General features: G+C 73.6%; 129 protein-coding genes and 1 other RNA gene (1 of these 130 running past the window's edge). 79 read left to right on the top strand and 51 right to left on the bottom strand.

Annotation, left to right across the window (positions count from 1 at the left end):
* From ACFO4E_RS09125 to cofD, 4 genes are all read right to left on the bottom strand, one after another.
* Positions 1–722 carry the 5' portion of a DUF1266 domain-containing protein gene (locus tag ACFO4E_RS09125; protein ID WP_378572831.1) on the bottom strand. The gene continues 43 nt to the left of window position 1, outside the view, so only the first 722 of its 765 coding nucleotides appear in the window; it begins with the start codon at positions 720–722; the stop codon falls past the left edge of the window.
* 512 nt (positions 723–1,234) lie between these two features.
* Positions 1,235–2,824 carry a Na+/H+ antiporter gene (locus ACFO4E_RS09130; RefSeq protein WP_378572832.1) on the bottom strand — a complete coding sequence of 530 codons (1,590 nt, stop codon included), beginning with the start codon at positions 2,822–2,824 and terminating at the stop codon, positions 1,235–1,237.
* A 62-nt stretch (positions 2,825–2,886) separates the two neighbouring features.
* Positions 2,887–4,167 carry a coenzyme F420-0:L-glutamate ligase gene (locus ACFO4E_RS09135; RefSeq protein WP_378572834.1) on the bottom strand — a complete coding sequence of 427 codons (1,281 nt, stop codon included), beginning with the start codon at positions 4,165–4,167 and terminating at the stop codon, positions 2,887–2,889.
* A complete protein-coding gene (cofD, locus tag ACFO4E_RS09140) occupies positions 4,164–5,135 on the bottom strand; it encodes a 2-phospho-L-lactate transferase (protein WP_378572836.1) in 972 nt (323 codons plus the stop codon). Before cofD ends, ACFO4E_RS09135 begins: the two co-directional genes overlap by 4 nt.
* Positions 5,136–5,351: 216 nt before the next feature.
* On the opposite strand from cofD, the gene ACFO4E_RS09145 reads away from it, so the two are divergent.
* The 4 genes from ACFO4E_RS09145 to ACFO4E_RS09160 all read left to right on the top strand — a co-directional run bounded on the left by ACFO4E_RS09145 (position 5,352) and on the right by ACFO4E_RS09160 (position 12,011).
* Complete coding sequence (locus ACFO4E_RS09145) at positions 5,352–6,614, top strand: hypothetical protein (RefSeq protein ID WP_378572838.1); 1,263 nt, start codon at positions 5,352–5,354, stop codon at positions 6,612–6,614.
* A 224-nt stretch (positions 6,615–6,838) separates the two neighbouring features.
* Entirely contained in the window at positions 6,839–7,126 is a 288-nt protein-coding gene (locus tag ACFO4E_RS09150) for a WhiB family transcriptional regulator (RefSeq protein WP_311544036.1), read from the top strand.
* Positions 7,127–7,383: 257 nt separating this feature from the next.
* Complete coding sequence (locus tag ACFO4E_RS09155; RefSeq protein ID WP_378572841.1) at positions 7,384–10,581, top strand: glycosyltransferase; 3,198 nt, start codon at positions 7,384–7,386, stop codon at positions 10,579–10,581.
* A complete protein-coding gene (locus ACFO4E_RS09160) occupies positions 10,578–12,011 on the top strand; it encodes a DUF5719 family protein (protein WP_378572844.1) in 1,434 nt (477 codons plus the stop codon). The genes ACFO4E_RS09155 and ACFO4E_RS09160 overlap by 4 nt, the downstream gene beginning before the upstream one ends.
* Before the next feature lie 13 nt (positions 12,012–12,024).
* Here ACFO4E_RS09160 and ACFO4E_RS09165 read toward each other — a convergent pair whose 3' ends face one another.
* Positions 12,025–12,450, bottom strand: coding sequence for a metallopeptidase family protein (locus tag ACFO4E_RS09165; RefSeq protein WP_378572846.1), 426 nt, complete (start codon positions 12,448–12,450; stop codon positions 12,025–12,027).
* Positions 12,451–12,594: 144 nt separating this feature from the next.
* Between ACFO4E_RS09165 and ACFO4E_RS09170 the strand changes: the two genes are divergently transcribed.
* The 5 genes from ACFO4E_RS09170 to ACFO4E_RS09190 all read left to right on the top strand — a co-directional run bounded on the left by ACFO4E_RS09170 (position 12,595) and on the right by ACFO4E_RS09190 (position 17,149).
* Positions 12,595–12,993, top strand: coding sequence for a DUF3499 domain-containing protein (locus tag ACFO4E_RS09170; protein ID WP_378572848.1), 399 nt, complete (start codon positions 12,595–12,597; stop codon positions 12,991–12,993).
* A 99-nt stretch (positions 12,994–13,092) separates the two neighbouring features.
* Positions 13,093–14,472, top strand: a complete 1,380-nt coding sequence (locus tag ACFO4E_RS09175) for a phosphomannomutase/phosphoglucomutase (protein WP_378572850.1) — start codon at positions 13,093–13,095, stop codon at positions 14,470–14,472.
* 55 nt (positions 14,473–14,527) lie between these two features.
* A complete protein-coding gene (locus ACFO4E_RS09180) occupies positions 14,528–14,704 on the top strand; it encodes a Trm112 family protein (RefSeq protein WP_378529737.1) in 177 nt (58 codons plus the stop codon).
* Between the two features lie 13 nt (positions 14,705–14,717).
* Positions 14,718–15,827 (top strand): SIS domain-containing protein, encoded by a 1,110-nt coding sequence (locus ACFO4E_RS09185; protein ID WP_378572852.1) that lies wholly within the window; start codon positions 14,718–14,720, stop codon positions 15,825–15,827.
* A 32-nt stretch (positions 15,828–15,859) separates the two neighbouring features.
* The gene (locus ACFO4E_RS09190; protein ID WP_378572854.1) at positions 15,860–17,149 is read left to right on the top strand and encodes a serine/threonine-protein kinase; all 1,290 of its coding nucleotides are present in this window, start codon (positions 15,860–15,862) and stop codon (positions 17,147–17,149) included.
* Positions 17,150–17,160: 11 nt separating this feature from the next.
* On the opposite strand, the gene ACFO4E_RS09195 is transcribed toward ACFO4E_RS09190, so the two are convergent.
* Positions 17,161–18,360: a hypothetical protein gene (locus tag ACFO4E_RS09195; protein ID WP_378572856.1), complete on the bottom strand. Its 1,200-nt coding sequence runs from the start codon at positions 18,358–18,360 to the stop codon at positions 17,161–17,163.
* Positions 18,361–18,568: 208 nt separating this feature from the next.
* Here ACFO4E_RS09195 and ACFO4E_RS09200 point away from each other — a divergent pair, with 208 nt between their 5' ends.
* The 3 genes from ACFO4E_RS09200 to ACFO4E_RS09210 all read left to right on the top strand — a co-directional run bounded on the left by ACFO4E_RS09200 (position 18,569) and on the right by ACFO4E_RS09210 (position 21,288).
* Positions 18,569–18,793 (top strand): type II toxin-antitoxin system HicB family antitoxin, encoded by a 225-nt coding sequence (locus ACFO4E_RS09200; RefSeq protein WP_378572858.1) that lies wholly within the window; start codon positions 18,569–18,571, stop codon positions 18,791–18,793.
* On the top strand, positions 18,790–19,011 hold the full coding sequence (locus ACFO4E_RS09205; protein WP_378572860.1) for a type II toxin-antitoxin system HicA family toxin: 222 nt from the start codon (positions 18,790–18,792) through the stop codon (positions 19,009–19,011). Before ACFO4E_RS09200 ends, ACFO4E_RS09205 begins: the two co-directional genes overlap by 4 nt.
* Before the next feature lie 195 nt (positions 19,012–19,206).
* Positions 19,207–21,288 (top strand): acyltransferase family protein, encoded by a 2,082-nt coding sequence (locus ACFO4E_RS09210; RefSeq protein ID WP_378572863.1) that lies wholly within the window; start codon positions 19,207–19,209, stop codon positions 21,286–21,288.
* Positions 21,289–21,310: 22 nt separating this feature from the next.
* On the opposite strand, the gene ACFO4E_RS09215 is transcribed toward ACFO4E_RS09210, so the two are convergent.
* Positions 21,311–21,712, bottom strand: coding sequence for a MerR family DNA-binding transcriptional regulator (locus ACFO4E_RS09215; protein WP_378572866.1), 402 nt, complete (start codon positions 21,710–21,712; stop codon positions 21,311–21,313).
* A 136-nt stretch (positions 21,713–21,848) separates the two neighbouring features.
* Here ACFO4E_RS09215 and ahcY (ACFO4E_RS09220) point away from each other — a divergent pair, with 136 nt between their 5' ends.
* Both ahcY (ACFO4E_RS09220) and ahcY (ACFO4E_RS09225) read left to right on the top strand, forming a co-directional pair.
* The gene (gene ahcY / locus ACFO4E_RS09220) at positions 21,849–23,285 is read left to right on the top strand and encodes an adenosylhomocysteinase (protein ID WP_378572868.1); all 1,437 of its coding nucleotides are present in this window, start codon (positions 21,849–21,851) and stop codon (positions 23,283–23,285) included.
* 20 nt (positions 23,286–23,305) lie between these two features.
* Positions 23,306–24,568 (top strand): adenosylhomocysteinase, encoded by a 1,263-nt coding sequence (ahcY, locus tag ACFO4E_RS09225; protein WP_378572870.1) that lies wholly within the window; start codon positions 23,306–23,308, stop codon positions 24,566–24,568.
* 82 nt (positions 24,569–24,650) lie between these two features.
* Here the strand turns inward: ahcY (ACFO4E_RS09225) and ACFO4E_RS09230 are convergent, their stop codons facing one another.
* Both ACFO4E_RS09230 and ACFO4E_RS09235 read right to left on the bottom strand, forming a co-directional pair.
* Positions 24,651–25,466: an RDD family protein gene (locus ACFO4E_RS09230; protein ID WP_378572872.1), complete on the bottom strand. Its 816-nt coding sequence runs from the start codon at positions 25,464–25,466 to the stop codon at positions 24,651–24,653.
* Complete coding sequence (locus tag ACFO4E_RS09235; protein WP_378572874.1) at positions 25,463–26,497, bottom strand: GlxA family transcriptional regulator; 1,035 nt, start codon at positions 26,495–26,497, stop codon at positions 25,463–25,465. Before ACFO4E_RS09235 ends, ACFO4E_RS09230 begins: the two co-directional genes overlap by 4 nt.
* Positions 26,498–26,630: 133 nt before the next feature.
* Here ACFO4E_RS09235 and ACFO4E_RS09240 point away from each other — a divergent pair, with 133 nt between their 5' ends.
* The 5 genes from ACFO4E_RS09240 to ACFO4E_RS09260 all read left to right on the top strand — a co-directional run bounded on the left by ACFO4E_RS09240 (position 26,631) and on the right by ACFO4E_RS09260 (position 30,356).
* Entirely contained in the window at positions 26,631–27,512 is an 882-nt protein-coding gene (locus tag ACFO4E_RS09240) for an NAD(P)-dependent oxidoreductase (protein WP_378572876.1), read from the top strand.
* Positions 27,513–27,517: 5 nt separating this feature from the next.
* Positions 27,518–28,132, top strand: coding sequence for a maleylpyruvate isomerase N-terminal domain-containing protein (locus tag ACFO4E_RS09245; RefSeq protein ID WP_378572878.1), 615 nt, complete (start codon positions 27,518–27,520; stop codon positions 28,130–28,132).
* Positions 28,133–28,168: 36 nt separating this feature from the next.
* Positions 28,169–29,164 carry a stage II sporulation protein M gene (locus ACFO4E_RS09250; protein ID WP_378572880.1) on the top strand — a complete coding sequence of 332 codons (996 nt, stop codon included), beginning with the start codon at positions 28,169–28,171 and terminating at the stop codon, positions 29,162–29,164.
* Positions 29,165–29,373: 209 nt separating this feature from the next.
* Positions 29,374–29,649 carry a hypothetical protein gene (locus ACFO4E_RS09255; RefSeq protein ID WP_378572882.1) on the top strand — a complete coding sequence of 92 codons (276 nt, stop codon included), beginning with the start codon at positions 29,374–29,376 and terminating at the stop codon, positions 29,647–29,649.
* A gap of 23 nt (positions 29,650–29,672) precedes the next feature.
* A complete protein-coding gene (locus tag ACFO4E_RS09260) occupies positions 29,673–30,356 on the top strand; it encodes a class I SAM-dependent methyltransferase (RefSeq protein ID WP_378572884.1) in 684 nt (227 codons plus the stop codon).
* Between the two features lie 69 nt (positions 30,357–30,425).
* Here ACFO4E_RS09260 and ACFO4E_RS09265 read toward each other — a convergent pair whose 3' ends face one another.
* The 4 genes from ACFO4E_RS09265 to ACFO4E_RS09280 all read right to left on the bottom strand — a co-directional run bounded on the left by ACFO4E_RS09265 (position 30,426) and on the right by ACFO4E_RS09280 (position 34,690).
* Positions 30,426–31,475: a methyltransferase gene (locus ACFO4E_RS09265; RefSeq protein WP_378572886.1), complete on the bottom strand. Its 1,050-nt coding sequence runs from the start codon at positions 31,473–31,475 to the stop codon at positions 30,426–30,428.
* A gap of 449 nt (positions 31,476–31,924) precedes the next feature.
* Positions 31,925–32,335 (bottom strand): hypothetical protein, encoded by a 411-nt coding sequence (locus ACFO4E_RS09270; protein WP_378572888.1) that lies wholly within the window; start codon positions 32,333–32,335, stop codon positions 31,925–31,927.
* Between the two features lie 57 nt (positions 32,336–32,392).
* Complete coding sequence (locus tag ACFO4E_RS09275) at positions 32,393–33,772, bottom strand: hypothetical protein (protein ID WP_378572890.1); 1,380 nt, start codon at positions 33,770–33,772, stop codon at positions 32,393–32,395.
* A 489-nt stretch (positions 33,773–34,261) separates the two neighbouring features.
* Complete coding sequence (locus ACFO4E_RS09280) at positions 34,262–34,690, bottom strand: ATP-binding protein (RefSeq protein WP_378572892.1); 429 nt, start codon at positions 34,688–34,690, stop codon at positions 34,262–34,264.
* 414 nt (positions 34,691–35,104) lie between these two features.
* Here ACFO4E_RS09280 and ACFO4E_RS09285 point away from each other — a divergent pair, with 414 nt between their 5' ends.
* Positions 35,105–35,920, top strand: coding sequence for a helix-turn-helix domain-containing protein (locus ACFO4E_RS09285; RefSeq protein ID WP_378572894.1), 816 nt, complete (start codon positions 35,105–35,107; stop codon positions 35,918–35,920).
* Complete coding sequence (locus ACFO4E_RS09290; protein ID WP_378572896.1) at positions 35,917–36,096, top strand: DUF397 domain-containing protein; 180 nt, start codon at positions 35,917–35,919, stop codon at positions 36,094–36,096. Before ACFO4E_RS09285 ends, ACFO4E_RS09290 begins: the two co-directional genes overlap by 4 nt.
* 46 nt (positions 36,097–36,142) lie before the next feature.
* Here ACFO4E_RS09290 and ACFO4E_RS09295 read toward each other — a convergent pair whose 3' ends face one another.
* The 7 genes from ACFO4E_RS09295 to ACFO4E_RS09325 form a co-directional block, all read right to left on the bottom strand.
* Positions 36,143–37,255, bottom strand: a complete 1,113-nt coding sequence (locus ACFO4E_RS09295; RefSeq protein ID WP_378572898.1) for a TFIIB-type zinc ribbon-containing protein — start codon at positions 37,253–37,255, stop codon at positions 36,143–36,145.
* A gap of 142 nt (positions 37,256–37,397) precedes the next feature.
* Positions 37,398–38,555 carry an SPFH domain-containing protein gene (locus ACFO4E_RS09300; protein WP_378572900.1) on the bottom strand — a complete coding sequence of 386 codons (1,158 nt, stop codon included), beginning with the start codon at positions 38,553–38,555 and terminating at the stop codon, positions 37,398–37,400.
* A 319-nt stretch (positions 38,556–38,874) separates the two neighbouring features.
* Entirely contained in the window at positions 38,875–40,176 is a 1,302-nt protein-coding gene (locus tag ACFO4E_RS09305) for a DUF58 domain-containing protein (RefSeq protein ID WP_378572902.1), read from the bottom strand.
* 103 nt (positions 40,177–40,279) lie between these two features.
* The gene (locus ACFO4E_RS09310) at positions 40,280–41,260 is read right to left on the bottom strand and encodes an AAA family ATPase (RefSeq protein WP_378572904.1); all 981 of its coding nucleotides are present in this window, start codon (positions 41,258–41,260) and stop codon (positions 40,280–40,282) included.
* Positions 41,261–41,378: 118 nt separating this feature from the next.
* Positions 41,379–42,629: a DUF4350 domain-containing protein gene (locus ACFO4E_RS09315; protein WP_378572906.1), complete on the bottom strand. Its 1,251-nt coding sequence runs from the start codon at positions 42,627–42,629 to the stop codon at positions 41,379–41,381.
* Entirely contained in the window at positions 42,629–43,237 is a 609-nt protein-coding gene (locus ACFO4E_RS09320; RefSeq protein WP_378572908.1) for a DUF4129 domain-containing protein, read from the bottom strand. The genes ACFO4E_RS09315 and ACFO4E_RS09320 overlap by 1 nt, the downstream gene beginning before the upstream one ends.
* On the bottom strand, positions 43,234–44,748 hold the full coding sequence (locus ACFO4E_RS09325) for a glycerophosphoryl diester phosphodiesterase membrane domain-containing protein (RefSeq protein WP_378572910.1): 1,515 nt from the start codon (positions 44,746–44,748) through the stop codon (positions 43,234–43,236). Before ACFO4E_RS09325 ends, ACFO4E_RS09320 begins: the two co-directional genes overlap by 4 nt.
* A gap of 459 nt (positions 44,749–45,207) precedes the next feature.
* Between ACFO4E_RS09325 and mtrA the strand changes: the two genes are divergently transcribed.
* From mtrA to hpf, 5 genes are all read left to right on the top strand, one after another.
* Positions 45,208–45,885 (top strand): MtrAB system response regulator MtrA, encoded by a 678-nt coding sequence (gene mtrA, locus ACFO4E_RS09330; protein WP_378529765.1) that lies wholly within the window; start codon positions 45,208–45,210, stop codon positions 45,883–45,885.
* Positions 45,882–47,630 carry an MtrAB system histidine kinase MtrB gene (gene mtrB, locus ACFO4E_RS09335; protein ID WP_378573077.1) on the top strand — a complete coding sequence of 583 codons (1,749 nt, stop codon included), beginning with the start codon at positions 45,882–45,884 and terminating at the stop codon, positions 47,628–47,630. The genes mtrA and mtrB overlap by 4 nt, the downstream gene beginning before the upstream one ends.
* Entirely contained in the window at positions 47,627–49,519 is a 1,893-nt protein-coding gene (locus ACFO4E_RS09340; RefSeq protein WP_378572912.1) for an LpqB family beta-propeller domain-containing protein, read from the top strand. Before mtrB ends, ACFO4E_RS09340 begins: the two co-directional genes overlap by 4 nt.
* Positions 49,520–49,592: 73 nt before the next feature.
* On the top strand, positions 49,593–50,360 hold the full coding sequence (locus ACFO4E_RS09345; RefSeq protein ID WP_378572914.1) for a ComF family protein: 768 nt from the start codon (positions 49,593–49,595) through the stop codon (positions 50,358–50,360).
* Positions 50,361–51,418: 1,058 nt separating this feature from the next.
* On the top strand, positions 51,419–52,087 hold the full coding sequence (hpf, locus tag ACFO4E_RS09350; RefSeq protein ID WP_378572916.1) for a ribosome hibernation-promoting factor, HPF/YfiA family: 669 nt from the start codon (positions 51,419–51,421) through the stop codon (positions 52,085–52,087).
* A gap of 33 nt (positions 52,088–52,120) precedes the next feature.
* Here hpf and ACFO4E_RS09355 read toward each other — a convergent pair whose 3' ends face one another.
* Positions 52,121–52,582 (bottom strand): hypothetical protein, encoded by a 462-nt coding sequence (locus ACFO4E_RS09355; protein WP_378572917.1) that lies wholly within the window; start codon positions 52,580–52,582, stop codon positions 52,121–52,123.
* Positions 52,583–52,809: 227 nt separating this feature from the next.
* Here ACFO4E_RS09355 and secA point away from each other — a divergent pair, with 227 nt between their 5' ends.
* A complete protein-coding gene (gene secA / locus ACFO4E_RS09360; protein WP_378572919.1) occupies positions 52,810–55,749 on the top strand; it encodes a preprotein translocase subunit SecA in 2,940 nt (979 codons plus the stop codon).
* Positions 55,750–56,053: 304 nt separating this feature from the next.
* Here secA and ACFO4E_RS09365 read toward each other — a convergent pair whose 3' ends face one another.
* The 3 genes from ACFO4E_RS09365 to ACFO4E_RS09375 all read right to left on the bottom strand — a co-directional run bounded on the left by ACFO4E_RS09365 (position 56,054) and on the right by ACFO4E_RS09375 (position 58,750).
* A complete protein-coding gene (locus ACFO4E_RS09365; protein ID WP_378572921.1) occupies positions 56,054–56,419 on the bottom strand; it encodes a VOC family protein in 366 nt (121 codons plus the stop codon).
* 90 nt (positions 56,420–56,509) lie between these two features.
* A complete protein-coding gene (locus ACFO4E_RS09370; protein ID WP_378572923.1) occupies positions 56,510–57,934 on the bottom strand; it encodes a PTS transporter subunit EIIC in 1,425 nt (474 codons plus the stop codon).
* 75 nt (positions 57,935–58,009) lie between these two features.
* Positions 58,010–58,750, bottom strand: coding sequence for a GntR family transcriptional regulator (locus tag ACFO4E_RS09375; RefSeq protein WP_378573080.1), 741 nt, complete (start codon positions 58,748–58,750; stop codon positions 58,010–58,012).
* 182 nt (positions 58,751–58,932) lie between these two features.
* Between ACFO4E_RS09375 and ACFO4E_RS09380 the strand changes: the two genes are divergently transcribed.
* The 7 genes from ACFO4E_RS09380 to ACFO4E_RS09410 all read left to right on the top strand — a co-directional run bounded on the left by ACFO4E_RS09380 (position 58,933) and on the right by ACFO4E_RS09410 (position 65,226).
* Complete coding sequence (locus ACFO4E_RS09380) at positions 58,933–59,976, top strand: SIS domain-containing protein (RefSeq protein WP_378572925.1); 1,044 nt, start codon at positions 58,933–58,935, stop codon at positions 59,974–59,976.
* Positions 59,977–60,034: 58 nt separating this feature from the next.
* A complete protein-coding gene (locus ACFO4E_RS09385) occupies positions 60,035–60,271 on the top strand; it encodes a PTS sugar transporter subunit IIB (protein ID WP_378572927.1) in 237 nt (78 codons plus the stop codon).
* Positions 60,272–60,300: 29 nt separating this feature from the next.
* Positions 60,301–60,756: a PTS sugar transporter subunit IIA gene (locus ACFO4E_RS09390; protein ID WP_378572929.1), complete on the top strand. Its 456-nt coding sequence runs from the start codon at positions 60,301–60,303 to the stop codon at positions 60,754–60,756.
* Positions 60,753–61,415 carry an HAD family hydrolase gene (locus ACFO4E_RS09395; RefSeq protein WP_378572931.1) on the top strand — a complete coding sequence of 221 codons (663 nt, stop codon included), beginning with the start codon at positions 60,753–60,755 and terminating at the stop codon, positions 61,413–61,415. Before ACFO4E_RS09390 ends, ACFO4E_RS09395 begins: the two co-directional genes overlap by 4 nt.
* Before the next feature lie 51 nt (positions 61,416–61,466).
* A complete protein-coding gene (locus tag ACFO4E_RS09400; RefSeq protein ID WP_378572932.1) occupies positions 61,467–61,724 on the top strand; it encodes an HPr family phosphocarrier protein in 258 nt (85 codons plus the stop codon).
* A 38-nt stretch (positions 61,725–61,762) separates the two neighbouring features.
* Positions 61,763–63,445: a phosphoenolpyruvate--protein phosphotransferase gene (gene ptsP, locus ACFO4E_RS09405; protein WP_378572934.1), complete on the top strand. Its 1,683-nt coding sequence runs from the start codon at positions 61,763–61,765 to the stop codon at positions 63,443–63,445.
* Between the two features lie 125 nt (positions 63,446–63,570).
* The gene (locus tag ACFO4E_RS09410) at positions 63,571–65,226 is read left to right on the top strand and encodes a glycoside hydrolase family 3 protein (protein WP_378572936.1); all 1,656 of its coding nucleotides are present in this window, start codon (positions 63,571–63,573) and stop codon (positions 65,224–65,226) included.
* Positions 65,227–65,324: 98 nt separating this feature from the next.
* Here the strand turns inward: ACFO4E_RS09410 and ACFO4E_RS09415 are convergent, their stop codons facing one another.
* Complete coding sequence (locus ACFO4E_RS09415) at positions 65,325–66,524, bottom strand: acyl-CoA dehydrogenase family protein (protein WP_378572938.1); 1,200 nt, start codon at positions 66,522–66,524, stop codon at positions 65,325–65,327.
* Positions 66,525–66,708: 184 nt separating this feature from the next.
* Here ACFO4E_RS09415 and ACFO4E_RS09420 point away from each other — a divergent pair, with 184 nt between their 5' ends.
* The 11 genes from ACFO4E_RS09420 to ssrA all read left to right on the top strand — a co-directional run bounded on the left by ACFO4E_RS09420 (position 66,709) and on the right by ssrA (position 82,805).
* Positions 66,709–67,377, top strand: coding sequence for an HAD family hydrolase (locus ACFO4E_RS09420; protein WP_378572940.1), 669 nt, complete (start codon positions 66,709–66,711; stop codon positions 67,375–67,377).
* An 85-nt stretch (positions 67,378–67,462) separates the two neighbouring features.
* The gene (locus ACFO4E_RS09425) at positions 67,463–67,930 is read left to right on the top strand and encodes a DUF6912 family protein (RefSeq protein ID WP_378572942.1); all 468 of its coding nucleotides are present in this window, start codon (positions 67,463–67,465) and stop codon (positions 67,928–67,930) included.
* A gap of 510 nt (positions 67,931–68,440) precedes the next feature.
* The gene (gene pruA, locus ACFO4E_RS09430; protein WP_378572944.1) at positions 68,441–70,069 is read left to right on the top strand and encodes an L-glutamate gamma-semialdehyde dehydrogenase; all 1,629 of its coding nucleotides are present in this window, start codon (positions 68,441–68,443) and stop codon (positions 70,067–70,069) included.
* 185 nt (positions 70,070–70,254) lie between these two features.
* On the top strand, positions 70,255–70,965 hold the full coding sequence (locus ACFO4E_RS09435) for an HAD family hydrolase (RefSeq protein WP_378573082.1): 711 nt from the start codon (positions 70,255–70,257) through the stop codon (positions 70,963–70,965).
* Between the two features lie 423 nt (positions 70,966–71,388).
* Entirely contained in the window at positions 71,389–76,299 is a 4,911-nt protein-coding gene (locus ACFO4E_RS09440) for an NAD-glutamate dehydrogenase (protein WP_378572946.1), read from the top strand.
* 150 nt (positions 76,300–76,449) lie between these two features.
* Entirely contained in the window at positions 76,450–77,565 is a 1,116-nt protein-coding gene (gene prfB, locus ACFO4E_RS09445) for a peptide chain release factor 2 (protein ID WP_378572948.1), read from the top strand.
* A 295-nt stretch (positions 77,566–77,860) separates the two neighbouring features.
* Positions 77,861–78,550: a cell division ATP-binding protein FtsE gene (gene ftsE / locus ACFO4E_RS09450; protein ID WP_378529785.1), complete on the top strand. Its 690-nt coding sequence runs from the start codon at positions 77,861–77,863 to the stop codon at positions 78,548–78,550.
* Positions 78,551–78,625: 75 nt separating this feature from the next.
* Positions 78,626–79,534 carry a permease-like cell division protein FtsX gene (gene ftsX, locus ACFO4E_RS09455; RefSeq protein WP_378572950.1) on the top strand — a complete coding sequence of 303 codons (909 nt, stop codon included), beginning with the start codon at positions 78,626–78,628 and terminating at the stop codon, positions 79,532–79,534.
* 49 nt (positions 79,535–79,583) lie between these two features.
* Entirely contained in the window at positions 79,584–80,048 is a 465-nt protein-coding gene (gene smpB / locus ACFO4E_RS09460; RefSeq protein WP_378572952.1) for an SsrA-binding protein SmpB, read from the top strand.
* Positions 80,049–80,087: 39 nt separating this feature from the next.
* Positions 80,088–82,055: a penicillin-binding transpeptidase domain-containing protein gene (locus ACFO4E_RS09465; protein WP_378572954.1), complete on the top strand. Its 1,968-nt coding sequence runs from the start codon at positions 80,088–80,090 to the stop codon at positions 82,053–82,055.
* A 378-nt stretch (positions 82,056–82,433) separates the two neighbouring features.
* Positions 82,434–82,805: a transfer-messenger RNA gene (gene ssrA, locus ACFO4E_RS09470) on the top strand.
* Between the two features lie 228 nt (positions 82,806–83,033).
* Here ssrA and ACFO4E_RS09475 read toward each other — a convergent pair.
* The 5 genes from ACFO4E_RS09475 to nagA form a co-directional block, all read right to left on the bottom strand.
* Complete coding sequence (locus ACFO4E_RS09475) at positions 83,034–83,348, bottom strand: hypothetical protein (protein ID WP_378572956.1); 315 nt, start codon at positions 83,346–83,348, stop codon at positions 83,034–83,036.
* Between the two features lie 99 nt (positions 83,349–83,447).
* Positions 83,448–84,482, bottom strand: a complete 1,035-nt coding sequence (locus ACFO4E_RS09480; RefSeq protein ID WP_378572958.1) for an aminotransferase class V-fold PLP-dependent enzyme — start codon at positions 84,480–84,482, stop codon at positions 83,448–83,450.
* A gap of 139 nt (positions 84,483–84,621) precedes the next feature.
* Entirely contained in the window at positions 84,622–84,912 is a 291-nt protein-coding gene (locus tag ACFO4E_RS09485) for a hypothetical protein (RefSeq protein WP_378572960.1), read from the bottom strand.
* A 213-nt stretch (positions 84,913–85,125) separates the two neighbouring features.
* The gene (locus ACFO4E_RS09490) at positions 85,126–87,141 is read right to left on the bottom strand and encodes a glycosyltransferase family 2 protein (RefSeq protein WP_378572962.1); all 2,016 of its coding nucleotides are present in this window, start codon (positions 87,139–87,141) and stop codon (positions 85,126–85,128) included.
* Between the two features lie 433 nt (positions 87,142–87,574).
* A complete protein-coding gene (gene nagA, locus ACFO4E_RS09495; RefSeq protein WP_378572964.1) occupies positions 87,575–88,741 on the bottom strand; it encodes an N-acetylglucosamine-6-phosphate deacetylase in 1,167 nt (388 codons plus the stop codon).
* A 498-nt stretch (positions 88,742–89,239) separates the two neighbouring features.
* On the opposite strand from nagA, the gene ACFO4E_RS09500 reads away from it, so the two are divergent.
* Positions 89,240–89,758 carry an NADPH-dependent FMN reductase gene (locus ACFO4E_RS09500; protein ID WP_378572966.1) on the top strand — a complete coding sequence of 173 codons (519 nt, stop codon included), beginning with the start codon at positions 89,240–89,242 and terminating at the stop codon, positions 89,756–89,758.
* Between the two features lie 41 nt (positions 89,759–89,799).
* On the opposite strand, the gene ACFO4E_RS09505 is transcribed toward ACFO4E_RS09500, so the two are convergent.
* Positions 89,800–90,705 carry a DMT family transporter gene (locus ACFO4E_RS09505; RefSeq protein WP_378572968.1) on the bottom strand — a complete coding sequence of 302 codons (906 nt, stop codon included), beginning with the start codon at positions 90,703–90,705 and terminating at the stop codon, positions 89,800–89,802.
* A gap of 331 nt (positions 90,706–91,036) precedes the next feature.
* On the opposite strand from ACFO4E_RS09505, the gene ACFO4E_RS09510 reads away from it, so the two are divergent.
* The 8 genes from ACFO4E_RS09510 (at position 91,037) to ACFO4E_RS09545 (ending at position 106,358) form a co-directional block, all read left to right on the top strand.
* Entirely contained in the window at positions 91,037–93,337 is a 2,301-nt protein-coding gene (locus tag ACFO4E_RS09510; protein WP_378572969.1) for an acyl-CoA dehydrogenase, read from the top strand.
* Positions 93,338–93,344: 7 nt separating this feature from the next.
* Positions 93,345–95,129, top strand: a complete 1,785-nt coding sequence (locus tag ACFO4E_RS09515; protein ID WP_378572971.1) for a GDSL-type esterase/lipase family protein — start codon at positions 93,345–93,347, stop codon at positions 95,127–95,129.
* A 64-nt stretch (positions 95,130–95,193) separates the two neighbouring features.
* Entirely contained in the window at positions 95,194–97,716 is a 2,523-nt protein-coding gene (locus ACFO4E_RS09520) for a hypothetical protein (RefSeq protein ID WP_417617519.1), read from the top strand.
* Positions 97,713–97,853 (top strand): hypothetical protein, encoded by a 141-nt coding sequence (locus ACFO4E_RS09525; RefSeq protein ID WP_378572972.1) that lies wholly within the window; start codon positions 97,713–97,715, stop codon positions 97,851–97,853. The genes ACFO4E_RS09520 and ACFO4E_RS09525 overlap by 4 nt, the downstream gene beginning before the upstream one ends.
* A 315-nt stretch (positions 97,854–98,168) precedes the next feature.
* A complete protein-coding gene (locus ACFO4E_RS09530; RefSeq protein ID WP_378573086.1) occupies positions 98,169–99,698 on the top strand; it encodes a glycosyltransferase family 4 protein in 1,530 nt (509 codons plus the stop codon).
* Positions 99,699–99,892: 194 nt separating this feature from the next.
* Positions 99,893–104,548, top strand: coding sequence for an alpha-(1->3)-arabinofuranosyltransferase domain-containing protein (locus ACFO4E_RS09535; protein ID WP_378573088.1), 4,656 nt, complete (start codon positions 99,893–99,895; stop codon positions 104,546–104,548).
* Between the two features lie 302 nt (positions 104,549–104,850).
* Positions 104,851–106,020 (top strand): cell envelope lipid trafficking protein PgfA, encoded by a 1,170-nt coding sequence (pgfA, locus tag ACFO4E_RS09540; protein ID WP_378572974.1) that lies wholly within the window; start codon positions 104,851–104,853, stop codon positions 106,018–106,020.
* 38 nt (positions 106,021–106,058) lie between these two features.
* Positions 106,059–106,358, top strand: a complete 300-nt coding sequence (locus ACFO4E_RS09545) for a DUF7660 family protein (RefSeq protein ID WP_378572976.1) — start codon at positions 106,059–106,061, stop codon at positions 106,356–106,358.
* A gap of 123 nt (positions 106,359–106,481) precedes the next feature.
* On the opposite strand, the gene ACFO4E_RS09550 is transcribed toward ACFO4E_RS09545, so the two are convergent.
* Positions 106,482–107,237, bottom strand: a complete 756-nt coding sequence (locus ACFO4E_RS09550) for a class I SAM-dependent methyltransferase (RefSeq protein WP_378572978.1) — start codon at positions 107,235–107,237, stop codon at positions 106,482–106,484.
* A complete protein-coding gene (locus ACFO4E_RS09555; RefSeq protein ID WP_378572979.1) occupies positions 107,234–107,980 on the bottom strand; it encodes a class I SAM-dependent methyltransferase in 747 nt (248 codons plus the stop codon). The genes ACFO4E_RS09550 and ACFO4E_RS09555 overlap by 4 nt, the downstream gene beginning before the upstream one ends.
* A 174-nt stretch (positions 107,981–108,154) precedes the next feature.
* Here ACFO4E_RS09555 and ACFO4E_RS09560 point away from each other — a divergent pair, with 174 nt between their 5' ends.
* A complete protein-coding gene (locus tag ACFO4E_RS09560; protein ID WP_378572981.1) occupies positions 108,155–110,221 on the top strand; it encodes a hypothetical protein in 2,067 nt (688 codons plus the stop codon).
* A 37-nt stretch (positions 110,222–110,258) separates the two neighbouring features.
* On the opposite strand, the gene ACFO4E_RS09565 is transcribed toward ACFO4E_RS09560, so the two are convergent.
* Positions 110,259–111,533 (bottom strand): acyltransferase family protein, encoded by a 1,275-nt coding sequence (locus ACFO4E_RS09565; RefSeq protein ID WP_378572983.1) that lies wholly within the window; start codon positions 111,531–111,533, stop codon positions 110,259–110,261.
* A gap of 190 nt (positions 111,534–111,723) precedes the next feature.
* Between ACFO4E_RS09565 and pgfA (ACFO4E_RS09570) the strand changes: the two genes are divergently transcribed.
* The 3 genes from pgfA (ACFO4E_RS09570) to ACFO4E_RS09580 all read left to right on the top strand — a co-directional run bounded on the left by pgfA (ACFO4E_RS09570) (position 111,724) and on the right by ACFO4E_RS09580 (position 115,078).
* Entirely contained in the window at positions 111,724–112,650 is a 927-nt protein-coding gene (gene pgfA, locus ACFO4E_RS09570) for a cell envelope lipid trafficking protein PgfA (protein WP_378572985.1), read from the top strand.
* Positions 112,651–112,763: 113 nt separating this feature from the next.
* On the top strand, positions 112,764–113,633 hold the full coding sequence (locus ACFO4E_RS09575) for a decaprenyl-phosphate phosphoribosyltransferase (RefSeq protein WP_378572987.1): 870 nt from the start codon (positions 112,764–112,766) through the stop codon (positions 113,631–113,633).
* Between the two features lie 38 nt (positions 113,634–113,671).
* A complete protein-coding gene (locus ACFO4E_RS09580) occupies positions 113,672–115,078 on the top strand; it encodes an FAD-binding protein (protein WP_378572989.1) in 1,407 nt (468 codons plus the stop codon).
* An 86-nt stretch (positions 115,079–115,164) separates the two neighbouring features.
* Here ACFO4E_RS09580 and ACFO4E_RS09585 read toward each other — a convergent pair whose 3' ends face one another.
* The 4 genes from ACFO4E_RS09585 to ACFO4E_RS09600 all read right to left on the bottom strand — a co-directional run bounded on the left by ACFO4E_RS09585 (position 115,165) and on the right by ACFO4E_RS09600 (position 119,809).
* Positions 115,165–115,608 carry a hypothetical protein gene (locus ACFO4E_RS09585; protein WP_378572991.1) on the bottom strand — a complete coding sequence of 148 codons (444 nt, stop codon included), beginning with the start codon at positions 115,606–115,608 and terminating at the stop codon, positions 115,165–115,167.
* 67 nt (positions 115,609–115,675) lie between these two features.
* Complete coding sequence (locus ACFO4E_RS09590; RefSeq protein WP_378572993.1) at positions 115,676–118,093, bottom strand: glycoside hydrolase family 65 protein; 2,418 nt, start codon at positions 118,091–118,093, stop codon at positions 115,676–115,678.
* The gene (locus ACFO4E_RS09595) at positions 118,090–118,878 is read right to left on the bottom strand and encodes an HAD family hydrolase (protein WP_378573090.1); all 789 of its coding nucleotides are present in this window, start codon (positions 118,876–118,878) and stop codon (positions 118,090–118,092) included. Before ACFO4E_RS09595 ends, ACFO4E_RS09590 begins: the two co-directional genes overlap by 4 nt.
* Before the next feature lie 328 nt (positions 118,879–119,206).
* The gene (locus ACFO4E_RS09600; RefSeq protein WP_378572995.1) at positions 119,207–119,809 is read right to left on the bottom strand and encodes a CBS domain-containing protein; all 603 of its coding nucleotides are present in this window, start codon (positions 119,807–119,809) and stop codon (positions 119,207–119,209) included.
* 381 nt (positions 119,810–120,190) lie between these two features.
* Between ACFO4E_RS09600 and ACFO4E_RS09605 the strand changes: the two genes are divergently transcribed.
* The gene (locus ACFO4E_RS09605; protein WP_378572997.1) at positions 120,191–120,766 is read left to right on the top strand and encodes an Rv1733c family protein; all 576 of its coding nucleotides are present in this window, start codon (positions 120,191–120,193) and stop codon (positions 120,764–120,766) included.
* Positions 120,767–120,824: 58 nt separating this feature from the next.
* Here the strand turns inward: ACFO4E_RS09605 and ACFO4E_RS09610 are convergent, their stop codons facing one another.
* Entirely contained in the window at positions 120,825–121,496 is a 672-nt protein-coding gene (locus ACFO4E_RS09610) for a LuxR C-terminal-related transcriptional regulator (protein ID WP_378572999.1), read from the bottom strand.
* A gap of 134 nt (positions 121,497–121,630) precedes the next feature.
* Positions 121,631–122,605 (bottom strand): Bug family tripartite tricarboxylate transporter substrate binding protein, encoded by a 975-nt coding sequence (locus ACFO4E_RS09615; protein WP_378573001.1) that lies wholly within the window; start codon positions 122,603–122,605, stop codon positions 121,631–121,633.
* Between the two features lie 143 nt (positions 122,606–122,748).
* Here ACFO4E_RS09615 and ACFO4E_RS09620 point away from each other — a divergent pair, with 143 nt between their 5' ends.
* The 4 genes from ACFO4E_RS09620 to ACFO4E_RS09635 all read left to right on the top strand — a co-directional run bounded on the left by ACFO4E_RS09620 (position 122,749) and on the right by ACFO4E_RS09635 (position 127,530).
* Positions 122,749–124,326 carry an ATP-binding protein gene (locus tag ACFO4E_RS09620; RefSeq protein ID WP_378573003.1) on the top strand — a complete coding sequence of 526 codons (1,578 nt, stop codon included), beginning with the start codon at positions 122,749–122,751 and terminating at the stop codon, positions 124,324–124,326.
* Complete coding sequence (locus ACFO4E_RS09625; RefSeq protein WP_378573005.1) at positions 124,323–125,054, top strand: response regulator; 732 nt, start codon at positions 124,323–124,325, stop codon at positions 125,052–125,054. Before ACFO4E_RS09620 ends, ACFO4E_RS09625 begins: the two co-directional genes overlap by 4 nt.
* Before the next feature lie 417 nt (positions 125,055–125,471).
* Positions 125,472–126,242 (top strand): decaprenylphospho-beta-D-erythro-pentofuranosid-2-ulose 2-reductase, encoded by a 771-nt coding sequence (locus ACFO4E_RS09630; RefSeq protein WP_378573007.1) that lies wholly within the window; start codon positions 125,472–125,474, stop codon positions 126,240–126,242.
* A 172-nt stretch (positions 126,243–126,414) separates the two neighbouring features.
* On the top strand, positions 126,415–127,530 hold the full coding sequence (locus ACFO4E_RS09635; protein WP_378573009.1) for a nitronate monooxygenase: 1,116 nt from the start codon (positions 126,415–126,417) through the stop codon (positions 127,528–127,530).
* Between the two features lie 51 nt (positions 127,531–127,581).
* Here the strand turns inward: ACFO4E_RS09635 and ACFO4E_RS09640 are convergent, their stop codons facing one another.
* Genes ACFO4E_RS09640 through ACFO4E_RS09655 form a run of 4 tightly spaced genes read right to left on the bottom strand, consistent with a single transcriptional unit; the run spans position 127,582 to position 131,603 of the window.
* The gene (locus ACFO4E_RS09640; RefSeq protein ID WP_378573011.1) at positions 127,582–128,169 is read right to left on the bottom strand and encodes a GTP-binding protein; all 588 of its coding nucleotides are present in this window, start codon (positions 128,167–128,169) and stop codon (positions 127,582–127,584) included.
* Positions 128,150–128,527, bottom strand: coding sequence for a DUF742 domain-containing protein (locus ACFO4E_RS09645; protein ID WP_378573013.1), 378 nt, complete (start codon positions 128,525–128,527; stop codon positions 128,150–128,152). The genes ACFO4E_RS09640 and ACFO4E_RS09645 overlap by 20 nt, the downstream gene beginning before the upstream one ends.
* A gap of 8 nt (positions 128,528–128,535) precedes the next feature.
* Positions 128,536–129,006 (bottom strand): roadblock/LC7 domain-containing protein, encoded by a 471-nt coding sequence (locus ACFO4E_RS09650; RefSeq protein ID WP_378573015.1) that lies wholly within the window; start codon positions 129,004–129,006, stop codon positions 128,536–128,538.
* Positions 129,003–131,603 carry a sensor histidine kinase gene (locus tag ACFO4E_RS09655; RefSeq protein ID WP_378573017.1) on the bottom strand — a complete coding sequence of 867 codons (2,601 nt, stop codon included), beginning with the start codon at positions 131,601–131,603 and terminating at the stop codon, positions 129,003–129,005. Before ACFO4E_RS09655 ends, ACFO4E_RS09650 begins: the two co-directional genes overlap by 4 nt.
* A gap of 491 nt (positions 131,604–132,094) precedes the next feature.
* Between ACFO4E_RS09655 and ACFO4E_RS09660 the strand changes: the two genes are divergently transcribed.
* Together ACFO4E_RS09660 and ACFO4E_RS09665 are read left to right on the top strand one after the other, a co-directional pair.
* Positions 132,095–133,648: a GMC family oxidoreductase gene (locus tag ACFO4E_RS09660; RefSeq protein ID WP_378573019.1), complete on the top strand. Its 1,554-nt coding sequence runs from the start codon at positions 132,095–132,097 to the stop codon at positions 133,646–133,648.
* Between the two features lie 234 nt (positions 133,649–133,882).
* Positions 133,883–134,956, top strand: coding sequence for a VanZ family protein (locus ACFO4E_RS09665; protein ID WP_378573021.1), 1,074 nt, complete (start codon positions 133,883–133,885; stop codon positions 134,954–134,956).
* A 76-nt stretch (positions 134,957–135,032) separates the two neighbouring features.
* On the opposite strand, the gene ACFO4E_RS09670 is transcribed toward ACFO4E_RS09665, so the two are convergent.
* A complete protein-coding gene (locus tag ACFO4E_RS09670; protein WP_378573023.1) occupies positions 135,033–135,845 on the bottom strand; it encodes a crotonase/enoyl-CoA hydratase family protein in 813 nt (270 codons plus the stop codon).
* Positions 135,846–135,993: 148 nt separating this feature from the next.
* Between ACFO4E_RS09670 and ACFO4E_RS09675 the strand changes: the two genes are divergently transcribed.
* The 6 genes from ACFO4E_RS09675 to ACFO4E_RS09700 all read left to right on the top strand — a co-directional run bounded on the left by ACFO4E_RS09675 (position 135,994) and on the right by ACFO4E_RS09700 (position 144,638).
* Positions 135,994–137,553 carry an acyl-CoA synthetase gene (locus ACFO4E_RS09675; RefSeq protein ID WP_378573024.1) on the top strand — a complete coding sequence of 520 codons (1,560 nt, stop codon included), beginning with the start codon at positions 135,994–135,996 and terminating at the stop codon, positions 137,551–137,553.
* A 305-nt stretch (positions 137,554–137,858) separates the two neighbouring features.
* Entirely contained in the window at positions 137,859–138,797 is a 939-nt protein-coding gene (locus ACFO4E_RS09680) for a Zn-ribbon domain-containing OB-fold protein (protein WP_378573026.1), read from the top strand.
* The gene (locus ACFO4E_RS09685) at positions 138,794–139,978 is read left to right on the top strand and encodes a lipid-transfer protein (RefSeq protein ID WP_378573028.1); all 1,185 of its coding nucleotides are present in this window, start codon (positions 138,794–138,796) and stop codon (positions 139,976–139,978) included. The genes ACFO4E_RS09680 and ACFO4E_RS09685 overlap by 4 nt, the downstream gene beginning before the upstream one ends.
* 546 nt (positions 139,979–140,524) lie before the next feature.
* The gene (locus ACFO4E_RS09690) at positions 140,525–141,682 is read left to right on the top strand and encodes a thiolase domain-containing protein (RefSeq protein WP_378573029.1); all 1,158 of its coding nucleotides are present in this window, start codon (positions 140,525–140,527) and stop codon (positions 141,680–141,682) included.
* A 61-nt stretch (positions 141,683–141,743) separates the two neighbouring features.
* Positions 141,744–143,342 carry an acyl-CoA synthetase gene (locus ACFO4E_RS09695; RefSeq protein ID WP_378573031.1) on the top strand — a complete coding sequence of 533 codons (1,599 nt, stop codon included), beginning with the start codon at positions 141,744–141,746 and terminating at the stop codon, positions 143,340–143,342.
* Positions 143,343–143,408: 66 nt separating this feature from the next.
* Positions 143,409–144,638, top strand: a complete 1,230-nt coding sequence (locus ACFO4E_RS09700; RefSeq protein WP_378573033.1) for a cytochrome P450 — start codon at positions 143,409–143,411, stop codon at positions 144,636–144,638.
* 26 nt (positions 144,639–144,664) lie between these two features.
* Here ACFO4E_RS09700 and ACFO4E_RS09705 read toward each other — a convergent pair whose 3' ends face one another.
* The 3 genes from ACFO4E_RS09705 to ACFO4E_RS09715 form a co-directional block, all read right to left on the bottom strand.
* Positions 144,665–145,090 carry a DUF3592 domain-containing protein gene (locus tag ACFO4E_RS09705; protein WP_378573035.1) on the bottom strand — a complete coding sequence of 142 codons (426 nt, stop codon included), beginning with the start codon at positions 145,088–145,090 and terminating at the stop codon, positions 144,665–144,667.
* Positions 145,091–145,124: 34 nt separating this feature from the next.
* Positions 145,125–145,883 (bottom strand): hypothetical protein, encoded by a 759-nt coding sequence (locus tag ACFO4E_RS09710; protein ID WP_378573037.1) that lies wholly within the window; start codon positions 145,881–145,883, stop codon positions 145,125–145,127.
* 170 nt (positions 145,884–146,053) lie between these two features.
* The gene (locus ACFO4E_RS09715) at positions 146,054–147,874 is read right to left on the bottom strand and encodes a substrate-binding and VWA domain-containing protein (protein WP_378573039.1); all 1,821 of its coding nucleotides are present in this window, start codon (positions 147,872–147,874) and stop codon (positions 146,054–146,056) included.
* 590 nt (positions 147,875–148,464) lie between these two features.
* Between ACFO4E_RS09715 and ACFO4E_RS09720 the strand changes: the two genes are divergently transcribed.
* The gene (locus ACFO4E_RS09720; protein ID WP_378573041.1) at positions 148,465–148,941 is read left to right on the top strand and encodes a nitroreductase family deazaflavin-dependent oxidoreductase; all 477 of its coding nucleotides are present in this window, start codon (positions 148,465–148,467) and stop codon (positions 148,939–148,941) included.
* Between the two features lie 66 nt (positions 148,942–149,007).
* On the opposite strand, the gene ACFO4E_RS09725 is transcribed toward ACFO4E_RS09720, so the two are convergent.
* A complete protein-coding gene (locus ACFO4E_RS09725) occupies positions 149,008–150,447 on the bottom strand; it encodes a GuaB1 family IMP dehydrogenase-related protein (RefSeq protein WP_378573043.1) in 1,440 nt (479 codons plus the stop codon).
* 229 nt (positions 150,448–150,676) lie between these two features.
* On the opposite strand from ACFO4E_RS09725, the gene ACFO4E_RS09730 reads away from it, so the two are divergent.
* Entirely contained in the window at positions 150,677–151,678 is a 1,002-nt protein-coding gene (locus ACFO4E_RS09730; RefSeq protein WP_378573045.1) for a CDP-alcohol phosphatidyltransferase family protein, read from the top strand.
* A 151-nt stretch (positions 151,679–151,829) separates the two neighbouring features.
* Here ACFO4E_RS09730 and ACFO4E_RS09735 read toward each other — a convergent pair whose 3' ends face one another.
* Positions 151,830–152,948, bottom strand: a complete 1,119-nt coding sequence (locus ACFO4E_RS09735; RefSeq protein WP_378573047.1) for an acyltransferase family protein — start codon at positions 152,946–152,948, stop codon at positions 151,830–151,832.
* A 604-nt stretch (positions 152,949–153,552) separates the two neighbouring features.
* Here ACFO4E_RS09735 and ACFO4E_RS09740 point away from each other — a divergent pair.
* The gene (locus ACFO4E_RS09740) at positions 153,553–155,694 is read left to right on the top strand and encodes an amidohydrolase (RefSeq protein ID WP_378573048.1); all 2,142 of its coding nucleotides are present in this window, start codon (positions 153,553–153,555) and stop codon (positions 155,692–155,694) included.
* A 233-nt stretch (positions 155,695–155,927) separates the two neighbouring features.
* Positions 155,928–156,725, top strand: coding sequence for a M48 family metallopeptidase (locus tag ACFO4E_RS09745; protein ID WP_378573050.1), 798 nt, complete (start codon positions 155,928–155,930; stop codon positions 156,723–156,725).
* Positions 156,726–156,788: 63 nt separating this feature from the next.
* Here ACFO4E_RS09745 and ACFO4E_RS09750 read toward each other — a convergent pair whose 3' ends face one another.
* Positions 156,789–158,945, bottom strand: a complete 2,157-nt coding sequence (locus tag ACFO4E_RS09750) for an elongation factor G-like protein EF-G2 (RefSeq protein ID WP_378573052.1) — start codon at positions 158,943–158,945, stop codon at positions 156,789–156,791.
* A 299-nt stretch (positions 158,946–159,244) separates the two neighbouring features.
* Between ACFO4E_RS09750 and ACFO4E_RS09755 the strand changes: the two genes are divergently transcribed.
* The 4 genes from ACFO4E_RS09755 to ACFO4E_RS09770 form a co-directional block, all read left to right on the top strand.
* Entirely contained in the window at positions 159,245–160,018 is a 774-nt protein-coding gene (locus tag ACFO4E_RS09755; protein WP_378573054.1) for a CPBP family intramembrane glutamic endopeptidase, read from the top strand.
* Between the two features lie 172 nt (positions 160,019–160,190).
* The gene (locus tag ACFO4E_RS09760; RefSeq protein WP_378573056.1) at positions 160,191–160,982 is read left to right on the top strand and encodes an alpha/beta hydrolase; all 792 of its coding nucleotides are present in this window, start codon (positions 160,191–160,193) and stop codon (positions 160,980–160,982) included.
* Between the two features lie 86 nt (positions 160,983–161,068).
* On the top strand, positions 161,069–162,328 hold the full coding sequence (locus ACFO4E_RS09765; protein WP_378573058.1) for an MFS transporter: 1,260 nt from the start codon (positions 161,069–161,071) through the stop codon (positions 162,326–162,328).
* Between the two features lie 46 nt (positions 162,329–162,374).
* Positions 162,375–162,583, top strand: a 209-nt coding sequence (locus ACFO4E_RS09770) for a hypothetical protein (RefSeq protein ID WP_378573060.1), incomplete at its 3' end; no start/stop codon positions are given.

Here is a 162,583-nt window from a genome sequence, read left to right on the forward strand (position 1 = left end):
GACATCATCGTGTGGTGCACCGCCAGCGGGGTGGTGTACCACGAGCCGAACTCGCCTTCGTCGAAGTGCAGGCAGCGCCCCAGGATGTAGCCGGCCGAGAAGTCGGCCCATGAGCCGTGGTGCCGCCGCGCCTGCTCACTCGCGCGGACCGCGACCCACTCCATGGTCGGGGGGTCGGCGTATTCGCACTGCACGCCCCACCGGGCCATGTTCGCGGCGCGCCCGTAGTCCCACGCGCCGATCCCGCTGACGAACCCCCCGTGCGGCAGCAGGCCGTCGGCGGCGAACCGCTTCTCGTAGTCGAGGATCATCCCCATGAGCCCCACGAGCATCTGGTAGCTCTCGTCGGTGACCTGCTCCTGGCGGCACCAGGCGGAGAGCGCGTCGCGCCAGGTGCGGGCGTCGACGGCGTGGCCGTACTGCCGCACCAGCTGCATGCGCATATCGAGCAGCAGGGCGCCGGTCCCGTTGCTGCTCCGGTCGCTGAGCAGGGTCTCGGCGGTGGAGCGCCAGTCCTCGGCGGATTCGATCCCCCAGTCCCGCTGGAGGACCTTGCGCTTCTGCTTGGGCTTGGAGCAGCACGTGCAGCCCTTGTTGGGCGAGTTCCACGCCACGCCGCTGTTGACGGCGATGTGCACCGCGCAGGCCAGTGCGTGGGCGAGCGGCCCGTGGAAGGGCCCCTGCGGATCGGCGATCAGGTCCGGCTGTCGGTTGCCACGCACGCGGTCTCCCCCGAAGTGCCGCACCCCAGGGCGGACCGGGCGTCCGGGGGCGGAATGGTCAGATGCGCTGGAGGCTACCCGAACCGTATGGCCCTCTCTGCTTTCCGGTCACGCTCGCCTTCTCGCTCGGCTTCGGCGGCCCCGCGTGGGGGCCTGCGGCCAGAGGCGGCGCCGCCTGCGCTCGCTCGTCGGCTCGCCGTTTGGTGCTTTCCGGTCACGCTCGCCTTCTCGCTCGGCTTCGGCGGTCCCGTGTGGGGGCCTTCGGCCGGGGGCGGCGCCTCCTGCGCTCGCTCGTCGGCTCGCCGTTTGGTGCTTTCCGGTCACGCTCGCCTTCTCGCTCGGCTCCGGCGGCCCCGCGTGGGGGCCTGCGGCCGGGGGCGGCGCCTCCTGCGCTCGCTCGTCGGCTCGCCGTTTGGTGCTTTCCGGTCACGCTCGCCTTCGGCGGCCCCGCGTGGGGGCCTTCGGCCAGAGGCGGCGCCGCCTGCGCTCGCTCGTCGGCTCGCCGTTCCGATTCACCCCGGGTGCGGCCGGTGCGGCTCACGCACGTCGAGTTCCCGCTGGAGGGTCTGGAACGCCTCGTGGCCGATGTCGCCGCCGCGGTACAGCCGGTTCAGCGCCTGGCGCTCCGCCCGGGTGATCTCGTGGCGGAGGAACGCCGCTCCGCGGACCCGCTGCTTGGCCTCGGGCCGCTGCTCAGGGCCGGCCTCCAGGAGTGCCCGCGACTGCTTCACCCGCAGCTTGTGCATCTGCCGGTAGGTCTCGGCGGCCTGCTCGTCGACCAGCGCGTCCGACAGCAGTTCGTCGATCCGGGTGAGCGCGGCCCGGCCCATGGCGACCTCCGCCGCCGCGATCTCCGAGCGCAGCCCGTGCTCCTGGGGCACGCCCAAGCGGCGCAGCAGCAGGGGCAGCGTGGTCCCCTGCCCGACCAGGGTGGCCAGCACCACCGCCGCGGCCAGGAAGATCAGCACGTTGCGGTCGGTGAACTCGCCCCGGCCGACGGTCAGCGGCAGTGACAGCGCGATGGCCAGCGAGATCGCCCCGCGCATCCCGCTCCACCCGATGATGATCCGCTCCCGCACCGGCCCCGGGTCCATCCGCAGCTTCCCCGGCAGGTACCGCGTCACCGGCGCCACCCACACCTGCCAGACCAGCCGGACCAGCACCGAGACCGCGATCACCGCGACGGCGCTCAGCACCAGCTGGGCCGGCGCCAGCCCGGAGACACCGCTGAGCACCTCGTGCAGTTGCAGGCCCAGCAGCACGAACAGCACCGACTCCAGGAGCATCACCAGGCCCTGCCACACGATGGTCCCCGTGACCCGGACCCGCGGCGGCAGGATGCCATCGCCCCGGGTCCCCAGGTAGAAGCCGGCCACCACCGCGGCCAGCACCCCGGAGAAGCCCATCATCTCCGCCGGGATGTAGGCGATGAAGGGGGTCACCAGGCTCACCACGAGCTGGGTGTTGCCGTCGCGCAGCCGCCTGCGCGACCAGGTGACCAGCAGCGCGATCACGGTCCCGTAGGCGATCCCGCCCGCGACCACCTTGACCAGCTCCAGCAGGCCCGCCGCCGGGGTCAGCGGGGTGACCATCGCGGTGACCGCCAGGCTGAACAGCGTCAGCGCCACGCCGTCGTTGATCAGGCTCTCGCCTTCGAGCACCGTGAGCACACGGCGCGGCGCGCCCACCCGCTTGAGCACCGCCGAGGACGCGACGGCGTCGGTGGGCGCGACAGCGGCGCCCAGCGCGATCGCCGCCGGCCACGCGGTGTCGGGCAGCAGCAGCCAGGTGACCCCCGCGATCGCGAACGCGCTGACGAGCGTCATGCCCACCGCCAGGGCGATGATCGGGCGGGCCTCCGCGCGCATCTCCCGAGGTGCCGAGAAGAACGCCGCGTTGTAGATCAGCGGCGGCAGGAACACCAGGAGCACGATCTCCGGGGAGACGTGGATCTGCCGCATCCCCGGCAGGAAGCTGATGGCGAACCCCAGCCCGACCAGCATGACGGCGTCGGGAACGCGCAGCCGCCCGGCCAGCATGCGTCCGGCCAGCACCGTCAGCACGACCAGCAGCCCGGCAAGGATGTAGGCATCGTCGTGCATCGCGTTCCCCCCGTCGCAGAGGCGCTACCCCCGCGTCGTCACTTAAGCGCCCCCGCCGGGCTTCAGCGCACCTCGATGAACTCCTCGGGCTTGCGCGGCGGGCGTTCCCGCGGGGCCGTCGCCGCGTGCCCGACCGCGACCGACCCCATGGGCTGCCACTCGTCCGGCAGCCGCAGGACGCGGCGGACGACATCGGGGCAGAACATCGTGGACGACACCCAGGCCGACCCCAGACCCTCCATGGCCAGTCCGACCAGCAGGTTCTGTACCCCGGCGCCCATGGCGACCAGGAACATGGAGCGCTCGGCGCCGGCCCGGCGCTCGTCGGGGTAGGGGTGGTGGCCGTCGGCGACCAGGCACGGCACGACGAGGTACGGGGCGGCGCGCAGTACGTCGCCGCGTCGCGTGCGCTTGGCGATGGACTCCTCGGAGAAGCCGTCCCGGCGCAGGTCGGCCACCCATGCGGCGAGCATGTCGTCGAGCAGCCGGGTGCGGATGTCGGCGGACTCCACCAGTACGAACCGCCACGGCGTCGTGTGGTGGGGCGCGGGCGCGGTGATCGCGGCGGCCACGGCGCGGCGCACCGCCTCGGGGTCGACGGGCTCGTCGGTGAACTCGCGGACCGTGCGCCGCGCCGTGACGACGTCGCGGGATCCGTAGCGGAACAGGTCGTCGTCGGCGGAGCGGATCAGCGCCGCCGCGCCCGCGCCGTCCTCCTCGGTCACCAGGTGGCCCAGCCCGCGCACGACCGCCACCGGGGTGCCGGTGGCCTTGCCCTTGACGAGCTCGCCGGCCGAGGCGATCTCGTCGGCGACGGCGTTCAGGCTCACGTTCAGCACGTTGCCGTGGGAGTCGGTGGTGCCGCGCAGGTCCTGGAGCGCGTCGAGCCCGGCGGCGCCGATCGCGATGTCGGTCTGGCCGACCCGCCAGGGGCGGCCGAACGTGTCGCTGATCACGATCGCGACGCGCACGCCCAGCCGCTCCCGCAGCCCCGCGCGCAGGGCGCGCGCAGAAGCGTCGGGGTCGGCGGGCAGGAGGAGGACGCGGCCGGGCTCGACGTTGGAGGAGTCCACCCCGGCGGCGGCCATGACCAGGCCGGTGCGGGTCTGCACGATGCGGGTGCCCTCCCTGCGGGCGACCACGCGCTCGGTCTCGGCGTCGATGGCGGCCTCGCGGTCCATCTCCCGGACGCGCCCCTCGGCCTTGCTGATGATCTTGGAGGTCACGACGAGGATGTCGCCGTCGCGCACCTCGGCGGCGCCGGCGATGAGCCCCGCCAGGTCGTCCCCCGACCGGATCTCCGGCAGCCCGTCGACCCCGTGCACGCTCAGGTGGGCGGTCATCGGGTCCGTCCCTTCAGCTCGGTGGCGAGGTCCAGCGCGGCGCGCGCGATGTCCGCGGTCGCGCCGATGTCGCTCATGTACAGAGGGCGGGAGCGCACCTCGATGCCCTCGGCCCGCACGCCGTCGTCGGCCTCGTCGACCAGCCAGCCGTCGAGCAGGTCGGCGCCGTAGTGCTCGGCGACCGCCCGGGCGGTGGTCTCCACGCCGATCGCGGCCAGGCAGGCGTCGGCCATGCCGCGGACCGGGGCCCCGCCGATGATGGGGGAGACGCCCACGACCGTGGCGGCGCCCATGGCCGCGCGGATACCGGGGACGCCGAGGATCGACCCGATGCTGACCACCGGGTTGGACGGCGGGAGCAGCACGACATCGGCGCTCTCGATCGCCTCCAGCACCCCGGGGGCGGGCTCGGCGTCCTCCGCGCCCACACCGACGATCCGCTGCGCGGGCAGCGCGGCGCGGTGGCGCACCCACCACTCCTGGAAGTGGATGGCGCGGGGGCCGTCGCCCTCGTCGACCACCACGTGGGTCTCGACCCGGTCGTCGGTCATCGGCAGCAGGCGCACGCCCGGCCGCCACCGGTCGCACAGCGCCTGTGTGATGGCCGACAACGGGTATCCGGCCGCCATCATCTGGGCGCGCACGATGTGCGTGGCGACGTCGCGGTCGCCCAGCCCGAACCAGGTGGGCTGCATGCCGTAGGCGGCCAGCTCCTCCTTGACGGTGAAGGTCTCGTCCGCCCGGCCCCACCCCTGCGACTCGTTGACGCCGCCGCCGAGGGTGTACATGACCGTGTCCAGGTCGGGACAGACACGCAGGCCGAAGAGGGTGATGTCGTCACCGGTGTTGCCGATGACGGTGATGGTCGATTCGTCCCCGTCGGAGCCCGCCCGTATCCCGAGCGCCTCCTTCAGGCCGCGCAGGAACCGCGCGCCTCCGATGCCGCCAGCCGGCACGACTATCCGCATGGGCTCAAGTCTGGCAGGCTGTCCTGCTATACGTGCCGTGTGCCCGCGATCCGCGGAGCGGCGTCCCTGCGCTCCGGCGTCCCCCGCGTCGATCGAGCCCCGCCGTGCAGCCGATCCTCGGCAGTCTCGACCCGTTTTCCACCCGATTCCACGACCGACCGACGATATGCCAAGCTTCCACCGACGCGACGGCGAAGCAGCGGAGGGGAACCTCTCTTGAACATCGAACCACTCAACCGGCTGCGGCTGCCCGCGGCCTGGATCCTGCTCGGCGCCGTGGGCGCGCAGATCCTCGGCGGGCTGATCGACGTATTCGGCACCACGGGCGTCGGCGGCTCCATCGCCGGCAGCTTCGCGGCCGATGGTTCGGCCTACTTCTTCAGCCCGGTGCTCACCGCGCTGGTCCTCGCCGCGGTCGCCCTGGTCATCACGGCCCCCCAGCGCTCGTCCGTCAACTTTCCGGTCGTGCTGATCGGGCTGATCCTGACCGGCCTCAGCGCGCTGCTGGCCGTGGTCACCCTGATCATGGGGTTCGTCTACGCCGGTGAGATCAACGAGATCGCCGGCGGGTTCGGCGGGATGTTCGCCGTCGGCGGCCAGCTCGCCATTGTGATCTTCGCCGGGCTGTTCCAGCTCCGGGTCCTGAACGACCAGACCCTGGTGCCGCGGTCGGCGCCGGTGCCCGTGGGGCAGCAGCCGTTCGCCCCCCATACCGGCGCCCAGCAGTCGTTCGCCCCCCAGCAGCCGGTCCAGGGCTACGCCCCCACGGGCGGGCAGGCCGCCTACCAGCCGGAGTGGGGCGCCCAGCAGGCCCAGCAGCCCTACGCGGACCCCGCGCAGACGCAGCAGCCCTACGCCGACCCGGCCCAGGCGCAGCAGGCGTACGCCGACCCCGCGCACACGCAGCAGCCCCAGCAGCAGGTCTACGCCGATCCCGCACAGCCGCAGCAGCCCTATGCCGACCCCGCCCAGCAGGGTCAGGCGTACGCGCAGGGCTGGCCCCAGGAGGCGTACCGGCAGCCCACCGGCGCCCAGGAGCCCTACCAGCAGCAGCACGACGCCTACCAGCAGGGCTACCACCCCACCGGCGGCCAGCAGGCGTACGGCGCCACGGGCGGCCAGCAGGCGGCCGCCTACGGCCAGGAGTGGCAGCAGGGGCAGCAGCAGGCCCAGGCCGGCTACGACCCCTATGGCGCGGCCCAGCAGGCACACCAGCAGCAGGCCCAGCAGCCCTACGGGTCCGCCTACGAGCCCGCGCAGCAGCCGGCGCCGGCGGAGCAGCGCCCCGACACGCCCACCGAGCAGTTCTACGCCCCCGAAACGCAGCAGGCGGCCGACACGCCCGGCCAGGCCGGCGGCCAGTACGGCGCCGGCGCCGGCTACGGCGGCGAGTCCTACGGCTCTGACCAGCACGGACAGGCGGGTTCGACCCCGTCGGGGGGCCAGCAGGGCTGGTACCGCGACGACGACCGCCGCTGACCGCACGTCCCGCGGAGGCCCTTTGCACGCCGGGGATAAATGCGTGGTAATCCGCTGAACCGGAGCAGGCCGACGACCGTTGGCCGTTTGTTACGTGATATTCAGGGGATTACCACGCAACGCGCTTGACGAATCGTGAGTCGCGCGCGTGTAATTTCAAGGTGTGATTCACCCTCCCGGGGGTCGAATGGGAGGGTCATCTAGGGGGGCAATAGGAGGTGCGCATGAGCGAGGTCATCCCGCTGGCGCACGGCTCGGACGAAGATCTGGGCTGGCAGGAACGCGCCTTGTGTGCGCAGACCGATCCCGAGGCGTTCTTCCCCGAGAAGGGCGGCTCCACACGGGAGGCGAAGAAGGTCTGCCTGTCATGCGAGGTACGAGCGGAGTGCCTGGAATACGCGCTGGAGCACGATGAGCGCTTCGGCATCTGGGGGGGACTCTCCGAGCGCGAGCGGCGACGGCTGAAGAAAGCCGCCGGTCAGGATTTCGATTTCCTGGCCGACATGCTGTAACCGCGCGCGATGCAGCGTCGCGTCCCGGGGGCCCGGCCCCCGGGACGCGCTTTTTTATCCGGTCTTTACCACCCGACCGATATACGCCTTCCGGGCGGGGATGCCCCTCTTCTCCCCCAGGCCCGCCGCCGGGTGGCGTAAGGTGATCTGCCGACGGCGTGCGGCCCCCGGCCGACGTCCGACCCCACTCAACGAATCTTCGAGAGCGAACCCCAGCCGTGCTACCCCTGGACAACGCTCGCCACATCGTCACGGCCGTGGTCGTCACCCATGACGGCGCCCGATGGCTGCCGGAGACGCTGGAGGCGGTCCGCGAGCAATCGCGCCCGGTGCAGCGCGTCATCGGAGTCGACACCGGAAGCCGCGACCGAAGCGGCGAGATCCTCGCCGAGTTCATCGCGCCCGACGCGGTCACCACCCTGCCCCGCGCCACCGGCTTCGGCGACGCCGTGCGCGCAGGGCTCGACCTCCCGCGCGCCCGCGCGGCCTTCCCCGGCGCCGCGCCCGGCGCCACCGAGTGGATCTGGCTGATCCACGACGACTGCACCCCCGACCGCGACGCCCTCCAGCACCTCCTGCTCGCCGCCGACGACGACTCCCGCGCCGTCGTCCTCGGCCCCAAGCTGCGCGACTGGTTCGACCGGCGGCTGCTCATCGAGGTCGGCGTGACCATCGACGGCGCCGGCCGACGCGAGACCGGGCTGGAACCGCGTGAGTTCGACCACGGCCAGCACGACGGCGACCGCCAGGTCCTCGCCGTCTCCAGCGCCGGGATGCTCGTGCGCCGCGACATCTGGGACGAGCTCGACGGCTTCGACCGCGGCCTGCCGATCTTCCGCGACGACATCGACTTCTGCTGGCGCGTCGGCGGCGCGGGGCACCGCGTGCGCATCGTCACCGACGCCGTCGCCTACCACGCCGAGGCCGCCGCCCGCCGGCGCCGGCGCATCAGCGCCGCCTCCGACCACCCGCGCCGGCTCGACCGGCGCAACGCCATGTTCGTGCTGCTGGCCAACCTCCCCTTCGGCGGGATGGTCGCCTCCTACGCGCGCAACTCGGTCGCCTCGTTCCTGCGCGTGCTGATGTACATCGTGGCCAAGCAGCCGGCCAACGCGTTCGACGAGGCCGTCGCCATCACCTCGGTCTACGTGATGCCCGTGCGGCTGATGCGCGCCAGGTTCCGGCGCCGCCGCAACCGGCGGCGCACCTACAGCGCCATCCGCCCCTTCCTGGCGCACGGCGTCGCCATGCGCCAGTTCACCGACATGGCCGCCAACGTGCTCTCCGGGTCGTCGCGGGCGCTGGACACCCCGGGCCGCCACCAGGCGGTCCTGGTCGCGCCGCGGACCGACGAGGACGACCCCCTGCGCGACGACCAGACGCTCCTGCGGCGGGCCCTCAACCGGCCCGGGGTGCTGCTGGTGGTCGCCCTGACCGTCATCACCCTCATCGCCGAGCGGTCGCTGCTGGTCGGCGGCGGCCTCGCCGGCGGCGCGCTGCCCCCGGTCCTGGGCGACGCCGGCGATCTGTGGGACCTCTACCTGGCCGGCCGCCCCGACACCGGGGCCGGCGCCGGCGGTCCGGCGCCACCGTACGTGGGGCTGCTCGCCCTGCTGTCGACCCTCACCTTCGGCGAGCCGTGGCTGGCGGTCACGATCATCCTGCTGGGCTGCGTGCCGCTCGCCGGGTTCACCGCCTACCTGCTGGCCCGCCGCGTCCTGCACTTCCGCCCCGCCCAGCTGTGGATGGCCGGCTCCTACGCGCTGCTGCCCATGGCCACCGGCGCCGTCGCGCAGGGCCGGCTGGGCACCGCGCTCGTCCACGCGCTCCTGCCGGTCCTGGGCATCCTGCTCACCCGGCTGCTCATCCTGCCCCCGCGCCAGTCCCGGCGCACCGCGTGGGCGCTGGCGCTGTTCCTCGCGATCGGCACCGCGTTCGTCCCGCTGCTGTGGCTGCTGGCCCTGGTGACCGGCGCGCTGGTGGTCGTGGCGTTCGGGCACGTCGGCCGCCGCCTCTACACCAGCGTCGGCATCGCCCTGGGGGTGCCGCTGCTCCTGCTGCTGCCGTGGTCGGCGCAGCTGTTCCTGCACCCGTCCATGTGGCTGCTGGAGGCCGGGCTGCACCGGCCCGAGCTGTCGGCGCCCGGCCCCAGCGCGGAGCAGCTGCTGATGCTCGCCCCGGGCGGCCCCGGCGGGCCCCCGCTCTGGGTCACCGGCGGGTTCATCGCCGCCGCGCTGTGCGCCCTGCTGCTCCTGCGCCGGCGGATGCTCGTGGCCGTGGGCTGGAGCATCGCCCTGTTCGGCATCCTCGTCGCCATCCTCATGAGCCGCATCGTGGTCGAGCCCTACTACGGGGGCCCGGCCGCACCCGCGTGGCCCGGGGTGGCGCTGGCGTTCGCCGCCACCGCCATGCTGCTGTCGGCCGCCACCACGGCCCAGTCCTTCGGGCTGATGTGGAGCCTGGGCGGCGCGCGCCGCGCCTTCGCCGCCGGGGCCGCGGCACTCGCCCTGACCACGCCCCTCGCGGCGGCCGGCGTGTGGATGTGGGAGGGGGTCGACGGCCCCCTGTCGGGCGACGCCCCGCCCAGCGTCCCCGCGTTCCTCACGGCCGTGAGCGACGACGGCACCGGGGCGCGGGCGCTCGTGGTGTCGCCCGCCGGCGACGGAACCGTCCGCTACAGCGTCGTGCGCGGCGCCGGGCCGCGGATCGGCGAGGAGCAGGTGCCCGTCGACCCCGTGGTGGGCGCCGGGCTCGACGCGACCGTGGCCGGGCTCGTGGGCGGGCGCGGCGGCGACGAGGCCGACACGCTCACGGGTTACGGGATCGGCTACGTGCTGGTCCCGCGCCCGGAGGTCGGGACCGAGGCCGACGTCACCATCGTCGACACCTTCGACGGCATCCCGGGGCTGTCGCGCACGCTGCTCACCTCGGAGTTCGCGCTGTGGCGGCTCGACGAGCCCACGGGGCGGCTGCGCATCACCGGCGGCGACGGCCCCGAGATCCTGGCGGCGCCGGCCGGCGAGGGCGCCGCCGAGATCCCCGCCGGCGGCGGCGGGCGCACGCTCGTGCTCGCCGAGCCCGCCGGATCGGGGTGGACCGCCACCCTCGACGGCGCCGAGCTCACCGCGGAGCCCACCCGCTCGGGGCTGACGGCCTTCGACCTGCCCGCCTCCGGCGGCCGCCTGGAGCTGTCGCGCGGCGACACCGCGCGCGGCATATGGCTGGCCGCCCAGGGCGTGCTGCTGGCCGTGACCGTCGTCATGGCGCTGCCCGGTGTCCGCACGGAGGAGGACATCAGGGAGCAGGAGGCGCAGCCGGTGCCCCGGCCGCGGGGACCGCGCGGGATCGCCGCGCGCCTGCGCTCCACCGGCGAGCGCTCGATCCGCAACGGACCCACCCGGCACGGCCGCCGCACCCGCGGCTCCCGGCGCAAGAGGATCTGGAAGAAGCCGTGAAGCTCATCGTCGAAAGCCGATTCGCCCTGCTGGGGCTGGTCATGGTCGCGCTCACCGCCCTGTTCGGGGTCGCCTTCGTGACCAGCTCGGCCGGGGCCGAGCCCGGCGCCGCCGCGCGCGAGCCCGTCGTGGCGGAGGTGGAGTCCGCCCTGCGCGTGTGCCCGCCGCCCCAGGGCGGCGACCGCGAGAGCGAGCTGGCCGCGTTCGCCCCCGCCGGCGAGGGCGAGGGCACGCTGACCGCCGCGGAGAACAGTGAGGGCGCGTCCGACCTGGGCGGGTCCGACACACCGGGCCGGCCGTGGACCCTCGACACCGGCGACGCCGACCGCCACACCGTGGTGCGCGCCCAGGGGGCCTTCGCCGCCGGGCTGGACGTCACCCAGACCACGATCGGCGCCGACGACGACTACGCCACCGCCGTGCGCTGCGCGGAACCGGGCATCAGTACCTGGTACACGGCACCCGGCGGGGACGACCTCAGCGGGCTGCGGCTGCTGCTGGCCAACGTCGACGACCACGCGGCCACCGTCAACGTCGACCTCTACGCCACCGACGGCCCCACGTCCTCCGCCGACACCCGCGGGATCCCCGTCCCCGCCCACGACGAGGCCGAGGTCGACCTCGCCGAGCTGATCGCGTCCACCGGCGCCGTGGCCGTGCACGTGCGCACCAGCTCCGGGCGGGTGGCGTCGTCGCTGTTCGCCGAGCGGACCGACGACGGCGCCGACTGGGTGCCCCCCACGGCCGCCCCCGCGCAGCGCCACGTCATCTCCGGCGTCCCGGCGGGGGGCGGCGAGCGCCGCCTCATCGTCGCGGCCCCGGGCGACGACCCCGCGACCGCGACCCTGCGGGTCCTGACCCCCGACGGCGAGGCCGAGGGCGAATCAGTGGCCGAGCTGGGCGTGCCGCCCGCGGCGTCGGCGGTCCGCGCCGTGCAGGACGCCTTGGGCGAAGAGGCCGGCACGGTCGTCGTGGAGGCCGACCGGCCGGTGGTGGCGGGCGTGGCGATGGACCGCTCCCGCGGCTCCGACACCGCCTACGCCGCGGCGGTCGACCCGCTCACCGGGCCGCTGGACCGTACCGCGGTCCTCCCGGGCCTGCCCCGGGGGACCGGCGGCGAACTGGTGCTGGGCGCCGCTGAGGACGCGGTGGCGGTGGTCGTGACCCCCTACGCGGCCGACGGCGGCGCGGGGGAGCCGGTGGCGGTCTCGGTGGAGGCCGGGCACACCGTGGTGCCGGACCTGGAGGCCGGTGACGCCGCCGCCCTGGTGATCGAGGCCCGCGAGGGGTCGGGGCCGGTCCACGCCGGGTACGTGCTGACCCAGGGTTCGGGCGGGGGGCAGGCCACGGCCGCCCTGCCGGCGCCGCCGGCCCCCGCGGAGGTCCTGCTCCCGCACGTGGACGACAGCCTCACGAGCGTGGTGCGGTGAGCCGGCCCGGGGGTCAGGTCTCGGGGTCGACGGTCTCGGGCTCCAGGCCCAGCAGGTTGGCGACCTCTTCGACCACGGTGTCGTAGACCAGGAGGGCCATCTCCTCGGGATCCTTGGTGCGGATCTCCACGGGTCTGCGGTAGACGATGATCCGCGCCTGCCCGGCGCCCGCGGATTCCAGGCGCGAGAACGGGATGCCGTCGTCGGCGGTCACCCCGGAGGGGACCCGCGGAACGTCCTCGACGAGGAACTCGACGTTGGCGAGCTCGCGCGCCCAGACGCGCTCCAGGCGCTCGACGGCGTCGAGCACGAGGTCGTCGAAGATCTGGGCCCGGGTTCGGGCAATGGGGACCTCAGGCGGCGCAAGGGGACCGCGGAGGCCGCGGCCCCGGCGGTCTCGGCGTCGAACCCGATCGGCTTGAGCCCTGTTAAGGTGCACTCGTCGCACCCTTCGAGACTATGCCATCCGAGGGTTTCGCGCAGCCCCGGCACGAGGAACGGCCGAGCCGCCGCGACCGGGCGGGAGCGGACACAACGGGTCGATGCTGGCGCCCGGCCGGTGAAGGGCATAAAGTCAGTGCCCGTGAGCGTTGTCCGACGCTGCTCGCGTACCGCGTGCAGACAGCCAGCAGTCTTCACGCTCACCTATGTCTACGCCGATTCCACGGCGGTCCTGGGTCCCCTGGCGGCCTACGTCGAACCCCACTGCTACGACCTCTGCGCCATGCACGCCGAGCGCCTCACCGCCCCGCGCGGCTGGGAGGTCGTGCGGCTGCCCGCCGACAACACCGGCGGCGGCCCCGGCAGCGACGACCTCGAAGCGCTCGCCAACGCCGTGCGCGAGGCCGCCCGGCCACCCGCCGTCGACCGGCCCGTGGGCCAAGGGGTCGAGACCCACCGGCGGGGCCATCTGCGGGTCGTCAAGTCCGAGCCGCCGCAGCGCACCGACCGGCCGTCGGCCCGGCCGTCGCGCGACGCCTGAAGCCCCGTCTTGTAGTTTGGTCCTGCGTGAGCGGCGCCCCGCCGTGCCCTCATCCAGCCGGCCCGCCGGCCCCGACCCCGACCCGATCCGGAGCAGCTTGTGGGTGACCTCGGTCAGATCTTCAAGGCGTACGACATCCGGGGGGTGGTGCCGGACACGCTCGACCCCGGCATCGCCCGCGCCATCGGCGCCGCCTTCGCCCGGGTCGCGGGCGCGGCGCCCGACGGCCCCGGCCGGATCGTGGTCGCCCACGACATGCGCCCCTCGTCGCCGGAGCTGTCCGCCGCGTTCGCCGACGGAGCCGCCGCCCAGGGCGTCGACGTCGTCCTGGCCGGGCTCGGCTCCACCGACCTGCTCTACTTCGCCTCCGGCACCCTCGGCCTGCCCGGGGCGATGTTCACCGCCAGCCACAACCCCGCCCAGTACAACGGCATCAAGATGTGCCGCGCCGGCGCCGCGCCCGTCAGCGCCGACAGCGGGCTCGACGACATCCGCCGCCTCGCCGAGGAGGGCGTGCCCGATCACGACGGCCCCCGCGGCACCATCACCGAGCAGGACCTGCTCGCCGCCTACGCCGCGCACCTGCGGTCCCTGGTCGACCTCTCCGGCATCCGCCCGCTGACCGCGGTGGTCGACGCCGGCAACGGCATGGGCGGCTACACCGTGCCCGCGGTCCTGGGCGACACCCTGCTCGACGCGCTCCCGCTCGACATCGTGCCGCTCTACTTCGAGCTCGACGGCACCTTCCCCAACCACCCGGCCAACCCGCTCGACCCCGCCAACGTGGTCGACCTCCAGGCCAAGGTGCGCGAGACCGGCGCCGACATCGGGCTGGCCTTCGACGGCGACGCCGACCGCTGCTTCGTCGTCGACGAGCGGGGCGAGCCCGTTCCGCCCTCGGCCATCACCGCCCTGGTCGCGGTGCAGGAACTGGCCAAGGAGCCCGGCGCCGCCATCATCCACAACCTCATCACCTCCACCGCGGTCCCCGAGATCGTCCGCGAGCACGGGGGCCGCCCGCTGCGCACGCGGGTGGGCCACTCCTTCATCAAGGCGTCCATGGCCGAGACCGGGGCGATCTTCGGCGGCGAGCACTCCGCCCACTACTACTTCCGCGACTTCTGGCGGGCCGACACCGGGATGCTCGCGGCGATGCACGTCCTGGCGGTCCTGGGCCGGGACGGCCGCCCCCTGTCGGAGATCACCCGCGAGTACACGCGCTACTCCGCCTCCGGCGAGATCAACTCCGAGGTCGCCGACCAGGCGGGCCGCGCGGCGGCCGTCGAGACCGCCTACGCGGCGCTCGAGGGCGTCACCGTCGACCACCTCGACGGCCTGACCGTGACCTTCGCCGACGGCGGATGGTTCAATCTGAGGGCGTCCAACACCGAGCCCCTGCTCCGGCTCAACGTCGAGGCCCCCGACCCCGACACCATGGCCAGGCTCCGCGACGACGTCCTCGCCATCGTGCGGGCCTGACCGCGCCGGCCCCCCACCGCAGCACACCGCACCACCGAGACGTGAAGAGACGAACATGAGCGCGAAGATCGACGACTGGCTGCTGGAGATCCTGGCCTGCCCCAAGAGCAAGGCCCCGCTGCGGCTCGACGAAGAGGCCGGGGAGCTGGTCTGCGACGAGAGCGGCCTGGCCTACCCCATCCGCGACGGCATCCCCGTGCTGCTCGTCGACGAGGCCCGGTCCATCGCCTGATCTGAGGACCGCCATGGCCCTGCCGTTCGATGAGAGCCGGCTCGACACCCCGGGTGCGGGGGCCGGCCTGCTGCGCGCCGCCGCGTCGGCGGCCGCGCGCGTGCGGTCGGCGCATTCGGCCGCGCGCGAGGCCGACCTGCGCACCCTGGCCGACGACGGCCGGCCCCGCTCCATCGTCGTCGTGGGGTCGGGCGCCGCGGCGTTCGCGGGCGACGTCCTCGACGCCGTCCTGGGCGCCGGCTGCCCCGTCCCCATCACGACCGTGCGCGAGGACCGGCTGCCCGGGTGGGTGGCGGGCCACGACCTCGTGGTGGCGGTCGCGTCCACATCCGGCCACGCCGCCGGGAGCACCGGGCGCACCGCGCGGGTGGCCGCCGATGCGGTGCGCCGCGGCTGCCGGTTCCTGGCCGTCGGCCCCGCGGGCGGGCCGCTGGAATCCCTGGCCGACCAGGCGCGTGCCCCGCGTATCGCGCTCCCGGTCGCCGACGATCCGCTGGACCTGCCGTGGGCGCCGGCCGCGGCCGTGCTCGCGGCGGCCGGCGCCGCCGGGCTGGCCGGGCCGTCCGACCAGGTGGCCGAGGCCGCAGCGGCGCGGCTGGAGGCGGTGGCCGAGCGCTGCCGGCCCGATGCCCTGGTGGGGGACAACCCCGCCAAGGACCTCGCCGCGGACATCGCGGGGACGCTGCCGCTGGTGTGGGGGTCGACCCCCGTCGCCGCGGCGGCCGCGCGCCACTTCGCCTCCCGTTGCGCCGCGATCGCCGGATATCCTGCCCTGTACGGTCGGCTGCCTGATGTGCTGCACGGCCCGATCGCGGTCGTCGGCGGACCCTTCGGCGGCAGCGAGCCCCGCTCGATCTTCGACGACCCGGTCGAGGACGGCGGGACCCCACTCCGGCTGGTCCTCCTGCGCGACCCCGAAGAGCACCCGGAGGCGGCCGCCGAGACCGCGGCCGCCGCCGACACCGCACGCGCGCACGGCGTCGCCGTGAGCGAGGTCGCGGCCGAACCGGGACACGCTTGGGAACGATCGGCCGGTTTGATCGCTCTAACGGATTACGTCACTGTGTACTTAGCCGTCGCTTATGGCGTGGACCCGCTTACCCATACCCTGGTCGTGCGCTAGCCCCGCCGACGACCCCGTTCTGGAGGAGATCGATGCCACCCGGTCCCGAGTCGCTGTCGCCGAGCGATCCCACCGCTTTCGGCCGCTACAGCGTGGTCGGACGCCTGGGAAAGGGCGGTCAGGGCATCGTCTACCTCGGCCGTGACGGCGACGGCGAGGAATACGCGATCAAGGTCCTCAACGACCAGTGGTCGCAGGACGACGACCTGCGCAAGCGCTTCGAGAAAGAGGTCCGGGCGGCGCAGAAGGTCGCGTCGTTCTGCACGTCGGCGATCCACGAGGCCAACCTCGACCAGGACCCGCCCTACGTCGTCAGCGAGTACGTGCCCGGCCCCTCGCTACAGGAGGCCGTCGCCACCAACGGCCCGCACAAGGGCGCCGCGCTCCAGCGGCTGGCGGTCTCCACCGCGACCGCGCTGGTGGCGATCCACCAGGCGGGCATCGTCCACCGCGACTTCAAGCCCGGCAACGTGCTGCTGGGGCCCGACGGCCCCCGCGTGATCGACTTCGGCATCGCCCGCGTGGTCGACGGCACGGCCACCATGACCAACTCGATCGTCGGCACCCCCTCGTACATGGCCCCCGAGCAGATCGAGGGCCAGGGGATCACCGACAAGGTCGACATCTTCGCGTGGGGCTGCGTCATGGCCTTCGCGTCCACCGGCAACACGCCCTTCGGCGCCGACAGCGTGCCCGCGGTGGTCCACCGCGTCGTGAGCGCGCCGCCCAACCTCGAAGGCATGTCGGGGCCGCTGCTGGCGATCGTCCAGGCGTGCCTGGACAAGGACCCCGCGCGGCGCCCCACGGCGCAGTCGCTGCTGCTGCGGCTCCTCGGCCACGACGACACCGCCTCCGGCCCCTCCACGGCCGAGGCCGTGCGCGAGGGCGAGCGGATCGCCGAGGCGGGCGCCCCGAGCGGCCCGCAGCTTCCGCCCTACGGCCACCCGGCCCCGAGCGGCCCCCAGGCCCCGTTCCCCTACGGCCAGGGCGGGATGAACCGCCCGCCGACGGGCCCGCAGCAGGGGGCCTTCCCGCCGCCGCCACCGATGGCCCCGCAACGGCCGGGCCCGGCCCCCACAGGGGGGCACCCCGGGATGGGGCCGCGCCCGCCCGTGGCGGGCCCCAACACCATGGGTCCGGCGACCATGGGGCCCGGATCGATGTACGGCGGTCCCGGCGTGCCGCCCCGGCCCCAGCAGATGCAGCCCAAGCCGCCCGCTCAGGAGGACCCGCTGCTCGCGCAGGGCTGGCTGGTCCCGGCGGTGCTGATCGCCATCATCATCCTGCTGCTCCTGCTCGTCCTGGTCTCCCTCAGCGCCTGACCGGGCCCGCCTCAGGCCAGCGCGCTGGTCAGGTGGCCGATGGTGCGCGACACCGCCTCGTCGACGAACGCCTCCACCTGCGGCCAGCGCTCGTCGGCGCAGTCGGTGGGGATGAGCGTGACGCAGTCCGTGCACGCCGGGTCGAGCACGTCGACCGCGCCGGTGCCGGTGGTCAGCCACGCGTCGGCGGTCACCGCCAGCACGCCGGTGGGCGGCGTGCCGACGTCGTGCACGCTGACCAGCAGCCGCAGCACCCCGCCGGTCAGGTTCAGGTGCGCCGAGGTCCACCAGCAGCCCGGCCCGGGGAGGAACAGCGCGCGGGCGGCGGCGGAGTCGCAGTGCTCGCGCGCGGAGCCGCCGCCGGCCGTGCCCGCGGTGACATCGGCGCGCGCCCCGGGCTCCAGCTCGCGCAGCACCATGCGCAGGGAGTCGCACCGGTTGCGCACGTGGTCGAGGATCCGCCGGTGCAGGGCGGTGGCCAGCGACAGGGGGCCGGGCCGCACGTCCGTGGGGCGCGCGGGGCGGCTCAGTTCGCAGCGCAGCGCCGCGGACTCCAGTTCGGCGAACATGTGCACCGCCTGGGTCAGCGGGTCCGCGTCGGAGCCGAAGGACTCCGCCGCGCGCTGCGGCTCGGCCAGCCGGTGGTCGAGCGCCGGCGGCGGATACCCGGAGCGCATGAGCGACAGCGACGCCAGGGCCCAAGGCAGCGGGCGCAGGCGGGGGTCGGGGCCGGCGGGCGGCGCGTGCGGGGGCGCGGCGTGCTCAGCGTGCCGCAGGCCCTCGACACAGGTGGTGAACGCGTGCGCGGCGCGGACGACGGGGTGGGTCTCCACGGCCGCCGCTTCGGCGAGGACCTCGCCGAAGCCCTCGGGCCGCGGGATCGGCGGGTCGCGGTCGGGCAGCCGGTCGGCCAGCTCGTCCAGGTATTCGGGCGAGAGTCGCTGGCCGTCGCGCACCTCGGCGGCGACGGCGGCGAGCGTGGCGGCGTCGTCCCACCCGCCCGACGGCTCGGGGCCGTGCCCGGCGGCCGTGTGCAGTTCCCGGACATGGCGCCGCAGCAGTTCCTCGCGTGCCTCGTCCAGCCGCTCCGCCGACTGGTGCCGGCGCCGGGCCACCGCCACCTCGCGTAACCGGCCGAGGTCGGCGAGCCGCCTCAGCACGGAGTCGGGAAAGCGGTCCAGAGCGATATCACCACCGTGTCGGAAGTCCACGGTCATCACCGTTGCCACCAGGAGAGCGGATAAAACCCTGCTCGGCCCGCTCCATTGCGGATTGCCGGAAATGATCGGGACGAAGGGCCGGTACACGAACGGAGACGGAGGGCCGACCTGCTCCCTGCATCGGCCGTATACTGAGAACCACTGGGTCTTCACCCTCCATGGGTCAGACCATGCGGGTGGTGCTGGGAGGAGTAGGCTGATGGAGCGCACGCTGCGCATGACGGCGACCATCATCCCCGACACCGAACTGGGCGGCTACGTCGCGCGTGCCATCGAGGTCGAGGTCGCCTCTCAAGGCGAGTCCATCGAGGAAGCCCTGGCCAACCTGCGCGAGGCGTTGGAGCTCTACTTCGAAGATGAAGCCCCGCCGGTCGAGGAACTGCCCGCTCTGGTGGCCTCGGTGGATGTGCGGTTGTCCGCGTGAGTCCGTCCCATCTGCCGATCGTCTCCGGGCGCAAGGTCGTACGGGCGCTGGAGAAAGCCGGTTTTGAACAGCTCTCAACGCGTGGTGACCATGTGAAGCTCCGCCGCGACAAGCTTCGGGTGATCGTGCCGCTGCACAAGGAGATCAAGCGCGGCACGATGGCATCGATCCTGGCTCAGGCGCACATGACCGCTGAGGAGCTGCGCGCCCTTTTGTGACCCGGCGCGGTCTGGTGTTCAACCCCGGTACCCCTCCCCGTAACGCTGGTGGGGAAGTATGGGCCGGCGGTGGCCGCGGTGCCGTTCCCTGCGCCCGCATGTGCCCCTGCGACGGATCACCGTCGCTGCTCCGCGGCCCGCACCGCCCGCGCCGCGCCCCGTTCGAGAGCCCCCGGAAGTGAGGTGGCCGCCTCCGTGGAGTCCGCCACGACCGCAGCGCCCGCCGCTACGGCGACGCCCCCCGGCCCGTCCCCGGCGCCGCCGGGCGCCGCCGCGCCGGGCCACCGCCCCGAGATCCAGGGGCTGCGCGCGGTCGCCGTACTGCTCGTGGCCGTCTACCACATCTGGCTCGGGCGGGTCTCGGGCGGCGTCGACGTCTTCCTGATGCTGACCGGCTTCCTCATCACCGGCTCCCTGGTGCGCATGGTGGAGCGGCGCGGCCGGGTCGACGCGGTCGCGTTCCTGACCCGGCTGGCCAAGCGGCTCTTCCCCGCGGCGGCCGTAGTGCTGGGTGCCGTTCTCGTCGCCGCCTCCCTGTTCCTGCCGGCCGACCGCTGGCGGGACACCATCGCCGAGGTCGTCGCCTCCGCCCTGTACTTCGAGAACTGGCGGCTGGCGCTCGACGCGGTCGACTACCTGGCGCAGGACACCCAGGCCAGCCCGGTGCAGCACTTCTGGTCGCTGTCCATCCAGGGCCAGTTCTACCTGGTGTGGGTGGTGCTCATGGCCGCGGTCGCGTGGGCGGCGGCCCGCCGGGGGTGGCCGGTGCGCCGGGTCGCGCTGGGCGGGCTGGCGGCGGTGTTCACCGTGTCGCTGGGCTACTCGGTGGCCACCACGGCGACCCAGCAGCAGTGGGCGTACTTCGACACCGGTGCCCGGCTGTGGGAACTGGCCCTCGGCGGGATCCTGGCGCTGGTCCTGCCGTACCTGAACCTGCCGCGGGGGCTGCGCACCGTCCTGGGCTGGACGGGGCTGGCCGCGCTGGTCTCGTGCGGCCTCCTGCTCCAGGTGTCCACGATGTTCCCCGGCTACATCGCGCTGTGGCCGACGCTCGCCGCCGCCCTGGTGATCGTCGCGGGCACCACCGGGTCGCCCATCGGCGCCGACCGGCTGCTGTCGTGGAAGCCGCTGCACTACATCGGCGACATCTCCTACGCGCTGTACCTGTGGCACTGGCCGGTGCTCGTCTGCTACCTGACGGTCACCGACCGCACGTCGCCCAGCCTCGCCGGCGGCTGCTACATCCTCGCCCTCTCCCTGGTGCTGGCCGCCGCCACGACCCGGCTCACCGATGGAGGCGTCGACCGCCTCACCCGGGGCCGCGGCACCCCCGTTCGGTCGCTCGCCGTGGGGCTGGCGTTCCTGCTCCCGGTGCTCACGGCGGCCGGGGCGTGGACGGCGAAGCTGGACGCCGACCAGCGGGAGCGCGAGGCGTTCGTCTCCGACCCCGCCAACTACCCCGGGGCCGCCGCCCTCGATGCGGGGGGCACCGGCACCGCTGCCCCCGAGCTGCCCGTCTACCCGCCGCCCGCGGAGGCGGCCGACGACGTCCCCTCCACCTACGCCGACGGCTGCAACCAGGGCATCGACTCCTCCGAGGTGCTCACCTGCTCCTTCGGTTCCGACACCCCGGAGCGCACGATCGCGCTGGTGGGCGGGTCGCACTCGGCGCACTGGTTCCCGGCGCTGGAGCGGATCGCGGAGTCCGCGGACTGGCGGATCGTCAACATCGTCAAGGGCGCTTGCCTGTTCACCGACCTGGAGCAGACCTACAAGGGCGCGCCCTACACCGCGTGCGCCGACTGGAACGACGGCGTCGTCGCGGAGCTGGCCGAACTGCGGCCCGACGCGGTGTTCACCACCGCCACCAGCAGCAGCATCGACACCGAGGCCGGATTCGGCGGCGAGGTCGTGGTCGACGGCTACCTGGACCGCTGGGCGGAACTGGGCGAGATGGGGATCGAGGTGATCGCGGTCCGCGACACCCCGCGGCTCGGCTTCGACACCGCCGAATGCGTGGCCACCCGGGGCGCCGCGGCGTGCTCGGGGGCGCGCGCGGAGTCGATGGCCGAGACCTCGCCGCTGGAGGGGCTGGAGGGCGTCCCCGCCAACGTCTCCCTGATCGATCTCAACGACCTGGTCTGCCCGGAGGAGCAGTGCCCGGCGGTCGTCGGCAACGTCCTCGTCTACTGGGACGGCAGTCACTTCACCGGCACCTACATGCGCACCCTCGCCCCGGCCCTGGAAGAACGCATCCGCACATCGACCGGCTGGTGACCGGGGCGGCCCGGGCGGGCGCCTAGCGGCGTCCGCGCTGCTGGAGCAGGCGCAGGGCCTTCTGCTTCTCGAAGTCCATCGCGCGGACCGGGGGCGGGGCCAGGCGGCCCAGGCGCTCGCCGTAGGCGCGGACGCGGTTGAGCGTGTCGGGTTCGGCCAGCATGCGTAGGGCGAACGCCAGCGCCGCCGGGGTGATGTCGTAGGCGCGCTCCAGCTCCAGCCCGGCCGCCACCGTGCGCAGGTCGGCCTCTGAGAACCGCCGGTGGCGGTGGCCGCGGCCCGTAGGCTGCTCCTTTGTCGGCGGCAGCAGCCCCAGCGCCTCGCGGTAGCGGAGCATCCGCGGGCTGGTCCCCAGCCGCTCGGCGGCGGCGGAGATCGGGCTCCGCGGGGGAGTGGAGGACGGGGAGAGCACGCCATCGGCCATGCCCGGACCCTACCGGAGAAAACCGCCGCGGCGACCGAATCTGACAAAGCACCGTCAATTTCGACCGCCGGGCGGTGCCCGGGCCGATACCCCGCCCGTAGACTCGGGGCGCATCCACCAGGAGGAGAACAGACGCATGTCCTTCGACTTCAAAGTCGCCGACCTGTCACTGGCCGAGTTCGGACGCAACGAGATCCGGCTCGCCGAGCACGAGATGCCGGGGCTCATGGCGACCCGCCGCGAGTTCGGGGCCACGCAGCCGCTCAAGGGCGCCAAGATCATGGGCTCGCTGCACATGACCGTGCAGACGGCCGTCCTCATCGAGACCCTGGTCGCCCTCGGCGCCGAGGTCCGCTGGGTCAGCTGCAACATCTTCTCCACCCAGGACCACGCCGCCGCGGCGGCCGTCGTCGGCCCCAACGGCACCGTCGACGACCCCCAGGGCGTCCCGGTCTTCGCCTGGAAGGGCGAGACCCTGGAGGAGTACTGGTGGTGCACCGAGCAGGCGCTCACCTGGCCGGGCGGCGAGGGCCCCAACATGATCCTCGACGACGGCGGCGACGCCACCCTGCTCGTGCACAAGGGCGCCGAGTACGAGAAGGCGGGGGCGGTCCCCGACCCCTCCACCGCCGACAGCGAGGAGTTCGAGGTCGTCCTCAAGCTCCTGGGCGCGAGCTTCGCCGCCGACGCCGGCAAGTGGACCGCGATCGCGGACCGGGTCAAGGGCGTGACCGAGGAGACCACCACCGGCGTGCACCGCCTCTACGAGATGCACCGCGACGGCAAGCTGGCCTTCCCCGCCATCAACGTCAACGACTCCGTCACCAAGAGCAAGTTCGACAACAAGTACGGCATCCGCCACTCGCTGCCCGACGGCATCATGCGCGCCACCGACGTCCTCATCGGCGGCAAGGTCGCGGTCGTCTGCGGCTACGGCGACGTCGGCAAGGGCTCGGCCGAGGCCCTGCGCGGCCAGGGCGCGCGGGTCATCGTCACCGAGATCGACCCGATCAACGCCCTCCAGGCCGCCATGGACGGCTTCCAGGTGGCGGTGCTCGACGACGTCATCGACACCGGCGACATCTTCATCACCACCACCGGCAACTTCAACATCATCACCGCCGACCACATGTCGCGGATGAAGCACCAGGCGATCGTCGGCAACGTCGGCCACTTCGACAACGAGATCGACATGGCCGGCCTCGCCAAGCTCCCCGGCATCGTCAAGACCGAGATCAAGCCGCAGGTGCACGAGTGGCGCTTCGCCGACGGCCACACCATCCTGGTGCTGTCCGAGGGCCGCCTGCTGAACCTGGGCAACGCCACCGGCCACCCCAGCTTCGTGATGTCCAACAGCTTCACCAACCAGGTCATCGCGCAGATCGAGCTGTTCACCAAGACCGGCGAGTACCCCACCGGCGTGTACGTCCTGCCCAAGATCCTCGACGAGAAGGTCGCCCGGCTGCACCTCGACGCGCTCGGGGTCAGGCTCACCGAGCTGACCAAGGAGCAGGCCGCCTACATCGGCGTCGACGTGGCCGGCCCCTACAAGCCCGACCACTACCGCTACTAGGACCGGCGGGACCCCACCCGATGGCACCGCCGCCGTACGACGTCGCGGACCTCGGCCTCGCGCAGGCCGGGGTCCGCCGCGTGGAGTGGGCGGAGCGCGCCATGCCCGCCCTGCGCCGCGTCCACGACCGCTTCGCCGCCGAGCGCCCCCTCACGGGGCTGCGCATCGCCGCGTGCATGCACGTCACCGCCGAGACCGCGAACATCCTGCGCGCCCTGCGCGCGGGCGGCGCCGAGATCGCGCTCGCCGCCTCCAACCCGGTCTCGACCCAGGACGACACCGCCGCGGCCCTCGTCGCCGAGTACGGGATCGCGGTCTTCGCCCGCGCCGGCATGGACCCCGCCACCTACGACCGCAACCTCGCCGCCGTCCTGGAGCAGCGCCCGCACATCCTGCTGGACGACGGCTGCGACCTCGTCAACCTCGCCCACCTGGATCGGCCCGACCTGCTCGCCGACACGATCGGCGGCTGCGAGCAGACCACCACCGGGGTGATCCGGCTGCGCCGCATGAGCGCCGACGGCGCGCTGAAGGTGCCCATGGTCGCCGTCAACGACACCGCCACCAAGCGGATGTTCGACAACCGCTACGGCACCGGGCAGTCCACCATCGACGGCATCATGCGGGCGACCAACACCATGCTCGCCGGGCGGACCATGGTCGTGGCCGGGTTCGGCTACTGCGGCCGGGGCCTGGCCGAGCGCGCCCGGGGCATGGGCGCCCGCGTGATCGTCACCGAGGTCGACCCGGTCAAGGCGCTCGACGCCGTCATGCAGGGCTACACGGTGCTGCCCATGGACGAGGCCGCGCCCATCGGCGACATCCTCGTCACGGTCACCGGCAACCGCGACGTCGTGCGCGCCGAGCACCTGGCGTCGCTCAAGGACGGCGCGGTGCTCGCCAACTCCGGGCACTTCGACGTCGAGATCGACCTGCCCGCGCTGGACGGGCTCGCGGTCGAGGTCCGCCGCGAGGTCCGGCCGCAGGCCGACGAGTACGTCCTGGCCGACGGCCGGCGCATCGTGCTGCTGGCGGAAGGCCGCCTGGTCAACCTCGGCGCGGCGGAGGGGCACCCCGCCGCCGTCATGGACATGTCCTTCTCCGTCCAGGCGCTCACGGTCGCCTGGATCGCCGAGCACCACGCGGACCTGCACCCCGGCGTGCACGACGTCCCCCGGGAGATCGACACCGAGGTCGCCCGCCTCGAACTGGAGGCGCTGGGCGTGGGGATCGACCGCCTCACCGTGGACCAGGAGGACTACCTGAACTCCTGGCGGGCGTGAGACGCGGCCGCGGGGCCGTCGGTGGTCGCGGCCGCGGACCCGGCGGGAGGTGCCCACAGGGCCGGCCGGACCGCCGGTGTGGCTAGCCGAACGGCCGGTCGTCCTGAGCGCCCGGAACGGGTGCGCGGCGGGCCATCTTGGCCTCCTCGCGGCGCCGGCGCTCGGCCAGGACGGCCGACAGGTACTCGGGCGGCGACACCCCGGGCGGCGGAGGCGGGCTCACCGACCGCGCCACCAGGTCGGCGATGCGCATCCCCATGTCGTGGCGGGCGTCGTCGGCCAGTTCCTCGAAGCGCAGCAGGTACTGGCGGGCCGTCGCCGCGGTCTCGGGGCTCAGCCGGGACAGCTCGGCGCTCTGCGCCCACCCGGCCAGCCGGGGCGGCATGGTGATGGCCTCGTCGCGCCGCGTTCCGGCGCGCTCCTGCACCACCATGGTGGCGGCCAGGAAGTCGCCGATCCGCCGGCCGTCGCGGTTGAGCAGCGAGGTCACGAGGGCGACGATGGTGAACCCCCAGATCTCGATCACCGACGCCAGGGCCCGCGCCAGCGCTTGGCGGAACCGGACGGCGGAGCCGTCGACGCCCACCACCCGCAGGCCCAGCGCCATCTTGCCCAGCGAGCGGCCGCGCGACAGTGTCTCGAAGGCGGTCGGGTAGCCGACGACGGTCAGCACCGTGAGCGTGAGCGAGATCGCCGCGGTGGCCGCGGCGTCCACGCCCGCGCCGACGCGCGCGACGAGGACGAACGCCAGGATCATGGCGGACACCTGCACCACGGCGTCGATGAGGAAGGCCGTCATCCGCGTGGCGAAGCCCGCCGGGCGCAGGTCGAGCACCACGGCGTCCCCCGTCACCAGGGACGACTGCCCGAACCCCTCCGTACTGCCGGGAACCGTCACCGTTCTCCCCGCCTCCCGATCAACGTCGCATCCGATTCCAAGTCTGTCACCCGTTGGGGGAACGCGCGCCGGTAGTCCCGCGGGGTCACGCCGACGTGCTTGAGGAAGTGGTGGCGGAGGTTGCCGGCCGTGCCCAGACCGGTCAGCTCGCCGATCCGGTCGACCGGCAGGTCCGTCGTTTCGAGCAGTCCCTGCGCACGCCCCAGCCGCTGGTTGAGCAGCCACTGCAAGGGGGTGGTCCCCGTGGCGGCGTGGAGCCGCCGGTAGAACGTCCGCGGGCTCATCGCCGCCCGGCGGGCGAGGTCGTCGACCGTGAGCGGCCGGTCGAGGTGCGTGCGGGCCCATTCCAGCACCGGGGCCAGGCCGTCGTCGTCGGCGGCCGGCACCGACAGGTCGACGAACTGTGCCTGGCCGCCCGGCCGGTGGGCCGGGACCACCATCCGCCGGGCCAGCTGGTTGGCGATGTGGGCGCCGAGGTCGCGGCGTACGAGGTGGAGGCAGAGGTCGAGCCCCGCGGTCAGGCCGGCACTGGTCAGCACGTCACCGTCGTCGACGTACAGCACGGAGTCGTCGACGCGCACCTTCGGGTGGCGCTCGGCCAGCTGTGCGGCGTGCAGCCAGTGCGCGGTGGCCCGGCGGCCGTCGAGCAGCCCGGCCTCGGCGAGCGCGAACGCGCCGGTGCACAGCGAGACCATGCGGGCGCCCGCGTCATGGGCGCGGCGGAGGGCGGAGACCAGCCCTCGGGGCAGGGGAGCGCCGTCGTCGACACAGGCATCGGGCACCGAGGGGACGATGACCGTGTCGGCCCCGGCGAGGTCGTCGAGCCCGTAGCGGGTCCGCAGCGCGAGCCCGGTGTCGGCCAGGGGGCCCGAGGGGCGCCCCGTCCCGCACAGCCGCAGCTCGTACCACGGGTCGGCCAGATCCGGCTGGGGGGTGCCGAAGACCGTGCACGGGATGCTCAGCTCATAGAGCTCCCAGGAAGAGACCCCGATGTCCTCGGTGACCACCACCGCGACCGACCCGACACTCATCCGCCCAGCCTATGGCAGGAATTTGCGCAATGGCGACATTCCTGTCACTTCCACCGGCCGCCGGGCACTGCGAACGTGGTCCGCACCGAGGAACCGCCACCCGCGGATTCCCCCACCGGACGAGGACACCGATATGAACATGGGCACCGGACCCGAGGCCGTGAGCGTCATCGGGCTGGGCGCGATGGGCTCGGCCCTGGCCGCGGCGCTGCTGGACCGCGGCCACCCCACCACCGTGTGGAACCGAACGGCCCACAAGGCACGGCCGCTGGTCGAACGCGGCGCACGCGCGGCCGCGACCCCGGGGGACGCGATCGCCGCGAGCCCGCTCGTCATCGCCTGCGTCTTGGACCACGCGGCGCTGCACGCCGCCGTGGACCCCTACGCGGGGACCATGGCGGGCACGGCCCTGGTCGACCTCACGTCCGGGTCTCCCGGCCAGGCCCGGGAGACCGCCGCATGGGCCGCCGGGCACGGGATCGACCACCTCGACGGCGCGATCATGACGACCCCGCCCGGCGTCGGCCGCCCGGACATGATGTTCCTGTACAGCGGGCCGCGGGCCGTCTTCGACGCCCACCGCCCCGCCCTCGCGGCCCTGGGCGACCCGCGCTACCTCAGCGCCGACCCCGCAACGGCGTCGCTCTACGATTCCGCCCTGCTCGGCCTCATGTGGTCGGCCCTGACCGGATGGCTGCACGGAACCGCCCTCGTGGGCGCGGACGCGGTCGCCGCCACGGAGTTCACCCCCGTCGCGGTCGACTGGCTGACCGCCGTCGCCGGGTTCATGACCACCTACGCGCCCCAGATCGACGCCGGCCGCTACCCCGGCGACGACGCGACGGTCGACGTGCAGATCGCCGCCATCGGCCACCTCATCCACGCGGCGGAGGAGCGCGGCATCGACAACGCCCTGCCCGGGGTGCTGAAGTCCGCCATGGAACGGGCCCGCGACGCCGGGCACGGCGGCGACAGCCACGCCAGCGTGATCGAGGTACTGAAGGGCGCGAAGTGACCCCGATGGCCCACGATCGCGCGACCGCCGATTCCATGACCGCCGCCCCGTGGGCGGAGCAGGTGGCGAGCGCCGCCGACACCTGCCTGGCGGCCCTCCTGCCGGCGGCCGGCCGCGACTGGTCGCGGCCCGCCGGCGGCCTCGACTGGACCTGCCGCCACACCCTCGACCACCTCGCGCTGGGCCTGGTCGGCTATGCGGGCCTGCTCATCGCCCGCCCCACCGACCGCTACATCACCCTGTTCGCCTCCCTCGACCCCGAGGCGCCCGTCGCGACCTGCCTGGAGGGCGTCCGCATCGCGGCCTCCCTCCTGGCCGCCACGGTCCGCGGCACCGGCGCCGACGCCCGGGCCTGGCACCCCTGGGGCCGTTCCGACGCCTCCGGGTTCGCCGCCATGGGCGTCACCGAGCTGGTCGTGCACACCTACGACATCACCCGCGCCTTCGGCGGCGCCTGGGCCCCGCCCGACGACCTCGCCGCCGCGGCCCTGGAGCGCCTCTTCCGGGACGCCCCGGCCGGCCACCGGCCCGGCGACGCCCTGCTGTGGTGCACCGGCCGCACCGACCTGCCCGGGCTGCCCCGGCGTACGCGGTGGCGCTGGGACGGCACGGTGCGCTGAGCCCGGCACCCGGCGCGTGTGGGTAGAGTCCGTGGCGTGGAACTCGACGTCTTCGCCGCCGCGCACAAGCCCGACTGGGACCGCCTGGAGCGGCTGGTGCGCCGGCGCCGCAGGCTCACCGGGGCCGAGACCGACGAACTCGTCGAGCTCTACCAGCGGGTGTCCACCCACCTCTCCGTGGTCCGCTCCTCCGGGCAGGACCCCATCCTCACCGGGTGGCTGTCGGGCCTCGTGGCGCGGGCCCGCTCGGCGGTCACGGGGGCCCACGCGCCCGCCTGGCGCGACATCCTGAACTTCTTCACCCGCTCGTTCCCCGCTGTGCTGTACAGGACGCGGTGGTGGTGGATCGCCGCGTCGCTGGGCACGGTGGCGTTCTCGACCGCGATCGGCGTGTGGATCGCCACCGACCCGGCGGTGCAGAGTGCCATGGGGACCCCGGAGTCGATCCGCGCCTATGTCGAGAACGACTTCGCCAACTACTACGTGGAGCACCCGGGGGCGTCGTTCGCCGCGCAGGTGTGGACCAACAACGCCTGGGCCGCCGCCCAGGCGCTGGTGCTGGGGGTGTTCCTCTGCCTGCCGACCGTCTACGTCCTGGCGCTCAACGGCGCCAACCTGGGCGCGGCGGGCGGCCTGATGTTCGCCCACGGCAAGGGCGACGTCTTCTTCGGGCTGATCCTGCCGCACGGCCTGCTGGAGCTGACCGCGGTGTTCGTGGCGGCCGGGGTGGGCCTCAAACTCGGCTGGACCCTCATCGCACCCGGCCCGCGCCCCCGCCTCCAGGCCCTCGGCGAGGAGGCGCGCCCCGCAATCGGGGTGGCGCTCGGCCTGGTGCTGGTCCTGTTCATCTCGGGGCTGATCGAGGGCTTCGTCACCGGCTGGGTCCACACCACCTGGCTGCGCATCGGCATCGGCGTCGTGGCGGAGGTCCTGTTCCTCGCCTACGTCTACACCCTCGGCCGCCGCGCCCACCGGGAGGGAGAGACCGGCGACATCGAAGGCCGCCCCCAGACGGCCCCCGTGGCGGGCTGACGGCCCTCCACCGCCGGCCGGCCGGCCCGGCGGATGCGGGCGGGAACCGATCGTGGGTGACGCGGGAGCCGGTGCCGTACTAGCCTGCGGCCGTGTGCCGTTACGCGATCCCCCACAAGTGCCACTTCGTGTGCCTCCCGTGCCGCGCGGCGTTCAAGCAGGAGGCGCGCGGGGAGTCCGCGCACCCGTGTCCCCGGTGCCGCGGGCCGATGACCGACGCCGGCCCCGATCTGGCGGTGCCGCCGCGGCGCGACACGAGGGCGTGGCGGGCCCTTGAGGCCACGCTCCGCGCCGGGATCACCTTCCACTCCTGCGGCTGCGGCGGACCCGGATACCGGCCCCGAACGTGGCCGCAGGTCCGGGAGCGCCGGGAGGCCGCACGGCGGCTGGGCGTTGCCGAGTACGCCGTCCTCCAACGCTGGGACCCGTGGGAGGCGGACTCCGCCGAGCGCTCCGACCGGCCACGGCCGCCGGCCGGCGGATAGGGGGCACTGTGTACGGTCGGGGCATGGGCGGCGATGACGACGGCCTCCTCGCCGAACAGGCCGCCTACTACCGGGCCGGGGCGGCGCAGTACGACCGGCCCTATGCCGAGCGTGCGGATCTGCGGAGGCTGTTGGCCGTGGCCGACGACCTCCCGATCGCCGGGGACGTGCTGGAGCTCGCCTGCGGAACGGGCCAGTGGACCCCGCTGCTCGCCGCGCGGGCGCGATCGGTGACCGCGCTCGATACGGCGGCCGAGGCGCTCGGCCTCGCCCGTGCCCGCACCGCGTCCCCGCGGGTCCGGTTCGTCCAGGCCGACGTGTTCGAGTGGGAGCCGCCGCGGCGCTACGACACGGTGTTCTTCGCGTTCTGGCTCTCTCATGTCCCGCCGGCGCGGCTGCCCGGCTTCTGGAACACCGTCGCCGGGATGCTCGCCCCGGGCGGCAGAGCGGTCTTCGTCGACGACGGCCCCGCCGGCGCCGCGGAGGAGGAGGTCCTCGCGGACCAGCCCGTCCCGGCGGTGGTGCGCCGACTCGACGACGGCAGCCGGTACCGCATCGTGAAGGTGTTCCACGATGCCCGGGCGCTCGCGGACGACCTCCGGGCGTTGGGGTGGACGGCCGACGTCCGCACGGTGGAGGGCGGCTTCATCGTCGGCACCGCGGAGCCGCCCGCCGGGGACGGCGGCGCATCGGGCGGCGGCGCGTAGGCGTCCGCCGCCGGCCCGCCGGGTCGCCTCTCGTGGCGGTGGACGACACCGGCGGGCCCTGCGGGGGTGCTAGGCGGGCACGGCCTCCAGCACGGAGACGACGGACGCGGAAGGCGACACGTCGACGAGCTTCAGGCCCGCCTGCTCGAACAGGGCGCGGAACTCGTCGGCGCTGCGCTCGCGCCCGGTCGCCAGCGCCATCATGTTCAGGTCCATCATCGGCGCCAGCCCCGGCGTGCCCACCTCTTCGACGAGGAGTTCCATCACCAGCACACGGCCACCGGGTTCGAGCGCCTCCCGGCAGTTGCGCAGGATGCGTACGCACGCGTCGTCGTCCCAGTCGTGCAGGACGAACTTCAACAGGTGCACATCCCCGGCCGGCACCTTCTCGAAGAAGTCGCCGCCGATGAAGGCGAACTGGTCCGAGACACCCAGGCGCGCCGCGGAGGCGTCGGCCTCGACGCCGACGTGCGGGAGGTCGAGCACGATCCCGGTCAGCCCGGGATGCCTCTGCAGGAGGGTCTGGACGAGGTTGCCGCCGGAGCCGCCGACATCCACGGCGGTCTCGGTGCCCTTGAGGCGGATCACGTCGGCCAGTTGGTGGGCGAGGTTGTGCGTCATCGCGGACATGGCGTTGGTGAACACCCCGGCCTCGCCGGGATTGGCGGATAGCCAGTCGAAGAACGGAGCGTCGAGAGCGGCCTCCGCCTGGGTGGTGCCGGCCCGTACCGCATCGGCCAGCCGCCCCCATGGCAGCCAGTGCGATTCGGCCCCGCCCCATAGCGCCAGGTCGCGCAGTGAACCGGGGGCGTCGGAGCGCAAGGTGTCGAGGAGGGGCGTACCGGCGAAGCGGCTCCCGTCCGTCGATGTGGCCAGGCCGAGGGAAGCGCACGCCCGCAGGAAGCGGAACGTCGTATCGGGGTCCAGCGACTCCGCCTCGGCGACCTGGGCGGCGGTCGCCCCGTCCGGATGCAGATGGTCGGCGATGCGCAATTCGGCCGCTGTCCGCACGACCTGGGTGACCCAGTACCCGGTCATCATCTGGATCATCCGCCCTGTGTCGTCCGCCGGCGCTTCGGCTGAACCGGCCGCGACGAACTGGCGTTCGAACAGTGTCATCTGATGCCCTTTTCGAATGGGGAGCTCCGACGGGTCACCCCTGCTCGCCCTGGACGGTGTCACATGCGGGAGCGGCGGGGGCACGCGTCGGCGAACAGGCGCCGCCCCGCCCCGGCAGGCTCCCTTCGGTGTCCGGTGAGTGCGGTCACTGCCGTGCGGACGCGTCGGTAGGGGATCAGTCGACACTATGCCGTAACGGCACAGACAACCCGAAACGGCGCGTGTTGCCATTTGTGATCCAGTCGTCACCGCCGCCGCCCGGTCCGGCCACGCGGGGAGAGGCCGCGGCCGGGCCGCAGTGGTCTGGCCCGCTGCGCGCGCCGGTGGCGGGCCGAGGGCCCGGGCCGGCCGCCTCCGGTGGCGATGGCCGTGGGGCCGCCGGTGCGGGGGCGGAAGAGGACGGCGGTGCCGACCGTGCGGTGGCCCGCAGACCTTTCGGGAAGAAGGACCTAGCGCCTTCGGCGCAGCACCGCCCAGAGGACCGCGCCGCTCGTGGCGACGGCGGCCGCGGAATGGGCGGCCGCGGTTCCCGGCCCTGAGCCGTCCAGGGCAATGGACAGGAGCAGGGCCGTCGCGACCGCGGCCAACGGCCCCGCCGCGGCCGTCGCGGCGGCCCCCGGGCGGCCCATGCGCGCGGAGTTGCGCGCGAGCGCCGCGCCGAGACCGACCGCCGCGGCGACGACCGCGGCCATGCCCAGCAGGGCGACCACCTCTACGGTGCCGACCTCGGGCCGCTGCACGGCAGGGGAGGGTGGGGCCAGCGTCGCGGCGACCATACCCGTCGCCAGGTATCCCACGAGGGTCACCACCCAGCCGCCGACGACGATGGCGGCGGCCCATCCGGCGTGTTTCACGGTCATCCTCGTGTACTCCGTCCTCGGTCCCTCGCCGGTCGCGACCCGTCCCCGTCGCCCGCGTCACTCGCGCTGGGACACGCACGCCGGGAACTCCACGAACCCACGGGTGCCGCCGGGGCGCGGGGCGCCGAGGAACTCCGCCTCCACCGTGTCCGCCTCGGACGACTCGACGGTGACCTTGGCCCCCAGGCCCAGGCCGAGGGCCACCCGCCCGCCGAAGGTGTCGGAGTCCATCGTCCGCACCTGGGTGGTGTTGGCGACCGTCGCCTGCTCGTACATCAGCCGCTCGAAGTCGCCCGCGCCCGGCGGCGGCTCGGTGAGCAGGGAGTCGCCGTCGTCGAAGAGCTGGCTGAACGCGAGGGACGGCATCCCCGTCGTCCCCTCCTCGCGCAGGTACTCCTCGGCGATCGCCTGTTCCTCGGGGGTGTCCAGGGTGATGGTGGTGCGGGTCTCCTGGAGGGTGCTGTCGCCGTCGCGGCCCTTCAGCCCGCCCTTGCCGTTGTTCCCGCGCCCGCCGAGGCGGTCCTTGCTGATCAGCGTGTCCTCGACCGTGGTGGTGTACACGATCTCGACCGGACGCCCATCGGCGTCGCGCATGACCCGCACCCCCCCTGTCCAGTTCGTCAGGTCCTCGGACCCGGCCCCGGCGATCTCGGTGCCGACCCCGAGCTGACCGTCGAACTGGTAGGTGGTCCCGGTGAGCACGTTGTCGGGGTCGCGGCGGTCGGTGCGGTGAGCGACCTGCGCTCCTACCCGGAACTTGCCGTTGAGCCCGGTGCCGATGTCGAAGTACTGCTCGCCCTCGGAGGTCTTCACCCCCGCGCCCGTCTCGGCGTTCGCGCCCGCCTCCAGGCGGAGGGTCGCGGTGGTGATGCCGGGGTCGGGGATCTCCGGGGGCGGGTTGAGCCAGTAGTAGAGGCCCATCCCCGGGTTGCGGGACATCTGCTCCATGGCGGTCTGGTTCTCGATGATGTCGTCCTTGAAGGTCATCGCCTGCTCGCGGTCGTCGAAGACCCAGGTGTCGCCGACCCCCGCCCGGAGGTAGGCGCCGATCTTGGCCTCGGCGCCGAGCTGGAGGTGGTCGCCGCCCTCACCCTTGACCTGGAACGCCTTGCCCTCGACACCCAGTTCGAAGTTGTGCGGCAGCAGGGTGAGCCGGTAGGTGCCGTCCGCCATCTGCTGTTCCATGAACGAGTACTCGTCGCCGAATTTGAAGATGCCGACGTACATGGAGTACCCGGCGCGCTCCTGGAGCTGGTAGACCTCGCAGCGGGGCGGGATGAAGTCCTCATCGCGCGGTGCGTCGGCCTGCTCGTCACCCGGGCGCGGGCAGTCGCCCTGGGTGACCACGCAGAGCGCGTATTCGATGAAGTCGGATATCCGCTGCGGAATGGACGTGAGGAGAAGCGCGCCGATGATGGCGGCGATGAGCAGGATCACCGCCGCGAATTCCGTGGCCGAGGATCCGCGCTCGCCACGCGGAATCCGGTCGCCGAGGCCCACCGCTTCCCCCTGATCCCCCGAACCCGCGGGTTCCCTCGCCCGTGCAAACGGTTCGACAGTACGTGCAGGTCAGAACGTCGAGTAGGCCCACGGGTAGCGGCGGATCTGGGCCCGGAGTGGGCCCGCGCGGCGGTGTCTACGAGGCTTTCAGCAATCGCTTTCCGACGATCTCCCCAGCTCACATGTGGTGAATGGCGGAATGGGCGGCAGGGGGAGGGCCCAAGCGAATTGGGCCCTCGTCACCTTCCGTTCGCTTTGGGGAGTATGTCCCGTCGGATCCCATTGCTCAAGACCTCACCGCCTGTTCGCATGGTGCCGGACCGTCCACGGCGGGGTCGGGGCCGAGGACGGTCCGGCGGGGAGGCGCGGCTCCTGCTTCCCCCTCCGAAGGCAGGTGCGCGCGTGGTCGGTGTGCCGGGGTGCCGGTCAGGCCACGGAGCTCCCGACGGGGCGGCAGGTGAGCGTGAAGGTGACGCCGGTCCGGGGGTGGGGGAGCGGACCCCAGGTGTCGGCTATGTAGTCGATGAGAGTGATGCCGCGTCCGTGCTGCGCCATGGGGGTGAGGGGGCGAATGAAGGGCAGTGTCCCGCCGGCGGGACATCCTTCGTCGTCGACCTCGATGGTGATGCGGTGGGCGTCGATCTTCAACGTGACCTTGAAGACGCCCCCGTGGCCGCTCGCCGTGTAGCGGACGGCGTTGGTCGTCGCCTCTGAGACGAGGAGGACGGCCGAGGCGATCGTGTCGTCGGGGATCTCGAAGCCCTCGTGCGCGGAGAGGACGTCATCCGTCCATTCCCGCACCTTCCGAATCTGGTCGGACCACCCGGGGAACCGGCGCTCGTATTCCACTGCCATCACCGCCCCTCGAATCGGAACAGATAAGGACGAATTCGACGCGACCGGGGTCGCTGGAAAACGCCCGAAGGGGATTTCATGCCGTTAGTCTTCATGGATGTGGTCCTCCCTGGTCTCGACAGGTTGAGGGCTGCAGTCCTGGTCGGCGCCCTACGCCGACCAGGACCACGTGCGTAGTTCGCGGGTGTGGTCGCCCTGGTCACATGTTCGTGCGCCGTCAAGTAGTTGAGGGCGCCACAGGGCCCACGAGATCGTTCCTCGTTTCGCTGCTGAGCAGCTTGGGACAACCATGATCCGCCAATAGGACTCCGTGCCAGTGGATCCACAGAAGAGTTAGGAATATTCAGTTTCGGTGGCGGGGGGTCATCATCATGTGGTGTGCTTTGAGGGACGGTCAGAATTTGTGGAGGAACCATGGCTCGTCAAGTCAACCCTCTATGGCAGAAGATCGGATCTGAGCTGCGGAAACGTCGTCGTGCGGCGAGCCTGTCCCAAGACCGCGTCGCTGCCGAGGTCAGAGTGTCGTCGTCCCTCGTCTCCTATTGGGAGAAGGGGACGCGGACGCCGCAGCTTGACCACTGCAAGGAATTGGATGTCCTCTTCAAGACGTCGGGCGTCTTCCAGAGGCTGTGGACGCGGGACAACAACAGCCACGGAATGTACCCCGAGGGCATCCAGGGCGGCATCGACCTTGAACGCACGGCGCGTGAGTTACGGGAGTTCCACGGAACGCTCGTTCCGGGACTGGCGCAGACCCCTCGCTACGCTCGGGCGATCTTCCAGGCCATGCGTCCGTGGGTGGATTCGACCACGCTTGATGGCATGGTCGAATTGAGGATGAAGAGGCAGGAGATCCTCAAATCTCCGGATCGGCCGCTGCTGTCGATCGTGTTGGACGAGACCGTGATCCGCCGTGTTCTTGGGGATGCATCGATTGCAAAAGAACAGCTCGAACATCTGCTTCGACTGGCTGACGATGGCATAATCCGGCTTCAGGTGATGCCCCAGGATTTGCTGTTACCGCCTGGTCTTTCAGGACCATTCCGGGTGTTCGTCTTCTCGGATCGACCGGTCGCCGTGTCCGTAGAGCACATGCTGGATGATCTGATCCTGGACGATGCCGACCAGATTCGCGAATGTGTCATGATGTTCGGAGTGATCCAGGCGGAGGCTCTTTCGACTAAGGCAAGCTATGACCTGGTCCGGAAAGTTCAGGGAGAGTTGGGATGACGACGAGCTGCGGGTGGCACAAGTCAAGCTACAGCGGTGGCAACAACAACAACTGTGTCGAGGTCGCGGAAGGTACCGCCACGCTAATGCGTGACAGTCGGCATCGGGACCTCGCGGCTCTCGCATTCCCTGTCACGGAGTGGCGGGCCTTCCTCGCCGACATCGATTCCCTCTGAAAGCCTCCCCTCGTCACGCTTTCGGTCCGGCCTCCCGGGAGGCCGGTCACCCATAGGTGATGAACAGCCACGCGACGAGCGCGACCAGGATGAGTGCCGCCAGCGAGGCCGCCACGATCTTGGTGACGCTGTACGGGCGCTCGCCGTGGACCTCTCCCGTGCAGCCGTTCACCATGATCTGCCAGGACTTCCCCTGGTAGACGTAGCTGCCCGTCCAGACCGGCAGGAGCATCAGCTTGCACGTCACGGCGTCGTAGCGGGTGTCGACGTGTGACACCCGCTGTACATCCCCGCCGATGTCGTGTCGGCAGTCCTGCTCGATCACCGGGGCCATCTCGGCCTTCGCCTTCGCGAAGCCGGACTCGGGCTCGACGTCGTAGCGCAGGGTCTCGTGGCCCGTGAGGTAGTCCGGCTGAAAGGCGACCGCCGACGTCAGCGGCCACGGTTCGAGGGCCTTCAGCCGCTCCGCGTCCACCGGTCCCCGGTCGATCCCGGTGACCAGCACGTCGTCGAACCGCCGTGACACCCGCCCCCGCGCGGGGTACCAGCGGGTCTTGCGCACCTGGCGGGTCCGGGTCTCCTGCTTGCCGTTGACCGTCGCCGTGTAGGTCTCGGTCACGTAGTAGTACTGCCCCCGCTGCCCCTTGTAGTCCGACGTGGTCGCGGAGTCGAAGGTCCAGTGCGGCAGGAACGTGCTCTTCATGGACTCCGCGTCGGCCACCTTCTTGAGGCCGTTGGGCGCGAACCAGCGGGACCTCGTCCACGTCCGCAGCGCCTCTCGGGCCGCGTTGCGGTCGAGGCCGAAGGCGAGGATCGCCTCCGGCACGATCTGCGGGTCGTCGGTGGTGTCGGCGACCAGCGGGGCGGAGCAGAACTGGCACACCCGCGAGAGCGCCCCGCCCTGCACGTGCGCCCCGCAGTTCCGGCAGTCGTAGTGGTGGGCGGCCAGCTCGTGGGCGGGACGGCGCGGCTTGGCGACGATCGTGGCGAAGGCGTGCTCGCGGACTTCGCGGGTGGGCGCGCCCACTTCCTGGCGGTGCCCGCAGTAGGGGCAGCTCAGGCCGGCCGTGCCGGGCTCGTACTGGAGGTGCGCCCCGCACCCGGAGCAGGGGAGCGACGGGCGCGACGCCGCAGGGGGACTCGACGGGGGTTGGGACATGGTGGCCTCACGGAGGAGAGATGGCTGACGACACGGGCGGGGAGGGACCTGGGCGCGGCCGCGAGGGCGATCGGCGGTTCAGGCCCCCGGACGCGGCTGCGAGGGCGGCGGCCCTCCACCGGCGGGGCAGGCCCGGACGCGGTTACGCGGGCGGCAGCGGCGGGGGGACCGCGCCGAAGAGGCGGGCGGTCTCCGGTACCTCGCGGGCGGCGGTCCACTGCTCCATGCCGGTCCGCCAGACCAGGGTCTCGGGGGTCAGCGTCCCCTCGCCGACGCGGTCGGCCAGCGACGCCTCGTCGAGCGGGCCGACGCGCTGCCCGTCCACCCCGAGGTACCACTGCGCCTGCTGCGGCAGCGGGGGAGGGCCCGCCTGGCCCTGAGGCGCCTGCGGCGCCTGGGGCGGCTGTGCGTGCCGTCCCTGCGGCGGCTGCGCGGCCTGCGCGCCGAGGTTGGCGGCCATCTGCTGGCCGGCGGCGAACCCCATACCCAGGCCCAGCCCCTCGCCGGCGCCGCCGCCCGGGTTCCGGGCGGCGTCCTCGATGGCGTTGGCGGTCTGGAACCGGCCGTACTGGTCGAGGTCGCCGACGATCGCCATCTGCGAGCGCTTGTCGACGGCCTCCTCCACCTCCGGCGGGAGGGAGACGTTCTCGATGATGAAGCGGGGGATCTGGATGCCGACGTCGGCGAGGTCGTTGCTCAGCACGTTGGCCAGGCGCTCGCCGATGACATGCTGGTTGGCGGCGAGGTCGAGGATGGGCGTGGAGCCGGCCGCGGTCCCCAGGGCGCTGCCGAGCCGGCCCACGATCTGCTGCCGCAGGTACTCCTCGACCTCTTCGGTGCGGAATTGCGGGTCGGTCCCCGCCAGTTCGCGGATCAGGCTCGCCGCGTCGACCACCCGGGCCGCGTAGCCGCCGAAGGCGCGCAGCCGCACCATCCCGAACTCGGGGTCGCGCACGAGGACGGGGTTGCGCGTGCCCCACTTCATGTCGGTGAACTGGCGGGTGGCGACGAAGTACACCTCGGCCTTGAACGGCGAGTCGAAGCCGTACTTCCACCCCTTCAGAGTGGACAGGACCGGCATGTTCCGGGTGACCAGGGTGTGGGTGCCGGGCGGGAAGACGTCGGCGATGTTGCCCTCGTTGACGAAGACCGCGACCTGCGACTCGCGCACGACGAGCTTGGCGCCCATCTTGATCTCGTTGTCGTGGCGGGGGAACCGCCAGACGATGGTGTCGCGGCTGTCGTCCAGCCATTCGACGATGTCGATGAATTCGCCGCGGATCGAATCGAACAGTCCCACGCGTGCTCCCTACGCTCGCCCCTCCGGCCCCGGCGCCCGCCCTCCGCGGGCGCCCGTGCGGTCGTCGTCCGCACCGGCCACCTGGCTTGGACCCGGGCGCCGCCGACGCGGTTCCGGTTTCGGCGGGGTGTATGCCGAACCGAAACCGGTCAATGCTCGCGTAAGGCGCGATCCTCGCGCAGCGGACACGCCGGGAGTGCCGCGCCGTGCCGGTGTCCTGATCCGGCCGCCGGCCCGTTCTGAGACGCGCGCCGCGCCCGGTTCCCCTGGCTTACGGCCCCCGCCCCGGTTCCCGCGGCCTACGGCCCCGCCCCCGGGCCTACAGCCGCCCCTGCGCCTTCAGCGCGATGTAGGCGTCGGCCAGGGCCGGGGCGATGTGCTCGGGGTCGGCGTCGAGGACCTCCACCCCGAGGCGCCGCAGCTCCGCCGTTATCCGGCGGCGCTCGCCCAGGGTGCGTTCGGCGGCGGCGGCGGAGTACACGGCGCGGGCGCTGCCCCGCTCGGCGGCCATCTCGGTGACGCGGGGGTCGCCCACCGCCGCCACCATCAGCAGGTGCCGGGACGTCAGTGCCGGCAGCACCGGGAGCAGGCCCTCCTCCATCGCCGCGGCGTTGAGGTCGGTGAACAGCACGACCAGTTGCCGGCTGCGGCTGTGCCCGCCCAGGATGGTCGACACCAGCCCCGCCGGGTCGGACTCCACCAGTTCCGCCTCCAGCGGCGCCATCGCCTGCACCAGCGCGGGGATGCGGCTGCCCCGGCCGTGCGTGCGCACCTGGGCGCGGACGCGGCGGTCATAGGCCAGCAGGTCCACCCGGTCCCCGGCCTTGGCGGCCAGCGCCGCCAGCAGCAGCGCGGCGTCCATGGCGTGGTCCAGCCTCGGGGTGTCGCCGACGCGCCCCGCGGAGGTGCGGCCGGTGTCGAGCACCAGCAGGATGCGGCGGTCGCGCTCGGGCCGCCAGGTGCGCACCACCACGCCCTCGCGGCGCGCGGTGGCCCGCCAGTCGATCGAGCGGACGTCGTCGCCCGGCACGTACTCGCGCAGCGAGTCGAACTCGCTGCCCTGGCCGCGCACCAGCGCGACCTGCTGGCCGTCGAGCTCGCGCAGCCGGGAGATCTTGCCGGGCAGGTGGCGGCGGCTGTGGAAGGGCGGCAGCGCCCGGATGCTCCACGGCACCGTGTGCGTGCACTGGCGCGCGGCCAGCCCCAGCGGGCCGAGGCTGCGCACGGTGACCCCCGCGGCGTGCTGGTCGCCCCGCCGCTGCGGGGTCAGCTCGGTCTCCAGGCGGCGGCGTTCTCCGCCCGGGACGGCGACGGTGTGCGTGCGCGGCAGCGCCCCCGCGCTCGGGGCCCATGCGTCGCGCACCAGGCCGCGCAGCGCGCGCCGCGCCGGGTTGCCCACGAACAGCGCGACGCGGGCGGTCTCACCGAGCCGGATCGAGGTGTCCCCGTCGCGCTCCAGAGTGACCCGGCGCGGGCTGGGCGCGAGCGCGACATCGACGGCGATCGCCGCGGCGAGGACGCCGAGCACCGTCCACGCGACCGCTATGGCCGCCGAACCGGCGAGGAGCACCACCAGCATGCCCGCGAACGCCGCGAGTACCGCTCGGCCCGTGATCGCCATGCCCTGCCGTCCGTTTCCTGTTCCTGGTGCGTGTGGGGTTCGGGGGTGCGGGCGGTGCGCCCCGGCCGTCCGCGGCCCGGACGGCTCGGCGCCGCACCAGGTTTCAGCGCGGGACCGCCACCGAGGCGAGGACGCCGTCGAGGACGCCGTCGGTACTGGCCCCCTCCAGCTCCGCCTCCGGGCGCAGGGCGATGCGGTGCCGCAGCGTCGCCTTGGCCAGCGCCTTCACGTCGTCGGGGGTGACGTAGTCCCGGCCCGACAGCCACGCCCACGCGCGACTGGTGCGCAGCAGCGCGGTCGCGCCGCGCGGCGACGCGCCGAGCTGGAGCGACGGCGAGTGGCGGGTGGCCCGGCAGACGTCCACGATGTAGCCCAGCACCTCGGGCGCCACCCGGGTCGCGCCCACGGCTTCGCGGGCCGCGCGCAGGTCCTCGGCGCCGGCCACCGGCCGGACCCCGGCGGCGGCGAGGTCGCCGGGGTCGAACCCGGCCGCGTGCCGCGACAGCATGCCGACCTCGTCCTGGCGCTCGGGCAGCGGCACGACCAGCTTGAGCAGGAACCGGTCGAGCTGGGCCTCGGGCAGCGGGTAGGTGCCCTCGTACTCAACGGGGTTCTGGGTGGCGGCCACGACGAACGGGTCGGGCAGCGCGGTGGGCCGGCCGTCGATGGTCACCTGCCGCTCCTCCATGGCCTCCAGCAGCGCCGCCTGCGTCTTGGGCGGGGTGCGGTTGATCTCGTCGGCCAGGAACAGGTTGGTGAAGACCGGGCCCTCGTGGAACTCGAACTTCGCGGTGCGGGCGTCGTAGACCATGGACCCGGTGACGTCCCCGGGCATCAGGTCGGGGGTGAACTGCACGCGCTTGTGGTCCAGGGCCAGGGCGGCGGAGACGGCCCGGACGAGGAGCGTCTTGGCGACGCCCGGCACCCCCTCCATCAGGACGTGGCCGCGGCACAGCAGCGCCACGACCAGCCCGGTGACGGTCTCGTGCTGGCCGACGACGGCCTTGGCGACCTCGTCGCGCAGCGCGGTCAGCGCGGCGCGGGCCTGCTCCGGGGCGGGCCCCTGCTCGGTGAAGGCGGTCACGTCGGAACTACCTCTTTCGCGTTCTCCGTTGTGCTGGATCGTGGTGGTGCGGCGCGGTGCCGGGCGACACCGCGGCCCGGTGGCGGCCGGCGGCCGGGAGGCGCCTGTGCCCGTGCCCTCACCGCAGGCGGCTCTCAAGGCGGTCGAGGTCGTCGGCGAGCCGCACGAGCCCGTCATCGTCCGCGGTGTAGGCGTCGGCGCCGGCGCCCTCGCGCGGACCGTACAGCAGGGCGCCCAGCGCGGCGGGGTCGCCGCCGGTGCGCTGGGCCAGCGCGTCGACGACCGTCTCGGGCGCGGCGTCCGGGCCCAGGCCCAGCGCGGGCCGCACCCGGCCGATCAGGCCCTCGCGCAGTGCGGCGCCGGCGCGGTCCCGGGCGCGCCGCGCGGCGTAGAGCCCGGCCCGCCCCTCGGTGGTCTCCGATGCGCGGACCACGACCGGCAGGCGCTCGGTGACCAGCGGGCCCAGCCGCCGGCCCTGCCAGAAGGCGAGCAGCAGCAGGGCGGCGCCCAGCGGCAGCACCGCGTACCGCAGCGACAGGGGCAGCAGCTCCGGCAGGCTCGCCTGGCCCTCGGGGACGGCGACGTCGGGGAGCAGCCAGACGACGTCGCGGCCGTCGATCAGGTTGAGGGCGAGAGCCGCGTTGCCCTCGTCGGCCAGGTGCTCGTTGGTCAGGGGGGCGCCGGTGCCGATGACCGTTGTCGCGCCGGTGCCGATGACCGTCATGGTCGCGCTGGAATCGGCGGTGACCCGGACCAGCGCGTCGCCGCCGGTCTCGCCCCCGCCGCCGAGGTCGCCGTCGTCGGCGGCCGGGTAGCAGCCGTCGCCGCCGGGTGCGGAGTACAGCTCGCCGCCGAGGTCGGCGGGGCCGGCGGCGCGCACGGCGGGCAGGTCGCAGCCGGGGTCGAGCGTGCCCGCGTCGGCGCGGGCGGCCACCTCGACACCGGGGGCCAGCGCGTCCAGGGCCGGTCCGCTGGGCTGGACGAGCAGCCGGTCTCCGGGGGCCCGCGCGAGGTCGTCGAGCTGCTCGGCGGTCAGCCGGTGGGAGAACGCCAGGACCAGAACGGACCTGTCGGTGAGGGCGTCGGCGGCCGCCGCGGCGTCGCGGGCGATGGTGACGTCGGCCCCCTGGCCCTCCAGGATCTGCACCAGGGCGCGTGCCCCTTCGGGATTCGGGCCTTCGGGTTCGAGGACCCCCTCGGGCGGGCGCTGGGCGCCGATCGAGACCAGCACGGCCACGACCGCCAGGCCGAGGAGGGCGGCGATTGGGCCGCGGGCGCGCCGCCACAGGTCGGCGGGGCGGGCCGAGACGGGTGCGGAGCCGCTCTCGGGTGCGGCCGGCGGGGAAGCGGGGGGAGCGGTCGCGGCCATCAGGTGCCCGCCCCCGTGCGCACGGGGCTGCTGCCGCGCAGCAGCCGGTCGAGGTCGCGCAGCAGCCGGTCGTCGTCGGCGGTGGCGGGACGCTGGCCGTAGGCGATGTCGTTGAACGCGCGGGCGGCGGCCGTCAGCCCCTCGTGCCCGGCGGGCAGCGCCGCCGATGCCTCGGTGGCCAGTTCGGTCGCCGTCCGCCCGGGGCGCGGGGTGATGATGGCGCGGTCCTCGAGGTCGCGGGTGATGGCGCGCAGGCGCTCGCGGACCGCGGGTCCGTATTCGCCCGCTGCGGCGTGGCGATCGGCGGCGGCGCGGTGGTCGCCGGCGGTGAGCGCGGCCCCGGTGTCGATGACGGCCGCGAGCCGGGCGCGCCGCGCGGGCCGCATGTAGACGATCAGCGCGATCAGCAGCACCGCGAACAGCGCGAGGAGGGGCCCGAGGACCCACCAGCCGCCGGGCACCGACTCGTTCGCGGCCCGGACGAGCTCTTGGAGCCACTCCATGGCCATGGCGTAGATCCGGTCGAGCAGGCCGGGCTCGGCCTCGTTGTAAACGGGGTCGCTCAGCTCCTCGCGGGCCAGGCGGGCCCCTTCGTCGCGGCCCGTCACGCGGGCGCCCCGGGGACGGGGCCGCCGGGCCCGGCCTGCTGCGGGTACCCGGGCGGCGGGCCGGCGGGCGCCGGCGGGCCGGGCAGGTAGATCTCGGGGCCGGCGTGCGCGCCGGACTGCGCCGCGGCCTGGAGCCGGAGGTCCAGCCCCTCGCGCCGCATGCGCAGGTCGACGTAGAGCAGCGTGGTCACGCCGGTGATGAAGGGGGTGGTGACGGTCCCGGCGATCACCGATCCCAGGAACACCGCCGCCGCGTAGGCGGTATCGGCCACCGCGCGGCTTTCGATGAACACGTCGGCCACCCCGCCGAGGATGGAGAACGGGCCCGACAGCACGCTCGCCACGGCGTTGCCGAGGAACGACGCGAGGAGCAGGATGCCGAACACGCGCCACCACCCGCGCCGGGTGAGCCGCCAGGACCGGGCCAGGGCGCTTCCGGGGCCGATGCGTTCGAGGACCGTCACGGGCATGGCCATGCTGGTGCGGACGTAGATCCAGACGTTGGCGGCGGCCCAGGCGACGAGCCCGAGGATGCCGGCGACGACACCGATCCAGATGGTCAGCGCGACGGCCAGGGCGATCGCCCCGACGATCACGCCGACCAAGAGGGCGACCGAGGCCGTGCCGAGCAGGAACAGCAGGACGGCGACGCCCAGGACCGCGCCCAGCCGGGGCTTCGCGGCCGCCCACGCCTCGGCGGCGGTGAGCTTGCGTCCGAGTACCGCCAGGCCGACCACGGCCGCCAGGAGACCGGTGAGGACCGCCGACCCGACGAAGCTGAGGATGGACCCGCCGAACTGCGTCGCCAGGGTGAAGGGCGACATCGGGAAAACGCCGTCGTCCTCCCCGGCCGGTATGGGGGGCTCTTCGAGCCACGCCGTGTAGTCGCTGATCAGGGACCCCGCTCCGACGGCGGGCAGCAGGCTGACGAGGGCCACGATGACCGTGGTCATCCCAAGGGTGGCCTTGGGGTTGTTGCGGATGTAGCCGAAGGCGCCGTTGAAGATGTCGCCGAGGGTGAGGGGGCGCAGGGCGACGATCCCGGGTCGGGGGGCCGCGGGCTGGCCGTAGCCCGGCGGGGCGGCGCCGTACCCGGGCGGCCCGTACCCGGGGTGGGGGCCGTGGCCCGGGGGCGCGTAGCCCCCCGGCCCGCCCGGGCCGGGGGGAGCGTAGCCGGAGGGAGGGGCGAACGCCGGGCCGGGGCCCTGCCCGGGGTACGGTCCCTGCCCCTGTCCGGGCGCCGGTCCCTGCTGTCCGTACCCCGGCTGCCCGTAGCCGTGCTCCTGCGGGTACCCCTGACCTTGAGTGTGGCCTTGCTGTCCGTAGCCGTGGCCCTGGTCGTGGCCGGGCCCGGCGCCCGGTGCCGCCCACCCCGATGGCGGCGGCTCCGGTGCCCCGCCGCCGGGGACCGCCCACGACGACGGCGCGGCGCCCGCGGCGGCGGGGCCGTCCGCGCCGGGCTCCGGCGACCGGTCCGGTTCGCGCCGTTCCTGGCCGTCGTCCTGCGTCATCGGTCCTCCGTGGTGCGTCGGCTCGGGTCCGTTGGGTGCCCACGCTATTCGAGATCAACCTACTGGCGGGCGTTGCGGTCCCGCGCCCGGATTTGGTCGCGTATCAGGTCACCGATTGCGTTCGTTCCTTTTGTATGCTTTCGGATATCGACCGACCGTGTCGCGTGCACAGAGTGATCAATCTGCTCTGGACGGGCGGCGACCCAGGCGGCAGTCTGTCCCAGGGGACCTGGCCAGGGAGGACGGCTCCGCCGCCGCGGCGGTCCGGTGGCTCACACGGGGGGCGGCCGAACGAACGATGAACTCCCCACGGCAAATGATGGCAAGGTTGGGCCGGGAGGACGGTTCCCTGGCGGGACCCCGGAGAACAGATCGCAGTTTTCGCCGCTTGAGTGTCCGGAAAGGAGCAGGCGCGCAGCCGCCACCCGTCACGGGGGCGGACCCGCGCCGGATACATCGATGAAGGGACGCGTACTGGTCGTCGACGACGACCTCGCTCTCGCCGAAATGTTGGGCATCGTCCTCAGAGGCGAAGGCTTCGAGCCCTCATTCGTGCACGACGGCGACAAAGCGCTAGAGGCATTCCGCGAGACCAAGCCCGACCTCGTGCTGCTCGACCTCATGCTGCCCGGGGCCGACGGCATCGACGTCTGCCGCCAGATCCGCGCCGAATCCGGCGTGCCGATCGTGATGCTCACCGCGAAGAGCGACACCGTCGACGTCGTCCTCGGCCTGGAATCCGGTGCCGACGACTACATCGTCAAGCCGTTCAAGCCCAAGGAGCTCGTGGCCCGGGTCCGCGTGCGGCTGCGCCGCACCGAGGAGCCCGCGCCCGAGGTGCTCCAGATCGGCGACATCACCATCGACGTCGCCGGGCACTCGGTGCGCCGCGAAGGCGAGCCGATCAGCCTCACCCCGCTGGAGTTCGACCTCCTGGTGGCACTGGCACGCAAGCCGCGCCAGGTCTTCACCCGCGAGGTCCTGCTGGAGCAGGTCTGGGGCTACCGGCACGCCGCCGACACCCGCCTGGTCAACGTGCACGTGCAGCGGCTGCGGGCGAAGATCGAGAAGGACCCCGAACACCCTGAGGTCGTCGTGACCGTACGGGGGGTCGGCTACAAGGCCGGTACCGCCTGATCGGTACCGGTACAGCGGGCGCGTCCGACAGCGGCGCGCGAGCGGCGAACCCTGGCGAGGCCGAGGGCGCCGCCGCGTCGCGCTGGCAGAACGCGGTCGGGCTGCTGCTGAGCGGCTACCTGGCGGCCCAGCGCGCCGCACGCGGGCTCGTGCGCGGCGTGCACTCCCGCTGGCGCCGCTCGCTGCAGTTGCGGGTGGTCACCACCACGCTGCTCATCTCCGCTCTGGTCACCGCCGTTCTGGGGTTCTTCCTCGTCCAGCAGGTGCTCACCGGGCTCCTGGAGGCCAAGCGCACCGCCGCGCTCAACGACCACAAGGCCGGGCTCACCGCGGCGGTCAACGCCCTCCAGGACGGCGACCAGGCGTCCGACCCCGACGGCCGGCTCGCCCAGATCACCGAGGAGCTGAGCCAGAGCAGCGGCACCACCGGGCTGTACGAGGTGGTCATCCTGCCCGACGTCGGCGGCCTCAGCGGGTACGCGACCGTCGACGAGGCCAGCGTCCCGCGGCGGCTGCGCGACGACGTCGGGTCCAGCCTGGAACTCGAACAGCAGTACGTCACCTACACCGAGATCATCCGCGGCGACAGCCGCGAGCCCGGGCTCGCCGTGGGCGCGCGCATGTCGCACGCCTACGAGCTGTACTACCTGTTCCCGCTCGACCACGAGCAGCAGATGCTGGACCTGGTGCAGAACACCGTCGTGTTCGTCGGGTCCGCCCTGGTCATCCTGCTCGTCGTCGTGGCCTACATCGTCACCCGCCAGGTGGTCATCCCCGTACGGCTGGCGGCGGGGTCGGCCGAGCAGCTGGCATCGGGCGACCTCTCCGAGCGCATGAAGGTCCGCGGCGAGGACGACCTCGCCCGCCTCGCCATGTCCTTCAACGACATGGCGGGCACCCTCCAGGAGAAGATCCACGAGCTGGAGGAGCTGTCCAAGGTGCAGCGCCAGTTCGTCTCCGACGTCTCCCACGAGCTGCGCACCCCGCTGACCACCATCCGCATGGCCGGCGACCTGCTCTACGAGGACCGCGACGAGCTCGACCCCACCATGGGCCGCTCGGTGGAGCTGCTCCAGAGCCAGCTGGAGCGGTTCGAGGAGCTCCTCGCCGACCTGCTGGAGATCAGCCGGCACGACGCGGGCGCGGCCACCCTGGCGCTGGAGTCGGGCGACATCCGCCACGCCGTGATGAAGGCGGTCGGCGACGCCGAGCAGATCGCCGAGAGGCGGGGCATCAAGGTCGTGCTGCGGCTGCCCGCCGACCCCTGCGTCGCCGAATACGACTCCCGCCGGATCAACCGCATCCTGCGCAACCTGGTCGTCAACGCGATCGAGCACAGCGAGGGCAAGGACGTCATCGTGACCGCGGCGGGCGACCGCGACGCCATCGCGGTGGCCGTGCGCGACTTCGGCGTGGGCCTGAAGGAGGGCGAGGAGCACCTCTGCTTCGACCGGTTCTGGCGCGCCGACCCCGCGCGCGCCCGCACCACCGGCGGCACGGGGCTGGGATTGTCGATCGCCAAGGAGGACGCGCTGCTGCACGGCGGCTGGCTCCAGGCGTGGGGCATGCCGGGCAAGGGCTCGCAGTTCCGGCTGTCGCTGCCGCGCAAGGCGGGCAAGGAGCTGCGCGGGTCGCCGCTGCCGCTCGCCCCGCCCGAGATGGCCATCGGCCGGACGAGGCCGGGGTTCGCCGCCGTCATCGGCGACCCCGACATCGCACGGCCGCAGGCCGGGGAGGCTTTGTGACCACGTCCAGAGCGGTCGCGCCCACCGCGGCGCTGCTCGCCCTCACCCTGTCCGCGTGCGCCACGGTGCCCAGCGGCGGCGCCGTCACCCAGGGCTCGGGCAGCGGCGACACCACCGACCCCTACGGCAGCTACGTGCGCATGCTGCCCGCGGGACCCCAGCCCGGAGTGGGCGAAGAGGGCCTGGTCCGCGGATTCCTCAAGGGCATGGGCAGCTTCACCGACAACCACGGCACCGCCAGGGAGTACCTCAGCTCCGGGCGCCAGGCCGACTGGGCGCCCGACGGCGACGTGCTCGTCTACGAGGACATGGACGCCGTCGCGGTCGACGCCGACACCGCCGCCGACGGCGAGACCGCCACCGTGCGGCTGCGCAGCAGCCGGGTCGCCGCCATCGACGGCAGCGGGCAGTACATCCCCGCCGACGCCGGGCAGATGATCGACGCCACCTACCGGCTCGCCCGCGACGGCGAGGGCGAGTGGCGGATCACCGACCTGCCCGACTCGCTGATCCTCAGCCGTCGCGACGTCGAACTCGCCTACCGGCCGCTGAACCTGTACTACTTCAACGCCGACCGCTCCCGGCTGGTGCCCGACCCCGTCTTCCTCCCGGTCGGCAGCGACAACCTCGCCACCCGGCTGGTGAAGATGCTGGTCGGCGGTCCGACGGACTGGCTGGACCCGGCGGTGGACTCCGCCTTCGGCGACGGCACCGGCGCCGATGTCGCCTACGACTCCGGCCGCGTCACGGTCGAGCTCGGCTCCGCCCCCGGGGGCACCGAGAACCGGTTCGGCATGGCCGCACAGCTGGTGTGGACGCTCAAGCAGCTGCCGGAGGTCGAGGAGCTGTCGCTGCGCATCGACGGCGAGGAGGTCGATCTGCCGGGCGCGAACGGCGACGACCTGATCACCGGCGGCCAGTGGGACACCGTCGACCCCGCGGGGGCGGACAACGACCTCAACGCCTACTTCGTCCGCGACTCCCAGCTGTGGGCGCTGAGCCCGGGGCAGCAGGACACCATGCCGGAGGAGCGGCGGGTCGGCGGGGCCCCCGGAGCGGGCGACACCCCGTTGGAGCAGCACGCGGTCGACCTGGACGAGCGGCACGTGGCCGGCATCCGGGCCGGGCGCGGGGAGGTCGTCGTCAGCCGGACCGAGGAGGGCGGCGAGTACGTGCCGGTGCTCTCGGGCGGTGAGTACACCTCCCTGTCCTGGGACGCCTACGGCGACCTGTGGGCGGCCGAGGACGTCTCCGAGGACGCCGCCGCGGCGCGCGAGGAGGATGCCCAGGCCGTCGAGGAGGACACCGAGCGCAGCGGCGACGACCCCACCCCCGTGCCGGAGTCCGGCGCGAGCCCGTCGACCCGGGCCGAACCGCGCCTGGGCACCAGGCTATGGCTGCTGCACGGCGGCACCGACCCGGTGGAGGTGGACGTGCCGGAGCTGAGCGGCACTCTGGTCACGCAGGTGCGGGTATCGCGCGACGGCACCCGGCTGGCGGTCGTCGGCCGCGACTCCGGGGACGACGGCGGCCGGCTGATGGTCGGGCGCATCGTGCACCGCGACGACGGCACCGTGGCGGCGGGGGGCTTCCTGCCGCTGGCGCGCGAGCTGCGCGACGTCTCCGACGTCGCCTGGCGCGGCGGCGACCAGCTCGTCGCCCTCGGACGCAAGGACCGCGACGCCGACCAGGGATTCCTGGTGTCGCTCGACGGCAGCACGGAGACCACCAGCGCGGGCGCCCCGTCGGGCGCCGACATGACCGCGATCTCGGCCGCACCGGGCCGCCCGCTCCTCTCCAGCTCCGAGGACGACCAGATCTGGCTCACCAACGACCGCATCAGCTGGCAGCGCGCCGGCGACGGCACCAACCCCGTCTACCCGGGCTGACCCGCCCGACGGGTCGTCCACAGCCGGGGAAATCGGGCTGGTGGGCGGTCGCGGAGGCGGTCAGGCTGGGGGCATGGGAAAGCCGCCCGCCGGGGTCGCCTCGGCCGTCGCCATCGCCGTCTCCATGGTCTCCGTCGTCGCCGGCGTGTTCGCCGGGGTTTCCTCCGCTGTCGTCGCCGCGGGTGCGCTTCTGGTGCGTGCCGGGTCCGCGCTGGCCGATCTCGTCCTGGGGGAGGCCTGCGCCGGGTGCGCGGCTCCGGGGACTCCGCTGTGCGCCGCGTGTGCGCGGGACCTGGCCGGTCGTCCGCCGCGCCGGTGCCGGCCGCGCCCGGGCTGCCCGCCGGTGTGGGCGGCCGGGCCGTACACCGGTCGCGATCGAACACTGCTGCTCGCGTTCAAGGAGCGGCACGCCCGCGCCCTCGCGGGGCCGCTCGGCGCCCGCCTGGCCGGGGCGGTCGCCCGGGCCTCCGGCGGGCATCCCGGATTCGTGCTGGTCCCGGTGGCACCGCGCGCCAGGGCGCGGCGCCGGCGCGGGTACGACCCCGTACTGCTGCTCGCCTGCGCGGCGGCGCGGGCCGGGCCCGCGCGCCCGCGTGTGGTGCCCGCACTGCGCCACCGGCGGCGCGTGGCCGACCAGGTCGGATTGGGGCGCGAGCACCGCCGGGCCAACCTCGCCGGGGCGCTGGAGGTGTGCCCGCGGTCAGCGGCCGCGATCGCGGGACCCGTGGTGGTGGTCGACGACATCCTGACCACCGGCGCCACCCTCGCCGAGGCCGCCCGCGCGCTGCGCGAGGCCGGAAAAGACGTGGTCGGCGCCGCTGTACTCGCCGATCGCCGGTAACCTCGACGTTGGCCGGAGGAACGCCCCCGTTCGACCGCGGACCGTCAAAAAGGTTTTACCCGGTGGTCCGGGGTCCTCTACCTCCGGTGATGTGTGGGGGCGATCGGACGCTTTCCGCGAGATGCCCGGTGGATCGGCACCTGACATCCGCCGCATCTCGGGTTAGCGTTCAGGACATGGCACCCGCCCGGGTCCGTGGTTGCGCCGGAGGTCGTGTCCCCATCGCGGGGGCACCAGTTCGGCAAGCCGATGCCAGCCGCAGGCGAAACGGCCCACGTAAGGCGACTTTTCGTCGACCGATCACGGTGCGGCTTAGAGGTAAGCCCTGCCCCGCGGAGGGATCCGATGTCCCTCCCGGCCGGGAGAAGGGCAGTAGTCGCACAAAAGCGCGGCGAGACCCTCAGCAGGCGGATGTGGGGACGAAGACCAGGTCGGCCGGGCGGGTGACATGTCCATCCACGAGCAGGCCGACATGCCCGAACCCGGGCGTCGGCCTGTGGTGGTCTGTGCTCCCCGCTCAGCCTGTGGGGCGCCCTCAAGGCGGCGGCTTCCCTCGTCGCGGCGCGCTCCCTCGTTCCTCGGTCGCACACCGCTCCTCAGTCCAGCCACCGCCGGCGCCCCACAGGCGTGCTCGGCGCTCCCCGCTCAGCCTGCGGGGCGCCCTCAAGGCGGAGCCGGTCCGGGGAAACAGTCCTCGTCGCGGTGCGCTCCCTCGTTCCTCGGTCGCACACCGCTCCTCAGTCCAGCCACCGCCGGCGCCCGACAGGCACGCTCGGTGCTGCCCGCCCGACCTGCGGGGACGCGTCAAGGCAGGAGCCTTCTCCGCCGTTCGGCGCTCCTCGGCCCGGCCGCTGCCGGCGCTCTCCCCTGTTCCCTCAGTGCGCGAGGCGTGGCGCCTGGCAACGTGGGTATACACCCCTCCCAACTCGCACACGGGCCGCCACCCGGGTCGCGGCCGAGGAGAGGAGGAACCGGCGAAATGCCGCCCGTCGCCGACGGCGACGGGCAGATCAGAGCAGGCCGCCGCTATGCGGCGGTGACGCGATGAAGGGGGTCTTGTGGACATCATCGTCAAGGGTCGGCGCACCGGTGTCGGAGACAGATTCCGGCAGCACGTCGAGAACAAGCTCGGGAAGCTCTCCAAGTGGGAGCGGCAGGGCATGGTGATCGACGTGGAGGTGTCCAAGGAGCGCAACCCCAGGCTCGCCGACCAGCGTGAGCGGGTCGAGCTGACCATCCGCTCCGCCGGCCCCGTCGTCCGCAGCGAGGCATCCTCGGACGACCGCTACAACGCCCTGGACCAGGCACTGGACCGCATCGAGGCGCGCCTGCGCAAGGCCGCCGACCGCAAGAAGCCGGGCAAGGGCAACCGCGCCCCCGTCTCCGTCGCGGCGGCGACCGCCGACCTCGGTGTCGACGGCCTGGGACCCGTGGCCGCGCCCCCGGCGCCGTCACCGGGCGCAGATGAGTCCGCCGAGTTCGACGGCGCCGAGGTCGACGGCCGCTTCGCCGATGAGTTCGTCGAACTCGACACCCAGGGCACCGCGCCGCACGTCGTGCGCGAGAAGTTCCATTCCGCGAAGCCGATGACCATCGACCAGGCCCTGATGGAGATGGAACTCGTCGGCCACGACTTCTACCTCTTCCACGACGAGGACCGCGACTCCCCCAGCGTCGTCTACCGGCGGCGGGGCTTCAGCTACGGCGTCCTCCGACTGGTCGACTGACCGTCGCCGGTCCCCGCGGCGCCGGAGGCGGCTTCAGCGGCCTCCGGCGCCGGGACGCCGCTCCGCGGCGGTTCGCGTGGTCTTCGCCGCGTCGGCCGTACCCTCGGCCCCGGAGGTTCCCGCCGATTCCGCCGACTCCGGCGCAGGCTCCTCGGCTCGGCGCACCCGCTGGTGTCGCTTGATGCGGTGCAGCGGCGTCGAGTGCTTCTCCTCCGTTTCGCGGCGCGGGTCGTCCAGCACCACGTCAGTGAAGATGTCGGTCGTGAGGCTCACGATCCCGCCGATCGCCATCAGCACCGCGCCGGCGATCAGCAGCCCCCAGGCGGGGCCGAGCACGAGTGACACCCCGGCGAGCGCGAACCCGCCGATCATCAGGGCGACGGCCACCCAGGACCCCGCGCGGCCGCGGTGGGTGGTGGTGGGCGCCCACATCCCGCCCTCGGCCTGGTACCCGCGGATGAAGGTATTCGGATCGTTGCGGTCGGTGTCGGCCATGATCGGCACCCCCCGATACCGGACGGCTACATTTGTACGTCTCGACCGCCAATACCCGAGAGCGGGGGGTTGAACCCGTGCTCCTCCGCGACCTGTCCACATGCGGTTCGCGCGGAGAGGCGCCGGGGGCCATTGAGGCAATAGGCTCGCCTACGATGGAAAGCTGGGGGTCAAGGATCCGTCCCGCCTCCGGACGCGGGCCCAGTACTGCGAGGAGCGCATAGGAAGTGCCAGGCATACTCGACAAGGTCCTCCGCGCGGGCGAAGGAAAGATCCTGCGCAAGCTCAAAAAGCTGAAGGACCAGACCAATTCGATCGAGGACGACTTCGTCGACCTCAGCGACGCCGAGCTGCGCGAACTCACCGATGAATACCGCGAGCGGCACAAGGACGGCGAGTCTCTGGACGACCTGCTGCCCGAAGCCTTCGCCACGGTGCGCGAAGCCGCCAAGCGCACGCTGGGCCAGCGGCACTTCGACGTCCAGCTCATGGGCGGAGCCGCCCTCCACTTCGGCAACATCGCGGAGATGAAGACCGGTGAGGGCAAGACCCTGACCGCCACCCTCGCGGTCTACCTGAACGCATTGGCGGGCAAGGGCGTCCACGTCATCACCGTGAACGACTACCTGGTCAGGCGCGACGCCGAGAACATGGGCCGCATCTACCAGTTCCTGGGCCTCGAAGTCGGCGTCATCTCCCCCGACATGTCGAAGGCCGACCGCCGGGCCGCCTACCAGGCCGACATCACCCACGGCACGAACAACGAATTCGGCTTCGACTACCTGCGCGACAACATGGCGCTCTCGCTCGCCGAGACCGTGCAGCGCGAGCACTCGTTCGCCATCGTCGACGAGGTCGACTCCATCCTCATCGACGAAGCCAGAACGCCGCTGATCATCAGCGGCCCCGCCGAGCAGAACTCGCGGTGGTACGCCGAATTCGCCAAGATCGCCCCCCGCCTGCGCCGCGACACCGACTACGAGGTCGAGGAGAAGAACCGCACGGTCGGGATCACCGAGGCCGGCGTCGCCAAGGTCGAGGACTGGCTCGGCATCGAGAACCTCTACGAGTCCGTCAACACCCCGCTCATCAGCTTCCTGAACAACTCGCTGAAGGCGAAGGAGCTCTACCGGCGAGACAAGGAGTACATCGTCAAAGACGGCGAAGTGCTCATCGTCGACGAGTTCACCGGCCGCGTCCTGCGGGGCCGCCGCTACAACGAGGGCATGCACCAGGCCATCGAGGCCAAGGAGAAGGTGCGGATCAAGGACGAGAACCAGACCCTCGCCAAGGTCACCCTCCAGAACTACTTCCGCCTCTACGACAAGCTGGCGGGCATGACCGGTACCGCCACCACGGAGGCGGCGGAGTTCAGCCAGACCTACAAGATCGGCGTCGTTCCGATCCCCACGAACAAGCCGATGATCCGCGGCGACGAGAAGGACATCGTCTACAAGGGTGAAGAGGCCAAGTTCGAGGCGGTCGTCGACGACATCGCCGAGCGCAACGCCGAGGGCCAGCCGGTGCTGGTCGGCACCACGAGCGTCGAGAAGTCCGAGCTGCTGTCGAAGATGCTCAAGCGGCGCGGCATCGCCCACGAGGTCCTGAACGCGAAGAACCACGCCCGCGAGGCGTCGATCATCGCGCGCGCGGGCAAGCTCGGCGGGGTCACCGTGGCCACCAACATGGCCGGCCGCGGTACCGACATCATGCTCGGCGGCAACCCCGAGATCATGGCCGACGAAGAGCTCCAGGCGCGGGGCCTCCAGCCGCTCGAAACCCCCGAGGAGTACGAGGCGGCCTGGCCCGAGGCGCTGGACAAGGCCAAGCAGGAGGTCGAGAGCGAGCACGAGCAGGTGGTGGAGGCCGGCGGCCTCTACGTGCTCGGCACCGAGCGCCACGAGTCGCGCCGCATCGACAACCAGCTGCGCGGCCGTTCCGGCCGCCAGGGCGACCCCGGCACCTCGCGCTTCTACCTCTCGCTCGAAGACGACCTGATGCGGCTGTTCAACAGCGCCCGGGTCGAGCTGATCTACGACCGGCTGAACATCCCCGACGACCAGCCGATCGAGTCCGGTGTGGTCAGCAAGGCCATCCAGTCGGCGCAGGGCCAGGTCGAGCAGCAGAACTTCGAGATCCGCAAGAACGTCCTCAAGTACGACGAGGTCCTCAACCGGCAGCGCAAGGTGATCTACGCCGAGCGCCGCAAGGTCCTCGAAGGCGCCGACCTGCGCGACCAGGTGGGCGGCATGATGGACGAGGTGCTGGAGGGCTACGTCAAGCTGGCCACGGCCGAAGGCGACTCCTCCGAGTGGGACCTCGACAAGCTCTGGAAGGCGTTCAAGCAGGTCTATCCGATCAGCTTCACCGCCGATGAGCTGATCGACGACATCGGCGGCGACCTCGGCTCGCTCACGCCGGAGATCCTGTCCCAGCACGTCCGCGAGGACGCCGCCGCGGCCTACGAGCGCCGCGAGGAGGAGATCGGCTCCGACGCCATGCGCGAGGTCGAGCGCCGGGTGATCCTCCAGGTCATGGACCGCAAGTGGCGTGAGCACCTGTACGAGATGGACTACCTCCAGCAGGGCATCGGCCTGCGGGCCATGGCGCAGCGCAACCCGCTGATCGAGTATCAGCGCGAGGGCTTCGACATGTTCCAGGAGATGCTGGAGTCCATCAAGGAGGAGTCCGTCGGCTACCTCTTCAACGTCGAGGTCCAGGTCAACGGCAAGCCCGCGGGCCAGGGGATCACGGCCGCCGGCGCCGCCGCGACCGCCGCCGCCACGAGCGCGGTGATCGAGACCGGCCCGGCCGAGCCCGGTACGCCCGAGGACACCGGCGAGGAGGCCGCCGCCGCGAAGGCCGAGGCCGATGCCGCGGCCGAGGAGTCCGGCAAGGCCGGCGGCACCGAGGACGACACGGCCGACACCGCCGACGCCAAGGCCGGCGACCCGGCCGAGTCCGCGGCCGACGTCGTGGTGCCCGGCTTCGGCGCCGGCCGCCCGACCCGGCTCCAGTACTCGGCCCCGGGCGAGAGCGGCGAGGTCGAGAAGCGCACGGAGTCCGAGACCGACGAGTTCGCCGGTGCCGCGCGCAACGCCCCGTGCCCCTGCGGCTCGGGCAAGAAGTACAAGAAGTGCCACGGCGACCCGAAGAACAAGGCATAACGCCGGTTCCCGGACCACACGTCCGGCACTGACCCGACGCTGAGGGGCCCGCGCAAGCGGGCCCCTCAGCGCTGCCGGGGCCGCATGGACGCCCCGCGGGCTGAGCGGGCTACGGGGGTAGGGCCGCCGGACGGCTCGAGGTCCTTCCGGCCGATGGCGGCCCTCGAAGCGGTCATCCCATGGTGCCTTCCCGTCTTCCCGTCGCCTCACGTGACGCCGCGATTCTGCCGGACGGGAGCGGGAACGGCCATCGGATAACCGGGGTGCGGAGCGGCCGCACCCCGGCCCCCGGCCGGCCCTGGTCCTAGGACTCCGCGAAGACCCCCAGTTCGTTGCCGCTGGGATCGGCGAAGTGGAAGCGCCGCCCGCCCGGGAAGGCGTAGGGCTCCTTCACGATGCGTCCGCCGGCGCGGGTCACGGCCTCGACGGACCGGTCGAGGTCGGTGGAGAAGAGCAGGACGAAGGGGCTGCCGCCGCGCGCCCCGCCGTTCGGGTTGAGTCCGCCGACCTCGCCGCCGTCGGGGCCCTGGATCCCCGCGTACATGGGGCCGTAGTCGTTGAACCGCCACCCGAACGCCTTGGTGTAGAAGCGCTTGGCCTCCTCCAGGTCGGTGACCGAGAACTCGATGTAGTCGAGGGCGTGGTGCCGCTGCTCCGCTGATCTGTTCATATCGCGCATTGTCCGCGACGGGTCCGACGGACGGGGCCGGACACCCCGGCGGGGTGCGGCCCATCGGGCCGCACCCCGCCGGATGGCCGGTCAGGACGCCGGTGGCGGCCCGCCGTCCTTCTTCGCCGAACCGGAGGCGGACCCCCCGGTGGCGACGCTGTCCGCGGCGGCCACCGAGGGCTTCTCCTCGATGGGCTCGCGGCCCGGAGTGGGCAGGTTCATCTTGGTGATCAGGAAATAGAAGATGGCGTAGTAGAGCACGAAGTAGACCACGCCCAGGCCCAGGATCCATCCCAGCCCCGTGGTGTTGGACTTGCCCGCGTTGAGCACCAGGTCGATCAGGCCCGCGGAGAACCCGAAGCCCAAGTGGGCGTCGAACAGGTTGAGCAGAGCCATGGAGACACCGGTCAGCACCACGTGCACGACGAACAGCACCGGCGCGATGAAGATGAACGCGAACTCGATGGGCTCGGTGATGCCCGTGACGAACGCGGTGAGCGCCGCCGAGATCATGATGCCGCCGACCGCGGCGCGCTGGCTGGGGTGCGCGGCGCGCCACATGGCCAGGGCGGCGGCGGGCAGGCCGAACATCAGCACCGGGAAGAACCCGGAGAGGAAGCCGCCCGCGGTCGGGTCGCCCGCGAGGTAGCGGTTGATCTCGCCGTTGGACACCACGCCGGTGGCGGGGTCGGTGTAGCTGCCGAACACGAACCACACCACCGAGTTGACGATGTGGTGCAGGCCGAACGGCAGCAGCAGCCGGTTGACCATCCCGTACACGCCCGCGCCGATCGCGCCCGACGTCATGATCTGCTCGCCGAGCCAGTTGATGCCGGCGCCCGCGAAGGGCCAGATGAAGCCGAAGGCCACGGCCAGCAGCAGGGCGGCGACCGCGGTGATGATCGGCACGAACCGCCGCCCGCCGAAGAAGCCGAGCCAGGTGGGCAGCTTGATGCGGTAGTAGCGCTGCCACAGCACCGCGGCGAGGATGCCGATCAGGATGCCGCCGAGCACGTCGGTGGGGTTCTTCACGCCCCAGTTGATGACGCTCTCGCCGTCGGCGTTGACCATGGTCACGGCCTCGCCGAGCTCGCCGCCGCGCTCGAAGAACAGGTACTTGCTCACCCGGTCGAAGACCACGTAGCCGACGACGGCGGCGAGGGCGGTCGAGCCGTCCGCGCGCTTGGCGAAGCCGATGGCCACCCCGACCGCGAACAGCAGGGGCAGGGCCTGGAACAGGGCGTCGCCGGCGGTGCCGATGACCCCGGCGACGGGGATCATCCAGCCCATGCCGGCGACGTCGGCGAGGCCGCCGGGGTCGGGGCCGTTGGAGCCGAGCATGTCGCCCTGGCCCAGCCGCAGCAGGATGGCCGCGGCGGGCAGGACCGCGATCGGCAGCATCAGGCTGCGGCCGATGCGCTGGAGGATGCCCAGAGCGCGTGAAGGGGATGTGGTCGCCGGGGGTATGCCGCTGTTGTCAGCGGTCGATGGTGAGGTCACCGCTGGTCCTCTCATGACGTCGTGCGGGATGGGTGGATGCGGGTGCACGTGGGGCGTGCGCAGGGAGTGCGGTCCCGCCGAGGCGGGGCGTCAGGTGCCGCCGGGGAGGCGGGGGTCGAGGCGCGAGTGGAGCTGGTACCGGTCGGCCCGGTAGGTCGAGCGTGCCAACTCGACACAGCGCCCGTTGGCGAAGCTGCGCCGCTGCATGGACAGCACCGGGCTGCCCGGGGGCAGGCCGAGCAGTTTGGCGTCGGCGGGTTCGCAGATTCCGGCTTCGATGGTCTGCTCGCCGGAGTCGAGGATGATCCCGAACTCCTCTTCGAGGATCGCGTACAGCGAGCGCTCCGAGAGCGAGAAGACGTCCAGGTGGGGGGCGATCGACAGCGGGATGTTCGAGCGCTCCACGGCCATGGGCTCGCCGTCGGCGGTGCGCAGGCGTTCGATGTGGTGGACGGGGGAGCCGGGCGCGATGTCCATCATGCGGGCGGTGCTCCCGCCGGCGGGGACGACCCGGCGGGTGAGGTCGCGGGCGCCGGGGACGAAGCCCCGGGTGCGCATGTCCTCGGTGAAGGACGCCAGGGCCAGGGCCATCTCGATCTTGGGGCGGGCCACGAACGTGCCCTTGCCGGGCACGCGGTACAGCTTGCCCTCGGCCACCAGCAGGTCGATCGTCTGGCGCACGGTCATCCGCGACAGCCCGTAGGTGGTGCCGAGTTCCCGTTCGGAGGGCACGGGGTCGTCCACGGACAGGCCGGACTCCACGATCCAGTCGAGCAACAGGTCCCGGAGCTGCGCGTACTTCGGGACGGGGCTCGCGGGGTCGATCGCCATGTCGCTCGTGCCTGTTCGGTAGTGGGACATTCTGGTATTACTGGTATAGGCCGGACTAGACCACAGGCCCGAGCGGTGTGTCAACACTCCGGGCGGCCGGTACGCCGATCACCCCCCGCCAGGCGGTCGTACCAGGCAGGATGCTTCGGCGGCGCGATACTCACGACCGAGGGAAGAGGCTCATGACCACCACGACGAGCGTCATGCGCGCCGAGATCGGGGAGCAGCCGGCGGCGCTGCGCGACACCCTCGACGCGCTGCTGCCGCTGGCCCCCGAGATCGAGGCCCTGGGCCGGGAGACCCGCCAGGTGCTGTTCATCGCCCGCGGATCCTCCGACAACGCGGCCGTGTACGGCAGCTATCTGCTCCAGGCGCACAGCGGGCGGCTGGCCACCCTCGCCTCCCCCTCCATCGCCACCACCTACGGCGCCCGGATCGACCTCTCCGGCGTCCTCGCGGTGGCCATCTCCCAGTCGGGGCGGACCGAGGAGATCGTCGACACCATGGCCTGGGCCGCCGACTGCGGCGCCCGCACGGTCGGCGTCACCAACGGCGACGGTTCGCCGCTGGCCGAGGCCGCCGACCTGGCACTGGTCACCCGCGCGGGCAACGAGGTGGCCGTTCCCGCCACCAAGACCTACACCACCCAGCTCGCCGCGCTGGCGGTCCTGGCCCTCGGGCTGGGCGCCGGCCTCGACCACGGCGAACTGGCCGCGGTCCCCGACGCCATCGACGACGCGCTCGACCGCCCGGCCGACGCGCTGGACGCGATCGTCGAACGCCTCGTCGGGGTCGAGGGCGCGGTGGTGTCCGGGCGCGGCATGGCCTTCTCCACCGCCCTGGAGGCCGCCCTCAAGCTCAAGGAGGCCTGCTACCTGCACGCCATGGGCCTCTCCTACGCCGATCTGCTGCACGGCCCCATCGCCGTCGTCGACTCCGCGACCCCGGCGATCCTGATCGCCGCGAACTCCGGGCCGACCCTGCCCGGCACGGTCGCCCTCGCCGAGCGCGTCGTCTCCGCCGGCGCCCCCGCCTACGGCATCGGCGGCGGCTCCGCCCTGGCGGGAGCCTGCGACCTCGCGGTCCCCGCCCCCGACGTGCCCGAGTGGCTGGCCCCCATCAGCCTGATCGTTCCCGCCCAGCTGATCACCGAGCGGCTCGCCCGGAGCCTCGGATACAACCCCGACGCCCCCCGCGGCCTCGGCAAGGTGACCCAGACCGGGTAGGAGCGCCCCCGCGCCACCTAAGCTCGGCTTGCATCCCGTCCCACCAATGGAGGTTCACATGGCCGACAAGGCCGCCGCGATCGTCGCCGGGCTGGGCGGCGCCGGCAACATCGAGGACATCGAGGCATGCATCACCCGGCTGCGCACCGAGGTCGCCGACCCGGGCAAGGTCGACGAGGCGGCGCTCAAGGCCGCCGGCGCCCACGGCGTGCTGGTCTCCGGAAAGGTCGTCCAGGTCGTGGTCGGCCCCGAGGCCGACACGCTCACCGACGACATCAACGACCTGCTCGACTGACCACCCCGCCCGGACCGAGGAGGCCCGCCATGCTCACCGTGCTCTCCCCCGTCCCCGGCACCGCCGTGGGGCTGGCCCAGGTGCCCGACCCCGTCTTCGCGCAGGCCATGGTCGGCCCGGGTACCGCCGTCGAGCCCGTCCGCGGCCCGATGGAGGCCACCGCGCCCATCGGCGGCACGCTCCTCAAGCTGCACGCCCACGCGTTCGTCGTCGTCGCCCCGGGGGGCCACGGCGTCCTGGTCCACCTGGGCATCGACACAGTGAAGCTCGACGGCGCGGGCTTCGAGAAGCTGGCCGCCGAAGGCGACGAGGTCGCCGCGGGCACCCCCCTCATCCGGTGGGACCCGGTCGCGATCGAGGCGCGCGGGCTCTCGCCGATCGTCCCCGTCGTCGCCCTGGACGCCGCCGCGGCGGCCGTCTCCGGCACCGCCGAGGGCGCCATCGGCGCCGGCGACCCGCTGTTCACCTGGGCGGTGGGGGAGTGACCGGCGAGCAGCGCCCCCGCGCCGCACTTTTCGATCTGGACGGCACGCTGATCAACAGCGAACCGCGGTCCATGGCCACGTGGTCGCGGCTCCTGGACGCCCACGGCATCCCGCACGACGACACCGTCCTGCACCGCTTCATGGGCCGCCGCGGGGCCGACGTCCTGGCCGACGACCCCTCGCTGTTCCCCGCCGTCACCTGGGACGTGCTGGTCGCCGAGATCCAGGAGATCGGCGGCCACCCCGACCTGCCGCCGGTCCTGGACCTCCCCGAGTCCGTGACGTTCCTGCGCGGCCTGCACGCCGCGGGGACCCCCTTCGGCCTGGTCACCTCGGCGGACCGCGCCTGGGCCGAGCTGTCGCTGAACCGCCTGGGCGTCCACGGGCTGTTCAAGGGGCTCGTCACGGCCGCCGATGTCGTCCACGGCAAGCCGCACCCGCAGGGGTACCTGGCGGGGGCGGACATCCTCGGGATCGACCCCGAGCACATCGTGGTGTTCGAGGACACGCCCGCCGGCATCCAGGCCGGAAAAGCCGCCGGGATGCGTGTCGTCGCCATCACCACCACGCACGACCGGGCCAAGCTGAGCGAGGCGGACCTCGTCGTCGACCACCTGACCGAGGTCGACTGGCCCAGGCTCGCCCCGCGCGGCCGGTGACCCCCCGGAACACCCGGGGCCGGAACCAGTAAGAGAGATGAGGTGCGTCCCGTGGCACAACGCCGCGTCACCGTCGGAGCCGAGGTCGGGCTGCACGCCCGCCCAGCGGCCCTGTTCGTCGAGGCCGCGTCGGCGGCGGGCGGCACGGTGACCGTCGCCAAAGGCGACGGCGACCCCGTCCCCGCCAAGAGCATCCTCGCGGTGATGGGGCTGGACGTGCGCCACGGCGACGAGATCGTCATCAGCGCCGACGGAGACGATGCCGAAGCGGTGCTGGACCGCCTGACCGGGATCGTGAACGACGGCTAGTGGACACCGCCGATGGGAGACAGTCAGTGGGAGAGAGCATGGGTGACAAGCTGAGCGGCGTCGGGGTAAGTTCCGGCGCCGGGTACGGTCCGGCCCTGCGCCTGACGCGCTCGGTGCCCGACCCGCCGCCGGGCGAGCGCCACGGCGGCGACGCCGACGCCGAGGTCCGGCGGGCCGCCTCGGCCATGGAGGAGACCGCCCAGGACCTCGCCCTGCGCGGCGAACGCGCCGGGGGGCAGGCGCGCGAAGTCCTCGGCGCCCAGGCGCTCATGGCCCGCGACCCCGCGCTGACCGACGACATCAAGAAGCGCATCGGCGAGGGCGCCTCCGCCGCCCGCGCCGTCTCCGAGGCCATGGCGGTCTACCGGCAGATGCTCGCCAACGCCGGCGAGTACCTGGCCGCACGCGTCGCCGACCTCGACGACGTCCGCGACCGGATCGTCGCGCGGCTGCTGGGCGTCCCCGTGCCCGGCCTCCCCGAATCCGACACCCCCTACGTCCTGGTCGCCACCGACCTCGCCCCCGCCGACACCGCCCTCCTCGACCCCGCCCGGGTCGTCGCCTTCATCACCCGCGAAGGCGGCCCCACCAGCCACACCGCCATCCTCGCCCGCGCCCTCGGCCTTCCGGCGGTGGTGGCCTGCGCCGCCGCCGACGACATCCCCGACGGAACCCCGCTGCTCGTCGACGGCGCCAGCGGTGCCGTCCTGGTCGACCCCGGCCCCGCCGAAGTCGAGGCCGCCAAGGCCGCTGCCGCCGCCCGCGCCGCCGCCGCGGCCGACAGCGCCGGTCCCGGCCGCACGGCCGACGGCCACGAGGTCCCCCTCCTCGCCAACATCGGCGGCCCCGACGACCTCCCCGCCGCACTCCAGAACGGCGCCGAGGGCGTCGGGCTGTACCGCACGGAGTTCCTGTTCCTGGACCGCGCCGACGCCCCCGGCCACGACGAGCAGGTCGCCTCCTACCGGGCGGTTCTCGAAGCGTTCCCCGGGGCCAAGGTGGTCGTGCGCACCCTGGACTCGGGCGCCGACAAGCCCCTGGCGTTCCTGCCGCCGCCCGGAGCCGAGCCCAACCCGGCCCTCGGCGAGCGCGGGCTGCGGCTGATGCGCCGCTACCCCGAGATGCAGCGGTCCCAGCTCGCGGCGCTGGCCGAGGCCGCCCGCGACACCGAGGCCGACCTCCAGGTCATGGCGCCCATGGTCACCGACACCGAGGACGCCGAATGGTTCGCCGCGGCGGCGGAGGAGGCCGGGATCGCCACCGCCGGCATCATGATCGAGGTCCCGGCCGCGGCGCTGCGCGCCCGCCACCTCGCCGGGCCGGCGGCGTTCTTCAGCATCGGCACCAACGACCTCACCCAGTACACCTGCGCCGCCGACCGGGAGATCGGCGGGCTCAGCCGGTTCCAGGACCCCTGGCAGCCGGGCGTGCTGGACCTGGTCGCCGTCGCCGCCACCGCGGCGGCCGACGCCGGCCGCCCGTGCGGGGTGTGCGGGGAGGCCGCCGCCGACCCCGTGCTGGCCTGCGTCCTCACCGGCCTGGGCGTCACCTCGCTCTCGATGGGGGCCACCGCGCTGCCGCTCGTGCGCGCCGCGCTGGCGCGCACCACGCTGGAGGAGTGCCGCGCCGCAGCCGACGCCGCCCTGGCGGCGCGCGGACCCGGCGACGCCAAGCGCGCCGCCCGGGCCGCGCTGACGGGGCTGGCCGACCTGGGCCTGTGACTCCGCGCGGCACGCCGGTCGGTCTCCGGCGTGCCGCGCAGGGGCCGCGCGCGGCTATCGTGGGCGCGGTGCCGCCCGCTCCGGCCCGCGCCCGCCGCCCCCGTACCGGAAGAGCCCTCTCTCTTATGCCGCCACGCCGTCTGACCGCCCTCCTCTGCACGGGAGCCCTCCTCGCCGGCACCGCCGGGTGCTCCGGAGGAGGGGCCGGCGGCGCCGGCCCCTCCCCGTCCTCATCGCAGGACCCGGAGGAGGCCGTCGCCGAGCTGATGGCCGATATGACCGTCGAGGACAAGGTCGGCCAGCTCTTCGTGCTCACCGCGCTGGGCACCACGCCCGAGGAGAACGCCGCCCTCATCACCGACCACCGGCCCGGCGGCTTCATCTACTTCCCCGAGAACCTCACCGGGGCCGAGCAGATCGCGGAGCTGTCCAACGGCCTCCAGGAGCTGGCGGCCGATGAGGGGTCCGGCACGCCGCTGTTCCTCGGCATCGACCAGGAACAGGGCCTGGTCGCCCGGCTGCCGATCGGGGCCCACTTCCCCGATGCCATGGCCGTCGGCGCCACCGGCGATCCCGAGATGGCGGCGACGCTGGCCGGGACCACCGCCGCGACACTCACCGCTCTGGGCATCAACCTGGACTACGCGCCCGTCGCCGACGTCAACGCCGACCCCGACAACCCGGTGATCGGCATCCGCTCCTTCGGGTCCGACCCGGAGCTGGTGGGGGAGATGGCGGTGGCCGAGGCCGAGGCGTTCGCCGAAGGCGGCGTGGTGTCGGTGGTCAAGCACTTCCCCGGGCACGGCGACACCGACACCGACAGCCACACCGGCCTGCCCGTCGTGGACAAGACCCGCGAGGAGTGGGAGCAGGAGGACCTGCCGCCCTTCCGCCGGGCGGTCGGGGCCGGGGTGGACGCCGTCATGACGGCGCACCTGGTCGTCCCGTCGCTGGACGACTCCGGCGAGCCCGCCACGCTCTCCGAGACCGTGATCGACGGCGTCCTGCGCGACGAGCTGGGCTACGACGGCCTGGTCACCACCGACGCGCTGAACATGGAAGGTGTGCGCCAGACACACGGCGACGGCGAGGTCGCGGTGCGGGCCGTCCTGGCCGGCGCCGACCAGCTCCTCATGCCGCCGGACGCCGGGGTCGCCGTGGCCGCGGTGCAGGAGGCGGTGGCGGACGGCAGGATCAGCGAGGAGCGCCTGGACGCGTCGGTCCGGCGCATCCTCACCCTGAAGGTCGAGCGTGGCCTGTACGAGGCCGAGCCCGCCGACCCCGCGGCCGCCGCGGACGCGGTCGGCGCGGGGGAGCACGCCGAGGCCGCCCAGGAGGTGGCCGACGCGTCGGTGACCCTGCTGCGCAACGAGGGCGAGGCGCTGCCCCTGGACGACGGGGCGACGGTGCACGTCAGCGGGCAGGGCGCCGAGGAGCTGGGCGCGGCGCTGGAAGAGCTGGGCCACCCCGTGGCGGCCTCGGCGCAGGACGCCGACCTCGCGGTGGTGGGGACCAGCAGCGCCAGGGGCGACGCCGAGCAGATCGCGGCGGTCGACGCGGTGCGCGGCTCGGGCACGCCGGTCGTCGTGGTCGCACAGGGCACCCCCTACGACCTCGCCGAGCTGGGCGACGTCGACGGCTACCTGGCGACCTACTCCGGCGTCGAGGTCTCCCGGACGGCCGCGGCCCGCGCCATCGCGGGCGAGATCAGCCCCGGAGGGCGCCTGCCCGTGGACATCCCCGGCACCGACCTGAAGGCGGGCGACGGGCTGGGGTACTAGGCCGCACCGGGAGCCCGGACGCCGCGGGTCCGTCGCAGGCGGCCCTGCCGCGCCTGGTGCTTCCCGCTCAGCCTGCGGGACGCCCTCAAGGCGGCGGATCAGGTGTGGCGGGCGATCTCTCTTCGGGCCAGGGAGCGGAGGTGCACTTCGTCGGGGCCGTCGAAGATGCGCATGGCGCGGGCGTGGGCGTACATGAGGGCCAGCGGGACGTCGTCGCTCACCCCGGCCCCGCCGTGGACCTGGATGGCGCGGTCGATGACCTCGACCGCCACGCGCGGGGCGGCCACCTTGATGGCCGCGATCTCGGTGCGCGCCGCCTTCGCCCCGTGCTCGTCGATCAGCCACGCGGTCTTCAGCACGAGCAGCCGGGCCTGCTCGATGGCCAGCCGCGACTCCGCGATCTGCTGCCGCACCACGCCCTGGTCGGAGAGCGGGCCGCCGAACGCCACCCGCCCCGCGGCGCGGCGCACCATCAGCTCCAGTGCGCGCTCGGCCATGCCGATGGCCCGCATGCAGTGGTGGACGCGCCCGGGACCGAGCCGGGCCTGCGCGATCATGTAGCCGTCGCCCTCGCCCGCGATGAGTGAGCCGGCCGGGACCCGGACATCGGTGAACCGCACCTCGCAGTGGCCCTCCTGGTCCTGGTAGCCGAAGACCGGCAGCGACCGCACGACCTCCACGCCCGGGGCGTCGCGGGGCACCAGGATCATCGACTGGCGGCGGTGCGGCGGCGCATCGGGGTCGGTCCGGCCCATGACGATGAAGACCGCGCAGCGGGGGTCGGCGGCGCCGCTGATCCACCATTTGCGGCCGTTGACCACGTAGTCGGCGCCGTCGCGGACGATCGAGGTGGCGATGTTCGCGGCGTCCGACGACGCCACGTCGGGCTCGGTCATGGCGAAGGACGAGCGGATCCGGCCGTCCAGCAGCGGCTCCAGCCACCGGCCGCGCTGTTCGCGGGTGCCGAACATGTGCAGCACCTCCATGTTGCCCGTGTCGGGCGCCGAGCAGTTCAGCGCCTGCGGGGCCAGCACCGGGGAGCGGCCGGTGAGCTCGGCCAGCGGGGCGTACTCGCTCACGCGGAGCCCGCCGGTATCGGGCAGGAACAGGTTCCACAGGCGGCGCCGGCGCGCCTCGGCCTTGAGGTCCTCCACCACGGGCGGGACCTCGTGGCTGCCGTGGCCCGCGTCGGCGCGCCACTGGTGATAGACGGGCTCGGCCGGGTAGACGTGCTCGTCCATGAACTCGTGCAGGTCGGCCAGGCGGTCCTGGGCCAGGGGGCTGAGTGCGAAGTCCATGGCCCGAGTATGGCACCGACCGACCGGTCGGTACCTGGGTGGCGGCGTGCGGAATCGAGCGCCGCCCGATCGCGCGGGGGTTGGGACGGCCCGCGCGCGGGAAGTATCCATCTCCGGCCCAAAAGCCCTGGACCAGCGGCGGAGGACCGGAGAACCACACCGACGCGGATGGAGGCGATCGCGGATGGCGGGCACGTGCCGCGGCATCATCACCGACTGGGGCGGGGTCCTGACCCCGCCGCTCCCCGGGATCATCACGGAGTGGCTGGCCGTCGAGGGCCTCGACGTCGACCACTACCGGTCGGTGATGCAGGCCTGGATCGGTTCGGAGTACGGGGGAACGGCCACCGCCGCGGAGAACCCCGTCCACGCGCTGGAACGGGGCGAGATCGGGACCGCGGACTTCGAGCGCCTGCTCGCCGGGCTGCTGCGGCGCGTCGACGGCGGGGCGGTCGTCGCCGAGGGCCTGATCGACCGCATGTTCGCCGGGTTCCTCCCGATCGACGAGATGTACGAGATGCTGCGCCTGGCCCGCGGGCAGGGGGTGCGCACCTGCCTGCTCTCCAACTCCTGGGGCAACTCCTACCCGCGCGAGCTGTTCACCGCGGCCTTCGACACGGTCGTGATCTCCGGCGAGGTCGGGATGCGCAAGCCCGACCCCGCGATCTTCCGGCACGCCTGCGACGGCGCCGGGCTGGCGCCCGAGGAGTGCGTCTTCATCGACGACATCGAGCACAACGTGCAGGCGGCGGTGGACCTGGGCATGACCGGCATCCTGCACCGCGACGCCGTCGAGACCCGGGAGCGCCTGGCCGAGACCTGCGGGGTCGAACTCCACGCGCTGCCGTCCTGACCGCGGGCCGGTGGCGCGGCCACCACTCCGGGTAGGGCACACTTCGGCGTGGATCCCACCACCGGCCCGGAATGACGAGTCCACGATGCGCATCTTCCTGCCCAGCACCTTTCCCGACCTCGCGGCGGTCCTCGCCGACGGCGAGGTCCGGGGCGCCCCGCTGACCGCCTACGCGGTGAGCGGGGCGCCCGCCGCGGGGGCCGACGACGAGGAACTGGAATACGAGGCCCTGCGGGCCGCGGCCGACGCCTCGCTGCGCCTGGTCGCCGGCGACCCCGGCGCACCCCGGCGGCGCGCCGTCATCGCCGCCGACATGCCCGAGGCCGCCGTCGAAGCGGAGCCCGGGGCCGCCGCGGGGCCGGGCCGGGTGACCGTCACGGGCACCGTGCCCCTCAAGCGGGTGGCCTCGGTGCACGTCGACGCCCCCGAGGCGGCCGACGACATCGCCGCCGCCCTCGCCGACCCCGGCGCCGGCCACGAGGACGACCACGAGCTGCTGTGGTACGCCACCCAGGAGCTGCCCTACTTGGTGGAGCCGCGGGACGCGGGCTGACCCCGCACCGGAGCGGCGGCGGGGACCGGGTCCACGGGCCGTCTCGGGCCGCGGCCGCCGGTATCCGCCCCAGGCGGCGACTCTCCCCGGCCGCCCACCCGGCACCCGGTGGACGCCGGGCGGGCCCCGGTCGCGCCGAAACGGCCGTCCGCAGGTGTGATCCGGCCCCCCGGTGGCCCCGCGGCGTCCGGTGCGCCGGACGCGGGAGCACCGGATTCACGCCCGCACCGACGCCATCCGCTCGGAGGCATCCGTGCCGTCCGGCACCGGGACACCTCGGCGGCCGGCTGGGAACGATCGGTGTCGGTGCAGTTCAGATGGGGTGCGCGCGGTTACCGGGCGCTTCCTCGGGGGATGCCGGTCGTGTGGGGGCGGCAGGAAGGCCCCCGCCGTCTCGGGGCCCTCCGGCTCCGTGCCGTCGTCCGCGGGCGGGAGGTGCGCCGCACGGTCTCCGGGCACGCCGGGAGCGCCGCGGACGCCACCACCGCCACCGAGCCGGGAGGCGCAGCGATGGACGCCGTGACCCAGGTGCCCCACCCCGTCAACGAGCCGCAGTTCTCCTACGCCCCGGGCAGCCCTGAGCGGGCGGAGATCGAGGCCGAGATCGCCCGGCAGGGCGGCCGCGAGCTGGAGATCACCCAGACCATCGGCGGCGAGCAGCGGACCGGCACGGGCGAGCCCATCGCCGCGGTGCGCCCGCACGACCGCCATCGGGCGCTCGGCCACATGGCCGACGCCACCCCCCGCGACGTCGACGACGCGGTCGCCGCCGCCCGCGCCGCGGCCCCCGCCTGGCGCGCGATGTCCTTCGACGAGCGCGCCGCCGTCCTGCTGCGCGCGGCCGATCTGCTCGCCGGCCCGTGGCGGGCGCGCGTGAACGCGGCCACCATGCTCGGCCAGTCCAAGTCCGTGCACCAGGCCGAGATCGACGCCGCCTGCGAGCTGATCGACTTCTGGCGGTTCAACGTCGCCTTCGCCCGCCGCCTCCTGGAGGAGCAGCCCCGGTCCCCCCGGGGCGTGTGGAACCGGCAGGACCTGCGCCCGCTCGAAGGGTTCGTCCTGGCCATCACCCCGTTCAACTTCACGGCCATCGCCGGGAACCTGCCGACGGCGCCCGCGCTGATGGGCAACGTCGTGGTCTGGAAGCCCTCGCCCACCCAGACCTACGCCGCCTGGCACCTCATGCGCGTGCTGGAGGAGGCGGGGCTGCCGCCGGGGGTCGTCAACATGGTCACCGGCAACGGCGCGGCGGTGTCGGAGGTCGCCCTCGCGCAGCCCGACCTGGCCGGCCTCCACTTCACCGGGTCCGTCGGCACCTTCCAGGCGCTGTGGCGGACGGTGGGCGCGAACATCGGGGGCTACCGCTCCTACCCGCGCGTGGTGGGGGAGACCGGCGGCAAGGACTTCATCGTCGCCCACGCCTCGGCCGACCCCGACGTGCTGCGCACCGCGCTGATCCGGGGCGCCTTCGAGTACCAGGGGCAGAAGTGCTCGGCGGTGTCGCGCGCCTACATCCCGCGCAGCGTCTGGTCGGCGGTGCGCGACGGCCTGGTCGCGGAAGTGGAGTCGCTGACCATGGGCGACGTCACCGGCGACCTTTCGACGTTCATGGGCGCCCTCATCGACGAGCGGGCGTTCGCGAAGAACACCGCCGCGCTCGACCGGGCCGCGGCCACGGACTCCATCACGGTCCTGGCGGGCGGCACCGCCGACGACGAGGTCGGCTACTTCGTCCGGCCCACAGTGCTGGAGTGCACCGATCCCGGGGACGACGTGTTCCGGACCGAGTACTTCGGCCCCATCCTGCCCGTCCACGTCTACGACGACGCCGACTACGACCGGGTGCTGGCCCAGATGGCCGATGTCGCGCCCTACGCCCTGACCGGGGCGGTCATCGCCCGCGACCGCGACGCGATCGCGCGGGCCGACGCCGCCCTGCGGTTCTCGGCCGGGAACTTCTACGTCAACGACAAGCCCACCGGGTCGGTCGTGGGCCAGCAGCCGTTCGGCGGCGCCCGCGCCAGCGGCACCAACGACAAGGCGGGGTCGGTCTTCAACCTGATGCGCTGGGCCAGCCCGCGCATCGTCAAGGAGAACTTCGTCCCGCCCACCGACCACCGCTACCCCTACATGGGGTGAGCGGCCGGACCGGTGCGCCCCGGTGCAGGCGGGGCGCGGGAGGCGATGGCGGTGCCGCGCCGGCGGTCCGGCCGTTCCGCGGCCCTCGGCGCCCCTGGGCCGGGGGCCGCCGGGGGTGGGGCAAGATATAGGGGCGAAGACCGCGCATCCCTCCCCTCAAGGAGCCTCCCATCAGCCGGCTGGTGTTGTGGAATATCGACCTCACCCTCGTCGACGTCGCCCAGGTGACGCGCGCGGCCTATGCCGAGGCGTTCGAGCGGGTCACGGGTGAGCCGCTGGTCTATCTCGCGTCCACCGGCGGGCGCACCGATTCCGAGGTCTTCTTCGAGTTCCTGGCGCGCAACGACGTGCGCCTGGGGGCCGGGGAGGAGCCGCTGCCCGCCTTCCTCGAAGCCCTGGGCGAGGCGTTCGCCCGGCGCCGCGACCAGCTCGTCGCGCGCGGCCGGGTCATGCCCGGCGCCCCCGAGGCGCTGGCCGCCGTCGCGGGCCTGGAGGACACCGTGCAGACGGTGGTCACCGGGACGATCATGCCCAACGCCCTCGCCAAGCTGGCCGCTTTCGGCCTCGACGGCTACCTCGACCTCAGCATCGGCGGGTTCGGCTCCGAGCACTACCCCAAGGCCAGCCTGCTCCAGTTCACCCGCATGCGGGCGGCCGAGGCCCACAAGGCGACGTTCACGGAGTCCGCGACCGTCTACATCACCGATTCCGTCAGCGACGTCGAAGCCGCCATCATCGGGCACGCCACCCCCATCGCCCTGCTGAGCGGCGCGGCGACGGAGTCGCAGCTGCGCGCCGCGGGCGCCCGCTACGTGCTGACCGACCTCACCGATCCGCAGCGGCTGCTCTCCGCGGTCCGCCACGCCACCGGCACCGGCGCCCCCAGCGCGGGCTGAACCCGCCGCCGGCGACCCGCGGGCGGACCGGGACGGCCCGTCCGGGGTAGGCCATAGGACACATTGCCGCCGCCGGACGGTCCGGCGTAGCGTGCAGGTGCCACCGGCGTGACGCGTCCCGCAATGGGTCCCTAACAGTTGAAACGTACTGTTAACGGTGTTGATCGCAGTGGTCCCGTGGGACAAGCAGTAGCCTTGTCACAGGCGAGGGTCGGACAAAGACGTTCGGCCTACCGAGCCATGACCTGTGCGCACAGGTTTCACCGCCGGTCAGGGAGGTTTCGTGCGCCTTGACCGTGCGGATCCGGCCCGTGGGTGGTCACAAAACTTCACACATCACACGTCACACCACTCGACGTCTCCGGCCGCGCTCCCCAGTTGGGCCGGTCGGCCACGGCGACTCACAAGGGAGTGAGATCGATCATGTCCGGGCAGTCTGACGCCGTTCACGATCAATTGCTGCGCGACGCGTTCGCGCAATGGTCCGCCGAACCCGAGGCCGCGGGCCGTGATGACATCGATGAGATCGGCAGGTTCCTGCGGCTCTACTACCGGCACGTCGCCCCCGAAGAGCTGAAGGAGCGGACCCCCGCCCAGATCTGCGGCCCCGCGCTCTCCCACCTGGAGCTGGGACTCAACCGCCCGCAGGGACGCGCGTGCGTGCGCGCGACCACCCCCTCCGAGGACGACTCCGACTGGGACGCCACGCACTCGGTCATCGAGATCGTCACCGACGACGCCCCGTTCCTGGTCACCTCCGTCACCATGGAACTCGCCCGGCGCGACATCGGGGTCCACCTGGTCATCCACCCCCAGCTCCGGGTCACGCGCGACCTCACCGGCAACCTCCGGGCGATCGAGCCCGACGTCCCCGACGACCCCGCCGACCAGGGCCTGCTGCCCCTGGAGGAGTCGTGGATGCACATCGAGATCGACCGGCAGACCGACCCCACCCTCCTCAAGCAGCTCGAAGCCGACCTCGACCGGGTGCTCTCCGACGTCCGGTCCGTCGACGAGGACTCCGCGAAGATGCGCCACGAGGCGCTCGTGCTCGCCGAGAGCATCACCGCCGCCACCGATTCGCTGGCCGGCGGCGGCGTCGACCCCCAGGAGATCGCCGAGAGCGTCGAGTTCCTGCGCTGGGCCGCCGACCGCCACTTCACCTTCCTCGGTTTCCGTGAATACGCGCTGGTCAGCGGGAAGGACGAACACGGCGCCGAGCGGCTGTCGCTGGGTGCCCGGGTCGGCACCGGACTCGGCCTGCTGCGGCCCGACTCCTCCTCCATCGAGGGCTTCGCCCTGCCCGCCGAGGCCAAGGAGAAGGCCCGGGAGCCGCACGTCCTGGTGCTCACCAAGGCCAACTCCCGCGCCACCGTGCACAAGGACCGCTACCTCGACTACATCGGCGTCAAGAAGTTCGACGACAACGGTGCGATCGTCGGCGAGTACCGGTTCCTCGGGCTCTACACCCACGAGGCCGTCACCACCAGCATCGCCCAGATCCCGATCCTCCAGCGCAAGCAGGCCGAGGTGCTGCGGCTGGCCGGGTTCGACGCCGACAGCTACGACGGCAGGGACCTCGTGGAGATCCTGGAGGGCTTCCCGCGCGAGGAACTCCTCCAGACCCCCGTCGGCGAGCTCTACGACATCGTCCTGGGCGTGCTGCGGCTGCGCGAGCGCCGCGGCACCAAGCTGTTCGTGCGCCGCGACCCCTACGGCCGCTACATGTCCTGCCTCGTCTACATGCCGCGCGACCGCTACACCACGCAGGTGCGCCTGGACATCCAGCAGGTGCTGGCCGAGGCGTTCCACGGCGCGACCATGGACCACAGCGTCATGATCGGCTCCGCCCCGTTCGCGCGGCTCTACCTGGTCGTGCGCGCCGGGCGCGGACGCGCGCTGGCCGAGTTCGACCACGACGACCTCGAAGCCCAGGTCGTCGAGGCGACCCGGTCCTGGGACGACGACCTCAGCGCCGAGCTGTCCTCCCGCTTCGGCGCCGACCGCGCCACCGAGCTGCTGAACTCCTACGGCAGCGCGCTCCCCGAGGGCTACAAGGTCGACACCGACGCCGCCACCGCCGTCGACGACATCTCCCGGCTCGACGCGCTCGGCGACGACGAACTGACCGTCAACCTCTACCGCCCCGAAACAGACGACCCCTCGTTGTGGCGCTTCAAGGTCTACCGCTCCGGCGACCCCGTCTCGCTGTCGCGCGTGCTGCCGCTGCTGGAGCACATGGGCGTCGAGGTCGTCGACGAACGCCCCTACGGCATCACCGCGCCCGGCACCGGCAAGCGCACCGCCACCGACCGCGCCTGGATCTACGACTTCGGCCTGGCACCGGTCCAGGGCGGCGTGGAACTGGCGCCCAACCGGCTCAAGTACCTGTTCGAGGACACCTTCACCGCCCTGTGGCAGGGCCGGGGCGAGTCCGACGACTTCAACGCGCTGGTCGTGCGCGCCGGGCTCGACTGGCGCCAGCTCACCATCCTGCGCGCCTACGCCAAGTACCTGCGCCAGACCGGCAGCACCTTCAGCCCCGCCTACATCGCCGATGTGCTGGTCGGCAACGTGCACATCGCCAACCTGCTGGTGCGGCTGTTCGAGTCGCGGTTCGACCCCCGCCACTCCGCCGGGCGCGAGGAGCGCACGGAGGCCATCTCCGAGGAGGTCCGCGGCGAGCTCGACTCCGTGGCCAGCCTCGACCACGACCGCATCCTGCGCGCGTTCCTCGCGATGATCCAGGCCACGCTGCGCACCAACCACTTCCAGAGCGGGCCCGACGGCGACCAGAAGCCCTACCTGGTCTACAAGCTCGACCCGCAGGCCATCCCCGACCTGCCCGCGCCGCGGCCCCGGTTCGAGATCTTCGTGTACTCCCCGCGACTGGAGGGCGTGCACCTGCGCTTCGGCTCCGTGGCGCGCGGCGGCCTGCGCTGGTCCGACCGCTTCGAGGACTTCCGCACCGAGATCCTGGGCCTGGTCAAGGCGCAGATGGTGAAGAACTCCGTCATCGTCCCCAGCGGCGCCAAGGGCGGGTTCGTGTGCAAGCGGCTGCCCGCCGGGGGCGACCGCGACGCCGTCATGGCCGAGGTCGTCGCCTGCTACAAGCACTTCATCAGCGGGCTGCTCGACGTCACCGACAACCTCGTCGGCGGCCAGGTCGACTACCCCGAGAACGTCGTGCGCTACGACGCCGACGACTCCTACCTGGTGGTGGCGGCCGACAAGGGGACCGCGACCTTCTCCGACATCGCCAACGACATCTCCCTCGAACGCGGATTCTGGCTGGGCGACGCCTTCGCCTCCGGCGGCTCGGTGGGCTACGACCACAAGGCCATGGGCATCACGGCCCGCGGCGCGTGGGAGTCCGTGCGCTACCACTTCCGCGAGATGGGCGTGGACGTGCAGAACGACGACTTCACCGTCGTCGGCGTCGGCGACATGTCGGGCGACGTGTTCGGCAACGGCATGCTGCTGTCGCGGCACATCAAGCTCGTGGCGGCGTTCGACCACCGCCACGTGTTCCTCGACCCCGACCCCGACCCCGAGCGGAGCTTCGCCGAGCGCGAGCGGATGTTCGCGCTGCCCCGGAGCACGTGGGCCGACTACGACACCTCGCAGCTGTCGGCGGGCGGCGGGGTGCACCCGCGCACCGCGAAGTCGATCCCCGTCACGCCGCAGGTCCGCGCGGCCCTGGGCATCGCCGAGGGCATCCCGGCGCTGACCCCGTTCGAGCTGATCCAGTGCATCCTCAAGGCCCCGGTGGACCTGCTGTGGAACGGCGGCATCGGCACCTACGTCAAGGCGTCCACGGAGTCCCAGTCCGACGCCGGCGACAAGGCCAACGACCCGGTGCGCATCGACGCCACGGAACTGCGCTGCAAGGTGGTCGGCGAAGGCGGCAACCTGGGGCTGACCCAGGCGGCGCGCATCGAGTACTCCCTCGCCGGAGGGCGGGTCAACTCCGACTTCATCGACAACTCCGCCGGCGTCGACACCTCCGACCACGAGGTCAACATCAAGATCATGCTCGACCGCGAGGTCCGCGAGGGCAAGCTCAGCAAGACCGAGCGCGACGAGCTGTTCATGGGCATGACCGACGAGGTCGGCGAGCTCGTGCTCGACGACAACTACGCCCAGAACGTCGTGCTGGCTGCGGCGCGCAAGCAGGCCGAGTCCATGCTGCACGTCCACGCCCGCTACCTGCGGCGCCTGGAGCGCACGGGCCGGCTCAAGCGCAAGCTGGAGTTCCTGCCCGACGACAAGGCCATCGCCACGCGGCGCGCGGCCGGCCAGGGGCTCACCGGCCCGGAGTTCGGGACCCTGATCGCCTACACCAAGATCAGCCTCAAGGACGCGATCGCGGAGTCCGACCTGCCGTCCGACCCGTACCTGCGCGACACCCTGACCGAGTACTTCCCCACGGCCCTGCGCGAGCGGTTCGCCGACGTCATGCCCTCGCACCCGCTGGCCCGCGAGATCATCACCAACCAGGTGGTGAACGACATGGTCAACCGGTCGGGCTCGACGTTCGTGTTCCGGATGAACGAGGAGCTGGGCGCGTCCCCCGCCGACATCGCGCGCGCCTACCTGGTGGTGCAGGAGGTGTTCGGCCTGCGCGAGTTCTGGAACGCGGTCGAGGACCTCGACTACCGGATCGAGGTCGACACGCAGCTGTCGATGCTCTTGGAGGCCCGCAAGCTCACCGAGCGGGGCGCGCGCTGGCTGCTGCGCAGCCGGCGGTCGCCGTTCTCGCTGAGCGATGAGATCGCGTTCTTCGCCGACGGGGTCGCCGGGATCGTGCCGCAGCTGCCCGACCTGCTCCAGGGGCGCGACCTGTCGGCCTTCGGCGACCGCCGCCACCGGTTCGTCGGCAGCGGGGTCCCCGACGAGCTGGCCGAGCGCGTGGCCGGGATGGTCCCCGCCTACACCACCTTCGACCTGGTCGAGGTCGCCCACCGCACCGACCGCCCGCTGCGCGAGGTCGCCGAGGTCTACTTCGACCTGGCCGACCAGTTGCAGATCAGCCGGCTGCGGGAGCGCATCATCGCGCTGCCGCGCGCCGACCGCTGGGAGACCATGGCGCGCTCGGCGATCCGCGACGACCTCTACGAGGCCCACGCCGACCTCACGGCCAATGTGCTGGTGTCGGGCGACTCCGGCGAGTCGCCCGACGACCTGCGCACCCACTGGGTGGAGCAGAACAAGGTCGCCGTGGAGCGGTCGAGCCAGACCATGTCGGAGATCTGGGAGACCGAGCGGTTCGACCTCGCCACGCTGTCGGTGGCGCTGCGCTCGATCCGCTCCCTGGTGGCCGCGGGGGGCTGATCCCCGCTTATCGCCGAGCCGGCCTCCGGGGGGTTTGCACTGTCCCCGGAGGCCGAGCGGGAAACAGGGCCGCGCCCGGATACCCGGGCGTGGCCCCGCCCTATGCGGCGGGGTGTGAGGCGGCTCGCCGCCACGCCCTAGACTTGTGGGGTGGCAGACCTAGACCCCGCAGAGAAGATCAAGGAACTCTCGTCGACGCTGGCGAGCGTGGAGTCCGTCTTGGACCTCGACGCCAAGCGCACCGAGATCGAGCAGCTGCGCGAGCAGTCTGCCGACCCTGAGCTGTGGGAGGACCCCGACAACGCGCAGAAGGTCACCCGCCGGCTCTCCAACCTGGAGTCGATCGTCACCAAGGTCAACGGCATCCGCCAGCGGCTGGACGACCTCGGCGTGCTCTACGAGCTCGCCGAGGCCGAGGACGACGCCGACACCCGCGCCGAGGCCGACCGCGAGCTCGCGGCGCTGCGCAAGGAGATCGGCGAGCTGGAGGTCCGCACGCTGCTCAACGGCCCCTACGACGAGCGCGAGGCGCTGGTGAGCATCAACTCCCAGGCGGGCGGGGTCGACGCCGCCGACTGGGCCCAGATGCTCCAGCGCATGTACCTGCGCTGGGCGGAGCGCCACGGCTACCCCACGGAGATCTACGAGACCTCCTACGCCGAAGAGGCCGGCATCAAGTCCACCAGCTTCGCGGTGAAGGCGCCGTTCGCCTACGGCACGCTGCGCGGCGAGCACGGCACCCACCGCCTGGTGCGGATCTCGCCCTTCGACAACCAGAACCGCCGCCAGACCTCCTTCGCGGGGGTCGACGTCGTGCCCGTGGTCGAGAAGAGCGACCACATCGACATCGACGAGGGCGACCTCCGCATCGACGTCTACCGGTCCAGCGGCCCGGGCGGCCAGGGGGTCAACACCACCGACTCCGCGGTGCGGATCACCCACCTGCCCACCGGGATCGTCACCTCGTGCCAGAACGAGCGGTCGCAGTTGCAGAACCGCGCCACCGCCATGTCGATGCTCCAGGCCAAGCTGCTGGAGCGCAAGCGCCGCGAGGAGAAGGCCGAGCTCGACGAGTTGCGCGGCGACAGCGTGAGCAGCTGGGGCACCCAGATGCGCAACTACGTGCTCCAGCCCTACCAGAGCGTCAAGGACGTGCGCACCGGCCTGGAGAGCGGCAACCCGAGCGGGATCCTCGACGGCGACATCGACGATTTCATCGACGCCGAGATCCGCTGGATGCGCAGCCAGGAACAGGGTCCGGAGTAAAGCGCGGCGAAAACCGGCACGGCCGGGTATACGGTACTGTTACCTTCGGTTGACAGTTCCGATATGCTCGGTTCTGTTGTCCTGTGGACGACCGAGGCCGATGCGCCGTGTGGGGTCGGAGAACGCCCATCCACCGCCGGTTCTCTCACCGCCGGTTCACTCGTTGCGGCGAGATCTGGACATTCCGGGTTGCGATCCCCTCTACACTGTCGTGTGGCCCCGTGGCCGGTACTGCCCTGTGCGGATGCGGACATCCGTTCGGGCGCCCCAACTCCGAGAGCCTTGTGGTGCACCTGTGATCCATCTCGATAACGTCACCAAGGTCTACCCGACCCAGAAGCGCCCGGCATTGGCGGATGTCTCCATCGATGTCGACAAGGGGGAGTTCGTCTTCCTCGTCGGCCCGTCCGGCTCGGGTAAATCGACATTCCTCAGGCTCGTCCTGAAGGAGGAGAAGCCCACGCGAGGCCGGGTGCACGTCGCCGGCAAGGATCTCGCGCGCCTCTCCAATTGGAAGGTGCCGCACCTGCGGCGCCGTATCGGCTGCGTTTTCCAGGACTTCCGCCTGCTGCCGAACAAGAACGTCTTCGAGAACGTCGCGTTCGCGCTGGAGGTCATCGGCAAGCCCCGCCGCTTCATCCGCAAGGTCGTCCCCGAGGTCGTCGAACTCGTCGGCCTCGAAGGCAAGGCCGAGCGCATGCCCGACGAACTGTCGGGTGGCGAGCAGCAGCGCGTGGCGATCGCACGGGCGTTCGTGAACCGGCCGCAGATCCTGCTGGCCGACGAGCCCACCGGAAACATCGACCCCGCCACCTCGATCGGCATCATGAAGGTGCTCGACCGAATCAACCGGACCGGTACGACCGTGGTCATGGCGACCCACGACGCCGCGATCGTCGACTCGATGCGCAAGCGCGTCGTCGAGCTCGAACAGGGCGAGGTCGTGCGCGACCAGACGCGTGGCGTCTACGGACAGGCCTACTGACGCACGGGCCTGCCGATCGCGACTGCGCGTTCCGTGCGGCGCGGCCAGCCCCAAAGGATGGACCCTTAACACATCATGCGAGCACAATTCGTACTTTCCGAGACCTGGATCGGCCTGCGCCGTAACCTGACGATGACCATCGCGGTGATCACCACGGTCGCGATCTCGCTCGCGCTGTTCGGTGGCGGGCTGCTCATCAACCAGCAGGTCTCGACGATGCGCCAGTTCTGGGACAGTCGTATCTCGCTGACCGTCTACATGTGCACCGAGACCTCTCCGTCGGCCACCTGCCAGGAGAACGGCGCCTCCACCGAGGAGGAGCGCGCCCAGATCCAGGCGGACCTGGAGTCGCTGAGCGAGGTGCAGGGCGTCGAATACGTCAACGCCGCCGAGGCGTGGGCCGACTTCCAGGAGCGCTTCTCGAACAACACCGCCCTGGTCGAGGCCACCCAGGAGGGCGACATCCCGGACAACTTCCGGGTGCAGCTCGTCGACCCCTCGCAGCACGCGACCGTGACCGATTCGGTCGAGGGCCGCCCGGGTGTCGACACCGTGTCCAACGACCAAGCGGTGCTGGAGCAGTTCTTCGGTCTGCTCGACGGCCTGAAGTGGGCCGCGCTCGTGGTGTCGTTCGTCCAGCTCGCCGCCGCGGCGCTGCTGATCGGCAACACCATCCGGCTCTCGGCCTACAGCCGGCGCCGTGAGACCGGCATCATGCGGCTCGTCGGCGCGTCGAACTTCTACATCCAGCTGCCGTTCCTGCTCGAAGGCGCCGTCGCCGGACTCTTGGGCGGTGTGATCGCCTCCGGCTTCATCGTCGCGGCGCGGGTGTTCCTGCTCGACCGGATCCAATCCTGGTTCCAGTTCGACGTCACCCTGACCACAGGGGCGGTCGCGTCCGTGATCGGTGTCTCACTGATCCTCGGCGTGCTGCTGTGCACCATCACGTCGTTCCTCACGCTGCGCCGATACCTGCGGGTGTGACGAAGCGCGCCGCCGGGCGGGGGCCGCGGCGGCTGAGAAAGGAAGACCTGTGCCACGGGAAAAGGGGCGCAAGCTCGTCGCGCAGAACAGGCGCGCCCGGCACGACTACCACATCGACGACACCTACGAGGCGGGCATCGTGCTCACCGGTACCGAGGTCAAGTCGCTGCGTGCCGGGCGCGCGTCCCTGGTGGACGGGTTCGCCCACGTGCGGAACGGGGAAGTGTGGCTGGAGAACGTCCACATCCCGGAGTACGCCCATGGGACGTGGACCAACCACGCGGCGCGGCGTCCGCGTAAGCTACTCCTGCACCGCGAAGAGATCTCCCGGCTGATCGGCAAGACCCAGGAGGCCGGCCGCACCCTCGTGCCGCTGTCGCTGTACTTCAGCGAGGGCAAGGCCAAGGTCGAGATCGCCCTCGCGCGCGGTAAGCGTGAATACGACAAGCGCCACGACATCGCAGAGCGCGACGCTCAGCGCGACATACAACGCGAACTCCGCCGTCGCCGCTGAGCCGTTGCGGCGCGCAGGCGCTGTGAAAGGATCACCAGGGTGTCCCCCCGTCACCTCCGCCGATTCCTCGCCGCGGGTACCGGCCTGGCGGCCGTCGCCGTCCTCGCCGGGTGCGCACCGGAGCCCAGCCCCGAGGTCGCCGTCCGCACCTTCCTCCTCGACTGGCAGGCCGGCGCCTACGAGGGCGCGGCCCGCCAGACCGACGGCGATACCGACGAAGTGGCGGCGGCGCTCGAACAGGCCCGCAGCCAGCTCGACATCGCGGGCCTGAGGTTCGCCCTCGGCCCCATCGAGCGCGACGGCGAAACCGCGACGGCGGAGTTCGACGCCCAGGCCGACCTCGGTATCGGCGACCCCGTGTGGCACTACACGGGCTCCATCGACCTCCAGCGCGGGGGCACCGGCTGGCAGATCAAGTGGTCGCCGTCGGTGATCCACCCCGAGCTCGGCGAGGACGAGCGGCTCGCCGTCAGCTACGACGTCCCCGACCGCGGCCAGATCTACGACCGCAACGCCGCACCCCTCGTGGGGAGTTCGCAGGTCACCGCGTTCGGCGTCATCCCCTCCCAGCTGGAGGACCTGGAACAGGGCGTCGGCGACCTCGCCGAGCTGCTCGAGGAGGACCCCGACCCGCTGATCGACCGGGTGCGCTCGGCGCCGCCCGAGGAGTTCCAGCCCCTGGTGCTCCTGCGCACGCGCGACGTCGACGCCTCCGTGGTACGCCAGGCCGGCCGGATCCCCGGCGCCGACACCGCCGAGCTGCGCATGCAGCTCAACCCGACCTTCGCGCGCGGCGTCGTCGGCGAGGTCGCCGGCACCGCCGAGCACAACGTCTCCTCGCGGGTCGCCGGGAACTACCAGGCCGGCGACACCGTGGGCCTCACCGGGCTCCAGAACGTCTTCCAGCAGCGCCTGGCGGGCACCGCCACCACCGAGGTCGTCACCCTCGACTCCGCGGGCGAGCAGACCGGGGTCCTCCAGAGCTGGCCCGGCGTCGAGAGCGGGTCGCTCACCACCACGCTCGACACCACCGTCCAGGAGTCCGCCGAGGCATCGCTGGAGGTGCTGCCCGGCAACGGCTACATCGTCGCCCTCGACTCCCGCAACGGCGAGATCCTGGCCGCGGCGGGCGCCCCCGACGCCACCGACAACGACGGCGCGTTCACCGCCGAGTACCGGCCCGGCGACGCGTTCACCATCGTCTCCGCCGCCGCGGCGCTGCAATCGGGCGTCGCGGCCGACGACCCCGTCCCCTGCGAGCAGCAGGTCGAGATCGGCGACCGCTCCTTCTCCAACCCGAACTACAACACGCCGTTGCAGCCCGACCTCAACCTGGACTTCACCCACACCTGCACCACCGCCTTCGCGGGGCTGGGCGAGCAGGTGGGCGCCGACGGCCTGGGGGCCGCCGCCGCGGACTTCGGCATCGGCGGCGACTGGCGCCTCTCGGTGCCCACCTACAACGGCGAGTTCGCCGCGCCCGGGGCCGCGGGCGACACCGCCGCGGCCATGGTCGGCCAGGACCACGTGACCGTCAGCCCGCTGTCCATGGCGCTGGTGGCGGGCGGGGTCGCCGACGGCTCCTGGCACCCGCCGCGGCTCGCGGCCGACGACGACCGCCAAGGGGAGCCCGGCACCGAGCGCGAGCTCGACCCCGCGGTCGTCGAGCAGCTGCGCGCCATGATGCGGTCCTCCGTCGAGCTCGGCACACCGGGCGCCAACATCGGGGTCGTCCCGGTGCACGGCAAGGCCGCCAGCGCCGCGCAGCAGGTCGACGGGGTCGACACCGCCGTGCAGTGGTTCGTGGGCTACCAGGGCCCGCTGGCCTTCGCCGTGGTGGCCGAGGTCGACCCGGCCATGGAGTGGGACCAGTACGCCGTGGTCGCCATGGCGTCGTTCCTCCAGCAGTTGCCCCCCGACTACGTCGAGGGCATGGCCGACAGCGGGGCGGCGGGCGCGGAGGACGCCCCCGCCGCGGAGCCCGACGCCGAGACCACCCCCCGCTGAGCCGCCGCACCGCGGAGTGACTCCGGGGCCGGGAGGCAACCCTCCCGGCCCCGTTCCGCGTCTTCAAGGGTGACCGGGTATGCGGCGGTGCCGCAGGGGCCCGGTGCGCCGGGCAGGACCTCTTCTCGGGGGAGGCCCTGCCGGTGAGAGGCCGGCTCGACCCCGCCGGCCGCCCTCGCGGGGGCGTCGATGGTTCCCGTCCGCACCCGCGAGGGGTCCCCGCCGCAGGCGGGCCCGGATCCGGACCGGGTATCGGAGGGGTAACGGAGTGCGGCGCCCGGGAATCAGCTTGGCGCCCGGGGTGTTCTACAGGTAGCGTTGGATCACCGGACACCACGGTGATCCGGCTTGCGGGCTCCGCCCGTTGAAAATTCCACAGGGGGTGATCGGTTTCGACTTCGGTCGTTGTTTCAGGGGAAGCGGGTCGAGGGTTGCGTATGTGACCTCGTTAATCCTGCATTCGCGCTAAATTCAAGTGCCAATACTAAGCGCACTGAGTTCGCTCTCGCTGCCTAAGCGATAGCGACTCTGTCGGCCCGGGTTCGCCTTTGACCCGGTGTCCGGCATCGACTAAAAGGCTCACCGCCGGGATCAGGCCACGGGGCCTGGCGGGACATTCTCGTGGCTGGGCTTGTCAGCGACCTGTTCGTGGGAGCGCTGGAGCCGAGTAGAACGGCAGCACGTACTGCACCCGGAGAAGCCCTGTTGCTGCACCGAAGGACGCGGGTTCGATTCCCGCCACCTCCACTCGTCCAAGGCGGCCGCGGCGAAGCGAGCAGAGCTCGCTCGCAGCGGCCGCCTTGTCGTTTCGCGGGGGCGCCCGGGCCTTCCGAGACCTTCATCGGCCCATACGACCGCCGCCGGCAGGTGAACCCGCCGGCGGCTTCGTCGTACGCGGCCTTCCTCCCCGGCCGCACGCCGTGCTCGGCGCCGGGGCCCGCCTCGCCGTCGTAGGGCGAGCGGGCCGGGGCGCGGCGGTCAACGGTCGGTCGCGCCGACCAGCCAGGCGACCTTCTTGGCGGTCAGCGCGATGCTGTCGCTGCTGCCCAGGTACACCCCGAAGGACGCGAGGAACGCGTGGTCGTGGGAGCGGCGCTCGCACGACACGTCCTCGATCGCATAGTCGGACTCGGGGTTGCTGACCCTCAGGAACGGGACACCGTCGTCGATGATCCTGGTCCACACGCCGTACTCGGTCAGGGCCGTTGCCAGGCGCGAGAGTTCACGGCGCTCGGCCGTTGACGGTGCGGTGGACGGAGCGGGGCTGGAGCCGGGCTGTCTCGATTCGGCCATGGGCGCTGTCCTTCGCTCATCGGAATCACTCTGCCCGCTATTGTCGCTCTCTGTAGTTCATATGCTCCGTATCGTGCTCGCGACACGCCGACCAGGGGTTCAAAGCAATGCCGCCGCGGCGCGGTCGGCGTCCTCCTCGGTGGAGTAGGCGTGGAAGGACACCCGCGCGCCCCCGGCGCGCTCGGCGGCGACCACGCCCGCCGCCCGCAGCCGCTCTCCGGCATCGGGCGCCCGCACCGAGGTGATCGCGGAATCCCCGGGTTCCAGGCCGAGCACGGCCCGGAACCGGTTCGCCAGCGCGACGTTGTGCGCGTGGATCCGGGGCACCCCGATCTCCAGCAGCACGTCCATCGAACGCGCGGCCGCGACCGCGGCGAACCAGTTGGGCGCGACGTCGAAACGCGAGGCGTCGTCGGCGAGCTTCATCTCGGAGGCGTAGAAGGCCCCCAGCGGGTCGTGGGCGGCGGAGGGGCCCGCGCTGCCCGGGCGCAGGAGCGGGCGCAGGCCGGGTGCGAGGTAGCCGTAGGCCAGCCCGCGGGGCGCCATCAGCCACTTGTAGCAGGAGCAGATGAGGGCGTCGTAGCGGGTGGCGTCGATGGGCAGCCAGCCGACCGCCTGGGTGGCGTCCACGGCCACCCGGGCCCCGTGGCGGCGGGCGGCGGCCAGCACGTCCCCGGCGGGGGAGAGCGTGCCGTCGGCCGACTGCACGAGGCTGAACGCGACCAGCCAGGTGTCGTCGTCGATGGCGCCGGCCAGTCCGGCGAGCGGCACGGCCGTGACGCGGACGCCGCGGTCGGCTTGGGCCATCCAGGGGAAGACCGCCGAGGTGAAGTCGCCCTCGGGCACCAGCACCCGTGCGCCGTCGGGTACGGACGCGGCCAGCGTGCCCATCAGCTGCGAGGTGGTCGTCCCCTGTGCGATGTCCTCGGGCGGCGCTCCCACGAGGGCGGCGAAGGACCGTCGGGCGGATGCGGCGGCCGCGCCCCAGGGACCGGGCAGGCCGGCGCCGTGGCGCCAGGTGGCGACGGCGTCGGACAGCGCCTCGTGGGCGGGGCGCGGGGGGATGCCGTACTGGGCGGTGTTCAGCCAGACCGAGTCGATCTTCCAGAGGTCCTGGGCGGTGCCGATGTCCATACGGCTCAGCCTGCCACCGGCCGCCCTGCGGCCCCGCGGCGCCCCCGCCGGCCGGGACCGGAGCGATCCTGCCCGTCGGGTGCGGGGCGGCCGGGGAACGTGCCGGCCGGGCCCGACCGCGGGGAGCGGCTGCCGCCGATCACGGGATGTAGAGGCTGGCGCCGTGGTCGAAGGCGCGGGCGCTCTTGGGGCGGACCTCGCCGAGGATCGCGCCCCGGCAGTTGGAGTCGTTGAGGACGAACACCGGCTCGTTGGTGTGGTTGTCGACGAGCAGGGGCCAGATCACGGCGTTGTAGCAGCCGTGGGGGTCGTCGTACCACTTCCCGTTGATGAGCAGCGTGCCCCTGGCCGCGTGGGCGGTCGCGGGCGTGAGTGCCACCAGGGCAGCGGTGAGGACGGCGGATGCGAGGACGGCGAGGATGCGGCGCATACGGACCCCCACTTTCGGTCATCTTGTGACCACTGTGTGTGATGTGCGACTACATTAGACGTCGTTCGCGATGAAATGCGGTATTTCGGTGCCCGTAAATTCCAGGAGCCGGACGGGGCCGGGGACCAGGGGTGCGCGGCGGGTCGGTCCGTGGGTGCGGGCTGCGAGGGGGACGCCGGTGAGCGGGACCGGTCGTCGCCCGTCAGAGGGGTGTCAGCCCGTGGTGGGGGCCGGGGGGGTGTCGGTGCCGCGCAGGCGGACCCAGGCGTCGCGTGCCAGGCGGCGGGCGGGCGCCGGGAGCCGGTCGGCCCTCAGCCTGGCCTGGGCGACCAGGGGCGTCAGGTGGCGGCGGGCCCGGGATTGCAGGGGGTGGGTGAGCCGCCACCCGGCGGGAGTGCGGACCAGGGCGAGATCGAGGTCGTGGTGGTCCTCTCCCACCATGACCCGCCACACGCCGAGGCCGCCCTGCACCGGGACCGTCGCCGTCAGTACGGCCCGGGGGAGGGCGGTGGGGCCCTCGCGCACGGCCTGGATGCGGGCGGTGGCGTCGATCGGCCGCCGGCCGCTGCGCGACAGCCGCAGGGGCAGGTCCGTGGGGGAGTCGGCCGCGCGCAGGGTCAGCGGGATCTCCAGGCGCAGGCCCGCCGGAGTGGGCGTGGCCGTGGCGGTCGCCGGGGCGCGCACGGCGCGGCGCAGCGGGCGCCACGACCCGTTGGCCGAGACCACCAGGTGGCCCTTGGTGTTCCAGTAGGGGTTGGCGAAGACCGTGCCCGCGTCATCGGGCAGGTCGACGAAGGCGGGCACGCGGGTCGCTTCGGCGTCGTCGGCGCGCGCGGTACCCACGGTGTGGTCGCTGCCCGCGCCGCCGATGTCGATCCGGGTGCGGAACCACCACTGGCCGGACAGCGGGCGCCCGTAGTCGGCGGTGGCGACGTCGAGCGTGATCGTGCCGGTCAGCCGGTAGGTGAACCGGCCGGCTCCGGCCGGGTGCTCCGTGCACTCGACCGAGACCGGGACCCGCATGGCCGCGGGGTCGCCGGAGCGGCGGGCGAAGACCCGCAGGCAGCGCTGGTCCACCGCGCCGATCTCCGCGGCGTCCCGGATCTGCGGGACCGCCGCCATCTCGGCGGGCAGGTCCCACAGGACCCGGTCGCCGTCGCGGACGAACTCCATGGGGGCTCCGGTGGCGGCCCTCGTCGGCTCCGCGATGATGTCGACGTGCAGGCTGGACCCCTCCCACCGGAAACCGGTGACCCGGGTCCGGTGGGCGAGGTCCTCCTCGAATCCGGCCAGGGCGCGCATCAGTTCCGGGGTGCCCCAGCGCAGGGTCGCGGCGCGCAGCCGGGTGAACGGATTGAGCCGTTCGGCCACGCTGTCGGGGATGCGGGACTCGACGAGTTCGGCGGCGATGGTGTGCAGCCGCCGCATGTGCTCCGGCTCCTGCCGCAGGAACTTGTGGCCCTGGAACTGGCCCAGCAGCTTGGAGCGGTACCAGTGCGCGAAGAGGCGGTCGCGCAGCTTGCCGGGCTCGGTGTTGGCCTCGATGATGTCGAAGATCTGCCCGATGCTGCGGAAGAAGCCGACCGGTTCCTTCGGGGCGTAGGAGATGTTGCCGAAGCCCTCGTTGCGGACCCAGTAGTAGCAGGTGTAGTCGTGCACCACCGAGACCCTGCGGGTGGCCAGGTAGGCCCGGAGCATGAACATGTGGTCCTCCAGGCGGACCTTGCCCTCGTCGAAGCGGATGCCGTTGTCGCGCAGGAACGCGGTACGGAAGAGCTTCTGCACGGTGAGGGTGGTGAGCAGCAGCCGGTCCTTGCGGATGTCGCCGCCGGTCATCGGCTTCTGGAATATCTCGCGCGGAGCGTTGCGGCCGACCCCGGCGACACGGCCGATCACGATGTCGGCGGTGTCCTCGGTGGCCTTGGCGTGGAGGCGTTCCAGCGCCTCGGGGCCGAGCCGGTCGTCGTCGTCCATGAAGAAGACGTACTCGCCGCGTGCGCGGTCGACGCCGATGTTGCGCGGGCGCCCCGGCCAGCCGGAGTTCTCGATGTGGACGACCGTGAAGTTCGGCTCGTCGGCGGTCTCGGCGTCGAGCAGTTCACCGGTCCCATCGGTCGAACCGTCGTCGACGTAGATGACCTCGTAGTTCTCGCGGGGCAGTGACTGCTCCCGCAGGGACTGCAGACCGCGAAGGATGCCCGCGGATGTGTTGTACGCAGGAATGATCACCGATACGGCGATACCCATGGATCCCCCATTGCCGACGGGTCCAGAGTGGGGGAACTCCGGACACCAGTCATTCACTTGTTTTTGCAACGGCTAACGCCGCCCGTACACCCGGCGGTTCTGTCGGTGTGAACGAGATCTCGGTCACGGTCGGCCGGGGGCCGCGGACGCCGACCCCGGCGGCGCTGTGCCCCGGGCCGTCCGTAGGGGGTGGGCGACGGAGGGGATTCGGAGCGGCCGGAGAGGCGGGGTGCCGTGAACCACGGGCCGTCCGCGACCGGGCAGGGGGCGCGGGCGGGCCGTGCTCCGCCGGTGGCAATGATATTACGCTCGGTGACGATCTGATCGCATGCCACGCGCGGCCGGTCCGGGACCGGCCGCGCGCCGCGGGGCAGGCCCGGCGCCCTGCCGGCGATCGGCGGGCCGGGCCGGGGGATCAGAGGGCGCGGATCCAGGAGCCGCGGTGCATGACGGCCGCGGTGGCCAGGTCGTCGTCGAGGACCAGCAGGTCGGCCGAGGCGCCGGCGACCAGTTCGCCCACCCCCTCCAGGCCCAGCGCGCGGGCGGGGACCGCCGTCGCCGCCCGCGCGGCGGCGGCCAGGTCCACGCGCTCCAGGGTGGCGGCCGTGCGCCGGACCGCATCGGGGAGCACGATGGTGCTGCTCGCGATCTGGCCGCTGTCGGCCAGCCGGGCTTCGCCGTTCTCGACCCGGACGCGCAGGTCGCCCAGTGTGTAGTCGCCGTCGCCCAGACCGGTGGCGGCCATGGCGTCGGTGACCAGGGCGACCCGGTCCCCGGCGGCGTCGAACACCAGTTGGGCGGCCCCGGCGGCGACGTGGACGCCGTCGTTGATCAGCTCGACGGTCACGCGCTCGTCGTTGAGGGCCGCCGCGATGGGGCCGGGCTCGCGGTGGTGCAGCGGGCGCATCTGGTTGTAGATGTGGGTGGCGACCGTGGCGCCGGCGTCGAACGCCGCACGTGCCAGGTCGTAGCCCGACTCCGTGTGGCCGACCGCGGCGACCACCCCTTCGGCGGCGGCGGCGCGGATCAGGTCGAGCGCGCCCGGCAGCTCCGGCGCCACCGTGACCATCCTGACGTGGCCCCGCCCGGCCTTCAGGACGCGCGCGAACTCCTGGAGGTCGGGGTCGCGCAGCAGGTCGGGGTCGTGCGCGCCGCACTTGGAGCGGGCGATGAACGGGCCCTCAAGGTAGATCCCGGCGATCTCGCCGGCCTCGGCCAGCTCCGCGAGCACGGCCACCTGCGCGAGGGTGTCCTCGGGAGTGGCCGTGACCAGGCCGCCCACCACCGTGGTCACCCCCTGGGAGCGGTTGAACTCCACGACCGACAGCACCCGGCCGGGGTCGGCGTCGGTGAACGACGCGCCGGCGCCGCCGTGCACGTGGATGTCGACCGCGCCCGGCAGCAGCCACCGGCCGCCGAGGTCGGCCATGACGCCGCCGGCGGGGGGCGGGGTTCCGGTTCCGAGCCCCAGGATGCGGCCGTCGGCGACGCGCAGCCAGCCGTCGTGCGCCCCCTCGGGGGTGAGCAGTCGCGCGTTCGTCAGCGTCGTGGGGGTCGTCGTCCGGGTCGCGCCCTGGCCCATGCGTGCGTCCTCCTGTGCCCTATGCCACACGTCGTGTGTTCAGCTGGAGGATATGCGGCGCGATCGCGCGCGTCCGCGTGGGGCACGGCACTCTCCGGAGTGACGACAAACCCGTCCGGCACGCATTGACGGCTGGTCCGGCGCCGCTCATTATGGAGAGCATGTCCGCCGGTGAGCTGCTCGTCCAGCGCCTGCATGTCGATCTGCGACAGCAGGCGAGCGCACTCTGTTGTAGGTAGCGCCCCGCAGGGCCGTCGCGCCCTGCCCTTGGGGATGACCCCCATATCGCCACCGGAAGCGCTCTCCCCCGCCCGTGCCCGTTCTCCGACGGGCCGGCCCAGGACCGCGTACAGCGAGGTTCCGGCCCTGAAGGGGCCCGTCGATTCCGGTGCCCGACGATCCCCGTCCGCCCGGTCGGCATCCGCCCGCGAAACGCCGGCCCGACGAACCCTTCAGCGCTCAGCGGCCCTCTCCGGCCGCACTCACCAGGAGAACGCAATGACCCGTTTCACCGTGCTCGTCGCCGCCCCCGATGCACACTCCACCGTCCGCGCCGCGGCGGTCGACGCCGCCGCGGCCATCGCGGCCGAGACCGGCGACGCCCCCCGGCCGCACGTCATCGACCTCGCCGAGCTGGGCCCCGCCCTCCTCGCCGCCGACACCGGCCGCGACGTCGTCGACGCCCTCGACGCCGTCCGCGCCTCCGAGGTGCTGCTCGTGGCGTCCCCGCAGGTGCACGGCAGCTACACCGGCCTGCTGAAGGTCTTCCTGGACCGCCTGCCCGAGCTGGGCCTCGCGCACACCGTGGCGGTCCCGGTGGCCGTCGTCGAGGACCTCCGCAATGGCCGCAACATCGACGAGGACCTGCGCGTCGTCCTCTCCGACCTGGGCGCCTGGGTGGTCGAGCCCGGCCTGCTGCTCGCACGCGGCGAGCTCGACGACCCCCGCGGTGTGATCGCCGCGTGGTCGGAGGTCGCCGCCCCGGCCCTGCGCCAGGCCGTCGCGGTCGCGGTCTGACCGACGGCACCGGCCCGGGCTGAGCGGGAGGTGTCTCCCGCTCAGCCCGGGAGCGTCGAACCCGATCGGGTGCGGGCGGTGTCGGCCTCGGCCTGGGCGACGTTGCCCCGCACGAGGGCCACCACGGCGAGGGTCAGCGCGAATCCGGCGACGCGCAGGGCGAGGGCCAGCGGGTCGGCGGGCAGCTCCTCGCTGAAGAGGACGGTTCCCAGGACCACCATGAACACGTTGCCGGTCACGTTGGCCACGGGCGCGGTCACCGAGGCGCGCGACCGCTGCATCGAGGTCTGGAACAGGACGATCCCCACGGCCCACCCCAGGGCGTAGAGGTAGGGGAACGGGGACGCCAGCGCGGGGAGCACGGCGCCGGCCGGGCCGTGTTCGGCGAGCAGCCCGCCCAGGGCCTTGCCCTGGAGGCCCGCGGCGCCCTGCGCCAGCCCGGCGGCGGCGCCCATCGCCGCGGCCGATACGCGGCGCCCGCCCCCGCCCGCGAGGACCATCGCCCCGACGCAGGCCGCCACGGTTCCCAGGCTCACCGTGAGCAGCAGCGGAAGGTCGGGGGAGGTCCCGGTGCCGCCGTCCGCGTCGAGGGAGAGGGTGAGCAGCAGCAGCGCCACCGGCATCAGGGCCAGTGCCGCGCGCTCGCCGCGGGTGATCGGGTCGCCCATGACCAGGGTGATCAGCAGCAGCATGGTGGCGATGCCGCCGGCGAAGGCGGGCTGGACGACCGACACCGGGGCCAGCCCCAGGGAGACGATCAGGCCGACGCTGCCCAGTGCGGCGAGCGCGCAGCCGGCCAGCCAGCGCACGTTGCCGAGCAGCGTCCGGGCGAGGTGGAGGGGGCGCCGCAGCCCGATTCCGGGTGCGCGGTGCAGGGCCCGCTGCTCGATGGCCAGTCCCAGGGAGTAGACCGCTGCCGACAGCAGTGCGGCGACGAGCCCCGTCATCCGGCGTCCCGGACGTCGATCCGCCGTCCGCCGCGGACCCGGTCCCGGGGGCCGGCGGGGACGGCCGGGTGGAGCGGGGGCCGGCCCCGGCGGGCGCCGCGGGGCGGCGGCCCCGGTGCCCGCAGGTCGTACAGCGCCATCGGCGTCCTTTCCGCTGTCCGGTGCGCCGGGCGGAACGCGTTCCGCGGGGTGGGAGGCCGTCCGCTCCGCCGACCGGTCGGCGTGCGCGGGCGGGGCGCGCGGGCGGGTTCGGAGGTGCACCGGTTGACCGACCTTATATAACACGTTCTAGTCTGATGGGCATCGCGACGACGTGGATGAGGTGTCGACGATGGCCATCGGACTCACTGCCGAACACGATGAGCTGGCCGCGGCCGTCCGCGGCTGGATCGAGCGCACCGTCCCGCGCGACGGCGGACAGGGCGCGACCGACCCCGATGAGGAGCGCGCCGCGGCGGCGGTCCGGCCGGACTTCTGGCCGGCCCTGGCCCGGCAGGGGCTGCTGGGCCTGCACCTCGCCGAAGAGCACGGCGGGCAGGGCGGCGGGCTCCTGGAGCTGTGCGTGGCACTGGAGGAGCTGGGCCGCGGCCTGGTCCCCGGCCCCTTCCTGCCCACCGTGCTGGCCTCCGCCGCGATCGACCGCGCCCACGCCGCCGGCGCGCACGGGCCGCGCGACCCCGGCGCCCGGACCCGCGCCGCGCTCCTGCGCGACCTCGCCGGGGGCACCCGGACCGCGGCGCTCGCGCTCGGCCCTCCCCTGGAGGCCGCCACCGCCGGCGACGGCACCCGTTCCCTCAACGGCACGCTCACCCCCGTCCTCTGCGGGACCCTCGCCGACGTGCTCGTCGTCCCCATCGACGACGAGGGCGTGGAGCGCTGGGCCGTGATCGACGCCGCCGGCCTGCGGGTGGAGGCGCTGCCGAGCCTGGACCTCGGGCGCCCCGTCGCCCGGGCCGAGGCCGTCGCGACCCCCCTCCCCGAGGGGGCCGTGCTGCCCGGCCTGACCCGCGGGGACGTCGACGCGCTCGTCGGGGTGCTGGCCGGGGCCGAGGCGACCGGCGTCGCCGCCTGGTGCCTGCACGCCGCCGCCGGCTACGCGCGGCTGCGCGAGCAGTTCGGCCGTCCCATCGGCCAGTTCCAGGGGGTCAAGCACATGTGCGCCCGGATGGCGATCGCCGTGGAGCAGGCGCGCGCCGTCGTCTGGGACGCCGCGCGCGCGGCCGGCACCGCGCACGACGGCGGAGCCGGGACCGACCCCGGTTCCGGGACGGGATCCGACCCCGCGGACGCCGGGTTCGCCGCGGCCGCGGCCGGGCTGATCGCCCCCGACACCGCCCTGGCGTGCGCCCGCGACTGCATCCAGGTGCACGGCGGTATCGGGTTCACCTGGGAGCACGACGCCCACCGGTACCTGCGTCGCGCCTCGACCCTGCGCATCCTGGCCGGTCCGGGCGGCGACCGCGCCGTGCGCGTCGCCGACCTCGCGCTCGCCGGCCGGCGCCGCCGCGTCGGACTCGACCTGGAGGACACGGCCGACCGGGAGCTGCGCGAGCGCGTCCGCTCCGGTGTCGCCTCGCTGGCCGCGATCGACGACGACAAGGAGCGGTTCGCCGCCATGGCCGACGGCGGCTGGGTGGCACCGCACCTGCCGCGGCCCTGGGGGCGGGGCGCGGGGCCGCTGGAGCAGCTGCTCATCCAGCAGGAACTGCGCAGATCCGGGGTCCGGGGCCCCTCACTGGCCATCGGGGCGTGGGTGCTTCCCTCGCTCGCGGGGTACGGCAGCACCGCCCAGCAGGAGCGCTTCCTCGGCCCCACCCTGCGCGGTGAGCTGACGTGGTGCCAGCTGTTCAGCGAGCCCGGCGCCGGCTCGGACCTGGCGTCCCTGTCGTTGAGCGCCGAGCGGGTCGAGGGCGGCTACCGGCTCAACGGGCAGAAGATCTGGACCTCGATGGCGCACGCCGCGCACTGGGGCATCTGCCTGGCCCGCACCGACCCCGGTGCGCCCGACAAGCACGACGGCATCACCTACCTCCTGGTGGACATGGCGGCGCCCGGGGTGCGGGTCCGCCCGCTGCGCGAGCTGACGGGCGACACCATGTTCAACGAGGTGTTCTTCGCCGACGTGTTCGTGCCCGACGACTGCGTGGTCGGCGAGCCCGGCCAGGGGTGGCGGGTCGCCCGCAACACCCTCACCAACGAGCGGGTCGCGCTCTCCAGCGGCACCGGGCTGGGCGCGGGGGTCCCGGAGCTGGTCGCGTTCTGCACACAGTTCCCGGCGCGCGTCGAGGAGCGCGACGCGCGGGTGGAGTTCGGCCGCCTGATCGCCGAAGGGCAGGCCATCGAGCTGCTGGGGCTGCGGGTCACGCTCAAGCGGCTGTCGGGGATCGAGCCCGGCGCGGAGTCCAGTGTGCGCAAGCTGCTGGGGGTGGAGTTCAGCCAGCGGGTGGCCGATGCCATCTGGGAGCGCCAGGGCGGCTCCGCGGTTTGCGAGGATATGCGGGCGGGCAACGGGATCTGGGCCCGGTTCATGCTTTTCGGCAGATCCATGACCATCTACGGCGGGACGACACAGGTGCAGCTCAACATCATCGCGGAGCGTCTGCTCGGACTGCCGCGCGACCCGGAGGCATGACCCCGACGTGTCGACCGACGATGAGCCCGGCGCGTCCGGGACCCCCGCGGGCGGATCGGACCGGCCGCACCCGCAGCCGGAGCCGCCGCGCCCGCTCTCGGCGTCCGGCCCGGCCGCCCGGTTGCGTGCGGCGGCGTCGCTGCGCGGCCGGGAGCGCCGGCTGGGGCCCGCCGCCGGTACCGGGGGAGGCGGTGCCGGGCACAGCCGAGCAGCGGCGTCGGGGGCGGGCCCGGCGGAGCCCCCGGCGCACGGCGGTGCCGCCCCGCGGGCGGGACGGCGGCGCTGGCGGCCGACGACGCTGGGCCTTTTTGGGATCATGCTGGCGACCATGTGTGTGACGCTGCTGTTCATCCAGGCGATCGCGGGGACCTTCCGGCCCGGCGGCTCCGATAGCGCATCCGACCCCGGCCCCGCGAGCGCGGTCCCGCCCCCCGCCGGCACCGTCCGCGTCATGATCGCCGGCGACTCCATCAGCCAGGGCAGTTCCGGCGACTACACCTGGCGCTACCGGCTGTGGAAGCACCTCACCGGGGACTCCGGGCTGAACGTCGACTTCGTCGGCCCCTACGACGACCTGCTGGCGGTCAACACCGGCGACCCCGGTGATCACCACTACGCCGACCCCGACTTCGATACCGCGCACGCCAGCATCTGGGGGGCGTCGGCCGGCGAGATCGCCGACGCGATCGGCGAGCAGGTCGCCGAGTACCGGCCCGACTACCTGCTGGTCATGGCGGGGACCAACGAACTGGTGCGCGGCGGGGAGGCCGACGACGCGCTCAATGGAATCCGCGACATCGTCGACACCGCCCGGGTGGCGCGCGGGGACGTCCGGTTCGTGATCGGCGAACTCACCCCGGTGCTCGGCGGAGCCGGCGACGATGCGATGAACGACCGGATCGAACGGTTCAACGCCGCCCTCCCGGAGGTCGCCGCGCAGCTCGACGGCGAGGAATCGCCCGTCGCCGTGGCGCGGACCGCCGACGGCTACGACGCCGCCGAGGACAACTGGGACCCCGCCCATCCCAACGCGCGCGGCGAGGTGAAGATCGCCGCCGCCTTCGCCGACACCCTGGCATCGGCGCTGGACCTCGGCGCGCCCTACCCGCGCCCGCTCCCCGACGTCGAGGTGGGGCCCCGGGAGCGGCCCGAGGTGGCGGCGGAGAACGACGGCGGGGCCGTCGTGCTGACCTGGGACCCGGTCCCCGGTGCGACCCACTACCGGGTCCTCCAGCGGCGGGTCGCGCCCGACCCGGATGAGCTTGTACCGCTGCCGATGGACATCTCGGGGGCGGGCGAGGGCGAGCTGACGGCCCGGGTCGAGAACCTGCTCAGCGGGGCCAGTTACGACTTCGTCGTGCGCCCCTACAAGGGAGGCGACGCCGGGCTCGGCTCCGAGGCGGTGCGGATCGCGGCCGATGAGGAGCCGCCCGCCGCGCCCGAATGGGTGCGGGTGAACACCGAGGGCACGCACCTGGTGTGGGCGGCGGTGCCCGATGCCGGGCACTTCGAGATCTGGCGCCGCCCCCTGGACTGCTCCCCCGAGGGCGGCGGGCGTGAGGCTCCCGCCGATTCCCCGCCGGGGGCGGCGGCCGAACTCCGATGCGAGCCCGTCGACGAGGACGGCCCACCGGACGGTGCGGGCTGGGTCAGCCTGGGCGTGGTCGACGGCGACCGCCGCTGGCCGATCGCGACGGACGGAGACGACGGCTACGAGTTCGCGGTGCGCTCCCACCGCGACTACGTCGAGGGCGCCTTCTCCGACCCGGTCGAATTCGTGACCGCCGAATGACGACCCCCCGCCCACCCCGATCGCGAGGCGGAGACGTCGCCTGGGGGATGGGCGGTGGGCGAAGGTGACTACGGGCCGGTGGGCCTCACTGGTGCCGTGGGGGGTGGGGGCGGCGGCCGGGGGGCTGGCGCTGGGGCCGGTGCTCGGGCCCGGGATCGCGCTGCGCTACGACATGGTGTTCGTTCCCGACCCCCCGCTGTCGGCGGTCACGTTCGGAGCCGGGGACGGCTTCCCCCGGGCGGTTCCCAGCGACGCCGTGGTGGGGCTGCTGGCGCGCGTGCTCCCGGCCGACGCCGTACAGGCGGTGCTGCTGCTCGCGGTCTTCGTGCTGGGAGCGGCCGGCGCGGCCCGCCTGGTGCCCGTGGGAGTGGGGTCGGCACGGGGCCCCGATCCGGTCGCGTCCGGTCCGGCGTCCGAGGGCGGTTCCCCGGTACCGGCGGACCGCGCGGTGCGGCGGGCGGCGGAGGACCTCCCGGACGGGACTCCGGCGCCCGACGCGCGCCCGGCGCGGCGGTGGCCCGGCGCGGGTTCCGGCGGACGGGGACGGCGGTGGCCCGGCGCGGGTTCCGGCGAAGGGGCACCGGGCACGGCGCCGGACCGCGATCCCCGCTCCACCGAGGCGGCCCCGCCGCCCGGCGGCGGACGGGTACGGCGGGATCCGCCGGTGCGGGTGGGCGTCGGCGGGCTGGTGTCCCGGGTGGCGGCGGGGGTGTTCTACGTATGGAACCCGTTCGTCGCGGAGCGGCTGCTCCTGGGGCAATGGGCGCTGCTCCTCGGGTATGCGGGCCTGCCGTGGGTGGTGGCCGCGGCGGTCCGGCTCGCGCGCGCCCGCGACCTTCCGGGGGTCGTGGTGGCGCTGCTCCCCGCTGCGGTCGGCGGCTTCTCCTCGATCGTCCTGTCGGCCCTGGCCGCCGTCCCGACCGCGCTCCTGCGCCGCGCCGTGCCCGCCGGCGGAGGGGGCGGAGGCGGGGCGCCCGCCATGGGCTCGCGCCCCGCTGCGTCGGCGGGCACCGGGGCGGCCCCGGACGCGGGTTCCGCGTTCCGGCGGGGGCGCCGAGCACCCGCGGGCGCCGGTCCGGGGCTCCGGGTGGTGATGGTCGTCGGCGCGCTCGCCGTGGTGGCGCTGCCGTGGCTGGTGCCCGCTCTGGGCAGCGGGGCGGGTACGGATCCCGCGGCGGTGGACGCCTTCGCGGCGCGTGCGGACACCCCGTTCGGCACGGCGGCCTCGCTGCTGGCGCTGGGCGGGATCTGGAACGCACAAGCGGTGCCGGAGTGGTACGGGCAGCCGGTCGCCGCCGCCTGCCGGCTGGTGCTGTCCCTGGCAGCCCTCGCGGGGTGGGCCTGGCTGGTCCGCCGCGGCGGGGTGCGGTTCGCGGCCGGGCTCTCGGTGGCGGCGGCGGTCGGCTTCGGGATCGCCCTGCTGGGCACGGTCGAGCCCGGACGCGACGTGCTGCGCGCGCTCATTGGGGCGTGGCCGGGGTTCGGGCCGCTGCGGGACGGCCAGCTCTACGTCGCGCCCCTCGCCCTGCTCCAGGCCGTGGGGTTCGGCGGCGCGGTGGCGTGGGTGTGTGCGGCGACCCGCACCGATCCGCGCGGCGGCGGACCCGTCCCCCGGAGGGCGGTCCCCGACGGTCGTCCGGCGGCCGGGAGCGACGCGGGTTCCGGACCGGTCCGGGGCGGGAGCGCGGCGCCGTCCGGCTCCGGGGTCCCGGCGGTGCCGGGCGGCGCGGGGCCATCCCGCGGGCGTCCTGGTGGCCAGGCGGGGGACGGCGCGGGACGCGTCCCCGGTGGATCCGCGACGGGCGGGCGGCGGCCGGGGCCGCGCGGCGGTTCCGCCTCGGCCGCGGTGGGCGGCGCGGTCGCCGCGGTGCTGGCCGTGGCGCCCGTCGTGCTGCTGCCCGGGCTGGCGTGGGGCGCCGCCGGGCGGCTGGCGCCGGTCGGGATGCCGGCGGAGTGGACCGCCGTGCAGCGCATCGTCGCCGCCGATGAGCGGCCCGGAGCGGTGCTCGTGCTGCCCTGGAGCGCCTACCGCGGACTTGACTGGACCGACGATGGGCGTACCGTCGTTGTACTCGATCCCGCGGTGAAGCTGTTCGACCGGCGCGTGGTATGGAACGATGACCTCCGGGTCGGCGGCGACGACGGGATCCGCGTCGTCTCGGGTGAGGATCCGCTCGCCCGGAGTGTGGAGCGGGTGGCGGCCGAGGGCCCGGCCGCGTCCGGCGGGCTCGAACGCCTGGGGGCGATCGGCGTCCGCTACGTCCTCGTCGAGCGCGAGGCGTTCGGCGGAACCGACCCCTCCGCACCCCCGGACCCGGTCACCCGGTATGTCCTCGGCGAGAACGTGTTCTCGTCTGACGTCCCCGGTGCTTCCCCCGTGCACGACGGCCGGCGCCTGGCCCTCTTCGAAGTGCCGGATGAGCATGTGGAAGCGGCGAACGCGCGGCTGTCGGGGTTGGAAGTTACCGGCTGGTCAATTACAGTTGGGGCAATCTTCTGGTCAATCGCTGCATCAGGTTCTAGTCTCATCTCCATGCGTCCGGCCGGCTGCGCCGGGGTGGAATCGCGGAAGGAGGGCTCCACATGATCAAGGTCATCGCCGCCTCGGTGATCGGTGCGGCTCTGGCGGGCGGGCTGGCCCTGGTGGGCACCACCGTCGTCACGAACGCGTCGACATCGGCCGAACCGGTGAACGAGTCGCTCTACAACTACGGCGACCGCTAGGCCGTCCCCGGGACACCAGGGCGGGGACCGACCGGGCGAGGCGCGCGAACGCCCGCCCGGACCGGCCGCCCCCGAACCCCCGCACGGCCGCCGCGCCGGCGCGGTCCCCGCCCGGGGCAGCCGCGTCGGCGGGCACACGGCTCCGGAAACCGTCGCCGCCCCTCAGGTCGGCCGGCCGCGCCCCGCAGGCCGGAGGCGCCCCCCCTGTACAGGGGTGGCCCCGCGCCGGCCGGGGCGGTGGGCGGAACAGGAGAGCATGTGCTTTTCCGGCAGACACCCCTCTTCCAGGACCCGTCCTACGGGCCGCCGGTCACCATGGCCCCCGGCCCGGCGGCGCATCCGGCGCCGCAGCCCCGTACCGAAAGGCCCGCCACCGCCGCGCCGTCGGCTCCGCCGGACCTCGCCGCACCGGACGTCGCGGCACCGGACGTCGCGGCACCGCGGCCCGCCGGCACCGGGCCGGGCGCCGGCGGCCCCGGCCCGCGGCTCGACGGCACACGGGTGCTGGTGATCAACTGGCGCGACCCCTGGCAGGCCGCCGCCGGCGGCGCCGAGGAGTACGCGTGGCGGATGAGCCGGCACATGGCCGGGCGCGGCGCGACCGTCACCTTCCTGACCAGCCGGGAGCGCGGCCAGGCACGGGTCGAGACCCGCGAGGGCATCGTCGTCCGCCGGATGGGGGGCAGGTTCACCGTCTACCCGCGCGTCATGCTCTGGCTGCTGCTCTGGCGGCGCGAGTTCCACACGGCGCTGGACTGCATGAACGGCATCCCGTTCTTCTCGCGCCTGCTGCTGCCCCGCCGCACCCGCGTCATCAGCGTCGTGCACCACGTCCACGACCTCCAGTTCAACGCCTACTTCCGGCGCCCGCTCGCCTGGGTCGGCAGGTTCATCGAGAGCCGTGTCGCCAGCCGGGTCTACCGCTCGTGCACCACCGTCACCGTCTCCGAGTCGTCGCGCCGCGCCATGCGCGACAAGCTGCGCTGGCGCGCGCCGATCACCGTCATCCACAACGGCGCCCCGCCCCACCAGCCGGTGCCGCCCGGCCCGCCCCGCTCCGCGGCGGACATGGGCTCCCCGGCCATCGTCAGCCTGGGCCGGCTGGTGGTGCAGAAGCGGGTCTCGCGGATCGTCGACCTGGCCGCCGACCTGCGGGGATCTCATCCCGGACTGCGCGTGCACATCGTGGGACGGGGCCCCGAGTCCGGTCCGCTGACCGACCGGATCCGCGGTGGCGGGCTCCACGACCACGTGCGGCTGCACGGCTTCCTCTCCGAGGAGGACAAGAACGCCGTCCTCGCCGGAGCGCTGCTGCACGTCACGGCCTCGGAGTTCGAGGGCTGGGGGCTCACGGTCATCGAGGCGGCCGGGCTGGGCGTGCCCACGGTCGCCTATGATGTCGACGGCCTCCGGGACTCCGTGCAGCACGGGCGGACCGGCTGGCTGGTGCGCGAGGGTGAGGACCTCACCGAGGTCGTCGCCGGAGCGCTGGCCGAACTCGCCGACCCGGTGCGCGCCGCCGAGATCCGGCGCGCCTGCCGCGCGTGGGCCGCCCGGTTCACCTGGGAGCGCAGTGGTGCCGACATGACCCGCCTGATCGCGGCGGGCCGCGTGGGCCCCCCGCCTCCCGCGGCCGCCACGGGAACCGGCGCCGGCGGCGGCGGTCCGGAAGCGGCGCCCATCCGGGTCGACCCGGGCACGGATACCGGCCGAGCGACGGGGAAGGGGTCCGCGATGGCGGCGAAGGGACCGGCGTCCCTCCGGCTTCCCGAGAGGAACCTCCGGCTTCCCGAGGGGGAGGGGGCGGCCGGCATCGCACCCGACCCCTCCGGGGACGGCACGTGACCCTGCCCCGCGACCAGCGGCCCGCCGCTCCCGACGACACACCACCGCACCCGGGCTCCGCCCCCGGCGACGACGCGCCGCCGGAGGCGCCCGCGCCCGCACACGGGGCGCCGCGGAACCGCCCTCACGGCGCCCCGCCGGCCGGGGGCGCCGACGAGGGCCTGCTGCGGCGGCTCAAGCTCGCCGCGGTGTGCATGCTGCTCACCGCGGCCGCGCTCAGCCTCGACCCGCCGATGATCGTCGGCGACACCAAGATCGACCTGGCCGTCAACCCCTTCGGGTTCCTGGAACGGGCCCTGCACCTGTGGGACCCCGCCTACTTCGGGCAGCTGCAGAACCAGGCGTACGGCTACTTCTTCCCCAACGGCCCCTTCCACGCGGTCCTCATCGCCCTGGACATGCCCCCGTGGCTGGTGCAGCGCGCGTGGATGGCGGTGCTGCTGTGCGCCGCCTTCCTGGGCACCGTCAAGCTCGCCGAGGCGCTGGGGATCGGCACCCCGCACATGCGGATCGCCGCCGGGCTGGCCTACGCACTCGCGCCCCGCGTGCTCACGCTGATCTCCTACAACTCCGCCGAGCTCCAGCCCATGATGCTGCTGCCGTGGATCATGCTGCCGCTCGTGTGGGGCACCCGCCACGGCCGCAGCCCGCTGCGGATGGCGATGCTGTCGGGGGTGGCGTTCCTCTGCTGCGGCGGCACCAACGCGGCCTCGGAGCTCGCCGTCCTCGTCGTCCCGCTGATCTACCTGCTGACGCGGTCCCGGGGCCCGCGCACCCGGCGGCTGCTCCTCTGGTGGCTGACGGCGCTGTTCCTGGTCTCGTTCTGGTGGCTGGCCCCGCTGCTGATCATGGGCCGCTACGTCTACTCCTTCATGCCGTTCACCGAGGACGCGGCCACCACCACGGGCGTCGCCTCCCTGGTCAACGCGTTGCGCGGCACGTCCAACTGGATGGGCTACATCCCCGCGCAGGGGCAGTCCGCGCTGCCCTCGGGGGCGGAGCTGTCGACCGAGCCGTGGCTGATCGCGGTCACCGCCCTGGTCGCCGGGCTGGGCATGGCCGCCCTCATCGACCGGCGCACCCCCGAACGCCTCTTCCTCATCACCTGCCTGCTCACCGGGACCGCGGTCATCACCGCCGGATACACCGGCGCCGATGCCGCGGGCGGCCCCTTCGCCCCGGCCGTGCAGGCGATGTTCGACGGCGTGCTCAGCCCGTTCCGCAACGTCCACAAGTTCGACGCGCTGATCCGCCTGCCCGTCGTGCTCGGCCTGGCCCACCTCCCCGTCGTGCTCGCACTGCGGGCGGCCGACCGGGCCGCGGCGGACCCGCGGCCGCCCCAGCGGACCCGGCTGCCCGCCCCGGCGCCGGAGGCCGTGCGCCGGTTCGCCGCCGCCACGGGCGCGCTGGCGTTCCTGGCGACGCTCACCCCGCTGGCCACGGTCGGGATCGCCACGCCCGGCGGCTTCGAGCGCATCCCCGGCTACTGGTACGAGGCCGCGGACTGGCTGGACTCCCGGGCGCGCGACGGGATGACGATGGCGGTCCCGGGCTCGGCGCGCGGCGAGTACGAGTGGGGCCGCCCCATGGACGAGCCGATGCAGCCCCTGCTCGACGCCGCCTGGACCAACCAGCAGATCATCCCCTGGGGGTCGGCCGGGGTGTCGCGGCTGACCCAGGAGATCGACCAGCGGATCTCCGCCGGGCGCGGGTCGGAGGGGCTGACCGCCACGCTGGCCCGCATGGGCGTCACCCACCTGCTCGTGCGCAACGACCTCCAGCGCAGCGGCAACAACGGCGGCTGGCCGGCGCGGGTGCACCAGGCGCTCGCCGACTCCCCGGGCATCACCCTCCAGGCGTCCTTCGGCCCCCACGTCGGGTCGCTCGACGTCCAGCGGGCCGCCGACTGGTACGACCAGCCCTACCGGTCGCTGGAGGTCTACGAGGTCGAAGGCGCCGCCCCGGCCGTGGGCACCGTTCCGGCCGACGGAGCCCTGCGGGTGACCGGCGGCCCCGAAGCGCTGCTCGGCCTGGCCGAGCAGGGACTGCTGGAGGACGACCGGCCGGTCGTCGTCGGCGACGACCCCGGCGCCGAGGACATCGCGCCCGAGGACACCATCACCACCGACACCTCGCGCCGCCGCGAGATCGTCTACCCCGACGTGCGCCGCAACATCAGCAACACCTTCACCGCCGACGAGGAACCCGAGCGCGGCGCCCCGGCCCCCGACATCATGGACCCCGCCTGGGCGGACTACACCTCCGTCGCGGTGGACGAGGGCATCGCCTCGGTCACCGCGTCCTCGTCCGAGGCGGGGGCCGGCGCCTCGGCGGCCACGCGCGACCCCGGCCGGATGCCCTTCGCGGCGCTCGACGCCACCGCCGACACGTCCTGGCGCTCCAGCGGCTTCGCCGGGGCCATCGGCCAGTGGCTGGAGGTGGAGTTCACCGAACCGCGCGAGGTCGGCGACCTCGCCATCGCCTTCGAGCAGATCCCCGGGGAGCCGCCGCCCGCGCGGATCAGCATCATCACCGACGACGCCTCCGCCACCGCGGCGGTCGAGGCCACCGGCGAGCCCCAGGAGTTCGCCGCGCCCCAGGGCCGCACCTCCACCCTGCGCGTCCGCGTGGACGAACTGGCCTGGGAACCCGAGTACCGGTTCGGCACGCGCGTGGGCATCACCGGCCTCACCCTGCCGGGGCTCGACCCCACGCGCACGCTGGCGGTGCCGGGGGCGCCCGGCGCGCGCACCGTCCTGCTCACGGGGTCGACCGGCGCGGTCCCCGGGTGCATGGAGGGCTCCCAGGTGTGGGTGTGCAACCCCGACCTCGCCGTCCAGGGGGAGGACGCCTACACCTTCGACCGCTCGTTCGAGATGGGCGCCGGTGCCGCGGCAGACGGGCATGTGATCAGCGGCGAGGCCGTCATCACCGACCCGGTCGACGCCGAGAACGCCGCCAACAGGGGGACCGGCTACCCGCGGGTCGGCTCGTCGTCGGCGTCGGTGGAGCACCCGGCGGCCATGGGGCGCAACGCCTTCGACGACGACCGCGCCACCGTCTGGTACCCCGACCCGGGCGAGGACGCCCCCTCGCTCGACGTCGACCTCGGCCGGGCCACCGAGATCGACGGCCTGCGGGTGGACTTCCCCCGCGCCGACAGCGTCCTGCGGCCGGTCAAGGTCATCGCCGAGACGGCGGGCACGGTGCGCGAAGGCTGGCTCGACGGCAGCGGGTGGGTGGGGTTCGCGCCCTTCACCACCGACGAGCTCACCCTCACCTTCGAGCCGCCCGAGGACCAGCCGCTGGAGATCAGCGGGATCCGGCTGCCCGGCGTGCGCCCGCTGGAGCCCGTCGAGGGCGGCGACGCGACGACAGAGTGCGGGCTGGGCCCCGTTCTGCGGGTCAACGGCGAGCGGGTGGAGACCCGTATCGTCTCGGGCACCCTGGAGGACATCGTCGCCGGGCGGGCGCTGCGCTACGAGAGCTGCGCCGACGTCGGCATCGTCGACGGCGCCAACCGCGTGGCCGTCGAGCCGGGCAACCGGTACCAGGTGCGGTCGGCGCTGGTGGCCGAGGCGGGCGCGGCGGAGCGCCCCGAGGTCGAGACCGCCCCCGTGGCCGCGATGGGAGCGTGGGGCGACGGCGAGCGCCGCTTCGACGTGGCGGTGGAGGAGGACTCCTACCTCGTCGTCAACGAGAACTTCAACGACGGGTGGCGCGCCGAGGCCGAGGGCGTCGGCGCCCCGTTGGAGCCCGTGCGGCTCGACGGCTGGAAGCAGGCGTGGCGGCTCCCGGCCGGAACGGCGGGGACGGTCACCCTCACCTACACGCCGGACGGCCCCTACCACCTGGCCCTGGGAGCGGGCGCGGCCCTGGCGCTGGTCGCGGTCGTCGCCGCGGTACGCCGCCCGCGCGTCACGCCGCCGTCGCGGCCCACCCGCCTCCGGCTCCCGGCCCGCGCCCGGGCGGTGTTCCCCGCCCGAAGCGGCCGGAGCCCGGGCGGTTCCCGGTACGCCCTGTCCGCCGGGAGAGCCGAGACCGGCGGGCAGATCGGACGAAGCGGCCGGGAGGGCCAGGGCGGCAGGGACGAGCGGGACGGACCGGACGGGCCGGCCCGGCGGCCCGTCGCCAGGACGGAGACGACCGCCGCTCTCGCGGACGACGCCGGAGCCGACGGCGGCAGCGGACCGGGCGACGGGCCGGCCGACATCCATGGGGCCGACCCGCCCGGCGACGCCGCGGACGGCAACAGGGACCGGGCCGCGGCAGGCAATGGCGGCCGGAACTCCTCGCGGGCTCCGCGGCCGCCGGGACCCGGAGGGATGTGGACGCCCTCCGCCGGTCCGGCCGGGATCAGGCGCCGCCTGCTCGTCCCCCTCGCCCTCGCCTACGGGGTCTGGGTGGCCGGGGCGGCCGGGGCCGCCGCGGTGGTGGCGGCGCTGCTCGTGGCGTGGTGGCTCGGCCGAGCGCCGTCCGACCGGTTGCGGCACGCGAAACCACAGCGCCCCGCGTCGGGCGGTCGCGCACTGCGCCTGCTGGTGGGGCCCTGGACCGTCGTCGCCTCGCTCTGCTGTGCCGGGGCGTCGCTGGCGATAGGCACCTACCTGGCCCTCTACCTGCCGTTCCACGACGTCACCGAACTGCTCGGCGACCCGCTGCGCGGTGCGGTCGCGCACCTGTGCTGCCTCCCGGCGCTGGTCCGCCTCGCGATCGCGCTCGGCGAGCCCGCGGCCCCGGCCGGACCGCCCGGCACCCCGGACGCCCCACCTCCCCGCGAGGCCGGCCGCCCGGCCGCCGCGGATCCCGTCGCCGACCGGAACGACCGCGCGCAGGAGGTCAACGCCTGATGCGCACCGGAAGCGGAATCCCGGACCCGCCCGGCGGGCCCGCCCTGGAGCACGCGCCGGAGACCGAGGCGCGGTCGCAGCGGCGCGGCGGCGGCGAACGGCCGCCCGAGGACGCGGTGCGCCCGGGCGATGCGTCGGACCGTTCCGGTGGTCCGGTACCGGGGGAGGGGGCGCGGGTGGGTGGAGGCGTCGGACGGGCGGCGGGGAGGGCGGTGAGCGGGCCCGATGCCGTGGATTCGCCCGGCGGGCCCGCGCTGGAGGACGCGCCGGGGGGTGGAGTGAGGCCGCAGGGGCGCGGTGACGTGGATCAGGCTGCCGAGAGCCCGGCGGACGTGTCCGGTGTCCCGGACTCGCCGGGCGCGGGGCCGCAGTCGCATACGGAGCGCGCGCGGAGCGCGTCGGGGGAACACGGCGGCGCGCGGTCCGGACGGCTCGCCGGGGGGCCGGCGGGCCGCCGTCGGTCCCCGGGGCGGGCGGCCGCCCAGCGGGCGGTCCGGGCCAACGCGGCGCCGCTGCTCTTCGCGGCGGCGGCGTTCGCGATCACGCTGGGGCTGCTGCTCCGCTTCCACGTGGCCGACCGGATCGAGGTGCTGCCCGCGGTCGTCTCCGCCGACCTGCGGTTGGTCGACCCCGCCGCCTCCTACCTCGACGCCGCCACGTGGGAGACCGTCGAGGACACCGAGGTCGTGCAACGGACCGAGGTGCGCGGATCCGTCAGCCCGGGCAACCCCGACTGGAGCACGTGGGAGGTCACGGTCGACACCGCGGGCGACGCCATGATCGGCCACATGGACCGCCGGGTGGTGGTGCACCGCTCCACCGGCGCCGCCGTCAACTGCTGCGGCGAGCACGTGGACGGCGACCGCGCCGTCCGCCAGGCCGGCCTGGTCCTGTACTGGCCGGCGGGCGGTGCCCGCGACGCGCACCCGTTCTACGACGCCGACATCCGCGCCGCCCCGCTCATGGAGTTCACCGGGACCGAGCAGGTCGCCGGGCTCGCCACGCGTCGCTACGAGCAGACGGTGGAGCCGACCCAGGTCCCGGGGTCGGCGCGGTCGGTGCCCGCCCGCGCCCTCGGCCTGGACCGGTCCGGGACCGTCACCGCCACCCGCTGGGTGGAGGTGCACCGCACCTACTGGATCGAGCCGGTCAGCGGACGCCTCGTCGACGCGGAGGAGGAGCGGCGGGAGACCCTTCGCGCCGAGACCGGGACGGGCGAGCGGATGCTCTTGGACGCCTCGCTCGCCATGCCCGACGACCGGATCGGCGCGTTCGTCGCCGATGCCCGCACGGCCCGGCTGACCTTCCTGGCGGTGCGCACGTGGGCCCCGGCCGGGCTGGGCGGTGTCGGGGTCCTCCTGCTGGCGGCCGGTGCGGCGGCGGCGCTGCGCGCCCGCCGCACGGCGCCGCCCGCGGGTCCTGGCGACCGGCCGGAGCCCGGGCACTCCGCCGCCCCGGAGACGGGCCGCTGACGCGTGCGCCCGTCTCCGGCGAGGGGCCGCGCCGGCCGGTGGCCGGGTCCGGCATCGGTAGCGTTTCGCACCTGTCATACCCCTCCTCCGCCGCGTCCGGCGCCTCTGATGTCACGAGCCGCGAAGAGCTCGCGGCCTTCATCGCGCTCCTCGGTGCGGAGTTCCGCGAGCGGGGTGGGGGGTGGGAGAACGACACGCTCGACCGGTATCTCGGTGCCATGGCCGCCTGGATCAGGAGCGCTCCGGGGTGGTACGCCAACACCGGCGGGGAGATGCCCGAAGGCGCGGACTGGGCGCTCCTCGCCCGTGCCCTCGCCGCCGCCACGGTCTACGAGTGACCGGCGCCGTCCTCCGGTCGCGGGCGCCGCGTCGTCCCGCCCCGCCTGCTGAGCCGTCCCCGGTCCCGGCCCGCGCCATCGGACCCCGGCAGAGTGCCCGCTGCCCCCCGGGAGCGGGCGCGGTCAGCGTTTCCGCAGGACCAGGAGGAGGTTCCAGGTGATGACCTCGCGCAGGAGGGGTACGTGGATCACCGGCTTCAGCCACCGCGGCAGGTAGCGCGGCAGGAGGTCGACGATCTCGATGTCGTCGCGGCCGCGGGCCCATGCCAGCATCTCCGCCGCCGACACCGCGAACATCGTGCGGCCGAAGTCGTTCTTGGGCCGGCGGCCCGTGCGGCGGGTGAACCGTTCGGCGGCGTAGCGGCCGCCCAGGTAGTGCCACGGGGAGGTCTCGTGGCCGCCCCACGGCGACAGCCACAGCGTGTAGGAGAGGTAGACCGTCCCGCCCGGGCGGGTCACCCGCACCATCTCCCCGGCCATCCGCGGCGGGTCGGGCACGTGTTCCAGCACGTTGGAGGAGAAGCAGACGTCGACCGACCCCGTGCGCATCGGCATGTCCAGCGCGCTGCCGAGGACGGCGGTGTCGGGCAGGTCGCCGTCGCGCAGCCGCAGTTCGGCGGTGTCGGCGTCGACGCAGACGCACCGGGCGCCCGCCGCACGCAGGGCGTCGGCGAAGTAGCCCGGCCCGCCCCCGATGTCGACGACCACCGCCCCGTCGAGGTCGGCGTAGGTGCGCAGCTGGGCGACGGTGTCGCGGGCGAGCGTGCCGTAGAAGTGGTCGGGGTCGGTCTGCTCCCTGCGGAACGCGGAGAACAGCGCGACCGACCTGCGCAGCGTGGCGCGGAACGGGGCCTCGGGCGCGACGGGCGGGGTGCTCACCGGGCGGCCGGTCCGTCGACGGCGACATAGTGCCGCAGGTGCTCCCAGTGGTCGCCGCCCCAGTACGGGTCGGAGGCGGCGATGCGCGCCCCGGCGGGGCGCAGCAGGGCGGCGAGGCGGTCGGGCGGCAGGGTGTGCATGCGCATGGGCGCCGGATAGCCGAGCACGGCCCGCTGGGCCACCCGGATCAGCGGCCACGGGGCGAAGCGGAACACCAGGCCCTTGAAGGTGCGCCGCTCGCGCGCGGGCACCCCGATCACCATGGCCCCGCCCGGGCGGACCACCCGCGCGAACTCGGCGAGGTACCCGGCCGCCAGGGGCGGGGGCAGGTGCTGGAGGACCAGGTCGGTGTAGACGAGGTCGACGGAGTCGTCGGCGAAGGAGGCGAGATCGGGGGCCTCGTTGAGCCGGAACACCACCCGGCCCCCGCTGCGGTCGAGCCGGCGGGCCTCGGCGAGCATGGGGGCGGAGATGTCCACGCCCGTCACCCGGCCGAAGTGCGCGGCGAGCGCGTTGGACAGGCGCCCGGCGCCGCAGCCGAAGTCCAGGGCGTGGCCGCCGGCGGGTCGGATCCCCAGTTCGGCCAGGCGTGCCATGGCGGAGTCGACCTCGGCGGCGCCGGACGCCAGGAACTCGTCGTCGTCCCAGCCGCCGTTGCGCTTGGCGGGGTCGACGCAGACCGCCCACAGGGGCGCCGCGGAGCCCAGCCGGGTCCAGTCGTCGCGCACTTCATCGAGGCTCACGGCGCTCCTCCCGGCGGCGCAGGCGACCGGCATGGACCCGGTTCTCGTTCAGGATGCCCCACTGCCATGGAACTGCGCGGACCATCGCGGAAGAATGTGGAACGTGTTGTATTGTGTCACCCCCTCATGCGACGGCGTCAACCGGTCCGCGGCGACGCCTGGGAAGTGAGCGGCATGTCCGATCCCGACAGCACGCGGCCCGTGCAGGCATCGCAGGCGGCCGGTCCCGACCCGGCCGCCACGGCCGCGGGGTCCGCCGGGCCCGTGGGGCCGCCCGCCCCGGACGCTCCGCGCGCGGAGGGCGGGGGCGCGCCGGGCGGGGCGCCGGCCGCCGCGGTGAGCCGGGGCGTGCGCGACCCGGTGGTGCTGCTGGGGGCCGCGCTCATCATCGCCTCGCTGGCGGTCAAGGTGGTCGTGCTGCGCTCGGCCTACTTCATCGAGGACGACTTCCTGTTCGTCGCCGACGCCGCGGCCTCCGACCTCACCGTGGAGTACCTGACCGAGCTGCACAAGGGCCACCTGATGCCCGGTGCGATGCTGCTCGCCTACGTCCAGACCGCCATCGCCCCCTACGACTGGGGGCTGACCGCCGGGGTGATGCTGGCATGCCAGGCGGGCGCGGCGGTCGCGGTCTTCCGCCTGCTGTGGGTGGTGTTCGGCCGCCGGTGGGCCATCGTGGCGCCGCTGACCGTCTACGTCTTCGCCCCGCTGACGATCCCCGTCCTGGCCTGGTGGTCGGCCGCCCTCAACGCGGTGCCCTTCCAGCTCGCCATCGCCCTGGCGCTGCTGTGGACCGCCCATTACCTGCGCACCGGAGAGGCGCGGTACGGCTGGCAGGCGGCCGGCGCGGTCGTGTTCGGGATGGCGTTCTCGGTCAAGGCGATGTTCCTGCCCCCGCTGCTGTTCGTGTTCGCCGCGGCGTTCCTGGTGCGGGGGCGCCTGCCCGGCGTGCTGTGGCGCACGCTCGACCGCGACATGCCGTTCTGGGTCGGGATGGCGCTGCTGTCCGTGGGCCACGGGCTGCTCTACCTCTCCCGGCAGGACACCTCCGGCGGCGAGGGCGCGGGGGCGCCGCGCGGCGACACCGCGCTGTCGATGGCCCGGCGGCTGCTCGGCGAGACCTTCCCGGTGGGGGCGGCCGGCGGTCCGGTCGAATGGGGCCCGGTGACCCCCGCCGGCGGGCTGCTCAACCCGCCGGCCGAGGCGGTGGTCGCCGCGTGGGCGGCGCTCGGCGCCGTTGTACTGGTCAGCCTGGCGGTGCGGCGCAGGTCGTGGCGGGCGTGGGCGATCCTGGCCGGCCACCTCGTGGTGGTCGACATCCTGCCGACCCTCCTCGCGCGCGGCCGCTACCAGGACGTCATCGGCTACGACCCCCGATATGTGGCCGACGCGGCACTGGTCTTCGCCGTCTGCCTGGCCTTCGCCTTCCTCCCGGTACGCGGGGAGGAGCGGGCGTACCGCCGCGCGTGGCCGCGGCGGACCGGGCGCACCCGGGCGGCGGGCACGCTCGCCGTCGCGGCGACGACCGCGTTCGCACTGGTGGGCGGCCTCTCCACGTACACCTTCGCCGATACGCTCAGCGGCGACCGGGTGCGCTGGTACCTCGACACCGTCCGCGGGTCCCTGAGCGAGGTCCCGCCCGAGGCGGGGATCTACCCGCGGCCGGTACCCGCCGACATCGTGCTGCCGTGGAACGGCACCCGCCGGCTCAGCTCCTCGGTCCTCAGCCCGCTGGCCGAGCCGGGCGTGGCCGAGCGCATCCGCGACCCGGAGCCGGCCGGGGCGGCGCTCGTCTTCAACGACGCCGGGTACCTGGTCGGCGGGCGCCCGGCCGAGGGCAGCGCGTTCTTCGGCCCTGCGGAGGACGAGGAGTGCATCACGACGTTCGGCGGCCAGGCGGTGTGGCCGGTGGAGTCGCTGGGCGGACCCACGCTCGTGCTCGGGCTCGCGTACTCCGCCGAGACCGAGACCGAGCTGCACGCGGTGGTGGGCGACGCGTGGGAGACCACGCGGCTGCCCGCCGCCCCCGACGGCGGGGTCTGGTACGTCCCGCTGGCCGGTGCGGGGAGCCGGTTGATGGTCACCACCGATGAAGAGGCGGTCTGCCTGCGGTGGGTCACCTTCGGCGAGCTGGAGCCCGAGACCGGCGGCGACCCGTGGGCCGAGGAGGCGCCGGCGGAAGGGACGGAAGGGGCGGGCGACCCGGCGGACGACGGGGAGGACGTCCCGGCCCCCCGGTGAGGCGGACCGCCACGCCCTCTGACGAGGGGGCGCCGGCTCAGGCCGGACGGCGGGCGGGCCGCGTGCGGCGCGCGAGGCGCTGCACGGGCCGCTCGACCCAGCGGTGGGTGGCCGCCGCCAGGAGGATGGTGCCGGCGGCCACCGGCACCAGGTCCAGCCAGAACGATCCGGTGAAGATCTCCTGGCCGGTGAACTCGCGCCACAGGTACAGGACCACGAACTGCCACAGGAAGATCCCGTAGGAGACCCGGCCCAGGAAGCGCATCACCGGGTGGCCGAGCAGCGCCTCCGGCGCCATCGGGCCGCGCGGCGGGGCCGCCGCGCCGTCGCCGGGGGTGCGGGCCGGCGCCAGCGCCACGGGGGCGATGACGAAGAACGCGAACGCCATCGAGGTGAGCAGGCTGAACAGCGAGATCCACACGCCGTCGACCCCGACGAACCGGGGCCCCGCCGCCGGGGTCGACGCCAGGAGATAGGTGATGCCCGCCAGCGTCCAGCACAGGCCCGGTGCCTGGGGCAGGGTCCGGCACAGCCGCCGGGCCGGGCCGTCGGGGTCGGGGTCGCGCCAGGCCCACTCCGCGACCACCGCCAGCGCCATGCCCACGGCGAACATGCCCAGGGTGCGCGGCAGCCAGGCGTGCAGGTAGACGCGCGGCTCCGGGTAGAACTGCGGGATCAGGGCGAGCGCGCCGAGGACGCTCAGCGCCGCGAGGCCGAGCAGGAGCAGGCGGGCACGCGCGCCGGCGTCGTCGCCGCCGCGCGCCGCCAGCCGGGCGAGGACCAGCGCGAACAGCGGCAGCAGGAGGTAGAAGGACGCCTCCACGCACAGGCTCCACATCTGCCCCAGGCCGTAGGGGCCGGTGCCGACCCACCAGGGGTCGCGGTTGTAGGTGAAGGTGAGGGTGAGCACCTCGACCCAGGCGCGCACGGAGTCCAGGTGCTCGCGCGACCACAGCAGCAGCGCGACCACCGCGACGATCCAGTAGGCGGGCAGCACGCGCAGGCCCCGGCGCCATAGGTAGGGGCGGACGGCCGGGCCGGGCGCGCCGTCGAGCGCCGCGCGGGCCCACGGCCGGTAGAGCAGCAGCCCCGAGAGGGCGAAGAACAGCGGGACCCCCAGCTCGCCGCTCGACAGCAGCGCGCCGGTCACGCCCGGGGCCAGGGCCGCCCCGGTCTCGATCGCGACGTGGAATACCAGGACCATGAGCGCGGCGATCGCCCGGATGCCGTCGAGCCCGCCGATGTGCCCGCGCACCCGGGGTAGGAACGACGGGTCGGGGGTGCCCTGCTGCGCGGCGGAAGGCGAGGTCACAGGGGATCTCCCGGGGGTTGCGGCGGACGGCCCGGGCGAGGCGGATGGGCGGCCGGGAGTGGGGTCCGCGCCATACTAGAACCTGTTATAAAAATTCGGACGCGCCCTGGTGACGTCGGCCGCCGTGGGGAAGTACTCTACCTCAAAATGAACCGCGTTCCAGATCCGGATCGTTCCCCCTGGAGGTCTCATGCGCCGTACCGTTGCAGTGGTCTGCATCGCCTTGGGGGTCTTCAGCCTGGTCCTCGCCCCCCTGCTGCGATTCTGGATGGCCGGCGCCGTGATGAAAACCCCTATGGACCAGTACAACGAGACCACCAACCGCGGGGAGGACGTCTCCTACTTCAGCGCGGAGGAGGTGGAGCAGGTCGACGGCGCCACGGTCGAGGCGTACACGACGGTGCGGGCGGACGTCGCCGCCAGCGACGAGGACATCGTGGTCTGGGACCAGTTCACCTGGGTGAAGGACATCGACCGCGACTTCGCCATCCTGTCGACCACCCGCCGCGCCGGCCACGACCGCGTCAGCGGTGAGGCGGTCGACTGCTGCGACGCCTCCGTCAACGACGAGGCGGTGCAGCAGAGCGGACAGGCGTTCAAGTTCCCCTTCCTCACCGAGCAGCGCGACTACGAGATGTTCGACGTCCCCACCCGCCAGACCCTGCCCATCACCTTCGAGGGTGTGGAGACGATCCAGGGGGTCGAGACCTACCGGTTCGAGCAGGTGGTCGAGCCCACCAAGATCAATGAGCGCACCCTGCCCCGATCGCTCCTGGGGCTGGAGGGCGACGGCGACGTCACCGCCGACGAGGTCTTCACCGTGACCCGCACCTACTGGATCGAGCCCACCACCGGCGCCCCCATCGACCTGATCGAGGACCAGCACCGCGGCGCGGTCGTCGACGGCGAGGAGCGCCTGGTGCTCTTCGACGGCGAGATGCGGTTCACCGACGCCACCATCGAGCAGAACATCGAGGGCGTCCAGCAGGGGCTGACCATGCTGCCGCTGCTGCGCACCACGATCCCCCTCGTGCTGGTCGTCGCCGGCCCGGCCCTCCTCGCGATCGGCGCGCTGCTGCTGGTCGCCGCCCGGTCGGCTGCCGCGCGGCGGCACTGAGGCCGGGCCGCCCCATGGCCCGCCCATTGCGCCCGCCCCGTTCATCCGCCGATCCGCCGCCCCCGGCCGGACCCGAGGCGCCGCACCCGCCACCGGCCCGGCCGGCCACGGCGATGGGGCGGGCCGGCGCCCTGCTGAGCGCCTGCCGGCCCAAGCAGTGGCTGAAGAACCTGCTGGTCTTCGCCGCTCCCGGCGCCGCCGGCCAGCTCGGCGACCCCGACGCCCTGGCCCGCACGGCCGCGGTGTTCGTCGTCTTCTGCGTCGCCGCGAGCGGGACCTATCTGCTCAACGACGTGCGCGACGCCGACCGCGACCGGGAGCACGAGCGCAAGCGGCACCGCCCCGTTGCGGCGGGCGCGCTGCCGGTCGGGTGGGCGGCGTCGGCGGGCGTGCTGCTGATCGCCGCCGCCCTGCTGGCGGTGGCGGCCGCCGGCGACCCTCCCGTGCTCGCGGTGCTCACCGGATACCTGGCGCTGACCGGCGCCTACACCGCCGTGCTGAAGACGATCACCGTCTGCGACATCATCGCCGTGGCGGGGTGCCACGTGCTGCGCGCCCTGGCCGGGGCGGTGGCCATCGGGGTGCCGGTCACCAGCTGGTTCCTGATCGTCGTCTCGCTGGCGGCACTGCTGGTGGTCACCGGCAAGCGCGAAGCCGAGCTGCGCGGGCCGGCCGGCACCCGCACCCGCGCCACGCTCGCCCGCTACACGGTCAGCTACCTCACCCAGGTGCGGACGATGGTGTCGGGCGCGCTGATCGTCACCTTCTGCCTCTGGGCGCTGGACGGGGACGGCGCGGGCGACCCGTTGCCGTTCCGCGCGGCGAGCATCGTGCCGTTCATCGCCTGCGTGCTCCGCTACCACATGCTGGTCGACCGGGGGATCGGCGAGGAGCCCGAGGAGATCGCCCTGCGCGACCGCGGGCTCCAGGTGGGCGTGCTGGCCCTCCTGGCCCTGGTCGGCCTCGGCGCCCACCTGGGGTGAGAGTGCGCCCGCCCGCGGGCGGCGGGGAGCGGTGCCGCGTGGACGAGAAAGGGGGGCCGGTGGACGGGTCGGCCGAGGACGGCGGGTACCGCCTGCTCACCGGGTGGGGCCGGACGGCGCCCACCGCCGCCAGGGTCGTGCGCCCGCGCACCGCCGCCGACGTTGGCCGCCTGCTGCGCGAGGCCGCCGGCAGCGGGGCGCGGCGCGGGGCCGTCGCCCGCGGGCTGGGCCGCGCCTACGGCGACGCCGCCCAGTGCGCCGGCGGCTTGGTGCTCGACTGCTCCGCCCTCGCCTCCGGCATCCGGCTCGACCGCGCGGCGGGCACGGTGACCGCGTCGGCGGGGACCGGGCTCGCCGAGCTCATGGCCCACCTGCTGCCCCGCGGCCGCTTCGTGCCGGTCACGCCGGGAACCCGGCACGTCACGGTCGGGGGCGCGATCGCCGCCGACATCCACGGCAAGAACCACCACGTGGACTCCTCGATCGGCGCGCACGTGCGCTCACTGCGGCTGGTCACCCCAGACGGCACCGAGCACGCCATCGGCCCCGGCCGCGATCCCGAGCTGTTCTGGGCCACCGTGGGCGGCATGGGGCTGACCGGAGTGGTCACCGAGGCCACGATCGGCGTGCTCCCGGTCGAGACCGCCGCCGTCCGGGTCGACACCGACCGCACGCCCGACCTGGACGCCGCCCTCGCCCTGATGAGCGCGAGCGACCACCGCTACCGCTACACCGTCTGCTGGATCGACCTCATGGCCCGCGGCGCGGCCACGGGGCGCGGGGTGCTCACCCGCGCCCACCACGCGCGCCCCGCCGACCTGCCGCCGCGCCTGCGCCGCGACCCGCTGGCCTACGCCCCCCGCACACTGGTCGCCGCGCCCCCGCTGGTCCCGCCCCGGCTGCTCAGCCCGTGGAGCGTGCGCGCGTTCAACGCCGCCTACCACGCCCGGGCGCCCCGCCGGGCCCGGGGCGATATCCAGGGGCTCGGGTCGTTCTTCCACCCGCTGGACGCCGTGCGCGGCTGGAACCGCCTGTACGGGCCGCGCGGGCTGGTCCAGTACCAGTTCGTGGTGCCCTTCGGAGCGGAGGACACCCTCCGGCGGATCGTGGAGCGCCTGGCGGCGGCGGGGGCGCCGTCGTTCCTCGCCGTGCTCAAGCGGTTCGGCTCCGGGACCCCCGCACCGCTGTCGTTCCCCATGCCGGGCTGGACGCTCGCGCTGGACCTGCCGGCCGAGGTCCCGGGGCTGGCGGCCCTGCTGCGCTCCTTCGACACCGCCGTCGCCGCCGCGGGCGGGCGGATCTACCTTGCCAAGGACGCCCGCGCCCGCGCCGCCGACGTCCACGCCATGTACCCCCGCCTGCCCGAATGGCGCGCCGTACGCGCCCGCGCCGATCCGGAGGGCGTCCTCACCTCCGACCTCGCCCGCCGCCTGGAGCTGGTGTAGCCGCGGCCGCGCCGGCACGGGCGGCCGCCGAACCGGCCCGGTCCGCGAGCCCGCCGGCCGTCCGGGGCCGCCGGCCTTCCGCGGGCTCACCCGCCGCCCGGGCCCCGTCCGTAGAGGGCGGAGAGGCCGCCCAGCCGGGTGAACCGGTTCCATGGGGCGGGGTCGGGGTCGCGGAGGAGGAGGGCCGCGACGAGCACCTCCAGGTGGGCCGCGTGCAGGGCGCCGTGGCGGGTGTCGATGTCCGCGCCGCCGGCCTCCGCCCACGCGCGGACCATCCGGTGGCCGCCGCCGCACGGGGCGAACTCCGCTTCGTAGTATCCGCGCCCCGTCCAGCTGCGCTGCACGAACATCCGGTCGCCTTCGACGAAGGCGTCCCACCTCTCCTCCATGGCCTCGGCCCGCAGGCCGGTGCGGATCCGGCTCCACTCGTCCGGCGTCCACACCCGCGTGGGCGGGTCGAACGGACGGCGGTCGGCGATCGGGACCAGGACCGGGAAGGACGCGCGGGTGAACGGGGGGCCGGGGAGCATGCCCGCACCCTACGTCCGGTCCGGCGCGCCGGAAGGCGCCGTGCCGGTGCGCCGGACTGTGCCGGCGTCAGTGCGCCGACCCGTTCCGGCGTTGCGGCGCGTCCCTTGAAGGGAGCCTGCCGGTCCCCCCGGCCGGGACCGAGACCGTGCGCCCGTTCGCCTCCACCGTGATGGGCGGCAGCGCCGACGGCGGCACCGCGACCTCGACCCCTCCGCCGTGCAGGCGCAGCTGAACGCCGTGGTGGCCCTGGTAGCGCAGGCCGAGCGCGAGGTGGGGCAGCTCCCCGGGCAGCGACGGCGCCAGGTGCAGGACGCCGTTGTAGGCCCGCAGCCCCCCGTAGCAGCGGGTGAGCAGGTCCACCGTGCCCGCCATGGCCCCCAGGTGGACGCCCTCCGCGGTCGTCCCGCCCTGCGCGTCCTCGATGTCGGAGTGCAGGGCGTCGCGGAAGAACCGCCACGACGCGGCGCAGTCGTCGCGGGCCAGGACCCAGGCGTGCACCACGGCGCTCAGCGTCGAGCCGTGGGAGGTGCGGTCCAGGTAGTACGCGATCGTCCGGGTGAAGAGGTCCGGCGAGTGCGGGTAGCCGAGGGCGTGCAGGATCCCGCTCAGCTCGTCGTCGGTGAGCAGGTAGAAGAGCATGAGGACGTCGGCCTGCTTGGAGACCCGGTAGCGGTTGCAGGAGTCGTCCTCGGCCTCCAGGATCCGGTCGAGCCGGCGGATGTCGCCGTAGGCGGCGCGGTAGGCCGCCCAGTCCAGTTCCGCCAGGTCCCCGTACCCCGCGAACTGGCTGATCACCCCGTCGTGGAACGGCACGTGCATCCGGCGGGCGATGTCGCCGAAGCGCGCGACCTCCGCTGCGTCCAGGCCGAGCCGTTCCCGCAGCTCCTGGCGGCGTGGGCTGGGCACCAGCCGCAGGATGTCCAGGGCCCGGTTCAGCACCCACACCACCATGATGTTGGTGTAGGCGTTGTCGTCGAGGCCGGGCTCCTCGCGGCCGGGGTAGCCGTCGTGGTACTCGTCGGGCCCCATGACGCCCCGGATGACGTAGCGGTCCGTCGCCTCGTCGTAGGCCGCCAGGCCGGCGAACATCCGGGCGATCTCCAGCAGCAGCTCGGCGCCGTACGCGCTGAGGAACGCGATGTCGTCGGTCGCCTGGTAGTGCTGCCACACGTTGTAGGCGATGGCGATCCCGACGTGGCGCTGGAGGTGGGAGTTGTCCGGCGTCCACCGGCCGTCGCGCGGGTTGAGGTGCAGCCGCTGCGCCTCCTCGCGGCCGTCGCTCCCGCTCTGCCACGGGAACAGGGCGCCGCGCAGCCCCGCGCGCCGGGCGGCGGCGCGCGCCTGGGGCAGCCGCCGCCAGCGGTACCGCAGCAGGGCCCGCGCGGTCTCGGGGAAGTGCAGGCTCAGGAACGGCAGGACGAACACCTCGTCCCAGAACACGTGGCCGCGGTAGGCCTCGCCGTGCAGCCCGCGGGCGGGGACCCCCGCGTCGGACTCGCCCACGTGCGGCGACAGGGTCTGGAGCAGGTGGAACACGTGCAGGTTCAGCACCCGCTGGTCGTGCTCCTCGCCGATGTCGACGGCGCAGGCGCGCCAGAGGTGGACCCAGGCGGCCGTGTGCCGGCCGAGCAGGTCCGCGAAGTCACCGGTCCGTTCGAGGGTCGCGCACGCGGCGGTGAGCGGGTCGCTGATGGCGTTGTCGCGCGAGGTGTGCAGGGCCACCACCTTCTCGACGGTCACCGGTCGGCCCTGGACGAGGTCGACGTCCAGGTCGCAGGCGATCCAGCCCTCCCGCGCGTCCACCGCCGACGCCGCCGGCGCAGGCCCGCTGGTGACCCGGGTGCGGGCCGCGAACACGATCTCCACGCGCGACGCCTCGGTCACCGACCGCAGCCACACGGTGTCCCCGGAGTCTCCCCCCGACCCCTCGGCGCGCAGGTGCCGCCCCGCGAGCGCGCGGTAGCGCGGCACCCCCGCGTTGGCCACCCGGCCGTCCAGGGCCGAGCGCACGGTGAGGGTGCCGCTCCAGTTCCGCGCCTCGAAGGTCGTCTCGATGGCCGCCACGTGCGGGTCGTCCATCGACACCAGGCGGCGCTGGTGGACCAGGGTCTCGCGGCCTTCGCCGTCGCACGCCAGGAAGGTGCGGTGCAGGACCCCCTCGTCCATGGCCAGTTCGGTGCGGTGGCCGGTGGCCTGCCCTTCGGCGTCGGTGAACCATTCCCCCGCGCCGGTCCAGAAGGTGAGCGGCAGCCAGTTGGGGGCGTTGACCATGTCCTCGTTCTCCACCGTGTGCCCGGACACGGTCGACACGGCCCGGTCGTAGCACCCCGCGATGTAGGTGCCGGGGTAGTGGACCGCGTCCGCGGTGGACTCCGCGGTGGCGCCGCGCGTGGCGAAGTACCCGTTGCCGAGGGTGCACAGCGCCTCGCGGGCGCCCTCCCGCGCGGGGTCGGTCGCGCCGTAGACCAGCGTCCACGCGCTCATGCCGGCGCACCCGCGACGACCAGCTTCGCGAGGTCGGTGACGACGGCGTGGGCACCGCTGTGGTAGAGGCCGGCCGACAGGTGCCCGCGGTCCACGCCGACCACCAGGCCGAACCCGCCGCGCCGCCCCGCCTCGACGCCGGCGAGGGCGTCCTCCACCACCGCCGTGCGCTCGGGCGCGACCCCCAGCCGCCGTGCCGCCTCAAGGAACAGCGCGGGGTCGGGCTTGCCCGGCAGCCCCAGGCGGCCCGCGTCGTTGCCGTCCACCCGCACGTCGAATGCGTCCTCCAAGCCTGCGGCGCGCAGCAGCGCGGCGCAGTTGCGGCTCGCCGAGACAACAGCGGTCCGGGCGCCCGCCGCGCGCAGTTCGCGCGGCAGCGCCAGCGCGGCGGGGAAGCGGGCCACACCGAATTCGCGGATGTGCTCCAGGAACAGGCGGTCCTTGCGTTCGCCCAGCGAGGCGACCGTGGCCTGCCCGAGGTCCGGCCCGCCGTCCGCGGCGCCGCCCTCCGGCAGGGTGATCCCGCGTGAGCGGAGGAAGGTGCGGACACCGTCGAGCCGTTCCCGGCCGTCGACATAGGCGAGGTAGTCGCCGGGCAGCCGGAAGGGCCGGGCGTCGTCGCCGGTCGCCTTCGCGCGCTCCCGCAGGAACTCGTCGAACGCCCGCTTCCAGGCGGAGGCGTGGACCGCGGCGGTATCGGTGAGCACGCCGTCCATGTCGAACGCGACCGCCGACACCGTGTCGAGCGCGATCGGTACCGTGTCCGGTTCGACCGGATCGTCCATGGGCGTGTCCACGGCCGTCACCACCTTCCCCCGGCCGCGACCCCGCTCCGCTGCCGCGGAGCGGCGGGTGCGCGGCGGGCCGCCCCTCACGGCGCCGCATCCCGTGCCGCGCTCACGTCGGCTCGCTCGCACCGCGGCGGCCGGCAGCCGCCTCGCGCGCGGGTGCGCCTCCTCTGTCCGACCGGTCTGTTCGCGCGCCATCCCGTGCCGCGCCCCGACCGCACCGGACCGGTTCGCCGCCCCGCCCTCAGGCGCCCGGTGCTCTGGGAGCCGGTTCCCGTCCGTCATGAGGCTCGGGCCGCCCGTGCTCCGGGCCGCGGCCGGCGCCTCACTCCCGGCCCGTGATCTCGACGGCGCGCACCCCGGGCACCTTCGCGGCGAGGTCGCCGATGCGCCGGCGCACGGCGGTGTCGTCGGTGCCGGTGATCGTCACGCTGCCGTCCTCGACGACCGCGTCCAGGGCCTCCGCCTCCGGGGAGCGCCGCGCGATCTCCTCCAGGACGTCCCTGCGGATCTCGCGGTCCGGGCGCAAATAGGTGCGCAGCAGGTCGCCGCGGCGGACCACGCCCACGACCACGCCGTCGCGCACCACGGGGACGCAGCGGATGCGCGTCTCCATCATGCGGTGGGCCAGCTCGTGGGCGTCGTCGGACTCCTCCGTGGTGACGACGGCGTCGGTCATCACATCGCCGACGTGCAGCGTCTCTCGCGGGGGTATCAGGTGCCGGTTGGTGGCGACATCGCCCGCGACGGGTCCGAACCGGTCCTGCAGCAGGTCGATCTGCGTGACGATCCCGCGGAGCCTGCCGTCCCCGTCGGTCACCGGGGCCCCGTCGCACCCGGTGGCGCTGAGCATCTGCGCGGCCTCGCCCACCGGCATGGTCTCCGTCAGCTCGACGCGCGGAGCGGACATCATCTCGGCTACGAGCATGGCTCCTCCGTTCGGGGCCGGGCGGCGGCAGGCCCGTCCGGCCCCGCCGCCGGGCGACGGCCCCGCGTGCCCGCAGCGGGCGCGGCGCCGCCTCCACCCCACCCAGCGTCCCCGCCGGGCGGCCGGGCGGTCCAGGGTCGTCCGGTCCGGTGCGCGACGACCTTCGTACCTGCGCGGAGGGCGGCCGGTACCCGGGACGTCCGGCCCACCCATTCCCGACGTTCGCCTACGCGTGCCGCGCGCCGCCGGGGGAAGTCTGGACATCGAACGCGCAGCTGAAAGCGCACGTGGACCAGCACGGGGACAGGGCCGCAGGACGGCCCGAGACGCGCAGGGGCGGTGAGGACGATGGGCGGAGTGCACAGATTGATCATCAGGGTCATGCGCGCCGCGCCAGGCGTCGCCGGTCCCGCGGACGGGCTCCTGTGCCGCCCGCGCGACCGTGCGGAGGCCCTGGCCGGCCGGGTCATCCTGGCGGCGCTGGTGATCACCGCGCTGATCGCCGCGCCGGCGACGTGGCGCAGCGTCCACGCCTCGACCCTGGAGGACATCGGCCGCGAGTCGGCGTCGCTGCACAAGGTCGACGCCATCCTGTCGGCCGACGTGACCGCGTCGGGCTACGAGGGCGGCAGCGGCCGCACGGGCCAGGTGCCCGGATCGGCGGTCATCGACGACGGCTCCGGGCAGCCCGAGACGACCATGGTGTGGACCGACCCCGGCGGCAAGCGGGGCGACCACGTGACGGCGTGGCTGGACTCCGCCGGCGAGCCCGTCCACCCGCCGCGCAGCCCCGACGAGGCGTCCGGTGCCGCCTGGACGGCCACCGTCGGCGTCCTGGTGCTCCTCGGCATGGCCACGGCCGTGTCCCGGTCGCTCCTGCGCCGCGTGATGATCCGGACGGCGCTCCCCGGCTGGGACCGCGAATGGGCACGCGTCTCCCGCGACTGGACCCGATGACCTGACGGCCGGCCGCCGCTCTCCGCGGAGAGCGGCGGCCCCGGCGTGGCGGCCCGCCTCAGCGCGGTGAGTCGAGTGACGACTCCGCCCTGAGGCGGGCCGCGTAGGACGCCACCTGGGTACGGCGCTGCATGTCGAGCTTGGCCAGCACACCGGAGACGTAGTTCTTCACGGTCTTCTCCGCGACGAAGATGCGCTCCCCGATCTGGCGGTTGGTCAGCCCCTCGCCGATCAGCTCGAAGACCTGGCGCTCCTGGCCGGAGAGCACGGCCAACGGGTCCTCGCGGGTGGTCTCCTCGCGCATCCGCCGCATCATGCGCGACGTGCTGCGCGGGTCCAGCAGCGATTCGCCCGCCGCGACCGTCCGGATCGCGCCGATCAGGTCCACCCCGCTGATCGCGGTCAGGACATACCCCGAGGCGCCCGCCATGACGGCGTCGTAGAGGGCGTCGTCGTCGGGCAGGGTGGCCACGATCAGGCACGCCAGGTCCGGCATCGACGCACCCAGCTCGCGGCAGACCTCGACCCCGCTGCGATCCGGCAGGCCGGCGTCGAGCAGGGCCACGTGGGGCCCCGCCGCCGGTATGCGGGCGCGGGCCTCGGCGGCGCCGGTGGCCTCCCCGACCACTTCGATGCCGTCCTCGTCCGACAGCCATGCCCGCATGCCGCGGCGGACGACATCGTGCTCGTGCGCCAGGAACACCCTGATGCCGTCGCTCGCTTCCAGCATCGGCCACCGCCTCCTTCACCGGGGACCACCGTCGGGCGATCCGGGACCGACGCCTCTACCCAGGGGACGTGCCCGCTACCGCACGGCCCGGCGGGGCGGGGAGCGGGGGCGCGCCGGCTACGGGACGGGGCGCCCTAGGACTCCGGTGGCGCAAGGCGATCGACCAGGGAGCTCACGCGGCGGTTCTCGGCGGAGAGGAAGTCGCCGAAGTCGGATCCGGTGAGGAAGGCGTCGGTCCAGTGGTTCTCGCGCAGCGCGTCCTGCCACTGCGGGGTGGCGCGCAGCTCGCCGAGGACGGTGACCAGCGAGTCGCGGGCGTCGGCGCTGATCTCCGGCGGGGCCAGCAGGCCGCGCCAGTTCACGAAGTCGACGTCGATGCCGATCTCGCGCAGGGTGGGGGCGTCGACCCCGGCGATGCGCTGGGGCCCGGTGACGGCCAGCGGCCGCAGCTCCCCGGCGGCGATCGCGTGCCGGTACTCGCCCACGCCCGCCGCGCCCACATCGACGCTGTGGCTGAGCAGGGCGGCCAGGGTCTCGCCGCCCCCGTCGTGCCAGACGTAGTCGGCGGCGCCGAGGTCGATCCCCAGCTCCTCGGCGATGAGCATCAGCGCGAGGTGGTCGGGGCCGCCCGCGGCCGAGCCGCCGCCCATCCGCAGCCGGGTCCGCGGATCGCGCCACGCGGCCAGCAGCTCCCCGAACGATCGGTAGGGGGAGTCGGGGACCACCAGGACGACGATCGGCTCCTCCAGCAGCCGCGCCAGCGGGGTGGCGCGGGTGACCGGCGCGACGCCGTCGGCGATGTGCGTCGTGGCCACCACGCCCAGCCCCATCTGCATGAGCAGGGCGCCGTTGCCCTCCTCGTACAGCAGCCGGGCCAGCCCCGCGGCGCCCGCCCCGCCGGACAGGTTGAACACCTCGACGTCGGGCGCCAGCCTGGTCTCCTTGAGGGTCGCCGAGACCGTCCGGGCCGTGATGTCGAAGCCGCCGCCGGGCGGGTTGGGCACCATGATCCGCAACCGCGGCACCGCGGGCACGGCCGCGCAGCCGCCCGCGGCCGCCGCGAGCGCCGAAGCGCCGAGAGCGGCGAGGAACCCGCGCCGGTCCAGCATGTCCTCCGCCGACCTTCCGTTTTCCGAATCCGATCCGCCTTCCATCATGCACGAACCGGCGGCCGGGGTGCCCGTTGTCATATGACCGCCATCACGTGCGACGATGGCGCATCATCGAGGTCACGGGTGCGAAAGGGGGAACGATGCGCCACCGGCCGACCCTCGCCCGGCAGTTCCTCCTGCTCCAACTCGCGATCATCGTGGCGGTGCTCGTCGCGGTGGCGGGGGTGTCGCTGGCGCAGACCGACGCGCGCTTCCGCGAGGTGGAGGGCCAGCGGATGCTGGCCGTCGCGGAGTCGGCCGCCAGCATGGACGCCGTGCGGGTGGGGCTCGGCGACCCCGCGCGGGAGGGCATCCTGGCGCCGGCCGCTGAAAGCGTGCGCACCCTCGCCGGTGTCGACCACCTGGTGCTGGCCCGCACGGACGGGCGCATGCTCACCCCCTCCGACCCGCGCGACATCGGCGAGCGCATGGACCTGGGCTCCAGCACCGTGCTGTCGGGCCGCTCGTGGATCGGCGAGGTGTCGATCGGTGGGGAGCGGGTGCTGATCGCCCACGTGCCGGTCATCGCCGACGACGGCGAGATCCTCGGCCTGGTCGCCGCCGGACGCACCTACCCCGGCCTGCTGGAGCAGCTGGCCACGTCGGCCCCCACCCTGCTCATCTACCTGGGGATCGCCAGCGTCCTGGGCGTCGCCGGGTCGCTGCTGCTGTCGCGCCACGTCAAACGGCAGACACTGGGCCTTGAACCCGGGGAGATCGCCCGGCTGGTCGAGCACCGGGAGGCGATGCTCCAGGGCATCAAGGAGGGCGTGCTGGGCCTGGACCGGGAGAACCGCGTCACCCTGGTCAACGACAAGGCCGCCGAACTGCTCCGGCTGCCGTCCGACCCCGCGGGCCGCACGCTGTCGGACCTGGGGGTCGGCCCCCATCTCCTGGGGGTCCTGACCGACGAATCCGAGCGCCCGGACCGCGTGGTGGTGATGGGCGACCGGCTGGTCACCCTCAACCGCATGCCGCTGCGCGCCCGCGGCGAGCGCATCGGTTCGGTCACCACCATGCGCGACCGCACCGACCTGGTGGCGCTCCAGCACGAACTGGACCGCACCCGCACCACCACCGACGCCCTGCGCGCGCAGGCCCACGAGTTCAGCAACCAGCTGCACGTCATCACGGGGCTGCTCGGGCTGGAGGAGTACGACGAGGTCACCCGCTACGTCAGCCGGGTGGGCGGCGCCCGCGCCGAGCTGACCGAGGACGTCACCTCGCGCGTGGCCGACCCGTCGGTGGCCGCGCTGCTCATCGCCAAGGCCAGCCTCGCCGCCGAGCAGGGCTGCGACCTGATCATGGCGGCCGGCACCGCTCTGGGCCCGCAGGACCAGCAGCTGTCCGCCGACCTTGTGACCGTCGTCGGCAACCTGGTGGACAACGCGCTCGACGCCGTCGGCGGCGACCGGGACGGGTGGGTGGAGGTCTGGCTGTCGGAGGAGGACGGTGCCGTCCTCGTGAGCGTGCGCGATTCGGGCGAGGGCGTGCCGCCGGAACTCGCCGAAGAGGTGTTCCGCAGCGGGTTCAGCACCAAGGGCGCCGACGGCGCCGCGCGGGGGGTGGGGCTCGCGCTGACCCGCCTCGTCTGCACGCGGCGCGGCGGCGGGATCGAGGTGGAGGGGGCGTGCTTCACGGCGCGACTGCCCCACGTGAGCGACGAGGGGGACCGATGACGTCCGGGAACGGTGGCGAGGACGGCGGGGCGATCCGGGTGCTGATCGTCGACGACGATTTCATGGTCGCCCAGGTGCACCGCCGGCTGGTCGAGCGCGTGCCGGGCTTCACCGTCGTCGGCGAGGCGCGGACGGGCGCCGAGGCGCTGCGGTCCGCCGCGGAACTGCGTCCGGACCTGCTGCTGCTCGACGTCTACCTGCCCGATCTCAGCGGAATCGAGGTACTTCGGCGCCTGCGCCGAGGCGGCGGCCCGGACGTGGACGCGCTCATCATCACCGCGGCGCGCGACGTCGCAACGGTGCGCCAGGCGCTGCACGGCGGCGCCGTGCACTACATCATCAAGCCCTTCGACGCCGAGACCCTGCGCTCCCGGCTCGACGGCTACCGCGAGATGCGGCGGGTGCTCGACGACGGCGCCCCCCGCCAGGCCGACGTGGACCGCCTGTTCGGCGGGGGCGCCCCCGGCGCCCCGGCCGCGACCGCGCCGCAGGTGGGCGGCCACATGCCCAAGGGCCTGACCCCGGAGTCCGCCGGGCTGGTGGAGCGGGAGCTGCGCCGAGCGGGGGAGGCGTCGGCGTCGGAGTGCGCCGAACTGACCGGCCTGTCACGGGTCAGCGCCCGGCGCTACCTGGAGTTCTTCGTGCAAGAGGGCAAGGCCGAGGTCCGCCTCCGCTACGGCACGGCAGGCCGCCCCGAACGCCGCTACCGCCTCACCGACCGCAACTGACGCCGCCCGGGCACGGCGTCCCGGCCGGGGGAGGGGACGACGGATCCACGACAGGCGGCCGGTGCCGGGTACGCCGGCGATCGGGCGGACGGGTCGGTGGTCTTGGTGGTCCTTGTTCCTGGTGTGGTGGTGCGGGGTCTGTGTTCCGTTGGGTGGCGGGGGCCGGGTGTGTCGGTCGTCGGGTGGGTGGGCCGGTGGCCCCGGTCGTCCCGGCTCCTGGAGTGGCCTGCGGCGAGTCGGGCGGCCGGCGCGCGTGGTGCCAGGCGCCCCAGCCCTTCCTTCCGGTGGGCCGTTGCTGCGAAGCTCTCTCCGACGCGCCGCGTCGCGTCCGGTTCCGCGTAGCAGGGCGGGGCGTCGCGCGGTGGCGGTGCCTTTCTCCCCCGCCGAAGCGGGGGTTTCCATGCGAGGAGTGTCCCGATGAAGAACGCGGTGGGGACGGTGGACACCGTTCTGCTGCTGGGCGGGCGCAGTGAGATCGGGCTGGCCGTGGTGGCGCGGCTGGTGCGTGATGGCGCCCGGCGGGTGGTGCTGGCGGCGCGCGGGGCGGAGGAGACCGCCGGAGTCGGCGATGCGGCGGGACGGCTGCGCGCCGCGGGCGCCGACGAGGTGCACGCGCTCGACTTCGACGCCGCGGAGCCGGCGACCCACGCCGGGGTCGTCGACGCGGCGGCCGACCTCGTCGGCGACCTCGACGTCGTCGTGGACGCCTTCGGCGTCCTCGGCGAGCAGGCCGTGCTGGAGGCCGATCCCGTCGCCGCCGCCGAGGCCGCCACCGCCACGTTCACCGGCCACGTCTCGGCGGGGCTGGCCGTCGCGGCGCGGCTGCGCCGGCAGGGCCACGGCACCCTCGTGGTGATCTCCTCGGTGGCCGGGGTGCGCGTGCGCCGCGCCAATTTCGTCTACGGCGCCGCGAAGGCCGGGCTCGACGGCTTCGCGCAGGGGCTCGGGGACGCCCTGCACGGCAGTGGCGCGCGGGTGATGATCGTGCGGCCGGGCTATGTGCCCACGCGGATGTCCGCGCACGTCTCGGCGGCGCCGTTCCCGGCGACGACCGGCGAGGTGGCGGCGGCAGTGGCCGAAGGGCTGCGCACCGGAGCCGGGATCGTGTGGGTGCCCCGCAAGCTCCGGGTGGTGTTCGCCGGCATGCGGCTGCTGCCGCGTGCGGTGTGGCGGCACCTGCCCCGCTGAACGCGGGCCGCCGGCCGACGCGCCGCCTCTCCGCGTGCTGGAACGTGTTCCGGAAATCCCTGTCGGTGCCCGTCCGGGATTCCGCACCGGCGGCCCGGTATCCCGGGGCCGGATGCGGATTCACCCCGCTGCTCTTCTAGAACGTGTTTCATTTTCGTGGTTTCATGGCGGCATGCGGACACGAGTGACCGAGATGTTCGGCATCGACCTCCCGATCTTCGCCTTCAGCCACTGCCGCGACGTGGTCGCCGCGGTCAGCCGGGCCGGGGGGATGGGGGTGCTCGGTGCGCTGTACTTCACGCCCGACGAGCTGGAGACCGAACTCGCCTGGATCGACGAGCACGTCGGCGGCCGCCCCTACGGGGTCGACGTCGTCATGCCCGCCGCCTACGAAGGCGCGCAGCTCGGCGCGGCCACGCCGGCCGAACTCCAGGAACGCCTCCAGACCTTCATCCCCGACCGGCACCGCACGTTCGTCAACGACCTCCTGGCCGGGCACGGCGTGCCCGAGCTGACCGGCGAGGACGCCGGGCACTTCCTGCTGGGCTGGACCGACGCCACCGCCCGCCCCCAGGTGGCGACCGCCCTCAAGCACCCCATCGCCCTGCTGGCCAACGCGCTGGGCGCGCCGCCCGCCGACGTGGTCGCGCAGGCGCACGAGCGCGGGGTCAAGGTCGCCGGCCTGGCCAGCAACGTCCGCCACGCGCGCAAGCAGCGCGAGGTGGGGGTCGACATCATCGTCGCCCAGGGCACCGAGGCCGGCGGGCACACCGGAGACGTCTCCACCATGGTCCTGGTGCCCGAGGTCGTCGACGCCGTGGCCCCCGCCCCCGTCCTCGCGGCCGGCGGGATCGGGCGCGGCCGGCAGATGGCGGCCGGGATGGCGCTGGGGGCCGAAGGCGTGTGGACCGGCTCGGTCTGGCTGGCGACCGAGGAGGCCGACACCCCTCAGGGCGCGCTGGAGCAGATCCTGCGTGCGACCTCGCGTGACACCGTCCGGTCGCGGTCCATGACCGGCAAGCCCGCCCGCATGCTGCGCAACGACTGGACCGAGGCGTGGGAGGGCGACGCCGCCCCCGCGACCCTCCAGATGCCGTTGCAGTTCATGCTGATCGCCGACGCCCTGCGCCGGGTCAGCCGGGTGCGCCACCCCACCCTCACGCCCTCGCCCGTCGGCCAGATCGTGGGCAGCCTGAACCAGGTCAAGGCGGTCTCACAGGTGGTCTACGAGTTCATGGCGGAGTTCGGCGACACCCTGGAACGGCTCGGCACCGTCGCCCGGGAGTGAGAGGGCGGCCGGCCGCGGGGACGCGCGGCCGGCCGCCGGGAACCGGTTGCTCTAGACCGGGGTGGACATGGTCTCGGCGACGTGGCGGACGAGGGTCAGCAGCACGTCCTTGACCGATGCGCGGTCGCGGGCGTCGCACAGGACGACCGGGATGCGGTCGTTCAGGCTCAGCGCCTCGCGGACCTCGCCCTCCCCGTAGTGGTGCGCGCCGTCGAAGCAGTTCACCGCGACGACGAAGGGGACCTCGCGGCGCTCGAAGAAGTCCACGGCCGGGAAGCAGGTCTCCAGCCGGCGGGTGTCGGCGAGGACGACCGCGCCGAGCGCGCCCAGCGCCAGCTCCTCCCACATGAACCAGAACCGCTGCTGGCCCGGGGTGCCGAACATGTACAGCACCAGGTCGTCGTTGATGGTGATGCGGCCGAAGTCCAGGGCCACGGTGGTGGTGGTCTTCTCCTCCACCCCCGAGAGGTCGTCGACGCCGAGGCTGGCCTCGGTCATGACCTCCTCCGTGCTCAAGGGGGAGATCTCGCTGACGGCGCCGACCAGGGTCGTCTTCCCGGCCCCGAAACCGCCCGCGATGAGGATCTTGATCGCCGAAGGGATCCGGTCCCCGGCTCGGTCAGAGTCGCTGGATGCCATCGAGTACCGCCTGGAGTATGTCCCGGCTCACCGGGCTCTGAGTCGTATAGGGGGCGCGGGCCAGGACGTAGCCCCGGCTGATGAGATCTCCGAGCAGGACCTTGACCACCGCCACCGGGATGTCGAGGTGCGCGGAGACCTCCGCGACCGACTGGGCGCGATGACACAGCTCCAGGATGCGGACCTGCTCGGGTTCCAGTGCGATTTCGTCGACCTCGGCGCGGCGCGCCGCGATCACGACGCTGATCATGTCCAGGTGCACCGTGTCCGCGCGGAGCCGCCCCTGGGTCATGACATAGGGGCGGACCAGCGGGTCGGTCCCGTCGGAGTCGAGCCCGAGCTCATGTTGCTCTGACATGCCCTCCCCTAACCTGCTGAATTGCCGGAAGCCCGTCCATTGACGGAGCCGACGGAGTCGGCGGTTTCGGCGGTGTCGGCCGAGCCCTCGTGCCGGGGCGCGGAGTCCAGGAAGCGGCCCACCTGCTCGATGAGCACGTTCATCTCGTAGGCGATCAGGCCGACATCGGAGGTCTCCTCGGAGATTACGGCCAGGCAGGCGCCGTTGCCGGCACCGGTGACGAAGAGGTACGCCTGCTCCATCTCCACGACGGTCTGGAGCACCCTCCCGCCCCCGAACTGCCGGCCGGTCCCGCGGGCGAGGCTCTGGAAGGCCGAGGCGACGGCGGAGAGGTGCTCGGCGTCATCGGTCGCCAGCTGGTGGGACCGGCCGATGAGCAGGCCGTCGGCGGAGAGGACGACGGCGTACTTGGCGCCGACGGCCCGCTCCACCAGCTCGTCGAGCAGCCAGTTCAGGTCCTTTGCGGGGGTGTTCGTCACGGTCGCGAATCCTTCTCGGTGTCGTTCTGGCGCTGTTGCCCGTCACGGCGTCCTCGACGTGTGCCCTGCTGGAACGCCGCCATGTTGCGGCGCAGGCGTGCCGAACGGTCCTTCTCCTCAGCTGCGGGGGCCGTCGCCGCGGGCGGAGCAGGCGGGGCGTCGTAGAGCTGAGGGGCCAGATGGGCCTGGGGGGTCCGCTTGGGCAGGGCGGGCCGGGAGTCGCCGTCGGGTGTGGCAGGTGTCGTGGGCGGGGCGGCGGCCGTGGCGGGTGCGGCGCCGTTGGCGTGCGCGCCGTCGGATTCGGTGCCATCGCCGTTCGCGGCGGGGGCCCGGCGGGGCAGGCCCGACGCGGTGGTGCGCGGCGCCTCCGCCGTGCCGCGCGCGGAGGGGCCGCCGCGGTGGGTGCGTTCCGGAGCGTCGCCGGGGTCGGTTGCGGGCAGAGCGGTCGGGGATGACATCGCGGCGGGGGTGCGGCCGTTCTCGGCGAGGACGTCGCCGCCCGCGGCCGAGCCGTTCGCGCCGCCGATGCGGTGGGCGGTGGAGAGATCGGGCTCGGCGGGGGTGAGGGTGTCGACCGCGCGCGAGATCCGCGGCGCCTCCTGGTCCGGGGACCACGGTTGCTCGCCGGCGTCGCCGAACGCGCCCGGGAGGGTGGGCGGGTCGCCCGCGATCAGCTCCGTCGGCAGCAGCACGATGGCCTGGACGCCGCCGTAGGCCGACGGCCGCAGCTGCACCTTGATGTCGTGGCGCTGCGCCAGGCGCGAGACCACGAACAGGCCCAGCCGCATCTTGTCGTTGAGCCGCATGACGTCGAACTCGGGCGGGCTGGCCAGGGCCTCGTTGTGGGCCGCGAACTCCTCCTCCTGCATGCCCAGGCCGCGGTCCTCGATCTCGATGACCACGCCGTTGGGCACCTGCTCGCCGCTCAGCCGGACCTGGCTCTGCGGCGGGGAGAAGGTGGTGGCGTTGTCGACGAGCTCGGCGACCAAGTGGATGACGTCGGCGACCGCCGGGCCCTTGAGCGCGACCCGAGCGATGCGCTGGCGCTCCACGCGGGTGTAGTCGCCGGATTCCGAGATCGCGCCGCGCAGCACGTCGACGAGCGGCATGGGCCGGTGCCACGTGCGGCCCGGGGTCTCGCCGCCGAGGATGAGCAGGTTCTCGGCGTTGCGGCGGGAGCGGGTGGCGAGGTGGTCGAGCTTGAAGAGCTCGGTGAGCTGCTCGGGGTCCTCCTGGTCGCGCTCCATCCGGTCCAGCAGCCGCAACTGGCGGTGGATGAGCGTCTGGCTGCGGTGGGCGATGTTCAGGAACACGCGGTTGACGCCCTGCCGCAGCTCCGACTGGCGGACCGCGGCGTCCACGGCGAACCGGTGGGCCTTGTCGAAGGACTGAGCGACCATGCCGATCTCGTCGTCGGCCCCGACGGTGAGCGCCGGGACGGACGCGGTGTCGAACGCTTCGTTGCGCCGCAGCCGGGAGGCCATGTCGGCCAGCGCCTCGTTGGCGCGCTTGTCGGTCTCGTCGCGCAGCCGGCCCAGCCGGTTCACGGTGTCGTTGGTGGTGCGGAAGGCGTAGGAGATCGCGCCGAAACCGAGGGCCGCGACCCCGACGGTCCCGAACAGCGCCAGGCTCAGCCACAGGGTGGACGCCTCGGACTGGATGTCGGCGGCGTGGTAGGACTCGTTGGCGCCGATGTCGGTGAGCGCGTCCTTTACCGGGAAGTAGACGGCGGCCCAGTCCTCCTGGTCGACGGGGATCGAGGTATCGGCGGTCTCTTCGAGGGTGATCGGGTCGACCGAGGTCGTGACCTCGCGCTCGATGATCTGGTTCTCGAACTCGACCAGGCGGGTGTAGTCCTCGCTCTCCAGCAGGGCGTCGACCTTGCGGGACTGCTCCGGGCTCATGAAGTCGCTGATGGAGTCGAGGATGACGTGGTAGGAGCTGGTCAGCCGGGTGAACTCGCGCTGGTCCTCGGCGGTGAGCTCGCCGCTGGCGAAGCTGCGGGTCAGCTGGGCGTCGCTCTGGGCGAGGAGGTCGACCACGCGGAAGGTGTTGGTCGCGCTGAGGCCGGGGCCGATCGCCTGGGACTCGGGGTGGCCCCGCGACTGCTCGTCGAAGAGGTTGGCCGCGACCACCATCACCCGGTTGTAGTCCTCCAGGACCTCCTCACGGGAGGCCGAGTCGTCGTCGACCCTGCCGCGGATGTCGCTGATGCCGAGGTACTGGGTCTCGAACTCGGCGATCCGCTCGCGGATGGCCGGCGAGGCGAGGTCGCGGAACGGCTCGAACCGGTCGAAGACGTCCTGGGTGAGCTCGTCGGAGGCGGCCCGGGTCTCCTCCAGCTGCGCGCGGTTCTCGGGGTTCTCCAGGTAGGCGACCGTCTGGGAGCGCTCGTCCATGACGGAGACCAGGGAGACCGCGGCGGGGGTCGACAGTTCGTCGAGAGCCCGGGCGGCCCCCACCATCTGGACTGCCTCGAATACCAGGTAGGCGCTGACGGTGAGCCAGAGAGCGACGAAGGCCGCCGCGGGCATCAGCACCGCTCGGCGCGATCGCTGCCGGATACTCGCGGTCCGCTTTCTCTTCGCTGACTGCACGATTCTCCTAGGGCGCATCACGGGATGTGCGGGACGGGGATGGGGAGCCGCCCGACGGCCGCGCGGCGTGCCTGGTGCCTCGCGTCCCGGGGGACCGGCGTGGTCCGGAACGGGGGAAGGGCCGAGGCGGGAGCGGACGATCGGAGGGCATCTCACACGGGGCGTTCAGCGAGTTTCGGGGCATTTCAGGGCCTCTTCCGCTCGCTTCGGGAGAAGGGTACTGCGATACATCATGTCGGGCGATTCGGCGGCAATGCCCGCACACGATAGCGTGTCAAACCGCAGGAGGACGATCCGGGACGGATGAGCCCGCAACGCCGCACCTCGCGTCGACATCGAACCGACTGGGTGAAATGCGTCAATTGGTTCAAATGTCCGAATCAGTGCGGTGCGATGTCCCCCACCAGATGATTTGTTCACCTCAAACCCCTCCTCGACTGCTTTCGGTCGCTGTAGCCTTCTCACTCACGTCTGAGGCTATGGAGGATCGCTTGTACGATTTCGTGATCGTCGGTGCGGGTTCGGCGGGGTGCGTCCTGGCTGCGCGGCTCACCGCGGACCCCGATGTCAGCGTCCTACTGATCGAGGCCGGGCCGCCCGACTCCGCCCCCGAGATCAAGATCCCCATGGCCTGGCCCCAGCACTTCAAGACCCCGCTGGACTGGGACTACGCGACCGAGCCCGAACCCGGGCTCGACGGCCGCCGGCGCAACCTCCCCCGCGGGCGCACCTTGGGCGGGTCCTCCTCCATCAACGCGATGATCTACATGCGCGGGAACCCGGCCGACTACGACGAATGGGCCGGCGCGGGCGCGCGCGGCTGGGGCTGGGACGACGTCCTGCCCTACTTCAAGCGGTCCGAGGACAACGAGCGCGGCGCCGGCGACCTGCACGGCGCGGGCGGCCCGCTCAAGGTCCGCGACCTGCGGTTCAAGCACCCGCTCATGGAGGCGGTGCTCGACGCCGCCGCGCAGGCGGGGCACGAGCGCAACGACGACGTCAACGGGCCCTCGCAGGACGGGTTCGGCTGGCTCCAGGTGACCCAGGACAACGGCCTGCGGCAGAGTACCGCCGACGCCTATCTGCACCCCGCCGCCGAGCGCCCCAACCTGACCGTGATGACCGGCACCACGGTCACCCGCGTCCTCATCGAGGACGGCCGGGCGGTCGGCGTCGAGGTGCTGAACGGCCAGGAGCGCAGCGAGGTGCGCGCCGAGCGTGAGGTCGTGCTCTCCGCGGGCACCTACAACTCCCCGCAGCTGCTGATGCTCTCGGGCATCGGCCACAGCGCGGAGCTGGCGCCGCTGGGCATCGCCCCGGTGGCCGACCTGCCCGTCGGCGACAACCTCCAGGACCACGTCTTCTTCGGCCTCGTCTACCAGACCGACGAGGAGAGCCTGTCGACCGCGGGCACCCCCGAGAACATCGCCCTCCTCTTCGGCGAAGGCCGCGGACCCCTGACCTCGAACATCGCCGAGGCAACCGGGTTCTACCGCACCGCCCCCGACCTCACCGCCCCCGACATCCAGGTGCACGCCGGCGCGGTCATGCTCGTGGAGGAAGGGCTCGGGGCGCCGGTCCACCACGCCTTCACCGTCGCACCGACCCTGCTGCGCCCCACCAGCCGCGGCCGGGTCACCCTGCGCGGCCCCAACCCCACGGCGAAACCGCGCATCCTGCACAACTACCTCACCACCGAGGAGGACCGCCGGACAGTCGTGCGGGCGATCCGCCAGGCGCTGGAGATCGTCGAGCAGCCCGCGCTCGCCAAGTTCCGCGGCGCCCCGATCAGCGCACCCGAGGGGACCGACGACGACTCCATCCTCCGGTTCGCCCGCTGCACCCTGTCGAGCATCTTCCACCCGGTGGGCACCTGTGCCATCGGCGCGGTGGTCGACGAGGACCTGCGGGTCAAGGGGGTCGATGGCCTGCGGGTCGTCGACGCGTCGGTGATGCCCACCATCGTCCGCGGCAACACCAACGCCCCCACCGTCATGATCGCCGAGCGCGCCGCCGACCTCATCGCCGGCCGCACCGCGCCGTAGCCGCCCAGCGGGGGCCGGCCCCCGGCATCGGGACAGGCGCATCGGGGCCCTCCCGCCCGGGGGGCGGGAGAGCCCCCGCGACCGTGCCCCGCCGGTCGTCGACCGCCCGGGATCCCTCCGCAGAAGCGACCGCGGAGAGATCCCGGGCGGTTTCGCCGTTCTCGCCCATGACGCGCGCATCGTCGCTAACCTCATGTCCCTATGGGAGGGTTTTTCGCCGATGGGTCCCCCGCGATGGCGATCGCGGTCCCGGGGGTCGCCTTCGCGGTCGTGCTCGGTTCCACGCTGTTCCTGCGGCGCCACTTCGGCGGGTACGGGCGCATCCAGGGCTGGCAGGGCATGGTGACCGCGGCGGTCCTGTGCACGGGGATCGGACTGGCCGCCTACGCGGTCTGGCCCCTGCCGCGCGGGATCGACGGCCTCTGCGCCCTCGACGGCGGCGCCCCCGCCGCACTCGCGCCTCTCGCGCGCCGGCCCGAGACCTGGGCGGCGGCCGCCGACGCCGCGGTCGCGGCGGCGGTGTTCCTGCCCGTCGGCCTGCTCGCCCGCTACCGCTACCGGCGCGGCCTGCCCTCCACGCTCGCGATCGCCGCGCTGCTGGCGGGCGGGATCGAACTCGTACAGGGCTCCGCCCTGCTGGGCGCCTACCCCTGCCCCTACCGCGTCGCGGCGACCGGCGACATCGTTCTCGCCTGCGCGGGCGCGGTGCTGGGCTGGGTACTGGGCGGCGCCGCCGCCGCGCTGCTCCCGCGCGCGTGGCCGGGCGCGATCGCCGACCTCATGCCCCCGGGGCTCTCCCGGCGCTTCCTCGGCCACGCCCTGGACGTGGCGATGTGGTGGTACGGGGCCATGCTGTCGGCCGGCGTCGCCGTGGCCGCCGGCGTCGTCCCCCCGGGACAGGCCGGACAGGTGCGGGCCGTGCTCCTGCTCGCCCTCGCGGTGGCCTTCGGGGTGCTCGTTCCGCTGCTGCGCACCGATCGCAGCGCACCCGGCCGCGCCGCCGTGGGGGTCGCGCTCGCCGGGCGGGGGCGGCCGAGCCCGGCCGCGCGGTGGCGGGCCGCGCTGCGCGGGGCGCTCCTCTATACGCCCGCGGCCGTGCTGTTCGCCGTCGGCCTGCCGTGGTGGGCGGCGGCCGTCTGGGCCCTGCACGGGTCGTGCGCCCTGGTCCGGCGCGACCAGGCGGGGCTGTTCGACCTCATCACGGGCACCCGGGTGGTCACCGGTTCGGCGCTGACCGGCCGCCTGCCCGACCGGCTCATCCGGTTCACGCCGGCCCGCACCCCCGGAGCCCCGGCGAACACGGCCTGAGCGGTGGGCGCCGCGCCGGCCCCGCCTCGGCCGGCGCGACCGGTGCGGCAGGACGACGCCTCCGCAACGGGCGGGGTCACTCGCCGGTGAAGCGGGCCGCGCGCTTCTCACGGAATGCGAGTGCGCCCTCGCGGGCGTCGGCCGAGGCCATGACCTCCCAGCCGATGCGGTCGGAGATCTCCAGCGCCGCCGCCTCCGGCAGCCCCTCCGTCTCCCGGTGCACGCGCAGGATCGCCTGGACCGCCAGGGGGCCGCAGGCGGCGATCTCCTCCGCGGTCGCGCGCGCCGCCTCCAGCGCCCGGCCGTCGGGGACCACCCGTGTGACCAGCCCGATATCGGCGGCCTCCCGGGCGGTGTAGGAGCGTCCGGTCAGCAGCGCCTCCATCGCGTGGGTGTAGGGGATCTGCCGGGGGACCCGGATCGCCGAGCCGCCCATGGGGAAGAGACCGCGCCGCGCCTCGAACAGGCCGAGGGTGGCGCCTTCGGCCGCGATCCGGATGTCGGTGCCCACGATCAGCTCGGTGCCGCCCGCGACCGCGTACCCCTCGACCGCCGACACCAGGGGCTTGCCCGGCCGCGCCTCACGCAGCAGCCCCTTCCAGTGGTAGTTCTCGATCTCGCCCGCGCGCCGCCGCACGCGCGGATCCGCCGAGGGCTCGCCCATCGCCTTGAGGTCGGCCCCCGCGCAGAACACCCCGCCGGCCCCGGTGAGGACGCCGGCGCGCACCCCCGGTTCGGCGTCGATGTAGGCGAACGCGTCGGCGAGGCCGACGAGCATGTCGGTGGAGAGCGCGTTGCGCGCCTCGGGGCGGCTCATGGTGACCGTGACGACGGGCCCGCTGCGGCGGATCTCGCAGTGCGGGGTGGAGATGTCAAGCAGCTCACCCACATTGACCTCCTGATTCGCGAACACCGTTAACAGTTGTTGATCAGAACGAATTCTAGACAGGAAAACCAATGGTGAACACTCCTTGTGGACGGAAAAGAGAACGTGCTCTACTTACGCTTGAGCGTCCATCCATGTGAGGGAGATCTCAGTGAGTGACGCGGCAGTGCTCGGATTCTGGAAGCTCGCGCAGGCCGACCCGGACCGGCTCGCCTGCGTCGATCCCGACGGCACCGAACACCGGGCGGGCGCGCTCCTGGGCCGCGCCGACCGCCTCGTGCACGCACTGCGCGGCATGGGGCTGCGAACGGGTGACGGCATCTGCGGGGTGACACCCAACGGATCCGCGGGGCTCACCCTCTACCTCGCGGCGCTCCAGGCGGGGCTCTACTACACGCCGATCAACTGGCACCTGACCGGCCCGGAGATCGGGCACATCGTCGCCGACAGCGACGCCAAGGCCCTCTTCGTGCACGAGCGCTTCGCAGAGGAGGGCCGGCGCGGCGCCGACGCCGCGGGGCTGCCCGAGCAGCGGCGGGTGGCCATCGGCCGCGTCCCCGGGTTCACCGACCTGGAGGACCTCATCGCCGGATACCCGCCGGTGACCCCCGGGGACCGCACCGCGGGGCTGACCATGCACTACACCTCGGGGACCACCGGCCGCCCCAAGGGGGTGCGGCGCGCCCTCACCGGCCTGGACCCCGACGTGGCGGCGGAACTGGGCACGGGGCTGTTCGGGTTCTTCGGGATCGAAGCCGGCCGCGGCCACGCCCATCTCGTCACCGCGCCGACCTACCACACCGCCGTCACCCAGTTCAGTACGACGGCGCTGCACATGGGCCACACCGTGGTCTACATGGACCGGTGGACGCCGGAGGAGACCCTGCGCCTGGTCGACGCCTACCGGGTGACGAACACGCACATGGTGCCCACCCACTTCAAACGGATGCTGCGGCTGCCCGCGGAGGTGCGGCGGCGCTACGACGTCTCCTCGATGCGCTGGCTGGTCCACGGCGCCGCGCCCTGCCCGCCGGCCGTCAAGACGGCAATGGTCGAGTGGTGGGGCGACTGCGTGTACGAGTACTACGCCGCCACCGAGGGCGGCGGGACCATCGCCGGCCCCGACGACTGGCGCAGCCACCCGGGCTCGGTCGGCCGCCCGTGGCCCATCACCGAACTGCTCATCGCCGACGACAGCGGGGCGGAGGTCCCGGCCGGCACCACGGGGACGGTCTACATGAAGATGGCCGGCCCGTCGTTCGAGTACAAGGGCGACCGGGAGAAGACGCGGGCCGCGCGGCTCGGCGGCTTCTTCACCCTGGGCGACATGGGGCACGTCGACGCCGACGGCTACCTCTACCTGAGCGATCGCACGTCGGACGTCATCATCTCCGGCGGCGCCAACATCTACCCGGCCGAGATCGAGAACGAGCTGATGGCCCACCCCGACGTCATGGACGTCGCGGTCTTCGGGGTGCCCGACGACGACTGGGGCGAGCAGGTCAAAGCGGTCGTCGAACCCGCCGAGGGGATCGCCCCCGGCCCTGATCTCGCCCGCCGGCTGCTCGACTCCCTGGAGGGCCGCCTGTCCCGGATGAAGTGGCCCCGGAGCATCGACTTCATCGCCGAGATGCCGCGCGAACCCAACGGCAAACTCATCAAACGCCGCCTGAGGGACCCGTATTGGAAGGGCCGCACCCGTGCGATCTGAGCGAGTGAGCGGAGTGGACGCTCCCGTGTGCGCGGAGCGCTTGGTGGTGGGTCCGCGGAGTGAGGGAGTGAGGGTGAGTGCGGGAGGGGACACCGTGCGATCTGAGCGAGTGAGCGGAGTGGGCGCTCCTGTGTGCGCGGAGCGCCTGGTGGTGGGTCCGCGGAGTGAGGGAGTGAGGGTGAGTGCGGGAGGGGACACCGTGCGATCTGAGCGAGTGAGCGGAGTGGGCGCTCCCGTGTGCGCGGAGCGCTTGGTGGTGGGTCCGCGGAGTGAGGGAGTGAGGGTGAGTGCGGGAAGAGAACACCATGCGATCTGAGCGAGAAGGCGAACCGGGCCCTCCCGCCCCGCTCGCCGGACGGCATGTCGTGGAGTTCCCGGGCGGATACACCCGCAGCACCGGGCCGGTCATCGGCCGGTTCCTGACCGAGCTGCGCGACGGCCGGATCATGGGGGTGCGGACCGCCTCCGGCCGGGTCCTGGTGCCGCCGACCGAGTACGACCCCCACGACGGTTCGCCGGTCACCGGCGAATTCGTCGAGGTCGGGCCGGCCGGAACGGTGACCGCGTGGTCGTGGGTGCCGTCGCCGCGGCCCGCGCACCCCCTGGACCACCCCTTCGCGTGGGCCCTCATCCTGCTCGACGGAGCCGACACCCCGCTCCTGCACGCGGTCGGCTTCGGGCCGGGCGCAGGGCCGAAGCCGCCGCGCGGGCTGACGTCCGGGCTGCGGGTGCGCCCGCTGCTGCGCGCCGAACGCGTCGGCTCCATCACCGACATCGCCTGCTTCCGCCCCGAGGTCACCGCCATCACCGACCCCGGGCGGCTGGAGTACACGATCCGCGCCGACGACTCGCTCGCCCGCTACCTCGACGCGCAGGTCGAAGGGCGCATTCTCGGCATGCGGTCCCGCCACGGCACCGTGTACGTGCCGCTTCGTGATTTCGATCCGACCGACGGCAGCCCGGCCGCCGCGACGGTCGAGCTCCCCGACACCGGGACCCTCGTCACCTTCTCCGTCAACCACGTACCCGACCCCCGCGCTCCCGAGGTCCCCTTCGTCACCGGCTACGTCCGGCTCGACGGCGCCGACACCGACCTTCTCGCCCTGATCACCGGGGTCGACGTCCGCGAGGTCCACGCCGGGATGCGGGTGCGCGCCGCCTGGCTGCCCCCCGAGGAGCGCACCCGGACCCGTCCCAGCATCGCGTCGTTCGTGCCCGAGGACGCGGAAGGAGCCGGCCGATGACCACGTCCTCTTCCGCTCCGGGCGGCCCGGTGGACCCCGGCGACGTCGCGGTCGTGGGGTTCGCGCAGACCGCGCACCGGCCCGTCGACGCCGGGGTGTCCGAGGTGGCCCTGGTCCGCGAGGTCGTCGCCGACGTGCTGGAACAGACCGGCATCGACCGCGGCGACATCGGGTTCACCGTCTCGGGCAGCCTCGACTACCTCGCCGGGGCCCCGTTCTCGTTCGTCAGCGCGCTCGACGCGCTGGGCGCCTGGCCGCCGATCAGCGAGAGCCACGTGGAGATGGACGCGGCGTGGGCCCTGTACGAGGCGTGGCTCGTGCTCCGGCACGGCGGCGTCGACTGCGCGCTGGTCTACGGGTTCGGCAAGGCGACGCAGGGCGATCTCGCGGAGATCCTCGGCCGCCAGCTCGACCCCTACTACCTCGCCCCGCTGGGCGTCGACGCGGATTCGCTGGCCGCCCTCCAGGCGCAGGCGCTGCTGGACACCGGCCGGGCGGGCGAGCGCGACCTCGCCGAGGTGGCGGCGCGCTCCCGGGCCGCGGCCCTGGCCAACCCCGCGGTGGCGGGGACAGGGGGCTTACCGCCCCCACCCGGGCCCCCGGGCGATGATCAGGCCCCCGGCGCGGGCGGGGCGGCGCCGGCCGGGGGAGCACCCGGCGTCGGCGCGTCGCCCGGCGGGGACACCGTCGTCCACCCGCTGCGCGCCGCGGAGATCGCGCCTCCCTGCGACGGTGCCGCCGCCGTCCTGCTGGCCACGGGACGGACCGCGCACCGCATCGCCGCCGGACGCGGGCTGCGCCCGGTGTGGATCCGCGGCCTGGAGCACCGCATCGACGTCCACGCGCCCGGCGCCCGCGATCTCACCCGGGTGGAGTCGGCCGAGCTGGCGGCCGCCGCGGCGGGGGTCGGAGAGGGGCCGGTCGACGTCGCCGAACTGCACGCCCGGTACGCCCACGAGGAGATCCTGCTGCGCACCGCGCTCGGGCTCGGCGACGGTGTCGACGTGAACCCGTCGGGCGGGCCGCTCGGGGCCGACCCCGTGATGGCCACCGGCCTGATCCGCATCGGCGAGGTCGCCCGCCGCATCGCCGCCGGAACGGCCGAACGCGGGGTGGCCCACGCCGCGCAGGGGCCGTGCCTCCAGCACAACCTCGTCGCCGTCCTGGAGGCCGCCCCATGACCCAGCGACGGCCCGCAACGGCCCGCCGCCCGGACACCGCCGGGTCCACCGCGACCGGGCCGGGCCGCGAACGGTCCTCGCCCCCGCCGCCGGAAGGGCACGGCCGCCGCGCGTCGGCGCCGCCCTACGGGAGGGCGACGGCCGGCGCCCGCCCGGTCCGGTGGCCGTTCACCGGCGCCCGTCGCGGGGGCGCGGTGCGTGTGGTCCGCCCGGGGCGCCGCCGGTGCGGTGGCGACGACCTGACGCCCGCTCCCGGTCGTCGCGTCCCCGGACCGCCGGCCCGGTGGACGACGGGGAGCGGCGGTGCCGTCGCCGCGCCGCTGGTAGGGGCACGCGTGTGCCGCGCGGCGGCGCGGCGAGTGGTCGGGCGGGCCGCCGCCGTCCGCGGCCCCGCGAGCCCGCCCCGCGCCGTGTGTCCGCGGCAGGCGGGCGCCCGGAGCCGCACGGGTGTGAACGGGGGAGCGACGGCGGAGGGCGGCGCGGCGGCGACGGACGTCCGCGAGAAGGCGGGGGCCGCGTGCGCGGCGACAGGGAAGGGGCGGGCCGATGGGTAGGGCGGCTGCGGTGATCGGGGTCGGGCAGACGCGGTACCGGTCGCGGCGCGGGGACGTGTCGATCGCCGGGCTGGTGCGCGAGGCCGCGCTGGACGCCTTGGCGGACGCGGGACTGACCTTCGGCGACATCGACGCCGTGGTCCTCGGCAAGGCGCCCGACCTGTTCGAGGGCGTGGTCATGCCCGACCTGTACCTGGCCGACGCCCTGGGCGCGCGCGGCAAGCCGCTGCTGCGGGTGCACACCGCCGGTTCGGTCGGCGGGTCGACCGCCATCGTCGGCGCCGGGCACGTGCGCAGCGGTGCCTTCGAACGAGTGCTGGTGGTGGCCTGGGAGAAGCAGTCCGAGTCCAACGCCACCTGGGCGCTGACCGTCGGGCAGCCGTTCTCCACCTCACTGGTGGTGGGAGCGGGCGGCTACTTCGCTCCGTTCATCCGCTCCTACATCGAGCGGTCCGGCGCACCCGGGCACATCGGGCACGTCGTGGCCGCGAAGGACCGGCGCAACGCGCTCCGCAATCCCTACGCCCACCTGCGGATCCCCGGCATCACCCCGGAGACGGTCGCCGCCTCGCCCATGCTGTGGGAGCCCATCCGCTACCTCGACACCTGCCCCTCCTCCGACGGCGCGTGCGCGGTCGTCATCGCCGGCGCCGAGGCCGCCCGTTCCGCTCGCGGCGCCCCCGCCTGGATCCGCGGGACGGCGATGCGCAGCGAACCCATCTCCTTCGCCGGGCGCGACGCGGTCGACCCCCGTGCCGGCCGCGACTGCGCGGCCGACGTCTACGCCCAGGCCGGGATCACCGATCCCCGCCGCGAGATCGACACCGCCGAGGTCTACGTGCCGTTCAGCTGGTACGAGCCGATGTGGCTGGAGAACCTCGGGTTCGCCGGGCCGGGCGAGGGGTGGCGGGTCACCGAGTCCGGAGCCACCGCGACCGATGGCGACATCCCCTGGAACGCCTCGGGCGGGGTGCTGTCGTCCAACCCGATCGGCGCCTCCGGGCTCATCCGCTTCGCCGAGGCCGCCCAGCAGGTCCGGGGGGCCGCCGGGGAGCACCAGGTCGACGGCGCGCGCACCGCGCTCGGCCACGCCTACGGGGCCGGCTCGCAGTTCTTCGCCATGTGGATCGTCGGATCGGAACCGCCGTGACCTGCTCCGTGGACGCGGGCGCCCGACGCGGCCACGGGTCCCAACCCCCGGGAGGCCCAAGATGCACTTCAACTTCGCGGACCTGTTCGAGGGCGTCGCCGACAGGATCGGCGACCACCCCGCCCTCGTCTGCGGCGGTGAGCGCCGCACCTACGCCGAACTCGACGCCCGCGCCAACCGGCTGGCCCACCACCTCGCCGCGTCCGGGATCGGCCCGGGCGACCACGTCGGCATGCAGATGTACAACGGGGCGCCGTACGTTGAGTCGCTGCTCGCCGCGCTGAAGATCCGGGCCGTTCCCGTCAACGTCAACTACCGCTACGTCAGCGACGAACTCGCCTACCTCTACGCCGACGCCGACCTCGCCGCCCTGGTCTACGACGCCGAGTTCGCCGACCGGATCGCGGCCGTCCTGCCCGCCGCCCCGACCCTGCGCCACCTGCTGTCGGTGGGCGGCCCCCCGATCCCGGCGGAGGCCGTTTCCGCCGCGGAGTACGAATCGGCGCTGGCCGCCCAGCCGCCGGACCGCGGGTTCCCGGAGCGCTCCGGCGACGACCTCTACATCATCTACACCGGGGGCACGACGGGCATGCCCAAGGGCGTCATGTGGCGCCAGGAGGACCTGTTCTTCGCCGGGCACGGCGGCGGCAACCCGGGCGGCAGCCCTCTCCCCACCCCCGCCGCGCTCATGGAGAAGGTCGCCGCGACCCCCGCGGGAACGGTGATGATGCCGGTCGCCCCGCTGATGCACGGCGCCGCCCAGCTGGCCACCTTCATCACCTTCTGGGGGGCGGGGCCGCTGGTGCTGGTGCGCAGGTTCGACGCCGCCGACGTGCTGCGCGCCGTCGAGCGCGAACGCGTGATGACCATCAACATCGTCGGCGACGCCATGGCCGCCCCGCTCGCCGACGAATTGGCGGCCGGGGACTACGACGTCTCCTCGCTGGTGGTGGTCAGCTCCACCGGGGCGATCCTGTCGGGGTCGGTCCGCGCGCGGCTGGAGAAGCAGCTCCCGAACCGGATCATCATGGACAACTACGGCTCCACCGAGACCGGCCTGGTCGCGTGGGGCGTTGCGGGGGCGACCCCCGAGACCGGGCTGCGCTACCGCTTCGACGAGGACCGGATCACGGTCCTGGACTCCCGGCTGCGCCCCGTTGTGCCGGGGTCGGGGGAGATCGGCCAGGTGGCGCGGGCCGGGCGCACCCCGGTGGGCTACTACAAGGACCCCGCCAAGTCCGCGGCGACGTTCGTCGAGGCCGGCGGCGTGCGTTACACCCTCACCGGCGACATGGCCACCGTCGAGGCCGACGGCACGGTCGCCGTGCACGGGCGCGGGTCGGTGTGTGTGAACACCGGCGGCGAGAAGGTCTTCCCCGAAGAGGTCGAGTCCGTGCTCAAGGGCCACCCCGGGGTCACCGACGCCGTGGTCGTCGGGGTCGACGACACCCGGTTCGGGCAGCGCGTGGCGGCCGTCGTCTCCGGGACCGGCCTGAGCGCCCGCGCCCTGGACGCCCACGTGCGCGGCCGCATCGCCGGGTACAAGGCGCCCCGCCAGTACACCTTCGTGGGCGAGGTGCGGCGCTCACCCAGCGGAAAGGCCGACTACCGGTGGGCCGGACGGGTCGCGTCGGAGGAGCCCGCGGCACCGCAGACGTGAGAGGGCGCGAAGGGCCGGCGCCCCTTCGCACCGGAACGCCGAACGCACGCCCCAGGGAGGGACGACATGACCGCACCACCGCCGGTGCCCGACGGATTCGACTTCACCGACCCCGACCTCATCGCCGCACGCGTTCCGCACGAGGAGTTCGCCCGGCTCCGCGGCACGCGGCCCGTGCACTGGAACCCGCAACCCGCCGGTGTGGGCTTCGACGACGCCGGGCTGTGGATCCTCTCCCGGCACGCGCACGTCCGGGAGGCGTCGGTCAACGGCGACCTGTACTCCACGCACGCCAACACCGCCATCATCCGCTACTTCGAGGGGATCCCCGCCGACGCGGTGGACGTGCAGCGCCAGAACCTGCTGATCAACATCGACCCGCCCGAGCACACCAAGCTCCGCAAGATCGTGCAGCGCGGCTTCACCCCCCGTGCCATCGCGCGCATGGAGGAGGCGCTGCGGGACCGGGCGGGGCGCATCGTCGCCGAGGCGGCGGACGGCGGGCGGGGCGACTTCGTCTCCGATATCGCGACCCGGCTCCCGCTCCAGGCCATCGCCGAGCTGATCGGGGTGGAAGAGGAGGACCGGGAGCGCCTGTTCGGCTGGTCCAACGAGATGCTGGGCTACGAGGACCCCGAGTACGCCGTGGACCCCGCGGTGGCCGCCGCGGAGATCCTCGGCTACGCGATGGCGCTCGCGGGCGACCGGCGGGCGGCGCCGCGCGACGACATCGCCTCCAAGCTGGTGCGGGCCGACGTCGACGGCCGCGGGCTGACCGACGACGAGTTCGGGTTCTTCGTGATCCTGCTGGCCGTGGCCGGCAACGAGACCACCCGCAACGCCATCACCCACGGCATGATGGCGTTCCTGGACCACCCCGAGCAGTGGGAGCTGTACCGCAGCGAACGCCCGCCGACCGCGGCCGACGAGATCGTGCGCTGGGCCACCCCGGTCATCGCCTTCCAGCGGACCGCGCTCGCCGACACCGAACTGGGCGGGCAGCCGATCCGCCGCGGCGAGCGGGTCGGGCTCTACTACAGCTCCGCCAACTTCGACGAGGAGGTCTTCGACTCCCCGTTCACCTTCGACATCACCCGCGACCCCAACCCCCACCTGGGGTTCGGCGGCACCGGGGCGCACTACTGCCTCGGCGCGAACCTCGCCCGCCTGGAGATCCGGCTGATCTTCGACGCCATCGCCGACCACCTGCCGCGGATCCGCCGCGCGGGCGAGCCCACCCGGTTCCGGTCGTCGTGGATCAACGGGGTCAAGCGCCTGCCGGTCCACTACGCGTGACGCCCCGGCACGGCCGCAGCGGTGGATCAGCCCGCCTGCTCACCGCCGGGCCAGAAGCCGTCCCAGGCGAAGTAGCCCAGGAGCAGGCCGATCGCGATGAAGGTGATGCCCAGGAGGCCGAACATGATGTCGACGCCGCTGCTGAGCCAGCGCGCCCGGATGATGCGGGCCCGCTCCGGCGCCCCCGGCGGGTAGGAGACGGTGACGACGTCCCCGGCGCGTGCCGCCGTCCACCCGGTGTTGGTGTGCGCGGCGTGGATCTCGCGGCCGTCGTAGGTCGTGAAGCGGACGATCATCCGCGAGGTCGTGGCGGTCTCCTGGTAGCCCACGATCTCCCCTTCGGCCCGCACCCCCTTGCGTTCCAGGAACGATGAGAAGCGCAGGTTGCGGAGGAGGACCGCGAGCAGGATCAGCCCTGCTCCGATGGGCAGCAACGGGTAGTAGTCCAGCACGGTGGCGTCCGTTCCCGGTCGGGTGCGGGTTCTGCTAGGCCGACCGGAAGTGCTCGGGCGGAGCCCCGATCCCCAGCGCCTCGGCGACCATCTGTTCGGCGATGGCCACACCGTAGCCGACGCCCTCCAGCCGCCGTGCGAGCCCGCCCAGGGTGTCGAGCTCGGAGTCGGCGGCGCCGTCGCCCATCGCGCCGGTCAGCCCGGCGAACACGGGGGTGATGTCCTCCAAGTCCTCGGTCCCGGCGGCCGTGCGGCGCTCGGCCTCGCCGACCAGCGAGGCGACCCGCCGGTGCCGGGCGGCCTGGCCGGGCAGCGCACCGAGCTCGTCGCGGTAGCCGGCCAGCAGCAGCGTGTTCTCCTCCAGCCACACGACCGCGTCGACGGTGTCGCGGAACCGCCACAGCATCCGCTCCGCGAGCGCCCCCGCGGGTCCGCCGCGCAGCCCTTCGGCGGTCACCTCGAACGCCGCGCAGGCCGCGCGCGCCCGCGTGGAGTACACGTTCGCGGCCGACGGTGCCGCGGACGCGCCGGCGCCCCCCGCGTTCCCTTCAACGGGGCCGTTCTCCGGCACGGCCGCCGTCGGCGCGCCGGCCGTGCCCGCGGCGGGCGCGGCCCCGGAGCGGAGGTCCCCGAACACGTAGCCGACCACCACGATGGCCGTGAGCCAGATGATCAGGCCGATGCCGATGGAGGCGGGCGGCGGCAGCCCGATCGCCCAGGACAGGCCGCCCGCGATCGCGCCCGCCAGCAGCCACCACGGGTCGGCGAGCCGCCGCCACGCAAAGCCCTTCACTCCGGACGTCCTCTCCGTCTCATGCCCGCCGCGACCGCCGGGCCCGGTCCTCCGCTCGGCCGGAGGGGGCTCGGCGGCGCGGGCTCTCCCCGGCGTGCCCCGTCGGGCGCGTCCGGCAGCACTCGCGCGCGGCCGGGGAGGGCCCTCGAACGCACCGGCCGCCCCCGGCGCTAGAAGTTCGAGATCACCGCTTCGAAGATCTCGTCGATGCTCTCGGGATCGGAGGCGTCGTAGGCCGCCGCGTTGGTGGCCTCCGCGATGGTCGTCATGGTCTCCATGTCGGAGTCGTCGCCGTAGCCGATGGTGAACACGCGCACGGTCTCCTCCCCGGACTCGCCCTCCAGCGACTCCAGCAGGGTGTCCAGCGAAATGCCGTCGGTGTCCTCGTTGCGGCCGTCGGTGAGGAAGACGACCGCGTTGATGGCGCCGTCGCGCGACTGCTCGCCGACCTGCTCATGGGCGGCCAGAGCGGTGTCGTAGAGGCCGGTCCCGCCGCTGGGCGGCAGGCCGTCGATCGCCTCGGTGAGCGCGTCGAGCCGGCCCGTCCCGTCGACGTCCGCGTCCATGGCGCCGAGCGGGACCAGCTCCCGCCAGTCGCGCCCGCTCTCCAGCTGGGTGCTGAACATCCACAGTCCGAGGTGGTCGTTGCCGCCGAACTGCTCCAGCGACCGGATCGCCGCCTCCTTGGCCAGGCCGAGCTTGTTCTGCCCGGTGCCCGCGACCGATTCCTCCATCGAGCCCGAGGTGTCCATGACCAGCAGCACGTTGGCGGGCTTGCGCAGCTCGTCCCAGTTCTCCAGCATCGCGTCGAGCGCGCCGGAGGAGGGCGGGGTCAGCAGCTGCCCCGGCTCGTCGGGCAGGACGCCGTTCTCGGCGACCGCATCGGCGCCCGGGGCGCCCTCGTGGTCGCGGAACCCGTTGTCCTGGAACGCCTCTTGGGCGGCGTCGTCGAGCAGGTAGTCGCGGAAGGACTCGGCGGCGGTGCGGGCGGGCTCCGACGCGGAGTCCAGGACCGCGTAGGGGTGGTCGGAGATCACCGTCCCCTCTTCGGGGTAGACGGCCGCCAACGGGACCTCCGGCGGCTCGTGCTCGCCCGCGGTGGCGGGGTCGCCGGTGGGATTGCCCTCGTTGTAGTGCAGCACCGACATCTCCTCCACCGCGACGGCGGAGATGTAGGACAGGCCGCGCCCCTCGTCGTCCGCGCGCTGGAGGTTGGACAGGAACGTCAGCGTGGTGTCGCCGTAGTGCACGATCGAGCGCTCGACCCCGCTGACGAAGCCGCGGGTCTCCGAGGAGTCGATGTCACCGGAGGTGAGGTCGGAGGTGAGCCCCGTGGCGGCGAAGTACGCGCCGATCGTGGCGTGCAGCCCGGAGGTGGAGTAGTTCGGATTGGTCTTGCCGAGCCGGAACTCGCCCCACTCGGCGTGGTCCTGGCCGGCCCAGCCCTCATCGTCCTCGGCGAGTTCGAGGATGTCGTGCCAGCCCAGCGGCTCGTCAGGCCAGCCGAGGGCTTCGGCCATGGGCCGCGGCATCGCGATGACCAGCGGGGAGTTGGCGATCGACGGGGCCTCGTCGGGGAGCACGCCCTCCCGGTCGGCGGCCACCATGCGGTCGCGGGCCAGTTGCAGCCAGCTGGAACTCGCCGGGGTCCAGACATCCGGCGCCGGGCCGAGCTCCGCCTCGTCCCACTCGCCGACCAGCGCCTCCATGGTCGAGCCGGACGCCTGCTCGATGATCTCGACCTCGACGCAGCCCGCGTCGGTCTCGGTGCCGCTGTAGTCCTCGGCGAACTCGCGCATGAGGCCGGCCTTCTCGGGCGAGGAGGCGACGCGCAGTGTCACGGCGTCGTCGCCGCAGCCGAACGCGCCGGAGAAGGGGAGCGGTGTCCCCACGGCGACCCAGCGTACGAGGGCGATCACGAGGATCGCGATGACGCCGACGATCGCGTAGGGGAGGATGCGGCGCCGCGCCGGCCTCGTGCTGTGGTCCATGTTCCGCCGTCGCCGCCTTTGCTCCAAGCGTGATCCGCTTTATTCGCTTATCCACCGAATCGTAGGGAATCCCGGTCGCATAGGGGTCACGGTTCGCCGGAAAGTCCGGAGCCGGACACGAGCGGCGCCGTCCCGTGCACCCCGTCGCGCGCCGCCGCGGGCCGGGTGGGCGGGCCGAGGAGCGGGGGCCGCCCGCCGCGGCGCCCTCGCCGGCCGGGCTGGTGACCGGCCCCCGCTATGACGCGCCTACGCCGTGAGGATGACGCCGGGGCCGCCTTCCGACGTAGCGCGGAATCGGCCGGGAGGCCGATGCCCCCGCGGCGGGCGGCGGCCTACGGTGGAACCACGGTCGGATCGCGCACATACGGGGTGCGCACCGGCTGCGCGACAGGGGGCCGGCAGGGCGCGCTTCGGCCCCCGGGTGATCGGCGGGCTCGAACGTCCTCACGGACGTCCGGGCCCGCCCTCGACTTCCCCGGGGCGCCCGATCGGCGGGCCGCCGCACCGGGCCGCTCCGGTCGGTCCGGCACTGTTCCCTTGGCGGGTCATCGGCCGTAGCGTCGTGGGTCCCCCATTCATGAGGAGACCCCATGCCCTCACCCCGACCGCACGGGCTGGACACCCCGCTCACCCCCCGCGTGCTGAAGACGATCTCGCGCGTCGACGCGGTCGCCTACCGCGCCACCGACGGCCTCATCACCGGCCGCCTGCGGTGGCACCGGCTCTTCCCCAAAGGACGCTCCGTCTGCCTGCTGACCACCCGCGGGCGCAAGAGCGGGCGGCGGCGCACCGTCCCGCTGCTGTTCCTGCCCGACGGCGACCGCGTGGTCTTCGTGGCCTCGCAGGGCGGCCTGCCGCGCCACCCGATGTGGTTCCGCAACATCCTCGACGACCCCGTGGTCGTGGTGCAGAACGGCAGCGTGCTGCGGCGCATGCGCGCCCGGGTGGCCGCCGACGACGAGCGCGCCGAGCTGTGGCCCCGGCTGGTCGCGTTCCACCCCGGCTTCGCCGACTACCAGTCGTGGACCGAGCGCACCATCCCCGTCGTCGTCTGCGAACCCTGCTGAACGCCGGTAGGCGAGCGGTGCCCGGGGACCATCGGTCCCCGGGCACCGCTCCGCTGATCCGGCGGGCTACCAGCTGCTCTGGACGGGCTGCCCCTCGGTGTAGCCGGCGGCGCTCTGCACGCCCACCGTCGCGCGCTCGTGGAACTCCTCCAGAGTGGTGGCGCCCGCGTAGGTCATGGAGCTGCGGACACCGGCGATGATCTCGTCGATGAGGTCCTCCACGCTGGGGCTCTCGGAGTCGAGGTACATCCGGCCGGTGGAGATGCCCTCCTCGAACAGGGCCTTGCGCGCCCGGTCGAACGGGGAGTCCTCGGACGTGCGCAGGCGCACCGCGCGCGCCGAGGCCATCCCGAAGCTCTCCTTGTACAGCCGCCCCTGCGCGTCGCGCATCACGTCGCCCGGCGACTCGTAGGTGCCGGCGAACCACGACCCGATCATCACGTTGGAGGCGCCCGCGGCCAGCGCCAGCGCGACGTCGCGCGGGTGGCGCACCCCGCCGTCGGCCCACACCGCCCGGCCCAGCGACCGCGCCTCGGCGGCGCACTCCAGAACGGCGGAGAACTGCGGGCGGCCCACCGCGGTCATCATCCGGGTCGTGCACATGGCGCCCGGCCCCACGCCGACCTTGACGATATCGGCGCCGGCCTCGATCAGGTCGCGTGTGCCCTCGGCGGTCACGATGTTGCCGGCCACGATGGGCACGTCGGGGTCGAGCGCGCGGACCGCGCGCAGCGCCGTGATCATCTTCTCCTGGTGGCCGTGGGCGGTGTCGAGGACCAGGGCGTCGGTCCCGGCCGCCAGCAGCTCGGCCGTCTTGCCCGCGACGTCGCCGTTCACGCCCAGCGCCGTCGCGACGCGCAGCCGGCCCTTCGGGTCGACCGCGGGCTTGTACAGCGTGGCCCGCAGCGCGCCGGTGCGGGTCAGCACGCCCACCAGGGCGCCCTCGCCGTCGACCACAGGGGCCAGCCGGTGCCGGCGGTCGTGGAGGGTGCCGAACGCGCTGGTGGGGTCGGTGCCGGCCGCGATGGTCAGCAGGTCGGTGCTCATGACCTCGCGGAGCTGGGTGAACCGGTCCACACCGACGCAGTCGGCCTCGGTGACCACCCCGACCGGCCGGCGGCGGTCGTCGATCACGATGACCGCGTTGTGCGCGCGCTTGGGCAGCAGGTTCAGCGCGTCGCCGATCGTGCCGGTGGGGGAGAGGGTGATGGGGGTGTCGTGGACGAGGTCCCGCTGCTTGGTCCACGAGATCACGTCGGTCACGACGTCGATCGGGATGTCCTGCGGGATGACCGCCAGCCCGCCGCGCCGCGCCACGGTCTCGGCCATGCGGCGTCCGGCGACGGCGGTCATGTTCGCGACTACGATGGGAATGGTCGTGCCCGTGCCGTCATGGGACGCGAGGTCCACATCCAGCCGTGAGCCGACGGCCGATCGCCGCGGCACCATGAAGACGTCGCTGTAGGTCAGATCGTGGCCGGGGACCTGGTTGTTGAGAAACCGCACGCCTCTACCTTGGTCGAAGCTCGCCGGGGACCGACGCACGGGCGTTCGACGACCATGCGAATCCCCCCTTACCCATCAATTATGACCGCCTTGATTAGCCTCCCGGGAAGAGCGTCTGCGATGATCTCCCGGCTGACACCCACCCTCCCCTCCCTTTCGATCGTGATCGATCACCGTGTGTGGCCGACATCCGACACGCGGCATCGGCGGGAGTTCCGCAGGAGATGAGATGACGAGCTTCACACTCGCGGACGTCCGCGAGCGCACCTACAAGAGCCGCGACGCATGGTGGACGGTCTTCCTGGTCGACCCGCTCGCCGCCCGGCTGGTCGTGTGGACGGCCAACCGCACGGAGATCACGCCCAACCAGATCACCTTCGGCGCCGGCGTGCTGGGCCTGGGCTCGGCCGTCTGCTTCGCCCTGGGGGACTGGTACTGGCTGGTCGCCGGTGCGCTGCTGTTCCACCTGAGCTTCGTCCTCGACTGCATGGACGGCAAGATCGCCCGCCTCAAGAACAACGGCTCCGTGTTCGGGGCCTGGGTGGACTTCATCTTCGACCGCATCCGCTTCTTCGGCTGCATGATGGCGCTGCTGATCGGCCAATGGGCCGCGACCGGCGAGGTCGTGTACCTCATGCTCATGCCGGTCGTCACCTTCCTCGATCTGCTGCGCTACCTCAACGGGTCGCAGGTCGCCAAGACCCGGCAGAGCATGCGCGAGAAGCTGCGCGCCGCGGCCGAGGGCCGCGCCGTCGACTCGATGGTCGACGATCCCGAGAGCACCGAGACCCCCAAGGACGCCGACGCCTCCGCGGACCGGCCCGGCGCCGAGGCGCCGCCGGTGGTGTTCATGGAGGAGGTCCTGCGCGACAACCCCGACCTCGACCACGACCAGGTCCGCTCCGGGACCCAGGCCGCCGGCGGGGCGCGGGTGATCGACGTCCACCGCGGGTTCAGCACCCGGTTCGGCTGGTACGAAGGGGTGCGCGACCGGCTCCTGCGCAGCCGGGTCCGGCCGCACCTGTTCAGCGGCATCGAGTTCGAGATGTTCATCTGCGTGGTGGCGCCGCTGACCGCGGTCGTCGCCCTGGTCGCCCCCGTGAGCAGCCTGATCGTTCCGGTCACCGTGCTGTCGTGCGCGGCGATCGCGGCGTTCGAGCTGGTCATCATCTACAAGCTGTGGCTCGCCACCCGCGATTTCAGCACCGAGCTGGCCCGGCTCCAGGGCTAGCGCCCCCGAACACCGAAGGGCCGCGTGGATCTCATCCACGCGGCCCTTCGGTGTTCCCCGCTCGGTGTTCCCCACTCAGCCTGCGGGGCCGCTTGAAGGCGGCGGCTTCCCTTGTCGCCGGCGCCCCACAGGCACGCTCGGTGCTTCCCGTTCAGCCGGCGGGGCGCTTCAGTGCCGTGTCGTCGCGGTCGCGGCGGAGGATCCAGCCGACGTTGGGCTCCACGATCCACTTCGTGCCCCGGCGCACCCACGGCGAGCACAGCACGAACGTCAGGGCGACTCCGGCGACGGTGTTCACGACGAAGGACCCCAATGGGCCCGCGAAGCTATTGGTGAGCTCGTACCAGCCGAGCGAGTCGCCGACCCGGATGACCAGCCCGTGCAGCAGGTACACGTACATGGTCAGCGCGCCCAGGGCGGTGAACCACGTGGTGCGGCGCGGCGTGAGGGAGAGCAGCGCCGCGGTGAGCGCGAAGGCCAGCACCAGGAAGACGACCCGTGCGGGCAGGCCCACGGGCAGCAGGTCGACGTCGCGGTCGATCAGGCTCTCGCGCCAGTAGACCCATTCGAGGCTGAGCTGCTCCAGGTACAGGTAGCAGGCGGCGGTGGTGACGAGCACGGTGCCGACCGCCCACACGCGGACCCAGGTCTGCCTGAGGAAGTCGAAGTGGCGCTGCTCCAGGAGGAGGCCGGCGACGAAGAAGGGCGTCATGCTGATGATCCGCGAGATCCCGAGGATGTCGCCGGTGGCGACCGCGCCGCCCGCCAGGGAGACGCCGACCGCCACAGCGAACGGCCAGCGGATGCGCTTCCACAGCGGGACGGTCAGCCGCCACACGAACAGGGCGGCCAGGAACCAGGTGAGCCACAGCGGATCCGCCGGGCTGTCGGGCACGCTGCGGCCCACCGACAGTGACTGGAGCGCGTAGATGGCCCAGAAGACCAGGTAGGGCACGGCGACCGTGGTGAGCAGCTTGTCGACCCGCCGCCCCGAGCCGTCGAAGGACTTCGACAGGTAGCCGCTGATCAGCACGAACGCGGGCATGTGGAACAGGTAGATCCAGAAGTAGACCGCGCTGGCCAAGTGGCTGTCGGCCGTCGGCGAGATCGCGTGCCCGACGACGACGAGAACGATCAGCAGGAACTTCGCGTTGTCGAGCAGGGCGTCGCGCTTGGGGCGCGCGGTGCTGCCCGTCGCGGCGGGCGGGGCGGAGCCCTCAGGGGCACCGCGGTCATGGGTACTGGGCGGTTGGGTGGTCGTTGAGGCCACTGGGTCTCCGAGTCACCGATTCGGGGCTGTGTTAGGACGTAGAGGCGTAAGGGCGCATGTGGCGCGTACATGGCCGGTACGGGTGCGCGACGCTCACGCATGGGCCGCCGGCCGGCCGCACTCGCAAAGTGGGGCGGGGTCCCGGGAACACGGGAACGCCGGCGCATATCGGACGTCGCTGGGAGTTCGCTGTGAACTCTGTGAAGGCACACTACCGCGCCCGCCGCACATGATCCATGCCCGGGGGTGGCCGTACGTGTCTTTTCCGTGACGTTGTCCTGGTGAAGGGACAGGCGTGGGATTGGCCACTCGACGCGTCACGCGCGGGCGCGGAATTCGGAAAGATCGCAACGACATGCCGCCGGGACCGGCGTTGCGCGACCCGGGTGATCACGGGTTCTCCACAACGGGCCGGCCTGACACCGGCCGCTCCGGCACCGGGGGACACCGCCGCCCGGCGGAACGGGCGGTCGCCGCGGATAGGCTTCGCTGACGGCCCGCCCCGCGCAACCGCGGTTGAGATTCGTTCAAGCGGGCGAGACAATCGGGCGGCGGCCGGCACCGACGCGGTCGGACACGGCCCCCCATCCATGGATTGAAGGCGGTGGAAGCAGTGCCGCACGCGGTGGAACCCCATCGTGTCGCCCAGCACGGTGGCGCGATCATGCGGCTCGTCGACGAGATCTTCCCTCTGGTCGAGGGCTTCTACGTCGATCTGCACAAGAATCCCGAGCTGTCGCATCGGGAACACCGGACAGCGAGCGCGGTCGCCGAATGGCTGACCCGCGCCGGCTTCGAGGTCGAGACCGGCATCGGGGGCACCGGTGTCGTGGGCATCCTGCGCAACGGCGAAGGCCCCACCGTGCTGCTGCGCGGCGACATGGACGCGCTGCCCATCGAGGAGCGCACCGGGCTGCCCTACGCCAGCACCGCGCGCGGTACCGACGACGACGGCAACGACGTCCCCATCATGCACGCGTGCGGGCACGACGCCCACACGGCCTGCCTGGTCGGCGCCGCCGACCTGCTCGCGGGCGAGCGCGACCGCTGGCGCGGCACCCTCATGATCGTCGCCCAGCCCGCCGAGGAGACCCTCCACGGCGCGGGTTCGATGCTGCGCGACGGCCTCTACACCCGGTTCGGGCGCCCCGACATCGCTTTGGCGCAGCACGTCGGCCCCCAGCCCGCCGGCATGGTCTCGCACCGCGCCGGGGTCATCCTGGGTGCCGCGGTGTCCTACCGGGTGCGGATCTTCGGCGACGGCGGGCACGCCTCGCGGCCGCACCTGACGGTCGACCCCGTGGTCATCGCCGCCAACATCGTCACCCGGCTGCAGACCGTCGTCGCCCGCGAGGTCAGCCCCAGCGAGATGGCCGTGGTCACCGTCGGCGTGATCCGCGCCGGGACCAAGGCCAACATCATCCCCGACGAGGCCCACCTGGAGATCAACACCCGCGCGGTCAACGAGGCCGTCGCCGAGCGCCTGCGGGACGCCGTCGAGCGCATCGTCCGCGCCGAGGCCGCCGCGTCGGGCGCGGAGCGCGAACCGGAGATCGAGGTCGACCAGCAGGCCGGCGTCACCCGCAACGAGCCCGAGGCCACCCGCCAGGTCGCCGCCGCCCACCGCGCCTACTTCGGCGACGGCTACGTCATCGAACTGCCCGAGCCGCTGACCGCCAGCGAGGACTTCTCCGAGTACGGCCTGCCCGGCGACCCCTCCCCGGTGCCCTACGTCTTCTGGTTCGTCGGCTCCACGCCGCACGACGTGTGGGAGGCGGCGCCCGGGGCCACCCCCTACGAGAAGCTGGCGTCGGTCCCCGGCAGCCATTCGCCGTTCTTCGCCCCCGACCGCGAGCCCACGCTGCGTGCGGGGCTGGCCGCGCTCACCGTGGGCGCCCTGACCTACCTCGGCCGGTCCGAGGCCGTCGCCCCGACGGGCGAGCAGCAGTCCTTCGGCGCGTCCCCGATCGGGGACCCGGCCGCACCGCCTCCGCCGCCCCCCGCCGGACCCGACGAGCCCTACGCGTTCCCCCCGCCGGCCGGCGTCGGCGCCGTCCCCGCCGCAACCCACGCCGACCCGCAGGGCGACGCCTACGGCGACCGCTCGGACCGCGGCGACGACCCGTACGGCGGACGTTTCGACGACGCTCCCGCCCCCGCGGGCCGCCACGGCGCCGCCGGCCCGCCCGACGAAGGCGCGACCCGCGACGGCGAGGGCGAATCCACCGCCTACGCCGACATGGCCGACCTCCTGGACGACGACGAGCCCGCGCCCCCCGCCGCTCCCGCCCCGATGGCGCCGCCCGCGCCCCCGCAGGGTCCGCCCGTGTCGGCTCCGCCGCCCTCGGGCCCGCCGGTCGTCCCGTCCGGCCCGCAGGTCCCGCCGCTGCGCGACGCGGCCGGCGCGCCGTCCCCGGGGCTGCCCGAGGCCCCGCCGCAGGGGACGCCCGGGTCGGTCCCGCAGGGCTGGCCGGGCTCCCCGCTGTCGGGCCCGCAGGCTCCGCCCCCGGTGGGACCGCCCGTCTCCCCCCTGCCGAACCCGCCGCAGGGGGCGCCCGTCGCGGCTCCGCCGCCCTCGGGCCCGCCGGCCCCGGCCCCGCCGCCGCAGGGGACACCCCTGTCGGCACCGCCACCGCCGCCCGGCGCCACGCCGTACGGCACCGGCGAACAACCGCCCTACGAGCCGCGCTACGACGGATACGACCCCGGCGCCCGGCCTCCGGAGGACCCGCCCTACCGCATCTGACCCCGCCCCGTCCGCTGCCGGCGCGCCGTCCCACGACGACCGGCAGCGGGCCGCCGGTCCGGGAGCGCGGCCCCGCCCGGTGAGGCCGGGCCGAAGGGCCCTCGGCACCGCGCACCGCTCCGGCCGCGCACCCGGGCGCGAACGGCCGGGAGACGTGGGCACGGCGCCCAGGCCGGCGGAGCAACCGGGGTGTTCCGCCCGAATCCCCGGTCCGACACCAGCAGAATGGGGTCATGGTGTTCGTGACCTGGGGGGACCGGCGGCGACGGCGCGCGCTCCGGCACCCGCGGGAGAACCTCGTCCTGGTGGTCTGCCTGGTCGTCACCGCGCTCGCCGTGGTGGGCGCCGTGAGCCGCGCCGTCGAGGCCGACAGCAGCGAGCCCCTGCTGCTGCTCAGCATCCCCGCTCTCGTGTTCTTCGTGCGCGGCCAGCTGTACGCGACCCAGCGCGTCAACGGTGTGCGCATCACCGAGACGCAGTTCCCCGAGGCGCACCAGATGGTGGTCGACGCCGCGCGCGCCTTCGACCTGCCCTCGGTTCCCGACGCCTATGTGGTGCTCGGCAACGGGCAGATCAACGCCTTCGCCTCGGGCCACGGGTTCCGCCGCTACGTCGCCGTCACCAGCGACCTCTTCGAGATCGGCGGGCGCCTGGCCGACCCCGACGCGCTGCGGTTCATCATCGGCCACGAGGTCGGCCACATCGCGGCCGGGCACGTCTCCTACTGGCGGCAGTTCGGCGTGTCCGTCGCCAACATCATCCCCGGCATCGGCAGCACCCTCAGCCGCGTGCAGGAGTACACGGCCGACAACCACGGCTACGAGTTCTGCCCCGAAGGCGTCCAGGGGCTGCGCATCCTGGTCGTCGGCAAGTACCTCTACCGCCGGATCGACTTCGACGACATCGCCTCCCGCGCGACCACCGACCAGGGCCTCTTCGTGATGCTGGTGAACCTGCTCGCCAGCCATCCGATCAACACGTGGCGCTTCCACGCCCTGTCCGACCGCTCCCGCCCCGGGCGCGTGCTCTGACGCCGTCCGCCCCCGGCCCCGGCCCCGGCCCCGGCCGCGGCCGGGGCCCGGAGCCGGACCCTGTCAGGCGCCGGTGCCGTCGGCCGTGTGCTTCTCGGCCAGCTGCCGCGGCAGCGGCTCGTGGCGGAGGTAGCGGCGGCGGAACGTGCCGGTGCCGTGCGCGACCGAGCGCAGGTCGACGGCGTACCGGGTGATCTCCAGCTGCGGGACCTCGGCCCTGACCACCGCCCTGCCGCCGCCGACCGCCTCGGTGCCCAGGACCCGCCCGCGCCGTGCCGACAGGTCGCTCATCACCGCGCCCATGTGGCTGTCGGCGACTGTGACCGCCACCTCGTCGACCGGCTCCAGCATGGACAGCCGTCCCTTCTCGGCGGCGTCCTTGAGGGCGAGCCGGCCCGCCTTCTGGAACGCCATGTCGGAGGAGTCGACGGGGTGCGCCTTTCCGTCGTGGAGCGTCACCCGGATGTCAACGAGCGGATAGCCCGTGCGCACCCCGCTCTCCATCTGCGCCCGGACGCCCTTCTCCACCGCCGGGATGAACTGGCGCGGGACGACCCCGCCCACGATCTCGTCGACGAACTCCAGCCCCGCCCCCGACGGCAGCGGCCGCACCGAGATCCGGCAGATCCCGAACTCGCCGTGCCCGCCGCTCTGCTTGACGTTGCGCCCCGTGCCCTCGGAGGACGCGGCGAAGGTCGTGCGCAGCGGGATGCGGACCTCGCCGGTCGTGACGGCCACCCCGTAGCGTCTGGACAGCCGGTCCAGCGCGACGTCCAGATGGGCCTCGCCCATGCACCACAGCACCATCTGGTGGGTCTCGTCGTTCACCTCGACCCGCAGGGTGACGTCCTCCGACGCGAGCCGGGCGACCGCCTGCGCGAGCTTGTCCTCGTCGGCGGCCGAGGCGGCGCGCAGGGCGACCGGCAGCAACGGGTCGGGGAAGCTCCACGGCGGCATCCGCAGAGGGCTCTCGCGGGCGGAGAGGGTGTCCCCGGTCTCGGCCCGGGTGAGCTTGGCGACGGCGCACACGTCCCCGGCGATGGCGGCTGCGGCCGGGGCGGCGTGCTTGCCCATGGGGACCGACAGCGCGCCCACGCGCTCCTCGACGTCGTGGTCGTCGTGCCCGCGGTCGGCGAGTCCGTGCCCGCTGACGTGCACGACGGTGTCGGGCCGCAGTGTCCCCGAGAACACGCGGACCAGGCTCACCCGGCCGACGTAGGGGTCGCTCACCGTCTTGACGACCTCGGCCAGCAGCGGGCCGTCGGGATCGCACGACAGCCCCTCCACGGGGCGGCCGTCCACGGTGGCCACCTCGGGCAGGCGGCGTTCGGCCGGGCACGGCGTGGCGCGCGGCAGCTCGCGCAGGAGTTCCCGGATCCCGGCGCCGTGCACGGCGGAGACGGGGAGTACGGGGTGCAGGCCGCCGCGCGCCACCGCGGTCTCCAGGTCGGCGATGAGCATGTCGGGGTCGAGGTCCGCGCCCTCCATGTACCGGTCCATCAGGGTCTCGTCCTCGCTCTCCTGGATCACCCCCTCGATCAGCTCGTCGCGCATCGGCGCGACGTCCCCGGCGAGCCCGGCCGGCGGGGCGGCCGCCACGGGCTCCCCCGAGGAGTAGTCGTGGTAGCGCTGGGAGACGAGCCCGAACAGGCCCTCCACCCGGCGGCCGCCGCCCTCGCCGGAGACGACCGGGACATAGGCGGGCAGGACGCCGTCGCCGAAGGCCGCGCGGCACTGGGCGACGGTCGCGGCGAAGTCGGCCCGGGGGTGGTCGATCTTGGTGACGGCGACGGCCCGCGGCATGCCGATCGCCGCGCATTCGTCCCACAGCAGCCGGGTGCGGCCGTCGACCCCGTCGAGGGCGGAGACCACGAACAGCGCCGCGTCGGCGGCGCGCAGCCCGGCGCGCAGGTCGCCCACGAAGTCCGCGTAGCCGGGCGTGTCGATCAAGGTGACCTTCACGCCGCCGGTGCGGATCGGGGCCACGGCGAGGTTGACCGAGCGCCGCTGGCGCACCTCCGCGTCGTCGTGGTCGCCGACGGTGGTGCCGTCCTCGACGCGGCCCCGGCGGGGGACGGCGCCCGCTGCGTACAGCAGCGCTTCCAGGAGTGTCGTCTTGCCTGCTCCGGACGGGCCGACCAGGACCACGTTGCGGATGTCCGCGGGCCGGTCGGCCGCCGGTGCCCTGCCGCCGGTCGCAGGACCGGATGCGTCCGTCATGCTTCCCAACCTTCCTCCGCCCGCATGCGGCCGGCCGGGGCCGGTTCTCGGCCGCCGCGGCCGGGGCGCGTCTCCGGCGGGGAGCGCGCGGGCGACGTCGTCGGTCCGCGCCTGATGTGACGCGGAACACTTTCCACGGTCACCCGCGGTGCGCGATATCTCAAGGGGGCAAAGCGTGCGACACGCCCGTGGCGACGTCGGCGCCACATTCCCGTGTCCGCGCCCCCATAAGGGCGGAAAGCGACGCGGCGAGTCCGGAATGTGCGGCATGGCGGTCCGTATCTCTTAGGCTGTGGGCCGTGCCGTGGTCCGAGAGCATTCCTCAGTTCAGTCTCATCGCGACGATCCTCGGGATCGTCCTCTTCGCCTACGCCGCGATCGGTGAGCCGTTGATCGGCCGCGGCGCGTTCAAACGGCTGGAACGCGGCCGCGACACCGACCCGCGGGCGCTGACCCGCTTCTACCGGCTGGCCATCTGCATCCAGTGGGGCTGGGCGGCGGTCATCCTGCTCATCCTGGTGCTTTCCCCGGCGCTTTCAGTGGCCGACCTCGGCCTGCGCGCGCCGCACGCCTGGGGCCCGCTGCTCGCGGCTGTCATCGGGTTCGCGGTCGCGATGCTCATCCTCTGGCTGATCACCCGCGACCGGTCCGCCGGGGGCGGGCCGAACGGGTCGCGCCCGCTGCTGCCGCCCGGGCCGGAGCCCGGCGGCGACGTCCTGGAGGTGCTCGCCCCGCACACGCGCGCCGAGCGCCGGATGGCGGCCGGGCTCGGCATCACCGCCGGCATCTGCGAGGAGCTGCTCTACCGGGGCCTGTTCGTCGCCCTCGGGGTGGCGCTGGGGCTGCCGGTGTGGCTGGTGGCGATCGTGTCGTGCGTCGTGTTCGCGGTCGCGCACGTCTACCAGGGCTGGTGGGGCCTGGTCGGGCCCGGTCTGCTCGGGGCGCTGTTCATGGTGGTCTACCTCGGCACCGGCAGCATCTTCATCCCCATGGTGCTGCACATCGCCCTGGACCTGCGCTCGCTGCTGCTGACCGGGCGGGGGCGCCGCCGCCACCGCCGGCGCGCGGTCTAGCGGCGCGCCACCGGCGGCCCCGCCGCGCGGATCGATCGTCGCGGACGGCGGGCCGCGCCCCCGATGCCCGCGGCCGCGACCGGCGGCACGCGGTGAAGGGGGGTGAGCGCCACCCGGCGAACACGTGCGGGCCCGACTGCCGATGTCCACCCCGGTCAGGCACGATGGTGGGATGTCCGACGCATTGCACCGCCCCGCCCACGGCGATCCCGTCCGCAAGCGACTGACCACGTCCGACGGGGTCCACCTCGACTCCGCCTTCCTCCGCGGTCCCGGTGAGCGCACCACGGCCGTCGTGCTCGCCAACGGGTTCACGGGCACCTGGCGCAGCCCGCTCACCCGCATGATCGCCTCGGTGCTGCTGACGGTCGGCGACGTCATGACGTTCGACTTCCGCGGCCACCACGGCTCCGACGGGCACTGCACGGTCGGCAACGAGGAGGTCCACGACCTGGAGGCCGTCGTCGCCCACCTGCGCGACAGCGGCTACACCGAGATCGCGACCGTGGGGTTCTCCATGGGCGCGGCGGTCGCGGTCCGGCACGCCGCGATGTTCGGCGGCGTCGCGGCGGTCGTCGCGGTCAGCGGCCCCGGGCAGTGGTACTACCGCGACTCGAAGCGGATGCGGCTGCTGCACTTCGGCGTCGAGCAGGCGGTGGGCCGGTGGTTCCTGCGCGTGGCCCGCAAGGTCCGGGTGACCGACCGCCAGTGGGACCCCGTCCCGCCCGACCCCGTCGAACTCGCCCCAGGCATCGCGCCGGGCGCGCTGCTCGTCGTCCACGGCGACGCGGACTCCTACTTCCCCGTCGAGCACGCCGAGCGGCTGTACGGGGCCGCGAACGAGCCCAAGGACCTCTGGATCGTCCCCGGGATGGGCCACGCCGAACGCGCCGTGCGGCCCGAGATCGCGCGGCGCATCGCGACCTGGCTGGCGGAGCACACAGGGGAGGGGGCCCGGGCCTGACGGGGCGGGACCGGCGCGGGCGGACACGGCGGCCCGGCCGGGCCGCCGGGATGCGGCGGGGCCGGGCCGTGCGTTAGAAAGGCTTCATGGTGAATTCCTCGGATGTCAGGATGAAACCGGGGGAACCGGAGCGGCACCTCGGCCTGACGGGACGGGCGTTCCGGCTGCTGGTCCTCGCGACCGTCGCCACCTTCTCCGGCTACCTCCTGCTGCTCCCGGTCGTGCCGTTGTGGGCCGCGCGCGGCGGCGCCGGCGAGGTCGGCGCGGGCGCCACCACCGCCGTGTTCATGCTCACCACCGTCGTCACCCAGTTGGCCATGCCCTGGCTGCTCGACCGCGGCGGCTACCGGTGGACCTTTCCCGCGGGGGCGCTGGTGCTCGGCCTGCCCGCCCCGCTGTTCCTGCTGACGACCGACCTGTGGCCGCTCATCGCCGTCTCCGCCGTGCGGGGGATCGGGTTCGGCATGATCACCGTCGTGGGAGCGGCGCTGGCCGCCCGGCTGGTGCCGCCCGATCAGATCGGCCGTGCGACCGGCTACTACGGGTTCGCGGTGGGGATTCCCAACGTCGTCCTGCTGCCCTTCGGGGTCTGGCTCGCCCTCAACGCCGGGTTCGCGCCGGTGTTCTGGATCGCGGCGCTCGGCCCCGCCCTCGGCGCGGTGGCGGCGGCCGGGATCTGGCTGGCGGCCGGCGACGGCACGGGCCGGTCCCCGGGCGCGGGCGTCCGGCGGGCCGCGACCGCCGCGACGCGTGGGGACCGCGGACGGCACCTGCTCTCGCTCGCCGCCCCGCTGCTGCTCATGCTCGTGGCCGCCATCGCCTCCAGCGCGGTGGTGACCTTCCTGGCCATCCCCCTGGAACGGGCCGCGCCGGTGGCGGCGGCCGCCCTGCTGGGCTACGGCATGGCGTCGGTGGCCACCCGATGGGTGGCGGGGACGCTCAGCGACCGCCACGGGCGCCCGGTGCTGCTGGTTCCCTCCGTACTCGCCGTCATCGCGGGCATGGCCCTGGCCGCCGCGGCCGTGTGGCCGGCGGGCGGCGGCTGGGCGGGGCCCGGCGCGGCGGGCGCGGTCGCGGTTGTCGCGGGCGCGGTGCTGTTCGGCGCCGGGTTCGGTGCGGTGCAGAACGACACGATCACCGTCATGTTCCGCCGCTCCGGCCCGCCGCGCTACGGGACGGCCAGCGCCGCCTGGAACATCGGCATCGACGGCGGCACCGGCGCGGGCGCGCTCGGGCTGGGCATCGTGATCCAGGCCCTCGGGTACGGCCCCGGGTTCGCGCTCACCGCACTGGCGATGGCGCTGTGCCTGCCGGCCGCCGTGCGCGTCGCCCGGCGGGCCGGCTGATCCGCGCGGCCGGGGCGCCGCTGCGGATGTGCGAGGCTCTTGAACCATGAACGACCGGCCCGACCCGCTGCTCGCCCGTTACGACGCCGCGTGCACGACCACCTGCCGTTACTGCCCGTGCCCGCTGCCGCCCGAGACCGTACGGTGCCGGTTGTGCGGCCGACTCCAGGACGGGCCGGGCGAGGAGGACACCGAGGGCGGGGAGGGCGCGGCGCGCCCGGCGGCGGTGTCGGCGCCCGCGGCGCCCGCGGGGCG

This window comes from Nocardiopsis mangrovi, from assembly GCF_042653925.1.
GTDB classification, from domain to species: Bacteria; Actinomycetota; Actinomycetes; order Streptosporangiales; family Streptosporangiaceae; genus Nocardiopsis_B; species Nocardiopsis_B mangrovi.

Excerpts from the sequence above, each read along its gene's own strand:
- cofD (WP_378572836.1), bottom strand. The coding sequence starts at position 5,135 with ATGCGGATAGTCGTGCCGGCTGGCGGCATCGGAGGCGCGCGGTTCCTG.
- ACFO4E_RS09365 (WP_378572921.1), bottom strand. The coding sequence starts at position 56,419 with ATGAACAGATCAGCGGAGCAGCGGCACCACGCCCTCGACTACATCGAG.
- ACFO4E_RS09130 (WP_378572832.1), bottom strand. The coding sequence starts at position 2,824 with ATGCACGACGATGCCTACATCCTTGCCGGGCTGCTGGTCGTGCTGACG.
- ACFO4E_RS09240 (WP_378572876.1), top strand. The coding sequence starts at position 26,631 with ATGAACATGGGCACCGGACCCGAGGCCGTGAGCGTCATCGGGCTGGGC.
- ACFO4E_RS09285 (WP_378572894.1), top strand. The coding sequence starts at position 35,105 with ATGGCTCGTCAAGTCAACCCTCTATGGCAGAAGATCGGATCTGAGCTG.
- ACFO4E_RS09745 (WP_378573050.1), top strand. The coding sequence starts at position 155,928 with ATGGTGTTCGTGACCTGGGGGGACCGGCGGCGACGGCGCGCGCTCCGG.
- ACFO4E_RS09595 (WP_378573090.1), bottom strand. The coding sequence starts at position 118,878 with ATGGACGATCCGGTCGAACCGGACACGGTACCGATCGCGCTCGACACG.
- ACFO4E_RS09390 (WP_378572929.1), top strand. The coding sequence starts at position 60,301 with ATGCTCACCGTGCTCTCCCCCGTCCCCGGCACCGCCGTGGGGCTGGCC.
- ACFO4E_RS09590 (WP_378572993.1), bottom strand. The coding sequence starts at position 118,093 with ATGAGCGCGTGGACGCTGGTCTACGGCGCGACCGACCCCGCGCGGGAG.
- ACFO4E_RS09265 (WP_378572886.1), bottom strand. The coding sequence starts at position 31,475 with ATGACACTGTTCGAACGCCAGTTCGTCGCGGCCGGTTCAGCCGAAGCG.
- ACFO4E_RS09665 (WP_378573021.1), top strand. The coding sequence starts at position 133,883 with ATGGCGATCGCGGTCCCGGGGGTCGCCTTCGCGGTCGTGCTCGGTTCC.
- ACFO4E_RS09505 (WP_378572968.1), bottom strand. The coding sequence starts at position 90,705 with ATGACGGGGCTCGTCGCCGCACTGCTGTCGGCAGCGGTCTACTCCCTG.
- ACFO4E_RS09355 (WP_378572917.1), bottom strand. The coding sequence starts at position 52,582 with ATGGCCGACACCGACCGCAACGATCCGAATACCTTCATCCGCGGGTAC.
- ahcY (WP_378572868.1), top strand. The coding sequence starts at position 21,849 with ATGTCCTTCGACTTCAAAGTCGCCGACCTGTCACTGGCCGAGTTCGGA.
- ACFO4E_RS09635 (WP_378573009.1), top strand. The coding sequence starts at position 126,415 with ATGCGGACACGAGTGACCGAGATGTTCGGCATCGACCTCCCGATCTTC.
- ACFO4E_RS09560 (WP_378572981.1), top strand. The coding sequence starts at position 108,155 with ATGTCCGATCCCGACAGCACGCGGCCCGTGCAGGCATCGCAGGCGGCC.
- ACFO4E_RS09720 (WP_378573041.1), top strand. The coding sequence starts at position 148,465 with ATGCCCTCACCCCGACCGCACGGGCTGGACACCCCGCTCACCCCCCGC.
- ACFO4E_RS09510 (WP_378572969.1), top strand. The coding sequence starts at position 91,037 with ATGGCCATCGGACTCACTGCCGAACACGATGAGCTGGCCGCGGCCGTC.
- ACFO4E_RS09475 (WP_378572956.1), bottom strand. The coding sequence starts at position 83,348 with ATGGCCGAATCGAGACAGCCCGGCTCCAGCCCCGCTCCGTCCACCGCA.
- ACFO4E_RS09575 (WP_378572987.1), top strand. The coding sequence starts at position 112,764 with ATGGGGCGGGCCGGCGCCCTGCTGAGCGCCTGCCGGCCCAAGCAGTGG.
- ACFO4E_RS09695 (WP_378573031.1), top strand. The coding sequence starts at position 141,744 with ATGCACTTCAACTTCGCGGACCTGTTCGAGGGCGTCGCCGACAGGATC.
- ACFO4E_RS09260 (WP_378572884.1), top strand. The coding sequence starts at position 29,673 with ATGGGCGGCGATGACGACGGCCTCCTCGCCGAACAGGCCGCCTACTAC.
- ACFO4E_RS09295 (WP_378572898.1), bottom strand. The coding sequence starts at position 37,255 with ATGTCCCAACCCCCGTCGAGTCCCCCTGCGGCGTCGCGCCCGTCGCTC.
- ACFO4E_RS09315 (WP_378572906.1), bottom strand. The coding sequence starts at position 42,629 with ATGGCCGCGACCGCTCCCCCCGCTTCCCCGCCGGCCGCACCCGAGAGC.
- ACFO4E_RS09385 (WP_378572927.1), top strand. The coding sequence starts at position 60,035 with ATGGCCGACAAGGCCGCCGCGATCGTCGCCGGGCTGGGCGGCGCCGGC.
- ACFO4E_RS09190 (WP_378572854.1), top strand. The coding sequence starts at position 15,860 with ATGCCACCCGGTCCCGAGTCGCTGTCGCCGAGCGATCCCACCGCTTTC.
- pruA (WP_378572944.1), top strand. The coding sequence starts at position 68,441 with ATGGACGCCGTGACCCAGGTGCCCCACCCCGTCAACGAGCCGCAGTTC.
- ACFO4E_RS09150 (WP_311544036.1), top strand. The coding sequence starts at position 6,839 with ATGAGCGAGGTCATCCCGCTGGCGCACGGCTCGGACGAAGATCTGGGC.
- ACFO4E_RS09605 (WP_378572997.1), top strand. The coding sequence starts at position 120,191 with ATGCGCGCCGCGCCAGGCGTCGCCGGTCCCGCGGACGGGCTCCTGTGC.
- ACFO4E_RS09700 (WP_378573033.1), top strand. The coding sequence starts at position 143,409 with ATGACCGCACCACCGCCGGTGCCCGACGGATTCGACTTCACCGACCCC.
- ACFO4E_RS09305 (WP_378572902.1), bottom strand. The coding sequence starts at position 40,176 with ATGGCGATCACGGGCCGAGCGGTACTCGCGGCGTTCGCGGGCATGCTG.
- ACFO4E_RS09415 (WP_378572938.1), bottom strand. The coding sequence starts at position 66,524 with ATGGACTTCGCACTCAGCCCCCTGGCCCAGGACCGCCTGGCCGACCTG.
- ACFO4E_RS09760 (WP_378573056.1), top strand. The coding sequence starts at position 160,191 with ATGTCCGACGCATTGCACCGCCCCGCCCACGGCGATCCCGTCCGCAAG.
- ACFO4E_RS09640 (WP_378573011.1), bottom strand. The coding sequence starts at position 128,169 with ATGGCATCCAGCGACTCTGACCGAGCCGGGGACCGGATCCCTTCGGCG.
- ACFO4E_RS09290 (WP_378572896.1), top strand. The coding sequence starts at position 35,917 with ATGACGACGAGCTGCGGGTGGCACAAGTCAAGCTACAGCGGTGGCAAC.
- ACFO4E_RS09630 (WP_378573007.1), top strand. The coding sequence starts at position 125,472 with ATGAAGAACGCGGTGGGGACGGTGGACACCGTTCTGCTGCTGGGCGGG.
- ACFO4E_RS09440 (WP_378572946.1), top strand. The coding sequence starts at position 71,389 with ATGTCCGGGCAGTCTGACGCCGTTCACGATCAATTGCTGCGCGACGCG.
- ACFO4E_RS09600 (WP_378572995.1), bottom strand. The coding sequence starts at position 119,809 with ATGCTCGTAGCCGAGATGATGTCCGCTCCGCGCGTCGAGCTGACGGAG.
- ACFO4E_RS09535 (WP_378573088.1), top strand. The coding sequence starts at position 99,893 with ATGCTGCTCACCGCGGCCGCGCTCAGCCTCGACCCGCCGATGATCGTC.
- ACFO4E_RS09215 (WP_378572866.1), bottom strand. The coding sequence starts at position 21,712 with ATGGCCGATGGCGTGCTCTCCCCGTCCTCCACTCCCCCGCGGAGCCCG.
- ACFO4E_RS09325 (WP_378572910.1), bottom strand. The coding sequence starts at position 44,748 with ATGACGCAGGACGACGGCCAGGAACGGCGCGAACCGGACCGGTCGCCG.
- ACFO4E_RS09765 (WP_378573058.1), top strand. The coding sequence starts at position 161,069 with ATGGTGAATTCCTCGGATGTCAGGATGAAACCGGGGGAACCGGAGCGG.
- ACFO4E_RS09715 (WP_378573039.1), bottom strand. The coding sequence starts at position 147,874 with ATGGACCACAGCACGAGGCCGGCGCGGCGCCGCATCCTCCCCTACGCG.
- ACFO4E_RS09410 (WP_378572936.1), top strand. The coding sequence starts at position 63,571 with ATGCCGCCACGCCGTCTGACCGCCCTCCTCTGCACGGGAGCCCTCCTC.
- ACFO4E_RS09135 (WP_378572834.1), bottom strand. The coding sequence starts at position 4,167 with ATGACCGCCCACCTGAGCGTGCACGGGGTCGACGGGCTGCCGGAGATC.
- ACFO4E_RS09235 (WP_378572874.1), bottom strand. The coding sequence starts at position 26,497 with ATGAGTGTCGGGTCGGTCGCGGTGGTGGTCACCGAGGACATCGGGGTC.
- pgfA (WP_378572985.1), top strand. The coding sequence starts at position 111,724 with ATGCGCCGTACCGTTGCAGTGGTCTGCATCGCCTTGGGGGTCTTCAGC.
- ACFO4E_RS09345 (WP_378572914.1), top strand. The coding sequence starts at position 49,593 with ATGGGAAAGCCGCCCGCCGGGGTCGCCTCGGCCGTCGCCATCGCCGTC.
- ahcY (WP_378572870.1), top strand. The coding sequence starts at position 23,306 with ATGGCACCGCCGCCGTACGACGTCGCGGACCTCGGCCTCGCGCAGGCC.
- ACFO4E_RS09480 (WP_378572958.1), bottom strand. The coding sequence starts at position 84,482 with ATGGACATCGGCACCGCCCAGGACCTCTGGAAGATCGACTCGGTCTGG.
- ACFO4E_RS09270 (WP_378572888.1), bottom strand. The coding sequence starts at position 32,335 with ATGACCGTGAAACACGCCGGATGGGCCGCCGCCATCGTCGTCGGCGGC.
- ACFO4E_RS09610 (WP_378572999.1), bottom strand. The coding sequence starts at position 121,496 with ATGCTGGAAGCGAGCGACGGCATCAGGGTGTTCCTGGCGCACGAGCAC.
- ACFO4E_RS09620 (WP_378573003.1), top strand. The coding sequence starts at position 122,749 with ATGCGCCACCGGCCGACCCTCGCCCGGCAGTTCCTCCTGCTCCAACTC.
- nagA (WP_378572964.1), bottom strand. The coding sequence starts at position 88,741 with ATGGGCCAGGGCGCGACCCGGACGACGACCCCCACGACGCTGACGAAC.
- ACFO4E_RS09375 (WP_378573080.1), bottom strand. The coding sequence starts at position 58,750 with ATGGCGATCGACCCCGCGAGCCCCGTCCCGAAGTACGCGCAGCTCCGG.
- ACFO4E_RS09615 (WP_378573001.1), bottom strand. The coding sequence starts at position 122,605 with ATGCTGGACCGGCGCGGGTTCCTCGCCGCTCTCGGCGCTTCGGCGCTC.
- ACFO4E_RS09425 (WP_378572942.1), top strand. The coding sequence starts at position 67,463 with ATGCGCATCTTCCTGCCCAGCACCTTTCCCGACCTCGCGGCGGTCCTC.
- ACFO4E_RS09680 (WP_378573026.1), top strand. The coding sequence starts at position 137,859 with ATGCGATCTGAGCGAGAAGGCGAACCGGGCCCTCCCGCCCCGCTCGCC.
- ACFO4E_RS09280 (WP_378572892.1), bottom strand. The coding sequence starts at position 34,690 with ATGGCAGTGGAATACGAGCGCCGGTTCCCCGGGTGGTCCGACCAGATT.
- ACFO4E_RS09730 (WP_378573045.1), top strand. The coding sequence starts at position 150,677 with ATGACGAGCTTCACACTCGCGGACGTCCGCGAGCGCACCTACAAGAGC.
- mtrA (WP_378529765.1), top strand. The coding sequence starts at position 45,208 with ATGAAGGGACGCGTACTGGTCGTCGACGACGACCTCGCTCTCGCCGAA.
- ACFO4E_RS09625 (WP_378573005.1), top strand. The coding sequence starts at position 124,323 with ATGACGTCCGGGAACGGTGGCGAGGACGGCGGGGCGATCCGGGTGCTG.
- ACFO4E_RS09200 (WP_378572858.1), top strand. The coding sequence starts at position 18,569 with ATGGAGCGCACGCTGCGCATGACGGCGACCATCATCCCCGACACCGAA.
- ACFO4E_RS09420 (WP_378572940.1), top strand. The coding sequence starts at position 66,709 with ATGGCGGGCACGTGCCGCGGCATCATCACCGACTGGGGCGGGGTCCTG.
- ftsX (WP_378572950.1), top strand. The coding sequence starts at position 78,626 with ATGCGAGCACAATTCGTACTTTCCGAGACCTGGATCGGCCTGCGCCGT.
- ACFO4E_RS09530 (WP_378573086.1), top strand. The coding sequence starts at position 98,169 with ATGGCCCCCGGCCCGGCGGCGCATCCGGCGCCGCAGCCCCGTACCGAA.
- ACFO4E_RS09245 (WP_378572878.1), top strand. The coding sequence starts at position 27,518 with ATGGCCCACGATCGCGCGACCGCCGATTCCATGACCGCCGCCCCGTGG.
- ptsP (WP_378572934.1), top strand. The coding sequence starts at position 61,763 with ATGGGTGACAAGCTGAGCGGCGTCGGGGTAAGTTCCGGCGCCGGGTAC.
- ACFO4E_RS09645 (WP_378573013.1), bottom strand. The coding sequence starts at position 128,527 with ATGTCAGAGCAACATGAGCTCGGGCTCGACTCCGACGGGACCGACCCG.
- ACFO4E_RS09380 (WP_378572925.1), top strand. The coding sequence starts at position 58,933 with ATGACCACCACGACGAGCGTCATGCGCGCCGAGATCGGGGAGCAGCCG.
- ACFO4E_RS09685 (WP_378573028.1), top strand. The coding sequence starts at position 138,794 with ATGACCACGTCCTCTTCCGCTCCGGGCGGCCCGGTGGACCCCGGCGAC.
- ACFO4E_RS09690 (WP_378573029.1), top strand. The coding sequence starts at position 140,525 with ATGGGTAGGGCGGCTGCGGTGATCGGGGTCGGGCAGACGCGGTACCGG.
- ACFO4E_RS09750 (WP_378573052.1), bottom strand. The coding sequence starts at position 158,945 with ATGACGGACGCATCCGGTCCTGCGACCGGCGGCAGGGCACCGGCGGCC.
- ACFO4E_RS09585 (WP_378572991.1), bottom strand. The coding sequence starts at position 115,608 with ATGCTCCCCGGCCCCCCGTTCACCCGCGCGTCCTTCCCGGTCCTGGTC.
- ACFO4E_RS09185 (WP_378572852.1), top strand. The coding sequence starts at position 14,718 with ATGGCCCTGCCGTTCGATGAGAGCCGGCTCGACACCCCGGGTGCGGGG.
- ACFO4E_RS09485 (WP_378572960.1), bottom strand. The coding sequence starts at position 84,912 with ATGCGCCGCATCCTCGCCGTCCTCGCATCCGCCGTCCTCACCGCTGCC.
- ACFO4E_RS09180 (WP_378529737.1), top strand. The coding sequence starts at position 14,528 with ATGAGCGCGAAGATCGACGACTGGCTGCTGGAGATCCTGGCCTGCCCC.
- ACFO4E_RS09525 (WP_378572972.1), top strand. The coding sequence starts at position 97,713 with ATGATCAAGGTCATCGCCGCCTCGGTGATCGGTGCGGCTCTGGCGGGC.
- ACFO4E_RS09500 (WP_378572966.1), top strand. The coding sequence starts at position 89,240 with ATGACCCGTTTCACCGTGCTCGTCGCCGCCCCCGATGCACACTCCACC.
- ACFO4E_RS09255 (WP_378572882.1), top strand. The coding sequence starts at position 29,374 with ATGACCGACGCCGGCCCCGATCTGGCGGTGCCGCCGCGGCGCGACACG.
- ACFO4E_RS09370 (WP_378572923.1), bottom strand. The coding sequence starts at position 57,934 with ATGAGAGGACCAGCGGTGACCTCACCATCGACCGCTGACAACAGCGGC.